Source organism: Nocardioides sp. NPDC004968 (assembly GCF_040608935.1).
Classification (GTDB): Bacteria; Actinomycetota; Actinomycetes; order Propionibacteriales; family Nocardioidaceae; genus Nocardioides.
In genome coordinates this window covers 53,244-281,386 of the sequence record NZ_JBEXJF010000003.1, presented here as the reverse complement: position 1 = coordinate 281,386, position 228,143 = coordinate 53,244, and the positions used below count along the sequence as shown (strand labels likewise).

At 69.0% G+C, this 228,143-nt stretch carries 210 protein-coding genes, 1 tRNA gene and 1 riboswitch (2 of these 212 cut by a window edge); of the genes, 106 read left to right on the top strand and 105 right to left on the bottom strand.

Annotated elements, in window-relative coordinates:
• Together ABZU72_RS06010 and ABZU72_RS06005 are read right to left on the bottom strand one after the other, a co-directional pair.
• A protein-coding gene (locus ABZU72_RS06010) for an APC family permease (protein WP_355017955.1) crosses the window boundary here: on the bottom strand, positions 1–1,416 show its 5' portion. The gene continues 495 nt to the left of window position 1, outside the view; the window shows 1,416 of its 1,911 coding nt (coding positions 1–1,416); it begins with the start codon at positions 1,414–1,416; the stop codon falls past the left edge of the window.
• An 82-nt stretch (positions 1,417–1,498) separates the two neighbouring features.
• Positions 1,499–2,764, bottom strand: a complete 1,266-nt coding sequence (locus tag ABZU72_RS06005) for an NYN domain-containing protein (RefSeq protein WP_355017954.1) — start codon at positions 2,762–2,764, stop codon at positions 1,499–1,501.
• 121 nt (positions 2,765–2,885) lie between these two features.
• Between ABZU72_RS06005 and ABZU72_RS06000 the strand changes: the two genes are divergently transcribed.
• From ABZU72_RS06000 to ABZU72_RS05985, 4 genes are all read left to right on the top strand, one after another.
• Positions 2,886–3,068 carry a hypothetical protein gene (locus tag ABZU72_RS06000; protein ID WP_091049976.1) on the top strand — a complete coding sequence of 61 codons (183 nt, stop codon included), beginning with the start codon at positions 2,886–2,888 and terminating at the stop codon, positions 3,066–3,068.
• A gap of 96 nt (positions 3,069–3,164) precedes the next feature.
• A riboswitch (cyclic di-AMP (ydaO/yuaA leader) is annotated at positions 3,165–3,369 on the top strand.
• A gap of 17 nt (positions 3,370–3,386) precedes the next feature.
• Entirely contained in the window at positions 3,387–4,373 is a 987-nt protein-coding gene (locus ABZU72_RS05995; RefSeq protein ID WP_355017953.1) for an NlpC/P60 family protein, read from the top strand.
• Between the two features lie 38 nt (positions 4,374–4,411).
• A complete protein-coding gene (locus ABZU72_RS05990; RefSeq protein ID WP_355017952.1) occupies positions 4,412–5,614 on the top strand; it encodes a hypothetical protein in 1,203 nt (400 codons plus the stop codon).
• Positions 5,615–5,708: 94 nt separating this feature from the next.
• A complete protein-coding gene (locus tag ABZU72_RS05985) occupies positions 5,709–6,941 on the top strand; it encodes a M48 family metallopeptidase (RefSeq protein ID WP_355017951.1) in 1,233 nt (410 codons plus the stop codon).
• A 77-nt stretch (positions 6,942–7,018) separates the two neighbouring features.
• Here the strand turns inward: ABZU72_RS05985 and ABZU72_RS05980 are convergent, their stop codons facing one another.
• On the bottom strand, positions 7,019–8,812 hold the full coding sequence (locus ABZU72_RS05980; protein WP_355017950.1) for an AMP-dependent synthetase/ligase: 1,794 nt from the start codon (positions 8,810–8,812) through the stop codon (positions 7,019–7,021).
• A gap of 132 nt (positions 8,813–8,944) precedes the next feature.
• Here ABZU72_RS05980 and ABZU72_RS05975 point away from each other — a divergent pair, with 132 nt between their 5' ends.
• The 5 genes from ABZU72_RS05975 to ABZU72_RS05955 are packed head-to-tail and all read left to right on the top strand — an operon-like array spanning position 8,945 to position 12,969.
• Positions 8,945–9,391: an SRPBCC family protein gene (locus ABZU72_RS05975; RefSeq protein WP_355017949.1), complete on the top strand. Its 447-nt coding sequence runs from the start codon at positions 8,945–8,947 to the stop codon at positions 9,389–9,391.
• Complete coding sequence (locus tag ABZU72_RS05970; RefSeq protein ID WP_355017948.1) at positions 9,388–10,620, top strand: ArsA family ATPase; 1,233 nt, start codon at positions 9,388–9,390, stop codon at positions 10,618–10,620. Before ABZU72_RS05975 ends, ABZU72_RS05970 begins: the two co-directional genes overlap by 4 nt.
• Entirely contained in the window at positions 10,617–11,039 is a 423-nt protein-coding gene (locus tag ABZU72_RS05965) for a DUF5304 family protein (protein ID WP_160024370.1), read from the top strand. Before ABZU72_RS05970 ends, ABZU72_RS05965 begins: the two co-directional genes overlap by 4 nt.
• Positions 11,040–11,042: 3 nt before the next feature.
• Positions 11,043–11,993 carry an ROK family glucokinase gene (locus ABZU72_RS05960; protein ID WP_355017947.1) on the top strand — a complete coding sequence of 317 codons (951 nt, stop codon included), beginning with the start codon at positions 11,043–11,045 and terminating at the stop codon, positions 11,991–11,993.
• Between the two features lie 10 nt (positions 11,994–12,003).
• A complete protein-coding gene (locus tag ABZU72_RS05955) occupies positions 12,004–12,969 on the top strand; it encodes an ROK family protein (protein ID WP_355017946.1) in 966 nt (321 codons plus the stop codon).
• On the opposite strand, the gene ABZU72_RS05950 is transcribed toward ABZU72_RS05955, so the two are convergent.
• The gene (locus tag ABZU72_RS05950) at positions 12,966–13,454 is read right to left on the bottom strand and encodes a hypothetical protein (protein ID WP_355017945.1); all 489 of its coding nucleotides are present in this window, start codon (positions 13,452–13,454) and stop codon (positions 12,966–12,968) included. The genes ABZU72_RS05955 and ABZU72_RS05950 overlap by 4 nt on opposite strands.
• A 98-nt stretch (positions 13,455–13,552) precedes the next feature.
• Between ABZU72_RS05950 and ABZU72_RS05945 the strand changes: the two genes are divergently transcribed.
• From ABZU72_RS05945 to ABZU72_RS05930, 4 genes are read left to right on the top strand one after another with little or no spacing between them, the layout of a single operon-like run.
• The gene (locus ABZU72_RS05945; RefSeq protein ID WP_355017944.1) at positions 13,553–14,305 is read left to right on the top strand and encodes a lysophospholipid acyltransferase family protein; all 753 of its coding nucleotides are present in this window, start codon (positions 13,553–13,555) and stop codon (positions 14,303–14,305) included.
• Between the two features lie 50 nt (positions 14,306–14,355).
• Positions 14,356–14,790 carry a flavin reductase family protein gene (locus ABZU72_RS05940; RefSeq protein ID WP_355017943.1) on the top strand — a complete coding sequence of 145 codons (435 nt, stop codon included), beginning with the start codon at positions 14,356–14,358 and terminating at the stop codon, positions 14,788–14,790.
• Between the two features lie 8 nt (positions 14,791–14,798).
• On the top strand, positions 14,799–15,641 hold the full coding sequence (locus tag ABZU72_RS05935; RefSeq protein WP_355017942.1) for an arylamine N-acetyltransferase: 843 nt from the start codon (positions 14,799–14,801) through the stop codon (positions 15,639–15,641).
• Positions 15,642–15,666: 25 nt separating this feature from the next.
• Positions 15,667–16,560 (top strand): hypothetical protein, encoded by an 894-nt coding sequence (locus ABZU72_RS05930; protein ID WP_355017941.1) that lies wholly within the window; start codon positions 15,667–15,669, stop codon positions 16,558–16,560.
• 14 nt (positions 16,561–16,574) lie between these two features.
• Here ABZU72_RS05930 and ABZU72_RS05925 read toward each other — a convergent pair whose 3' ends face one another.
• Positions 16,575–17,102, bottom strand: coding sequence for a GNAT family N-acetyltransferase (locus ABZU72_RS05925; RefSeq protein ID WP_355017940.1), 528 nt, complete (start codon positions 17,100–17,102; stop codon positions 16,575–16,577).
• 193 nt (positions 17,103–17,295) lie between these two features.
• Between ABZU72_RS05925 and ABZU72_RS05920 the strand changes: the two genes are divergently transcribed.
• A complete protein-coding gene (locus ABZU72_RS05920; protein WP_355017939.1) occupies positions 17,296–18,630 on the top strand; it encodes an endo-1,4-beta-xylanase in 1,335 nt (444 codons plus the stop codon).
• Between the two features lie 92 nt (positions 18,631–18,722).
• Here the strand turns inward: ABZU72_RS05920 and ABZU72_RS05915 are convergent, their stop codons facing one another.
• From ABZU72_RS05915 to ABZU72_RS05900, 4 genes are read right to left on the bottom strand one after another with little or no spacing between them, the layout of a single operon-like run.
• The gene (locus ABZU72_RS05915; protein WP_355017938.1) at positions 18,723–19,595 is read right to left on the bottom strand and encodes a metallophosphoesterase; all 873 of its coding nucleotides are present in this window, start codon (positions 19,593–19,595) and stop codon (positions 18,723–18,725) included.
• A 29-nt stretch (positions 19,596–19,624) separates the two neighbouring features.
• Positions 19,625–20,089: a hypothetical protein gene (locus tag ABZU72_RS05910; RefSeq protein WP_355017937.1), complete on the bottom strand. Its 465-nt coding sequence runs from the start codon at positions 20,087–20,089 to the stop codon at positions 19,625–19,627.
• Positions 20,086–21,555, bottom strand: a complete 1,470-nt coding sequence (locus ABZU72_RS05905; protein WP_355017936.1) for a glycerol kinase — start codon at positions 21,553–21,555, stop codon at positions 20,086–20,088. The genes ABZU72_RS05910 and ABZU72_RS05905 overlap by 4 nt, the downstream gene beginning before the upstream one ends.
• Positions 21,552–22,394, bottom strand: a complete 843-nt coding sequence (locus tag ABZU72_RS05900) for a DUF1028 domain-containing protein (protein WP_355017935.1) — start codon at positions 22,392–22,394, stop codon at positions 21,552–21,554. The genes ABZU72_RS05905 and ABZU72_RS05900 overlap by 4 nt, the downstream gene beginning before the upstream one ends.
• Positions 22,395–22,583: 189 nt before the next feature.
• Between ABZU72_RS05900 and ABZU72_RS05895 the strand changes: the two genes are divergently transcribed.
• Together ABZU72_RS05895 and ABZU72_RS05890 are read left to right on the top strand one after the other, a co-directional pair.
• A complete protein-coding gene (locus ABZU72_RS05895; protein ID WP_355017934.1) occupies positions 22,584–24,002 on the top strand; it encodes an APC family permease in 1,419 nt (472 codons plus the stop codon).
• 110 nt (positions 24,003–24,112) lie between these two features.
• A complete protein-coding gene (locus ABZU72_RS05890; RefSeq protein WP_183545321.1) occupies positions 24,113–25,453 on the top strand; it encodes a class II 3-deoxy-7-phosphoheptulonate synthase in 1,341 nt (446 codons plus the stop codon).
• An 87-nt stretch (positions 25,454–25,540) separates the two neighbouring features.
• Here the strand turns inward: ABZU72_RS05890 and ABZU72_RS05885 are convergent, their stop codons facing one another.
• The 4 genes from ABZU72_RS05885 to pknB all read right to left on the bottom strand — a co-directional run bounded on the left by ABZU72_RS05885 (position 25,541) and on the right by pknB (position 30,379).
• Positions 25,541–26,020: a GNAT family N-acetyltransferase gene (locus ABZU72_RS05885; RefSeq protein ID WP_355017933.1), complete on the bottom strand. Its 480-nt coding sequence runs from the start codon at positions 26,018–26,020 to the stop codon at positions 25,541–25,543.
• Positions 26,021–26,188: 168 nt separating this feature from the next.
• Complete coding sequence (locus ABZU72_RS05880; protein ID WP_355017932.1) at positions 26,189–27,154, bottom strand: hypothetical protein; 966 nt, start codon at positions 27,152–27,154, stop codon at positions 26,189–26,191.
• Positions 27,155–27,338: 184 nt separating this feature from the next.
• Positions 27,339–28,247: a deoxyribonuclease IV gene (locus ABZU72_RS05875; RefSeq protein ID WP_355017931.1), complete on the bottom strand. Its 909-nt coding sequence runs from the start codon at positions 28,245–28,247 to the stop codon at positions 27,339–27,341.
• A gap of 2 nt (positions 28,248–28,249) precedes the next feature.
• Positions 28,250–30,379, bottom strand: a complete 2,130-nt coding sequence (pknB, locus tag ABZU72_RS05870; protein WP_355017930.1) for a Stk1 family PASTA domain-containing Ser/Thr kinase — start codon at positions 30,377–30,379, stop codon at positions 28,250–28,252.
• A 113-nt stretch (positions 30,380–30,492) separates the two neighbouring features.
• Here pknB and ABZU72_RS05865 point away from each other — a divergent pair, with 113 nt between their 5' ends.
• From ABZU72_RS05865 to ABZU72_RS05855, 3 genes are read left to right on the top strand one after another with little or no spacing between them, the layout of a single operon-like run.
• Complete coding sequence (locus ABZU72_RS05865; protein WP_355017929.1) at positions 30,493–30,864, top strand: Rv2175c family DNA-binding protein; 372 nt, start codon at positions 30,493–30,495, stop codon at positions 30,862–30,864.
• A gap of 31 nt (positions 30,865–30,895) precedes the next feature.
• The gene (locus ABZU72_RS05860; protein ID WP_355017928.1) at positions 30,896–31,312 is read left to right on the top strand and encodes a ribonuclease domain-containing protein; all 417 of its coding nucleotides are present in this window, start codon (positions 30,896–30,898) and stop codon (positions 31,310–31,312) included.
• A 5-nt stretch (positions 31,313–31,317) separates the two neighbouring features.
• Complete coding sequence (locus ABZU72_RS05855; protein WP_355017927.1) at positions 31,318–31,740, top strand: barstar family protein; 423 nt, start codon at positions 31,318–31,320, stop codon at positions 31,738–31,740.
• On the opposite strand, the gene ABZU72_RS05850 is transcribed toward ABZU72_RS05855, so the two are convergent.
• Entirely contained in the window at positions 31,741–33,303 is a 1,563-nt protein-coding gene (locus ABZU72_RS05850; protein WP_355017926.1) for a molybdopterin-dependent oxidoreductase, read from the bottom strand.
• A 101-nt stretch (positions 33,304–33,404) separates the two neighbouring features.
• Between ABZU72_RS05850 and sigK the strand changes: the two genes are divergently transcribed.
• Both sigK and ABZU72_RS05840 read left to right on the top strand, forming a co-directional pair.
• Positions 33,405–34,007 (top strand): ECF RNA polymerase sigma factor SigK, encoded by a 603-nt coding sequence (sigK, locus tag ABZU72_RS05845; RefSeq protein ID WP_355017925.1) that lies wholly within the window; start codon positions 33,405–33,407, stop codon positions 34,005–34,007.
• Positions 33,997–34,668, top strand: a complete 672-nt coding sequence (locus tag ABZU72_RS05840; protein WP_355017924.1) for an anti-sigma factor — start codon at positions 33,997–33,999, stop codon at positions 34,666–34,668. The genes sigK and ABZU72_RS05840 overlap by 11 nt, the downstream gene beginning before the upstream one ends.
• A gap of 6 nt (positions 34,669–34,674) precedes the next feature.
• Here ABZU72_RS05840 and ABZU72_RS05835 read toward each other — a convergent pair whose 3' ends face one another.
• Positions 34,675–35,760, bottom strand: coding sequence for a polyprenyl synthetase family protein (locus ABZU72_RS05835; protein WP_355017923.1), 1,086 nt, complete (start codon positions 35,758–35,760; stop codon positions 34,675–34,677).
• A 34-nt stretch (positions 35,761–35,794) separates the two neighbouring features.
• Between ABZU72_RS05835 and metF the strand changes: the two genes are divergently transcribed.
• Positions 35,795–36,685, top strand: a complete 891-nt coding sequence (gene metF / locus ABZU72_RS05830; protein WP_355017922.1) for a methylenetetrahydrofolate reductase [NAD(P)H] — start codon at positions 35,795–35,797, stop codon at positions 36,683–36,685.
• 7 nt (positions 36,686–36,692) lie between these two features.
• Here the strand turns inward: metF and ABZU72_RS05825 are convergent, their stop codons facing one another.
• Positions 36,693–38,018 carry an NAD(P)/FAD-dependent oxidoreductase gene (locus tag ABZU72_RS05825; RefSeq protein WP_355017921.1) on the bottom strand — a complete coding sequence of 442 codons (1,326 nt, stop codon included), beginning with the start codon at positions 38,016–38,018 and terminating at the stop codon, positions 36,693–36,695.
• Complete coding sequence (locus ABZU72_RS05820; protein WP_355017920.1) at positions 38,015–38,650, bottom strand: DUF4126 domain-containing protein; 636 nt, start codon at positions 38,648–38,650, stop codon at positions 38,015–38,017. The genes ABZU72_RS05825 and ABZU72_RS05820 overlap by 4 nt, the downstream gene beginning before the upstream one ends.
• A 143-nt stretch (positions 38,651–38,793) precedes the next feature.
• Between ABZU72_RS05820 and ABZU72_RS05815 the strand changes: the two genes are divergently transcribed.
• The 5 genes from ABZU72_RS05815 to ABZU72_RS05795 all read left to right on the top strand — a co-directional run bounded on the left by ABZU72_RS05815 (position 38,794) and on the right by ABZU72_RS05795 (position 42,536).
• On the top strand, positions 38,794–39,387 hold the full coding sequence (locus ABZU72_RS05815) for a hypothetical protein (RefSeq protein ID WP_355017919.1): 594 nt from the start codon (positions 38,794–38,796) through the stop codon (positions 39,385–39,387).
• 169 nt (positions 39,388–39,556) lie between these two features.
• Positions 39,557–40,018, top strand: coding sequence for an SAV_6107 family HEPN domain-containing protein (locus ABZU72_RS05810; protein ID WP_355017918.1), 462 nt, complete (start codon positions 39,557–39,559; stop codon positions 40,016–40,018).
• A gap of 49 nt (positions 40,019–40,067) precedes the next feature.
• On the top strand, positions 40,068–40,793 hold the full coding sequence (locus tag ABZU72_RS05805; protein ID WP_355017917.1) for a methyltransferase domain-containing protein: 726 nt from the start codon (positions 40,068–40,070) through the stop codon (positions 40,791–40,793).
• 24 nt (positions 40,794–40,817) lie between these two features.
• Entirely contained in the window at positions 40,818–42,023 is a 1,206-nt protein-coding gene (gene dinB, locus ABZU72_RS05800) for a DNA polymerase IV (RefSeq protein WP_355017916.1), read from the top strand.
• 144 nt (positions 42,024–42,167) lie between these two features.
• Positions 42,168–42,536, top strand: coding sequence for a DUF3040 domain-containing protein (locus ABZU72_RS05795; RefSeq protein WP_160024339.1), 369 nt, complete (start codon positions 42,168–42,170; stop codon positions 42,534–42,536).
• Between the two features lie 24 nt (positions 42,537–42,560).
• On the opposite strand, the gene ABZU72_RS05790 is transcribed toward ABZU72_RS05795, so the two are convergent.
• The 3 genes from ABZU72_RS05790 to ABZU72_RS05780 are packed head-to-tail and all read right to left on the bottom strand — an operon-like array spanning position 42,561 to position 47,124.
• Positions 42,561–44,849, bottom strand: coding sequence for a DUF3488 and transglutaminase-like domain-containing protein (locus ABZU72_RS05790; protein ID WP_355017915.1), 2,289 nt, complete (start codon positions 44,847–44,849; stop codon positions 42,561–42,563).
• A complete protein-coding gene (locus tag ABZU72_RS05785) occupies positions 44,849–46,141 on the bottom strand; it encodes a DUF58 domain-containing protein (protein ID WP_355017914.1) in 1,293 nt (430 codons plus the stop codon). The genes ABZU72_RS05790 and ABZU72_RS05785 overlap by 1 nt, the downstream gene beginning before the upstream one ends.
• 29 nt (positions 46,142–46,170) lie before the next feature.
• Entirely contained in the window at positions 46,171–47,124 is a 954-nt protein-coding gene (locus ABZU72_RS05780; protein ID WP_355017913.1) for a MoxR family ATPase, read from the bottom strand.
• Between the two features lie 290 nt (positions 47,125–47,414).
• Here ABZU72_RS05780 and mraZ point away from each other — a divergent pair, with 290 nt between their 5' ends.
• From mraZ to ABZU72_RS05670, 22 genes are all read left to right on the top strand, one after another.
• Positions 47,415–47,837, top strand: coding sequence for a division/cell wall cluster transcriptional repressor MraZ (gene mraZ, locus ABZU72_RS05775; protein ID WP_008363047.1), 423 nt, complete (start codon positions 47,415–47,417; stop codon positions 47,835–47,837).
• Positions 47,838–48,087: 250 nt separating this feature from the next.
• Positions 48,088–49,098 carry a 16S rRNA (cytosine(1402)-N(4))-methyltransferase RsmH gene (rsmH, locus tag ABZU72_RS05770; RefSeq protein WP_355017912.1) on the top strand — a complete coding sequence of 337 codons (1,011 nt, stop codon included), beginning with the start codon at positions 48,088–48,090 and terminating at the stop codon, positions 49,096–49,098.
• Positions 49,095–49,691 carry a hypothetical protein gene (locus tag ABZU72_RS05765; protein WP_355017911.1) on the top strand — a complete coding sequence of 199 codons (597 nt, stop codon included), beginning with the start codon at positions 49,095–49,097 and terminating at the stop codon, positions 49,689–49,691. Before rsmH ends, ABZU72_RS05765 begins: the two co-directional genes overlap by 4 nt.
• A 12-nt stretch (positions 49,692–49,703) precedes the next feature.
• Positions 49,704–51,530, top strand: coding sequence for a penicillin-binding protein 2 (locus ABZU72_RS05760; RefSeq protein ID WP_355017910.1), 1,827 nt, complete (start codon positions 49,704–49,706; stop codon positions 51,528–51,530).
• A gap of 155 nt (positions 51,531–51,685) precedes the next feature.
• Positions 51,686–52,120, top strand: coding sequence for a MarR family transcriptional regulator (locus ABZU72_RS05755; protein WP_355017909.1), 435 nt, complete (start codon positions 51,686–51,688; stop codon positions 52,118–52,120).
• 56 nt (positions 52,121–52,176) lie between these two features.
• On the top strand, positions 52,177–53,892 hold the full coding sequence (locus ABZU72_RS05750) for an MFS transporter (RefSeq protein ID WP_355017908.1): 1,716 nt from the start codon (positions 52,177–52,179) through the stop codon (positions 53,890–53,892).
• A 151-nt stretch (positions 53,893–54,043) separates the two neighbouring features.
• Positions 54,044–55,504 (top strand): UDP-N-acetylmuramoyl-L-alanyl-D-glutamate--2,6-diaminopimelate ligase, encoded by a 1,461-nt coding sequence (locus tag ABZU72_RS05745; RefSeq protein ID WP_355018093.1) that lies wholly within the window; start codon positions 54,044–54,046, stop codon positions 55,502–55,504.
• Between the two features lie 138 nt (positions 55,505–55,642).
• Positions 55,643–56,761, top strand: coding sequence for a phospho-N-acetylmuramoyl-pentapeptide-transferase (gene mraY / locus ABZU72_RS05740; protein ID WP_355017907.1), 1,119 nt, complete (start codon positions 55,643–55,645; stop codon positions 56,759–56,761).
• Entirely contained in the window at positions 56,761–58,224 is a 1,464-nt protein-coding gene (murD, locus tag ABZU72_RS05735) for a UDP-N-acetylmuramoyl-L-alanine--D-glutamate ligase (protein WP_355017906.1), read from the top strand. The genes mraY and murD overlap by 1 nt, the downstream gene beginning before the upstream one ends.
• Before the next feature lie 108 nt (positions 58,225–58,332).
• Positions 58,333–59,625, top strand: coding sequence for a putative lipid II flippase FtsW (gene ftsW, locus ABZU72_RS05730; protein ID WP_160024329.1), 1,293 nt, complete (start codon positions 58,333–58,335; stop codon positions 59,623–59,625).
• Between the two features lie 13 nt (positions 59,626–59,638).
• Positions 59,639–60,715, top strand: coding sequence for an undecaprenyldiphospho-muramoylpentapeptide beta-N-acetylglucosaminyltransferase (gene murG / locus ABZU72_RS05725; RefSeq protein WP_355017905.1), 1,077 nt, complete (start codon positions 59,639–59,641; stop codon positions 60,713–60,715).
• Positions 60,712–62,130 (top strand): UDP-N-acetylmuramate--L-alanine ligase, encoded by a 1,419-nt coding sequence (gene murC, locus ABZU72_RS05720; protein WP_355017904.1) that lies wholly within the window; start codon positions 60,712–60,714, stop codon positions 62,128–62,130. Before murG ends, murC begins: the two co-directional genes overlap by 4 nt.
• Before the next feature lie 17 nt (positions 62,131–62,147).
• Complete coding sequence (locus ABZU72_RS05715) at positions 62,148–63,062, top strand: FtsQ-type POTRA domain-containing protein (protein WP_355017903.1); 915 nt, start codon at positions 62,148–62,150, stop codon at positions 63,060–63,062.
• Positions 63,063–63,246: 184 nt separating this feature from the next.
• Positions 63,247–64,476: a cell division protein FtsZ gene (ftsZ, locus tag ABZU72_RS05710; RefSeq protein ID WP_355017902.1), complete on the top strand. Its 1,230-nt coding sequence runs from the start codon at positions 63,247–63,249 to the stop codon at positions 64,474–64,476.
• Between the two features lie 9 nt (positions 64,477–64,485).
• Positions 64,486–65,196, top strand: coding sequence for a peptidoglycan editing factor PgeF (gene pgeF / locus ABZU72_RS05705; RefSeq protein ID WP_355017901.1), 711 nt, complete (start codon positions 64,486–64,488; stop codon positions 65,194–65,196).
• Positions 65,196–65,900, top strand: a complete 705-nt coding sequence (locus tag ABZU72_RS05700) for a YggS family pyridoxal phosphate-dependent enzyme (RefSeq protein ID WP_355017900.1) — start codon at positions 65,196–65,198, stop codon at positions 65,898–65,900. Before pgeF ends, ABZU72_RS05700 begins: the two co-directional genes overlap by 1 nt.
• A gap of 116 nt (positions 65,901–66,016) precedes the next feature.
• Complete coding sequence (sepF, locus tag ABZU72_RS05695; protein WP_141803932.1) at positions 66,017–66,502, top strand: cell division protein SepF; 486 nt, start codon at positions 66,017–66,019, stop codon at positions 66,500–66,502.
• A gap of 152 nt (positions 66,503–66,654) precedes the next feature.
• Complete coding sequence (locus tag ABZU72_RS05690; protein ID WP_229788310.1) at positions 66,655–67,422, top strand: DivIVA domain-containing protein; 768 nt, start codon at positions 66,655–66,657, stop codon at positions 67,420–67,422.
• A gap of 469 nt (positions 67,423–67,891) precedes the next feature.
• Positions 67,892–68,320 (top strand): TraR/DksA family transcriptional regulator, encoded by a 429-nt coding sequence (locus tag ABZU72_RS05685; RefSeq protein WP_160024321.1) that lies wholly within the window; start codon positions 67,892–67,894, stop codon positions 68,318–68,320.
• A gap of 29 nt (positions 68,321–68,349) precedes the next feature.
• The gene (gene lspA / locus ABZU72_RS05680; RefSeq protein WP_355017899.1) at positions 68,350–68,889 is read left to right on the top strand and encodes a signal peptidase II; all 540 of its coding nucleotides are present in this window, start codon (positions 68,350–68,352) and stop codon (positions 68,887–68,889) included.
• Positions 68,886–69,827, top strand: coding sequence for an RluA family pseudouridine synthase (locus ABZU72_RS05675; protein ID WP_355017898.1), 942 nt, complete (start codon positions 68,886–68,888; stop codon positions 69,825–69,827). The genes lspA and ABZU72_RS05675 overlap by 4 nt, the downstream gene beginning before the upstream one ends.
• A complete protein-coding gene (locus ABZU72_RS05670) occupies positions 69,805–70,272 on the top strand; it encodes a GNAT family N-acetyltransferase (RefSeq protein WP_355017897.1) in 468 nt (155 codons plus the stop codon). Before ABZU72_RS05675 ends, ABZU72_RS05670 begins: the two co-directional genes overlap by 23 nt.
• Before the next feature lies 1 nt (position 70,273).
• Here ABZU72_RS05670 and mmuM read toward each other — a convergent pair whose 3' ends face one another.
• On the bottom strand, positions 70,274–71,137 hold the full coding sequence (gene mmuM / locus ABZU72_RS05665) for a homocysteine S-methyltransferase (protein ID WP_355017896.1): 864 nt from the start codon (positions 71,135–71,137) through the stop codon (positions 70,274–70,276).
• 161 nt (positions 71,138–71,298) lie between these two features.
• Between mmuM and dnaE the strand changes: the two genes are divergently transcribed.
• From dnaE to ABZU72_RS05650, 3 genes are all read left to right on the top strand, one after another.
• On the top strand, positions 71,299–74,883 hold the full coding sequence (gene dnaE / locus ABZU72_RS05660; RefSeq protein WP_355017895.1) for a DNA polymerase III subunit alpha: 3,585 nt from the start codon (positions 71,299–71,301) through the stop codon (positions 74,881–74,883).
• Positions 74,868–75,497, top strand: a complete 630-nt coding sequence (locus tag ABZU72_RS05655) for a hypothetical protein (protein WP_355017894.1) — start codon at positions 74,868–74,870, stop codon at positions 75,495–75,497. The genes dnaE and ABZU72_RS05655 overlap by 16 nt, the downstream gene beginning before the upstream one ends.
• Before the next feature lie 88 nt (positions 75,498–75,585).
• The gene (locus tag ABZU72_RS05650; RefSeq protein WP_355017893.1) at positions 75,586–77,106 is read left to right on the top strand and encodes a hypothetical protein; all 1,521 of its coding nucleotides are present in this window, start codon (positions 75,586–75,588) and stop codon (positions 77,104–77,106) included.
• A 113-nt stretch (positions 77,107–77,219) separates the two neighbouring features.
• Here ABZU72_RS05650 and ahcY read toward each other — a convergent pair whose 3' ends face one another.
• Positions 77,220–78,659 carry an adenosylhomocysteinase gene (gene ahcY, locus ABZU72_RS05645; protein WP_355017892.1) on the bottom strand — a complete coding sequence of 480 codons (1,440 nt, stop codon included), beginning with the start codon at positions 78,657–78,659 and terminating at the stop codon, positions 77,220–77,222.
• Between the two features lie 176 nt (positions 78,660–78,835).
• Here ahcY and ABZU72_RS05640 point away from each other — a divergent pair, with 176 nt between their 5' ends.
• The gene (locus ABZU72_RS05640; protein ID WP_355017891.1) at positions 78,836–80,005 is read left to right on the top strand and encodes a serine hydrolase domain-containing protein; all 1,170 of its coding nucleotides are present in this window, start codon (positions 78,836–78,838) and stop codon (positions 80,003–80,005) included.
• On the top strand, positions 80,002–81,327 hold the full coding sequence (locus ABZU72_RS05635; RefSeq protein ID WP_355017890.1) for an NAD(P)-binding domain-containing protein: 1,326 nt from the start codon (positions 80,002–80,004) through the stop codon (positions 81,325–81,327). The genes ABZU72_RS05640 and ABZU72_RS05635 overlap by 4 nt, the downstream gene beginning before the upstream one ends.
• A gap of 11 nt (positions 81,328–81,338) precedes the next feature.
• Here the strand turns inward: ABZU72_RS05635 and ABZU72_RS05630 are convergent, their stop codons facing one another.
• From ABZU72_RS05630 to ABZU72_RS05600, 7 genes are all read right to left on the bottom strand, one after another.
• On the bottom strand, positions 81,339–82,298 hold the full coding sequence (locus ABZU72_RS05630; protein WP_355017889.1) for a DUF808 domain-containing protein: 960 nt from the start codon (positions 82,296–82,298) through the stop codon (positions 81,339–81,341).
• A 27-nt stretch (positions 82,299–82,325) separates the two neighbouring features.
• Complete coding sequence (locus ABZU72_RS05625) at positions 82,326–83,144, bottom strand: transporter substrate-binding domain-containing protein (RefSeq protein WP_355017888.1); 819 nt, start codon at positions 83,142–83,144, stop codon at positions 82,326–82,328.
• Positions 83,145–83,264: 120 nt separating this feature from the next.
• Entirely contained in the window at positions 83,265–84,077 is an 813-nt protein-coding gene (locus ABZU72_RS05620; protein ID WP_355017887.1) for a transporter substrate-binding domain-containing protein, read from the bottom strand.
• 316 nt (positions 84,078–84,393) lie between these two features.
• Entirely contained in the window at positions 84,394–85,425 is a 1,032-nt protein-coding gene (locus ABZU72_RS05615; protein ID WP_355017886.1) for an SIS domain-containing protein, read from the bottom strand.
• 7 nt (positions 85,426–85,432) lie between these two features.
• Entirely contained in the window at positions 85,433–85,633 is a 201-nt protein-coding gene (locus ABZU72_RS05610) for a Trm112 family protein (protein ID WP_350659366.1), read from the bottom strand.
• Positions 85,630–87,018 (bottom strand): phosphomannomutase/phosphoglucomutase, encoded by a 1,389-nt coding sequence (locus ABZU72_RS05605; RefSeq protein WP_355017885.1) that lies wholly within the window; start codon positions 87,016–87,018, stop codon positions 85,630–85,632. Before ABZU72_RS05605 ends, ABZU72_RS05610 begins: the two co-directional genes overlap by 4 nt.
• A 19-nt stretch (positions 87,019–87,037) precedes the next feature.
• Entirely contained in the window at positions 87,038–87,490 is a 453-nt protein-coding gene (locus tag ABZU72_RS05600) for a DUF3499 domain-containing protein (protein WP_355017884.1), read from the bottom strand.
• Between ABZU72_RS05600 and ABZU72_RS05595 the strand changes: the two genes are divergently transcribed.
• On the top strand, positions 87,489–87,905 hold the full coding sequence (locus ABZU72_RS05595; protein ID WP_355017883.1) for a metallopeptidase family protein: 417 nt from the start codon (positions 87,489–87,491) through the stop codon (positions 87,903–87,905). The genes ABZU72_RS05600 and ABZU72_RS05595 overlap by 2 nt on opposite strands.
• Before the next feature lie 472 nt (positions 87,906–88,377).
• Here ABZU72_RS05595 and ABZU72_RS05590 read toward each other — a convergent pair whose 3' ends face one another.
• From ABZU72_RS05590 to ABZU72_RS05580, 3 genes are all read right to left on the bottom strand, one after another.
• Positions 88,378–90,222: a DUF5719 family protein gene (locus ABZU72_RS05590; RefSeq protein WP_355017882.1), complete on the bottom strand. Its 1,845-nt coding sequence runs from the start codon at positions 90,220–90,222 to the stop codon at positions 88,378–88,380.
• Positions 90,219–93,125, bottom strand: coding sequence for a glycosyltransferase family 2 protein (locus ABZU72_RS05585; protein WP_355017881.1), 2,907 nt, complete (start codon positions 93,123–93,125; stop codon positions 90,219–90,221). The genes ABZU72_RS05590 and ABZU72_RS05585 overlap by 4 nt, the downstream gene beginning before the upstream one ends.
• Positions 93,126–93,454: 329 nt before the next feature.
• Positions 93,455–93,709 (bottom strand): WhiB family transcriptional regulator, encoded by a 255-nt coding sequence (locus tag ABZU72_RS05580; protein WP_008361238.1) that lies wholly within the window; start codon positions 93,707–93,709, stop codon positions 93,455–93,457.
• Between the two features lie 352 nt (positions 93,710–94,061).
• Between ABZU72_RS05580 and cofD the strand changes: the two genes are divergently transcribed.
• From cofD to ABZU72_RS05565, 3 genes are read left to right on the top strand one after another with little or no spacing between them, the layout of a single operon-like run.
• A complete protein-coding gene (cofD, locus tag ABZU72_RS05575) occupies positions 94,062–95,075 on the top strand; it encodes a 2-phospho-L-lactate transferase (RefSeq protein ID WP_355017880.1) in 1,014 nt (337 codons plus the stop codon).
• A 20-nt stretch (positions 95,076–95,095) separates the two neighbouring features.
• The gene (locus ABZU72_RS05570) at positions 95,096–96,061 is read left to right on the top strand and encodes a coenzyme F420-0:L-glutamate ligase (protein WP_355017879.1); all 966 of its coding nucleotides are present in this window, start codon (positions 95,096–95,098) and stop codon (positions 96,059–96,061) included.
• 41 nt (positions 96,062–96,102) lie between these two features.
• A complete protein-coding gene (locus ABZU72_RS05565) occupies positions 96,103–96,885 on the top strand; it encodes a DUF3105 domain-containing protein (protein WP_355017878.1) in 783 nt (260 codons plus the stop codon).
• A gap of 74 nt (positions 96,886–96,959) precedes the next feature.
• Here the strand turns inward: ABZU72_RS05565 and ABZU72_RS05560 are convergent, their stop codons facing one another.
• Positions 96,960–98,036 carry a mannose-1-phosphate guanylyltransferase gene (locus ABZU72_RS05560; RefSeq protein ID WP_355017877.1) on the bottom strand — a complete coding sequence of 359 codons (1,077 nt, stop codon included), beginning with the start codon at positions 98,034–98,036 and terminating at the stop codon, positions 96,960–96,962.
• Between the two features lie 23 nt (positions 98,037–98,059).
• Here ABZU72_RS05560 and ABZU72_RS05555 point away from each other — a divergent pair, with 23 nt between their 5' ends.
• A complete protein-coding gene (locus tag ABZU72_RS05555; protein ID WP_355017876.1) occupies positions 98,060–98,776 on the top strand; it encodes a TIGR03089 family protein in 717 nt (238 codons plus the stop codon).
• Here ABZU72_RS05555 and ABZU72_RS05550 read toward each other — a convergent pair.
• The 8 genes from ABZU72_RS05550 to ABZU72_RS05515 form a co-directional block, all read right to left on the bottom strand.
• Positions 98,758–100,878, bottom strand: coding sequence for an N-acetylmuramoyl-L-alanine amidase (locus ABZU72_RS05550; RefSeq protein ID WP_355017875.1), 2,121 nt, complete (start codon positions 100,876–100,878; stop codon positions 98,758–98,760). The two genes, ABZU72_RS05555 and ABZU72_RS05550, sit on opposite strands and share 19 nt — an antisense overlap.
• Positions 100,879–101,001: 123 nt before the next feature.
• Positions 101,002–101,799, bottom strand: coding sequence for an ABC transporter ATP-binding protein (locus ABZU72_RS05545; RefSeq protein WP_355017874.1), 798 nt, complete (start codon positions 101,797–101,799; stop codon positions 101,002–101,004).
• Complete coding sequence (locus tag ABZU72_RS05540; RefSeq protein WP_355017873.1) at positions 101,796–102,695, bottom strand: ABC transporter permease; 900 nt, start codon at positions 102,693–102,695, stop codon at positions 101,796–101,798. The genes ABZU72_RS05545 and ABZU72_RS05540 overlap by 4 nt, the downstream gene beginning before the upstream one ends.
• Positions 102,679–104,694 (bottom strand): glycosyltransferase, encoded by a 2,016-nt coding sequence (locus ABZU72_RS05535; RefSeq protein WP_355017872.1) that lies wholly within the window; start codon positions 104,692–104,694, stop codon positions 102,679–102,681. The genes ABZU72_RS05540 and ABZU72_RS05535 overlap by 17 nt, the downstream gene beginning before the upstream one ends.
• Entirely contained in the window at positions 104,691–105,884 is a 1,194-nt protein-coding gene (gene glf / locus ABZU72_RS05530; RefSeq protein WP_355017871.1) for a UDP-galactopyranose mutase, read from the bottom strand. Before glf ends, ABZU72_RS05535 begins: the two co-directional genes overlap by 4 nt.
• Before the next feature lie 64 nt (positions 105,885–105,948).
• Entirely contained in the window at positions 105,949–106,848 is a 900-nt protein-coding gene (locus ABZU72_RS05525) for a glycosyltransferase (protein WP_355017870.1), read from the bottom strand.
• Positions 106,845–107,780: a glycosyltransferase gene (locus ABZU72_RS05520; protein WP_355017869.1), complete on the bottom strand. Its 936-nt coding sequence runs from the start codon at positions 107,778–107,780 to the stop codon at positions 106,845–106,847. The genes ABZU72_RS05525 and ABZU72_RS05520 overlap by 4 nt, the downstream gene beginning before the upstream one ends.
• Positions 107,781–107,854: 74 nt before the next feature.
• Positions 107,855–109,357, bottom strand: a complete 1,503-nt coding sequence (locus ABZU72_RS05515; RefSeq protein ID WP_355017868.1) for an LCP family protein — start codon at positions 109,355–109,357, stop codon at positions 107,855–107,857.
• Positions 109,358–109,469: 112 nt separating this feature from the next.
• On the opposite strand from ABZU72_RS05515, the gene ABZU72_RS05510 reads away from it, so the two are divergent.
• The 3 genes from ABZU72_RS05510 to ABZU72_RS05500 all read left to right on the top strand — a co-directional run bounded on the left by ABZU72_RS05510 (position 109,470) and on the right by ABZU72_RS05500 (position 112,411).
• Positions 109,470–110,801, top strand: coding sequence for an LCP family protein (locus tag ABZU72_RS05510; protein WP_355017867.1), 1,332 nt, complete (start codon positions 109,470–109,472; stop codon positions 110,799–110,801).
• A 96-nt stretch (positions 110,802–110,897) separates the two neighbouring features.
• The gene (locus ABZU72_RS05505; RefSeq protein ID WP_355017866.1) at positions 110,898–111,623 is read left to right on the top strand and encodes an ATP-binding cassette domain-containing protein; all 726 of its coding nucleotides are present in this window, start codon (positions 110,898–110,900) and stop codon (positions 111,621–111,623) included.
• The gene (locus ABZU72_RS05500; RefSeq protein ID WP_355017865.1) at positions 111,623–112,411 is read left to right on the top strand and encodes an ABC transporter permease subunit; all 789 of its coding nucleotides are present in this window, start codon (positions 111,623–111,625) and stop codon (positions 112,409–112,411) included. Before ABZU72_RS05505 ends, ABZU72_RS05500 begins: the two co-directional genes overlap by 1 nt.
• A gap of 12 nt (positions 112,412–112,423) precedes the next feature.
• Here ABZU72_RS05500 and ABZU72_RS05495 read toward each other — a convergent pair whose 3' ends face one another.
• Together ABZU72_RS05495 and ABZU72_RS05490 are read right to left on the bottom strand one after the other, a co-directional pair.
• A complete protein-coding gene (locus tag ABZU72_RS05495) occupies positions 112,424–113,092 on the bottom strand; it encodes a response regulator transcription factor (RefSeq protein WP_355017864.1) in 669 nt (222 codons plus the stop codon).
• Positions 113,089–114,222, bottom strand: a complete 1,134-nt coding sequence (locus ABZU72_RS05490; RefSeq protein ID WP_355017863.1) for a histidine kinase — start codon at positions 114,220–114,222, stop codon at positions 113,089–113,091. Before ABZU72_RS05490 ends, ABZU72_RS05495 begins: the two co-directional genes overlap by 4 nt.
• Positions 114,223–114,360: 138 nt before the next feature.
• On the opposite strand from ABZU72_RS05490, the gene ABZU72_RS05485 reads away from it, so the two are divergent.
• Positions 114,361–115,260 (top strand): crotonase/enoyl-CoA hydratase family protein, encoded by a 900-nt coding sequence (locus ABZU72_RS05485; protein ID WP_355017862.1) that lies wholly within the window; start codon positions 114,361–114,363, stop codon positions 115,258–115,260.
• 156 nt (positions 115,261–115,416) lie between these two features.
• Here ABZU72_RS05485 and ABZU72_RS05480 read toward each other — a convergent pair whose 3' ends face one another.
• Positions 115,417–115,914, bottom strand: a complete 498-nt coding sequence (locus ABZU72_RS05480) for a gluconokinase (protein ID WP_355017861.1) — start codon at positions 115,912–115,914, stop codon at positions 115,417–115,419.
• Positions 115,914–116,654: a dienelactone hydrolase family protein gene (locus ABZU72_RS05475; RefSeq protein WP_355017860.1), complete on the bottom strand. Its 741-nt coding sequence runs from the start codon at positions 116,652–116,654 to the stop codon at positions 115,914–115,916. The genes ABZU72_RS05480 and ABZU72_RS05475 overlap by 1 nt, the downstream gene beginning before the upstream one ends.
• Positions 116,655–116,697: 43 nt before the next feature.
• On the opposite strand from ABZU72_RS05475, the gene ABZU72_RS05470 reads away from it, so the two are divergent.
• The gene (locus ABZU72_RS05470; RefSeq protein WP_355017859.1) at positions 116,698–117,183 is read left to right on the top strand and encodes an SRPBCC family protein; all 486 of its coding nucleotides are present in this window, start codon (positions 116,698–116,700) and stop codon (positions 117,181–117,183) included.
• 3 nt (positions 117,184–117,186) lie between these two features.
• Here the strand turns inward: ABZU72_RS05470 and ABZU72_RS05465 are convergent, their stop codons facing one another.
• The 5 genes from ABZU72_RS05465 to ABZU72_RS05445 all read right to left on the bottom strand — a co-directional run bounded on the left by ABZU72_RS05465 (position 117,187) and on the right by ABZU72_RS05445 (position 123,306).
• Complete coding sequence (locus tag ABZU72_RS05465; RefSeq protein ID WP_355017858.1) at positions 117,187–117,993, bottom strand: 3'(2'),5'-bisphosphate nucleotidase CysQ; 807 nt, start codon at positions 117,991–117,993, stop codon at positions 117,187–117,189.
• Between the two features lie 10 nt (positions 117,994–118,003).
• Complete coding sequence (locus ABZU72_RS05460) at positions 118,004–120,049, bottom strand: protein kinase (RefSeq protein ID WP_355018092.1); 2,046 nt, start codon at positions 120,047–120,049, stop codon at positions 118,004–118,006.
• Positions 120,050–120,152: 103 nt separating this feature from the next.
• Positions 120,153–121,499 carry an exopolysaccharide biosynthesis polyprenyl glycosylphosphotransferase gene (locus ABZU72_RS05455; protein WP_355017857.1) on the bottom strand — a complete coding sequence of 449 codons (1,347 nt, stop codon included), beginning with the start codon at positions 121,497–121,499 and terminating at the stop codon, positions 120,153–120,155.
• A gap of 141 nt (positions 121,500–121,640) precedes the next feature.
• Positions 121,641–122,333: a response regulator transcription factor gene (locus ABZU72_RS05450; RefSeq protein ID WP_355017856.1), complete on the bottom strand. Its 693-nt coding sequence runs from the start codon at positions 122,331–122,333 to the stop codon at positions 121,641–121,643.
• Entirely contained in the window at positions 122,314–123,306 is a 993-nt protein-coding gene (locus ABZU72_RS05445) for a HAMP domain-containing sensor histidine kinase (protein WP_355017855.1), read from the bottom strand. Before ABZU72_RS05445 ends, ABZU72_RS05450 begins: the two co-directional genes overlap by 20 nt.
• A 432-nt stretch (positions 123,307–123,738) precedes the next feature.
• Between ABZU72_RS05445 and ABZU72_RS05440 the strand changes: the two genes are divergently transcribed.
• The gene (locus ABZU72_RS05440) at positions 123,739–124,335 is read left to right on the top strand and encodes a LuxR C-terminal-related transcriptional regulator (RefSeq protein ID WP_355017854.1); all 597 of its coding nucleotides are present in this window, start codon (positions 123,739–123,741) and stop codon (positions 124,333–124,335) included.
• Positions 124,336–124,352: 17 nt separating this feature from the next.
• Here the strand turns inward: ABZU72_RS05440 and pth are convergent, their stop codons facing one another.
• Positions 124,353–124,961, bottom strand: coding sequence for an aminoacyl-tRNA hydrolase (gene pth / locus ABZU72_RS05435; RefSeq protein ID WP_355017853.1), 609 nt, complete (start codon positions 124,959–124,961; stop codon positions 124,353–124,355).
• A gap of 7 nt (positions 124,962–124,968) precedes the next feature.
• Positions 124,969–125,589 carry a 50S ribosomal protein L25/general stress protein Ctc gene (locus ABZU72_RS05430; RefSeq protein WP_350659331.1) on the bottom strand — a complete coding sequence of 207 codons (621 nt, stop codon included), beginning with the start codon at positions 125,587–125,589 and terminating at the stop codon, positions 124,969–124,971.
• Between the two features lie 222 nt (positions 125,590–125,811).
• Here ABZU72_RS05430 and pepN point away from each other — a divergent pair, with 222 nt between their 5' ends.
• Both pepN and ABZU72_RS05420 read left to right on the top strand, forming a co-directional pair.
• Positions 125,812–128,244 carry an aminopeptidase N gene (gene pepN / locus ABZU72_RS05425; protein WP_355017852.1) on the top strand — a complete coding sequence of 811 codons (2,433 nt, stop codon included), beginning with the start codon at positions 125,812–125,814 and terminating at the stop codon, positions 128,242–128,244.
• 48 nt (positions 128,245–128,292) lie between these two features.
• Positions 128,293–129,306: an LCP family protein gene (locus ABZU72_RS05420; RefSeq protein ID WP_355017851.1), complete on the top strand. Its 1,014-nt coding sequence runs from the start codon at positions 128,293–128,295 to the stop codon at positions 129,304–129,306.
• Positions 129,307–129,494: 188 nt separating this feature from the next.
• Here the strand turns inward: ABZU72_RS05420 and ABZU72_RS05415 are convergent, their stop codons facing one another.
• Positions 129,495–130,766, bottom strand: coding sequence for a DUF222 domain-containing protein (locus ABZU72_RS05415; RefSeq protein ID WP_355017850.1), 1,272 nt, complete (start codon positions 130,764–130,766; stop codon positions 129,495–129,497).
• A gap of 412 nt (positions 130,767–131,178) precedes the next feature.
• Here ABZU72_RS05415 and ABZU72_RS05410 point away from each other — a divergent pair, with 412 nt between their 5' ends.
• Positions 131,179–131,652 carry an NUDIX domain-containing protein gene (locus ABZU72_RS05410; protein ID WP_355017849.1) on the top strand — a complete coding sequence of 158 codons (474 nt, stop codon included), beginning with the start codon at positions 131,179–131,181 and terminating at the stop codon, positions 131,650–131,652.
• A gap of 15 nt (positions 131,653–131,667) precedes the next feature.
• On the opposite strand, the gene ABZU72_RS05405 is transcribed toward ABZU72_RS05410, so the two are convergent.
• From ABZU72_RS05405 to ABZU72_RS05390, 4 genes are all read right to left on the bottom strand, one after another.
• A complete protein-coding gene (locus ABZU72_RS05405; RefSeq protein ID WP_355017848.1) occupies positions 131,668–132,189 on the bottom strand; it encodes a putative immunity protein in 522 nt (173 codons plus the stop codon).
• A 10-nt stretch (positions 132,190–132,199) separates the two neighbouring features.
• Entirely contained in the window at positions 132,200–133,174 is a 975-nt protein-coding gene (locus ABZU72_RS05400) for a ribose-phosphate diphosphokinase (RefSeq protein ID WP_350660453.1), read from the bottom strand.
• Positions 133,175–133,248: 74 nt separating this feature from the next.
• Positions 133,249–134,703 carry a bifunctional UDP-N-acetylglucosamine diphosphorylase/glucosamine-1-phosphate N-acetyltransferase GlmU gene (glmU, locus tag ABZU72_RS05395; protein WP_355017847.1) on the bottom strand — a complete coding sequence of 485 codons (1,455 nt, stop codon included), beginning with the start codon at positions 134,701–134,703 and terminating at the stop codon, positions 133,249–133,251.
• A gap of 43 nt (positions 134,704–134,746) precedes the next feature.
• The gene (locus ABZU72_RS05390) at positions 134,747–135,505 is read right to left on the bottom strand and encodes an SDR family NAD(P)-dependent oxidoreductase (RefSeq protein WP_355017846.1); all 759 of its coding nucleotides are present in this window, start codon (positions 135,503–135,505) and stop codon (positions 134,747–134,749) included.
• 102 nt (positions 135,506–135,607) lie between these two features.
• On the opposite strand from ABZU72_RS05390, the gene ABZU72_RS05385 reads away from it, so the two are divergent.
• Positions 135,608–136,450, top strand: coding sequence for a helix-turn-helix transcriptional regulator (locus ABZU72_RS05385; protein WP_355017845.1), 843 nt, complete (start codon positions 135,608–135,610; stop codon positions 136,448–136,450).
• Here ABZU72_RS05385 and ABZU72_RS05380 read toward each other — a convergent pair.
• Complete coding sequence (locus tag ABZU72_RS05380) at positions 136,447–138,573, bottom strand: SpoIIE family protein phosphatase (RefSeq protein WP_355017844.1); 2,127 nt, start codon at positions 138,571–138,573, stop codon at positions 136,447–136,449. The two genes, ABZU72_RS05385 and ABZU72_RS05380, sit on opposite strands and share 4 nt — an antisense overlap.
• A gap of 176 nt (positions 138,574–138,749) precedes the next feature.
• Between ABZU72_RS05380 and ABZU72_RS05375 the strand changes: the two genes are divergently transcribed.
• Positions 138,750–144,071 (top strand): HAMP domain-containing protein, encoded by a 5,322-nt coding sequence (locus tag ABZU72_RS05375; protein WP_355017843.1) that lies wholly within the window; start codon positions 138,750–138,752, stop codon positions 144,069–144,071.
• Complete coding sequence (locus ABZU72_RS05370) at positions 144,068–144,700, top strand: response regulator (RefSeq protein ID WP_355017842.1); 633 nt, start codon at positions 144,068–144,070, stop codon at positions 144,698–144,700. Before ABZU72_RS05375 ends, ABZU72_RS05370 begins: the two co-directional genes overlap by 4 nt.
• Before the next feature lie 17 nt (positions 144,701–144,717).
• Here ABZU72_RS05370 and ABZU72_RS05365 read toward each other — a convergent pair whose 3' ends face one another.
• The 4 genes from ABZU72_RS05365 to ABZU72_RS05350 all read right to left on the bottom strand — a co-directional run bounded on the left by ABZU72_RS05365 (position 144,718) and on the right by ABZU72_RS05350 (position 147,781).
• On the bottom strand, positions 144,718–144,954 hold the full coding sequence (locus ABZU72_RS05365) for a DUF6752 domain-containing protein (RefSeq protein WP_355017841.1): 237 nt from the start codon (positions 144,952–144,954) through the stop codon (positions 144,718–144,720).
• Position 144,955: 1 nt separating this feature from the next.
• On the bottom strand, positions 144,956–146,554 hold the full coding sequence (locus ABZU72_RS05360) for a class I SAM-dependent methyltransferase (RefSeq protein WP_355017840.1): 1,599 nt from the start codon (positions 146,552–146,554) through the stop codon (positions 144,956–144,958).
• On the bottom strand, positions 146,551–146,982 hold the full coding sequence (locus tag ABZU72_RS05355; RefSeq protein ID WP_141806140.1) for an adenylyltransferase/cytidyltransferase family protein: 432 nt from the start codon (positions 146,980–146,982) through the stop codon (positions 146,551–146,553). Before ABZU72_RS05355 ends, ABZU72_RS05360 begins: the two co-directional genes overlap by 4 nt.
• A gap of 199 nt (positions 146,983–147,181) precedes the next feature.
• On the bottom strand, positions 147,182–147,781 hold the full coding sequence (locus ABZU72_RS05350; protein WP_355017839.1) for a hypothetical protein: 600 nt from the start codon (positions 147,779–147,781) through the stop codon (positions 147,182–147,184).
• A 109-nt stretch (positions 147,782–147,890) separates the two neighbouring features.
• On the opposite strand from ABZU72_RS05350, the gene ABZU72_RS05345 reads away from it, so the two are divergent.
• Positions 147,891–148,673 (top strand): alpha/beta hydrolase, encoded by a 783-nt coding sequence (locus tag ABZU72_RS05345; RefSeq protein ID WP_355017838.1) that lies wholly within the window; start codon positions 147,891–147,893, stop codon positions 148,671–148,673.
• Positions 148,674–148,680: 7 nt separating this feature from the next.
• Here ABZU72_RS05345 and ABZU72_RS05340 read toward each other — a convergent pair whose 3' ends face one another.
• Together ABZU72_RS05340 and ABZU72_RS05335 are read right to left on the bottom strand one after the other, a co-directional pair.
• Positions 148,681–149,121 (bottom strand): hypothetical protein, encoded by a 441-nt coding sequence (locus ABZU72_RS05340; RefSeq protein WP_355017837.1) that lies wholly within the window; start codon positions 149,119–149,121, stop codon positions 148,681–148,683.
• 49 nt (positions 149,122–149,170) lie between these two features.
• On the bottom strand, positions 149,171–149,554 hold the full coding sequence (locus ABZU72_RS05335; RefSeq protein ID WP_355017836.1) for an alpha/beta fold hydrolase: 384 nt from the start codon (positions 149,552–149,554) through the stop codon (positions 149,171–149,173).
• A gap of 163 nt (positions 149,555–149,717) precedes the next feature.
• Between ABZU72_RS05335 and ABZU72_RS05330 the strand changes: the two genes are divergently transcribed.
• Both ABZU72_RS05330 and ABZU72_RS05325 read left to right on the top strand, forming a co-directional pair.
• Positions 149,718–150,650, top strand: coding sequence for a DUF1254 domain-containing protein (locus ABZU72_RS05330; protein WP_355017835.1), 933 nt, complete (start codon positions 149,718–149,720; stop codon positions 150,648–150,650).
• Positions 150,651–151,193: 543 nt separating this feature from the next.
• Positions 151,194–155,201 carry a hypothetical protein gene (locus ABZU72_RS05325; protein WP_355017834.1) on the top strand — a complete coding sequence of 1,336 codons (4,008 nt, stop codon included), beginning with the start codon at positions 151,194–151,196 and terminating at the stop codon, positions 155,199–155,201.
• Between the two features lie 196 nt (positions 155,202–155,397).
• On the opposite strand, the gene ABZU72_RS05320 is transcribed toward ABZU72_RS05325, so the two are convergent.
• The 4 genes from ABZU72_RS05320 to ABZU72_RS05305 all read right to left on the bottom strand — a co-directional run bounded on the left by ABZU72_RS05320 (position 155,398) and on the right by ABZU72_RS05305 (position 158,623).
• Positions 155,398–155,817 carry a hypothetical protein gene (locus ABZU72_RS05320; protein ID WP_355017833.1) on the bottom strand — a complete coding sequence of 140 codons (420 nt, stop codon included), beginning with the start codon at positions 155,815–155,817 and terminating at the stop codon, positions 155,398–155,400.
• Between the two features lie 242 nt (positions 155,818–156,059).
• Positions 156,060–156,905: a hypothetical protein gene (locus ABZU72_RS05315; protein WP_355017832.1), complete on the bottom strand. Its 846-nt coding sequence runs from the start codon at positions 156,903–156,905 to the stop codon at positions 156,060–156,062.
• A 129-nt stretch (positions 156,906–157,034) separates the two neighbouring features.
• Positions 157,035–157,113, bottom strand: a tRNA-Gln gene (locus tag ABZU72_RS05310).
• A 214-nt stretch (positions 157,114–157,327) separates the two neighbouring features.
• Positions 157,328–158,623, bottom strand: a complete 1,296-nt coding sequence (locus ABZU72_RS05305; protein WP_355017831.1) for a DUF222 domain-containing protein — start codon at positions 158,621–158,623, stop codon at positions 157,328–157,330.
• 453 nt (positions 158,624–159,076) lie between these two features.
• On the opposite strand from ABZU72_RS05305, the gene ABZU72_RS05300 reads away from it, so the two are divergent.
• Positions 159,077–159,340 (top strand): GlsB/YeaQ/YmgE family stress response membrane protein, encoded by a 264-nt coding sequence (locus tag ABZU72_RS05300; RefSeq protein ID WP_355017830.1) that lies wholly within the window; start codon positions 159,077–159,079, stop codon positions 159,338–159,340.
• 104 nt (positions 159,341–159,444) lie between these two features.
• Complete coding sequence (locus tag ABZU72_RS05295) at positions 159,445–160,008, top strand: DUF1269 domain-containing protein (RefSeq protein ID WP_355017829.1); 564 nt, start codon at positions 159,445–159,447, stop codon at positions 160,006–160,008.
• A 35-nt stretch (positions 160,009–160,043) separates the two neighbouring features.
• Here ABZU72_RS05295 and ABZU72_RS05290 read toward each other — a convergent pair whose 3' ends face one another.
• Genes ABZU72_RS05290 through ABZU72_RS05280 form a run of 3 tightly spaced genes read right to left on the bottom strand, consistent with a single transcriptional unit; the run spans position 160,044 to position 161,973 of the window.
• Complete coding sequence (locus tag ABZU72_RS05290) at positions 160,044–160,850, bottom strand: ABC transporter permease (protein ID WP_355017828.1); 807 nt, start codon at positions 160,848–160,850, stop codon at positions 160,044–160,046.
• Positions 160,838–161,611 (bottom strand): ATP-binding cassette domain-containing protein, encoded by a 774-nt coding sequence (locus ABZU72_RS05285; protein WP_355017827.1) that lies wholly within the window; start codon positions 161,609–161,611, stop codon positions 160,838–160,840. Before ABZU72_RS05285 ends, ABZU72_RS05290 begins: the two co-directional genes overlap by 13 nt.
• Positions 161,608–161,973, bottom strand: a complete 366-nt coding sequence (locus tag ABZU72_RS05280) for a hypothetical protein (RefSeq protein WP_355017826.1) — start codon at positions 161,971–161,973, stop codon at positions 161,608–161,610. The genes ABZU72_RS05285 and ABZU72_RS05280 overlap by 4 nt, the downstream gene beginning before the upstream one ends.
• A gap of 61 nt (positions 161,974–162,034) precedes the next feature.
• On the opposite strand from ABZU72_RS05280, the gene ABZU72_RS05275 reads away from it, so the two are divergent.
• Positions 162,035–162,556: a helix-turn-helix domain-containing protein gene (locus tag ABZU72_RS05275; RefSeq protein ID WP_355017825.1), complete on the top strand. Its 522-nt coding sequence runs from the start codon at positions 162,035–162,037 to the stop codon at positions 162,554–162,556.
• Positions 162,557–162,583: 27 nt separating this feature from the next.
• Here ABZU72_RS05275 and ABZU72_RS05270 read toward each other — a convergent pair whose 3' ends face one another.
• Positions 162,584–163,714 carry an aminopeptidase P family protein gene (locus ABZU72_RS05270; protein WP_355017824.1) on the bottom strand — a complete coding sequence of 377 codons (1,131 nt, stop codon included), beginning with the start codon at positions 163,712–163,714 and terminating at the stop codon, positions 162,584–162,586.
• A gap of 141 nt (positions 163,715–163,855) precedes the next feature.
• Between ABZU72_RS05270 and ABZU72_RS05265 the strand changes: the two genes are divergently transcribed.
• The 5 genes from ABZU72_RS05265 to ABZU72_RS05245 are packed head-to-tail and all read left to right on the top strand — an operon-like array spanning position 163,856 to position 168,840.
• On the top strand, positions 163,856–165,340 hold the full coding sequence (locus tag ABZU72_RS05265) for an APC family permease (protein WP_355017823.1): 1,485 nt from the start codon (positions 163,856–163,858) through the stop codon (positions 165,338–165,340).
• Positions 165,337–165,783 carry a hypothetical protein gene (locus ABZU72_RS05260; protein WP_355017822.1) on the top strand — a complete coding sequence of 149 codons (447 nt, stop codon included), beginning with the start codon at positions 165,337–165,339 and terminating at the stop codon, positions 165,781–165,783. The genes ABZU72_RS05265 and ABZU72_RS05260 overlap by 4 nt, the downstream gene beginning before the upstream one ends.
• 3 nt (positions 165,784–165,786) lie before the next feature.
• Positions 165,787–167,133 carry a dipeptidase gene (locus ABZU72_RS05255; RefSeq protein ID WP_355017821.1) on the top strand — a complete coding sequence of 449 codons (1,347 nt, stop codon included), beginning with the start codon at positions 165,787–165,789 and terminating at the stop codon, positions 167,131–167,133.
• A gap of 51 nt (positions 167,134–167,184) precedes the next feature.
• Positions 167,185–168,282 (top strand): ATP-dependent DNA ligase, encoded by a 1,098-nt coding sequence (locus ABZU72_RS05250; RefSeq protein WP_355017820.1) that lies wholly within the window; start codon positions 167,185–167,187, stop codon positions 168,280–168,282.
• A 33-nt stretch (positions 168,283–168,315) separates the two neighbouring features.
• Positions 168,316–168,840, top strand: a complete 525-nt coding sequence (locus tag ABZU72_RS05245) for a hypothetical protein (RefSeq protein ID WP_355017819.1) — start codon at positions 168,316–168,318, stop codon at positions 168,838–168,840.
• Positions 168,841–169,048: 208 nt separating this feature from the next.
• Here ABZU72_RS05245 and ABZU72_RS05240 read toward each other — a convergent pair whose 3' ends face one another.
• The 4 genes from ABZU72_RS05240 to ABZU72_RS05225 form a co-directional block, all read right to left on the bottom strand.
• On the bottom strand, positions 169,049–170,665 hold the full coding sequence (locus tag ABZU72_RS05240; RefSeq protein ID WP_355017818.1) for a CotH kinase family protein: 1,617 nt from the start codon (positions 170,663–170,665) through the stop codon (positions 169,049–169,051).
• Positions 170,665–171,342 (bottom strand): DUF4956 domain-containing protein, encoded by a 678-nt coding sequence (locus ABZU72_RS05235; protein WP_091052509.1) that lies wholly within the window; start codon positions 171,340–171,342, stop codon positions 170,665–170,667. The genes ABZU72_RS05240 and ABZU72_RS05235 overlap by 1 nt, the downstream gene beginning before the upstream one ends.
• A 32-nt stretch (positions 171,343–171,374) precedes the next feature.
• Positions 171,375–172,256 (bottom strand): polyphosphate polymerase domain-containing protein, encoded by an 882-nt coding sequence (locus tag ABZU72_RS05230; RefSeq protein WP_355017817.1) that lies wholly within the window; start codon positions 172,254–172,256, stop codon positions 171,375–171,377.
• Positions 172,257–172,372: 116 nt separating this feature from the next.
• Positions 172,373–173,452, bottom strand: coding sequence for a DNA polymerase domain-containing protein (locus tag ABZU72_RS05225; RefSeq protein ID WP_355017816.1), 1,080 nt, complete (start codon positions 173,450–173,452; stop codon positions 172,373–172,375).
• 142 nt (positions 173,453–173,594) lie between these two features.
• Between ABZU72_RS05225 and ABZU72_RS05220 the strand changes: the two genes are divergently transcribed.
• The 3 genes from ABZU72_RS05220 to ABZU72_RS05210 all read left to right on the top strand — a co-directional run bounded on the left by ABZU72_RS05220 (position 173,595) and on the right by ABZU72_RS05210 (position 177,197).
• Positions 173,595–174,860: a hypothetical protein gene (locus tag ABZU72_RS05220; RefSeq protein ID WP_355017815.1), complete on the top strand. Its 1,266-nt coding sequence runs from the start codon at positions 173,595–173,597 to the stop codon at positions 174,858–174,860.
• Positions 174,861–174,970: 110 nt separating this feature from the next.
• Positions 174,971–175,861 (top strand): DUF4349 domain-containing protein, encoded by an 891-nt coding sequence (locus tag ABZU72_RS05215; protein WP_355017814.1) that lies wholly within the window; start codon positions 174,971–174,973, stop codon positions 175,859–175,861.
• Between the two features lie 40 nt (positions 175,862–175,901).
• Positions 175,902–177,197, top strand: coding sequence for a GNAT family N-acetyltransferase (locus ABZU72_RS05210; protein ID WP_355017813.1), 1,296 nt, complete (start codon positions 175,902–175,904; stop codon positions 177,195–177,197).
• Positions 177,198–177,215: 18 nt separating this feature from the next.
• Here the strand turns inward: ABZU72_RS05210 and ABZU72_RS05205 are convergent, their stop codons facing one another.
• On the bottom strand, positions 177,216–177,656 hold the full coding sequence (locus ABZU72_RS05205) for a cysteine dioxygenase family protein (RefSeq protein WP_355017812.1): 441 nt from the start codon (positions 177,654–177,656) through the stop codon (positions 177,216–177,218).
• 97 nt (positions 177,657–177,753) lie between these two features.
• On the opposite strand from ABZU72_RS05205, the gene msrB reads away from it, so the two are divergent.
• From msrB to ABZU72_RS05190, 3 genes are read left to right on the top strand one after another with little or no spacing between them, the layout of a single operon-like run.
• Positions 177,754–178,158 carry a peptide-methionine (R)-S-oxide reductase MsrB gene (gene msrB / locus ABZU72_RS05200; protein ID WP_355017811.1) on the top strand — a complete coding sequence of 135 codons (405 nt, stop codon included), beginning with the start codon at positions 177,754–177,756 and terminating at the stop codon, positions 178,156–178,158.
• 36 nt (positions 178,159–178,194) lie between these two features.
• A complete protein-coding gene (locus tag ABZU72_RS05195; protein ID WP_355018091.1) occupies positions 178,195–178,890 on the top strand; it encodes an HAD family hydrolase in 696 nt (231 codons plus the stop codon).
• Positions 178,890–179,783: an aminotransferase class IV gene (locus ABZU72_RS05190; RefSeq protein ID WP_355017810.1), complete on the top strand. Its 894-nt coding sequence runs from the start codon at positions 178,890–178,892 to the stop codon at positions 179,781–179,783. Before ABZU72_RS05195 ends, ABZU72_RS05190 begins: the two co-directional genes overlap by 1 nt.
• A 3-nt stretch (positions 179,784–179,786) precedes the next feature.
• Here the strand turns inward: ABZU72_RS05190 and ABZU72_RS05185 are convergent, their stop codons facing one another.
• Entirely contained in the window at positions 179,787–180,551 is a 765-nt protein-coding gene (locus ABZU72_RS05185) for an LLM class F420-dependent oxidoreductase (protein WP_355017809.1), read from the bottom strand.
• Positions 180,552–180,654: 103 nt separating this feature from the next.
• On the opposite strand from ABZU72_RS05185, the gene ABZU72_RS05180 reads away from it, so the two are divergent.
• Positions 180,655–181,935, top strand: coding sequence for a solute carrier family 23 protein (locus ABZU72_RS05180; RefSeq protein ID WP_355017808.1), 1,281 nt, complete (start codon positions 180,655–180,657; stop codon positions 181,933–181,935).
• A gap of 83 nt (positions 181,936–182,018) precedes the next feature.
• Here the strand turns inward: ABZU72_RS05180 and ABZU72_RS05175 are convergent, their stop codons facing one another.
• The 4 genes from ABZU72_RS05175 to hemQ all read right to left on the bottom strand — a co-directional run bounded on the left by ABZU72_RS05175 (position 182,019) and on the right by hemQ (position 187,766).
• Positions 182,019–182,507 carry a hypothetical protein gene (locus ABZU72_RS05175; RefSeq protein WP_355017807.1) on the bottom strand — a complete coding sequence of 163 codons (489 nt, stop codon included), beginning with the start codon at positions 182,505–182,507 and terminating at the stop codon, positions 182,019–182,021.
• A gap of 16 nt (positions 182,508–182,523) precedes the next feature.
• Positions 182,524–186,168, bottom strand: coding sequence for an RHS repeat-associated core domain-containing protein (locus ABZU72_RS05170; RefSeq protein ID WP_355017806.1), 3,645 nt, complete (start codon positions 186,166–186,168; stop codon positions 182,524–182,526).
• Between the two features lie 10 nt (positions 186,169–186,178).
• Positions 186,179–186,886, bottom strand: a complete 708-nt coding sequence (locus tag ABZU72_RS05165) for a hypothetical protein (RefSeq protein WP_355017805.1) — start codon at positions 186,884–186,886, stop codon at positions 186,179–186,181.
• 160 nt (positions 186,887–187,046) lie between these two features.
• The gene (hemQ, locus tag ABZU72_RS05160; RefSeq protein ID WP_141806166.1) at positions 187,047–187,766 is read right to left on the bottom strand and encodes a hydrogen peroxide-dependent heme synthase; all 720 of its coding nucleotides are present in this window, start codon (positions 187,764–187,766) and stop codon (positions 187,047–187,049) included.
• 71 nt (positions 187,767–187,837) lie between these two features.
• Between hemQ and ABZU72_RS05155 the strand changes: the two genes are divergently transcribed.
• From ABZU72_RS05155 to ABZU72_RS05135, 5 genes are all read left to right on the top strand, one after another.
• Entirely contained in the window at positions 187,838–188,758 is a 921-nt protein-coding gene (locus tag ABZU72_RS05155; RefSeq protein WP_355017804.1) for an alpha/beta hydrolase, read from the top strand.
• A gap of 199 nt (positions 188,759–188,957) precedes the next feature.
• Positions 188,958–189,254: a flagellar protein FlgN gene (locus ABZU72_RS05150; protein ID WP_355017803.1), complete on the top strand. Its 297-nt coding sequence runs from the start codon at positions 188,958–188,960 to the stop codon at positions 189,252–189,254.
• Positions 189,255–189,270: 16 nt separating this feature from the next.
• Complete coding sequence (locus ABZU72_RS05145; RefSeq protein ID WP_355017802.1) at positions 189,271–190,479, top strand: hypothetical protein; 1,209 nt, start codon at positions 189,271–189,273, stop codon at positions 190,477–190,479.
• Positions 190,479–191,120 (top strand): hypothetical protein, encoded by a 642-nt coding sequence (locus ABZU72_RS05140; protein WP_355017801.1) that lies wholly within the window; start codon positions 190,479–190,481, stop codon positions 191,118–191,120. Before ABZU72_RS05145 ends, ABZU72_RS05140 begins: the two co-directional genes overlap by 1 nt.
• A complete protein-coding gene (locus ABZU72_RS05135) occupies positions 191,113–191,748 on the top strand; it encodes a protein TPRXL (RefSeq protein ID WP_355017800.1) in 636 nt (211 codons plus the stop codon). The genes ABZU72_RS05140 and ABZU72_RS05135 overlap by 8 nt, the downstream gene beginning before the upstream one ends.
• Before the next feature lie 3 nt (positions 191,749–191,751).
• On the opposite strand, the gene hemG is transcribed toward ABZU72_RS05135, so the two are convergent.
• The 10 genes from hemG to ABZU72_RS05085 all read right to left on the bottom strand — a co-directional run bounded on the left by hemG (position 191,752) and on the right by ABZU72_RS05085 (position 201,536).
• Positions 191,752–193,056, bottom strand: a complete 1,305-nt coding sequence (gene hemG, locus ABZU72_RS05130) for a protoporphyrinogen oxidase (RefSeq protein WP_355017799.1) — start codon at positions 193,054–193,056, stop codon at positions 191,752–191,754.
• A 50-nt stretch (positions 193,057–193,106) separates the two neighbouring features.
• Positions 193,107–193,397: a ribosomal protein L7/L12 gene (locus tag ABZU72_RS05125; protein ID WP_355017798.1), complete on the bottom strand. Its 291-nt coding sequence runs from the start codon at positions 193,395–193,397 to the stop codon at positions 193,107–193,109.
• A gap of 37 nt (positions 193,398–193,434) precedes the next feature.
• Positions 193,435–193,938, bottom strand: coding sequence for a flavin reductase family protein (locus ABZU72_RS05120; protein ID WP_355017797.1), 504 nt, complete (start codon positions 193,936–193,938; stop codon positions 193,435–193,437).
• A 100-nt stretch (positions 193,939–194,038) separates the two neighbouring features.
• Complete coding sequence (locus tag ABZU72_RS05115) at positions 194,039–195,019, bottom strand: ABC transporter substrate-binding protein (RefSeq protein WP_355017796.1); 981 nt, start codon at positions 195,017–195,019, stop codon at positions 194,039–194,041.
• Positions 195,020–195,068: 49 nt separating this feature from the next.
• Complete coding sequence (locus tag ABZU72_RS05110; RefSeq protein WP_355017795.1) at positions 195,069–195,773, bottom strand: ABC transporter ATP-binding protein; 705 nt, start codon at positions 195,771–195,773, stop codon at positions 195,069–195,071.
• A complete protein-coding gene (locus ABZU72_RS05105) occupies positions 195,770–196,636 on the bottom strand; it encodes an ABC transporter permease (RefSeq protein WP_355017794.1) in 867 nt (288 codons plus the stop codon). The genes ABZU72_RS05110 and ABZU72_RS05105 overlap by 4 nt, the downstream gene beginning before the upstream one ends.
• On the bottom strand, positions 196,633–197,778 hold the full coding sequence (locus tag ABZU72_RS05100; RefSeq protein ID WP_355017793.1) for an LLM class flavin-dependent oxidoreductase: 1,146 nt from the start codon (positions 197,776–197,778) through the stop codon (positions 196,633–196,635). The genes ABZU72_RS05105 and ABZU72_RS05100 overlap by 4 nt, the downstream gene beginning before the upstream one ends.
• A 30-nt stretch (positions 197,779–197,808) precedes the next feature.
• A complete protein-coding gene (locus ABZU72_RS05095) occupies positions 197,809–199,017 on the bottom strand; it encodes an SfnB family sulfur acquisition oxidoreductase (protein WP_355017792.1) in 1,209 nt (402 codons plus the stop codon).
• Positions 199,014–200,120: a dimethylsulfone monooxygenase SfnG gene (gene sfnG / locus ABZU72_RS05090; RefSeq protein WP_355017791.1), complete on the bottom strand. Its 1,107-nt coding sequence runs from the start codon at positions 200,118–200,120 to the stop codon at positions 199,014–199,016. The genes ABZU72_RS05095 and sfnG overlap by 4 nt, the downstream gene beginning before the upstream one ends.
• A gap of 174 nt (positions 200,121–200,294) precedes the next feature.
• The gene (locus ABZU72_RS05085) at positions 200,295–201,536 is read right to left on the bottom strand and encodes an acyl-CoA dehydrogenase family protein (protein ID WP_355017790.1); all 1,242 of its coding nucleotides are present in this window, start codon (positions 201,534–201,536) and stop codon (positions 200,295–200,297) included.
• 145 nt (positions 201,537–201,681) lie between these two features.
• Here ABZU72_RS05085 and ABZU72_RS05080 point away from each other — a divergent pair, with 145 nt between their 5' ends.
• Positions 201,682–202,611, top strand: a complete 930-nt coding sequence (locus tag ABZU72_RS05080; protein WP_355017789.1) for a LysR family transcriptional regulator — start codon at positions 201,682–201,684, stop codon at positions 202,609–202,611.
• Here the strand turns inward: ABZU72_RS05080 and hemE are convergent.
• Positions 202,590–203,672: a uroporphyrinogen decarboxylase gene (hemE, locus tag ABZU72_RS05075; protein ID WP_355017788.1), complete on the bottom strand. Its 1,083-nt coding sequence runs from the start codon at positions 203,670–203,672 to the stop codon at positions 202,590–202,592. The genes ABZU72_RS05080 and hemE overlap by 22 nt on opposite strands.
• Before the next feature lie 70 nt (positions 203,673–203,742).
• Between hemE and ABZU72_RS05070 the strand changes: the two genes are divergently transcribed.
• On the top strand, positions 203,743–204,381 hold the full coding sequence (locus ABZU72_RS05070; RefSeq protein ID WP_350660578.1) for a DUF3000 domain-containing protein: 639 nt from the start codon (positions 203,743–203,745) through the stop codon (positions 204,379–204,381).
• Positions 204,378–205,646 carry a ribonuclease D gene (locus ABZU72_RS05065; protein ID WP_355017787.1) on the top strand — a complete coding sequence of 423 codons (1,269 nt, stop codon included), beginning with the start codon at positions 204,378–204,380 and terminating at the stop codon, positions 205,644–205,646. The genes ABZU72_RS05070 and ABZU72_RS05065 overlap by 4 nt, the downstream gene beginning before the upstream one ends.
• 54 nt (positions 205,647–205,700) lie before the next feature.
• Here the strand turns inward: ABZU72_RS05065 and ABZU72_RS05060 are convergent, their stop codons facing one another.
• The 4 genes from ABZU72_RS05060 to hrpA form a co-directional block, all read right to left on the bottom strand.
• Positions 205,701–207,065, bottom strand: coding sequence for an extracellular solute-binding protein (locus tag ABZU72_RS05060; RefSeq protein WP_355017786.1), 1,365 nt, complete (start codon positions 207,063–207,065; stop codon positions 205,701–205,703).
• Positions 207,066–207,196: 131 nt separating this feature from the next.
• Entirely contained in the window at positions 207,197–207,607 is a 411-nt protein-coding gene (locus tag ABZU72_RS05055; RefSeq protein WP_355017785.1) for a type II toxin-antitoxin system PemK/MazF family toxin, read from the bottom strand.
• Between the two features lie 217 nt (positions 207,608–207,824).
• Complete coding sequence (locus tag ABZU72_RS05050; RefSeq protein ID WP_355017784.1) at positions 207,825–208,421, bottom strand: hypothetical protein; 597 nt, start codon at positions 208,419–208,421, stop codon at positions 207,825–207,827.
• A 47-nt stretch (positions 208,422–208,468) separates the two neighbouring features.
• Positions 208,469–212,344: an ATP-dependent RNA helicase HrpA gene (hrpA, locus tag ABZU72_RS05045; protein ID WP_355017783.1), complete on the bottom strand. Its 3,876-nt coding sequence runs from the start codon at positions 212,342–212,344 to the stop codon at positions 208,469–208,471.
• 166 nt (positions 212,345–212,510) lie between these two features.
• Here hrpA and ABZU72_RS05040 point away from each other — a divergent pair, with 166 nt between their 5' ends.
• The 5 genes from ABZU72_RS05040 to ABZU72_RS05020 all read left to right on the top strand — a co-directional run bounded on the left by ABZU72_RS05040 (position 212,511) and on the right by ABZU72_RS05020 (position 216,831).
• A complete protein-coding gene (locus tag ABZU72_RS05040; protein WP_355017782.1) occupies positions 212,511–213,515 on the top strand; it encodes an alpha/beta hydrolase in 1,005 nt (334 codons plus the stop codon).
• Positions 213,516–213,566: 51 nt separating this feature from the next.
• On the top strand, positions 213,567–214,595 hold the full coding sequence (locus ABZU72_RS05035) for a helix-turn-helix domain-containing protein (RefSeq protein WP_355017781.1): 1,029 nt from the start codon (positions 213,567–213,569) through the stop codon (positions 214,593–214,595).
• Positions 214,596–214,630: 35 nt separating this feature from the next.
• Entirely contained in the window at positions 214,631–214,822 is a 192-nt protein-coding gene (locus ABZU72_RS05030; protein ID WP_091052443.1) for a hypothetical protein, read from the top strand.
• A gap of 69 nt (positions 214,823–214,891) precedes the next feature.
• Positions 214,892–216,196, top strand: coding sequence for a citrate synthase (locus ABZU72_RS05025; RefSeq protein WP_160027084.1), 1,305 nt, complete (start codon positions 214,892–214,894; stop codon positions 216,194–216,196).
• A complete protein-coding gene (locus ABZU72_RS05020) occupies positions 216,193–216,831 on the top strand; it encodes an HAD family phosphatase (RefSeq protein ID WP_355017780.1) in 639 nt (212 codons plus the stop codon). The genes ABZU72_RS05025 and ABZU72_RS05020 overlap by 4 nt, the downstream gene beginning before the upstream one ends.
• Here ABZU72_RS05020 and ABZU72_RS05015 read toward each other — a convergent pair.
• Positions 216,828–218,066, bottom strand: a complete 1,239-nt coding sequence (locus tag ABZU72_RS05015; protein WP_355017779.1) for an MFS transporter — start codon at positions 218,064–218,066, stop codon at positions 216,828–216,830. The genes ABZU72_RS05020 and ABZU72_RS05015 overlap by 4 nt on opposite strands.
• Before the next feature lie 70 nt (positions 218,067–218,136).
• Between ABZU72_RS05015 and ABZU72_RS05010 the strand changes: the two genes are divergently transcribed.
• Positions 218,137–218,673, top strand: a complete 537-nt coding sequence (locus ABZU72_RS05010; RefSeq protein WP_355017778.1) for a MarR family transcriptional regulator — start codon at positions 218,137–218,139, stop codon at positions 218,671–218,673.
• 75 nt (positions 218,674–218,748) lie between these two features.
• The gene (locus tag ABZU72_RS05005) at positions 218,749–220,029 is read left to right on the top strand and encodes a trypsin-like peptidase domain-containing protein (protein ID WP_355017777.1); all 1,281 of its coding nucleotides are present in this window, start codon (positions 218,749–218,751) and stop codon (positions 220,027–220,029) included.
• Between the two features lie 54 nt (positions 220,030–220,083).
• Here ABZU72_RS05005 and ABZU72_RS05000 read toward each other — a convergent pair whose 3' ends face one another.
• Together ABZU72_RS05000 and ABZU72_RS04995 are read right to left on the bottom strand one after the other, a co-directional pair.
• A complete protein-coding gene (locus ABZU72_RS05000; RefSeq protein ID WP_355017776.1) occupies positions 220,084–221,106 on the bottom strand; it encodes a GNAT family N-acetyltransferase in 1,023 nt (340 codons plus the stop codon).
• A complete protein-coding gene (locus ABZU72_RS04995) occupies positions 221,103–222,800 on the bottom strand; it encodes an ATP-binding cassette domain-containing protein (RefSeq protein WP_355017775.1) in 1,698 nt (565 codons plus the stop codon). Before ABZU72_RS04995 ends, ABZU72_RS05000 begins: the two co-directional genes overlap by 4 nt.
• Positions 222,801–222,918: 118 nt before the next feature.
• Between ABZU72_RS04995 and ABZU72_RS04990 the strand changes: the two genes are divergently transcribed.
• Entirely contained in the window at positions 222,919–223,872 is a 954-nt protein-coding gene (locus tag ABZU72_RS04990) for an alpha/beta hydrolase (RefSeq protein WP_355017774.1), read from the top strand.
• Between the two features lie 76 nt (positions 223,873–223,948).
• Positions 223,949–225,289: a cytochrome P450 gene (locus ABZU72_RS04985; protein WP_355017773.1), complete on the top strand. Its 1,341-nt coding sequence runs from the start codon at positions 223,949–223,951 to the stop codon at positions 225,287–225,289.
• Between the two features lie 90 nt (positions 225,290–225,379).
• On the opposite strand, the gene ABZU72_RS04980 is transcribed toward ABZU72_RS04985, so the two are convergent.
• The 5 genes from ABZU72_RS04980 to truA form a co-directional block, all read right to left on the bottom strand.
• Positions 225,380–225,922, bottom strand: a complete 543-nt coding sequence (locus tag ABZU72_RS04980; RefSeq protein WP_355017772.1) for a dihydrofolate reductase family protein — start codon at positions 225,920–225,922, stop codon at positions 225,380–225,382.
• Positions 225,923–225,984: 62 nt separating this feature from the next.
• Entirely contained in the window at positions 225,985–226,674 is a 690-nt protein-coding gene (locus tag ABZU72_RS04975) for a hypothetical protein (protein WP_355017771.1), read from the bottom strand.
• Positions 226,675–226,814: 140 nt separating this feature from the next.
• On the bottom strand, positions 226,815–227,195 hold the full coding sequence (locus ABZU72_RS04970; protein ID WP_355017770.1) for a hypothetical protein: 381 nt from the start codon (positions 227,193–227,195) through the stop codon (positions 226,815–226,817).
• Between the two features lie 76 nt (positions 227,196–227,271).
• Complete coding sequence (locus ABZU72_RS04965; RefSeq protein WP_355017769.1) at positions 227,272–227,889, bottom strand: methyltransferase; 618 nt, start codon at positions 227,887–227,889, stop codon at positions 227,272–227,274.
• Positions 227,873–228,143, bottom strand: the 3' portion of a protein-coding gene (gene truA / locus ABZU72_RS04960; protein ID WP_355017768.1) for a tRNA pseudouridine(38-40) synthase TruA. 596 nt of this gene lie beyond the right edge of the window; only the last 271 of its 867 coding nucleotides appear in the window; the start codon falls outside the window, past its right edge; its stop codon occupies positions 227,873–227,875. Before truA ends, ABZU72_RS04965 begins: the two co-directional genes overlap by 17 nt.

Genomic DNA, 228,143 nt, shown 5'->3' with positions numbered 1-228,143 from the left:
CGGGATGGTGTTGAGCACGGCCAGGGTCTGCCAGTCGCCGCCCACCGCGACCAGGACGACCAGCGCGAGCACCAGGTTCACGAGCAGGATCAGCCAGAACGAGTCGCTCGTGCGGCCGGGGAGCCGTGATGCCCGCGGCTCGTGCAGGCCGCTGGGGACGTACCTCTCCGCGCTGAGCGCGTAGACCTCGCGGCTGAGGGCGTAGGTGAACACGATGCCGGACCCGATCGGGGCCAGGATCGCGGCGATCCGGACCAGCACGACCAGCCAGTCGAGCGGCGCTCCGGCCAGCGTGGCCGCGTCGGTCAGGCGCGCGTACGAGGTGCCGTGCTCGGCCCCGGAGCCGGCCATGTGCTCGGCGTAGACCAGCTGGAGGGCGGAGTAGAGCAGGAACGAGCCGACGACCGTGCCGTAGACCGCCCAGCGCACCCGCCTGGCCACCTCGCGACGGCCGCCACGGACCTCGCCGGTCACGTCCAGAGGCGCCTGGAAGCCGATGTAGGCGTAGATCACACCGCTGGTGATCAGCGCGCTCAGCACGCCGGTCGAGGTGGGCCCGGCGGCCGGTCCGGGGCCGGTGAGGGGAGCGGGGACGGCGAGCGCCAGGCACACCACGAAGACCACCGGGATGGCGATCTTGAGCAGCGTCAGGGCCGCGTTCGTGCGGAGGACGAGCCGCCGGGGCAGCAGGACGAAGGCGATGATCGCGGCGGTCACCAGCACCGCCAGGGTCGATCCGATCCCGGTGAGCCCGCCGTCGCCTGCCAGGGCGGGGACGATCTCGGCCAGCCCGTTGACCGCCGCTGCCGCCTGGGCCGCCGGGTTGATGGCGTACGAGATCCACAGGGACGCCGCGAGGATGATCACCACCAGCGGCCCGAAGGCGTCGTGCGGGTGGAACAGCAGCCCGCCGGTGCGCTGGGAGATGAGCCCGAACTCGACCATCACGACCGCGATCGTGAGCATGAGTACGCCGCCCGCGGCCCAGCCGAGGAGCGCGGCCTCGCCCAGGCTCTCGTGGAGTGTGGGGACGGCCAGGAGCCAGCCCGATCCGATGACGCCGCCCGCGGCGAGACCGACGACCTCGACGAGGCTCAGCTTGTCGGCCTGATCGGCGGGTCGCTCGTCCCTCTCGTCCTTCGCGGGCTCATCGTGGGCCACGGGAGCAACAGGTGTGGTGACGGACTCGGCCGGTTGCGGAGCGGGAACCGCGGGAACCTGCGCCCGTCGCATCGCCTCGAAGGCGATCGCGGTCATCAGGCCCCCGACGGCCGCGACCCAGAAGCTCGACTCGTGAAGCAGCTCGCGGAATCCCGGCGACTTGAGGGCGTTGAGCTGGACGCTGCCGTAGATGGACATCACGAATCCCGCGGCGCACAGGATCATCCTGGCGATCGCGCTGAGGGTGTGCCGCACGCGCTGGTCTCCCACTCCCGATGATTCGAACGTCGGGAGAACCTATCGAATCAGGCTGGTGTGGCGCAGGAAGCCTGCTGGATCAACCGAGCAGGGGCGAGAGCGAGGAGAGCGGGACGGTGCGGGCGCCGGCGCGGCGTACGTCCTTGACGACCTCGGCGTCGTCGGTGGCCACCAGGATGACGCGGCCCGCGGGCTCGGCGTCGACGAGGTCGCGGATGACGTCGTCGGCGATCACGCCCTCGGGGGAGAAGAGGACCTTGACGCCGCGCGGAGGCACCGCGGTGGGGCGTACGGATGCGGAGTGGGCGTCGAAGACGACGGTCGTCTCCGCGCCGGTGCGGGCGGCGATCGGCGCGATCGCCCGCAGCAGCCGCAGCCGCTGGGCATCGAGCGCCGAGTCGGGCCACAGCGCCTTGGAGACGTTGTAGCCGTCCACGATGAGCCGGACCCGCGGCATCGCCAGGAACTGCTCGAGGTGGGCGCTGCTGGTGACCCCGGCACCGGCGGCGGCGTCCGCGGAGGCCAGCTCGGCCTCCACCCGCTCGCCCGGGGTGCCGGTGACAGGCGGCAGCGCCAGCTCGCGACGCAGGCCACCGGCCGCGTCGAGCAGCGTGTCGAGCAGGAACCGGGCGCGCAGCGAGGCGTCCTCGCGGTCCGTCTTGGACGTACGCCGCTCGGCGGCCGCCTCGCGCTCCAGCTTGTCGATCTGGCTGCGGAGCTGGCGCAGCTGGCGGTCACGCGCGGCGAGCTCGTCCTCGGCGCGGGCGAGCGCCGTGCGGGCCTCGGTCAGGGCCTCGTCCAGCCCCGTGCCGGCCTCGCGGGCGGCTGCCCGGGCCTCGCCGAGCTTGCGTCGCAGGGCGGTGTTGTCGGCCTTGAGGTCGTCGAGGCGGGCCTTGCGGTCGGCACGCACCTCGCGGAGCTCGTCCTCGGCCGCGGCGAGCTTGCCGCGCAGCCGGGCCACCTCGGCGTCGACCACCGGCACCGCGGCGGCCTCCAGCCGGTCCAGGGCCTCCTTGAGCGAGACCTCCCAGCCGTCGGGGCGGATGAGCCAGACGACCGCGGCCGCCTCGGCCGGATCCTCGGGGAGGACCACGTCGTCGGAGGAGCCCTCGGAGACGTACGCCGGTCGCAGCTGGCTGCCGACCTTCTCCCGGACCTCGTCGTCGCTCTCGAGCACCGAGGCGATCATCGCGCCGCCGGCCTTGGCCCGCCGGGCGGGCGCGAAATCCGCGATCCGCTTGAGCGCGGGCGGCAGACGCGTCACGTCGGGAAGCACCCCGGCCGTGAGCGCGACGATGCGCCCCCGGACCGTGTCGGGGAGCGTCGCGTACGCGGAGACCTCCATGTTCCAAGTGTAGGGACCCGGTCCGCGATCGCCGCCTCGAATACCGTGCTGCGATGGTGGTGACACGCCGGACGCAACCGGACGAAAGCAAAATGTCGGTGCTCGGTGAGACCGTCACAACATGACGACGAGAATCGACTGTGACACCTGCCTCGTGCGGGGACTGGCGTGCCACGACTGCGTGGTCACCGTGCTTCTGGGGCCGCCTCCTGAGCTGACTATCGAGGACGACGAGCGCCGGGCGCTCGACGTGCTGGCCGAGGGTGGACTGGTCCCGCCGCTGCGCATGGTGGAAGGGATGTAGCCGAACTTTTGGGCGTGGGTGGTTGGCAGGTGGGGGATGCCGTCGGCTAGTGTGCGCAGGAACTTGGCGCTCGTGGAAGTGGGTCAACCGGCCCACGCGAGTGTCGCGCTTAGTCCAGGCCCGCTTCGGGGCGGGCCAGGAGCCGGGGAACCACACCGGTCGTACGCCGCGAGAACGGAGTGCGATCACCTGGGGTGCATCCGCCGCAAGGGCGATCTGGGAGACCAGATCGAGGAGCGGTGGTAAGGCAGGTCGTGCCTGAACCCGTCAGCTCACCCGGTAGGCGTCAACGACTACACACAAGGAGACCGTCCGCTCGTGACACGCGACCGGAAGCGACTCATTGCCGGAGCAGCCGGCATCGCCGCCATTGGTGTCGCCGGGATCATTCCCGCAGCGACCCCCGCCCAGGCAGACCCTGACATCGACGACGTTCGCAAGAAGGTCGACAAGCTCTACACCCAGGCCGAGGCGGCCAACGAGGACTACAGCAACGCCAAGCTGCGGCTTCAGGACCTCAAGGACCAGCTCGACGACCTCAGCTCCGACGAGAAGCGTCAGAGCAAGGAGCTCGACAAGATCCGCGCAGAGCTCCGTGACTCCGTGCTGCGGCAGTTCGAGGGCTCCGACGTCTCTGCCGTCGGCCAGGTGATCACCTCCGAGGACCCGCAGGAGTTCCTCGCCGGTCTCTCCACCGTCTCGTCCTACAACGCGCTGCAGGCCGACCTGCTCGCCCGGTACAACACCGAGGCGGAGGCCCTCCAGGTCCGCCGCGAGGCCACCGAGGATGCCAAGTCCCAGATGGCCAAGGTCAAGACGACCATGCAGCAGAAGAAGAGCGAGATCGACAAGAAGTACGAGGCGGCCCAGGCCGAGCTCGACGAGCTGGAGGCCGATGAGCTGGAGGAGTTCCAGTCCACCGACACCAGCATCCCGGGCAACCTGCCGCCGCCCTCGGGCCGCGCCAAGGCTGCCGTCGACTACGCCCTCGCCCAGGTCGGCGACGCCTACGTCTACGGCGCCACCGGCACCGAGTCGTGGGACTGCTCGGGCCTCACCATGGGTGCCTGGGGCCAGGCCGGCGTCTCGCTCCCGCACTCCTCCTCGGCGCAGTACAGCAGCGGACCCCAGGTCTCGCGCGACCAGCTCGCCCCCGGTGACCTGGTCTTCTACTACAGCCCGATCAGCCACGTCGGCATCTACATCGGCAACGGCATGATCGTGCACGCCTCCAACCCGAGCACCGGTGTGAAGGTCTCCCCGATGGACGAGATGCCCTACACGGGCGCCGTCCGCCCGGGCTGAGCTTGACCCAGCACCCCGAAGAGGCCGATCGTTCGCAGGTGCGAACGGTCGGCTCTCTTCTTTCCCGTCCGGCCCTGATCGGGGCCGGGCTCGTGCTGGTGATGCTGCTCGCCGGGTTCGTCGGCTGGCGGCTGACCGGCGGGGGCGAGTACGTCGCGCCGACCCCGAGCAGCGCGCCGGTCGTGCGCGCCGACACCGAAGGCGCCAGGGCCTCGCTGGCGGAGCTGGTCGACGGCGTACGTGACGGGGCGGAGCCCGAGGGAGAGGACGCCGCCTCGGTGGCGGTGCGCAACGCTCGGGCGATCGGCATCGGGGACGTCACCGCGAGGTACGTCGCCGAGTCGGGCAACGTGGAGCCGGACGGCTCCTGGACGGCCGACGTCGAGATGTCGTGGCGCACGCCCGGCGACCCGGCGCTGACCGAGGAGCTGAAGGTCGGCTTCGACGCCGAGGGCGCGATCACCGGGTTCTCGGCGGCCCAGGGCACCCGGCTGCCGCTGTGGCTCAGCGGCCCGGTCGAGGTGCGCCGCACCGGCTCCACCCTCGTGGTCGCCCAGGCGTCGGCCGAGGTCGCCGACCGCTACGCCGAGCTGGCCACCACCGCTGTCGCCGGGGTCCGCAAGGTGATCCCCTGGACGGACCCGCGCCTGGTCCTCGAGGTGCCCGCGAACGGCCTCGACTCGGCGCTCGGCGCGCAGCCGGGGACGTACGCCGCCGTCGCGGCGGTGACCGCGACCGTCGACGGGTCAACGAAGGCCGGGACTCCGCTGCACGTGTGGGTCAACCAGGGCGTCATCGGCGATCTCGACGCCCCCGGCGCCCAGATCGTCATCACCCACGAGGCCACCCACGCGGCCACCGACGCCGCGACCAACACCCGCCGGCCGATGTGGCTGGTCGAGGGCTTCGCCGACTACGTCGCGCTCCGCGACACCAAGCTGCCGCTGTCCAAGACCGCAGGCCAGATCCTCGCCCAGGTCCGCGAGAACGGCGCCCCCGACCACCTGCCGGGCAAGGCCGAGTTCAACACCCGATCGGAGCACTTCGGCGCGGAGTACGAAGCCGCCTGGCTCGCCTGCGAGGTGCTCGCCGAGGCCGGCGGTGAGCAGGCCCTGGTCGACCTCTACGAGGAGACCGGTCGCGGCATCGGCCTGGAGAAGGCGCTGCAGGCCGGCTTCGGCTTCGGGGAGGACGAGCTGACCGCCCGCTGGCGGACTCATCTGTCACACTCGGCTCGATGACGGGGGCAGAAGTGAGCGAGCGTCAGCGAGTGAACCATGCGTATAACACGCCGCCGCGTCCGTATCCTGGCGCTTGCGCTACGGAGGTGGCGGCGTGAGTGCAACGCGGCGTACGTCCTGGGTGGTTCTCGTCCTCGGCGCGGTGGCGTTCGTGGTGCTCGCCTGGACGTTGATCCCGTGGCATCCCTTCCCGGGCGGCGCGCTCGACCTGCCCGACGAGCGTGACGTGTTCACGCCCGAGGAGCTCGAGCGGATGCTGGCCTACTCCGGCACCGCTCGCTGGATCAGCCGGGCCTCGCTCGTCGTCTCGTTGGTGGTCGCGTGCGTGCTCGGGTTCACGTCGCTGGGCCGGCGTCTGGTGGCGCGGCTGCGTGGGCCGTGGCTGCTCCGGGTGGTGCTCGCCGTCGCCGTGGTCACGCTGCTCGGCTGGATCGCGACGCTGCCGTTCGGGATCGCCATCCACCGGCTGCAGATGCGCTACGGGCTCTCTCGGCAGGCGTGGGGGCCCTGGCTGGGCGACTCGCTGCTGAACCAGGTCGTCGGCATCGTCACCACCTCGGTGGCGTTGCTCGCCCTCTTCGCCTGCATCCGTCTCAGCCGGCGTTGGTGGCCCGCCGTCGCCGCCGCCATGGTCGCGGCCCTGGTGGTGGTCGGCTCGTTCGTCTACCCGGTCGTCATCGAGCCGCTGTTCAACGAATTCGAGCCACTGCCGCGCGGCCAGTTCCGGACCGAGGTGATGGCGATCGCCGAGCGTGAGGGCGTCGAGCTCGACGACGTCCTGGTGGTCGATGCCTCCCGGCGTACGACCTCGCTCAATGCGTACGTCACCGGCTTCGGCTCCACCCGCCGAGTCGTCCTCTACGACAACCTCGTCGACTCGCAGCGGGGTGCGGCCGCGCGCGGCGCCGTCCTCTCCGTCGTCGCCCACGAGCTCGCCCATGCCAAGCACGACGACGTCCTGGTCGGCACGGTCATCGGCGCCGCCGGCGCGGCCGCCGGCGTCGGTCTGCTGGGCCTGCTGCTGTCCTACCGCCGCCAGGACGAGTACGCCACCCCCGAAGCCGTCCCGATGCTGATGGCGGTCTTCGCGCTGGCCAGCGTGCTGGCGATGCCGATCCAGAACGGCCTCAGCCGGCACGTCGAGGCCCGCGCCGACGTCGACGCGCTCCACGCCACCGGCGACCTGGAGTCATTCATCCGGCTGCAGCACGATCTTGGTGCCCGCTCGCTCTCCGACCCGTCCCCGCAGGCCTGGTCGCAGTGGTGGTTCGGCTCCCACCCGACGACCCTGCAGCGCATCGCGATCGCCCATCGGGTGCTCGACTGACAGAACGCCGAGTCGGCTCGTCCTCACCGAAAACACCGCCGAGTCGGCTCGTCAGAACGAGCCGACTCGGCGTGGTTCTACTTGCTGTAGAACGCGTCGACCTCGTGGCTGAACTCGCGCATGACCACGTTGCGCTTGAGCTTGAGGCTGGGGGTGAGCTGGCCACCCTCCTCGGTCCAGGACTCGGGGATGATCGCGAACTTGCGGATCGACTCCGCCTTCGAGACGGCCTTGTTGGCGTCGTCGACGGCGCTCTGGATGGCGGCGCGCAGGTCCTCGTCCTCGACGAGGTCCTCGATGTTGCCGGACTTGCCGTTGGCCTCGGCCCAGGTGGGCAGCGCCTCGGGGTCGACGGTGACGATCGCGCCGATGAACGGCTGACCGTCGCCGACGACGATGCACTGGTCGACGAGCACGTGGGCACGCAGGCGGTCCTCGAGGACGGCCGGGGCGACGTTCTTGCCGCCGGCGGTGACCAGGATCTCCTTCTTGCGGCCGGTGATCTTGACGAAGCCCTCGTCGTCGACCTCGCCGAGGTCGCCGGAGTGGAACCAGCCGTCCTCGGTCTTCGCGTCCGAGGTGGCGGCCGGGTTCTGCCAGTACTCCTTCAGCACCTGGCCGCCCTTGAAGAGCAGCTCGCCGTCATCGGCGACACGCACCGAGGTGCCGGGAATCGGCCGGCCGACGGTGCCGATCTTGAACGCCTCGGGCAGGTTGACGGTGAGCGCGCCGGTCGTCTCGGTGAGGCCGTAGCCCTCCAGGACGGTGACGCCGATGCCGCGGTAGAAGTGGCCCAGGCGGTCGCCGAGCGGCGCCCCGCCGGAGATCGCGTAGGAGCAGTTGCCGCCGAGCGCGGCGAGCAGCTTGCCGTAGACGAGCTTGGAGAACAGCTTGTGCTTGGCGGCGAGCAGGAACGGCGCCTTGCCGGTCTCGGTGGCCCGGGAGTATTCGATCGCGACCTCGGTGGCCATGTCGAAGATGCGGCCCTTGCCGTCGGCGACGGCCTTCTGCGAGGCGGTGTTGTAGACCTTCTCGAACACCCGCGGCACGGCCAGCACGAAGGTCGGCTGGAAGGTGCCGAGGTCGACGACGAGGTTCTTGATGTCGGGGGTGTGGCCCAGACGGGTGCGGGACGTGATGCAGCCGATCTGGATGATCCGCGCGAAGACGTGCGCGAGCGGCAGGAACAGCAGCGTGCTGCGGCCCTCGATGTTGAACAGGCCGTCGAGCGAGTCGACGACGACGCCGAGCTCGAACATGAAGTTGCCGTGGGTCAGCACGCAGCCCTTCGGGCGGCCGGTGGTGCCGGAGGTGTAGATCAGCGTCGCGGCGTCGTCGGGGGTGACCGCGCTGCGGCGGGCCTCGAGCTGCTCGTCGGTGATGTCGGCGCCGAGCTTGACCAGCAGGTCGACGGCGTTGTCGTTGATCGACCACACGCTGTTGAGTGCGGCGCAGCCCGCGCGGACCTCGCTGATCCGGCTCATGTGGGCGGCGTCCTCGGCGATGATCGCCACGGCGGCGGAGTCCTGGAGGATCCACTCGATCTGCTCGGCCGAGGAGGTCTCGTAGATCGGCACCGTCGTCGCGCCGGCGAACCAGATCGCGTAGTCGATCAGCGTCCACTCATAGCGCGTCTTCGAGAGCAGCGCGACCCGGTCCCCAGCACCGACACCCGCCGCGATCAGTCCCTTGGCGACCGCCGAGACCTCAGCGAGGAACTCGGACGACGTCACGTCGACCCAGGAGCCGTCCGCGCCGGGCCGGCTGAGGACGGCGGCATCGGGTGCCTCGGCGGCGTTGCGCACGACATCGTCGCTCAGACTGCCGGTGGGGGGAACAACGTACGTCGCGGGCGTGGAGAACTCACGCACAAGGGCCTCCGCATACTGATGGTAGGTGGGTTCGAACCGGAGGTTACCCCCGTCACAGCCCGACCATTTCACCGGGATGCTATCCGGTACGCTCCATGGCACCTAGCAAGTCAGGGAGTGAGGACACCACCGATGGCCGATCAGACCACCTCGACGATCGTGATCGAGGCCGCGCCCTCGGCAGTGATGGCGGTGATCGCGGACTTCAAGTCCTATCCGGCCTGGGCCAAGGGCATGCAGGAGGTCAGCGTCCTCGAGACCGGCGTCGACGGGCGGGGCGAGCAGGTCCGGTTCGTGCTCGACGTCGCGCCGATCAAGGACGAATACACCCTGACGTACGACTGGGACGACGACCGCCAGGTGACCTGGTCGCTGGTGAAGGGCAACCTGCTGCGGTCGATGGACGGCGCCTACGTGCTGCGCGACCTCGGTGGTCGCACCGAGGTCACCTACCGGCTCGCGCTCGACCTGAGCATCCCGCTGATCGGCATGCTCAAGCGCAAGGGCGAGAAGGTCCTGATCGACACCGCGCTGCGAGGCCTCAAGCAGAGAGTCGAGAAGCAGGGCATGCCTTCGTGAGAATCCTCCTCTTCACCGGCAAGGGCGGCGTCGGCAAGTCGACCGTCTCGGCCGGCACCGCGGCGATGTCCGCGGCCCGCGGCCTGCGCACCCTGGTCCTCTCGACCGATGCCGCCCACTCCCTGGGCGATGCGTTCGCCATCTCCGATGGGCACAGTGAGAGTGCGTTGGGCTCGGAGCCGGTCCAGGTCACCGAGCACCTCTACGTCCAGCATGTCGACGCTCAGCGCCGCTTCGAGGAGTCGTGGGCGGAGGTGCAGGGCTATCTGCTGAGCGTCCTGGACACGATCGGGGTGGACCGGATCGCCGCCGAGGAGCTGACCATCATCCCCGGCGCCGAGGAGGTCTTCGCGCTCCTGGAGCTGCGCCGGATGGCGGTCTCGGGGGAGTGGGACACGATCGTGGTCGACTGCGCCCCGACCGCCGAGACGCTGCGGCTGCTCGCGCTTCCCGAGGCCCTGGGCTGGTATCTCGAGCGCATCCTCCCGGTGCAGCGCAAGATGGTGAAGGCCCTCAAGCCGGTGCTGACCAAGGCCGCCGGGGTGCCGATGCCCGGCGACTCCGTCTTCGACGCCCTGGTGCGGCTCCACGACGAGCTCGCGGAGGTCCGTGTCCTGCTGTCCGGCCCCGAGGCGTCCGTACGCATCGTGCTGACCCCCGAGCGGGTCGTGCTCGCCGAGGCACGACGGTCCTGGACGACGCTCTCCCTCTACGGCTACCGCGTCGACGGTGTCGTCGCCAACCGGATCTTCCCCGCCGGCGGCTCCGACGACTGGCGCGCCGGCTGGGTCAAGGCCCAGGACGACGTGCTCGGCGACGTCGGCGCCTCCTTCGAAGGTCTGCCGGTCTGGCGCTCGTTCTACCGGCCGACGGAGCCGGTCGGGGTCGAGGACCTGCGCGAGGTCGCCGAGGCAGCCTATGCATGGACGGGAAGCGTCGACCCGCTGGCCGTCCCCGAGACCGCGGCTCCGTTCCGCACCGAGACCACCGGCGAGGCCACGATCGTGCATCTGGCGCTGCCCGGGCTGGCCCAGTGGGTCGCCCGCGACCAGGTGCAGCTGGGCCGCAACGGCGACGAGCTGGCGATCACCGTGGGTGCCTACCGGCGCCTGCTGACCCTTCCCGCGGCACTCGCCCGGATGCGCGTCAGCGGGGCGCGGGTCGAGGCCGGGGAGCTGCGGGTAACGTTTTCTCGTCAGACGACGAACACCGAGAGCGAGTTGTCGTGAGCGAGCAGCGCCACGAGTGGGCGGACGAGCCGTTGGGGTCGACCGCCGAGGAGCTCGGCCGGCTGATGGAAGCCATCGGCGAGTGGGCCAAGGACTCCCGGATCGGCCACTTCACCGAGGCGGTCGGAGAGCATCTCGATACCGGGGCACCGGAGTGTGCCTACTGCCCGCTGTGCCGTACCGTACATGTCCTCCGGGAGTCGAGTCCGGAGGTCAAGGTGCACCTGGCCAGCGCTGCCGCTTCGTTGATGCAGGCCGCGGTCACGGTGCTCAATGCGGCGGCCACGAGTCCGGGTGCTGGCCCTAGTGAAGGCGAGGATGCTCACAGTGATGGCGTGCGGGCTGAGGAAGATGCGACCCGGGACTGGGCGCAGCGCTCGGAGAAGGTCGAACGGATCGATCTCGACGGCTGGAGCTGAGGCATGACGACGAAGAAGCTCGCCTGTGGTGTCGACGTCGGAGGCACCAAGATCCTCGGCGGCGTCGTCGACCACGACGGCAACATCATCGAGGACCACCGCGTCGAGTCGCCGGCGAAGAGCCCGGAGGCCATCGAGGCCGCCATCATCGAGGTGGTCCTGGAGCTCAAGACCCGCCACCCGATCGAGTGTGTCGGCATCGGCGCCGCGGGCTACATCGACAAGGGCCGCTCGACGGTCATGTTCGCGCCCAACATCGCCTGGCGCGACGTACCGCTCAAGGAGCGCCTGGAGAAGGTCCTCGAGCTGCCGGTCGTGATCGAGAACGACGCCAACGCGGCCGCGTGGGGCGAGTTCGAGTACGGCGCGGGTGCCGAGGTCGACAACATGATGCTGGTGACCGTCGGCACCGGTGTCGGCGGCGGCCTGGTGCTCGAGGGCGAGCTCTACCGCGGCGCCTTCGGCGTCGGCGCCGAGATCGGCCACATGCGGGTCGTGCCCAACGGCCACTTGTGCGGTTGCGGCAACCGCGGCTGCTGGGAGCAGTACGCCTCGGGGTCGGCCCTGGTGCGCAACGTCCGCTCCGCCGCGCGCGGCGGCTCCCTGCTGGCCCGCGACGTCCTGGACCGGGCCGAGGGTGACCTCGACAAGATCAAGGGCCCGCTGATCACCGAGGCGGCCCGCGACGGGGACGCCTTCGCGATCGAGGCGCTGACCGACCTCGGCATCTGGCTCGGCGAGGGGATCGCCTCGATCGCCGCCGTGCTGGACCCGGCCGTGGTGGCCATCGGCGGGGGAGTGGCCGAGGCCGACGACCTGCTGCTCGGGCCCGCTCGGCGCGCCTTCCAGGCCCAGCTGACCGGCCGCGGACACCGGCCGATGCTCGACGTCCGCAAGGCGACGCTCGGCAACCAGGCAGGTTTGATCGGCGCGGCGGACCTGGCTCGCAAGTGAGCCGGTTCCAGTGAGCCTGCACATCGGTGTCGACATCGGCGGCACCAAGGTGCTCGCGGCGGAGGTCTCGCCGGACGGAGAGGTGCTCCGCACCGCTCAGCGCAGCACGCCCGGACGCCGGGTCGAGCTGGAGCTGGTGGAGGACGCGCTGACCGAGGCGGTCACCGAGGTCGCCGCCGGCCGGCCCGTCGCCGGCGTCGGCCTGGCCGCCGCGGGGTTCGTCGACGCCGCCGGGGAGCGGGTCATGTTCGCGCCCCACCTGCCCTGGCGAGGCGAGCCGACTCTGACCCGGCTCTCCTCGCGATGGGGCACTCGGGTGGCGCTCGACAACGACGCCAACTGCGCCGCACTGGCCGAGCTGGAGCTCGGCGCGGCCCGCGGCGTCGACTCGGCCCTGCTCATCACCCTCGGCACCGGCATCGGCGGAGCCGTGGTTCTGGACGGCCGGATCGTACGGGGCCGCAACGGCATGGCCGGCGAGTTCGGCCACATGCAGGTCGTGCCCGGCGGGCTCCCGTGCGAGTGCGGCCTCACCGGCTGCTGGGAGCAGTACTCCTCCGGCAACGCGCTCGTCGCCTTCGTGCGCGCCCGCGTGGAGACCGAGGAGTACGCCGGCTGCGCGCTCGACGAGCTGGCCGCGGGCGACCCGCTCAAGATCACCGGCCCGGCGGTCACCGCCGCCGCGGCTCGTGGCGATGCGCTCGCGCTGGCTGCGTACGAGTCGGTGGGGTCGTGGCTGGGGGTCGGGATGGCCGGCCTCGTGGCCGCCTTCGACCCCGAGCTGTTGGTCGTCGGCGGGGGAGTCTCCACCGCGGGCGACCTGCTGCTGGCGCCGGCGCGCACGGCGCTGGAGGCCTCGCTCGTCGGCCGCCTGCACCGCGAGGTGCCGCGGATCGTGGCGACCGCCTTCGGCGCGGAGGCCGGCGTGGTGGGCGCGAGCATCCTGGCTCGCCGCCTCACCGCGAGCCAGAGCTAGACGCGAGCGCCGTCGTCCCAGGGGTCGCGGGGCTCGGACGGCATGGTCGCCAGCAGGTAGACGAAGCCGGCCAGGAAGGCGGCGACCAGGCCACCGATGACCCAGCTGCTGAAGTTCCGGCCGGTGATCTGGGTGACCACGATCAGGACCAGCACGGCGACCGGTGCGCCGAGCACCCCGATCCAGGCCAGCAGGCGTGCCGGGGTCGGCTTCGGAAGCGGCGGCGGAGGCGGCGGGACGTAGCCCTCCTCGTCGTCGCGCCACATGTCGTCATAGGCGTCCGGCTCGTCGACGGTCTCGACGATGTCGATCTTCTTCTCGAAGAGATCGCGGGCGACGGGCTCCTCCTCGAGGGCGGGGCGGTCGCCGTAGTTCTCGACGATCTCGCGCCATGCCTCGTCGTCCGACGGCTGGCCCTCCGAGGGCACGGAGGCGTCGTCGGAGGCCCCGGTTGCGTCCTCGGGCCGGTCGTCTCGGTCACTCACTCCTCCAGCCTAGCCGGATCTCATGACAGGGTGCGGGAGTAGAAGTACCTGTCTCGTTATAGGCTGACCGGTCGAAGGCAAATAGGGAAGGCGATGGGGTGTCGACGAAGCTCTTCTACTCGTTCTTGAAGTGGGTCGCGATCGGGCCACTCCTTCGGGCGGTTTTCCGGCCGTCCTATGAGGGCACGGAGAACATCCCGCGCAAGGGCCCGGCGATCATGGCCAGCAACCACCTCTCCTACGCCGACTGGCTCTTCATGCCGCTCGGCATGAAGCGGATGGTGCGCTTCGTCGCCAAGGCGGAGTACTTCACCGGAACGGGCCCCAAGGGCTTCCTGCAGAGGATCTTCTTCTCGGGCACCGGCAACGTGCCGATCGACCGCGGTGGCGCCACCGCCGCCGAAGGGGCGCTCATCGCCGCCAAGCGGGTCCTGGCCGAGGGCGAGCTCTTCGGGATCTACCCCGAGGGCACCCGCTCCCACGACGGCAAGCTCTACCGGGGACGGACCGGCATCGCCAGACTGGCACTGGACACGGGTGCGCCCGTGATCCCGGTCGCCGTGATCGGCACCGATGTGATCGCGCCTCCGGGCAAGAAGTTCGGCAAGCTCGTGCACCCGCGGGTCATCTACGGCAAGCCGCTGGACTTCTCGCGCTACGAGGGCATGACCAACGACCGCTACATCCTGCGTGCGATCACCGACGAGATCGTCTACGAGATCCTGAAGCTCTCCGGTCAGGAGTACGTCGACATGTACGCCACCGAGGCCAAGAAGCTGGCCGACGGCAAGAAGCCCACGAAGAAGTCCTCCGGGTCGGCAAAGACCGGGCCTACCAAGGACGTAGCCTGACGATCCACTCGTCCCACCCGTTCCCGACGCCGGAGGATCCGGTACGCCGGTTGCGCGGTCGTCTGGGTGGGCGGGTGTCGCTGTGGACATGTGGGTCCGCCGGGCTCACGGTCTCCTCGCTGATGGTGGCAAACGGGTCGCCCGGAGCCGTCCTCGGTCTGCTCGATCCCGACTCGGACCTCCGTGACGAGCTCGAGGAGACCGGCGTGGGGGTCGTGTCGCTGCTCCACTGGCGCCATCGCGACCTCGCCGAGGCGTTCGGAGGCACCGCTCCCGCTCCCGGCGGCGCGTTCCGGTCCGGGTCGTGGGAGACGACGGAGTTCGGCCGTCGGCTCGCCGACGCGCCGACCTGGGCGGGCGTACGCCTGGTGTCGATGCAGGAAATCGGCTGGTCTGCTCTGGCGACGTGCGAGATCGTGGCGCTCGAGGTCGGTGACGACGCCGACCCGCTGGTCCACCGGCACGGGAGGCTGGGTCGAGAATGAGGGGCGAAATGATCGAGGGCTATCTGCGACGGCTCGGCATCGAAGGGCGGCCGGAGGCGACGTACGAGACGCTTGTCGATCTTCATCACCGCCATCTCGACACGCTTCCCTACGACAACCTCTCGATCATGCTCGCGGCCATAGGCGCGCTCGGCGCGCCGCACTCCGTCGACCCGGGGGAGACCCTGGAGCGGGTCGCCGCCGGTGGCAACGCCGGTTACTGCTTCCACCACAACGGGCTGGTCGCGCTGGTCCTGGAGGAGCTGGGGTTCGAGGTCGTACGCCGCCCCGGCCAGCTGATCGAGACCACCGGCCCGAGCGGGGAGCTGGACCATCTCGCCTTCGAGGTCCGCGGGCTGTCGACGGCCGAGAACCCGGAGGGGCGCTGGTGGCCCGATCTGGGTTTCGGCGATGGCTTCCGGGAGCCGCTGCCGCTGGTCGATGGGCACTTCCGGCAGAACGGCTTCGTCTATCGGCTGGTGCGGGTGGGCGAGGACGGCTGGACCTTCCATCACGATCCGGCGGGGTCCTTCCACGGCAACCTCATCCGCGGCGTGGTCGGCCTGGACGAGGTCGCGGCCAGACATCCGGCGCTCGCCACGCCGCCCGGGCCCTACACGAGCAAGCTGGTCGTGCAGCGACGCGACGCGACCGGTGCCGACACCGTCCGCTCGATCCGCTACACCCGGATCGGCGAGGGTGCGGTGACGCGCGAGCTGCGCGACTTCGAGGAATGGTCGGTGGCGCTGGAGGACCTCGGGCTCTCGTTCGCCGGGGTCGAGGAGGACGCGCTGCGCGAGCTCCACAAGCGACAGGCCGCCGACCACGACGAGTGGTTGCTGACGCGGTAGTCGGCGACGTGCTGAGATGGCGGACATGAGCGACGACGCACCTGCCCCCGAGCTGCTCGACATCGCGGCCGAGCTCTACGGGCTGCCGCTGGCCGACTTCACACCGGAACGCGACGCGCAAGTCAAGAGCTTGAAGGGCACGCCCCTGGCGGGTCCGGTCAAGGCGCTGAAGAAGCCCTCGACCGCGGCGTGGGTGGTGAACTTGCTGGTGCGCTACGAGACCGAGCAGGTGGAGCAGGTGATCTCGGTCGGCGCCCTGCTGCGCGAGGCGCAGACGGGCATGGACGCCGCCCAGCTGCGGGAGCTCACCAAGCAGCGGCGCCAGCTGACCGCGGCGGTCACGACCCGCGCTCGCGGCCTCGCGCGCGAGCACGGTCTCCGGGTGACCGAGGCGGTCGCGACCCAGGTCGAGGCGACGCTGACCGCGGCCATGATCGACGAGTCCGCCGCCCAGGCCGTACGCAGCGGTCTGCTCATCTCCGCATTGGCCGCCACCGGGATCGACGCCGTGAACGCGGCGGACGCCGTCGCGCTGCCGGACGCCTTGGGCTTCGAGGTCCCCGAGGTCGTCCCGCCGCCCCCGGAGCCGCTGCGGGCGGTCCCGGACCTGCCCGACACCGCGGCGCTCGACGAGGCCCGTGAGGCGCTCACGGAGGCCGAGTCCGCGCTGTCCGGTGCCGAGGAGGAGCGCGACAAGGCCATGTCCGCCTTCAAGGACATCGAGGCGAGGTCGCTCCAGGTGAAGTCGGAGATCGACGAGCTACGCCGCCGGCTGGCCGACCTGGAGTCGACCGCCGCCGACGTCGACGACGAGCTCACCGACGCGGAGGATGCCCGCGACTCCGCCGACACCGCCGTGACCGAGGCGGCCGCTGCCCGCGACTCCGCCGCCGCAGAGGTCGAGCGCCTCGGCGGATAGGGCCGGTCGCCGGCTCAGATGCTCTTCCGCATCCGGACGAGCGGGACGGGTGCGCCGCCACGGTCGTCGTTGATCCGCTCGACCGGTTCGAAGCCGTACGCCGTGTAGAGCGGCTCGCCGGACAGGGTGCCCATCAGCTCGAGGGTGGTGAAGCCCTCCGTTGCCGCGGCTTGCTCGCAGAGGTCCAGGATCAGCCTGCCCACGCCGCGTCGGGCGAAGGCCGGGTTCGTGTACATCGCCCGCACCCTGGCCGGGTCCGTCTGCGGGTCCAGGAGCTTCGGCTCGCGGCCCGGGGTGTGGTCGCCACCGTAGAGCGTCGCCCTCCTGCTCCAGCCGCCGCAGCCGGCGATCTGATGGTCCTCTTCGACCACGAAGTAGGTGCCGTCCTCGATCAGCTGGGTGTCGATGCCCATCACGGTTCGGCTCGAGGTGATCTGGGCCGCGGTCAGAAAGCCCTTCTGGAGCTCTCCGATCGACACGTTCATGATCGCCGTCAGGTTCGGGATGTCTTCTTGGGTCGCGATGCGGTGGGTGAAGGGCACGTGTCAAAGCGTGTCATGACTCTGCAGTGTCCTTGCCGCGCGGCCAGGACCAGGATTCCTGTGTGAGGTAAGTCACGTGAATTCGACAGAAACCATTGACTCTGTAAAACGATGTCGATAACGTTTTCGAGCGAGTTCGCGCGAGCTCTGAGGTACACCGACCACCTTTCATTCCGGGAGAACAGGATCGATGATGACCCGAGTTCGTGTCAGACCCCTGCGCGCCATGAAGGCCAGAGGAACCGCCGCCTTCACCACGCTCGCCGCCTTGGTGATCACCAGCGGCATCGCCATCACTGCCGTCGCCGGACCCGCCCGGGCCGACGGCTCCACCCTGCAGGCAGCCGCGGCCGAGTCCGGCCGCTACTACGGCACCGCCATCGCTGCGAGCCGGATGTCCGACTCGCAGTACACGACCATCGCGAACCGCGAGTTCAACATGATCACCGCCGAGAACGAGATGAAGATGGACGCGACCGAGCCGTCGCCGAACCAGTTCAGCTTCTCTTCCGGGGACCAGATCGCCAACTGGGCCATCCAGAACGGCAAGCGGGTCCGTGGGCACGCGCTGGCCTGGCACTCACAGCAGCCGGGCTGGATGCAGAACATGGAGGGCAGCTCGCTCCGCAGCGCGATGCTCAATCACATCGCCGGCGTCGCCGGCCACTACCGCGGCAAGATCTATGCCTGGGACGTGGTGAACGAGGCCTTCGAGGACGGCTCCTCCGGGGCGCGCCGCAACTCCAACCTGCAGCGCACCGGCAACGACTGGATCGAGGCCGCCTTCCGTGCCGCCCGCTCCGCCGACCCGAACGCGAAGCTCTGCTACAACGACTACAACACCGACAACTGGAGCCACGCGAAGACGCAGGCCGTCTACAACATGGTCCGCGACTTCAAGTCGCGCGGCGTACCCATCGACTGCGTCGGCTTCCAGGCCCACTTCAACTCGGGCAACCCGGTGCCGAGCAACTACCACGTCACGCTGCAGAACTTCGCCGACCTGGGTGTCGACGTACAGATCACCGAGCTCGACATCGCCGGGTCCGGCACCTCGCAGGCCGAGCAGTTCCGCGGTGTGACCCAGGCCTGCATGGCGGTGACCCGCTGCACCGGCATCACCGTCTGGGGCGTACGCGACACCGACTCGTGGCGCGCCTCGGACACCCCGCTGCTCTTCGACGGCTCCGGCAACAAGAAGCTGGCCTACAGCTACGTCCTCGACCAGCTCAACACCGCGGACGGCGGGTCCAACCCGCCGGCCGGTAGCTGCACGGTGAGCGTCACCCGGACCGAGTCCTGGAACGACCGGTTCAACACCGTGTTCGCCGTCAGCGGCACCGACGACTGGGTGGTCCAGATCAGCACGGGCTCGGGCCAGAGCCTGCAGAACGCCTGGAACGCGACCGTCTCCGGGACGTCGGGAACGCTCACCGCCGCACCGAACGGCAACGGCAACCAGTTCGGGATCACGCTCTACTCGGGCGGGAACACGGCGACACCGACCGCGACCTGTACCGCGGCCTGACACCGATACGCCTGACACCGATACGCCTGAGGCCTCGGCTGCGGATGATCCGCAGCCGAGGCTGCGTCGTCGGACCGTGGCGAACGGTCGCCTCAGAGCTCCTCGAGGGCATCCTCTCCGGAGGCGGGGTCGTAGAGGTAGACCTGCTCGCCGGCACGGGGGTCGCGGGCGGAGAGCACGTGGAAGGTGGGGGAGGCCGGGTCGGCGAGGTCGACGACGGTCGCGCCGGCGCCGAGCACGCCGCGTACGAGATGCGGGGGAGCGGTGGTGTCGATGCGGGTGACGACGCCGGGCGTCACCCAGACGGGTACGCCGGCGAGGAATCCGCTGACCTGGAAGTGCAGGTGTCCGGTGAGGATGGCGCGTACGTCGCTGCTCCGCACCACCCGGCCCAGGGCGGAGATGTTTCGCAGGACGACATCGGCGACGTAGGGGACCGAGGCGAGGTGGAGAGGCGGATGATGCAGGACGAGGACGGTTCCGTCGCGTACCGGAGTGGCCAGCTCGTTCGCGAGGCAGGCGAGCTGGTGCTCGTCGAGGAAGCCGTGGGTCTTGCCCGGGACCAGGCTGTCGATGGTGATGACCCTGAGGTCGCCCAGGTAGCTGACCGCCGCGCACAGGTCCGAGTCCGGGTCCAGCAGCCGGCCGCGGTCGCTCCCGTCGGGATCGCGATGTCCGCTGCCGAGCACCTCACGGAACGGGCCGCGGGCATCGTGGTTGCCCGTCGAGTAGAGGTGCGGGATGCCGCGCTCGGCCGCGAACGCACCCACCCGCTCCACGACCGAGCGGCAGCCCGCAGCCGAGCCGTCGTCGGCGATGTCGCCGCTGACCACGACGGCGTCCAGGCCGGGCAGGTGGCGGGCGTCGTGCAGGATGCCGTCGAGAGCGGCGACGGCGTCGACGCCGTCCATGTCGGCGCCTGTCGCGGAGACGTGGGTGTCGGAGAGATGCAGGATCCGGGTCAAGGTGTGCTTCCTGTCCGAGTCGAAAGGGGTCAGGTGGTGAAGGCTGACATGCGAACCTCGGCCACGCCGTCGTGCTCGCCGAGGACGGCGACGTTGAGGTAGTGGGCGTCGACCTCCTCCTCGACCTGGGTGAGGTCGACCTGGACGCAGGCGACCGCGTCCGTGCAGCCGGCCTCGCCCAGCACGGGGGAGCCGGGAACCTGCGCGAGCCAGGTGTCGAGATCCGAACGCGGGACCGTCATGGTGCCCTCCATATGCCAGTCCTGGAACCCGACATAGGTGCAGGTCGCAGCCGAGCTCCCGGCCGGCAGGTCCGGCACACCGACCGCCTCGGCGAGCTCGACGCAGTCGATCGGCTCGGCCTCCGCGGACTCACCGAGGTCCGCGCCCACCCAGGCGATCAGCCCGACGAGACCGACCAGCATGAGGACCACGAACACGGCACCCGCCACGAGCGCCCAGCCCCACCAGGGCACCCGTCTCGGTGTGCTCATGCCCACTGTCGGGAACGCTCGACGGCCCGGGTCCAGGAGGCGTACGCCTCATCGGCCGCATCGCGGCGCGACGCGTCAGGGGAGAAGGTGCGGTCCAAGGCCCAGGTCTCGCGGATCTCGTCGAACGAGGACCACACGCCGACCCCGAGGCCGGCGAGGAAGGCCGCGCCGAGACCCGTGGTCTCGACGTAGCGAGGGCGGGAGACGTCGACCCCGAGCTGGTCTGCCTGGAGCTGGCACAGCAGGTTGTTGGCGGCCGCGCCGCCGTCGACGTTGAGCGAGGCGACGGGCGTCGGCATGGTGGCCATCACGTCGCGTACCTCGAAGGTGATCGCCTCCAGGGTCGCCCGCACGATGTGGGCGCGGGTGGTGCCGCGGGTGATGCCGATGATCGTGCCGCGGGCGTCGGGGTCCCAGTGGGGCGCGCCGAGGCCGGTAAGGGCGGGCACGAACACGACGCCCTCGGACGAGGTGACGGTGTGCGCCAGGGCCTCCGTCTCCGCGGCCGAGCCGATGATCTGCAGGCCGTCGCGCAACCACTGCACCGCGGCGCCGGTCACGAAGATGGAGCCCTCGAGGACGTAGGTGACCTCTCCGTCGGGCGACATCCAGCCCGGCGAGGTGAGCAGGCCGGAGTCCGACCGCTGCGGGGTGGTGCCGGTGTTGGTCAGCACGAACGAGCCGGTGCCGTAGGTGCACTTGGAGTCGCCCACCTCGAACGCGGCCTGCCCGAACAGCGCCGCCTGCTGGTCCCCGGCCACCCCGGCGATCGGCAGCGAGAGATCCAGGAAGGAGCGCGGGTCGGTGACCACGCCCTCGCCCCAGTTGGGACCGATCTCCGGAAGCGCGTCGCGCGGCACCCCGAAGAGGTCGCACAGCTCGTCGGACCAGTCGTTGGCGCCGATGTCGAACAGCAGGGTCCGCGACGCGTTCGAGACGTCGGAGACGTGGTGCATGCCGCGGGTCATCCGGGCGATGAGGTAGGAGTCGACGGTGCCGATCGCGTAGCGCCCCGACTCCACGTGCGCCCAGGTGTGCGGCTCGTTCTCACGGATCCAGGCCAGCTTCGTCGCGCTGAAGTAGGGGTCCAGGCGGAGCCCGGTCAGCTCCCGGACGCGGGCGTCGTGGTCGGCCATCGAGGCGCACATCGCGGTCGTACGCCGGTCCTGCCACACGATCGCCCGCCGCGGCGACCCCAGCGTCTCCCGGTCCCACAGCACGACCGTCTCGCGCTGGTTGGTGATCCCGATGCCGACGAGGTCGTCCTTGCCGTGGGCCGCGAGGACCGTACGGCACGCCTCGAGGGTCGCCTGCCAGATCCCCTCGGGCACGTGCTCGACCCGGCCCGGGCTGGGGAAGAGCTGGTCGAACTCCTCATAGCCCCGGGCCGCGACCTCGCCCTTCTCGGTAACGATCAGGGCCGTGACACCGGTGGTGCCGGCGTCGATGGCGAGGATCGCACTCACTTCGGCGTCCTGACGATGTCGAGGATGCGCCGGTCGATCCAGGACAGGTCCTCCGCCACCCGCATCTCGTAGTTCTCGGTGGCGACCCAGGCTAGGAAGCTCGTGGCGCCCTGCGCCGCGGCGTACGTCTCCACCTCGGCCTCGATCTCCGGGGTGACCTGCACCTTCTCGGCCTCGGTCGACGCGGTCAGGTAGAAGTCGCTGAGATCCAGGAGCCGCTTCAGCTCGGTGATCGGCGCCGCGTGGTCATCGACCCGGAGGTCGGCCGCGATGTCGTCGTTGCCGCCGTAGCCGGCCTCCTCGCGCACCACCAGGAGGGCCGCGCTCTGCCGGCCGCGGCTGTCGCCGCCGGCCTCGTCGCCCGCGGCCAGGGCCGCCAGCAGCCGGTGCTGCAACGGCTCCTCGGGGGAGGAGGCCAACCAGGCGGCCTCCATCGCCTCGACCACCTCGGGGCCGGTGAGGATGTTGCCCTGGATCGCGTACGCCCCATCCTCGGTGGAGCCGGTCCGGCCACCCGCCCAGGCGAAGCAGGACGGTCCGGTGTGGGACGCGGCGTTGCCGTCGACGTCGACGATGCCGACCTGACGGTGGTCCCGTCGCTCGTCCTCCTCCAGCAGCCTCTCGAGGGCGACCGAAGCGGTCGCACCCTCGTCGAGGTGAGCGAGCGCGAGACCCTTGTAGGCGACGTTGGCCTCGGCCTGGGTGGCGATGGCTCCGACTCCCGCGACGGCGGCCGGGACGGCCGATCCGACGGCGAGGAACTTCGAAGCGACGGCCACACCCCAGGTGGGCTCCCCGGTGCCTGGATCAACTGCTCTGGCGACGATGGAGAAGGTCATGGCGTGACCCTATCCACGAAATTTCGTCCGGTTACGGCGTGTTGACGAATTGTCGTACACCTGACGGCGAGGTTGGGCTTTGATTGAGGGATCCCTTCATCCCAATTTCGGAACTGAGTTTCGAACGTGACCAGGAAGGACATCATGACAACCCTGGCGAAAGAAGAAACACCCGAGTTGAAGAGAGTGATGGGGCCTTGGCTCCTTCTGCTCTTCATCGTCGGTGACATCCTGGGAGCCGGCGTCTATGCCGTCACCGGGACCATGGCCGGCTACGTGGGCGGCATCCTGTGGCTGCCGTTCCTGCTCGCCTTCGTGGTGGCCACCATGACCGCGTTCTCCTACCTCGAGCTGGTGACGAAGTATCCCAGCGCCGCCGGTGCCGCGCTCTACACGCACAAGGCGTTCGGCATCCACTTCCTCACCTTCATGGTGACCTTCGCGGTCGCCTGCTCGGGCATCACCAGCGCATCGACCTCCGCCAACACGCTGGCGCAGAACTTCTTCGGCGGTCTGGAGATCAACGGCTGGATGGACGCGCCCAGCGAAGGCGCCGTCACCACCTTGGCGTTGGGTTTCATGGTCCTGCTCGCGCTGATCAACCTGCGTGGCGTGGGCGAGAGCGTGAAGTTCAACATCGTCCTCACGATCGTCGAGATGCTCGCGCTGAGCATCGTGATCGGCGTCGGCTTCTACGTGATCGCCCAGGGCAAGGCGGAGATGTCCGAGCTGGTCTCCTTCGAGGACTACTCCGACATGGGCGTGGTCTTCGCGGTCACCGCGGCGACCTCGGTGGCGTTCTTCGCGATGGTCGGGTTCGAGGACGCGGTCAACATGGTCGAGGAGACCAAGGAACCGGAGCGGATCTTCCCGCGCACCATGTTCATGGGCCTGGGCGCCGCCGCGCTCCTCTACATCCTGGTCGCCGTCTCGGTGGTCAGCGTGCTGAGCCCCGGAGAGCTCGAGACCATCCGCGAGTCCGAGGGCCGGGCCCTGCTCGAGGTGGTCGAGAAGGGCGCTCCCGACTTCCCGATCGACAAGGTGTTCCCGTTCCTGGCGGTCTTCGCCGTCGCCAACACCGCGCTGATCAACATGCTGATGGCCAGCCGGCTCGTCTACGGCATGGCCAAGCAGCGGGTGCTGCCCAAGCAGCTGGGCGCGGTCCTGCCGGGCCGGCGCACGCCCTACATCGCGATCATCTTCACCACGGTGCTGGCGCTGCTGCTGATCTGGTACGTCTCCAGCGACCCGGACAGCAACATCGTCTCCAACCTCGGCTCGACGACCGCGCTGCTCCTGCTGTGCGTCTTCGCGATCGTCAACATCGCCTGCGTGGTCCTGCGCAACCGACGTGCCGACACCGACAAGGTGTTCTTCACCGCGCCGAGGTGGCTGCCGCCCATCGCCGCGATCCTGTGCATCTACCTGGCCGGCCCGTGGGTCGACCGAGACGGGATCGTCTACGAGATCGCCGGCGGCCTGATGGTCATCGGCGTGATCCTGTGGGCCATCACCTGGCTCATCAACAAGTTCGCCAACAAGGACGACGAGCCGCCGCACTTCCAGGACATCGAGCACATGGACGTGAACCCCGAGGACGACAAGTAACCGGGTGAATTCGGTCAGGGCCGGCATACGTTCTCTCGAGGACGTACGCCGGCCCTGCCGTGTCTGAGATGACTTCGTAACAACCGGGTGATCCGCGTACCCTGAGGCTCGTGAACGACGCCTTCCCCTCCCTCGAGCAGCTGCACGCCATCGGAGCCCTTCAGCAGCCGACCTATTCCGACCCGGCCGCGCTGGCCGCGGCGGTCGAGAAGCTGAGGAACCAGCCGCCGCTCGTCTTTGCGGGGGAGTGCGACCAGCTCAAGAGCTCGATCGCCGCCGCCGGCCGTGGTGAGGCATTCATCCTGCAGGGCGGCGACTGCGCCGAGGTCTTCGCCGAGGCGACCGCCGACAACACCCGCAACAAGCTGCGCGTGCTGCTGCAGATGGCCGTGGTCCTGACGTACGCCGCCTCCGTCCCGGTCGTGAAGATCGGCCGGCTCGCGGGGCAGTACGCCAAGCCGCGCTCCTCCGACACCGAGACCCGCGACGGAGTGACCCTGCCGGCCTACCGCGGCGACGCCGTCAACGGCTTCGAGTTCACCGAGGAGTCGCGGATCCCCGACCCGCAGCGGCTGCTGGACGTCTACCACGCCTCCTCCTCGACCCTGAACCTCGTGCGCGCGTTCACCACCGGTGGCTACGCCGACCTGCGTCAGGTGCACACCTGGAACTCCGAGTTCGTGCGCAACTCGCCCGTCGGCGCGAAGTACGAGGCGATGGGCTCCGAGATCGAGCGCGCGATCGCGTTCATGGAGGCCATCGGCGCCGACCCGGAGGAGTTCCACCGGGTCGACTTCTACTCCTCCCACGAGGCGCTGCTGCTCGAGTACGAGCACGCGATGACCCGCATCGACTCGCGCACCGAGACGCCGTACAACGTCTCCGGCCACTTCGTCTGGATCGGTGAGCGCACCCGTCAGCTCGACGGCGCCCACGTCGAATACTTCCGCCACCTCAACAACCCGATCGGCTGCAAGCTCGGCCCCACCGCGACCCCCGACGACGCGCTCGCGCTGGCCGCCAAGCTCAACCCGAAGAACGAGGAGGGCCGGCTCACCTTCATCACCCGCTTCGGCGCGGGGAAGGTGCGCGACGGGCTGCCCGGGCTGGTCGAGAAGATCACCGCCGAAGGCGTCAACGTCACCTGGATCTCCGACCCGATGCACGGCAACACCTTCTCCACCTCCAACGGCTACAAGACCCGCCGCTTCGAGGACGTCCTCGACGAGGTCCAGGGCTTCTTCGACGTCCACCACGCCCTCGGCACCGTCCCCGGCGGCATCCTCGTCGAGAACACCGGCGACGACGTCACCGAGATCATCGGCGGCGGCGAAGAGCTCGACGAGGCCGGCCTCGTGCACCGCTACGAGTCCGTCGTCGACCCGCGCCTCAACCGCGTCCAGTCGCTGGAGATGGCGTTCCAGGTCGCGGAGATGCTGCGGTCCCGCTAGTCACATGCGTCGCAGGAATACCCGGTTAACAGGGTATTCCTGCACTTCTCTGGCATTGCAACACCCCGGAAGTGCAGGTTTCACCGGTTAACCGGGTATTCTTTCACGCGCCCACGCGAGCTGCATGATCTCGTCGCCGTCGTGGAGGATGCTGCGGTTGTCGGTGTCGGTGAAGCCGGTGCGATCGTAGAGGCGCTGGGCTCGACGGTTGTCGGTGCGGGTCCAGACGCTGAGGCCCTCCCAGCCGCGTGACTGGAGGTCGCGGATCATCTCGGTGCCGACGTGGGAGCCCCAGACGGCGGGGTCGACGAAGACCATCGAGATGTGGCCGTAGCCGGGGAGGGGTACGCCGTCGACGAGGTAGGTCTCGGCCACCAGCATGCCCGCCGGGCGGGTGCCGTAGTGGGCGAGCAGCGCCAGCTCGGCGGAGCCCAGCTTCTCGCGGACGCGGCGGATGCGCGCCTCGGTGGCGGTGCGGCGGCGGGCGGCGTTGGCCGCCCGCCAGACGTCGAGCGCAAGGGCGCGCTGCTCGTCGCTGCTGATCTCGGCGACGATGATCCTCGGCATCAGTGCCCCAATCCGAAAGTCCGTGCTGCAAGTCGTGCGATGCGTGCGTGCATCGCAAGGCGGCGTCGCGACGGCATACCGGGCGTCTTCCGAGCGGCGCCAACGCAGCGAGGTGCGTGCGCAGCGTGCGACTTGCGGTGCGGAATTGAGGTGCGGGGCACTAGGCGGCTACAGCGTCATCAGCCAGATGCCGAGCACGAGCATCACGATCATGAAGATCGCGCCCACCCACAGCAGCACGATCCAGGTCGAGGGGTTGTCCTCGGACTCGGAGGCCATCAACGAGGAGACGTACTCCTGCTGGGCGCCGTAGTCGCCGAAGTCCTGCTCGATCGGTTCCTGCTCGGCGACGTAGCCGTAGCCGGTCTGCCAGTCGCCGGCCTCCTCGGTCGCGTAGGCATCCTCCGCGTAGCCGGTCGCGTAGGCGGGCTCGGGCTCGTAGATCTCGGCCGCAGTCTCCTGCTCCTGCGGCGGGGCCCAGTGGCGGACCTGCCCGTTGCGCGACTCCTGGACGAGCATCCCGGAGGGCTGGACGAAGGGCTGGTACGCCGCCTCGACCGTAACCTCGGAGACCGGCTCGGGCTCGGGCCCGGGAAGGGGACCAGGCTCCGGGATCGGGTCGGGGACGGGCTCCGGGCCGGGGACGGGCTCCGGTTCCGGGACCGGTGTCGGCTCCGGGAAGGGCGAGGGGTCCGGGACGGGCGACGGCTCGGGGTCGGGGATCACGGCCTGCTCCGCGGCGGCCGGCTCGTGTGCCGGCGGGGGAGTGGTCGGCGGCGGGGCGGTCGGCGGTGCGTACGCCGGACGGACCGCGGTGGTCCCGTCGGGCTCGTCATCGGTGTCGAGCTTCTCCTCGACGGACGGCGCCTGGCGCCTCGAGGTGCGCTCGGTGGGCTCGTCGTTGGAGGCCGACGATGCCGGACCCGGCACGTTGTCGTCGCCGTAGGCACTGATCCGAGGCAGGCTCAGGGAGGTCTGCGCCGCGTCGGGCTCGCTCTCGACGGCCTCCGGGGCCGTCGAGGAGACGGGCTTCCGGATAACGGTCGCCTCGTTGGGCTCGTCGAGCTCATCGGGCGTGGCGTCGTCGTTCGCAGCAGGCTGGATGGCTTCGGGCTTCGATTCAGCAGCGGACACGGGCGGCGTCCTTTCCTCTACATCGGTGGAGTCAGCCTCGGCTGCTCGGTCGGGCTCCGTGGCGACCTCTAGTCCACACATCGGGCACGCCGGCTCATCGGACAGCCGGTGTCCACACTGTGCGCAGTTGGTCATGCCACCCCCATGGCGTCGAAGATCACTCCCGTGCGTTCCCAAGCCTAGGTCACCCGCCTTGACCTTGGGCCGATGCCCGCAGATCGCGGAGCAGCGCCATATCAGGGTTGTCCGCGTCGCGAGAGCCGGGAGTCTCCAGGATGAAGGGGACTCCGTCGGTCGCCGGATGCGCGAAGAGCTCCTCGAAGGCCGTCGTGCCGATGTGGCCGCGGCCGATCTGCTCGTGGCGGTCGAGGTGCTTGCCCCGTACGTCCTTGGAGTCGTTGGCGTGGATCAGCCGGAGCCGTCCGGGGCCGCCGATCTCGACGATCCGGTCGACGCACGCGGTCGCGCCACCGGGCTGGTCCAGCGGGGCGCCGGCGGCGAAGACATGGCAGGTGTCCAGGCAGATCCCGGCCTTGGGGTGGAAGTCGACGGCCTCGAGGTAGCCCGGCAGGTCCTCGACGCCCGCACACAGCGAGCGTCCCTGGCCGGCGGTCGGCTCCAGCAGCAGCCAGGGCGCGTCCTCGGCGGAGATCTCGTCGAGCACCGGCAGCAGCGCCTCGCGTACCTGCTTCATCGCGACGGCGTGCTTCTCGGTCGCATCCCCGTCGGGGGAGACGAAGGAGCCGGTGTGGATGACGACCCCTTCGGCGCCGATGTCGGCGGCGCGGCGGAGGTTGTGGGCGACCAGGGCGGCCGACTTCTCGTAGGTGGCCGGGGTCGGCGAGCCGAGGTTGACCAGGTAGGGGGCGTGGACGAAGGCACGCATGCCGCGCCGTTCGAGCTCTGCCCGGAACGCCTTGTCCTCGGCGGGCTTCCCGGCCGAGAGCGCCCAGCCGCGTGGGTTGCCGACGAAGATCTGCAGGGTCTCGCCGCCGACCGCGTCGGTGTTGGCGAGGGCACCGGCGACGAGACCCTTGCCGACCTGTACGTGGGTGCCGATCGGGTTGCGAAGGGAGGTCCGAGAAGTGGTCAAGGTCAGTTCAGCCAGATCGTGATCTCGGAGCCGTAGGGAGCCTCGCCGCTCGCCGGCTCCTGACGGGTCACGTAGCCGAGGCCGAGGTTGATGCCGGCCTCCGGCTCCTCCTTGACCTTGAATCCGGCAGCCTCGAGAGTCTGCCTGGCTGTGGCCTTGTCGACGCCGACGACGTTGGGAACCGGAACAGCGGCAGGGCCCTTGGCGACCACGAGGGTCACGGTCTCGCCCTTGGGGAGGGTGCCGGAGTTGGGGCTCTGGCTGAGCACGGTGCCGGGCTGGATCTCCTGGTTCTCCTCCTCCTGGATCTCGACCTTCAGGCCATCGGCCTCCAGCGACTTCTTGGCGCGCTCGGCGCTGCGGCCGGTCCAGTCGACGATGTCGACGGGAGCCGGACCCTTGCTGATCACGAGCACGATCGCCTTACCGGGCCGCACCAGGGTGCCGGGGCGCGGCTGGGAGTTGATGACGTGGCCCTCGGGGACGTTGTCGTTGAACTTCTCGATCGGGTCGCCGACGCCGAGGCCCTTGTCGCGGATCTCGTCTTGGGCGTCGTCGGCGAGCATGCCCTTGACCTTGGGCACCGAGTATTCCTCGACGCCCCTGCTCACGCTGATCTCGACCGTCGATCCGGGCAGCGCCTTGTCGTCGCGGCCGGGGTCGGAGTCGATCACGACGCCCTCCTCGACGGTGTCGGAGAACTCGGTGTTGGCCGAGACCTCGAAGCCGGCGTCCTGCAGCTGCGTGGTGGCTGCGGCCTTGCTCAGGCCGGCCACCGAGGGCACCCGCTCGTAGCGGCCGTCGATGAACCACCACAGGCCGCTCGCCACCAGCGCGACGGCCACCACAGCGGCTCCGATCGCGATCGGGCCCTTCCAGGTCGCAGGCATGCTCCAGCGCTGCTTCGGCTGCGCGGGGGTCGGGGCGATGCGTACGTTCTCCTCCGGCTCGCTCAGCGAGAGCCGGGTGCCCGCGGGGAGTCCGACGCCCGGAGGCGGCGGTCCCGGCGGACCCGGGGGACGACCCGGCGGCGGACCGGACGGTCCGGACGGTCCAGACGGACCCAGGCCGAGCGCGGGCAGGACGGCAGTCGTCTCGGAGCCGGACTCGTCGTGAGCCCGTGCCGGGGAGTCGGTGCCACCGGCGCCCTGCTCGGGCGCGCCGGGCCGAGGGAGCGCCAGGTCGGCGGTGAGGTCGGGGTCGTCGAAGATGCCCGCGGACAGGGTGGCCATGACCCGGTTGACCATGCGCAGCAGCACGCCGGCATCCGCCGGGCGCAGCTCGGGATCACGGGCGGTCGCGCGGGCGACCAGGGCGTCGACGTACCGGGGGATACCGGGGGCTGCCTTCGACGGCGGTGGGACGTCCTCGTGGACGTGCTTGTAGGCGATCTCGACCGGCGAGGGACCGCTGTGCGGCTTGCGGCCGGTGAGCAGCTCGTAGAGCACGACGCCGGCGGCGTAGACGTCGGACCGCGGCCCGGACCTGGACTCGGTGACCAGCTCGGGCGCGAGATAGGAGACGGTGCCGACGAGGTTGCCGGTGGTGGCGTCGTTGGAGTTGTTGTTCATCACCCGGGCCAGACCGAAGTCGGCGACCTTGACCCGCTGCGAGATCGAGGCGGCACCGGTGGTGATGAGCACGTTCTCGGGCTTGATGTCGCGGTGCACGATCCCGACCGCGTGGGCCGCGGTCATCGCGCTCAGGATCGGCTCGATGTAGGCCAGCGCCTTCGCCGCGCCCAGCGGAGCCTGTGAGGCGATGGTGTCGCGGAGGGTGTGTCCCTCGATGTACTCCATCGCGAGGAAGGCGACGCCGTCGTCCTCGTCCTGGTCGTAGACGGCGACCACGTTGGGGTGGGAGAGCTTCGCGGCAGACCTGCCCTCGCGTACGAACCGCTCGGCGAAGTTGCCCTCCTCGTCGAGGTCCTGGTGCATGACCTTGACGGCGACGATGCGGTCCAGCCGCATGTCGTGGGCCACGTAGACCGTCGCCATGCCGCCCTTCGCGACCTTCTCGACGATCCGGTAACGCATTCCCAAGACCTTGCCCAGAAGGGGTTCGGATGCGGTAGCCGAGCCTCCGCCGTGGCGCCCGATGACGTCGTCACGGGGGTCCGCCTCACTAGCCACGCGATCCTCCTGTCTCCGGTCGGAGAAGTATTCCGGACCGGGCAATGGTACGGACCAGCGGGTCCCACTCACGACTTTCCGGACCGGCTACCCGGGCCGGTAATGTGATTGTTATGAGCGACTTGCGGTTGGCGGAGCAGGATCTGGGTGTCCTGGTTGAAGAGTGGATCGACTGGGCTACGGCCGCGTCGCTGCTCGGAGTGACCGTGGGGAAGGTGCGCACCATGATCCGCGAGCACGAGCTCGCCGCGGCGGTGCCTCCGGGGGTGAAGGGCCAGCACATCCCGGCCCTGTTCATCCAGGACGGTCTGCCGGTCAAGGGTCTGGGCGGGCTGCTGCACGTGCTCCACGACGGACGCTACGACGATCGCGAGATCATCGCCTGGCTCTTCCTGGACGACGACCTTCCCGGCCGCCCGATCGACGCGCTTCGGGAGAACCGCGGGTCGGAGGTCAAGCGCCGGGCCCAGGCCATGGCACTCTAGACGACCGGTCCGTACGTCTCGGAGGAACCTCGTGAGGTCGAAGTCTGCCCTGGTCGCCCTGCTGATCGCCGTCCTGATGGCGCTGGTCGCCGGATGTGGAGGCGGCACCGGAGGTGACTCCGGGGCGGACGGTGGCGGGAAGACCGGCACCGACCCCGAGAGCGGGCTCGCCTGGATCGCGGAGTCCGACCTGCCGCCTGAGGGCGTGGAGACGCTCGAGCTGATCGACGCCGGCGGCCCCTTCCCCTACCCGGGCAAGGACGGCAGCACCTTCGGCAACCGCGAGGGGATCCTGCCCGAGGAGGCGTCGGGCTACTACGCCGAATACACCGTGCCGACGCCTGGCTCCGATGACCGGGGCGCGCGGCGTATCGTCACAGGCGAGGGTGGAGAGTTCTACTTCACCGAGGACCACTACGAGTCGTTCTCACGGATCGACCGGGGGTGATGGGCATGAGTGGACTGGCAGGTCTTTTGGCGGGAAAGGTCGATCCCGGCGTCTATCGCTGGCACACCGAGCTGGCCGCGGCCGACCTCTCCGAGTCGGTGACCGGCGCGGGCTGGTCGCTGGCGCAGATCGCCGACGTGGCCGAGACCAAGGACGAGGTGCTCGGCGCCATCGGCGCCGCGCTGGGCTTCCCGGCCCACTTCGGCCGCAACCTCGACGCGCTCTGGGACTCCCTGCGCGATCTCTCCGCGCCCACGGTGCTGCTGTGGGAGACGTGGGGGTGCGCTGCGTACGCGGATCGTGCCGGTTTCGACAAGATCGTCCGGGTTCTCCAGGACCGTGCCGCGGAGATCTCCGAGGACCGGCCGGCGTTCACCGTGCTGCTGCGCGGGAACGGTCCGGAGACGGACCTGACCGACCTGGGCTGATCACCCGACATTGACCGTGCGGGTGGGGTAGCCGGTGGCTCCGTCGGGAGCGGGCGGCGCCTCGTCGGCGGTCTGCGGAGTGCCGGTGCGGTCGTAGGCCCGCGCCTCGATCCGGTGCTCGCCCTCGGTCGCGTCCCAGCGGTAGGTCCACTGGCGCCAGGTGTCGATGCTGTCCTCGGCGGCGAGCGTGGCGGGCTGCCAGGGGCCGTCGTCGATGCGTACCTCGACCTTGCTCACGCCCCGGTGCTGCGCCCAGGCGACGCCGGCGATGGTGCGTTCACCGGGCATGACGTCGTCTCCGGGCAGGTCGATGCGGCACTCGGTCTTGATCGGGCCCTCGGCGGACCAGCCGCGGTCGGTCCAGTAGGCGCGGAAGTCGGCGAAGCGGGTGACCTCCAGCTCGGTGAGCCACTTGGTCGCCGAGACGTAGCCGTAGAGGCCGGGCACGACCATGCGTACGGGGAAGCCGTGGTCCCGGGTCAGCGGCTCGCCGTCCTGGGCGATCGCGAGCAGGGAGTCGCGGCCGTCGGTGAGCGCCTCGAGCGGGGTGCCGATGGTGATGCCGTCGGCGCCGGTGGACTTCACCGCGTCGGCGTCGGGGGAGAGGCCGGCTCGCTTGAGGACGTCGCGGATGCGTACGCCGGTCCAGGTCGCGTTGCCGATCAGGTCGCCGCCCACCTCGTTGGAGACGCAGCAGATCGTCACGCGGCGCTCGTAGAGCGGCATCGCGAGCAGGTCCTCATATGTGAGCTCGACCGGGTCGTCGACCAGGCCGTGGATCTTGAGCCGGTAGTCGGCGACGTCGACGCGTGGGGTGAGCAGGGCGATGTCGATGCGGTAGAAGTCGTCGACGGGGGTCAGGTGGGGCGTCAGCCCGTCGATCCGGAGCTCCGCGCCCGCCGGGAGGGGCGCGGCGGGGGAGACGGCCGCGGGGATGGCCACCCTCGTCGCCGGGAGCCGGCGCGCGGTGACCACCTTGGCGCCGACCCCGCCGGCCGCACCCACCGCGGTCACCGCCGCCGCTGCGACCAGGAACCTGCGACGGTCGAAGCCGTCGGGTGCCTCGGCCTCGGTGGACGGGCTGTCGGTGTCGCGTAGGGGCCGGGTCAGGAGGATCAGTGCGGTGATGCCGACAGCGAGGCCGATCACTATCGCCACGATCCCGGTCGTCCCGTTGCCGGCCCGGTCGGCCAGGAGAGCGGCGATGTCGATGGCCCCGAGGAGCACGAGCATGCCCGCGCCGAGGATGGGACGGCGTACGGCCAGGGCGCCTGCGACGCCGAGCAGGGACAGCGTGACCAGCCCGACGCAGGCGAGCAGGATCGGCTTGTCGGCGGTGCCGAAGGTGGCGACCGCCGCCTCCTTGAGCCAGCGCGGGGTGAGGTCGATGACCCGGTCGCCGAGCGCGAGCAGGGGCGAGGCGCCGCCGGCCAGGGCGGCGATGAGCTCGGCGACGCCGAGACCGAGTACGCCGGCGGCGATGCCCGCGAGGGGGCCGTACGGAAGACGTGGTGCCGAAGCGGAGCCCGAGGCCTTCTGCTCGGCGAGGTTGCCGGATGTCATGCTGTGGGTTCGTGGCCGATCGATGGGCGGATGGGACCAATCCTCCCACTCTTCGGCTGCGAACCCGGGATGAGATCTTTCATTTGTCGAAAGGGGTGCGCGTGCGGCGAGCGCTGCGGGTCGTGGGCGACGAGTCGCCCCCTGACCCCGATGACGACCTGGACCCCGCGGCGGTGCTCGCCGCGGTCGCCGGTGGCGACCTCGATGCCTTCGGTCGGCTCTACGACGACCTGTCTCCGCTCGTCTTCGGTGTCGCCCGGCGGGTCGTGCGCGACCCCAAACGTGCGGAGGAGGTGACCCAGGAGGTGTTCACCGAGATATGGCGCCAGGCGGCCCGGTTCGACCCGTCGCGCGGCACTGTCCGGACCTGGGTGCTGACGATCGCGCACCGTCGAGCGGTCGACACCGTGCGCTCCACGCAGGCCTCGCGGGCTCGGGAGGAGCACGTCGCCCGGCGTGAGCCGGTGGACGTCGCCGGCCCGGAGGATGCTGTGGTCACGGCGTCGGAGCACGAAGGCGTACGCCGCTGCCTGGACTCCCTCACGCCGCTGCAGTCCCAGGCCGTGCGGCTGGCCTACTACCAGGGCTTCACCTATCCCGAGGTCGCCGAGCTGCTCGGCCGGCCGCTGCCGACGGTGAAGTCGCGGATGCGGGACGGGCTGATCCGTCTTCGTGACTGTCTGGAGGTTCGGGATGGCGCCTGACGTGCACGGTCTGGTCGGGGCCTATCTCCTCCACGCGTTGGAGCCGGGTGAGAGAGCAGAGGTCGAGGCGCACCTGGCCGCCTGCCCCGACTGCCGTGAGGAGGTCGACTCGCTGCGGTCGGCGACCGCGTCGCTCGCCGGTCAGGTCGTCGAGACCCCTCCGGCATCGCTGCGCGCACGGGTGATGCGTACGGCCTCGGAGACTCCGCAGCTCCGGCCCGTCGCCGCGGGCCGCCCCCGTCGTCGTTGGTTCGCGGGCGTGATCGCCGCGGTCGCAGCCCTGGTCATCGGTGTCGGCGTGACGGTCGGCGTCGTACGAGATGACGACCCGCCCGCGATGACCGCCGCCGAGGTGATGTCGGCCCCGGACGCGCGGATGCACAAGGAGGAGACCTCCGACGGCGAGCTGATGGTCGCGATGTCGCACGAGATGCACATGGTCGCCGTCGACACCGCCCACCTTGACCGCCCCGCCGGCATGACCTACCAGGTCTGGTGGCACACCGACGCCGGCATGGAGTCCGCCGGTGTCCTCGACGAGGAGATGGCCGTCGCCGTACCTGTCGAGGACGGCGACCTGATGGTCACCATGGAACCCGCGGGCGGCTCCGACCAGCCCTCCGAGAAGGTCCTCTTCGAGATGCCCGCTGAGCGCCTCTGACGCCGGTCAGACCGTGCGCTGGGTGGCGGCGGTCGCGAGGGCGCGGAGGACTTCGGCGGCGTTCGCGTCGAGGACGCCTGACGACTTGGCGTCGTCGAGGGCGGTGAGGCCCTGGTCGGCGAGCTCGGTGATGGTCTTCTCGACCTGCTGCTCGGCGCCGGAGGAGGCGATGATCGTACGCAGCGCCGCAACCTGGTCCACGGTGAGCGGCTGGCCGAGGGAGCGGTCGAGGAGGTCGGCGTCGGTGGGCGGTGACGCCTTCAGGGCGAGAGCGACCAGGACGGTGCGCTTGCCCTCGACGAGGTCGTCGCCGGCGGGCTTGCCGGTGACCGAGGGGTCGCCGAAGACGCCGAGGAGATCGTCGCGGAGCTGGAAGGCCTCGCCCACGGGGAGGCCGTAGGCCGACAGTGCCTCGATCTGCTCCGGTGAGGCGCCGGCCAGCGCGGCGCCGACGTGCAGCGGGCGCTCGACGGAGTACTTGGCCGCCTTGTAGCGCACCACCTTCATCGCTGCCTCGACGTCCGCGGCACCGCGGGCCTGGACGGTGATGTCGAGGAACTGCCCGGCGATCACCTCGCTGCGAGTGTGGTCGAACACCGAGAGGGCGGCGGAGGTCTCGGCGCCCCCGAACCCAGAGGTACGCAGCAGCTCGTCCGACCAGGTCAGCAGCAGGTCGCCGAGGAGCACGGCCGCGGCGTCGCCATAGGCACGGGACCGGCCCGGCCAGCCCGCGGCGGAGTGGTCGGCCTCGAACGCGCGGTGCGCGGCCGGCGCTCCGCGCCGGGTGTCGGAGTCGTCGATGACGTCGTCGTGAACGAGCGCCGAAGCCTGGAGCAGCTCGAGCGCGGCGGCCGCCCGGACGAGCGACTCCTCCTCGGCCGGCGAGGGGGAGGGGCGGACCGCGTGGAAGCCCCAGTAGCAGAACGCGGCCCGCAGCCGCTTGCCGCCGGACATCGACTCGCGGGCCCGGCGCAGCAGCGGTTCGACCTCGTCACCGAGCGGAGCCAGCCGCTGGGACTGCGTCTCGAGGAAGGTGTCCAGTGCCCCCTGGACGCGACTGCGGAATTCATCGGCGTCCCACGTTTCATTCACTCTCCGAGCCTAGGGCACTGCCTAGGATGGCCCGATGGTGACTGGACGTGGACGCTCCCTCGCGGAGCTGATCAACCAAGGCGAGCGCTCGTTCTCCTTCGAGTTCTTCCCACCGAAGGACGAGGCCGGCGAGGAGCAGCTGTGGAACGCCGTGCGCGCGCTGGAGCCCTACCGCCCCACCTTCGTGAGCGTCACCTACGGCGCCGGCGGCTCGACCCGTGACAAGACGGTCGCCATCACCGGCCGGATCGCCGCGGAGACCGAGCTGCTCCCGGTCGCCCACCTGACCTGCGTCGGCCACACCCGCGACGAGGTCGCCGGGATCCTGGACTCCTACGCGGCGAAGGGGGTCGAGCACGTGATGGCCCTGCGCGGCGACCCCGCCGAGGGGCCGCGCGCCGAGTGGACCCCGACCGCGGGCGGTCTCGACTACGCGATCGACGTGGTGAAGCTGGCCCGCGAGCGCGGCGACTTCCGCATCGGCGTCGCCGCCTTCCCGGAGGGCCACCCGAGCGCCGAGTCGCTCGAGGCCGACGCCGACGTGCTGGTCGCCAAGGCGAAGGCCGGCGCGGAGTTCGCGGTCACCCAGATGTTCTTCCGCGCGGCCGACTACTTCGGCCTCGTCGACCGGGTCCGTGCCCGCGGCGTCGACATCCCGATCCTGCCGGGGATCATGCCGATCCTGAACCTCGCCGCCATCCGCCGCCAGAGCGAGCTGATCGGCGCCGAGGTCCCCGAGGAGATCGTCGAGCGCCTCAGCGCCGCCGGCCCCGAGCCCGCCGACATCCGTGCCGAGGGCATCGCCGTGGCCGCCGAGCTCTGCCAGGAGCTCCTCGACGGAGGCGCCCCCGGGCTGCACTTCTACACGCTCAACCGCTCCAAGGCGACGCTGGAGATCTTCGCCAAGCTCAACGTGACGGTCTAGGCGGCGCTCACTTCTCGGCAGGACCGATCGACTGCGCGACCAGCGCGGACGAGAGCCCGGCGAACGGCAGCCCGGAGCCGGGCGTCGCGTGGGCGCCGGCGGCGTAGACGTTGGGGAGAGGGGTGCGCGGCCCGAGACGCTGGAACACCGTGCCGCGCCCCGACCACTTCACGCCCAGCGGCGACCCGCGCCAGCGGCGTACGAGCTCGGCGGCGCCCAGGTCGACACGATGTACGACGTGCTCGCGCAGGTCTATCTTGTGGCGCGCCAGCGCCAGCAGGACGTCCTCCATCAGCTTGCCGTGGGAGTGGATCGTCCAGGCGTGCTGCCCCTCGGGGGCGAGCCCACGGGTGCGTACGACCAGGGTGGGCTCGCCGTGGAGCACCAGCTCGTCGGGAAGATCGAGGAGGTGCTCGGGCAGCGAGGAGAGTCCGAGGTGGAACGTCATCGGCGGGATCGCCGGCAGCGTACGTTCCACCAGCGGCCGCAGCGCCGACAGCGAGCGCGGGTCGAAGGCGACCACGACCGCTCCGTCGGCGCCGAGATCGATCTCCCCGGCGGTGGTGCTGACCGCGACCGCCCGCCCGTCACGTACGACGATGTCCTCCACGCGGGTCGCGGTCTGCACCGAGACCCGGCGGGTGGTCATCCGGGCGGCGAGCACCTCCGCGACCACCCCCATCCCGCCCTCGACCCGCCAGGCGCCGAAGCGCTGCTCGAGATAGGCGGTGAGCCCCGCCCAGGCGGGTACGTCACGCAGCTCCTGCCCCGCCGCGACGAACGGGTGCGCCGCGATCAGCCGGAGCCGCTCGTCCTTGAACGTCTTGCGCAGCCGCTTGTGGAGGGTCTCGCGCGACCGGAACCGCTCCGCGACGGCCGCGGGCAGCGCCGAAGGCTCCCACGGCACCTCGAAGTAGTGCTGGCGCAGCACCTCCCAGTCCTCGCTGAACCTGGCGACGTAGTCGGTCCACCGCTGGCCCATGCCGGGGCCCAGCTCGTCGAAGGCCGCAAGCTGGGCGCCACGGGTGCCGCCGGGCACGGAGACCGAGGTCTTGTCGGCGAACCGGTGCTCGCGGATGACGTCCATCGGCACCAGCTCGAGCTCACGCTCGGCCGGCCGCCCGGACTTGCGGAACAGGTCGCGCATCACCGCGGGCAGCAGCGTCGAGGTCGCCGAGGCGTCCCAGGTGAACCCCGCCTCACGCACCGGCACCAGAGCGCCGCCGAGCTGACCGGAGGCCTCGAGAAGGGTCACCGAGTGGCCGAGCTTGGCCAGTCTGGCGGCGCTGGCCATCCCGGCGTACCCGCCCCCGAGGACGACAATGCTCGTCACTGGACGGGGTAGGGCTTGGTCGTGCCGTCGGACGGCTCCTCCGGCGGCGGGGCACCCCGTCTTCCGCGGCGGGTGAGCCTGCGCCAGCCTCCACGAACCGTGCGGATGATGAAGTACACCAGCACCAGCCCGGTCGCCAGCAGGGCCGCCGCGATGCCGGCGGCGGCCAGCGGGTGCTCGGTCGCGAACCAGACCACGCCGAGGACGAGGCCGTCCTCGGCCAGGCTGACCACCGAGTTGGAGACCGGCTCGGGGGAGGAGTTGACCGCCAGCCGCTCACTGGCCTTGACCAGATGGGACATGAACGCCGAGGTGCCGCCCACGACGCCGCCGACGGCCGCGTTGAGCGAGTCGGCCTCACCGGCGAGCAGGACACCGATCACGGCGCCGATCGTGGGCCGGATCACGGTGGAGATCGAGTCCCAGGTCGAGTCGACGTAGGGCACCTTGTCCGCGACGAACTCGATCGCGAACATCGCCCCTGCGGCCGCCAGCACCGGCCAGGTGCCGAGCACGTCAGGGATCTCCTCGGCCCCCGTCGTACGCTGCACGACGCCGAGCACCAGCACGACCAGATAGGCGTTGATGCCACTGGCCCACCCGCTGGAGAAGGTCAGCGCTAGAGATTCCATGGAGACATCTTGGCGTACGACACCGACAACCCGGACCCGGCCCGAGACCAGGCGCACGCGATCCCGTATTTACCTCCGTTGTGCCCCGTGCGGCAGAATGGGCTGATCAACGCAGAGTTCCCCCCACGTCGCAAGGAGACCGGATGACCATGACGACACCCGACGAGAACGAAGGTGTGGTCGTGAACGAGGACCCGGAGGTCGCCTACGAGGTCGCCGCCCTCGCTGCTGAGCCCGTGCCGCGGGAGATGACGTGGGCGGTCCGGCTGATCGTCGGTCTGATCGCGTTCAGCGCCGTCGTGGTCGTGGTCATGGTGCTGCGTTCCGATGACCTGGTGCGCGCGTGGGCGGAGGGCAACGCCTCGGCCAAGCGCATCCTGGAGACCGAGGGGCTCGAGGCCCTCATCAACCCGCCCACCGACAACCGGGTCAGCGCGCCGGCGTTCATCGCCCCCGCGATCACCCTGTTCGGTGTGATGGCCGTCATGCTCGGCGTGCTCGCGGTCTTCCTCCGCAACGGCTTCGAGTGGGCCCGCATCGTCATCACGTTCCTGGTGTTCATCTCCGCGGTGGCCAGCGTCGGCGGCATCCTGACCGGCCCGCCGGTGATCATCAGCGTGCTCACCACGATCGCGATCGTCATCGCCGCGGGGCTGCTGGTGGTGATGTGGCTGCCGGCCAACACCCGCTACATCCACCCGCCGCACCTCATCCGCGGCGCCGTCGCCGACGACTGAGCGACCCGCAGCACCGCTCGACACGCCCCGCCACCGAAACGTCTTGTGACTGTCGGTGGCGGGGTGTAGTTTGATCACGTGTTCGAACAGATGTTCGAACAACCAGGCTCTGGCGGGCGTCGTCCTCGACCCCCGACGCCCGCCGGAGCCGTCCACTGCGGGGTCGACCGTGAGCGAGAAGGACGACCCGATGCATCTGCTGCCGGCCACGACGCACAGCTACCTCTTCCGAGCCACCGAGACCCTCGCGGAGGCGATCGTGGCCGACGACGTGCCGAGCAGGTACGCCATCGCTCACGTCGCCGCACTCCAGGCCGCCGCCGCGCTGATCGCCGCCCGCACCGATCCCGTCGAGGCCGCGAGCCGCGCCGGTCGCCGTCGCCCGTGGAACGCCTGGGTCCGCCTCAAGAAGGTCGCGCCCGAGCTCTCCGAGTGGGCCGACTACTTCGCCGCAGGTGCCGCCAAGCGCGCCGCCGCGGAGGCCGGCTCCATCCGTGCGGTCACCGCGGAAGAGGCCGACGAGCAGGTGCGTGACGCCGACCGGTTCCTCGCCGTCGTCGAGGAGTCGCTCGGGCTGATGGCCCACACCTCGCAGGCCACCCCGCTCCGGCACGACCGCCTCGTGGGCTGATCCAGGTGTGGCGTACGCAGGGTGGGAGGCAGGGCCTACGCTTGGCCCCATGTCAGCTGGCTCCGCTTCAACCAGTCGTCGGGCAGGCGCCCGGACCGTCGCCGTCTGGGACGCGCTCGACCCGGTCCTGGCCTCCGGCCCGCTCGACGTCCTCGACATCGGCGGCGGCACCGGCACCTCGGCCGTACGCATCGCCGGGCTCGGCCACCGGGTCACCGTCGTCGACCCCAGTCCCGATGCGCTGGCCGCGCTCGACCGCCGGGCGCGCGAGGCCGGCGTCTCCGTCGACGCGCGCCAGGGCGACCTGGCCGCACTCTCCGACGTCGCCGACCCCAGCGGTGCCGACGTGGTGCTCTGCCACGGCGTCCTCGAGGTCGTTCCCGACCCTGCTGCCGCACTGGCGGGGATCCGCGAGGTGCTCCGTCCGGGCGGCACGCTCAGCCTGCTGGTCGCCCAGCGCACCGCCGCCGTCCTCTCCCGCGCTCTGGCCGGCCACTTCGCGCAGGCCGCCGAGCTTCTCGACGACACCACTTCCCAGGGGCGCTCCGGTCGACGTTTCGCGCTCGACGAGGTCACCGGGCTGCTCGAGGCCGCCGGCTTCGCGGTCTCGGACGTTCGTGGCGTACGTGTCTTCGTGGATCACGTTCCCGGGTCGCTGCTCGATGTCGACCCGGGTGCGACCAACGCACTGGTCGATCTGGAGCAGCGGGCATCTACGCGCGCTGACTACCTGCCGCTGGCTTCGCAGGTGCATCTGCTCGCCTCGCTTCGCTGACAGGCGCGTCCTTGGAGGATCGGGGTGACCTCCTCCGCTGGCGCTCCGGAGGCCACCCCGATCCTCCATGTCGACATGGACGCCTTCTTCGTGTCGGTGGCCATCAGGCACCAGCCCGAGCTCTGGGACCAGCCGGTGGTGGTCGGGGGACACGCCCGTGGCGTGGTGACCTGCGCCAACTATCCGGCGCGGGCCTACGGCGTGCGGGCCGCGATGCCGGGCTCGATGGCGAGACGGCTGTGCCCTCAGCTCGTCTCGGTCCGTCTCGACTTCGGTGAGGTCGCCGAGGTCTCCCATCAGGTCCGCGAGATCTTCCGCCGCGCCACCCCGCTCGTGGAGGTGGTCAGCGTCGACGAGGCGTTCCTCGACGTACGGGGAGCGACCAGGCTCTTCGGGAGCCCCGAGGAGATCGCCCAGCGGATCCGCCGCCAGATCGCCGAGGAGCTGAGCATCACCTGCTCGGTCGGCGTCGCGCCCACCCCGAGCGTGGCCAAGGTCGGCAGCCGCAAGGCGAAGCCCGACGGCGTCGTGGTCGTCCGGCCGGAGGAGATCCCCGGCTTCCTCCACCCGCTCGACGTCGGTGAGCTCTACGGCGTCGGCCCGAGCACGAGGACCCGGCTGCGGCGGCTCGGCTTCGAGACGGTGGGCGACATCGCGCGCACCCCGGTGCCGACCCTCCACCAGATCCTCGGCCCGCGCCTCGGCGGCCACCTGCACCGGCTCGCCACCGGCACCGACCAGCGCGAGCTGACGGGGCGGCTGGGCCCCGACCTGCCCGACCGGTCCACCGGCGCCCAAGAGACCTTCGGTCACGACCTGAGCGACCGCGAGGACATCGTCCGCGAGCTGCTGCGCCTCTCGGCCCGCGTCACCCGGCGGATGCGGCGGGCCGGCACGGTCGGCCGCACGGTCGCGCTGACGGTGCGGTTCACCGACTTCAAGACCATCTCGCGCTCGCGCACGCTGCCTGATCCCACCGACGTCACCCAGGAGGTGCACGCCATCGCGGTCCGCCTCTACGACGAGCTGAATCTCCGGGGCCGGGCGCTGCGCCTGGTCGGGGTCCGGGTCGAGCACCTGGTCGCCCGCGAGGGCACCGACCGGCAGATGGTGCTCGGCGAGCGGGAGCGGGGCTGGTCCGAGGCCGACCGCGCCATCGACCAGGTCGCCGAACGCTTCGGATCCAGCCTCGTACGCCGCGCGAGCCTGCTCGATCAGGGCCGGGGTTGAGCACCCGCCACTTCGCTTGACACAATCGGTCCTGGTTGTGCCATGTGGCAGAACGTCAAGGGGCAAGAATTTTCTGGGCTCACTACCGCCTTCAGGGTGGCCAGCCTAGACTTGGAGATGCCCCAACAGGACATGGGAGGTACGGTGCCACTCTCGGAAGAGGAGCTTCGCCTGCTTGAGCAGATGGAGCGCGCGCTCTCGGCGGAGGACCCGAAGTTCGCCTCCGCCCTCCGAGGCACGGCCTTGCGCCGTGCCCAACGTCGACATGCGGTCATCGCGGGCATCGTGCTCGCCGGTGGTGTCGCGTTGCTGATGACCGGTGTGATCTCACGGATGTGGATCGTCGGGGTGGTCGGCTTCCTGGTGATGCTGGCCTCGACCTCCGTGCTGCTCACCGCTCTTCGTGGTGCTGCCGCGGTCGAGGAGGACGACGGGGACCACACGCCCCGCAGCTCGTTCTTCGACCGGGCCAGCGAGCGCTGGAAGCAGCGCCGCCGCGACAACGACCTCTGAGAGAACGACCTCTCAGAGGGACCTCTAGGACGAGATCAGCTCCCGCTCGGACCGCGCGACCGGTCCGTCGGAGGCTGGCGCGGGCCGGCGGCGGAAGACCGACGCCGGCCACAGGCGTGCCCGGCGACGGGCACGCCGATCGGCGTGTTCCCTGAGCGTGGCCGAGACCAGGCGTACGTCGTCCCCGACCGCTGCGGTGTCACGGTGCTCCGCGTAGCGGTTGCGCTCGACGGCGGCCACGATCCGCTGCAGCGCGAGCATCGGCTCGCGATCCTGCAGATGCGGGGCCAGGCCGGTGGCCTCCTCCCGGGGTGAACGGGTCCCGGTCCAGGGGAGACCGAGGTCGATCGCGGTGTCGCCGATCTCGCTCCAGCCGGCCTCGGCGTCGCCCGCGAGCCGCGTCGTACGCCGCCGGCGCCGGATCACGGCCGGTGCCGCGAGCGCGATCAGGCCGACCAGGGCGACGATCCCCAGACCCGTCCAGACGGCGCCGGCGTTGGATTCCTCGGTGCCGGTGTCGGCGACCTCGGGCGTGTCCGGCTCCTCGCGCTGCGGGCGGTTGGGCACCGGGTCGACGCTCGTGCCGGCGCTGGGAACAGGCGCCTCCGGCTCGTTGCGGGCGTTGCCCAGCGCACCCGTGGTGTAGCCGGGTTCGCTGGTGTCTGCGGCCGACGGGGTCGGCTCGAAGCGGATCCAGCCGATGTCCTCGAACCACAGCTCGGGCCAGGCGTGCAGGTCGCGGCCGCGGAACTGCCACACGCCGTCCTCGTCCCGGTCGCCGCCCAGGAAGCCGAAGGCGACCCGGGCCGGGATGCCGAGCTCGCGAGCGAGCACGGCCATGGCCGTGGCGTACTGCTGGCAGTAGCCGATCTTGTTGTCGGTCAGGAAGTCCAGCAGGGCCGCGCTGTCGGCGCCGACGTCACGCTCCAGGCTGTAGGTGAACTCGCCGCTGTGGCGGAACCAGTTCTGCAGGGCGACCGCCTTGGCGAACGGCCGGTCCTGGCCGGCGGTCCGCTCCAGGGCGATCTCCTCGATCTCGTCGGGGAGCAGCGGCAGGTCGGTCATGCCCGGTGGGGCGCCGACGCCGGGGTCGCCGGCGGCGAGGAGGCGCTCCTGGGTCGGCTCGACCGGGGCGGCGGTCATCCGCCAGCTCTGCCCGGCGACGGTCTGGTCCCTGCCCTCGGTCGACATGAAGTCGAGGGTGTCCTCGTCGTAGCGCCACGGACCCCGGGCGGTGACCTCGAGGGGATGGGCGAAGATCGGCAGCCAGGTCGACTGGAACTTCGCGCTCGCCCGCAGCTGGTAGGTCGTGGGATCGCCGAGCAGGGTCGGGTCGGACATCGGCGGCTCGAAGGTGGCCACGCCGCTGTGGTCGGAGGGTACGTCGCGGTTGCCCGAGGTCCACTCCGTGCCGGTGAACTTGGTCAGGGCTCCGACGCGGAGATAGGACGGAGGAGTCTCGGTGTCGCCGTAGACGGGGGTCACGGACACCATCACCTGGTCGCTCTGCCGGCGTAGGTCGTCGTAGAGCCCGACGGTCGGGTTGATCACTCGCAGGGGGCCGTTGCCGTCGCCCGGCCCCAGGCCGGGAAGGGAGACGTTCGGGCTGGGCATCCAAGCCGGGGTGAGCAGGGCGATCATGACCGCGGAGACGCCGATGACCGCCGGCCCGGCGGCGGGCACCACCGGAAGGTCGTCGTCGAGGCGCCGGCCCCAGCGGCTCAGCTGCTGGGCTCGGTCGAGGCGGAGCATCACCAGGAACGAGATCGCGGTGAGCGCGAAGACGACCCAGGAGACCCCGCCTCCGCCACCGGCGCCGATGATGCTGAACGGCACCGTGAAGACGCCCAGCACCACGAGCCCCATCATCGGCGGCCGCCGCAGCGAGACGGCGAGGATGTCGGCGAGCAGCACCGCCGCGACACCGCCCGGGATGAGGTAGGGCGCCACCTCCGACCCGGACATCGGCAGGTCGAACGGGTTGAACGCGACGTACGCCTCGGTCATCTCGGCCGTGACCCGTGCCCGGCCGCCGCCGGTGATGGGCAAGGGGTGCTGCACGACCAGGAGGCCGGTCGCGATCGTGCCGAGGAGCACCTGGAGCAGGACCACGACCGAGCCGTGCACGCGCAGCAGCCGCGCGGAGATGCCGGTGCCGACCACGAGCAGGCCGGCGACCAGGATCGGGCCGAGGTAGGGGAACCGGGTGCTCGTGAACGAGCCCCACGACGACAGTGCGAACAGCACGGTCAGGAAGCAGGTCAGCGGCACCGCCATCGCGGGCACCACGCCGCGTGCGTCTCGGGAGGTCATCATCGCGCTGCCCCCGCTCCCGCTGCCGCGCCCCGGGTGCCGAGCTCGCGCCAGCGCGTGGCCACCGAGTCGCCGACCCCGAGCTCGACCGCCTTCCAGCCGTGCTGGATCAGCAGAGGTACGCCGCTGGGCCGCCGTTGCTCCGGCGCCAGGTGCACCGCGCTCCAGCCGTCGACGGCGAGCGAGAAGGCGAGCGCTGCCCCGGTGTGGTGTCGCACCCGGCGAAGCACGCCGGCGTCGTCCTGGTCCAGCGAGCCGAGCACCGCGACGGTGACTCCGCCCTGCCCGGCCTCGCCGATCCAGGAGGCGTCGATGCGGTGGTGCTGGACGGTCTCGACCACGGCGAGCGCCTCCAGCAGGGCGGCCGCGTCGGCCTGGCCCTCGCGGTCGTGCCAGCCGGTGTTGAGCTCACCGCTGCCCGCGGCGCCGGGGGTGTTTCCGCCGGAGGTCACCAGCCGCACCGAGTAGCCGGCCTCGACCAGGTGCACCGCGACCGAGGCGGCGACCACGACGGCGTGCTCGAAGGATGAGCCCGCGCCCTGGCCGCGGTGGACCGAGCGACGGTTGTCGAGGAAGACGGTGGCACGAGCCTGCCAGGGCTGCTCCTCGCGGCGCACCATCAGCTCGCCGAGCCGCGCCGAGCTGCGCCAGTGCACCCGCCGCAGCTCGTCGCCGCGGCGGTACTCACGCACCGTGACGTCCTCCGCGCTGCCCCCGAGGAACGCCCTCGGCCGGGAGTCGCCCGACGAGGTGGCGTTGCCGGTCAGGGGAGTCGGGGGCAACGGGACCACTCTCGGGGTGACCGTGAACGGGACCGTGGACTGGAACGCGCGGTTGAGCTCGACCAGGCCGAACGGGTCGGCCACGGTCACGCGCATCGGGCCGATGTCGAAGCGGCCCCGGATCTCGGAGCGGATCTGGTAACCGAGCTTGTGGCGCCACCCGAAGCCGATCCGGTCGACCACGAAGCGCGGGCGCCCACCCAGGGCGTACGGCACCGTCTCCTCCAGCAGCAGGGTCCCGGTGGGGATCCGGCCCTCGTTGGCGATGGTGAGCTCTACCCTGGCCGGCTGACCGGCCTCGGTCAGGTGCGGCTCGATGTGGCGGACGAGCGCGAGCCGGTAGCGGCCCCAGGCGGCGACCACCGCTGTGACCAGCGGCAGTGCGACCAGCAGCATCCCGATCCGGGACAGTGTGGACTGGTCCAGCAGGATCCCGCAGACGATGGCGGTGATCCCGGCGGCCAGGAAAGCCCGGCCCCGGACGGTCAGTCCGGACAGTGCCTCACGCATCGCGCCCCTCCTTGAAGTCGGCCCGAGGGTTAGGACTGTGGCACCGGCACGGCGGACACGACGGACTCGAGGATGTCGGTGACCGACCGGCCGTGCATCGCCGCGGAGGCGCTGGGGAGGAGACGGTGGGCAAGGACCGGACCGGTCAGCCTGCGTACGTCATCGGGGAGGACGAACTCGCGTCCGTGCAGGGCGGCATGAGCCTTGGCGGCCCGCAGCAGGTGGAGGCTCGCCCGCGGCGAGGCGCCCAGGGCGAGCTCGTTGTTGGTGCGGGTCGCCGCGGTCAGCGCCACGGTGTAGCGGCGGACCGCCTCGGAGACGTAGATCTGGTTGACGACGCCGACGAGCTTGCGGATCTCCACGGCGTCGGTGACCGGGTCCAGGTCGTCGAGCGGGTTGGCCGCGCTGTGGCTGGCCAGCATCGCAATCTCGGAGGCCACCGGCGGATAGCCGACCGAGACCCGCGCCATGAACCGGTCGCGCTGCGCCTCGGGGAGGGCGTACGTCCCCTCCATCTCGATCGGGTTCTGGGTCGCGATCACCATGAACGGCGAGTCCAGCTGGTAGGTCACGTTGTCGACGGTGACCTGATGCTCCTCCATGCACTCCAGCAGCGCCGACTGGGTCTTGGGGGAGGCACGGTTGATCTCGTCGCCGACCACGATGTTGGCGAAGATGCCACCCGGGCGGAACTCGAACTCCCGGGTGTTCTGGTTGAAGATCGACACCCCGGTGACATCGCTCGGGAGCAGGTCGGGCGTGAACTGGATGCGGCGCACCGAACAGTCGATCGAGCGCGCCAGCGCCTTCGCGAGCTGGGTCTTGCCGACCCCGGGCACGTCCTCGATCAGGAGGTGTCCCTCGGCGAGCAGCACGGTCAGCGTGGAGTCGACGACGTCGGTCTTTCCTTCGATCACCTTCTCGATGCTGTCGCGAATGCGGCCCGCGACCCGCACCAATGTCTCGATCTCTGCCCCATGCACTGGACCCGATCCTGGGGCCTCCAACGGCGTCGTCACGTCGCGTCCTTCCGACTCACCCTGCGTATGGGAACACCGTACGGGGTAGCGCCTACGGGCGTCTGCGCCATTCACCCGACTGTGACCTGTAGGCGGTATGCCGCCGGCTTCCGCGCCACGCGGGCCGGGGGAGCGGGCGGTGGTGGGAAATCGCCTCGTGGGGGAGGAAGGTGGTTTGAATGTGGGGGATTGTGGGGTACGGTGGGGCAAAGTGGAGGAACGATCCACGTTGAGCTGACCGCGGGGGCGAGCACATGTTCTTCATGGGCACGTACACGCCGAAGCTCGATGAGAAGGGCCGGATCTTCCTCCCGGCAAAGTTCCGAGATCGACTGGCGGAGGGGGTTGTCGTGACGCAAGGTCAGGAGAACTGCCTCGTGGTGTGGCCCGAGGACGTCTTCATGCAGGAGGCGCAGCGGGCCCAGCAGACGCCGCTCACCTCTCGGGACGCACGTGACTACGCCCGTGTCCTCTTTGCGGGGGCCGAGCAGACGACACCCGACAAGCAGGGCCGGATCGGCATTCCGCCGCTCCTGCGCGACTACGCCGGGATCGTCAAGGACGTGGTCGTGATCGGTGTGATGGACCGGATCGAGATCTGGGACCCGGCCAAGTGGGCGGAGTACTCCGCGGGTGCACAGGCCAAGTTCGCAGACCTCGACGAGTCGACGGACTGATAAAGGGACAGATCGACAAAGCGACAAGCAGCAGAGCTGATCAGAAACGAAACAAGTCAACAGCGGATCCGCAGGACGAGGTCTCAGTCCCGCTCCACTCATCCAGCCATCCGGGGCACCTTCCCCGGCTCCGGACGGCACAGGTGGTGACGGAGCGGGCATGAGACCTGGCTCTGCGGATCCGTGGCGTTGTCAGCCCGTAGCTCTGCCAAAGAGCTGGGGGAGAACACACACCAGACGAAGCCGTGCGATGGGGGTCGAGGCGGTGACGAACCAGAAGCACGTGCCGGTGATGCTCGACCGCATCGTCGACCTGCTCGCGCCGGCGCTCGCCGATGGTGGCGTGCTCGTCGACTGCACGACCGGTCACGGTGGTCACACCGAGGCCGTCCTCGAGCGGATCCCTGGATCACGCGTGATCGGCATCGACCGGGACACCTATGCCCTCGGCATCGCGGGGGAGCGGCTGGCCCGCTTCGGCGACCGGTGGACAGGCGTCCACGCGGTCTACGACGAGATCCTCGACGTCGTCGCCGGGCAGGGCCTGGACGAGGTCCAGGCGGTCCTCTTCGACCTCGGTGTCTCCTCGATGCAGCTCGACCAGCGCGAGCGTGGCTTCGCCTACGCGGAGGACGCGCCGCTCGACATGCGGATGGATGCCACCCGGGGTCAGACCGCGGCGGACGTCCTCAACAACTACTCCGCGGCGGACCTGACCCGGATCCTGCGGGACTACGGCGAGGAGAAGTTCGCCAAGAAGATCGCCTACGCCATCGTCAAGCGTCGCGAGACGGTGCCGTTCACGACGAGCGGGCCGCTGGTGGAGCTTCTCTACGCGGAGATCCCGGCACCTGCCCGTCGCACCGGCGGACATCCGGCCAAGCGCACCTTCCAGGCGCTGCGGATGGAGGTCAACGACGAGCTCGGGGCGCTGCGTACGGCACTGCCGGACTCTCTCGAGGCCGTCGGCGTCGGTGGCCGGGTGGTGGTCGAGTCCTACCACTCGCTCGAGGACCGGCTCACCAAGCGGGCCTTCACCGAGGCGACCAAGCTGGACGTACCTCCCGACATGCCGTTCGTGCCGCCCGAGGCCGAGCCGTCGTTCCGCCTGCTCACCCGTGGTGCCGAGCAGGCCAACGAGGCCGAGATCGAGGAGAACCCGCGCGCCGCCTCGGTGCGACTGCGCGCGGTGGAGCGCGTCAAGCCCCGAACCAACCCAAGAGCCAATACAGCCAAGTCGAACCCTGGAGCAGCCAGATGAGCATCGCCGCCGCGCCACAGGCGCCCGTGCGCAGCCCGGACCGGGCCAACGAGACGACCCAGACACGGCTCACCGCCGTGCCGGCGCCGCTGCCTGCCCCGATGGCGCCGCGGTTGCCGTTCGTCGTGCTCGTCTCGATGCTGCTCATCGGTGGCGTCGTGGGTCTGCTCGTCTTCAACACCTCCATGCAGCAGTCGGCCTTCCAAGAGGCGCGCCTCCAGGAGCAGGCGACCACGCTGGCTGCACGGGAGCAGGCGCTCGACGGTGAGCTGAAGAAGATGGAGGACCCGCACAAGATCGCCGCCAAGGCGAAGGATCTCGGCATGGTCGTCCCGCAGAACGCGGCCATGCTCCGGGTCCCCGAGGCGAAGATCGAGGGCGAGGCGGCCGCGGCCGACAGGTCTGCGACGCCGCCGCTGCACCCGAAGGTCGCCAAGCCATACAGCGTGCTGGTCGCCGAGCAGAAGGCGGCCGAGGCGGCCGCCGCGAAGAAGAAGGCGGCCGAGCTCGCCGAGAAGAAGCGCGAGCAGGAGGCGGCAGAGAAGCAGACGGCCGAGGAGCAGCAGCGTACGTCTTCGGGCGAGGCTCGGTAGGGGAGCGGAGCGATGGCCCAGCGACAGGTCAAGCGGAAGGTCCGCCGGCCGGCGCGCAGCTCTGCCTCGCGGTCCACGCCGAAGGCGACGCAGCGACGCGGGCCGGTGCACATCCGGCTCCGCGTCGGCTTCATCCTGGTGGCGATGGTGCTCTCGGTCTTCGGGGGCCGGCTGGTGCAGCTGCAGGGCATCGACCCGCACTCGTACGCCGCGATGGCGGCCGCCGAGAACGTCGTCGATGTCGTGCTGCCGGCCGAGCGCGGCGAGATCCTCGACCGTGACGGCGAGGCGCTGGCCGACTCCTCCGACGGGCTGATGGTGCTGGCCGACCCGAAGCAGACGAAGAAGGACGCCCCGGCGATCGCGGCGTTCCTGGCCAAGGAGCTCGGCGTCGACTACGCCTCGGCGCTCGCGAAGCTCCGCAAGGACGGCAGCCGGTTCCAGTACATCAAGCGTCAGGTGCCCGCGACCCAGGCGACCGCCGCGGTCGAGAAGGCGGGCAAGGAGGGCTATCAGGGGTTGTGGACCAGCCGTGACCCGCTGCGCAACTACCCCAACGGCGACGTCGCGGCCAACCTGGTCGGCTTCCTCGGCAACGACCAGCGCCCGCTGGCGGGCCTGGAGGCCGCCTTCGACAAGCACCTGGCCGGCAAGGACGGGCATGCGGAATACGACGCGACCAGCCCGGTAAGCGGCACCCGGATGCCGCTGGGCACCAACAACCGCGTCGCTCCCGTAGACGGCGACGACCTGAAGCTCACCCTCGACCGCGACCTGCAGTACTACGTGCAGCAGACCCTGATGGAGGCCGTGCAGAAGTCGCGCGCCGAGTCGGGGATGGCGGTGGTCATGGACACCCAGACCGGCGAGATCCTGAGTCTGGCCGACTACCCGACCTTCGACGCCCGTGATCCGGGGGCATCACCGAACACGCTGCGCGGGAGCAACGCGCTCTCCAACGTCTACGAGCCCGGCTCGGTGCAGAAGGTGCTCACCGTCGCCGGCCTGCTCGACCAGGGCCTCGTCTCGCCCTCGACCCGGCTCAAGGTGCCGGGGTCCTATCGCTCGGGCGACGCCGACATCCACGACTGGTACGAGCACGGCATGGAGAAGCTCACCCTGGCCGGGGTGATCGCGAAGTCCTCCAACATCGGCACCGTGATGGCCGCGAACAAGTACGAGGACGGCCAGCTGCGCGACTACCTCTCCGCCTTCGGCCAGGGCCGGCGCACCGGCCTCGGCCTCGACACCGAGTCGGCCGGTCTGCTCGCCTCGCCGGAGACCTGGAACCCGGCCGACGAGGACCGCATCGACTTCGGCCAGTCGATCTCGGTCAACGCCGTGCAGATGACCGCCGCGCTCAACACGATCGCCAACGGCGGCGTACGCATCGACCCCAGCCTCATCGCCGGGAGCGCCACCAACAATTCCGGCATCGAGGTCGGCACCGACACCGCGGATCGCACCCGTGTCGTCTCCGAGGAGGCCGCCTCCCAGACCGGGGAGATGATGGAGCGGGTCATCAACGACCCGGACAACGCCACCGCTCCGCAGGCCGCTGTTCCCGGCTACCGCGTCTCCGGCAAGACCGGCACCGCGCAGCGGGTCAACTCTGAGTGCAAGTGCTACGACGGCACCACCACGGTCTCCTTCGGCGGCTTCGCCCCCACCGACGACCCGCGGTTCACGGTCTACGTGGCCATCCACAACCCCGGCAACGGCGGTGGCGGTGGCACCGTCACCGGCCCGGTCTTCTCCCAGATCATGTCCTTCGCCTTGCGCCGCTACGGTGTCCCGCCGACCGGCACCGAGCCTTCGAAGATGCCCACTGGTTGGTGAGTTGCGCCGGTTGCAGGAATACCCGGTTCACCGGGTATTCCTGCACTTCTCGGGCAATGCAACACCGGAGAAGTGCAGGCATTGCCTGTGCGCTGTGACGGATGAGACAGATGATCCGCCTCGAATGCATAACATAGGTATGTTATGTTTCTTCTGTGAGCACGACTTCTGCCTCCGGACGTGACCTGTCGCTCGCCCTCGAGAAGGTGGTGCGACTGGTGCGGGAGGTGTCGACCGCGGGGGACGTGTCGCCGACGGCGGCCACGGTGCTGGCCGGGCTGGCGAGGACGGGACCGCAGCGGGTCACGGACCTGGCAAAGGTCGCCGGGGTGTCCCAACCCGCGATGACGCAGCTGGTCAACCGGCTCACCCAGCAGGGGATGCTCGCCCGGGTCGCCGACGACGCCGACAGGCGGGCGGTCCTCGTCGAGGTCACCGACACCGGACGAGACGTCCTCGAGACCAGGCGCGGGCAGCGAGCCGGTGTGCTCGACGCCGCCCTGGCCCGGGTCTCCGTCGAGGACCGTGCCGCCATCGCGGCTGCACTGCCCGCACTCGACCGGCTCGTCGACGCCGTGCTCGATTCCTGACGCGCCGGCCTGCCGGCGACGCGTACGAAACCAACGTCTGAGAAGAGGCAAGAAGAATGAGCTCCCACCAAGGGGCAGCTGCCGCAAGTCCGTTCAAGCAACCACGCGCCGTGTGGGCGGTCGCGTTCGCGTGCGTGGTGTCGTTCATGGGCATCGGGCTCGTCGACCCGATCCTCCCGGTGCTCGCCGAGGAGTTGGCGGCGACGCCCGCCCAGGTGTCGCTGCTGTTCACCAGCTACCTCGTGGTGACCGCCGTGGCGATGATCGGGGTCGGCTGGGTCTCCAGCCGGATCGGCGCCAAGTGGACGCTGATCCTCGGCCTGGTGCTGATCGTGGTGTTCGCCGGGCTGGCCGGGACCGTCGACGGTGTCGACGGCATCGTCGGCTTCCGGGCCGGCTGGGGCCTGGGCAACGCGCTGTTCATCTCCACCAGCCTCGCCGTGATCGTCGGCTCGGCGACCAGCGGCTTCGCGGGGGCGATCATCCTCTACGAGACCGCGCTCGGCCTCGGCATCGCGGTCGGTCCGCTCCTCGGCGGCGTCCTCGGGGGCATCTCCTGGCGCGGCCCGTTCTTCGGCGTCTCCGCGCTGATGGCGATCGCGCTGGTCGCCACGCTGGTCTTCCTCCCACCGACGCCCAAGCCGGAGAAGAAGGTCACCCTGCTCGCACCGCTCGCCGCGCTGCGCCACCGCGGGCTGCTGACGATGGGCATCATGGCGCTGCTCTACAACTGGGGCTTCTTCACCCTGCTCGGCTACGCGCCCTACCCGATGGGCCTGCACGACCCGCTCCAGCTCGGCTGGGTCTTCTTCGCGTGGGGCATCCTGGTCGCCGTCTTCGCCGTGTGGGGTGCGCCGTGGGCGCAGCGCCGCTTCGGCACCGCGCCGACCCTCTACGTCAATCTGCTCGGTCTCGGTGCCCTGCTCGCCGTCATTGGCCTCGGCGTCTCCTCGCCGACCGTGGTCATCGTGGCCGTGATCCTGTCCGGCATCTTCGTCGGCCTCAACAACACGCTGACCACCCAGGCGGTCATGCTGGTCTCGCCGGTGGAGCGGCCGATCGCGTCGTCGGCCTACGGTTTCGTACGCTTCATCGGCGGCGGTCTCGCACCCTTCGCCGCGGGCAAGATCGCCGAGGCGACCGACCAGTCGGTGGCCTTCTACGTCGGCGCCGCCGCCTTCCTGATCGCGATCCCCGTCCTGGCCAGCGGCCACAAGCTGATCACGGCCGCCGAGTCGGCCGAGACCGCCGAACCGGTCGCGCCGACGCTCGAGCCCGTCGGACCGGTCCGTGGTGAGGGCCGGCCGGTGCTGGTCGCCGTCGGTGCCACCCTCGACGCCGACGCGGTCGTCGACCGGGCAGCCGAGATGGCTGCCGCCGAGGGCGCACCGCTCGAGGTCGTCCACGTCCGCGAGACCGAGGTGGTCGAGGAGTTGGCGATCGACGCCGAGGAGCCGGAGATGGCCGCCGCGACCGTACGCGCCCACCTGGACCGCCTCGCCGCCCGCGGCGTGACCGCGACCGGCCTGGTGCTGCACAGCGTCGGCGACCACGCCAGCGCAGGGATGGTGCTGGCCAGGTACGCCACCGAGGCCCGCGTCCGCACGATCGCGCTCGGCTCCTCGCCCCGAGGCCGCGCCGCCCAGCTCGCCGACGGCTCGATCACCTCCGCGGTCGTGCGGAACGCCGGCGTACCCGTCGTGCTCGTCGTTCCCGGCCAAGAGCCGCACGAGCTCAGCGCCGCGGCGCTGACCCAGCTGCGCCACGCCTGAACGTCAGCCTGAACGCCACGCCTGAGGTCGGCCCGGCGGGACCTGGTCCCGCCGGGCGGATAACCTTCGCCAGGTGAGCAGTGCGTACGAGACGGCGGATCCCAAGAGCCCGACCCGCCCGCGAGTGACCGAGCCGGTGACGCTGGCCGAGCTGGCCGGCGAGTTCGGCCTGGACGTACGGGGCGAGGCCCGCGTCACCGGGGTCACGCTGAGCTCCCAACGGGTGCTGCCCGGCGACCTCTACGCCGCCCTCCCCGGGAGCCGTGCGCACGGCGCCAGCTACGCCGCCAGTGCCGTCGAGGCCGGAGCGGTCGCGGTGCTCACCGACGCCGCCGGCGCCGCCGAGCTGGAGGCCCAGGGACTCGGCGAGGTGCCCGTGCTGCTCGTCGAGAAACCGCGCAAGGTGCTCGGTTCGCTCTCGGCCCGCGTCTACGGCAACCCGTCGGGCAGGCTCCGGCTGATCGGGGTCACCGGCACCCAGGGCAAGACGACGACCACCCGGTTGGCCGAGAGCGCGCTGCTCGACGCCGGCCACCGCGCCGGTGTCATCGGCACCGTCGGCACCCGGATCGGCGGCCGCGACGTGAAGACGCCGCTGACCACGCCCGAGGCTCCCGACCTGCACGGTCTCTTCGCCCGGATGGTCGAGGAGGGGACCGAGGCGTGCGCCATGGAGGTCTCCTCCCACGCCCTGGTCATGGGGCGCGTCGACGGGGTCGTCTTCGACGTCGCGGTCTTCCTCAACCTCGGCCGCGACCACCTCGACTTCCACGAGACGGTGGAGGACTACTACGCGGCGAAGGCGGACCTGTTCACCCCGGAGCGGGCGATGTTGGGCATCGTCAACATCGACGACGAGCACGGCCGCCGCCTCGCCGCCGAGGCGACCATCCCGATCCTCACCTATGCGCTGCACGACGACACCGCCGACTGGCGCGCCACCGACGTCGAGCTGCGCCCTGACGGCTCGAGCTTCACCGTCCATGGCCCTGACGGCCTGGAGTTCCCGGGCGCCAGCCCGCTGGCCGGCGACTACAACGTCAGCAACACCCTCGCCGCCCTGGCGAGCATCCACCACGCGTACGGCGACGAGACGGTGGTACGCGATGTCGCCACCGCCCTTGCGAAGGGCTCCGGCGTCCCGGGACGGCTCGAGCGGATCGACGAGGGCCAGCCGTTCACCGTCGTGGTCGACTACGCGCACAAGCCGGACGCGGTCGAGGCCGCGCTCGGCACGCTCCGTCCGCTGACCGAGTCCCGGCTGATCGTCGTGATCGGGGCCGGGGGAGACCGCGACACCGGCAAGCGGCCGATCATGGGGGAGATCAGCGCGCGGCTGGCCGACCACGTGATCGTCACCGACGACAACCCCCGCACCGAGGATCCGGCGAGCATCCGGCGACAGGTGCTGGACGGCACGACCGGCGGCAGCGCGAGCGTCGAGGAGATCGGTGACAGGCGGGCCGCGATCGTCCGCGCGATCAGCCTCGCCGAGCCCGGCGATATCGTCGTCGTCGCAGGTAAGGGGCATGAGACGGGCCAGGAGATCAACGGCGTCACCCACCCGTTCGACGACCGCGAGGTCGTGCGTACGGCGTTGGCGTCACAGTGATCGATGTGCTGATACGGCGGGGTGCCGCAGAGCCGGCGAACCCGTAGGGAAGAATGCCGGGGGCCGGTGTCTTCGCTATGCACACCGGCCCGGGGGCAAGGACCAGGAACGGCATGGCAAGGAAGGCACCCGGCTGACATGAGAGCGATCTTGCTGAGCGGAGCGATTGCGCTTCTGTTCTCGCTGCTCGGCACCCGATTTGCGATCGTACAGTTCACGAAGTTGGGCTACGGCCAGGAGATCCGCGAGGACGGCCCGACCACCCACCGCACCAAGCGCGGCACCCCGACCATGGGTGGCGTCGCGATCGTGATCTCGGTCGTCGTGGGCTACTTCGCGGCCAAGCTGTTGACCGGGGACGCCCCGAGCGCGACTGCCTATCTGCTGCTCTTCCTCCTGGTGGGCATGGCCGCGGTCGGCTTCGTCGACGACTTCATCAAGGTCTTCATGCAGCGCAACCTCGGTCTGCGCGCGTGGTCCAAGATGGTCGGTCAGACGCTGGTCGCGGTGGGTTTCGGCGCAGTCGCAATCCATCCGAGCCTGGCCAACGCCGACGGCATCACGCCGGCGGCCGACCAGCTCTCCTTCATCCGTGACTTCGGTCCACACTTCCTCGGCGGCGACGGGATCCTCTACTGGCTCGGTGGCGCCCTGCTGCTGGTCATCTTCTGGATCATGGTCACCGGCACGTCCAACGCCACCAACCTCACCGACGGCCTGGACGGGCTGCTGGCGGCCTCCTCGGCGATCGTCTTCGCCGCCTACACGATCATCTCGATCTGGCAGAACAACCAGCGCTGCGGCCGCCCGAGCGTGGAGATCGGCACCTGCTACGAGGTGCGCGACCCGCTAGACATGGCGATCCTCGGCGCCGCGATCAGCGGCGCCTGCATCGGCTTCCTGTGGTGGAACGCCAGCCCGGCGAGGATCTTCATGGGCGACACCGGCTCGCTCGCGCTCGGCTCGGTGCTGGCCGGGTTCGCGATCCTGTCGCACACCGAGTTCCTGCTGATCATCCTCGGCGGCCTCTTCGTCACCGAGACGCTCTCGGTGATCCTGCAGACGGGCTGGTTCAAGCTCACCCGCAAGGTGACCGGCACCCCCAAGCGGATCTTCCGGATGACACCGATCCATCACCATTTCGAGATGCTCGGCTGGGAACAGGTGACCGTGGTGATCCGGTTCTGGATCATCACCGGTCTCTGCGTCGCTGCCGGCCTGGGAATCTTCTACGCCGAATGGGTGGCGACGATCTGATGACTGAGCCGGACGACATGGCTGAGAAGCTCGACACGCTGGGCCGCAACGACTCCTGGGAGGGCGTGAAGGCGGTCGTGGCCGGCTTCGGCGTCTCCGGTTTCGCCGCCGCCGACAACCTCACCCACCTGGGTGCCTCGGTGATCGCGCTCGACGAGTCGCCGGGCGACGAGGAGCGCCAGGAGAAGGCCAAGCTCCTCGGCATCCTGGGTGCCGACGTACGCCTTGGCGAGGGCGCCACCCACGTGCTGCCCGACGACGTCGACGTCGTGGTCACCTCACCCGGCTGGAGGCCGACGGCTCCGCTGCTCGCCCAGGCGCGCGAGCGCGGGATCCCGATCTGGGGAGAGGTCGAGCTCGCCTGGCGGCTGCGCGACCCCGACAACGCCGCCCCCTGGCTGGCGGTCACCGGCACCAACGGCAAGACCACGACCGTGCAGATGCTCGACAACATCCTGCGTACCGCCGGGCTCCGGTCCGTCGCCGTCGGCAACGTCGGCCTGCCGATCGTCGAGGCCGTGATGGACCCCGAGCCCTACGACGTCTTCGCCGTGGAGCTCTCCTCCTTCCAGCTCCACTACACCTCCTCGATGGGCGCCGAGGCCGCAGTCGTCCTCAACATCGCCGAGGACCACCTCGACTGGTACCCCTCGATGAAGGAGTACGCCGCGGACAAGGGCCGCGTCTACGAGGGCGTCGAGCGGGCCTGCGTCTACAACGTCGCCGACGAGGCCACGCTGCACCTGGTCGAGGAGGCCGACGTCGTCGAGGGCGCCCGCGCGGTCGGCTTCACCCTCGGCACCCCGGCGGTGGGTCAGCTCGGGATCGTCGAGGACATCCTGGTCGACCGGGCCTTCATCGAGGAGCGTCAGACCTCCGCCGCGGAGTTGTGCCAGATCTCCGACCTCGCCTCCTCCGCGCCCCACTACGTCCAGAACGCGCTGGCCGCGGCTGCGCTCGCCCGGGCGCACGGGGTCTCCCAGGCCGCCGTACGCGACGGGCTGAAGTCCTTCCGCCCCGACGGCCACCGCATCGAGGTCGTCGCCGAGGCCGGCGGCGTCACCTGGGTCGACGACTCCAAGGCGACCAACCCGCACGCCGCACAGGCCTCGCTGCAGGCCTACGACCCGGTGATCTGGATCGCCGGCGGGCTGGCCAAGGGTGCCCGCTTCGAGGACCTGGTCGCCTCCATCCACGACCGGCTGCGGGCCGTCATCCTGATCGGCCAGGACCGCGACGTCATCGCCTCGGCCCTCGCCGCTCACGCCGGTGACCTGGAGATCGTCGAGCTCGACGATCCCGACGGCGTGGCCGCTCTCGCGGAGGCCGTCGAGATCGCCGCCGCGCTGGCCAAGCCCGGCGACACCGTGCTCCTGGCCCCCGGCTGCGCCAGCCAGGACCAGTTCCGCGATTACAAGGCCCGCGGCGAAGCCTTCGCCGACGCCGTACGCCGCCAGCTCTGAGCCCACGCGCCTCGGCCGGGGCGACACGCGGGGGAGATGCGCCGGGAACGCGGAGACGGCGGCGAGAATGTAATGGACGTACGTCGCACCGCAACTGGGAGGTAGGCCGTGACGACTACCAGCCCCGACCAGACCGGTTCCGGCTCGGCCGAGCAGGCCAAGGCGTACCCGAAGTCGGTTCTCGGCTATCTCAAGGCCTGGTTCCACGCGCTGAGAGTGGCGCTGAACCGGCCGCTGGCCGCCTACTACCTGCTGCTCACCAGCACCGCGCTGCTGCTGACCATCGGGCTGATCATGGTGCTGAGCGCCTCGAGCGTGTGGGCCTACACCCAGATGGGCAACTCCTACGCGATCGTCGGGCGGCAGGTGCTGTGGGTGATCATCGGCATCCCCTGTGCGTTCATCGCCTCCAGGATCCGGCCGAAGCACCTGCGACGGCTGGCCTGGCCGGGATACGTCATCGCCTGCGTGCTGCTCTTCCTGACGATCTTCCTGGGCCACGACGTCAACGGACAGCAGAACTGGATCGGGGCCGGCCCGGTCAAGATCCAGCCGAGCGAGATCGCCAAGCTGGGGATCGTGCTCTGGGCGGCCCACGTCTACGCCCTCAAGGAGCGCCGGCTCGACAGCCTCCACGAGGTGCTGATGCCGGTCCTGCCGGGCATCGCGCTGGCCACCGGGCTCGTCCTCGCCGGCCGGGACCTCGGCACCGCCCTGGTCTTCTTCGCGATCGTGCTCGGGATGCTGTGGGTGGTCGGGGCGCCCGGGCGGCTGTTCGGGATGGCGATCTCGATCATCGGTGTCTCGGTGCTGTTCCTGATCAGCACCGACACCGAGCGGCTCGCCCGATTGACCAGCTTCGCGGACCCGTTCAAGGACTACCACGGACAGGGCTGGCAGCCCTCCCACGGCCTCTACGCACTCAGCTCGGGCGGCATCCTGGGCCAGGGGATCGGGGCGTCGCAGCAGAAGTGGGGCGACCTGCCCGAGGCCCACACCGACTACATCTTCGCGGTGCTCGGGGAGGAGCTCGGCCTGGTCGGCACCCTGCTCGTGGTCGGCCTCTTCCTGACTCTCGCCTTCGCGCTGGTCAAGGTCGCGCGCCAGACCGACCGGCCGTTCGTACGCTACTTCAGCTTCGGCGTGCTGGTCTGGCTGCTGGGCCAGATGATCATCAACGTCGGCATGGTGCTCGCACTGCTGCCCGTCATCGGCATCCCGCTGCCGCTGGTCTCCTACGGCGGCTCGGCGCTGATCCCGTCGATGGTGGCGCTGGGCGTCGTCATCGGCTTCGCCCGTCGTGAACCGGCGGCGGCCGCTGCGCTGAAGCAGCGTAAAGCCTTGGCAAAGGATCGGGCACGCCAGGCAGCCGCTTACCGGTCCGCCCAACGCAACCGCTAAGTTCGGACGCATCATGAAGGCCCTCCTCGCCGGTGGTGGCACCGCCGGACACACATCCCCCCTGCTCGCCACGGCTGACGCCCTGCGCCGTCTGGACCCCAGCGTGGAGGTGACCTGCCTCGGCACGCCTCGCGGCCTGGAGAACCAGGTCGTTCCCGCCGCGGGCTACCCGCTCGAGCTGATCCCGCCGGTCCCGATGCCGCGCCAGCTCAGCAGCGACCTGCTCAAGGTGCCGGCCAACCTGAAGGGCGCGGTCGACGCGACCTACGAGGTGCTCGACCGGATCCGGCCCGACGTGGTCGTCGGCTACGGCGGGTACGTGTCGGTGCCGGCCTACATCGCTGCGAAACGGCGCCACATCCCGGTGATCGTCCATGAGGGCAACTCGATGCCCGGCTACGCCAACAAGGTCGGTGCTCGGCTCGCCGACCGGGTCGCGGTCAGCTTCCCGGACACCAAGCTGCCCAAGGCCGAATACATCGGGCTGCCGATCCGCCGGACGATCTCGACGATGGACCGCTGGGCGCTGCGCGCCGAGGCCCGCAGCTTCTTCGGGCTCGACCAGCACCGCCCCACGATCGTCGTCACCGGCGGCTCGCAGGGCGCCCGGACGATCAACGAGTCGGTCTCCGGCGCCTACCTGGCCCTGGCCAGCAACGGGATCCAGGTGCTCCACGTGATCGGCCCGAAGAACGAGCTGGTCTCGCCCGGCCCCGGCTACCACGTGCTCAACTACGTCGACCGGATGGACCTCGCGCTGGCCGCCGCCGACCTGATGATCTGCCGCTCGGGCGCCAACTCGGTGATCGAGGCGAGCGCCGTGGGAGTGCCGGCCGTCTACGTACCTCTCCCGATCGGCAACGGCGAGCAGGCCCTCAACGCCCGCGCCGTCGTCGACGCCGGCGGCGCCGTGCTCGTCTCCGACGCCGACATGAACGCCGCCTGGGTCACCAGCCACGTACCCCCGATCGTCACCGACCGCGCCCGCCTCGAGGCGATGTCGAAGGCCGCCAGCGACCTGGTGCCGCGCGACGCCGACGAACGGCTGGCACGGATGATCTTCGAGGTTGTCGCAGGAGGCAGATCATGAGAGTTCCGGTTCCCGAGCACATTCTTCCCGCCGAGCATCTGGGCAGGGTCCACTTCATCGGCATCGGTGGCGCGGGTCTGTCCGCGATCGCCCGGGTCATGCTGGCCCGCGGGATCGAGGTCTCCGGCAGCGACGGCGCCGACTCGTCGATGGTCGCAGCGCTGCGCGAGGAGGGCGCGACCGTCTACGTCGGTCACGACGCCTCCCAGGTCGACGGCGTCGACACCCTGATCGTCTCCACCGCGATCCGTGAGGACAACCCCGAGTACGTCGCGGCCGTCGAGAAGGGTCTGCGGATCTACCCGCGCTCGGCCGGCCTGGCCTCGGTGATGGAGGGCCGCCGCGTCCTCGCCGTCGCCGGCACCCACGGCAAGACCACCACCACCTCGCTGCTGACCGTCTCCTTGCAGGCTGCGGGCGCTGCGCCGACCTACACCGTCGGTGGCGAGCTGGCCGCCTCGGGCACCAACGCCGCCGAGGGCTCAAGCGACCTGTTCGTCGCCGAGGCGGACGAGTCCGACGGCGCCTTCCTGGTCTACAAGCCGTACGCCGCGGTCGTCACCAACGTCGAGGCCGACCACCTCGACCAGTGGGGGACCGAGGAGGCCTACCGCGAGGGTTTCGCCCAGTTCGTGGGGCGGCTGGCTCCCGACGGGTTCCTGGTTGCGGTCATCGACGACCCCGGCGCCGCGGACCTGCGCCACGTCGCCCACTCGCTCGGCCGCCGCTTCATCGGCGTCGGTGAGTCGGAGCTGGCCGACGTACGCGCCGTCGACATCGTCCTGGAGGGCACCACCTCCTCCTTCACCGTCGTCGACGGGCTCGACGAGCTGGGCCGGATCACGCTGCAGATCCCCGGGCGCCACTACGTCGCCGACGCGCTGGCCGCGTTGACCGTCGGCCTGCGTCTCGGTCACTCCTTCGACCTGCTCAAGGCGGGGCTGGAGTCGTTCACCGGCACCCGGCGGCGGATGGAGCGCAAGGGAGAGGCCGCAGGCGTACGCGTCTACGACTCCTACGCCCACCACCCCTCCGAGATCGCCGGCGACCTCGTCTCCGGCCGGTCCGTGGCGGGGCAGGGGCGGCTCATCGTCGCCTTCCAGCCGCACATGGTCTCCCGCACCCGGATCTTCGGCGAGGAGATGGGACGCGTGCTCGGCGCCGCCGACGAGGTCGTCGTCCTCGACGTCTACCTCGCCCGCGAGGACTACGACCCCGAGGTCACCGGCAAGCTCGTCGCCGACGCGGTGCCGCTGCCGCCCGACCGGGTCGTCAGCGTCGCTGGGCTCGAGGAGGCCGCCGCCGAGCTGGCCCGCCGCGCCCGACCGGGTGACCTGGTTCTGACGCTCGGGGCAGGTACCGTGACCGAGGTGGGCCCGATGGTGCTCGCCAGGCTACGTACGGCAGAGCAGTAACGCTGGGGGAGGCGAGCATGGGGGAGAAGGGGTCGGGCGTCGAGACGGAGATCGCCGAAGCCCTGGAGATCGCCCAGTCGGCGTCGGGGGAGCGCGAGATCGACCTCGACGGCGAGGAGGCCAAGGCCGGCGCTGAGTCGAGCACCGAACCGGAGTCGGAGGAGTCTCAGGACGAGCCCGCTGCGGTCGATTCGGCGACCCTGAAGAGCCGCAAGGCCTTCGCCCGGCGCCAGTGGCGCCGGCGCTGGCTGGCGTGGCGCTATCTGATCGTCGGCACCCTGGTCATCGCGCTCCTGCTCGGTGGAATCTGGGCGGTCTACTTCTCCACCTGGCTGCAGGTCAAGGGCACCTCCGTGCACGGCTCGATGAAGATGACCAGCGCGAAGCAGGTCGTCGAGTTCGCGGCGGTCCCGGTCGGCGAGCCGCTGGCCACCGCTGACCTCGAGGCAGTGCAGGTGCGCGTGCTCAACGGGCTGCCGATGGTGCGCTCGGTCAACGTCTCGCGCGAGTGGCCCGACAAGATCCGGGTCGACGTCACCGAACGTACGCCGGTGGCCGTCGTCTCCATCGGCGGCCGGCTCCGTGCGCTCGACGAGACCGGCACCGTCTTCTGGGACTACAAGAAGGCGCCGCGAGGTCTGCCGATGGTGAACACCGTCACCGGCACCAACTCCGACGCACTCCGCGAGGCCGCCGCGGTGGCCTCGGCGCTCCCGCCCGACCTCGCCAAGACGGTCGACCACGTCGAGGTGACCACCGTCGACTCGATCTCCCTGGAACTGCGCAACGACAAGCGGGTGGTGTGGGGGAGCAGCGCCCAGTCCGACACCAAGGCCGACGTGCTGGTCGCGTTGATGAAGGCCGAGCCCGACGTGTCCCGCTACGACGTCTCCGTACCCGGCCAGCCCGTCACCAGCAAGAGCGTCGACTGATCCTCTACCGGACGGCAACGGATGGGCACAACTGATCCGCGTCCGCGTGTCGCGCCAGTTTGAGGACGTACGTCTGCCTACTGTTCTGAGAACGGCGAGGTTGACATAACTATAACCCTCAGGCTGAGGGTAAGGGTTAAGAACCGGCCGTAAGAACCAACCATCGATCGAAGGGGCGACCACCGTGGGAGCTGCACAGAACTATCTGGCGATCATCAAGGTCGTCGGCATCGGTGGCGGCGGCGTCAACGCTGTCAACCGGATGATCGAGGTCGGCCTCAAGGGGGTCGAGTTCATCGCCATCAACACCGACGCCCAGGCGCTGCTGATGAGCGACGCCGACGTCAAGCTCGACATCGGTCGCGAGCTCACCCGCGGTCTCGGTGCCGGCGCCAACCCGAGCGTCGGGGAGAGCGCCGCCGAGGACCACGCCGACGAGATCGAAGAGGTCATCAAGGGCGCCGACATGGTCTTCGTGACCGCCGGCGAGGGTGGCGGCACCGGCACCGGTGGCGCCCCGGTCGTGGCCCGCATCGCCCGCTCCCTCGGCGCCCTGACCATCGGTGTGGTGACCCGCCCGTTCGCCTTCGAGGGCCGTCGTCGCGCCAACTCCGCCGAGGAGGGGATCAGCAAGCTCCGCGAGGAGGTCGACACCCTCATCGTCATCCCCAACGACCGCCTGCTGTCGATCTCAGACCGCAACGTGTCGGTGATGGACGCGTTCCGCCAGGCCGACCAGGTGCTGCTGCAGGGTGTCTCCGGCATCACCGACCTGATCACCACGCCCGGCCTGATCAACCTCGACTTCGCCGACGTGAAGTCGGTCATGTCCAACGCCGGCTCGGCGCTGATGGGCATCGGCTCGGCGCGCGGTGACAACCGCAGCGTCGAGGCCGCCGAGATGGCCGTCTCCTCGCCGCTGCTGGAGGCATCGATCGACGGCGCCCACGGGGTCCTGCTCTCGATCGCGGGTGGCTCCGACCTCGGCCTCTTCGAGATCAACGAGGCCGCCGCGCTGGTCGCCGACGCGGTCCACGAGGAAGCCAACATCATCTTCGGCGCGACCATCGACGACGCGCTCGGTGACGAGGTCCGGGTCACGGTGATCGCCGCCGGCTTCGACGGTGGCATGCCCAAGCGCCGCGAGGGCGCCTCGGCGCTCGGCAGCGTGCAGGGCCGCTCCAGCGCCTCCCAGTCCACCAACAACGGTGAGACCGCCGCCGTGGCCACCGCGGTCGCGACCCGGCGCACCGAGGAGGCCGAGGAGACCCCGGCCGCCGCGCCGGCCAAGCCCGCCCCGGCCACGCCTCCGCCCGCGGCTCCGCCGGCCGAGCCCGCCCCGGTCGCCAAGAAGCCTGCTCCGAGCGTCCAGTACAGCGACGATGAGCTCGACGTTCCCGATTTCTTGAAGTAGGTCCCTCGCTTGTATTCGTTCCGAGCCTCAGCAGGCCTCGTCGACCTGGCGTTCACCGACAGGTACGGCGGGGTCAGTCTCGCTCCGTACGCCGAGCTCAACCTGGCGGTCAACGGCTCGGACTCGCCGGAGGCGAAGGCCGAGAACCATCGGCTGCTGCTGGCTGACTTCGCCGACGGCGCGCCCTATGCCGACCTCTACCAGGTCCACGGCAACGCGGTCGTCGACGCGGAGTGCGGCACCCGCCCCGAGGCGGACGGAATCGTGACCACCGAGCGTGACCTGGTGCTGTTGGTCCGCACCGCCGACTGCGTACCCGTGCTGTTCGCGGACGAGGCGGCCGGGGTCATCGGCGCGGCGCACGCCGGACGCAAGGGGATGGCGGCCGGGGTCGTGCCCGAGACCATCGCCCGGATGCGCGCGCTCGGCGCGACACGGATCAGCGCCTGGGTGGGGCCGCACGTGTGCGGCAAGTGCTACGAGGTGCCTGCCGAGATGCAGGAGGAGATCGTCGCGGTCGAGCCGGCCGCACGCGCCACCACGAGCTGGGGCACCCCGAGCCTCGACGTCGGCGCCGGAGTGCTCGCCCAGCTGGCTCGCGAGGGCGTCGAGACGGTCGACGCCAGCCGCTGCACCCGCGAGTCCGACGACCTCTACTCCTACCGTCGCGACGGCGCCGGCATGTCGCTGGGCGCCCTGATCCGGCTGCGTGGTGCCTGATGGCGACCGATCGCGCCGATGAGATCGCCGCGGGGCTCGCCGAGACCCGCGAGCGGGTCGCGGTGGCCGCCAAGGCCGCCGGTCGCCCCGCCGACGACGTCCACCTGGTCGTGGTCACCAAGTTCTTCCCCGCCTCCGACGTACGCATCCTGGCCGGCCTCGGCGTCACCGACGTCGGCGAGAACCGCCACCAGGAGGCGGCGGCCAAGGCGGCCGAGTGCGCCGACCTCGGTCTGCGATGGCACTACATCGGCGGGCTCCAGTCCAACAAGGCGGCCGCCGTGGCCGGCTACGCCGACGTGGTCGAGTCCGTCGACCGGTCCTCGCTGCTGCCCCGGCTCAGCCGCGGCGCGGGGGAGCGCGGCCAGATCCTCGACGTCCTCCTGCAGGTATCCCTCGACCCGCTCGGGCGCGAGGGTCGCGCCGGGGCGGATCCCGGTGACGTACGCGACCTGGCTGCTGAGGTCGAGGCGACCGACGGGCTCCGGCTGCGGGGGCTGATGGCGGTCGCGCCTCTCGGTGAGGAACCGGAGCCGGCGTTCGTCCGGCTGGCGCGGATCCGGGAGGACTTCCTGGTCGAGTATCCCGAGGCGACAGTGCTGTCGGCGGGGATGAGCGGCGACCTGGAGCAGGCGATTGCCCATGGCGCGACACACGTACGTGTCGGGTCTGCGGTCCTCGGACAGAGGCCAACTGTCAAGTAATGTCTCGGGAAGCAATACTTTGGGGAAGGTGGCTACATGAGTGAGCGTCAGCGAACGGCTAGGAACCTCAGGCCGCCGCGTCCGTATTCTTGTGGTTGCCCTACGGAGGTGGCGGCATGAGCGGCGCGATGCGCAGGTTCGGTGAATACCTCGGCCTGCTCGAGGACACCGGGTACGACGACGATGTCTACGAGGGTGACGACGACGAGACCCGCTCCCACCAGGCCGTCAAGGCGCCGGTGCGGTCGAAGCAGTCACGCCCGGCTCCGGTGGCTGACCTTTCCGAGCGGCGACGAGCAACGGTGGTGCCTGCAGTGGCAGAGCTTTCCAAGATCATCACGCTGACCCCGACGTCCTACAACGAAGCGCGTCAGATCGGCGAGAACTACCGCGACGGCACGCCGGTGATCATGAACCTCACCGAGATGAACGATCCGGACGCGAAACGGCTTGTCGACTTTGCGGCCGGCCTGATCTTTGCTACCTATGGGAACATCGAGAGGGTCACCAACAAGGTGTTTCTTATCTCACCTGCGAACGTTTCGGTCACGGCTGAGGCAAAGCAGAGGATCGTTGAGGGCGGCTTCTTCAACCAGAGCTGAGGCCTTCGACACCTGCTCGTAGGTGCCTGGATGCGGTCCGCATCTGGCATGTCTACGGACAGGCGCTAGAGTTTCGACAGCATTACCTGATGCCGCCCCCCGGCGGTGCAGTCCGTACGTCTGAGTCAACCGAGTAATGAATGGGTGAGGTCATGCCGCTGACGCCAGAGGACGTGAGCAACAAGCGCTTTACTCCCGTCCGGCTCCGCGAGGGCTACGACATGGGCGAGGTGGACCAGTTCCTCGACGAGGTCGAGGCCGAACTGGCACGTCTCACCCGGGAGAACGACGACCTTCGCGGGAAGTTGGCATCTGCGCAGTCGGGTGGGGGTCCGTCCTTCCCGATGGCTCCCGAGCCGCCTGCTCCTGAGCCGATGCCGGCTCCTGAGCCGGTCTCGCACCAGATGCCGATGTATCAGGAGGCACCGCAGACCGGCGGCATCGAGACGATCCGGGTCGAGACCGTGCCGGAGGCGTCCAACGCCGCCGCGCGCCTGCTCGAGCTGGCCACGCGCAACCACGACGCGCTCATCGACACTGCCAAGAACGACGCCGACAAGATCGTCGGCGAGGCTCGCACCAAGGCCGAGCGCCTCGAGGCCGAGTCGAAGTCGAAGGCCGACCGCATGGAGGCTGACGCGCGCACCCGTGCGCAGATGCTCGACAGCGAGACCGCCGAGCGTCGCCAGCAGCTCTTCGGCGAGCTCGAGCGTGAGAAGGACAACCTGACCACCGAGGTCGACACCCTGCGCAACTTCGAGCGTGAGTACCGCTCCCGCCTGAAGAGCTACTTCACGCAGCAGCTCGACGCGCTCAACAACTCGGCTGAGTCACAGGCGCCTGTGATGGCCGCCGCCGTCAACGAGTCGGGCCCGGCGCCCAAGCGCCTGCGCTCCATCCTGGGGGAGGACGAGGGCTGAGGTCCTCGTAGTCAGGCTTCCATCGGCCGGTCCCGCATCGCGGGGCCGGCCGATGCGTACGTCCGCTGTGTCCTGACGGAGCCCGCCGGCTGCGGCAGGAACGCGTTGTAGCAGGTGAGGCGGGTCCTGTAAGAGGATTTCGGAGTTTTTCCGCGCTGCGGACCAATATGCGTGCAGTTTCGGTGTGTTAGTTGAGTGGAGCCGAATCCCGGGCTACATTCCGGGCACGCACTCCGCACCGACTCGGCGGCGCGAAGTGACGGCAGGAGAAAGGGGACTCCATGTCTGTACCGATGAGGTGTCGCGCCAGCGCGGCAGTCGGGCGCGTCCAGGTGGCGACGCCCGAGCTTTCTGGGAATACCAGCTCCTACGTCACGGCTTCCACGTCGGTGGCCGCGGCGAGCGCCTAAGCCATAACTGACCACCGTGCGGCCCGGGGGGCCGTGTCACACACCAGAAAGCGAGTGCCGTGCCTAAGAAAGCAACCAAGACCGTCGTCTCTCCTGACCAGTTGAAGGTCAAGGACGGCGAGGACCCGTGGACGAAGGATGAGCTCAACGAGGTCATCGACGAGCTTCACGAGATGAGAGCTCACAGCCTCGAGGTGCTCACCGCTCTCGAAGCCGAGCTCTCCGGCCTGATGAAGGACTCCGGCGACGGCGCCGGCCAGGACCAGGCCGACATGGGCGCGACCAGCTTCGAGCGTGACCACGAGCTGACCGTGGTCAACAGCGAGAAGGACAAGCTGGCCCAGATCGAGCGTGTCCTGGGATACCTCGAGGACGGCTCGTACGGCATCTGTGAGTCGTGTGGGGAGCCGATCGGCAAGATGCGGCTCATGGCGTTCCCGCGTGCCACACTGTGCATGACATGCAAGCAGCGCGAGGAGCGTCGCTGAGCGACGCACATACCGGTCCTGAGTCCGACGTGCGCCCTGTTCGATGGGCCGAGTTCGCGACCGTCGCAGTGTTTCTGCTGGTCATCGACCAGATCACGAAGCTCTGGGCGGTCGCGACGCTCGTTCCCGGGCAGCCGCAGGAGTTCATCGGCTCGGTGCTCCAGTTCAACATCATCCGCAACCCGGGAGCAGCCTTCTCGACCGGGACCGGCTACACCTGGGTCTTCACGACGCTCTCGATCGCGGCCACGATCGGTGTGCTCTGGTTCGCGCGCCGGGTGCGTCACCGCGGCTGGGCCATCGCGCTCGGCATCCTGGTCGCCGGCATCAGCGGCAACCTGGTCGACCGGCTCCTGCGTGAGCCGGGCTTCTACGTCGGGCACGTCGTCGACTTCCTGCAGCTGCCCAACTGGCCGATCTTCAACGTCGCCGACATGTGCATCAACGTCGCCGCGGTGCTGATCGTGATCTTCTCGTTCAAGGGGATCGGGCTCGACGGGTCGATCGACGGCGGTGCCGCGGACGAGTCCGAGGACACCTCGGACGAGCCCGAGGGCGAGAAGAAGTGAACTTCGGTCACGCCGACCAGCGCACGCTGCACGTCCCCGACGGTCTGGAGGGGGAGCGGGTCGACGCCGCCATGGCGCGGCTGTTCGGCCTCTCCCGCACCCGTGCGGCAGAGCTGATCGCCGAAGGGCTGGTGACCGTGGACGGCTCGGCCGTGGCCAAGAGCGACCGGGTCAGTGCCGGGTCGATGCTCGACGCGACGATCCCGTCGCAGGCAGACCCCCTCGAGATCAAGCCCGAGATCGTCGAGGGCATCAAGATCATCTACGACGACGACGCCTTCGTGGTGATCGACAAGCCGGTCGGCGTGGCCGTCCATCCCTCGCCGGGCTGGCAGGGGAAGACCGTCGTCGGCCACCTCGTCGCGGCCGGCTTCCGGATCTCCACCTCGGGGGCCAAGGAGCGCGAGGGCATCGTCCAGCGCCTCGACGTCGGCACCTCGGGCGTGATGGTGATCGCCAAGTCCGAGCACGCCTACTCCGTCCTCAAGAACGCGTTCCGGCAGCGTACGGTCGACAAGACCTACCACGCTCTGGTCCAGGGCCACCCCGACCCGCTCGAGGGGACGATCGACGCACCGATCGGGCGCAACCCGAAGTACGACTACAAGTTCGCGGTCCGCGCGGACGGGCGTCAGTCGGTGACCCACTACGAGACGCTCGAGGCGCATCGGTTCGCCTCGCTGCTCGAGATCCACCTCGAGACCGGGCGCACCCACCAGATCCGCGTCCACATGTCGGCGCTGAAGCACCCGTGCGTCGGCGACCTCACCTACGGCGCCGACCCCGCCCTGGCGCGGCGCGTCGGGGTCGAGCGGCAGTGGCTGCACGCGGTGCAGCTCGGCTTCGAGCACCCGGAGACCGGTGAGTACGTCACCTTCGAGTCGACCTACCCAGACGACCTCCAGCACGCCCTCGATGTCATCCGCGACTCCGACTGAGGCGGTACTCCGCCCGGCGGAGTCCGAGGACATCGCCGAGATCGTCCGCACCTACGTCGAGGCACGTGCCGCCGCGCCGATGCCGGCTCCGATCTACCCCGAGTCGGACATCCGGGAGTGGCTCGCGGTCAAGGTCCTGGCGCCCCAGAAGGGGTCGCAGGTCTGGGTCGCGGAGGTCGACGGCGTCGTCTCGGCCTTCGTCGCCTTCACCCCGACCTGGCTCGACGACCTCTTCGTCCACCCTCGCGCCCAGGGCGCCGGCCTCGGCACCATGCTGCTCGACCTGGTGAAGTCGCTGACCGCCGACGGCTTCGGCCTGTGGGTCTTCGAGATGAACACCCCCGCGCGGGCCTTCTACGCCCGGCACGGACTGCGCGAGGTCGAGCGGACCGACGGCTCGGCCAACCAGGAGAAGACCCCCGACGTACGGATGGCCTGGCCCTGACCTACTCGCCCTTGAGGTGGTCCATCTCGGCCGCGATGCGGGCGATCTCGGCGGGGCCGACGCGGCAGCAGCCGCCGACGTACTCAGCCCCGGCGCTGACCCAGGAGAGGGCCTCTCCGGGCCGGAAGCGAGGGGTGCCGGTCCAGGCGCCGTCGGAGTACGTCTCACCGGTGTTGGGGTAGACGACGGCGGGCTCGCCGGTGGCGGTGGCCAGCTGGATGGCGGCGGGGACGTCGGCGGGGTCGCAGCAGTTGACGCCGACGGCGACGACCGAGCGGATGCCCGCGGCCAGCGCCAGTGCGTCGGCCAGGGGCTGGTCGGCGCGGGTGCGGGTGCCGGCGCAGGAGTAGGAGAACCACACCGGGAGGCCGATGTCGTCGAGCAGGTCGACGAGCACCTCGGCCTCCTCGATGTCGGGGATGGTCTCGACCGCGATGAGATCGGGGTCCTCGGTCTCGAGCAGCGCCAGCCGGGGTGCGTGGAAGTCACGCAGTACGGCCGCCGAGACGCCGTAGCGGCCGCGGTACTCCGACCCGTCGGCCAGGTAGGCGCCGTAGGGCCCGATCGAGGCGGCGACCAGGCGTCCGGGAGCCTCCTCAGCGACCTCACGCGCGACGCGGACACTGCGGCGCAGCAGCTCGGTGGCGTACGTCTGGGTCATCCCGGCCTCCACGAAACCGGGCACGCTGGCCTGGTAGCTGGCGGTCGTGGCGACGTCGGCCCCGGCGGTGAAGTAGGCGCGGTGGACCGCGGCGATCTCCGCGGGTGACTCGTCCAGCAGCCGGGCCGTCCACAGGGCTCCGGAGACGTCGTGACCGCGTGCTTCCAGCGCGTTGGACAGGCCGCCGTCGAGGATCGTCACCATGACTCAAGACTGTACGGCCAGCCGCCCGAGAAACGCCCTGGGGCGTCGACGAAACTGTCGGTGCCGCCAGATAGTCTGTAGTCCTTCCCCCAGGTCGTCCGTTTGAGCACGGGCTCCTGCGCCCGCTCCATCCGTTCGACCTCGAGGAGGGCTCCACGCCAATGGCGGCCGGCTCCAAGGACTCATTCGTCCACCTGCACGTCCACACCGAATACTCGATGCTGGACGGAGCCTCGCTCCTCGACGGGCTGTTCTCGCGCACCGCCGAGCTGGAGATGCCGGCGATCGCGATGACCGACCACGGCAACATGCACGGCGCCTACGACTTCTGGTCGAAGGCCCGCAAGCACGACGTCAAGCCGATCATCGGCATCGAGGCCTACATCACGCCGAACACCCCGCGCGGCGAGCGCAAGCGGGTGCGGTGGGGCAAGGGCGACCGGGCGCAGGAGGGCGGCGACGACGTCTCGGGTGGTGGCGCCTACACCCACATGACGATGTGGGCCGAGTCCACCGAGGGGATGCACAACCTCTTCCGGCTCTCGAGCCGCTCGAGCCTGGAGGGCTATTACTTCAAGCCGCGGATGGACAAGGAGATCCTCGCCGAGCACTCCAAGGGGATCATCGTCTCCACCGGCTGTCCCTCGGGCGCGATCCAGACCCGGCTGCGGCTGGGCCAGTGGGACGAGGCGCTCAAGGAGGCCGGCGAGCTGCAGGACATCTTCGGGAAGGACAACGTCTTCCTCGAGCTGATGGACCACGGCATCTCCATCGAGAAGCGGGTCCGCGACGACCTGCTCAAGCTCGGCAAGGCGATGAACATCCGCCCGGTCGCGACCAACGACTCCCACTACAACAACCCCGAGGACGCCGCCGCCCACGAGGCGCTGCTGTGCGTCCAGTCGGGCAGCCGGATGACCGAGCCGCCCTACTCCAAGGGCGGCAAGCGGTTCGCGTTCGAGGGCAGCGGCTACTACATCAAGACCGCCGCCGAGATGCGCGAGCTGTGGGGCCGGCAGGACCTGATCGAGGCCTGCGACAACACCCTGCTGATCGCCGAACGCTGCGACGTCCAGTTCACCGAGTCGACCGGTGGCTACATGGCGCTCGCCGACATCCCCGAGGGCGAGACCGAGGAGTCGTGGCTGCGCAAGGAGACCTGGCGCGGCATCGAGCTGCGCTACCCGGGTGAGAAGACGACCCAGGAGGTCCGGGACCGCGTCGAGTTCGAGATCGACGTCATCCTGCAGAAGGGCTACCCGGGCTACTTCCTGGTGGTCGCCGACTTCATCCAGTGGTCCAAGGACAACGGCATCCGGATCGGACCGGGCCGTGGTTCCGGTGCCGGCTCGATCGTGGCGTACGCGCTGCGGATCACCGATCTCGACCCGCTCGAGCACGGACTCTTCTTCGAGCGGTTCCTCAACCCCGAACGTCCCTCGATGCCCGACTTCGACATCGACTTCGACGACCACCGCCGCGGCGAGACGATCAAGTACGTCACGGAGAAGTACGGCGCGGAGAAGGTCGCCCAGATCGCCACCTTCGGCCGGATCAAGGCCAAGCAGGCGATCAAGGACGCGGCCCGAATCCTCGACCACGGCTTCGCGATCGGCGACCGGATCACCAAGGCGCTGCCGCCCGACGTGATGGGCAAGGGGGTTCCGCTCAAGGAGCTGTTCAACCCCGACCACAAGCGCTACGGCGAGGGCGGCGACTTCCGGGCCCTGCACGACACCGACCCCGACGTCCGCAAGATCTACGAGACCGCGCTCGGTCTCGAGGGCCAGATCCGGCAGACCGGCATCCACGCCGCGGGCGTGATCATGGCCTCCGAGCCGATCATCGACGTCGTCCCGCTGATGGAGCCCAAGCAGGACGGCCAGGTCGTCACGCAGTTCGAGTATCCGACCTGTGAGGCGCTCGGCCTGGTCAAGATGGACTTCCTCGGCCTCTCCAACCTCCACACCCTCGAGGACGCGCTCGGCAACATCCGCGCGAACCGCGACATCGATCTGGTGCTCGAGGAGGTCCCGTTCGACGACAAGCCGACCTACGAGCTGATGCAGCGCGGCGACACGCTCGGCGTCTTCCAGCTCGATGGTGGTGGCATGCGCGCGCTGCTGCGCTCGATGCTGCCCGACCGGTTCGCCGACATCACCGCGGTCTCCGCGCTCTACCGGCCCGGCCCGATGGGCGCCGACTCCCACAACAAGTACGCCCACCGCAAGAACGGCCGCGAGCCGATCGTGCCGATCCACCCCGAGCTCGAGAAGCCGCTCGCCGAGGTGCTGGGGGAGACGTACGGCCTGATTGTCTATCAGGAGCAGGTGATGTCGATCGCCCAGGTCCTGGCCGGGTTCTCGCTCGGACAGGCCGACAACCTGCGCCGCGCGATGGGCAAGAAGAAGAAGGCCGAGCTCGACAAGCAGTACGCCGGCTTCCAGGCCGGCATGCTCGAGCGCGGCTACTCCCAGAAGGCGATCGACACGATCTGGGAGATCCTGCTGCCGTTCTCCGACTACGCCTTCAACAAGTCGCACTCGGCGGCCTACGGCGTGGTCACCTACTGGACCGCCTACCTCAAGGCCAACTACCCGACCGAATACATGGCCGCGCTCTTGACCTCGGTCAAGAACGACAAGGACAAGATGGCGATCTACCTCAACGAGTGTCGCCGGATGAAGATCGCGGTGCTGCCGCCCGACGTCAACGAGTCCGCCCACGACTTCACCGCGGTCGGCAGTGACATCCGCTTCGGCCTGACCGCCGTGCGCAACGTCGGCGCCCAGGTGGTCGACGGGATCGTCGAGGCCCGCACCTCCAAGGGCCGGTTCGAGGACTTCAACGACTATCTCTCCAAGGTGCCCGAGCGAGCCTGCAACAAGCGCGTGATCGAGTCGCTGATCAAGGCCGGTGCCTTCGACGACATGAAGCACCGCCGTCGCGCGCTGGTGGCGATCCACGAGACCGCCGTGGACCAGTACATCGACATCAAGCGCAACGAGGCGATCGGCCAGGACTCGCTCTTCGGCGGCCTCGACGAGGACGGCGGCGACGGCTTCGGCGTCTCGGTGGCCATCCCCGACATGGACGAGTGGGACAAGATGACCCTGCTCGGCCATGAGCGGGAGATGCTGGGTCTCTACGTCTCCGACCACCCGCTGATGGGCCTGGAGCACGTCCTCGCCAACGGCACCGACTGCACCATCGGTCAGCTGATGACCGACGAGACGCGGCCCCACAACACCACCGTCACGGTCTCTGGGCTGGTCACCAACGTCAACCGGCGCATCACCAAGAAGGGCGACGCCTGGGCGACGGTGACCCTTGAGGACCTCGAGGGCTCGGTCGAGGTGCTGCTCTTCCCGTCGTCCTACCAGCTGGCCGCGCCGCATCTGGTCGAGGACGGGATCATCCGGGTCAAGGGCCAGCTCTCCCGCGACAAGGATCAGCCCGAGCTGCGTGGCCAGGAGGTCACCGTCCCCGACCTGACCGGCGGCCCGGGTGCGGCTGGGGGGCCGGTGGTGATCTCGCTGCCGTCGACGCGGTGCACGCCGCAGGTGATCGCGTCGCTGCGTGACGTACTGACCACCTATCCCGGAGTAGCCGAGGTCAGGCTACGGTTGATGACACGGGACGCGACCCGGGTCATGAAGCTCGATGACCGGCTGCGGGTGGCACCGACTCCCGAGCTGTTCGCCGACCTCAAACAACTCCTCGGACCAGGATGCCTGACAATCTGATCGTGCCGCCGCCGCCCAGTCTCTACGCGACCGGCCACCGCTCCGCCCGCCCCGACCTGTCCCGCCCGGTGCTGGTCCAGGTGGCCATCATCGTGGCCGCCTTCATCGTCGGCGGCCTTGCGGCTGGTCTCGCGGCGGCGACGTTGTGGACGCCGCCGACCGGGATGGTGCTCGAGGACAAGTGGTACCGGGGGCTCATCTCGATCGACCCGCCCGCCATCGGGCAGAACATCGATCAGGGCGTCTTCGCCGCGACCGCCTGGTTCTCGGTCTGTGCGATCGTGCTCGGCCTGCTGGTCGGCATCGCGGCCGCGGTCTGGCTCAACCGCTCCGAGCTGGTCACCCTCGGTGCGCTGATGGTCGGCGGTGCGATCGGTGGCGGCCTGATGCTGCTGATCACCTCGCTGCTCTCGCCCGAGGACCCCAATGGTCTCGCCAAGGGTGCCGCCGACGGCACCGTGCTCGAGGACAGCTTCCAGCTGGCCTCGCCGTGGCTGGTCCTGCTAGTCCCGGGCTCGGCGATGCTGGCGCTGATGGTCATCTTCTTGATGTGGGCGCCGCACCCTCCCGCGGATCACGAGCTCGACGGGCAGCAGTCCGCGACCGAAAGGTAAATTCGGCGGACAGCCTCCGTTGGGCGGCGTAGATTCAACAGGTTGGACGGTTGGCACCATGCTGACCGACAGAACCTGAAAGTCACTGATGTCAGAGAACATGCCCGGTCAGAGCCCGTCCGGACCGGAGGCGACAGAGATCCTCGATCTCGGCGGAAGGCCCGCCGGAAAGAGCAAGAAGCCGCTGGTCATCGGCGCGGTAGCCGTCGTGGGCGTCGCTGTGCTGGCGACCGCCGGCACCGTCACCGCGGTCGCACTGAGCAGCGCCGGTGGCTCCCCGGCAGAAGCGTTCCCCGCCTCGACCGTCGCTTACGCCGAGATCGACCTGACCGAGGCCAAGAGCGCCCTGCCGACGCTGCGCAAGCTGCCTTCGCTCGAGAAGGAGCTCGGCCTGAAGAAGGGCGAGGACCCGCGCGAGGCGCTGTTCACCAACGCCTGTGACGACCTCGACTTCGCCAAGGACGTCGAGCCGTGGATCGGCTACAAGGCCGCGGTCGGCGCAGTCCCGACGGACGCGGAACCGGTGCTCGCGTTCGCACTCCAGGTCACCGACGAGTCCGATGCCGAGGCCGGCCTTCCCAAGCTCGCCGAGTGCGGCGGCTCGGAGTCGGCCTGGTCGGTCGGTGACGGGTGGGCGCTCATCGCGGAGACCGACGGCGACCTCGCCACGATCGAGAAGGCGGTGGCGGCCGGCACCCTGGCCGAGGACGCCGGCTTCGAGAAGTGGACCGGTGACGTCGGCGGCACCGGGTTCATCACGGCGTACGCCGCGAAGGAGCTGCCGGACGCCATCGCCGAGGCGGCTGAGAACGGCGCGTTCGACGAGGCCGAGGGTGAGCTCGCCGAGAACCCGATGGGTGGGATCGCGCCGTTGCCAGACCCGGCTGCCCTTGCCGACACGATTCGGTCGGCGATGAAGGACTTCGGCGGTGCGGCCTTCACCGTACGTGCCGACGAGAACGCCTTCGAGCTCGAAGCCGCCTCGTCGATGGGCGAGCAGGCCGAGTCCATGGAGGCCGGCACCCTCGCCGGCACGCTTCCGAAGGACACCACCGCGGTGATCGCGGCCAACCCGGCCGATGGCTGGCTCACGACCGGTCTGGCCGGGAGCGGCGCGGAGGACCAGTTCACGCAGATGCTCGGGATGGCACCCGGCGATCTCGAGAAGCTCCTCGGTGACAGCTTCGCGATCGCGGCCGGCGAGATCGACCTGAGCGCTCCGGACTCCCTGGACATCGGGATCAAGCTCGACGGTGCCGATTCCGCCGATGTCGAGAAGTTCGTCGGCGACCTCACCGCGGGCTTCGGTGCCGAGGGCATCGTCAGCGTCGACAGCGAGGGCGAGGTGACCTCTGTCGGGATGGGGGACTACAGCAAGGACCTGCTCGCCGACGGTGGCCTGGCAGAGACCGACAAGTTCAAGAACGCGGTCCCCAACGCCGAGGACTCCTCCGGGGTGGTCTACCTCGACTTCGACGGTCTCGACGAGCTGGCGGCAGCCGAGGCTCCCGAGGTCGCCGACGACATCGAAGCGCTCGGCCAGCTCGGCTTCAGTGCCTACCTCGACGGCGACACCTCGCGAGCCCTGGCTCGCATCACCGTCGACTGACCTGCCGAGCCGAGTCGGCTCGAACTGACAAGATCCATCGCCGAGTCGGCTCGTCATGACGAGCCGACTCGGCGAGGTTTTCGGTCAGAACGAGCCGACTCGGCGAGGGTTGGTCAGTAGCGGTAGTGGTCCGACTTGTAGGGCCCCTCGACCGGGACGCCGAGGTAGTCGGCCTGCACCTGCTTGAGCTCGGTGAGCTCGACACCGAGGGCGCCGAGGTGGAGGCGGGCGACCTCCTCGTCGAGCGCCTTGGGCAGGACGTAGACGCCGATCGGGTACTCGTCGGTCTTGGTGAAGAGCTCGATCTGGGCCAGCGTCTGGTTGGTGAAGGAGTTCGACATCACGAAGCTCGGGTGACCGGTGGCGTTGCCCAGGTTGAGCAGGCGGCCCTCGGAGAGCACGATGATCTTCTTCCCATCAGGGAAGATCCACTGGTGGACCTGCGGCTTGATCTCGTCCTTGACGATGCCCGGGATCTTCGCGAGGCCGGCCATGTCGATCTCGTTGTCGAAGTGGCCGATGTTGCCGACGATGGCCTGGTTCTTCATCTTCTCGAAGTGCTCGACCCGGATGATGTCGAAGTTGCCGGTCGTGGTGATGAAGATGTCGGCGGTCTCGACGACCGACTCCAGGCGGCGGACCTCGTAGCCGTCCATCGCCGCCTGCAGCGCGCAGATCGGGTCGATCTCGGTGACGATGACGCGAGCGCCCTGGCCGCGCAGCGACTCCGCGGAGCCCTTGCCGACGTCGCCGTAGCCGCACACGACCGCGACCTTGCCGCCGATCATCACGTCGGTGGCGCGGTTGATGCCGTCGATGAGCGAGTGGCGGCAGCCGTACTTGTTGTCGAACTTCGACTTGGTGACCGAGTCGTTGACGTTGATCGCCGGGAAGAGGAGCGAGCCCTCCTTGAACCGGTCGTAGAGGCGCAGGACACCGGTGGTGGTCTCCTCGGTGACGCCCTTGATGCCGTTGGCGATGTTGGTCCAGCGCTGCGGGTCGTTCGTCAGCGAACGGTCGAGGACCCGGAGGACCTCCTTGAACTCCTCGTTGTCGGTGGAGTCCTGGCCCGGCACGGCGCCGGCCTTCTCGAACTCGACACCCTTGTGGACGAGCAGCGTGATGTCGCCGCCGTCGTCGAGGAGCATGTTGGGGCCGACCTTGTTGCCGTCGGCGTCGGTGAAGTCGAAGACCTTCTCGGCCTCGTCCCAGTACTCCGCCAGGGTCTCGCCCTTCCAGGCGAAGACCGGGGTGCCCTGGGGGTCCTCGGCGGTGCCGTTGCCGACGACGACGGCAGCGGCGGCGTGGTCCTGGGTGGAGAAGATGTTGCAGGTGGCCCAGCGCACGTCGGCGCCGAGCGCGGTCAGCGTCTCGATCAGGACGCCGGTCTGGATCGTCATGTGCAGCGAGCCGGCGATGCGGGCGCCCTTGAGCGGCTGGTCCTTGCCATAGCGCTCGCGCATGGCCATCAGGCCCGGCATCTCGTGCTCGGCGAGGGAGAGCTCCTTGCGGCCGAACTCGGCCAGGCTCAGGTCGGCAACCTTGTAGTCCATGGTTATTCCTTACCGAAGTTAATGCGGGCCTGCGTCGCGCATCTGCGCATCAGCGGGATCTCCCACGCAGGTTGCTCTCAGACTACAAGCGCTCGTCGACGGGAGCGGTAATCCGCAACCAACAGTTCGCCCGTAACCCTGTCGAAAACTAGAACAAGTTCCTATTATTGGCGGGCATGACGGCACCCACACCCGACCCGCACACGGTCCAGGGCGACTGCGCCCCTGCGTACGCGCCCCTGCGCGACCTGCTCGCGCGCAACCTCTCCTCCGGAGCCGACCTCGGTGCCTCCGTCGCGGTGATCCGTGACGGCGAAGTCGTGGCTGATCTGTGGGGTGGTGAGGCCCGGCCGGGCGAGGCATGGCAGGAGGACACCATCGTCCGGGTCTGGTCGGTGACCAAGACGATGGCTTCTCTGACCGCGCTCGTGCTCGCCGACCGTGGCCAGCTGGACCTGGACGCTCCGGTCGCGGACTACTGGCCCTCGTTCGCCGACGAGCGGGTTCTCGTACGTCAGCTGCTCTCTCACACCTCCGGCATGTCCGGGTGGACCGAGCGGCTCTCCACCGAGGCGCTCCTGGACCTGCCGCTCGCCAACGAGATGCTCGCCCGGCAGGAACCCTGGTTCGAGCCGGGCTCGGGGTCGGGGTACCACATGGTCTCCTACGGGCATCTGGTCGACGGCCTGGTCCGTGCCGCCACCGGGAAGCCGCTCTCGGAGGTGTTCGCCGAGCTGGTCGCGGGGCCACTGAGGGCCGACTTCCACCTGGGTGTCCCGGAGAGCGAGCTCGGCCGCTGCGCCGACCTCGAGGCTCCCCCGCCCGGAGGGATCGACGTCGCCGCGCTGCCCGAGGGCAACCTGATGATCCCGACCCTGGTCAACCCGAGGCTGGATCCGGCCGAGTTCAACACGGCCCCGATGCGTACGGTCTCGTTGGCGGGGATCAACGGGCACGGCAACGCCCGCTCGATCGCCCGGATCCAGTCGGCCGTCTCCCACGGTGGGGAGGTCGACGGCGTACGTCTGCTGTCACCGACCACGATCGAGCGGATCTTCGAGGTGCAGGCCGACGGTGTCGACCAGGTACTGCTGACGCCGATGCGATGGGGAATCGGCTACGGCCTGCCGCAGCCGGTCGCGGCGCCGGCGGTGCCCGAGGGACGCGTCTGCTGGTGGACCGGCTACGGCGGCGCGATCGTGGTCAACGACCTGGAACGACGGGTCACGGTGGCGTACGCGATGAACCGGATGACCCAGCACATGACCTCCTCGCAGCGCACCGACGCCTATGTGCGCACCGCCTTCGAGTGCGTGGAGGCGGCCGGCATGGAGGTGGCCCGATGAGCGAGGTCAAGGTCTGCGTCATCGGCGCCGGTTGCTCGGGGATCACGACGGCCAAGCGGCTCAAGGAGTTCGGGGTCGCCTACGACCAGTTCGAGCTCTCCGACGACGTCGGCGGGAACTGGTACTTCCGCAACCCCAACGGCCTCTCCTCGGTCTACGAGTCGTTGCACATCGACACCTCGACCAGCCGACTGGAGTTCGAGGATTTCCCCGCGCCGGTGTCGTTCCCGCACTTCCCGCACCACACCCTGATCCACCAGTACTTCCGCGACTACACCGACCACTTCGGGCTGCGGGAGCAGATCACGTTCAACACCGGCGTCGAACGAGCCACGCAGCGCGAGGACGGCTCCTGGGAGGTCAGCCTGTCGACCGGGGAGACCCGGTCCTACACCGATCTGGTGGTCGCCAACGGCCACCACTGGTCACCGCGGCTGCCTGCCTGGAAAGGCGAGTTCGCCGGCGAGATCGTCCACAGCCATTCCTACGTCTCCCCGTTCGAGCCCGTCGAGATCCGCGGCAAGCGGGTGATCGTGGTCGGGATGGGCAACTCGGCGATGGACATCGCCTCGGAGCTGTCCTCGCCCTGGATGGCGTCGAAGCTGTACGTCTCCGCGCGCCGGGGCGTGTGGGTGCTGCCGAAGTATCGCAACGGGCAGCCGGCCGACAAGGTCATGGCGCCGCCCGACATCCCCAAGGAACAGGCGCTGGCGGCCTCCCGCGAGCTGATCCGCGGGCTGGTCGGGTCGATGTCGACGTACGGGCTCCCGGAGCCCGACCACGAGCCACTGTCCGCGCATCCGTCCGTCAGTGCCGACTTCCTGACCAAGGCCGGCTCGGGCGACATCCACATGCTTCCCGAGATCGCTCGGTTCGAGGGATCGACGGTGCACCTCGTCGACGGCTCGTCGGTCGAGGCGGACGTGGTGATCGCGGCGACCGGCTACGACATGTCGTTCCCGTTCTTCGACCCCGCCGAGGTCTCGCTGCATCCCGACGCCGACCACCGCTATCCGCTGTTCAAGCGGATGATCAAGCCGGGCGCCGACCACCTCTACTTCATGGGGCTCGCCCAGTCCTCCCCCACCATCGTCAACCTCGCCGAGCAGCAGTCCAAGCTCCTGGCCCGCCTGATCACCGGGAGCTATGCGCTTCCACCCGTCGAGGAGCAGGAGCGCATCCTGAAAGCCGACGAGCAGGCTCACCTGGAGCAGTACTACGCCGCCCCACGCCACACCATCCAGATCGACTTCGCCCGCTACGTCATCGACCTGATGGCCGAGATCGAGGCCGGGGAGGCACGAGCAGCCGGGGCCGGGTAGGCGCAGGTGCGTCAGTGCTTCTTCTTGAACGGCAGCAGGTGGAGTACGCCGACCACGATCGCGCCGACGATGAGCCCGACGAGCGCGGAGAAGAAGGTGTTGACCAGCCAGGCCGCCGCTGCGCCGACGGCACCGAGGGCGTGGTGGACCTCCTCCTCGAGGTGGTGCACGGTGTCGTAGGGCCACGCCCAGCCGGGGTGGCCGGCGGCGAGGCCGTTGACGTCGTGGACACCGACCAGGATCAGGTGGCCACCGACCCAGAGCATCGCGACGGTGCCGACGACCGAGATCACGGCGAGCACCTTCGGCATCGCGGAGACCATGCCCAGGCCGAGCCGCTGGGCGAAGGCGCCGGGGCGCTGGGAGAGCGACAGGCCGGCGTCGTCCATCTTCACGATCAGGGCGACCACGCCGTAGACCACGATCGTGATCAGGAATGCGACCGCCACCAGGGCGCCGAGCCGCATCCAGAAGCCCTGGTCGATGACCTCGTTGAGCGCGATCACCATGATCTCGGTGGAGAGGATCAGGTCGGTGCGTACGGCACCCGCGATCATCGTCTTCTCGGCCTCGGGCCCTTCCTCGACGACCGGCGTCTCGTGGGCGTGCTCGTGCGGCCGGACCCACTCCAGCACCTTCTCGGCGCCCTCATAGGCGAGGAAGGCGCCACCGAGCATCAGGATCGGGGTGATCGCCCACGGCGCCCACTGCGCCAGGATCAGCGCCACCGGCAGGATGATCAGGAGCTTGTTGCGCAGCGAGCCGAAGGCGATCTTCTTGATGATCGGCACCTCGCGCTCTGCGGCGATGCCGTGGACGTACTGCGGCGTCACCGCGGTGTCGTCGATGACGACACCGGCGGCCTTGGCCGAGGCCTTGCCGGCGGCAGCGCCGACGTCGTCGACGGACGCAGCCGCCAGCTTGGCGATGGCGGCTACGTCGTCGAGGAGTGCGAAGAGTCCGGCGCTCATGCTCGGAACCTTATCGGGTGGGTCCCGTTACTCGACGCCCTGCTCCCGGAACCGTTCCGAGAGCGGGTACTCCCTGAAGTAGTCGGTCTTGATCCGCAGCCAGTCCCCGTTGACGATCATCTCGTCGATCGCGTCGTCGGCCTGGTCCCTGAGCCCGTCGCCCTTGCGGAAGACGAAGGCGATGGGTGCCTTGTCGGACGGAAAGACGATCCGCTCCTCCATCGTGATCGGGGCGCTCTTGATCAGTCCTTCGGTGAACGGCGCATCGTAGAAGAACGAGTCCGCCTTGCCCGCGGCGACCGCCTCGAGCGCGGCCGCCTCGTTCTTCCGCTTCACGATCTCGGCCTTGGGGAAGCGGGCCTTGAGGATGCTCTCCTGCGCGGTGCCGTCCACGATGGCGACCCGGGTGCCGTTGATGTCCTTGAGCTTCTTGATCGGGGAGTTCTTCGGGGTGGTGAAGGACAGGTAGGTGACGAAGTAGGGGTGCGAGAAGTCGTAGGCCTCCTCGCGCTCCTCGGTGACACTGACCTGGGAGGCGATCATGTCGATCTTGCCTTCGTCGAGAGCCGTGAACAGGTCGGCGAAGTCCATCGGTATGAAGGACGGCTTGATGCCGAGCGACTCGGTCACGCCGAGGGCCATCTCGTAGTCGAAGCCCTTGGCGGCGGAGCCTTCGGTGTAGTAGACCGGGGCGCTGTCCAGCACACCGATCTTGAGCTGGCCGTCATCGGCGGCGCTGCTGCGCCTGGCGGAGGAGGGGCCGGTCGTCTCAACCGTGTTGGAGACCACGATCAGGATCACCAGAAGGGTGACCGCGCCCGCAAGGATGAACTTCAGGGATTTCATACGACGTCCTGGTTGGGGGGAGGGGTGCGCCGAGACACTGTGACCTGACTGAGCCAGGCCAGCGGGCATCGTAGGCTACTGGACTTCAGGCGCCCCAAAGTGGGGCGAGCCGGGTCAGGCTCAGGCGCCCTTGTCCTTGAAGACCTCCGAGAGCGGGTACTCCTTGAAGTACTCCTTCTTGATCTTCAGCCACTTCCCATCGAGGATCATCTCCTCGAGGACCCCGTCGATCGTCTCCTTGCGCTCGTCACCCTTCTGCATGACGAACCCGATCGGAGCATCGTCCGCCGGGTAGACGATCGCCTCCTTCAGGGTGATCGGCGCCCGGCCGATGATCGGCGCGGTGTAGGGCGCGTCGTAGAAGAACGCGTCGGCCTCGCCGGTCTCGATCGCCTTGACCGCGGAGTCCTCGTCCTTGGCCTTGATGACGTTGACGTTCTCGTACTGCTCGTCGAGGTAGCGCTCGTGGATGGTGCCCTCGACGACCGCGATGTTCTTGCCGTTGATGTCCTCGCGCTTCTTGATGGGCGAGTCCTCCGGGGTGAGGAAGGACAGGTACGTGACGAAGTAGGGCGCGGTGAAGTCGAAGTCCTGCTTCCGCTCCGCGGTCTCGGTGACCTGGGCGCCGATCATGTCGATCTCACCGGCCTCGAGCGCGGTGAAGAGGTCGCTGAAGTCCATCACCACGAACTCCGGCTTGGCACCCAGACCCTCGGCGACGCCGAGCGCCATCTCGTAGTCGAACCCTTTGGTCACGCCGTCGACCTTGTAGAAGGCCGGCTCGGTACCGTCGACACCGATCCGCAGCGTGCCACCGGCGGAGGCACTCTTCTCGTCGGTCGCTTTGGGGGCTGGGTCGGCGAAATAGCCGCCGATGACCAGGACCCCTAGGAGGGCCAGGGCGCCGGCGACGACAAACTTGATGTGATTCATGCGGAAGTCCTGTGTTTTCGGGATGGTGGGGCATGCCCGTCACGTCGGCGCCGAGAATCCGAGACGTGCTGGCCAAGAGTGGCCGGACGATGTTGCATCAAACACCTGTCTGCTCCCCCGCGTCCAGGTTTTCGTCCATCGTCGTCACGATCTGTCGCGATCCGTGACCGAACCTTCACCGCAGTGCGTGACACAGATCACTCGCATCGTTCACCTTCGAGAAGCCGGCCCAGGTGAACGGAATCAAACACAGACACCCGCGCATCAGGCGCCCTTTTCCCTGAAGACCTCACACGGTTCGGTCCGTCATTCGGAATTAACCGTCGTTAACCAGGCCCAAACGAAGATACTCCGCGGAGTATGTGCCCTGGAGCAGCAGGGACGCGTAGCGGGCGACCTCCGTGGTCGCGTTCGCCTCGACGACCTCCACCCGTACGCCGCGCGTGTCCGCCGCCTCGGTGAGCAGGCGTCGCTGCTCGACCATGATCGGATCGGTCGCGCCGTCGTCGAGGATGACCAGAACGGGACGTACGGACGCCTCCTCCTCGGCGAAGGGGTCGTCGAAGACGTTGCGCGGCCGCGCCGCCTCGAGGACCGGGAGCAGGTCGTCGGCGTCACCGGCGATGGCACCGCGGCCGCTGGCCCGGCGCAGGTTCTCGGCGACTCGACGGGCCGCGCGAGCGGCCAGGACGGAGCCACCCCACACGACCGGGAGCGAGTCGGCCAGCGAGATCGCCAGGATCTTGCCCGGGTTGACCGAGATGTCGCGATGCGGCGAGCAGGCGGTGGCGACGTCGTCGAGCGCGTCGGCCACCTTGTCCGCGTCGGCCTCCGGGCCGAGACCGACCGAGTTGAGGTAGGTGAGCATCAGGATCGCCATCGCGAGCGTGTCGCCGCCCTCGACCGGAAGCAGGGTGCTGTCGCGCCCCTCGGCGTGCTGGGCGACCAGCGACTTCTCCGGAGCGGCCACGACCAGCTGGGCGCCACGGCGGACGGCCTCGGCGGCGGCCGAGGCCTCACCCGGGTCGGAGCCGGTCGGGGCCAGCACGACCACGAGGTCGAGGCTCCCCGCCCAACCCGGCAGGCCTGGGGCCGGCCAGGCGACGAACGGCACCGGGCAGAACGGCTCGAGGACGGCCCGCAGCAGGCGGGAGTCGGGACCCGCCGCGACGACGGCCCGGGGGCGGCCGGTCTCCGCGGCGCGGCGTACGGCCTCCTGCAGGGGCTCTGCGGCACCCGCAGCCTCCCGGCGGACCCGGGCTCCGGACTCGGCCAGCGAACGCAGCAGCAGGTCGATACCGGCCAGCGCCCGCTCGTCGTCCAGCCTGGACTCGTCGAACCAGGTCATCGCGGCCTCACTCGCCCTTGGTCGGACGGGCCTCGTCGATGAGCAGGACAGGGATGCCGTCGCGGACCGGGTAGGCCAACCCGCACTCCCCTTGGCAGACCAGCTCACTGTCGGCCTCGACAGGCAGGAGGTCGCCATGGCACTGCGGGCAGACGATGATCTCGAGCAGCTTCTCGCTCAGGCCCAGAGGGGTCGTTGCGCCAGTCATGTTGCGTTGTCCTTTCGGATGATCGCGAGCGCCTCGTCGCGCACGCGCTCCATGGTGAGTGTGTCCTTGCCCTCCGCGTTGAGCCGCAGCAGCGGCTCGGTGTTGGAGGCGCGTACGTTGAACGACCAGTCGGCGTGGGAGAGGGTCAGGCCGTCGAGTCTGTCGACGGTGACGCCGTCGCGCTCTGCGTACGCCTTCTCGATCTCGGCCAGGGTGGCGGCCTGGTCGGGGACGGTGGAGTTGATCTCGCCGCTCATCGGATAGCGAGCGTAGGCAGCCAGCAGATCGCTCAGCGGCTTGTCCGTCTCGGCGAGGGCGGCGAGGACGTGCAGCGCGGCGAGCATGCCGGAGTCGGCGCGCCAGAAGTCGCGGAAGTAGAAGTGGCCGCTGTGCTCCCCGCCGAAGGCCGCCTCGGACTCGGCCATCACGGCCTTGATGTAGGAGTGGCCGACGCGGGTGCGTACCGGGGTGCCGCCGAGCTCGCTCACGATCTCCGGAACCGCGCGGGAGGTGATCAGGTTGTGGATGATCGTCGCGCCCGGCTCCTGGGCCAGGGCACGCTCGGCGATCAGGGCGGTGATCGCGCTCGGGCTGACCACGTCGCCCTTCTCGTCGACCAGGAAGCAGCGGTCGGCGTCGCCGTCGAAGGCCAGGCCGGCGTCGGCGCCGGTCTCGCGGACCTTGGCCTGCAGGTCGACCAGCGTGGTCGAGTCGAGCGGGTTGGCCTCGTGGTTGGGGAAGGTGCCGTCGAGCTCGAAGTACATCGGGATCAGCTCGACGGCGTCGGCGCCCAGGCGGCCGAAGACCGCAGGCGCGGTGTGGCCGGCCATGCCGTTGCCGGCGTCGGCGACGATGGTGAGCCGGCGACCCTTGACCGGGGCCAGACCGAGCAGGTGCGCGGCGTACGCCTCCAGCACATCGGTCTCGCTGATGTCGCCGGAGATGTCGGCGATCGGAGCCTGGCCGGAGATGACCAGGTCGCGGATCTCGTCCAGCCCGGTCTCGGCGCCGACCGGGACCGCGTTGGCCCGGCAGAGCTTGATGCCGTTGTACTGCGCCGGGTTGTGGCTGGCGGTGAACATCGCGCCCGGCAGGCCGAGGTGACCGGAGGCGAAGTAGAGCTCGTCGGTCGACGCCAGCCCGATCATCGTCACGTCGGCTCCCGCCTCGGTCGCACCGTCGGCGAAGGCTCCCGAGAGCGCCGGGGAGCTCGGGCGCATGTCGTGGCCGACGACGATCGACCCACCGCGGGCGCCGACGACGTGCACGAAGGCACGCCCGGCGAGTCGGGCGAGGTTCTCGTCGATCTGGTCAGGGACGGTGCCACGGACGTCGTACGCCTTGAAGACGGCGTTGGCGATGTCGGGGTCGACTCTCTCCGGCATGTCCGGAACTCTAGTCGTCCTACTCCGACGTCAGCACGCGGAGGTGCCCGCGGCGGGTGCCGCCGGGGCGAGGCTGGCCGTCATTCGCCCCCGGCTCGTCGGCTTCGTCCTGCGCGGGGGCCCCGACGGGTCCTCGCGGGGACGGAGCCGGCGGCCTCGCGGCCTCACGGACGGCATCGGCCAGAGCGAGCAGGTCATCGCCCTTCGGCTGCGGGTCGACGGGCTCACGGGCCAGCCTGACGACCTCCCAGCCCCGAGGCGCGGACAGCCGCTCGGCATGCTCCTCGCACAGGTCATAGGCATGCGGCTCGGCATAGGTCGCCAGCGGGCCGAGGACGGCCGTCTGATCGGCGTACACATAGGTGAGCGTGCAGACGGCTTGACGCTGGCAGGCGGTACGCGAACAACGACGAGCAGTCACGGGTGAACCGTACTCCCCTGAGGCCAGCCGCGCAGTTAGGCTCGCGTACATGACCAGGCACAGGGATCGGCATGGCCGTGGGACTCGCGGCCCGATGGCGGTCCCCACCGACCCGAAGGTGCCGGTCCTGCGCACCCGCCGCGAGCGCTTCGACGACATCGCGCTCGCCATCGTCACCGAGATCGACGGTCGCTGGCAGTCACGGCTCGGCCTGATCGAGTACGCCGTCGAGGAGTCGCCGGACATCCCCAAGGAGTGGACCGTCGAGGACCACATCCCGCTCGGGTCGCTCGAGCGTGGCTCGGGCGCGAAACCCGCGCGGCTGGTGATCTACCGGCGGCCGATCGAGCACCGCTGCCACACCCGCTCCGAGGTCGAGGCGATGGTGCTCATGGTCGTGGTCGAGCAGATCGCGGACCTGCTCGGGATCGCCGCCGAGGACGTCGATCCGCGCTACCAGCCTTGAGGGCGAGTCTTTCTCGTACCGGCGCGCTTTGGTACCGAGATTTTGTGGCTGGTCTGGGCCGCCGACCCGTTCTTCGAGGGTCTTCTCGACCTGCCCCGGAGTAAAGGACGGCCTGCGGCCGCCGGCTTCGCCGGTCGCCTTCGGCGATCCTTGACACCGGATCACGTCGAGAAAGATTTGGCTGGCTATCGGGGCGGCGGCCCGGGTGTGGCCACGGCACACTCACCCACGGGCTGTGACCGTTCCACACCTCCACCAGACATGGGGTCTCCGGGTGAAAGAAAAATTTCTTCCACCCCACCAACCCCACCCCGGCCGAGGCGGCACCTTGCGGCGAACGAAAATTCGTTCGCCTCCCACCACTGCCCGACTGACCGGGACGAAACCCCAACCAGAATCCCCAAGCCCGCGCCCAACCCAAACCTCCGCGGCAAACCCCAACCACGAAGCAACACCGACTCGAAGGCAGTGCTCAGGGCTCCAACGGCAACGGCAGCCCAGGAGCAACGCCAGCGGTGCGTACCTCCGAGCGCAGCGGCCGGAACGGGACGACCGCGTCGCCGTCACCACTCATCACCACGGCCGCGTTGATCTCGACGCCCGCGGGCACGAGCTGGATCAGCGCTGCCTCCGCGGGCACCTCGACCTCCGCGCCCAGCCCTGGACCGATCTCGACGGACTTGGCCTTGAGCGCCTTGCCCTTCGCGGTCATCGGGACCACCTTGACGGTGCCGCTGGCCCCGGTCTTGGCGACCGGGCCAGAGATCACGACCCGCTTCTTGCCGACGCCGCCGCCGGCCGGGACGACCACCGCGGTCGGCTCCGAGATCGTCTCGGTGGCCGTGGTGATCGCGACGTCGCCGCGGTCGACCGAGCGCATCGCGGTGGCGACCGGGCCGGTGGCGACGATCTCGACGCCGTACGCGTCACCGGCGCTGTCCTTGCCGAGCAGCTTGGTCAGGTCGACCTGCGTCTGCCCGTTGGGCGGCACGCTGATCTCCGGAGCACCCTCCGGGGTGAGCACGTTCTTCGGGGTGAGCAGGCGCAGCTCGGCGCTCACCTGGGCGTCGCCCGGGTTGGTGACGGTGAGCGTGCGGCTCGCGGACTTGTTGGGGTAGCCGACCAGCAGGTTGGTCTCGGCCGGAGTCGACTGACCCGGGAAGTAGTCCTCGCTGCCACCCTGCGTCTCTAGTGCGACGGCACGGTCGCGGACCATCACCCCGGCCTGGCCGCGTACGACCGTGGTCTTCAGGGAGAGCTCGCCCTTGCGCGGGATCACGTGCAGCAGGTCGAAGGTGCGGGTGGTGTTGCCGGGGATCGCGACGCCGCGGAGGTCCTCGGGGACCGCCACCACGCCCTTCTCGTCGTAGAGCGAGATGTCGACCGTGGCCGCGCCGCTGTTGGGGTTGGTGAGCTCGAGGATCGAGTTGTGGGTGGCGCCCGCACCGATGCCGGGGAACCACGCCTCCGCCTGCGGAGGCAGGCAGCCCGTCGCCGCGAGCGGCTTGGTCGTCGAACGTCCGGCGACCAGCCCGGGCGCGACCTCCTTGCCCGCCTTGACCACGACCGATCCGGGCTTGACCGACGCGCTGGTGACCTTGCCGGCCCCCACGGTGGTCTCCGCGCCGTTGCCCGCACCCGGGCCGTTCAGCGTGACCTTGCCGGACCCCTCGGCAGCGTTGGTGACGGCGACCTGGTCGGCGCCGGACTTCGGCTTGCCGGGGCACACCACAGTGGCCGCCGTCGGCGCGCTGCTGTCGGCGGCCAGCTTCGGCTGCTCCCACTGGTGGGGCCGGTTGAGCAGCAGCGCCACGGCCATCGCGCCGACCAGGCCCAGCGCCACGAGCACGGTGTTGTCGAGGCGCCGACCGCGCTGCCTGCGTACGCGGCGCAGCCGGGGTCGCGCGGCGGCTGCTGCCGCGGCGGCAGCAGCCATCCGTCCGCCCTTGGCCCGCTCCTGCTGTGATTCCTGCTGGGCCTCCGGCTCCTCCGCGCGCATCTCGTCGGCGGTCGGCCAGGCCTCGAACTCCGGCTCGAAGCCGCCCCGATAGTCGCCGGTCCGATAGTCGCCGGTCTGATAGTCGCCCTCGTACGGCGGCGGGTAGCCCGTCTGGGCAAGCATCTGTCCCGTCTCCGGGCCAGGCACGTAGGGCTCCTGGGCGTAGAGCTGCTCCGGGGTGTAGCCCTCCGGCGGCGTCTGGGCCGTCTGCCCCGTGTAGGGGTCGGCGTACGGGTCCAGCATCCACGGCTCCTGGCCGTAGACGTCGTCGGTCTGCGGCTCCTGCGAGCGGTCGTAGGGGTCTCGTGAGTGACTCATGCCGACTCCCTCCTCTGGATCAGCGTCGGCAGGCACAGGACCAGGACCACGAACAGCCCGATCCCGGCCAGGACCAACAGGATCGTACGGATGATGGACTGTGACTTGGTCACGCCCGGGTCGCTCGGCTCGGAGTCGAGCAGCCAGGCACGCGTCGAGCGCTCGACGGTGCTCGCCTGGGTCACCGACCCGGAGGCGTCGATCCCCTCGGCGACCGAGGAGTCGGCCGGCCCGGGCATCACGATGTAGGCCACGCCCTGGGCGGCCAGATCACCGATCACCGCGTCGTCGGGGTCGGCGGCCAGGCGGCGTACGACTCCGGTGAGCTCCTCGGAGCCACCGGCGACCTGCGCGATCTCGTCCTCACCGAGGGTGATCCCGTCGTTGCGCAGGACGGCGTAGCGGATGCCGTCGTCGACCGAACCGCGAAGCACGAGGACGCCGTCCTCCGGGCCGAGCGTGGTCGAGGTCGGGTCGAGCATGTAGGAGGGCACCCCGGTGTGGCCGAGAGCCCGGGTGTTGTCGGTGAGGTCGCCGGTGCCGGCGTAGACGAACCAGCCGAGGCTGCCGACGACGCCGACCGCCGCGGCCGCAGCGGCCGCGCCGACCATGACCTTCCGCAGCCCGCTGAGGCCGTCGAGGATGGCGCCCTGGGCACCCAGAACCGCCGCGACCACCGCGAAGCCCTGGATGGCGACCAGCGGGAAGCCCCAGCCGACCCGGGCGATGCCGGCGTCGAGCGGGATCGGGATCCAGGACAGCAGCATCGTGACGACCGCGGTCGCGACCGCACCGATCCAGCAGACCATGACCGGGATCCGGGTGCGGCTCGGGATCAGCGCGAGCACGGCGAGCAGCGGCAGCGCCAGGCCCAGCCACCACGGGGCGCCGAGATCGGCACCGTCGAGGCCGGTCAGGCGGCCCACGAGCAGGTCGAACCCGCCGGCGGCCGGAGCCGGCAGCCGGCCAGGGTCGAGCAGCAGAGCGGCCCAGCCGCCGGAGAAGAGCGCCGGCAGCCACCACGGAAGCAGCAGTCCGACCGGTGTCGCGATGGCCGCGGTGGGCGGACCCCACTGGTCGCGGTCGCTGAGCACGGCGGGCATCAGGCGGCGGGCGACGATGAAGATGACCGCCGCGAAGACGGCCGCGACCAGGAAGGCCATCGGCGCGAAGGCGGTGATGACGGTCAGCAGCAGGCCGGTGCGCCATCCGGCGCGCCAGCGGCGGTCGGCGACCGGGTCGCTGAACCCGAGCGCGGCGTGGGCGAGCCAGGGCAGCAGCGCGCCGACCACGACCGCACCGATCCGGCCGTCACCGAAGGCACCGCTGACATAGGGAACCAGGGCGTACGCCGTCGAGCCCCACAGCAGCAGCCAGCGAGGGGCGCCGAGGTGGCTGATCAGCCGGCCCGCGACCCGCAGCAGCCGCCACGCACCGCCGAGCGCGATCGGGAAGCTGAGCAGCATGACGGCGGTGACCGCCAGGCTCGGGTTGCCGCCGAGGAACGTCGCGAGCACCGCCAGCGGGAAGACGTGCGGCGGCGCGGGCACACCGGTGCCCTGCGAGATCGCGTGCCACGACTCGAACTGCAGCTGCCACCAGTCGCCCACGTTCTGGGGTGTCGGCCCGAGGCCGCTGCCGGCCACGCCGCCGAGCGCCGCACGTGCCCCGATGACCCCGAGGATGCCGACGACGACCAGGAGCACCGCGACCGGGTTGGTGAACAGACGCACCAGCCATCCGGTCTCGGCGGGGATCTCATCCTCCTCGAGCTGTGCCCGATCGGCCTGCCGCTTGGCGGCGAAGGAGGCCGGGTCGGCCTCGGCCTGCGCCATCTGGCGCCGCTCGGCGATGTCGGAGGCCTGCAAGGTGACCGCGGTGGCGACGTCGGAGACGAAGTCGAGACCGTGGCGGTAGGGCAGCCAGGGCGGAGGCAGCAGTGCCTTGACCACGTCCTTGTCGGCGTGCGCCTGCTTCCGGCGACGCCGCTTGGCGAGCATGATCTGGCCGGTGTGGCCGTAGATCCAGCCCAGCGCGGCCAGGTCGTCGAGCGCGGTCCCGGGATCGCGCACCAGGATGAAGCCGAGCATCCGCCACAGGGTCTGGAAGAAGAACCTGACCATCCACAGCGCCAGCGTCCCCGGCCGGCCGTTGACCAGCAGGGTGTAGAGCGCGGCCCGGCGCTCCTGATAGTGGATCCGGCGACCGGTCAGCTGCGTCTTGCGTACGCCGCGGTGGGCCGCCTCCACGTGGAAGACGACCGCGTCCGGGACGGCGATGGTCGTGAAGCCCGCGTTCGCGGCCCGCCAGCCGAGGTCCATGTCGGTGCCGAGGACCGGGAGGTGCTTGTCGAAGCCGCCCAGGTATTCGAGGACCTCGCGGCGGATCAGCATGCCGGCGGTGTTGACGGCCAGGACGCGGCGTACCTCGTCGTGCTGGCCCTGGTCGTACTCGCCCCGCTCCAGGCCGGTCTCCCGGGCTCCGGTGACCGAGATCGAGACACCGAGCTCGAGCATCCGGCGCAGCGAGGGCCACTCCCGGATCTTGGGGCCGAGGATGTCGGCCTCCGGGTATTCCGCGGCGGCGTCGAGCAGGGTCGAGAGCGCGTGCGGGTCGGGGGTGGAGTCGTCGTGGAGGAACCAGATCCACTCCGGCGGCTGCGCCGCCTGGTGGAGGATGGCGAGCGCCTCGTTAGCCGCGTCCGCGAACGTCGTCGACGCCGGGAGCTTGACCACCTGGGCGAAGGTCTCCTCCAGGATCTCGACCGACCTGTCGGTCGAGCCGGTGTCGATCGTGACGGCAAAGCTCACCGGAGCCTGCTGGTTCCTGATCCCGTCGATGACGGTCGGAAGCCAGCCGGCGCCGTTATGAGAGACGAGGACGAGGGCGACCGACGCATGCACGATCGGCAACCCTAGTGCCCATCTGGTGATAGACCGAATGGACCTGTCGAGCGATCGGCCACGCCCCCACAGGTATCGAGGCGGAAAAGATCAGCAGGCCCGGACCGTGATGGTCCGGGCCTTGCTGGCTCGTGCTTGGTTGCGGCCTTCAGTAGATCTCGACCCGCTTTGCGCCTTCGCAAGCTCAGGCGCTGCGCTGGCGCCCTTCGGGCGCCTTACTCCCTCGCTCGGCGCGAACGGACGAGCAAGCTCGCCGTTCGACCTCGCTCAGTCGTCACGCTCGATCTTTTCGCGTTGCGACCTCGCTCCTTCGTCGCGAGGTCACAGGCTCAAACTGCGCGCTTCTTCAGCTTGCGGCGCTCTCGCTCGGAGAGTCCACCCCAGATTCCGAAACGCTCGTCGTTGCCCAGAGCAGACTCAAGGCAGTCCTGGCGCACCTCGCAGGTCTGGCAGACCTTCTTGGCCTCCCGAGTCGATCCACCCTTTTCAGGGAAGAACGCCTCCGGATCCGTCTGCGCGCACAGGGCGCGCTCCTGCCAGCCCCCTTCGTCGGTGTCCGGCTCGAGGAGAAACAGCTCTCTCATCGTCTTTCCGACCTTTCGACCCTATTCAGCTTGTTTTCGGGACCGTGACCCCATCTCGGGCCAGTCACCTCACGCCATCGGCAGGTAACCGATCCCCCCGTTTTTTCGGGAACTGCCTCTTGTTACGACCTAGGCCGTCACTTTGATGCAGTTCCCTGCCGAAATCTTCCCGAGATTTTCAAGCGCTGTCGCCACCGCTATCGGTCCCCGTTTCAATTTCGAATCACACTGATGAAATTACATGCCTGTCGGTGCCACAAGTCAACCCTCAAATCTGCTAGGGCCGCTTTAACACAGGCTTTCTTCACCGGCTGGAGCAGGGTTGCTGGCCCCCGTCTGAGAGGCTAGGGCCATGCGTGACATCACCGTTCTCTCCGGCGGCCATGGTGGTTCGAAGTTCATCTCCGGGCTCCTCCACGGCATCTCCGCCGGCCATGTCCCGGGCATTGAGGAAGATGCCCGGGTCACCGTGATCGCCAATACCGCCGACGATCTGTGGATGCACGGCGTCAAGGTCTGTCCCGACCTCGACACGGTGATGTACACCCTCGGCAACGGATTCGACCATGAGCGCGGCTGGGGCCGCAAGGCCGAGACGTGGTCGATCAAGGAGGAGCTCGAGGCCTACGAGGTCCCCGGCACCTGGTTCGGGCTCGGCGACCGCGATATCGCCACCCACCTCGTACGCACCCAGATGCTCGAGGCCGGCTTTCCGTTGTCGCAGGTCACCACGGCGTTGTGCGAACGCTGGCTGAAGCCTGTATGGGACGACCGCGTGCAGCTGCTGCCGATGACCGACGACCGCGTCGAGACCCATGTGGCGATCAAGGACGAGAATTCACCCAGTGGACTCTCGGTCGTTCACTTCCAGGAATACTGGGTACGCCTCCGGGCCGGCGTTCCCGTCGAAAAGCTGATCTTCGTGGGGCAGGACGAGTCGAAGCCGGGCCCCGGGGTGATGGACGCGCTGCTGAAGTCCGACCTGGTGATCGTGCCCCCGTCCAACCCGGTCGTCTCGATCGGAACCATCCTCGGCGTACCCGGGATCCGGGAGGGACTGGTCGCCACCTCGGCCCCCGTGGTGGGGATCTCGCCCATCATCAGCGGTCATCACGTACGCGGCATGGCCGAGCAGATGCTCGCCGCCATCGGCGTCGACGCGACCGCCGCCGGAGTCGGTCTGCATTATGGGACGCGGGGCTCGGGCGGGGTCCTCGACGGCTGGCTCGTCGACACCGCCGACGCCGCCGCGGTCCCCTCGCTCACCGAGTCGGGACTGAAGGCGGCCGCCGTACCGCTGTGGATGTCCTCCGAGGACGCGACCGCCGACATTGCCGCCGCCGCGGTCGAACTGGTCACCCGATGACGGGGCACACGGCTGGGCCGATGAGTGGGCAGGGCATCACCGTCACCGCCCCGGACGGCGTACCCGAGGTGCGTAAGGGCGACGACCTCGCCGCCCTGCTCCTCGACGCCCTGGCGTCCCCTCTGGTCGACGGCGACATCGTCGTGGTCACCTCGAAGGTCGTCTCCAAGGCCGAGGGTCAGGTGCGGGAGGGCAACCGGGACGACGCGCTCCCCGGCGAGACGACGCGGGTGGTGGCCCGACGCGGGCCGACCCAGATCGTGCGCAGCCGCCTCGGGCTGACGATGGCTGCCGCCGGGATCGACGCCTCCAACGTCGAGGCCGGTTACATCGTGCTGCTCCCCCTGGACCCCGACGCCTCCGCGCGTGCCCTGCGCGCCACGTTCCGCGACCGCACCGGCGCGAACGTCGGGGTGATCATCACCGACACCGCCGGACGCGCCTGGCGCGACGGGCAGACCGACATCGCCATCGGCGCCGCCGGCCTCGAGGTGCTGGAGAGCTTCGCCGGCCAGGTCGACGCCTACGGCAACGACCTCGTCGTCACCGCCCCCGCCGTCGTCGACGAGATCGCCTCGGCGGCCGAGATCTCCCAGGGCAAGCTGGGCGCGCGACCGTTCGCGGTCCTGCGCGGCCGGGCGGACCTCGTCCGCGAGCCGGGTGACGACGGGCCGGGAGCGAGCGCGCTCATCCGCCCCGAGGGGTCGGACTTCTTCGGCTTCGGGGCCAGGGAGGCAGTCGTACGCGCTCTGAAGGGTGCCGCCGAGGACCAGGCTCCGTTCGGTGCGTCGGCAAGCGTCGAGGAGCTCTCCGCGGCCGTCGCGGAGGTGACCGGGACCGCCCCCGTCCCGCACCGGGACGGGCTTCGGGTGGCCGGAGCCGACCCCGCGGTGATCGCCGCGCTGGCGTTCGCCCACGGCTGGCGATGCGAGCGCGAGGAGAATAATCACGGGGCAACTTCCCTTCTGCTACCACTGACCACCTAGAATCTGCGCGTCCCGACAAAAGACCCGAGGTACGCCGAACCGTGGCCAACAAGTCGCTCAACAAAGACCGCCGTGCGGTCATCAACGACATCCGCAAGAAGCAGGGCCGCGCCGAGCGCGTCCGAGGCTGGGCGATCATCGGTGTCTGCATCGCCTTCGCCGTCGTGATCGTCGGCGCTGCCGCATGGACGCCGATCAGCGGCTTCATCAAGGACAGCGAGTACAAGGACGTCGCTCTGCCGGACATCGGGAAGAGCGCCAAGGCGGCCGGCTGCCAGAAGGTCACCGAGATGGCGGCCGACGGGAACCAGAACCACATCGCCACCGGCACCGAGCAGACCTACACGACTGCTCCCCCGGCATTCGGCCCTCACTGGAACGAGGCCAACGTCGCGCCGGCCGACATGTCGCGCAAGTTCTACACCCCCGAGGACCGTCCCGACCTCGAGGCTCTGGTGCACAACCTCGAGCACGGCTACACGATCGTGTGGTACGACGACACCGTCTCCGAGGACGAGCTGGACGAGCTGCGCGCGATCGGTGACAAGTTCGCCGGCACCTCCAACTTCCGCTACAAGTTCATCGCGGCCCCGTGGACCGCTGCCGACGCCAAGGAGACCGCGGTCGCCGGCGACAAGAAGACCGAGTTCCCCTCGGGCACCCACATCGCGATGACGCACTGGTCCGCCGACCCGGCCAACCCGACCGAGGCGTCCACCCAGAAGGGCGTCTTCCAGTACTGCGAGGGCGTCTCCGGCGAGGCGATCAAGGACTTCATGACTCAGTACCCCTATACCTCCAGCCCCGAGGCCCAGGCCATGTGACCTGGCCCCTCAGGACGTACGAGACGGCCGTCTCCCTTCGGGGAGGCGGCCGTCTCTCGTTTCAGCGAACCGGCTCAGGTGAGGTCGGTGCGATCGGAGTCCTTGAGAGCCGCGACGATCTTCTTGACCTGTTGGGCATGGGTGCGGGTGGTGACGAGGACGGCGTCGTCGGTGTCGACGACGACGATGTCCTCGAGGCCGATGAGGGCGACCATGCGGCCCGAGTGGGGCACGACCAGGCCGGTGGAGTCGAGGGCGTGGACGAGCGAGGCGTCGCCGAGGATCGTGGGGCCCTCGGGCGAGGCGGTGGCGGCGGCCTGGAGCAGCGTCGCGAGCGAGTCGAAGTCGCCGATGTCGTCCCAGCCGAGGTCGGCAGGCACCGTGGCGACCTTGCCGGCGGCGGCAGCGGGCTCGGCGACCGCGTGGTCGACCGCGATCTTCGGCAGCGTCTCCCACAGCTCCTCGAGCCGCGAAGGCTCGGCGGCGATGGCCCGCAGCCGGTCGGTGAAGCCGGGGTCCGACTCCGCGAGCAGGTCGAGAAGGACCGTGGGGCGGACCACGAACATCCCGGCGTTCCAGCGGTAGCGGCCGGTCGCGAGATAGCCGGCCGCGACCTCGGCCGACGGCTTCTCGACGAACTCGTCGACCAGGTACGCCCCCGGGTGGCCGTCCAACGGCCTGCCCTCGGCGATATAGCCGAACGCGGTCGAGGCGAAGGTCGGCGAGATCCCGATCGTCACCAGCCAGCCGTCCGCGGCGATCGCCGCGGCGCTGCGTACGGTCTCGTGGAAGTTGTCGACGTTGCGGATCACATGGTCGGCCGCGAAGGAGCCCATCACGGCCTCCGGGTCGCGTCGCTCCAGGAAGGCCGCGGCCAGGCCGATCGCGGCCATCGAGTCGCGCCCGCTCGGCTCGGCCAGGATGGCGTCGTGCGGCACCTCGGGCAGCTGCTCGCACACGGCCCGCTCGTGGACCGCGCCGGTCACCACCATGATGCCGTCGGAGACGGGCTCGAGGCGGTCGTAGGTCTCCTGCAGGAGGGTACGTCCGTGGCCGGTGAGGTCGCGCAGGAACTTCGGCTCCGAGGACCGCGAGAGCGGCCACAGCCGCGTGCCTGCGCCGCCGGCGGGGATCACTGCCCAGAACGTCATGCCGCACACCTTAGAGTTTCGACGTGAGCAGCTTCCCCGAGACCCTCGCCCGAGCCCTGCGGACCAACCCAGGTGGACCGTTCGTGACCTTCTATGACGAAGCGAGCGGCGAGCGCCAGGAGCTGTCCACCACGACGTACGCCAACTGGGTGGCCAAGGCATCCGGCCTTCTCCTCGACGAGCACGGCCTCGAGCGCGGGGACAGCATCCGGATCGACCTGCCCACCCACTGGCTGGCCACCGTGTTCCTCGGCGCCGCCTGGAACACCGGGCTCGTGGTGACCGACTCCGACGGTTCCGATTCCTCTGGCCCTGACGCCGTCGTCTGCGGCCCCGAGACGCTGCCCGCCTGGGCGGATGAGGCCGGGAAGCGGCCGACGCTGGCGTGCTCGCTGCTGCCGTTCGGCGTACGTTTCGCCGACCCGCTCCCCCAGGGCGTGCACGACGTCGGCATCGAGGTCTGGGGACAGCCGGACGCCTTCACGCCCTGGGACCCGCCGGCCGCGGACGACGCGGCCACCTCATGGGCAGGCGTCGAGACCAGCCACGCGGACCTGTTCGGAGGCGGCGGGAAGGCCGTACGGCTGGTCTCCACCGTCCCCTCGGCCTCACCGGCCGGCGCCGAGCTCCTCGCCTCGCTGCTCGCCGGCGGCGGCTCGCTGGTGCTGGTCACCAACGCGACCGACGAGCGCCTCAGCGTTCTTGCGGAGAGCGAGCGGGCTCAGCCGAACTGGTCGTAGCCCCGCACCACGCCCATCTGGGACTTCCGGTCCCAGCCGCCGCTCTGGTTGTGCTCGTAGGCGAACCACATGCCGTCGGACTTGCGACGCAGCAGGAGGTCACCGCCGGTGGCGGCGCCGCGCAGGTCCTTGGTCGCGAGGATGAAGTCGAAGACGCTGGTGTCGATCCCGGGGTCGGAGTAGGTGGTCAGGCCACCGGGGCCGTTGGTGCGGAAGATCAGCAGCTTGCTCGAGACCCTGAAGACAACCTCGGGCGAGCCGTCGTCGGCGTAGAAGCGGCCGGCGCCGATGACCTGGGTCGAGCCGCTCACTGCGCTGCGCATCCGGTAGGACGCTCCCAGGGCGCTGGTGCCGCGCCCGGGCCAGACCCGGATCTCGCCGGTGGAGTGCTTGCCCACGAGGTCGGGCCAGCCGTCGCCGGTGATGTCGCTGACCACGTCGATGACCGAGACGGACCCGAAGCCGCGCCCGATGATGACGCCGCTGGCGAAGGTCTCGGTGCCGTTGCCGCGGTTGACCCGGATCGTGCCGTCGGTGTGGCGGATCAGGATGTCGCCGTCGCCGTCGCGGTCCCAGTCACCGGCGTTCATCAAGGTGGCCGAGGTGCCGCCGATCAGGTTCGTCGCCCGCGGCGTACCGAAGCGGGCGTTGCCGTCGGTGCGGATCACGACGATCCGCTTGTCGGCGGACCGCCGGGCGACCAGGTCCGGGTAGCCGCGCCCACTGATCTGCGACTGCAGCTCGCGCGCTGCCCAGCTCGCCTGCTTCGAACCCGCCTGCGAGCGGATCGTGCTCAGCTTGGCGTAGAGGTAGCGGCCCGGGCACGCAGTGGAGCCGGCGTCGCGATGGCCCATGATCGCGTGCGAGAACGTGCGGTCGCCGATCCGGGTGGAGCCCTTGTTGCCGCGGACCCCGTGCAGCGACAGCTTCCACGCGTACAGCGTCCCGAAGGCGTTCACCAGCGCGGTCGGGGGTGCGACGTTGTCGAAGTTGCCGATCGCGGAGGCTGCGAAGGCGTAGCTGTTGTAGCCCGAGGTGTGAGCACCCACGACGGGGCGGTCGACGCCGCCGTAGCGGCCCTCCCAGATCCGGCCGAACTTGTCGATCAGGAAGTTGTAGCCGATGTCGCGCCAGCCCCGGCTCCGCACGTGGTAGGCGTAGATGCTCCGGATGATCCCCGGCACCTGCGCCTTCGTGTAGGAGTTCGTGTTGACGGTGTGATGCACGAACCCACCGCGGACCTCGTGGTAGTCGGGCGGGCCGGCCTCGCGCACGCTCTCGTCGGCGCCCCACTGGCGACGGCTGTAGATGCTGGGCTTGGAGGTGTACGCGGCCGCCGACAGCGTCGCCGCCTCCCCCTCCTCGGCGCGCCGGGTGCCCTCGACCGCCTCGGCCGGCTCCGGCGCGTCATCGGCGCCGGTCTCGATCTCGGGCGACTCGCTGCGGCTCTCGGCCGCCTCACCGGGGGTGATCACCGCCAGCCTGAGGTCGGCGGGCACCCGGGCACCTGTCAGCCGCAGCCGGGTCTGCACCTGGTCGACCTCGCCGACGATCGCCTCCATGGTGCCGGGCCTCGACCCGTCGGCCTCCGCCGAGCCCGGGTCAGGAGCATGGTCGTCGACGTGGACGTCCAACGCCTGCCAGTCGCTCCACGTCCCGTCCTCCAGCGTGCGTACGTCGGCCCCGACCGCCTCCTCCGGGACGACCGCGCTGGGCGCCCAGGTGAGTCCGACGGTCCCGAAGCCGTCCACCGGCTGCGGGAGGCTGGTGACGGTCACCGCGTCGCCCGCGGAAGTGGCCTTCTTGGCCTCAGCGGTGACCCGTCCGGCCACGCCGTGCCCGGACGGCGCGGTCAGCGAGATCTCCTCGACGTGGGCGTCGACCGGATCGGAAGGCACCTGCGCCGCTGACGGCACCGCCACCTGGCTCCCGGAGACGGGAACCTCGCCGGGTCGGACCACTTTCAGGTCGACGACGGTGCTCGCCGGGACCAGCGCGGCCAGGACGAACCCGAGCACGAGCAGCTGCTGGGTCGAGGCGACGTAGCGCGACCGAGCACGCTCGACATCGCTCGACTGCTCTTCTCCGGCCTGCGAATGCACGTATGGATCCCCCTGGTTCCGTAACACCAGGGAACATCTTTCACATCAGTCACAGGGGTTGGGAAGAGCCCGCGGGGAACTACAGATCTGTAATTCCCCGCGGGCTCTCGCCCTGAGCTCAGCTCAGACTTCAGCCCCAAGGGCGCTGTCGGCAGCGTCGAGCCTCCTCTGCGCCACCGAGCCCTTGGAGTCGTCCTCACCGTAGTGGAGGTACTCGATGCCCTCGTCGACGTCGCCGTCGAAGACCAGGCGGCCCTTCTCCAGGCAGATGACGCGGTCGCACATCCGCTTGACCGAACCGGCGGCGTGGCTGACGTAGACCACGGTGCGGCCGCTGTCGCGGATCTCCTCCATCTTCTCCATGCACTTCTTCTTGAAGGGCTTGTCACCGACGGCGAGGACCTCGTCGGCGAGGAAGATGTCGGAGTCGATGTGGACAGCGACCGAGAACCCCAGGCGCGAGTACTGCCCCGAGGAGTAGTTGCCGACCGGGGAGTTGAGGTGGTCGCCGAGCTCGGCGAAGTTCACCACGTCGTCGTAGATCTCGGCGGTCTCCTCGGCGGAGAGCCCGTAGATCGCGGCGTTGAGGAAGATGTTCTCCCGGCCGGACAGCTGCGGGTGGAAGCCCGCACCCGTCGCGATCAGGCCCGCGATCTGGCCACGCGTCTTCACGACACCCTGGTCGGGGCGCATCACGCCGCTGATCAGCTTCAGCAGGGTCGACTTGCCCGAGCCGTTGAGGCCCATCAAGCCGACCGACTCGCCCTGCTTGATCGTGAAGGTGACGTCGTCCAGCGCCTTGAAGGTGTTGGAGACGGCCCGTCCCTTCATCTTGGCGACGGTGATGTCCTTGATGCTGCGGTGGTAGCGGAGCGTGAAGTTCTTGGTGACTCCGTCCACCACGATCGAGTCGGCGGTCATGTCAGACGCTCCGGAATCTTGTTCTCGTACTTGCTGAAGACCACCTGGGCGATCACCAGCAGGACCAGCGAGACACCGAACGCACCCAGACCCCACATCCACAGATTCTCGGGCAGGTGCTTGGCGGCGGTCTCCTCGGGATTCGGGGTCACCCCGACCCAGAAAGCCTGCTGGAAGAGCAGCACGGCGTCCGCGATCGGGTTGAGCAGGTAGATCCAGGCCTTGTCCCCGAGGGCGCTCTCGATCATCGAGAACGGGTACATCATCGGGACGCCGAAACGGATGTAGTTGGTCAGGATGTTGACCGCGCTGCCGAAGTCCCGGAAGAAGACGTTGGCCAAGCTGAAGACCAGGGCAAGAGCGGTGCCCAGCGCCATCACGATGCCGAGCGCGAGCAGGAAGGAGGGAACCGTCTCCCAGGTCGGCGTCCATCCGCTGAACAGACAGACGACGATGAGGATCAGAGTCGCCGGCACGAGGTGGTAGAGCGAGACCAGCATCGAGGCGACCGGGAACATCTCCTTCGGCATCGCCATCTTCTTCAGCAACCCCTTGTTGCCGAGCAGGGACCGCGTCCCTGCCCCGAAGGTCTCGGTGAAGAAGTGGACGATGACCAGCCCGGCGAACAGGTGGACCGGGTAGTTGTCCATCCCCTTGTCCGCGCCCATGATCTTGCCCATGAAGATCCAGTAGACGAGGAACTGCGTCAACGGGTTGATGTAGGACCAGAAGACGCCGAGGATCGAGTTGGAGTAGCGACCGCTGATCTCCCGCTGCACAAGCAGCTTGAGGAGGTAGCGGCTCTTGAAGACCGAGAGCAGACCGAGGTTCTCCGCCGGGGGTGCCAGCGGCGCGTCGACGATCCGTACGGGGCGTTCATCAACTCCGGTTGCCATCGGACCCCTTCTCCTCAGCGACCTTCCACGGCTCGAACGTCTTCTCCCAGGCCTCCGGCGAGGTGAACTCGCCCAGCTTGGAGCGGTACTCCTCGGCCAGCTTCGGCCACTGGCGCTTGAGCCGGCGGTGCACCTTGACGGTGTCCCTCAGCATCTGGTTGAAGAGCTTCTTGTCGCGGCGGTAGAAGGCAGCACCCTGCTGGTCGTTCATCGACACGATGGCGCTGTCGTACTTGGTGATCCGGTACCACTGGTTGTCCATCGCGGCGAGCTCGGCCTCGGGGAACTCCGTGGAGAGCTTGCGCGGCTTCATGATCTGCCGGATCGGCGCCTTGAGCGCGGCCAGCTTGACCTCGCGGTTGGTCGGGACCTCGGTGTCCTCCTTGCCCTTGCGCGGCGGCTTGTGGCGGCGCACGGGCGGGAACTCCTCGCGGTCGGCCTTGAGCTGCGCGTCCGGGTAGTCCTTGACCATCTCGCGTACGGCGGGAAGCTGGGTCGCGAGGGTCTCGTGGAGCTTCTCGGGGCCGGCGAGCACATCGAGCAGCGCCTGGTGGCGCAGCATGACCGTCGAGTACTGCATCGAGACCAGGTGCTTGATCTGGTGGGAGAACGACTCGGTGACCATGCGGCCGCCGTCGTCGTAGATCGAGTGCAGCAGCGCAGCGACGAAGCGGTTGCGCTGGTGGAAGTAGGACTGCCAGTCGAGGGCGTCGTTCTTGTCGGTCCACGGGACGTGCCACACGGCCGCACCCGGGAACGACACGGTCGGGAAGCCGGCCGCCTTGGCGCGCAGGCCGTACTCGGAGTCGTCCCACTTGATGAAGACCGGCAGCGAGAGCCCGATCTCCTCGATCACCTTGCGCGGGATCAGGCACATGAACCAGCCGTTGAAGTCCACATCGACGCGCTTGTGCAGCCAGCGGGTCGAGCGCAGGTTGCGGGCACCGAAGTCCCAGTCGCCGTAGACGCCGGGAGCCGACTGCCACCAGAAGCGCCACGGCTGGACGATCTCGCCGTAGGAGTGCAGGCGCGACTTCGCGTAGAGCGAGAACATGTGACCGCCGACGATGGTCGGCCGCTTGGCGAGGTCACCGAAGGTGATCGCGCGGATGATGCCCTCGGGCTCGCAAACGACGTCGTCGTCCATCATCAGGGCGTACGTCGCGGTGCCCTTGCGCACCGACTCGAGCTGACCACGCGCATAGCCGCCGGAGCCGCCCAGGTTGCCCTGCTCGATGATGTGCAGCAGGTCGCCCAGGGCCTTCTCAGCCGCGGGGAACTCGACGTCGTCGGCGACCTTCTTGGTGCCCTGCTCCATCACGAAGACGGTGTCGAGGTAGGGGCGCAGCTGCTCGTCCTCGCCCATCTGCGCGAGCAGCTTGGCGCAGAAGTCGGGCTTGTTCATGGTGGTGACGCAGATGTCGACGGTGCCGTGCTCGGCACGGTCGTCGGGGACCTCCGCGGTCCACTCGGCCGAGGTGATGACGGCGTCCTCGTCGGAGGCGACGACGTCGTACCAGTACCAGCCACCGTCGACGAACGGCTTCAGCGGCAGGTCGAAGGTGAAGGTGCCCTCGGGGTTGGTGCCGGTGTCAGCCGCGTCGACGCGCTGCGAGCGGCCGTTGGCCATCGACTTGTAGACGATGACGCTCGCGCCGCGGCCCTGGAGCGCGACGGTCAGCTTCACGCTGTCGACCACGGTGTGCCGGCGCCAGTAGCTGGCCGGGAACGCGTTGAAGTAGGTGCCGAGCGAGAGCCGCTCGCTCTTCAGGATCCGCAGCGCCGTACGCGACTCGATCTGGTCGGGGTGGATCTGGGTGCCGTCGTTGATCGACTGGCGGATCTGGGCGTTGTTCAGCGCCTGGGCCGTCTTGTCGGAGCCGACCTCGTACTTGTCGGCGTCGAGGATGGCGGCCTGGTTGTCGACGTAGAGCGGGAGTACGTCGGAGTCACGGTCCAGGGGCAGGATCTGCCGCTGGAGCAGTCGGGTCACGCTCATTCGTCAACGCCTCCGGAGGTGAGCGGGGTGCCGTCCTCGAAGTGGGGACGGAGCTTGTTCTCGAACATGGTGAGCGCGGACGCGATCGCCATGTGCATGTCGAGGTACTTGTAGGTGCCGAGACGGCCACCGAAGAGCACCATCGGCTCCTTCTTGGCCAGGTCGCGGTAGACCAGGATCTTCTCGCGGTTGTCGGCGGTGTTGATCGGGTAGTAGGGCTCGTCGCCCTCCTGGGCGAAGCGGCTGTACTCCTTCACCACGATCGTCTTGCCGGGCTTGTAGCGGTCGGCGCGCTCGGGGTGGAGGTGCTTGAACTCCAGCTCACGGGTGAACGGGACCTCGGGGTCGTTGGCGTTCACCACGCCGGTGCCCTGGTAGTCGTCCACCTCGAGGGTCTCGGACTCGAGGTCCACGGTGCGCCAGGAGAGCTTGCCCGCGGAGAAGTCGAAGTACTCGTCGACCGGACCGGTGTAGACGATCGGGACCTTGCCCTTGTAGTCGTCGACCACGGTGAAGAAGTCGGTGTCGAGCTTGACCTCGATGTTGGGGTGGTCGGCCATCCGCTGCAGCCACGCGGTGTAGCCGTCGACCGGGAGACCCTCGTACTTGTCGTTGAAGTAACGGTTGTCGAAGGTGTAGCGGACCGGGAGGCGCGTGATGATGTCGGGCGACAGCTCCGTCGGGTCCTTCTCCCACTGCTTGGCGGTGTAGCCCTTGATGAAGGCCTCGTAGAGCGGGCGGCCGATCAGCGAGATCGCCTTCTCCTCGAGGTTCGTGGCGTCCTCGGTGTTGAACTCGGAGGCCTGCTCCGCGATCAGCGCGCGCGCCTCGTCGGGGGTGTGCGACTTGCCGAAGAAGGAGTTGATCAGCGCGAGGTTCATCGGCAGGGAGTAGACCTGCCCCTTGTACTTCCCGAACACCTTGTGCTTGTAGTCGGTGAACTCGGTGAACTTCCGCACGTAGTCCCACACCTTCTCGTTGGAGGTGTGGAAGAGGTGGGTGCCGTACTTGTGCACCTCGATGCCGGTCTCCTCGTCGAACTCGGAGTAGGCGTTTCCACCGATGTGCGGACGGCGCTCGATGATGAGCACCTTCTTGTCCAGCTCGGTGGCGGCGCGCTCGGCGATGGTGAGGCCGAAGAGGCCGGAGCCGACGACGACGAGGTCAGGAGTGGTTTCAGGGAAGGACACGATCGCTCAGTCTAGGTCTCTGTGGGTAAGGGGACGGTCGGGGAGGTCAGGCGGATGGGACGGTTCAAGAAGTGGGCAGGGTTCGCATGCCTCGCGCTGCGCGCAGGGCCTTGATCACGTTGACGGCCTCGTGCTTGCCGCCTCGCAGCGGGCTGAGGAGAACCACAGCCGCGGTGATGAGCCAGGGCTTGAGACGTACGAGGACGTTCTCGCCGTAGCGGAAGTGGACGACGAAGAGGTTGCGGTACATGTAGAAGCCCTTCCAGCCGGCCAGGTCGTGCTGCTGGCTGAAGTCGAGCTGTCGCACGAGCACCGCGTCGCGTACGGCCCAGATGGTGCGGCCGGCGCGGCGGGCGCGGATCGCGAGATCCACGTCGTCGTAGAAGATGAAGTAGGTCGGATCCGGAAGCCCGATCTCCTCCAGGACGGTGCGGCGGATCATGAAGCCCTCGAAGGCGACGTTCTCCACCGGAACGCGCTCCGGAAGCGCGTCGCGGGTCGGGTAGGTGTCCATGACCGAGGCGGTCTTGGGCTTGATCGCGAGCGGGTTGCGCAGGTCGAACTTCAGCGCGGCCAGCTCGATCAGCTTGCCGTTCTTGTCCTCACGCACGGAGAAGAGGCAGTCCTCGTCCTGGGCGAGCAGCACCTCGAGGCAGTCGTGGGCCGGGACGACGTCGTCGTCGATCAGGTAGAGACGGTCCCAGCCCTGCTCGACCGCGGCCTTGGTGCCGAGGTGGAAGCCACCGGCGCCGCCGAGGTTCTCCGGGCTGTCGATCACCTGCAGGTTGGGGGTGATCGCCTCGGCGAGGACCTGCGCGGTGTGGTCGGTGGAGGCGTTGTTGACGACGATCACCGCGTCGGCGGGCTCATCGAGCTTGGTGAGCCCGTCGAGCAGCCCGCGCAGCATATCGGCGCGGTTGTAGGTGACGACGACGATCGCGACCGTCTCACGGGTGGTGCTCAACGAAGGAACCTCTCGTGTCCACTGAAGTCCCCCCGGACGGCCGCCCACCACGCCTGCGCAGAGAGCCGGATCCGCTTCGGCTGCGGCTTGGTGAGCAGGTAGAACCATAGAGTCTTCGCGACGAAAGCCAAAGCGAAGGGCCACCCTCGGTAGTCGCGCAGATTGAGCAGGTTGTTGCGCGCCATGCAGTAGTGCTTCAGGTCGCTCGGCGTGTGGTTGTACGTCGCCCTCCCCCACGCCATCGGGGTGCCGAGATCGCCGACGGAGGGGTGGCGCACCTGAGCGCCGACGACGGTCGCGATCCGCGCCCCGGCCCTCTCGGCCCGAAGACGGTATTCATGGTCGTCGCCCCAGATGAAGTACTCCGCTCGGGGGTAGCCGATCCGCTCCACCAGGTCGCGGGTGACCAGGACCCCGTTGAACGGGATCACGATGTCCTTGATCAGGCCGTCGGTGGCGGCCGCCTCGACGTCGGCGAGCTGGTGCACGACCTTGGAGCGGCCCGGGAGCCGGATCGGGAACACCAGGCGGCCGGGGTCGCCCTCGTCGACGACGAGCGGCCCCCAGAAGTCGAGGTCGGTCTGCTTGAGCAGCAGCCCGAGGCAGTCGGTGTCGGGCAGGCCGTCGTCGTCCATCAGCCAGACCAGGTCGGCGCCACGCTCGATCGCCATCTCCAGGCCGTCGTGGAACCCGCCGGCGCCGCCGCTGTTGCGCTGCAGGGTGCGGGCGATCACCGGCACCTGGCGCTGACCCGGCTCCTCGGCACCGTCGAGCTCGGCGAGCCACTGCGACGTACCGTCGGTGGAAGCGTTGTCGATGACGATCACCTCGTCGAGGCCGTCGACCACGTCGAGCCGCTCCAGCAGTCGCTGCAGCAGCTCGAGACGGTTGAAGGTCACCACGACCGCGGCGACACGATTGCTCCCTGGCACGGATCCAGACTAGCCGCGACCGCGGGGTATCCCGGGAATCAGCGAGTCGCTGTGACCTGCGCTTAACCCGTTGTTCAACAGGCTGAGGCGAGGTCGTCGGTCTCGTTGGCCTGGTAACCCTTGTTGCGCGAGCCCAGCGAACCGCCGGTGACCGGGCCGCCCTTGTCGGGCTTGCCCTCGGTCTTCTGCGTGGGTGCCTTGGTCTCGCCGTCGTCGCCGGTACCGGGCGACGCGCTCTGCTGGTTGAAGGCCTCCTCCTTCTTCGGGGTGGCCTTCTTCACCGCCTTGCGCACCTCGGCGTGGATGTCGGACATGTCCGGGTCGGCGGTGTTGACCAGCGGAGGCACCAGCGAGAGCGTCGAGATCTTCTGCGACTTCGCCTTCAGCGCCAGCGCCGAGAACCGCTCGATCTCGCTCGGCGGGACCGAGGTGGTGATGGTGGAGCCGGTCGCCTTCGCGACGTCCTGGTAGTGGCGTACGACGTCGGCGGGGCTGGTCTGCTGCAGGATCGCGTTCAGGACGCACTTCTGGCGCGCCATCCGGGAGTAGTCGTCGGAGTCGTGGCGGGCCCGGGCGTACCAGAGGGTCTCCCAGCCGTCGAGCTTCTTGGTGCCGGGCTGGATGTGGGTGTAGAAGCTGTCGGAGGGGAGGCCGACCGGGATCGGCTGGCGGACCTTCAGGGTGACTCCCCCGATGGCGTCCACGATCTCCTCGAAGCCGTTGAGGTCGACGATCGCGTAGTAGCTGATCTGCAGGTCGGTGATGCCCTCGACGGCGTCCACGGTGGCGGCCATCCCGGGATCCTTCTCGCCCTTGTAGAGCTCCTTGTGCTCACCGGCCCAGGTGCTCACGCCGTTGAGGTAGCAGCCGTCGCAGTCGAAGCCGCGCGGGAACTCCTCGTCCATCGGCGAGCCGTCGTCGAAGGTGAAGTTCTGCATGTTGCGGGGCAGGCCGATGAGCACCGTACGTCCGGTCACGGCGTCGATGGAGGCGACCGTGAGCGAGTCGGGACGCAGGCCCCAACGGGTCTTGCCACCGTCGGAGTCGGCGCCGGCGAGCAGGACGTTGAAGCGGCCGTTGTGGGCCTCGGCGGCCTCGGCACCGGCGAAGATCGCCTCGACCATGCCCTTGTGGACGCCGACCAGGTGGGCGCCGAAGATCAGGGTCGCGGCCACCGAGAAGGCCAGTGCGCCGTTGATCGCGACCACGATGCGGCGCTGCTTGAGATCGAGCTCGAGCGGGCGGCCCAGGCGCCAGGCGTCGATGAAGAGCGCCGCCCAGGCGATGGCGCCGGCGATGAGCGCGATGCGGAACAGGCCCAGCAGCCACGGCGTCGTGCCGAGCCGGAAGATCAGGCCGTGCCACAGCAGGGAGATCAGGAAGACCAGCCCGGTGGTGACCGCGAGACCGATCACGGTCCAGATCGCGATCCGGCCGACGCGGCGGTTGCCGGCGACGAGCTGGGCGGACCCCGGCAGGAGCAGCGTGATCAGCAGCAGCGCCATGGCGCGACGGAACCGCACGCGGGAGGCGCGCTCGGCGGCCGTACGCTGGGGCCGGTAGTTCTGCTCAGCCATCTGGGGTCCCTCGGGTGTGAGTCTGCACCGCCAGTATCACCAGTCACACGAGTAACACGGTGGTGCGACGCGCCGACTAACTTTAGCGGCCTGGCACGGTACGTTTGAGCGCATGCCAAACCCCCGCAACCCTGGCAGCCCCAACGATCCCCGGTCGCAGCAGTACGGCTGGGCGTACGGCAATGGCCAGCATGCTCAGCCCTCGGGGCCCGAGCCCACCAACGTCATGCCCACCGTCCGGCGCCCGTCCGGCGGCGCGCCGCCTCCGGCGCCGCCGCATGGCGGCTATGACCGGCCGCTGCCCCAGCCGGGGCAGATCGCGCCGACCCCTGGGCAACAGGGCGGGTATGGCAACCAGGGCTACAACCAGGGCTACAACCAGGACTGGAGCCAGCCGAGCGAGTACGGCGGCAACGGTGGCAACGGCGGCTATGGGGGTTCGGGCGATGGCTACGGCGGTCGCGGGGGCCGCCAGCCCAAGCCCAAGAAGCGCCACCCGTTCCGCCGGTTCGTCGCCATCGTGATGATCCCGGTGCTGATCCTGGTCGGCGCGGTCGCCTGGATCGGCATCAGCGCATGGAACAAGGTCGACAAGGTCCCCTATGAGCCGACCGCCGGCGAGCGGCCCGCGGACCAGCCCGGCACGACGTACCTCATCGTCGCCAGCGACTCCCGCGAGGGCCTGACCGCCGAGGAGAAGAAGAAGCTCTCCACCGGTGACGCCGCGGGCAGCCGCACCGACACCATCAAGCTGCTGCACACCGGCGCCGGCAAGACGATCGTGGTGACCCTCCCCCGCGACTCCATCGTGCCGATCCCGGGTCATGGCGAGACCAAGATCAACGCGGCGTTCGCCTACGGCGGCCCCGAGCTGCTGGTGCAGACGATCGAGCAGAACACCGGCGTACGCATCGACGGCTACGTCGAGATCGGCATGGGCGGTCTGGCCCGGCTCGTCGACGGCGTGGGTGGCATCGAGATCTGTCCGAAGAAGGACATGAAGGACCCCAAGGCCGGCCTGGACATCAAGAAGGGCTGCCAGGAGGTCGATGGAGTCACCGCGCTCGCCTACTCCCGTTCCCGCTATGCGGCCGAGGACGGCGACCTGGGTCGTGGCGCCAACCAGACCGAGGTCATCTCCGCGATCGGCAAGAAGGCCACCAGCCTGGGCACCCTGCTGAACCCGGCCAAGCTCGCCGAGATGGGCGAGGGCGCCGAAGGACTAAAGGTCGGCGAGGGCATGAGCGTCATCGGCGGCGCGAAGTTCCTGTGGGCGTTCAAGGCGCTCGCCGGCGGCTCCGCGATGACCTGCGGCGTCCCGATCCGCGACTTCGCGGTCAACTGGCGCAAGGAGGACGCGCTGACGATGTTCGGTCACATCAAGGAGGACACCGTCGACCAGATCCCGGCGGACATCTGCACGCCGACCGGTCTGCCCGAGTAGCCCGTTCCACCCCGGCCGTCCCTACTGACCTTCGTCGGTAGGGACGGCTGCTTTTCGTCCACTGTGCGCGCCCTCGCACGTCCCTAGGTTCGAGGCATGATCACTTTGGACCACCTGACCAAGAGATACGGCGCGACCACCGCGGTCGACGATCTCACCCTGCAGATACAGCCCGGCCGGGTCACCGGCTTCCTCGGCCCCAACGGCGCCGGGAAGTCCACGACCATGCGGATGATCCTCGGCCTGGACCGGCCGACGTCGGGGACCGCCACCATCGACGGCCGTCCGTATGCCTCACTGCGGCGCCCGCTGCGCGAGGTCGGGGCGCTGCTGGACGCCAAGGCGGTGCACCCCGGTCGCCGGTTGCGTACGCATCTGGTGGCGATGGCGCGGAGCAACTCGATCCCGGTGGCCCGGGTCGACGAGGTGCTCGAGCGGGTCGGTCTCGCGGGGGTCGCCCGGCGGCGGGCCGGGAGCCTGTCGCTCGGGATGAGCCAGCGGCTCGGGATCGCGGGCGTGCTGCTCGGCGACCCGCGGGTGATGCTCTTCGACGAGCCGGTCAACGGGCTCGATCCCGACGGGGTGATGTGGATCCGGAAGCTGCTGAGGTCGCTCGCCGCGGAGGGGCGTACGGTCCTCGTCTCCAGCCACCTGATGAGCGAGATGCAGCAGACCGCCGACCACCTGGTCGTGCTGGGCCGCGGGCGGCTGCTCGCGGACTCCTCGCTGAGGTCGTTCGTCGCCGGGCACGGGTCGCTCGAAGAGGCGTACTTCCGGCTGACTGCCGGCAGCGTCCAGTACAGCGGGACGGAGGTGGCCTGATGCTGAGCCCATTCCTGGCCACGATCTCGTCCGAATGGACCAAGCTCTGGTCGGTCCGCTCGACCTGGTGGTGCCTGATCGGCGCGGCCGCGCTGATGGCGCTCTACTCGGTCCCGCTGGGCTTCGACGCCGCCGAGCCCAACCCGAACCTGTCCCACGCCGACCAGCTGCTGCATGTCGAGGAGGTCGCCACCGCCGGGCTGCTGTTCACCCAGTTCGCGCTGATCGCGCTGGCCCTGCTGACGGTGACCTCGGAGTACGCCTCCGGCAGCATGCGTACGACCCTGCAGTGCGAGCCCCGGCGCGGCCGGGTGCTGGTCGCGAAGCTGGTCGTCGTGGAGGTCGTCGCACTGGTCGCCGGAGCGCTTCTCGCCGTCCTGGGTGCCGGCCTCGGCTACCTGACGGCGGGTGACTACGGGGTCTTCGACGTCTCCTCGGTGGCCTCGGTGGCCGGCAAGATCAGCGTCTACATGGGCGTGGTCGTCGCGCTGGCGATCGGGCTCGCGGTCGGTCTGCGGAGCACCGCCGGGGCGCTGGTCGTGGCGTTCCTGGTGCTCTTCCTGCTGCCGATGGTGCTGATGATGAGCGGGATGGACCTGATGACCGACGTGTCCTACTACCTGCCGGGGACGGCGGGCACGGAATACCTCGGCATCGGGATCGCGACCCTCTTCGGGCTCTCCGATGGACTCCCCTACGACCGCAACGGCGGGCTCGGGCTCTTCGCCGCCTGGTCCGTGGCCACGCTGCTGGCGGGCTACGTGGTGTTCCGCCGGCGCGACGCCTGAGGCCTCCGCCTGCTAGCGGTCCTCGCTCACGAGCCCTGCCTCGTGGGCGAGGACCGCTGCCTGCACCCGGTTGCGTACGCCGAGACGACCGAACGCGCTGCTCAGATAGGCCTTCACGGTCCCCTCCACGAGGTGGAGACGGCGACCGATCTCGGCGTTCGAGAGCCCGGCGCCGACCAGCGCCATCACGTCGCGCTCGCGGTCGGTGAGGGCGGCGACCTTGACCCGCGCGTCCGCGGCCCGCGACATCCGGTCACCGGCCCCGGCGCCGAGCTCGGCGATGACGCGCTGGGCGACCCGTGGCGAGAGGAAGGCGGCGCCGTCGGCGACCGCGTGCACGCCCGCGAGCAGCTCGCGGGGATCGCCGGACTTGAGCAGGAACCCGCTCGCCCCGTCGCCGAGGGCCCGGGCGATGTAGGCGTCCTCGGAGAAAGTGGTCAGCATGACTCGCGCGGTCTCCGGGGCGGTCCGGGCGATCTCGGCCCCCGCCGCCAGACCGTCCATCCGCGGCATCCTGACGTCGAGCAGCGCGACGTCGGGCCGGTGGCGCTGGGCCGCCTCGACCGCCTCGCGCCCGTCGGCGGCCTCGGCGACCACCTCGATCGCCTCGTCGGTCTCCAGGATCGCGCGTACGCCGGCCCGCACCATCGCCTCGTCGTCGGCCAGCAGCACCCGGATCACAGGGCCACCTCTCGCCGATCGCTGGGTCGGTCACTGCGGGCGGGCAGGTCGGCGACCACCTCGAAGCCTCCGCCCGTGGTGGGACCGTGGCGCAGCGTGCCTCCAGCGGCGCGCGCCGCCTCCTCCAGCCCGGCCAGGCCGAGGCCGGTGGTGGCCCCGACGCGCGGAGGGAGGGTCGCGCGGCCGTTCGTCACCGAGAGGCGTACGCCGTGGGCTCCGGTCTCCACCGAGACCGTCACCGGCGCCCCGGGAGCGTGCCGGGCGGCGTTGGTCAACGCCTCCTGCACGATGCGATGGGCGACGACGTCCCGCACCCCTTCGCCATCGTCGAGCGATCCCGCCAGGCGTACGTCCATCCCCGACTCACGCGCACGCTCGACCAGGCCGTCGATCCCGGCCGCGGCCGGGGTCAGCGGCGCCTCCTCGGCGGCGGGGCGGAGGACGCCGACGATCTCGCCGAGCCGCTCGGTGGCCCCGGCGGCGGCCGCGCGGATGGCGCCGGCCGCCTTCTGGTGGGCGTCGGTGAGCCCCGGTGCCACCTCGAGCGCACCGGCGCGCAGCGCGATCAGGCTGAGCTCGTGGCCCAGCGAGTCGTGCATCTCCTGGGCGATCCGGGCGCGCTCGGCGAGCTGGGCCTGCTCGATCTCGGTCGAATGGTTGTGGGCGACCTGGCGCAGATAGCGGCCGCTGAGCCACGGCAGCGCCATGTAGATGATCATGTTGCCGATCATCGTCATCTGCACTCCGCCGCCGTCGACGACGGCGTCGAGCACGGTCAGCGTCGCCACACCCACGACCGCCACGACCGCGGACGGCCACACCTGATCGGCCGATCTGCCGACGAGGAAGCTCACCAGGATCGCGAACACGACGTAGCTGATCAGGACCCATCCGTCGGTGACCACGACCGTGCCACCGACCAGCGCGCACACGAGCGCCACCGCGACCGCCGGCCACTGCTGCCGGACCCACATCGCGAGGGTGACGCCGAGGACTCCCGCCAGAGCCGACCAGCCCGACCACTGCGGGTGTCCGGCATCGTTCATGTAGAGGTGCTCGGCGGCGACCGCCACGACCAGGAGGCCCGACAGGATCCACTCGAGGGTCCGGGGACGGGGCAGCAGACTCACGCTCACCACGGTAGTCGCGGCATCGCTCCGGACGTACCGACTTTCGACAGTACGCAGACCCGCCCATCCGCGGTTGAACGGACCCAATACGCGACATGGGGTCTCGACAAGCTCGACCACCGGTGCAGACTGTGACCCATGGCTTACGAGACCCTGACCTTCGACGTGGACGCCGATGGCATCGCGCTCCTGACCCTCAACCGCCCCGACGCGCTCAACTCGTTCACGGTGACGATGGCGCGCGAGCTGGAGGAGGTCTTCACCACCGACGCGATGGCCGACGAGGTGCGTGCGGTGGTGGTGACCGGCGCCGGGCGGGCGTTCTGCGCCGGGATGGACCTCTCCGCCTCCGGGAACGTGTTCGGCCTCGACGAGTCGCTGCACCCGACACCCGAGAGGCTCGCCGAGCACCTCGCCGACCCGGCCAACCACCCCGAGTACGCCGAGGGCGTACGCGACACGGGCGGCAAGGTCACCCTCGCGATCCACGCACTCCCCAAGCCGGTGATCGCCGCGATCAACGGCCCGGCGGTCGGCATCGGCGCCACGATGCTGTGCGCGATGGACGCGCGGCTGGCTTCCTCGAAGGCGAAGATCGGCTTCGTCTTCGGCAAGCTCGGCATCGTCCCCGAGGCCTGCTCGTCCTACTTCCTGCCGCGCGTCGTGGGCGTTCCCCGGGCCCTGGAGTGGCTCTACACCGCGGAGATCCTCGACCCCGACCAGGCCCTCGACGGCGGTCTGGTCCGCAGCATCCACCTGCCCGACGAGCTGCTGCCCGCGGCCGTCGAGCTGGCCCGGAGGTTCACCCAGAACCGGTCGCCGGTCGGCACCGCGCTCGTGCGCCAGCTGATCACCCGCAACGCCTCCGCACGCCACCCGCTCGAGGCCCACCTGTCCGACTCGCTGGCGATGTTCTACGCCTCGATCGGCGACGGCAAGGAGGGCGTCGCCGCGTTCCTGGAGAAGCGGGCCCCCGAGTTCACCTCGAAGGCGTCCGAGGTCCCGGACGTGTTCCACGGACAGATTTTTACGGGCTGACCTGCAGCGATAGTCGTTGACCCCCTGTTGTGGGGCCGGATCCTGGGCTACGGTCGAAAGTGGGCCCGCCCGCTGGTCCCTCACCCGGGTGTGGCCGCGGCCGGCACGCAGTGCCCAACCCGAGATGGGCGCGTGTCGGCCGCATCTCGGCGCCGATCAGGCGCCGATCCAGCCTGCGTACTCCTCGACGATCGCGTCGACCGGCTGGTCCACGGCGATCGCCATCCCGGCCTCGTCCGGCTCGAGCGGCTCGAGCGTCTTGAACTGGCTGTCCAGGAGGGCGGCCGGCATGAAGTGGCCGGGTCGGCTCGCCTGGCGCCTCGCGATCACCTCGCGGGTGCCCTCCAGATGGAGGAAGGTCACCTCCGGGCAGTGCCGGCGGAGCTGGTCACGGTACTTCCGCTTCAGCGCCGAGCAGCCCATCACGCCACCGCGCTCGGCGTGCCGGGCGAGCCACTCCCCGACCGCCTCGAGCCAGGGGTAGCGGTCATCGTCGTCGAGGGCGATCCCTGCGGTCATCTTCTCGATGTTCGCCTGCGGATGCAGATCGTCGGCATCCTCGAACGGCACCCGCAGCCGCCCTGCGATCGCCGCCCCGATGGTCGACTTCCCCGAGCCCGAGACTCCCATCACGACCAGTACCGGTTTCGCCATCACGCCATCGTACGGGCGTAGAGCGCCTCGAGATCGGTGAAGTGCCGATGAGTCCCCGCCTCCTGGTAGGAGGAGGTGTCCGCCATCGTGTAGCCGTGCGGGGCGTCGGGGTAGATGAGGTTGGTGTAGATCACCCCGGCGTCGTCGAGGGCCCTGCTGAGGTCCTCGACGTTCTCCGGCGTCATGGAGCGGTCGTGGTCCGCGTGGCCGAAGTAGTACTCCGCCCTCGTCCCGGCGATGCAGGTGTGCGGCGAGGCAGCGTCCGCGGTGACCAGCCCGCCACCGTGGAAGCCGCCGACCGCGACGAACTCGTCGGGGAACCGCCCCGCGGTCCGCACCGCCAGCCGCGCGCCCATGCAGTAGCCGTGGGTGGCGAGCGGGCCGGTGACGTACGTCTGGAGGGTTTCGACGTACACCGGGATGTCGATCGCCAGCCGGTCCACGGTGAGGCCACGGACCCGGTTCATCGCGCCGCCGGCGAAGAATGCGTCCCTGGCGGCGGGATCGCGCAGGTCGCCGGTCGGTGCCAGCTCCGCCACGCTGCCATCGCGGTAGAACGTGTTGGGTGCGAGTACGACGTAGCCCCAGGAGGCGACCCGCTCGACCATCTCGGCCAGCCGCGGCCGGAGGCCGATGGCATCCATGTAGACGAGCACACCACCCTTCGGCGTGCTCTCGGGCCGTGCCAGATAGGCCTCGGCGGTGCCATCAGGTGTCTCGATCTCGATCTGCTCGACCACGCCCTCACGCTACCGGCAGCACCTTGGTGCCATGCTCGTCCCCATGACTCAGCACCCAGAGGCACTGCACCTCGAATCCTCCCGAGCGATCCCGGTCGCGTACGAGACCGCCCTCGCCCGCGTCCTCCCGGCGCCGCTGCCGCAGATCTTCGGCCGCCGGTACGCCGCGATCAGCCCGATCGCCGAGGTCCGCGACCAGGCCGGCGGGTGGGATGCCGCCGGCGAGACCCGCACGATCGTCCTCGCCGACGGCGCGACCATGCGCGAGACCCTGACCGGCATCGACAGCCCCTCGACGTTCTCCTACGAGATCACGCCGCTCTCCGGCCCGCTCAAGCTCCTGGTCGGCCACGTGGCCGGACGCTGGTCCTTCGCCCCGGCCGGCACCGGCTCGCGGGTCACCTGGTCCTGGGACGTCACGCCCACGTCCCAGGCCGCGTCGTACGCGATGCCTGTCTTCGGGTGGATGTGGAAGGGGTACGCGCGGCAGAGCCTGGAGTCGCTCGAGGAGCTGCTGCTCTCCTCGTGAGCCTCACTCCACCCCGTTGCGCTTGATGAAGGTGAGGATCTGCTCGGAGAGCTCGGGGCGGCACACGATCACGTCGGGCAGGTAGACGTCGTCCTGGTTGTAGCGCAGCGGCGAGCCGTCGATGCGGGAAGTGAACAGCCCGGCAGCGGCGGCGACGGCCACGGGGGCGGCGGAGTCCCACTCGTACTGCCCGCCCGCGTGGACGTACGCGTCGGAGATGTCGCGCACGACCGACATCATCTTCACGCCGGCCGATCCCATCGGCACCAGATCGGCGCCGAGCTCCTCGGCCAGCGCCTCCACGAACGCCGGCGGGCGGCTGCGGGAGACGGCGATCCGGGGACGGGCCGACGTCGACGGCGGAACGACAGGAGCGGCACCGGTGTGGAACGTGCTCTGCACGGACGCGTCGGCAAGCGCCGGCTGCGCGACGGCACCGGCGATCAGCTCACCGTCGTTGGAGGAGGCCCACAGCGCCACGTGCACCGCCCAGTCGTCGCGGGGCGGCTCGGAGAACTCGCGGGTCCCGTCGAGCGGATCGATGATCCACACCCGATCCTTGGTGAGCCGCTCCTTGGAGTCCTTGCCCTCCTCGGAGAGAACCGCGTCCTCCGGGCGGTACTCGGCGACGAGCTCCATCAGCAGCTCATGGGCCGCCAGGTCACCGGCGTCCTTGAGCTCCTTGCCCTCCAGGCTGGAGGTGGCACGCACCTCGAGCAGCCGGCGGCCGGCGGTCTCGGCGAGCCAGGCGGCCAGCAGGTGGTCGGAGGCGAGGATCTCGGTCGTAGGCACACCAGGAGCGAAGTTCACCCACGGCACTCTAGCGAGGCGTCCGCCGAGTCCGATAAAGCCCCAGCCCAAGTCCGATCGCGGCGACCAGCGCCACCCCGGTCAGCACCGCGCGCAGGACCAGCCCGGTCTTGGCACGCTCGTGCACGTCGGTGACGTCGTTGGCCATGGTCTCGGCCGACTTCAGGATCACCTGTAGAAGGCTCTGGATGTATTCGACGGCGCCATCGGACCAGGTGCGGACGATCGGCTCGCCCTTCGACGCCGCCCTCAGCTCCGTGGCGACGCCTTCGATGCTGCCCTTGGCGGCGACATCGCGGACCGTACGCTGCACCATCATCGCGCCCGAGCCCTTGTCGAAGGTGCCGTCGGAGACCCGGTCGAGCTCCGCCTGGAGCTCGGGCGAGGCACCCGAGTAGAACGCCGAGGACGACTTCACCCAGGCGGCCTCCGCGTCGGTGAGGTCCTTGACCGACTTCGTACCGATCTCGTTCTCGGACAGCGCGACGACCATGAGCTCCCGCTCGATGCTGAACGCCTCCGCTGCCCCCGTCAGCCTGCTGAGGTTGCGCACCTGGTCGCCGGTCTGGCCGTCCTCCAGCTCCGGCACCTGCCCCGCGAGCATCAGCAGGTTGCTGGCCAGCGCGGTGTAGACCTCGCGAGCGGCGTCCTGGCTGGCCCGGTCGCCTTCCTGCATCTCGACCCGGTAGAGCTCGAAGTCGTCGAGCACCTCGGTGATGTCGTGGTGGAGTGTCCGCAGCTCGGTGTCACCGTCGACGTCGATCTCGGCCGCCGCCGTCCGCCACTCCTCGACCGCGAGGTCGGTCGTGTGCAGGTAGGTGGAGCGTACGTTGACCGGTGCCTGCGCGACGGGCTGCAGCGCGTCCCGTTCGAAGATCACGTCGACAGCGAGCTCGATGGTCTCGGGGAGCGCCTCGCTGATCGCGGCCGCCCGGCCGGTCTCCGATGCGCTCCGGAAGGAGGCGAACGTCGCCAGGCCGCCCACAGCGACACCGACCAGGGCCACCGCCAGCAGGATGCTCAACGTCCGGTTGGCGCCGGAGCGCTTCGCCACCCGGGACCCGCCGGTCGGGAACGACCCGCTGGCCCCGATCTTCGCGAACGCCCCCGACGAGCCGGTCGCACCGGTCGACCCGGCAGCGGGGAACGAGCCGCTCCCGCCGAAAGCCTCGTAGGCACCGGATGTGCTGATCGGACCCGACGCGTGCACCGGACGCTGCCTGGGCACCTGCACGTCGAAGACCGGCAGCGGGCCCGAGCCGGTGAGCACCGCGACGACGTCGTGTGCGCTCGGCCGCTGCTCGGGATCCTTGGCCATCATCATCGCGACCAGGTCGTCGATGATCTTCGGCACCTGGACCACACCGCTGACCCGCGGGATCGGTGCGGTGGCGTGCTGGTAGACCATCGTCGCCGGGGCGCCGCCGGAGTAGGGGGTGCGACCGGTGAGCATCTCGAAGAAGACGCAGCCCAGGGAGTAGATGTCGCTCGGCGGACCGACCTCGCCACCCGAGCCACGCTCGGGCGAGAGGTAGCCGAGGCTTCCGACCACGTCATGGGTGGAGGTCAGCCGCTGGTCGCCCAGCCGGGCGAGCTGCGCGATCCCGAAGTCGACGATCCTGATCCTGCGGTCGCCGTCGTAGACGAGGTTGGACGGCTTGATGTCGCGGTGGACGATCCCCTGGGCATGGACCGCGGCGAGCGTACGCGCGGACTGGACGATGACCTCACCGGCCTCGCGGGCGATCAGCGGGCCGTGCGAGCGCAGGCGTTCGCCGAGGTCGGGGCCGGTCAGGAGCTCCATGACGAGGAAGGCCATCGGCCCGTTGCCGGTGCGTTCGATCCCGGCGTCGTGGACCTGCACGGTGCCGGGGTGGCTGGCGGCCGCGGTGGAGAGCGACTCGCGCCGGAACCGCTCGATCATCGTGGGGTCGGCCGACGTCCTCACGACCTTGACCGCGACCCAGCGCTGCAGGGTGAGGTCCATGGCCTGCCATACCTCGCCCATGCCGCCTCGCCCGATCAGGCGGTGCAGCTCATAACGGCCGGCAATCATGGGGTGGGGGGAGGTTTGCATGGGGGACGTTCCCGTCGAGGATCCAGTTGTTCGTACGTGTCGGGTTGCTCACACAACGGCCTGGGAGTTTAGGCGACACTCACTAGTAGGCGCCAGAGCCACGCACAACAGCTTTGACTGTACGAACGACGATTCCGAAGTCCCGCAACAGCGTCCAGTTGTCCACATAGTCCAGGTCCAGGCGGACCGTGTCCTCCCAGGAGAGGTCCGAACGCCCCGAGACCTGCCACAGCCCGGTCAGACCGGGTGCAACCGCAAGTCGGCGATGAGAGTCCCGATCGTACATCGCCACCTCGCTCGGCAGGCCCGGCCGGGGCCCGACCAGCGACATCTGGCCCAGCACGATATTCAGAAGTTGCGGCAGCTCGTCGATGGAGTACTTCCGCAGCACCCGCCCGACCCGGGTCACTCGGGGGTCAGCGCGCAGCTTGAAGAGGACGTGGCCCGGCCGGTGGTCGAGCGTGCGCAGCAGCGACTCGGCGTCGACGACCATGGTGCGGAACTTCCAGATCCGGAACTGCTTGCCGCCTCGGCCGACGCGCACCTGCCGGAAGAAGACCGGGCCCGGGGAGTCGAGCTTGATCACGACCGCCATCACGGCGAAGACCGGGAGGAGCACGGCGACGGCGGCCACCGCGGCCAGCCACTCCCACACGTACTTGGCCACCCGGGTGAGCCGCGCCCGTAGGGCCTCGTCGACGTAGAGGAGGGTCATCGAGCCCAGCCGCATCGAGGACGTACGCTGCGGGGTCACGTCCTGCATCCGGGTGCTGACCAGCAGCGGCAGGCCGAAGGACTCGCTCGTCCAGGCCAGCCGCTGGATCTCGCGGCCGGCCAGGTCGGGTCCGGGGACGACCAGCACAGCGTCGGGAGCGACCGAGGCGATGGCGCCGGAGAGCCCGTCGGCTCGACAGACCGCCGCCGCCTCCATCAGGCCGCCGCTGAGCCGGTGAGTCCACTCCGGGATCACGCCGTGGTCATGAGCCGCCTCCACCACGACGACCCGCAGCGGGGTGCGCGGGCGGGAGCTGAAGATGTAGCCCACGATCCGGAACGCGAGCGCGGTCACCAGCCCGAGGATGGTCTGCACGACCAGCTGCGCCTGCGGCAGCTCGACCACCGCACCCAACAGCCAGGTGAACATGCTCATCGCCATGAACGCCTTGAAGACCCCCGAGACCGTCGCCCGCAGACGCTCGGCGCCGGGCAGGATCTTCGGCGCGGTGATCCTGGTGGCCAGTCCCCAGAGCAGACCCCACGCCAGCGCGGGGACGATCTCCTGTCCCACGATCAACGGCGCGAGAATCATCAGCGCGAGCCCGTCGACCATCGAGGCTTGCAACCGAAGGGAGGGTGCCTTGGCAGACACCCTCCGGCGGTTGATGTCGAGCGGGACTACTGTCTCCACCGACGCCAGCTCTATCGTCATCAATCTCCCCCATAGCTGCTGGGCGCCCGAACGCTTACTTCATGCCAGAACAATGCGGGAAGAAAGCGGTCGTTGGGGGCCGATGGGGGTCCGGTTAGACCAAATGAGGGAACCGGAACCCACTGGTCCAGACCAGTCGTCTCACTCCAGCGACTGCGGGGACCGCCAGCCGAGGCGGTGGGCCAGTCCGACGGCGGCGATCTGGGAGGTGACCTGGAGCTTGGCGAGGATGGACTTCACCTGGGTGCGCACGGTCGCCTCGGAGACGACGCCGATGACGGCGATCTCGTGGACGGTGCGACCGAGCATCAGATGGCCGAGGACCTGGGACTCGCGCTTGGTGAGCAGCTCGATGCGGCGGCTCAGCTCGGAGACCTCGTGCTGGCGCTCGAACCAGACCCGGATCAGCCGCTCGCGGTCGCTCACCGCGAGCACGCACGCACCCTGGTAGAGCCGCCTGACGGTGCCGAGGATCTCGCCGAGCGGGCGGGACTTGGACAGCACCGTGCGGGCGCCGTTGCGCAGCGCCTGGCCCCAGCGCGCCTCCTCGATCGCACCGGTCACCACGACCACGTCGACGCCGGCCTTGGCCAGCGGCTCGATGAGGCGTACGCCGTCGCCGTAGCGGCCCAGGTCGAGGTCGAGGAGCACGACCTTCGGCTTGTTGCGGAGCACGACGGAGACCATCGTGGCGGTGGAGACGGGCTCGCCGGGCATCGGGATGCGACGTACGTCGTATCCCTCCATCGAGACGGCGAGCTCGAGCGACTCGGCGAAGAGGACATGGTCCTCGACGATGACTACTCGATACTGACTACGCGGCGACAACGTCATCGGAGGCGCCTTCCTTGTCTGCTTCTGCGGTGGGGCGCTGAATCACGGCGCTGGGAAGAGTGACCACGAAGGTCGTACGGTCCGCGGCGGCGAGGCGGAGCGAGCCGCCCATCCGCTCGGCGACGGTATGGGCCTCGTTGAGCCCGATCCCCTGGCCGGCCGAGTCCGGGCCGCGGACGCCCCACTCGAAGATCCGCTCGCGCACCTCGGAGGCGACCCCGGGGCCGTCGTCGGAGACCTCGATCACGACCATCTGACCGGACTCGCCAGGCTCGTGCCGCACGGCGACGTCGACGGCGCCGGAGCCGTGCTTGGCCGCGTTGTCGAGAAGAATGTTGATGATCCGCGCAGCCGCGTCCGAGCTGCCCACGGCGAGCGCGTTGCCGGGCTCGTGGACGACTGTGGTGCCGCTGGCCTCATGAGCCAGGGCGAGGTTGTGGACCACCGCGTCGACGTCGATCACGCCGACGTCGATCGGCATCGTGTCCGCGCCGCCACGCTGGGCACGGACGAGGCGCTCAAGGCGCCTGAGCTCGCTGCCCATCATGGTCATCATCGCGACGCGACGCTCCGGATCGAGCGTGTCGGAGTTGCACAGCAGCTCACTGGCCGAGCGGACGCCGGCGAGGGTAGAGGTCACCTCGTGCATCCGGGCCCGGTGGAGACGCTGGGTCTCACGCGCGCTGAGCAGGTCGTGGTAGATCTCGTCGGCCGCCTTCGCCTCCGCCGCGCACACGCGCCGGTAGATGCGCACGCCACCGAACAGCAGCGCTGCGGCGGCGACGAGCGAGGTGATGACGACGATGGCCGTGAGGATGGCCCAGAGGACTGCTCCGTGGGCGTGGAAAGAGACCCAAGGTCCCTGAAGGACGGCGATCAGAAAGCTTTGGATACCGATGAAGACGGCGGTGGTCGTTGCGTAGGCGGTGGTTAACCAACCCGAGTTGATCCGCTGGAAAATGGACGTAGACATACTGCTCCCCAGGTCGGGTCGGCCAGTGAGGTATGAGTCCCGAATAGGGCCGTGTCCAGGCCCTGCTCCCCCAGCCCGAGCTTGTCGGGCCGTCCCAATTTGAATGATGTGACCGAAACCTTTACAAGGCAACGTAATCAGCACCGTATCGCCACGTGACCGCATTCCGGGCCAATACCGAGAATTGAGGAGTCATAGAATTTCGAGGTCGTCCACAAACTACATTGCGGGACACGTTGTCCCAGGTCATCCCCAAACTTGGGGCTGTGTAGAACAGGTTTCGGATCTACGCCTGAGGTTGCCCAGAATACCCATACCCCCAGGGAGATCTGGTGTGGCCCGAGACGACCGAACGGCGCGGCAGACATGGCAGGCTCGACCGTACGACTCAGGGTTGCTGTCTCAGCCGACGAGACGATGACCCTCGATGCCGTGACGGTTGCACTCGACGAGCGCGGCATCACGGTCGCGGCGACCGCCTCCATCTCCGCGGACCCCGAGGAGCTGCTGGTCGGAGATCCCTCGGCCTGGCTGGTGGTCACCGACCTCGACGGTTGGACCCATCTCGGCGAGTTGTGTGACCTGGTCCGCAGCGTGCGCCTGCCCGGGGTCGTGCTGACCCCGGCCCCGCGCGGCGGCCTCTGGGGTGCCCTGCTCGAGGCCGGTGCGGTCGCGGTGCTCTCCGCCGACACCGGCTCGGACACGATCGAGGACACGCTGCGCGACGCGGCCGAAGGACGGCGCGGGCACACTCCGAGCGAGGCCGAGGGGCTCATCGCGCAGTGGCACCTGCTCCGGGACGGTCGCGAGCGCATGCACCGCCTGGTCCGCTCGCTGACCGCGCGCGAGTACGAGGTGCTCGAGCTGCTCTACGACGGGGGCACCGTCGCCGAGATCGCGACACGCTTCGGCGTCGCCCAGACGACGGTGCGGACCCAGGTGAAGTCGATCCTGCGGAAGTTCGAGGTCGGTTCCCAGCTGGCCGCTGTCGCTGCGTACGACCGGTATCTGCGACCGCCTAGGAGTTGACCCTCAGGAGTTGACCCTCAGGAGTTGAACTTCTGCTGGGTCTTCTCCAGGCCCTCGTTGATCAGCGTCTCGATCGCGTCGGCGGCGGTGTCGACCACGAACGGCAACACCTTGCGCTCGGTGGTGGAGAAGTTGGAGAGCACGAAGTCGTGCACCTCCTGGCGACCGGGCGGGCGGCCGATGCCGACGCGCACCCGGTGGAAGTCGCCGGTGCCCAGGGAGGACCGCATCGACTTGAGGCCGTTGTGGCCGTTGTCGCCACCGCCCAGCTTGACCCGCATCGTGTCGAAGGCGATGTCGAGCTCGTCGTGGATGGCGATGACATGGTCGGGCTGGACCTTGTAGAAGGTCGCGAGCGCCTTGACCGGCCCGCCGGACTCGTTCATGTAGGTCCGGGAACGGGCGAGCACGACGCGTGGGCCGGGCAGCCCCGGGGTCGCCCCCCGGAGCCGCCCTTCCACGACGTCAGCACGGCCGGACTTGTGGGCACGCCACTTGCCATCCAGCCGGTTGGCCAGCTCGTCGGTGACGAGATAGCCGATGTTGTGACGGTGCCCGGCGTACGTCGGCCCGGGGTTACCCAGGCCGACGACCAGCCAGACGCCGTCGGTCACCGAATCGGTCACCGGTCGGTCACTCGCCGTTGGTGGCCTCAGCCTCGGCGGACTCAGCGGTCTCGCCCTCGGCGGCCTCGTCGGCGGGCTCCTCGTTGGTCTTGGCCTCGGTGATGTTGACGACCAGAGTCTCCGGGTCGGTGACCAGGGTCGTGCCCTTCGGCAGCTCGACGGCGCCAGCGAGGATCTGGGTGCCGGCCTCGAGGCCCTCGACGCTGATCTCGATGCTCTCGGGCACGTGGGTGGCCTCGGTCTCGACGGTCAGGGTGTTGGCGTCGGTGACGACCATGGTGCCGGAGATCGCGTCGCCCACGACGTGGACGGTGATGTCGACGGTGACCTTCTCGCCGGCGCGGACGGCGACGAAGTCGACGTGCTCGATGACCCGGCGGACGTCGTCGACCTGGACCTGCTTGGTCATGGCGAGCTGGATCTTGCCGTCGATGTCGAGCTCCAGCAGCGCGTTGGCACCGTGGTTCTTGAGCGCCATCATGGTGGCGTGGCCCGGCAGGCTCAGGTGCATCGGGTCGGCGCCGTGGCCGTAGACGACCGCCGGAATCTTGTTCTCACGGCGGATGCGGCGAGCGGCACCCTTGCCGAACTCGGTGCGCTTCTCGGCTACGATCTTCTCGCTGGACATGCGTTGAACTCCTCGATGAGTGGTGCTGACGTCAATGGCGCCCGGCTGGTCCAACGAAGGCCGTGCGACGAAGGCACGGCGTCTCCCGAAGAGACGTCCACCTTGTCGATCACGGAGCGCGATGCGCTCCCTCGCCGAGGCAACTGCCACAGACTATCCCCGGATCACGCTCACCGCGAAATGCGCGCGCGTGCTGACCTGCGAGGACGTACGTTGGAGGTCGTGTCCCTCACACTCGACGAGGCCCGCACACGGGCCGGCGTGCTCAGCTCCGTCTCCTACTCGCTCGATCTCGACCTCACCGGTCCCGAGACCTTTCGGAGCCACACCCGGGTCCGGTTCCGTTCCACGGTCGCCGAGACGTTCCTGGATCTGAAGGGCGCCCTCGCGGTGTCGCTGGTCGTCAACGGGGAGGCGGTCGAGGTGGCGTACGACGGCCGGCGGGTGGGCCTGACCGGCCTCTCGACCGGGCTGTCTGACGGGGCGGTCAACGAGGTGGAGGTGACCGCGACGATTCCCTATACGACCGACGGCGACGGGATGCACACGTTCACCGACCCCGTCGACGGATCGCGCTATGTGTCGGCCTACCTGGGCATGGACAATGCCTCGAAGGTCTTCGCCTGCTTCGACCAGAACGATCTCAAGGCGTCGTTCGCGGTCGCGGTCACCGCCGATCCGGCCGACACCGTCCTCGCCAACGGCGCCGTCGTCTCGCACGACGCCGGCCGTTGGGTCTTCGCCGCCACTCCCCCGATCCCGCCGGCACTGCTGGTCGTCGCCGCCGGGCCGTGGCACTCGGTGCGGTGGACGTACGCGCTCGATTCCGGGGAGAGCCTGGACTTCGGCTGGCATGCCCGGCGGTCGCTGGCGGACGAGCTGGACCGGGACGCGGACGAGCTGCGGCGTACGTCCGAGGCGTGCTTCGTCCACTACGCCGACCTCATCGACGAGCCCTATCCCTTCGACTCCTACGACCAGGTCTTCGTGCCCGGGCTCAACTGGGGCGCGCAGGAGATGCCGGGATGCGTGACCTACCGCGACGAGCTGTTGCCGCGCGGCGCGATCACCGACACCCAGCGGGCGATCCGCGCGGTGATCATCGCTCACGAGATGTCGCACATGTGGTTCGGCGACTCGATGACGATGACCTGGTGGGAGGACACCTGGCTGCAGGAGTCGTTCGCCGACTACATGGGCTACCGGGTCGCGGAGGCCGGCGCCGGCTTCTCGGACCTGCGGGTCGAGGTGGAGGTCGGGAGCAAGCCGTGGGGCTACCGCTCCGACGCGCGCAGCTCGACCCATCCGGTCGCTCCGCTGGCGGTGGACGTACCCGACGTGGACACCGCCGCCACCATCTTCGACGGCATCTCCTACGCCAAGGGCGGAGCCTGCTTGGTGCAGCTCGCCTTCTGGCTCGGTGACGAGGAGTTCATGGCCGGGGTCAACCGCCACCTGACCCGCTTCCGGTTCGCCAATGCGACCCTGGCCGACTTCGTCGAGTCGCTCGCGGCGAGCTCGCCGAAGGACGTACGCGGGTGGGTGGACGCCTGGCTGCGGCGCCCGGGGTTCGACACGGTCTCGGTGCGGCGCGACGGGGACGTCCCGGTCCTGGAGCGCGAGGGGAGCCGGCCGCACGCGTTCACCGTCGCCGGCTACGACTCCTCGCTCGGGCTCGTGGAACGCAAGCGGATCGAGCTGGGTGCCGAGCCGGTGCCGCTGCCGGAGTTCGCCGGGCTCGTCGTCGTCCCCAACGCCGGCGGCGAGACCTTCGCCGCGCTCCGCCTCGACCCGGGGTCGTGGGAGGTGCTCTCCGGCGGGCTCTCCCGGATCGAGGACCCGCTCGTACGTGCCGTGCTCTGGTCTGCCACCGCTCTTCGGGTGCGATCGCGTGACCTGTCGGCCGACGACTACCTCGACCTGGTCGAGACCCACCTGCCTGCCGACACCCGGGCGGACATCATCGAGGGGGTGCTCGCCGAGACCCGCTCCGTCGTGATCCCGCAGCGGGTGCCGGCCTCGCGCGCGGCTGGAGCGGTCGCCCGGGTCGCCGCCGCGTCCGCCGCGGGCCTGGCGGCTTCCGCCGACGACGAGCAGCGGGCCCTGGCCTGGGCCGCGGCCCTGGCCGCGACCAGCGCGGACGCCGAACTGCTGCGCAGCTGGCTGGACGCCGACAAGGTCGGGGTCGGCATCCCGCTGCTGCCGACCGCACGCTGGGCGGCGATCGTACGTCTCGCCTCGCTCGGTGAGGCCGACGCGCGCTTCATCGCGACCGAGCGCGACCGGGACGGCACCGCCGAGGGAGACCTCGGGGCGCTTCGGGCCCTCGCCGCCCGCCCCTCGACCAGCGCGAAGGACGCTGCCTGGGAGGCGATGCTCGCCCCCGGTGTCGACAACCGTCGCTTCGGGGCGCTGGCATCGGGGATGTGGATCGCCGAGCAGGCGCATCTGCTGCGTCCCTACGTCACCGCCTATCTCGCCGAGGCGCCGGCCCTGGCCACCCGTGGTCAGGCCTTCGCCATCGAGGTCGGCCGCGCCTTCCCGCGGATCGCTCTCGATGAGGGTCAGCTCGATGCGCTGCGCACCGCCCTGGCGGGCGATGTACCGACGATCCTGCGGCGGTCCTGGGAGGACCACTTCGACGACCGCGAGTAGCGACCACTAGCCTCTATCCGCCCTCGACCCCCACCACTGAGGACGGCCATGAAGAAGTCGCGCATCTGGCTCGGCGTCGGGATCGCGTTCGTCGTGCTCGTCGGCGCCGTGACCGGCACCGGCTGGTATCTCGCCCACCGGCTCGACCGTCAGGTCCGGACCGTCGATGTCTTCGCCGGGCTCGAGGAGCGTCCTGAGGCAGCGGGCGACGCTGCGGGCGCCCTGAACATCCTGCTCCTCGGCACCGACGGGCGCACCGGCGGCAAGGCCACCACCGGCAGCGAGGCCACGGCGTCGTGGACGCCCGGCGAGCAGCGGGCCGACACGATGATGCTGCTGCACCTCAGCGCGGACCGCCGCTCCGCCTCGGTCGTCTCGATCCCCCGGGACTCCTGGGTACGGATCCCCGGGCACGGCAAGGCCAAGGTCAACGCCGCCTTCTCCCAGGGTGGACCGAGGCTCAGCGTGCAGACGGTCGAGAAGCTCACCGGCGTACGCATCGATCACGTCGCCTGGGTCGACTGGGCCGGCTTCGAGGAGATCGGCGACCTCCTCGGCGGCGTCGAGGTCTACATCCCCGAGACCGTCCACGACTCCGCACGCCACCGCACCTGGACCAAGGGCACCCACCTGCTCAGCGGTGAAGAGGCCCTCCTCTACGTACGCCAGCGCTACGGCCTCCCCGGCGGCGACCTGGACCGGGTGAAGCGCCAGCAGTACGTGCTCCGCTCCATCCTCCGTGGCCTGAGGCAGAGCGTCGACCCGAAGAACCCCAAGAAGGCGTACGATCTCCTCGACATCATCACCCGCCACCTCACCGTCGACTCCGGCTTCTCCGGCGGCGACCTGCGTGGGTTGGCCCTCGATCTCGCCCGGATGCCCTCGGAGGACCTGACGTTCTTCACTGCCCCTGTGGCCGGGTTGGGCAAGGAGGGTGCGCAGAGCGTTGTCCGTCTCGACAAGCGCGAGGGCCGCCGTCTGTGGGCGGCTATGCGTGAGGACGACATGGATGCGTGGCTGGCTGAGAACCCTGAGCTAGTTACCGGCGGAACGGTCAGCTAGGGCGCTCTTTCGCGGGGCTGGTGGCCGCCGACCCTTTCGGGGAGGGTGGCTGGCCTACTCGGAGAAGATCTTGGACCTGGCGGCCGCACCGCAGCAGCGGCAAGACCAGAGGCTGCGCGAAGGCTCAGATCAGCGAGCGCCATATGGGCTCGGACGAATACGGGCACGGCGGCGCAGGCCGCCACCGATCAGCCGGTTCGGGTACGCCGAGTGAACCGGATCCGGCCGCTCGGAAGTCGCTCATAGCCGTAGTCGGGGTCATGGATCCGACGATGATCACTCGCACACAACAAGACCATGTTCGCCAGATCGGTTCGACCGCCTTCGGACCACGGTCTCAAGTGATGGGCCTCGGTCCAGGCCGCTGGAGCGTCGCAGTCTTCGGCTTGGCAGCACTTGTCGCGTAGCCGGAGCGCCTTGTGTTGGATTGGATACGCCAACCTTGCGGTGCGGCCGAAGTCGAGGATCTCAGAGTCGGTGCCCAACACCACCGGGACGAGGTCGGCGTTGCAGGCCATCCGTCGGGCCTCGGCGGCGGTGATCTGTTCGCCGTCGAAGCCGAGGGCTGCGGTACCGAGGTCCTTGCGGAGGTCATCGACGTTCATGGTGATGAACATCGTGGTGCCGTGGCCGCCGTGGCGGGGCAACTGGTCGACGTCGTAGGTCTCGACCACGCGGGCAAACGCCTGGCCCAGCACCCGGTCGTAGGGGGCCTTGCGGCCCTTGTCCTCGGCCGAGAGCTTCCTCGGCTGGGCCAACGAGTCCAGCAGGGTGCGGAGCCGCATCCCGATGGTGCGAGACACTCTGGCGTGGATGTCGACGGTGCCGTCGCCGTTGTCGCGGGAGGAGAAGAAGGTACGCCGCTGGGCGTGCTCCTCCTCTCGCTGCAAAGCCTTGGCCTCAGCAGCCTCGAACCGATCCGGGTCGATCTCGGTCAAGATCCGTCGCCCGACAATCTTCAACTCGTTCGCCGTCAACTGGCTGGCGTAGTCGACCAAGAGCTTCTCGGCCAGGACCAGGTCCTCACCGCTGGCGGCGGGGTCGTTCTCGATGGCATCGAGGGCCTGGGTGATCACCCGTGCCTTGTCCTGGGACACAACACCCTCAGCCAGGCCGGCAGCGACGAGCCCGTACTTGGTCACCGCCGCCGCGAGTTTCACCTGTGCGCGCCCAACGGCCTTGTCGACCAACAGCTCGGCCCGCATCCACCCCGACACATCCTTCGCCCCGGTCTCCTGGGCGATGTCGCCGGCGGTGGCGAGCACCCGGAGTTTCAACGCGGCTTGCTTGGCCTGAATCCTCTCCAGTCGTTCCAGCCGGTCCTTCTTCTGCTCGGTGCGCCAATAGGCGGGGTCTCTGGTCAGCAGCTTGTCGAGGGAGGATTCGATGGCACTCATCTCCGCGTCGATCGCATCGTCGGGTTTGGTTTCCGACGGGTTGATGTCGCGTTCGAGACTCATCGTTTCCCTCCCTTCAGAGGCGTGTTGTGATGGGTCTGATTCTACGCCTCCAGCCCCTCCTTGGCTATCTATTTTCCCAGGTCAACCACTGTTTTTGCGGTGAGCGAACGACCTCGTATCTGTGGATGGTAAGTGGCCCGAAGGGCACCCTTCCACCCCATCAACCTCACCTGTCCCAAACAAGAGTCCGCTGCGCCACACCCGGGCCGCCGCCCCGATAGCCAGCCAATCTTTTCTCGATCTGGTCCGGAGTCCAGGACCGCCGAAGGCGGCCGGCGAAGCCGGCGCCCGAAGGGCGTCCTTGACGCCGGATCAGATCGAGAAGACCCTCAAAGAAAGGGTCGGCGGCCCACCCCGACCCCGAAGAAACAGTCAGCGAACGCCCGAAGCCCACCCAGCTACCGTGAGAAACATGCCGATCCCAGACTTCATCGTCGACCTCCGCCGCAAGATAGGAACAGAGATGCTCTGGCTCCCCGGCGTAACAGCGGTAATACGCAGAGAAGAAGACGAGATCCTCCTGGTCCAGCGCGCAGACAACCTGAGATGGACGCCGATCACGGGGATCGTCGACCCCGGCGAGCAGCCGGCGACGGCAGCGGTACGGGAGGCGAAGGAGGAGACCGGGGTCGACATCATGGTCGACCGGCTGGCGTCGGCGGGCGCGACGAGTCCGATGGTCTATCCCAACGGGGATCGCGCGGTCTACATGGACCTTACGTTCAGCTGCACGTGGCGCTCGGGCGAGGCGTACGTCGCCGATGATGAGTCGGCGGATGTCGGCTGGTTCCGCGTGGACCAGCTCCCGGAGATGGACCCGGAGCTCCGGGCGCGGATCGATGCCGCTCTCTCCGACGAGGTCGAGGCCCGGTTCGTCGCACCCTGACCGCCCAGCCGGTCGTCAGCGAGAGGCCCGCAATCGGCTGTCGAGGACGTTCATGAGCTCTGCGACACGGTTCTTGCCGGCCGGTACGACCGGATAACGCGCGAGAACGTCGAGCAGCACCGGGCTCGCCCGCTCGACCGCACGGTCGAGGGACGCCACGGCAGCCCCAGGCTCGGAAAGCTCCGCGATCCGGGCGACGCTGGCCGCGGCACGCAGGATGTGCCCGACCTGAGCCGCATCGGCGAGCGGATGGAGGTAGGCGGCCGAGGCGGCGTCACCGGCGCTTCGGGCAGCCAGCCTAGCCGCCTCAGAAGGCGCCTCCTTGGCCGCCCGATGGGCATCCAAGGAAGTGACCCGCTGCAGCTTCGTACGTCTCGCACCACCGACGAACTCCCAGGCCGCATCCAGCGCCAGCCTCGGTCGAGGGTCGTCGGGGCAGGCCGCCTCGAACAGGGGCAGGACCTCGACAGCGGTCTCCGCGACGTACCGGGCGACGACCCGGAGCTCGTCGGTCGTCAGCTCGAAGTCACCCGCCACGAAGCAAGTATCAGGCGTGGCCGTCGAACATCGAGGTCACCGAGCCGTCCTCGAAGACCTCGCGGATCGCGCGGGCGAGCATGGGGGCGATGGAGAGCGTGGTGAGCTTGTCGAACTGCTTCTCCTCCGGCACCGGGAGGGTGTTGGTGATGACGACCTCGGTGGCGGTGGAGTTCTTCAGCCGGTCGACGGCGGGGTCGGAGAGGATCGCGTGGGTGGCGCAGATGATCACGCCGGCGGCACCCTCGGCCATGAGCGCGTCAGCAGCCTTCACGATCGTGCCACCGGTGTCGATCATGTCGTCGGTGAGGATGCAGATGCGGTCCTTGACCTCACCCACGACGCGGTTGGCGACGGTCTCGTTGGGCCGGTTGATGTCGCGGGTCTTGTGGATGAACGCCAGCGGCGCCCCACCGAGCCGCGCGGCCCAGCGCTCGGCGACCTTGATCCGGCCTGCGTCGGGAGAGACGACGGCGAGCGGCTGGTTGCCGTACTTGTCCTTGATGTAGTCGGTCAGCAGCGGCAGCGCCATCAGGTGGTCGACGGGACCGTCGAAGTAGCCCTGGAGCTGGTCGGCGTGGAGGTCGACGGAGATGATCCGGTCAGCACCAGCGGTCTTGAACATGTCGGCGACCAGACGAGCCGAGATCGGCTCGCGACCGCGGTGCTTCTTGTCCTGGCGGGAGTAGCCCCAGAACGGCATCACGACGGTGATGCGCTTGGCCGAGGCGCGCTTCAGCGCGTCGACCATGATCAGGTGCTCCATGAGCCACTGGTTGATCGGCGCCGTGTGCGACTGGATGACGAACGCGTCCGAGCCGCGCACCGACTCCTCGTAGCGTACGTAGATCTCGGAGTTGGCGAAGTCGTAGGCCGAGGTGGGCGTCAGCTTCGTTCCCAGAAGGTCGGCGACCTCCTCGGCGAGGACCGGGTGAGCCCGGCCGCTGAAGAGCATCATCTGCTTCTCGGTGGTGCGCTTGGTCATCTGCTGGCTCCTACCCCCGGGGTCACTGCACTTGGATTCTCCATCAACTTCGCTGCCGGACCCAACCCCGGGGGTCACTCGCCTGTCGCCGAGGGTTCACCGAGGATGGGCACGCCCGACTCGAGTGCCTCCTCGGCCGCGGCCGCCTGCGCCGTGCCTGCCCTCTTCACCAGCGCCCACCCCTCGATGATCCGCTGCTGACCTGCGGAGACTGCCAGCGCACCGGGCGGGACGTCCTCCCGGATGAGGGCCTCGCCACCGGTCGTCGCACCGTCTCCGACGACCACCGGGGCGACGAAGGTCACACCTGAGCCCGACTTCACGTGGCGCCCGATCCGGGTCCTGTGCTTGTTGACGCCGTCGTAGTTGGCGAAGATCGTGCCGGCCCCGATGTTGGTGCCCTCGCCGATCGTCGCGTCGCCGACGTAGGACAGGTGCGGCACCTTGGCGCCGGGCCCGATGGTCGAGTTCTTGACCTCGACGAAGCCGCCGATCTTGCCCTCCTCGCCGAGCACCGTGCCCGGGCGCAGGTAGGAGAACGGCCCGACGTTGGCACCGGGTCCGACGACGGCGAGCTCTGCCTGCGTACGCACCACCCGGGCGCCGTGGCCGACCTCGGTGTCCTTCAGCGTGCAGTCGGGACCGACCACCGCGTCCTCGTCGATCCGGGTGGCACCGATGAGCTGGGTGCCGGGCAGGATGGTGACGTCGGGCGCGAGCTCGACGTCGGCGTCGATCCAGGTCGTGGCCGGGTCCATCACGGTGACCCCGTCCTTCATCCACCGGGTCACGATCCGATCGTTGAGGATCTTCCCGAGCGCGGCGAGCTGGGCCCGGTCGTTGGCACCCTCGGCCTCACTGACGTCGTCGAGGACGAACGCGTCCACCCCCAGCCCGTCCGCGACCGCCAGCGCGATCGCGTCGGTGAGGTAGAACTCCTTCTTGGCGTTGTCGTTGCCGATCCGCGGAAGCACCCCGGCCAGGAAGCCCCCGTCGAAGGCGATGATCCCCGAGTTGATCTCGTTGATCGCCCGCTCCTCGTCGGTCGCGTCCTTCTCCTCGACGATCCCGGTGACCCCGGCGCCTCCACGCAGGATCCGGCCGTAGCCGAAAGGCTCCGGGACGATCCCGCTCAGGATCGTCGCGGCCCGGCCGGCGGCCTCGTGGTCGGCCACCAGCGCGCGCAGGGACTCACCACGCAGCAGGGGCGTGTCACCGTACGTCACCAGAACCGTCCCGCCGGAGACCGCGCCGGCCTCGACCGCCACCCGCACGGCGTGCGCCGTGCCGAGCTGCTCGGTCTGGACCGCGACCACGGCCTCGGGCAGGATCTCGGCGATGTGGGGCTCGACCAGCTCCCGCTGGTGTCCCACGACCGCGACGACACGGGACGCCCCGGCCTCCGAGACCGCGGACAGGACATGGCCCACGAGACTCCGGCCCGCGATCTGGTGGAGCATCTTGGGAGTCTTGGACTTCATCCGGGTGCCGCCACCGGCGGCCAGCACGATCACGGTGAGCTCGCTCATGTTGGCTCAGTCTAGGCCGCTGCGCCCGCGCGCCGATCCGGGGTCAGCGGACCCGTTCCTCGGCCGCGTTGAGGACCCCGATGATCTGGTCGTAGTCGCCGCGGACCTCGGCGAAGCGCAGCAGCTTGACCTGCTCCACGAGCACCTCGTGGGCCTCGGGATCGGCCTCGAGGAGCACCATCACCTCGTCGACGTACGCCTCGAGCGGCATGGCGTGCTCGGAGCTCTCGTGGCCCGGCATCAGGGCCGTCCGGACCGCCGGCGGGACGAGCTCGGTGACCTGGATCCCGATCGGCTCCAGCTGCATCCGGATCGACTCGGAGAGCTGGTGGATCGCCGCCTTGGTCGCGTTGTAGGTGGGCGTGAACCGCAGCGGCGTGTGGGCCAGCCCCGAGGAGACGGTGAGGATCGTGGCGCCGGGGCGCTCGCGCAGCTGCGGCACCAGCGCGTCGATGAGCCGGATCGGACCGAGCAGGTTGGTCACCACTGTCTCCTCGGCATCGGCGAGGAAGCTCCGCGTGGTCCAGTCCTCGGGGCGCATGATCCCGGCCATCGCGACGAGCACGTTCAGCTCCGGGAAGCGGCTGGCCACGTCGGCGGTCGCCTCCGCGATCGAGGCGGCGTCGGCGGTGTCGATGCGGACGGTCTCGAAGCCGTGCGCCTGGGCCAGCTCGGAGAGCAGCGACGTACGCCGGCCGCCGATGATGACGGTGTTGCCGCGCTCCTTGAGGCGCAGAGCGAGAGCGAGGCCGATCCCGGAGGTCGCTCCGGGGATGAAGATGGTGTTTCCGGTGATGTTCATGCCTCCACCTTGCGGCGGCGTCTCCGTCTGCGGGAGAGACCTGGCGATCGTGGGATCGGCGGTCCCTGGCTGCGTACGATCCCAACCCGCATCATGGATGCCATGGACCGTGCCTCCCTCGCCGACTTCCTCCGACGCCGCCGTGAGGCGCTCCGCCCGCAGGACGTCGGCCTGGTCACCGGACCGCGACGGCGTACGCCCGGCCTGCGCCGAGAGGAGGTCGCCGCGCTGACCGGGATGTCGACCGACTACTACGTACGCCTCGAGCAGCAGCGTGGCCCGCAGCCCTCCGACCAGATGCTCTCCGCGCTCGCCCGGGCGCTGCGCCTGACCGTCGACGAGCGCGACCACCTCTACCGGCTGGCCGGACACAACGCCCCGCGGCGTACGTTCGAGGACGGCCACGTCGCCCCGGCGCTGCTGCGCGTGCTCGACCGGCTCGAGGACACCCCGGCGATGATCATGTCCGCGCTCGGCGAGACGCTGGTCGCCAACCGGCTGGCGACCACGATCTTCGGGGACCGGCCGGCGCTGACCGGCTGGGACCGCTTCGAGGCCTACCGCTGGTTCACCGATCACTCGACGCGGAGCGTCTACCCGCCGGAATTCCATGACAGGCACGGGCGTGGTCTGGTGGCGAGCCTGCGGATGGCCTACGGGGCACTCGGCGAGCGCGGGCGCGCCGGCGAGCTCGTACGCCTCCTGCTCGCCAGGTCCGAGGAGTTCCGCGAGCTGTGGGAGCGGCACGAGGTCACCCACCGGTACGAGGACCACAAGACGCTGCTGCATCCGCAGGTCGGCCGCATCGACGTCGACTGCCAGGTGCTGTCCACCCAGGACCAGGGCCAGGCGCTGCTGGTGCTGACTCCGGTGCCCGGCAGCGAGGCGGAGGAGAAGATCCGGCTGCTCGCGGTGCTCGGTCACGAGGAGTTCAGCGCACCCTAGGCGACACCATCGCCCAGATCGAGGACGAGGACGGCCATGTCGTCGGAGGGCGGCACGGCGGAGAAGTCGGCGACCGCCCTCAGCAGCCGGTCGGCGACGACCTGCGCTCCCGTGTCGATGCCCGTGGCGAGCACGGCCTCGACCCCGGCCTCCTCGAACATCGTGTCCCCGGCGCGCCGCTCGAGGACACCGTCGGTGACGACGACGAGCCGGTCACCCCGCTCCACCGTCACGTCGTCCTCGATGTAGTCGACCGCGTCCAGCACCCCGAGGAGCGCCTGCGACCGGCCGACCCGACGGGCGGCGACACCGGGCCGGGCACGGGTGACCAGGAACGGCGGCGGGTGGCCCGCACAGACGAGCCGGACCCGGAAACGGGACGCGGCCGTGACCTCGAGCGTGCCGCACACGAGCGTGATGAACCGGCCCCGCAGGCCCTCGTCGCTGATCGCGGAGTTGAGCCGCTCCAGGGTCGGCGCGATCGGGATGCCGGCCCGCATCAGCGCTCGCACCGTGTGCCGCGACATCCCGGCGACCGCGGCCGCCTCCGGCCCGACACCGCACACGTCGCCCACCATGAAGCCCCAGCGCCCGGCGCCGAGCGCGAAGATGTCGTAGAAGTCGCCGCCGGCGTCGTTGAACTCCCCTGTCGGCTCGTAGCCCACCCCGATGTCGACGCCCGGGATGTCCGGCAGCACCGCCGGCAGCAGGCTGCGCTGGAGGGACCGGCCGATCTCCTGGAGCTCGGTGTGAGCGCGGGCGTTGTCGATGGCCAGGGCCGCCCGGCGGGCGACTGACTCCGCCACCATCAGGCGCTCGCGGCGCAGCGGCTCACCGGCCGGCCGCCCGAGGGTGAGCCAGCCGATGACCCGGTTGCGTGCCTCCAGCGGAAGGATCGCGACCTCGCCGTCGAGGTCGGGCACGGCGGGCACCTCTGGGCCGTCCGGGGTCGCATCTTCCAAGGCGTCCCGCACCGCGTCGAGCTGGTGCTCGTCGGCATGCCACGCGAACTGGAGCCGCGGATGGTCGCGGGCATCGTTGAGGTAGATGCCGCACCACGTCGCCAGACGCGGTACCACGATCTGCCCGGTCATCGCGGTCGTCGTCTCCAGGTCCAGCGACCCGGCCAGCATCACGCTGGCCTCTCCCAGAAACGCCAGCCAGGCGCGCCGCTCACCATCCGCAGCCCGCGTGGATGCCCGGTCGACGCTCGGCGCGGCCCAGTCCGCGACCCGCTGCAGCTCGGCGCCGTCCTCGATCGCGAAGCTGCCAGGCTCGCTCTTCGCCACCGCCAAGGTGCCGATCACCCGGCCCTCGAAGGCCACCGGCGCGGTCACCAGCGAGCGCAGCCCGAGGCCCTTGAGCAGCTCGATGGGCGTGGCCCGCAGGTCGCCGATCGCCAGCGGCCGGAACGACGCCCTGAGGCTCGGCGCGCCGGCCTGACCACGGCGCACGCTGCGTCCCTTGATCGCCGTCGCCGCTCCGCTGGTCGCGGCCACCACGAACCGGTCCTCCATCTCGTCCTCGAGCAGGAGGTACGCAGCGTCAGCGTCGAATCGCTCCCGGGTCTGTTCCACGACGAGGTCGAGGATGTCCCCGAGCGCGAGCTGGTTGAGGGCGAGCCCGCTCAGCCCCAGCGGATCCTGCCCGGTCGTGGCCACGCTCTCCTGGCGGCGTACGTCCCGGCCTTCCGGGACTCCCCCGTTGGGCGCTTCCGCGTCGAGGGTCGTCTCCACCAGCGCGAACGCGGCCCACACCCGCTTGTGGTCGCGGCGGTACTCCACCCCCCAGGCAGTCGCCAGCGCCGAGGTGATGAGCAGCCCGCGGCCGTGCTCGCCGGCGCCGGGCCGGGCGTTCACCCCGACCGGGAGTACTCGGGTCGGGTGCTGGTCGAACACATCGATGCGGAGCCGGTCCTCCTCGCGTACGACCGCCACGGTCATGGGCGTGCCGGCGTGGGTCACCGCGTTGGTCACCAGCTCGCTGGTCAGCAGGACGACGTCGTCGAGGAGGTCGTCGAGGCCCCATTCGGCAAGCACCTCTCGCGCGAAACGGCGTGCTTCGGAGACCGACGTCGGTGCCGGCTCGAAGGTGCGCGACAGTGTTTTGGCTCCGGTACTCATGACCACCGCCGATTGTGCACCCCTTTGGCGCCGGTATGGCACTGATCACGGCAAGGTATCGGCAGGTAGGTCAAGGAATTACCAGAATCGGTGGTGAACGATCATTTGTGAGCCACGGCCAGCCGTGGAGTGCGACACTTCAGCAGACGCGTGTCCCAGCGCGAGAGGAGGCAGGGATGCCCTCATCGACGGACTCATCGAGGTCGACGATGCTCCCCGGGCAGGTGGCGGTCGATCAGGTCACGCTGCGCCAGCTCAAGGACGCGATGACCGCGATGCGCGACGGCATCTTCACCGGCCGGCTGGAGCCTGTCGACGGGCCGCTCGGTGACCTCGCCTCCATCCACAACGAGATCGCCGAACGGCTGAACCACCTGACCGACGAGCTCGCGCGCGTGCGCCGCGAGGCGGGCCGCGACGGCCACCACGACGAACGGCTCCGACCGAGCATCGGCGGCGGTGCCTGGGCCGGCGCCGTCGAGGATGCCAACAAGCTGGTCGACGACCTCGCACGCCCCACCGCCGACGTCGCCCGGGTCGTTGCCGCCGTCTCCGCGGGCGACCTCACCCAGACGATGGACGTACGCCACGGCAGCCGCGCCCTCAAGGGCGACCCGCTGCTGGTCGCCAAGAGCGTGAACGGCCTGGTCGCCCAGCTCGCCACGATCACCGAGGAGATCGCCCGGGTCACCCGCGAGGTCGGCACCGAGGGCAAGCTCGGTGGCCGTGCCCGGGTGCGGAACGCCTCCGGCACCTGGCGCGACCTCGTCGACGCGGTCAACACGATGTCCTCGCGGCTGACCGCCCAGGTCCGCGACATCGCCGAGGTCACCACCGCCGTCGCCAACGGCGACCTGTCCCGCACGGTCACCATCGAGGTCTCCGGCGAGATGGCGCAGCTCAAGGACACCGTCGACCGGATGGTCGGCCAGCTGTCGTCGTTCGCCGCCGAGGTCACCCGTGTCGCCCGCGAGGTCGGCACCGAGGGCCGCCTCGGCGGCCAGGCCGACGTGCGCGGCGTCTCCGGCACCTGGCGCGACCTGACCGACTCGGTCAACACGATGGCCTCCAACCTGACCTCCCAGGTGCGCGGGATCTCCTCGGTCGCCAAGGCCGTCGCCCGCGGCGACCTGTCGCAGCAGATCACGGTCACCGCGCGCGGTGAGGTGGCCGAGCTCGCCGAGACGCTCAATTCGATGACCGCGACCCTGCAGACCTTCGCCGACGAGGTCACCCGTGTCGCCCGCGAGGTCGGCACCGAGGGCATCCTCGGCGGCCAGGCCGAGGTGCCGGGCGTCGCCGGCCGGTGGAAGGACCTCACCGACTCCGTCAACTCGATGGCGTCCAACCTGACCAACCAGGTCCGCGACATCGCCCAGGTCACCACCGCCGTCGCCGGCGGCGACCTGTCCCAGAAGATCACCGTCGACGTACGCGGCGAGCTCGCCGAGCTCAAGACCACTGTCAACACCATGGTCGACCAGCTCTCGGCGTTCGCCGACGAGGTGACGCGTGTGGCCCGCGAGGTCGGCACCGAGGGCATGCTGGGCGGCCAGGCCGAGGTGCCGGGCGTCGGCGGCCGGTGGAAGGACCTCACCGACTCCGTCAACTCGATGGCGACCAACCTGACCAACCAGGTCCGCAACATCGCCCAGGTCACCACCGCGGTGGCCGGCGGAGACCTGTCCCAGAAGATCACCGTCGACGTACGCGGCGAGCTCGCCGAGCTCAAGACCACCGTCAACACCATGGTCGACCAGCTCTCCGCCTTCGCCGACGAGGTCACCCGCGTCGCCCGCGAGGTCGGTGGCGAGGGTCAGCTCGGCGGCCAGGCCGCGGTGCCCGGCGTCTCCGGCACCTGGCGCGACCTGACCGACTCGGTGAACTTCATGGCCGGCACGCTGACCGCCCAGGTGCGAAACATCGCCCAGGTGACGACAGCGGTGGCCCGTGGCGACCTGAGCCGGCAGATCACCGTCGACGCCCGAGGCGAGATCCTCGAGCTCAAGTCGACCATCAACACCATGGTCGACCAGCTCTCCTCCTTCGCGGCCGAGGTCACCCGTGTCGCCCGCGAGGTCGGCACCGAGGGCAAGCTCGGCGGCCAGGCCGACGTGCACGACGTCTCGGGCACCTGGAAGGACCTCACCGACTCGGTGAACTCGATGGCCTCCAACCTGACCTCCCAGGTCCGCAACATCGCCCAGGTCACCACCGCCGTCGCCCGTGGCGACCTGACCCAGAAGATCACCGTCGACGCCCGCGGCGAGATCCTCGAGCTCAAGTCGACCATCAACACCATGGTCGACCAGCTCGGCTCGTTCGCCGACGAGGTCACCCGTGTGGCCCGCGAGGTCGGCACCGAGGGCGCGCTCGGCGGCCAGGCCCAGGTGCCCGGTGTCGCCGGCACCTGGCGCGACCTCACCGTCTCGGTCAACTCGATGGCCTCCAACCTGACCAACCAGGTCCGCAGCATCGCCCAGGTCTCCAAGGCGGTCTCGCAGGGCGACCTGTCGCAGAAGATCTCCATCGAGGCCCGCGGTGAGGTCGCCGCCCTGGCCGGCACCCTCAACGCGATGGTCGACACGCTGCGTACCTTCGCCGACGAGGTCACCCGAGTCGCCCGCGAGGTCGGCACCGAGGGATCGCTGGGCGGTCAGGCACACGTACGCGGCGTGGCCGGCACCTGGAAGGACCTCACCGACTCGGTCAACTCGATGGCCTCCAACCTGACCTCCCAGGTCCGCAACATCGCCCAGGTCACCACCGCCGTCGCCCGTGGCGACCTGACCCAGAAGATCACCGTCGACGCCCGCGGCGAGATCCTCGAGCTCAAGTCCACCGTCAACACCATGGTCGACCAGCTCTCCTCCTTCGCCGACGAGGTCACCCGTGTCGCCCGCGAGGTCGGCACCGAGGGCAAGCTCGGTGGCCAGGCCGAGGTCGCCGACGTCTCCGGCACCTGGCGCGGGCTCACCGAGAACGTCAACCAGCTCGCGTCGACACTGACCACACAGCTCCGCGCGATCGCCGAGGTCTCCGCCGCCGTGACCCAGGGCGACCTGAGCCGGCAGATCACCGTCGGTGCCGCCGGTGAGGTCGCCGACCTGAAGGACAACCTCAACGAGATGATCGACTCGCTGCGGGAGACCACCAGGGCCAACGAGGACCAGGACTGGCTCAAGACCAACCTGGCCCGGTTCACCGGCCACATGCAGGGCGGCCGAGACCTGCTCGAGGTCGCCCGGCTGATCGTCTCCGAGCTCACCCCGCTGGTCGGCGCCCAGCAGGGCTCGATCTTCCTCACCGACCAGACCTCTGAGCACAGCGGCCCCAAGGTCCTGCGCCGGATCGCCTCCTACGGCTACCAGCCGGGACCCGACGTCCCCGACGTCTTCGCCCTCGGCGAGGGCCTGGTCGGGCAGGCGGCCTACGACCGCCAGCCGATCGTCGTACGCGACGTGCCGGCCGACTTCCTGCGGATCTCCTCGGGACACGGATGGGCGGCGCCGACCTCGATCATGGTGCTCCCGGTGGCGTTCGAGGAGAAGGTGATCGGTGTCGTCGAGCTGGCCTCGTTCCGGCCGTTCAGCGCCGTCCACATGCAGTTCCTCGAGCAGCTCGCGGAGTCGATCGGGGTCTCGCTCAACGCGATCATGGCCAGCTCGCGCACCGAGGAGCTGCTGGTCGAGTCGCAGCGTCTCGCCGGCGAGCTGCAGGACAAGCAGGACGAGGGCGAGCGTCAGCAGGTGGAGCTGCAGCAGACCAACGCCGCCCTCGAGGAGAAGGCGCGCCAGCTCGCCGACCAGAACCAGTCGATCGAGATCAAGAACCTCGAGATCGAGGACGCACGGCGCGGCCTGGAGGAGCGCGCCGAACAGCTCGCCCTCTCGTCCCGCTACAAGTCGGAGTTCCTGGCCAACATGTCGCACGAGCTGCGTACGCCGCTCAACTCGCTGCTCATCCTGGCCCGGCTGCTCTCCGACAACGTCGACGGCAACCTCAACTCCCGCCAGGTGGAGTACTCCCGCACCATCCACGGCGCCGGCACCGATCTCCTCCAGCTGATCAACGACATCCTCGACCTGTCCAAGGTCGAGGCGGGGAAGATGGACGTCCACGTCACCGACGTCGCGGTCACCTCGGTCGTCGAGTATGTCGAGGCGACCTTCCGGCCGCTGACCGCCGAGAAGGACCTCGACTTCATCGTCAGCGTCGACCCCGACGTGCCCCGGGTGCTGCGCTCGGACCAGCACCGTCTGCAGCAGGTGCTGCGCAACCTGCTCTCCAACGCGGTGAAGTTCACCGACGGCGGAGGTGTCCGGCTGCTGATCCGCAACGCCTCCGGCGAGCGCTTCTCGACACCCAGCCTGCAGCAGGCCGACTCGGTGCTGGCGTTCTCGGTGGTCGACACCGGCATCGGCATCCCGCCGGAGAAGCTGAAGGTCATCTTCGAGGCGTTCCAGCAGGCCGACGGCACGATCAGCCGCAAGTTCGGCGGCACCGGGCTCGGCCTGTCGATCAGCCGCGAGGTCGCCCACCTCATCGGCGGCGAGATCCAGGTCAAGAGCGACCCCGGACACGGCAGCTCCTTCACCCTGTACGTCCCCAGGATCAGCTCCGGGACGATCGACGCCCAGCCTCCGACGCCCGCCGCGGACGGGCAGGATTCGACCGCCACCAGAGCCGACCAGCTCCTGCTGGTCCTCAGCAGCGACACCGACGAGTCCGGCCCCGGCACCAGCGCCGTCGTGGAGGCCCTGTTCAGCTCGGTCGACGAGGTCGAGACGGTCTTCGGCGCATCACCCGAGGAGGCTCAGGCGGTCCTCGCCGACCGCGAGGTCGACTGTGTGGTCCTGGACCTTCCGCTGGCGGACGGCGGCTTCGACGTGCTCCGCTGGATGCGCACCCACAAGCGCACCAAGAACATCCCCGTCGTGCTGAGCAGGGTCGGCAAGGTGACCAAGGCCCAGCAGAGCCGGCTGGACAGGTACACCCAGGCGATGACCCTCAAGACGCCGGCAACCACCGAGGAGGCGATCGACGACGTGAGCGTGCTGCTGGGTCGTCCAGGGGCGCAGCCCCCCAGGACGTTCGTTCCCGAGCCGGCCGATCCGAACGGTCAGTTCGTCGGTCGCAGGATCCTGATCGTCGACGACGACGTACGCAACGTCTTCGCGCTCACCAGCGCGCTCGAGCAGCACGGCATCGACGTGATCTACGCGGAGTCCGGGGAGGCCGGGATCGAGGCACTCCAGCGGGAGCCGGGCGTCGACCTGGTGCTGATGGACATCATGATGCCGGGCATGGACGGTCTGACCGCGATGCGCCTGATCCGCGACATCCCGCAGTTCAAGAGCCTGCCGATGATCGCGCTGACCGCGAAAGCGATGACCGGTGACCGCGAGGACAGCCTCGCCGCGGGCGCCTCGGAGTACATCACCAAACCGGTCGACGTCGCCGACCTGCTCTCGCTGTTCCGGCTGTGGCTGTCATGAGTGATCGCCATCAGGGGACCGCGAAGATCCTGCTCGTCGACGACCGTGCCGCCAACCTGGTCGCGCTCGAGGCGATCCTCGGCTCGCTCAACGAGACCCTCGTCCGCGCGGGGTCCGGCGAGGACGCCCTACGCGCCCTGCTCCACGACGACTTCGCGCTGATCCTGCTGGACGCGCAGATGCCGGGGATGGACGGCTTCGAGACCGCCACCCGGATCAAGGCGCGCGAACGCACCAAGGACGTCCCGATCATCTTCCTGACCGCGAACGACTTCGACACCCATCTCGCCTATCGCGGATATGCGACCGGCGCCGCCGACTTCCTCGCCAAGCCGTTCGACCCGTGGCTGCTGCGGGCGAAGGTGCAGGTCTTCGTCGACCTCTGGCACGCCAGCCGCAAGCTCAGCGCCCAGGCCGAACTGCTGCGTCGGTCCCTGGACGAGCGAGCCGCCCAGCCCGGCCGGGTCGACGTCGACGTGGTCGCCGATCTCCGGTCCCGGCTCGCGGGAGTCGAGGAGGCCGTGGCCGAGCTCGACACCGGCGGTGACATCGGCCTCGGCGGCGATGCCCGCCGCCGCCTCGGAAATCGGCTCGACGACCTCAGACAGGCGCTCGACGCGCTGGGCTGAGGCCAGACGGTGTCAGATCAGATCTTCGCCCGGTAGGCGGCGAGGACCTGCTCCGCCTTCTCCTTGTCGGCGTCCTGCAGCGGGATCAGCAGCTCGGCGACCACGTCGGTCAGCTCGGCGACGCGCCGGTTGAGCTGGCGCTGCTCCTGCACCTCGGCCTCGAGCGCCTCGATGCGGCGCACCAGCGAGGCACGCGTACGGGCCGCGTCGCGGGCGCCGCGGGCGATGTTCTTGATGCCGATTTCGTCGGACATGTCAGTTTCCTTCTGCAGCATTGAGGGAGGGCCAGGAGGCGCGCAGCCGCGCGACGCCCGGCAGCGGGTTGCCGAGCATGTCCTGGCCTTCGTTGATCCCGAGGTGCTCGACCACGCCGCCGGCAGCCTCGATCTCGGCCTGGACGAGGGCGGGGTCGACGCGGCGTACGAGGCCTTCGGGCTGCGGCTCGGGAAGGTTCTCACCGGTGACCGCGAACTCGAGGTAGAGCTTGCCGCCACCGGGACGAAGCGCCATCTTCGCCAGCATCCAGAGCTGGCTCCGGGCCGCGCCGTCGAGGCAGCCGATCAGGTCTCGGGCGTAGAGATGGTGGGGGTCGCGGGCCAGCCGCGCACCCAGCGTCAGCGTCGAACGCAGCTCGCCGAGGATGAGCTGCTCGGAGACCAGCGGGAGCTTGTGGCGCTCGGCCCTGCGGCGTACGGCGGCCACCGCGGCACGGGAGAAGTCCACCGAGTGCACCTGGTGGCCCTTGCGGGCGAAGAAGCGACCGTCCCGCCCGATCGCGCCGGCGCCGATGTCGACCACCTTCGCGTCCTCGGGCAGCTGCTTGAGGACCCACGCACCGAAGGCCGACTGCTTGCTCTCCAGCTCCTTGCCGTGGGTGTTGTGGAACTCGGTCCAGAACCCCATGTCGGTGCGGAATCCGCGCAGCCAGCCGTCCAGACGACGTACGCCGGCCGGCGGGTCGGCGTACTTGAACGACGGGTCCGGGGTGCGCCACTTCGGGCCGTAGATGAAGGCCAGCATCTCCTCGGGCTCGGCGGGAGCCGGGAAGTCGTAGCCGTGCAGGTTGATCGTCGAGACCGGCACGATCGCCTCGCGGCGCAGCCGTCCGGAGCGGTTGCCGAGCTGGTAGAAGACCGGCTCGCCGTCCTTGTCGGGCACGTAGAACGCCACGAAGATGTCGATGTGCACCTTGCGGCCGTCCGAGACCTGGTGCAGCACCTTGATGTCGCCGCCGGACATCCGCAGGACGCTCCAGCCGCGCTCGCGCATGGTGCGCTCGATGGCGTACGACTCGGAGATGATCTCGGCGGGGACGGTGTGCTTGGAGAGGTAGCAGACGTCGGTGTCGGAGTCGTGGCCGAGCATCCGGCCCTCGCGGATCGCGCCCAGGAGCGCGCCGTAGTTGAGGTACGCCTCGACGCCGACCACGTCGCGGAGGTCGGCGAGGACACGCTGGGTGCCGTCGAGGATCTCTTCGCGGATGCTTTCGTCGGTGGCCTCGAACGAGCGGGTCAGGTGGCCGACCTTGTCGACGCTGAGCGGGTTGCCGCTGCCGTCGACGATCGAGATGTTGCCCTCACCGGAGCCGAGGACGACCTTGTCCTCGAAGAGCACCTCGCCCTCGTAGTCGGCGATGGTGATCGTCGCTGCGCCGTCCAGGAACCGGGTGAGCACGGTGGGCCACGGCACCATGGTGCCTCCGTCGACCGGGTGGCCGTCGCGCTCGGGCGTGAGGGACCAGACGTACTGGCCGTCGACGGAGAGAATCAGGACCGGCGTCGAAGAGTCCCGGACGAGGACCCCTTCGTCAGAGATCTCGAACTGTCCGCCAGGAGTGGGGGCACTGCCGGTCACGAGACCTGGGCATCCTCTCGCGCGATGGCCTTCCGCAGAGCGGTGCTGCTGGTCTGGAGCGTGTAGGGGAAGTAGACGACCTCGACACCGACCGACGCCATCTTCTTCTCGAGCGCGTCGCCCTTCTCGGTGCCCTTCCAGTCATCGCCCTTGAAGAGGTGGGTGAACCCGACCTCGCGCCAGGAGTCGACCTTGTCGGTGGTGCGCTCGGCGTAGACAGCGTCCACGATTCCGATCGCCTCGACGATCTCGAGCCTCTCGACGAGCGGGACGGTCGGGATGATCCCCTTGGTCGTCTCGCAGACCTCGTCGGAGACCACACCCGCGATCAACGTGTCGCAGCGCTCTCGCGCCTGGCGCAGCATGTTGAGGTGACCGATGTGGAAGAGATCGAACACGCCAGGTACGTAACCGATGACCGGTCCCATGCCCACGCTTCCTCCAAGTGTTTGTCAATTAGTTTGGGCGACTTTACACCCTGCTCCCCCACGACCTTGATACAGGCCAGTATCCATGTCTCCCTGTGCATCTCCGGAATCACCAGCGCGACACGCGGACGTCCACAGGAAGCCCGGCGACCTTACACGAAGATGAACGGCGCGTGGCCATCAATGACGACGGCCGGGGTCAGCCGGGCGGCATGACCCCGAGGACGACGAGCAGTCCGGGAAGGCCGAGGAACAGCAGACCGAGCAGGACCGGACCACCGAGCACGCCCAGGAGAACGGTGACCTTCGAGACGGCCTGCCGCCGCAGGTAGGACACGGCGAGCACCCCGAATCCCGCGGCCGAGACGACCGATCCGAGGAGGTACGCCACCGAGCGTAGGCCGAGGTCAGCCGGGTCGCCGCTCGTTCCCAGCAGGATCGCGCCGGCCTCCACCGTGCTGCCGACCGCGTCGAGCGCGAGCGTCGCGAAGGCACCCCAGAGAAGCACCGACATGGCCCATGGCGTCACGAACCGGACCGGGCGTGCGGCCACCGACAGCAGAGCCACCGCGGCGCCCAGCACCTTCAGGCTCGTGACGGTCCAGTTCATGACCGAGAGCCCGGTGGCGTACTCGGCATAGCGGCCCTCGGCGAACCGATCGGTGGCCTCGAAGACCACGTTCACCCCGGCGAACGCCAGACAGCCCAACGCCATCAGCACGGCGATGGCAACGACGGCAGGGCTTGCGGCCCGCGCCGCGGGCGCCACCGGTCCCTTCTGGCTCGCGAGAGTCGTCATGCTCTCGACGCTATTGACCTCGGCGCGGCGAGAGCATCGGGGAATCCCCTAATTGAACCCGGGTTTCAGGTGCCGCCGACGACGTCGTCGAGCGCGCTACGGTCGGTTCATGGATGTCGTCGAGATCGACGGGTTGCGCATCGCCTACCGGCGCGCCGGGAACGGTCCCGCGGTCGTCTTCGTCCACGGCGGCGCCGAGGACGGCCGCGCCTGGACACCACAGCTCGACGCGCTCTCGGACGAGTTCACCGTCATCGCGTGGGACGAACCCGGCGCCGGCGGCTCCGGCGACGTGCCCGCAGGTTTCGCACTGAGCGACTACGCAGACCACCTCGCCGGGCTGATCCGCGCCCTGGACATCTCTCCGTGCACCCTCGTCGGGCTCTCCTGGGGAGTCACCGTCATCCTCGAGCTCTACCGCCGCCACCCTGCGGTGGCGCGAAGCCTGGTGCTCGCCGACGGCTACGCCGGCTGGCGCGGCTCCCTCGGACCCGACGAGGCCGACGCCCGCCTCGCAGGCCTGCTCGACCAGCCGGAGGGCAGCTTCGACCCGACCCTTCCGGGCCTCTTCGCCGGCCCTCCGCCGCCGAAGTTCGTCCCCCTGCTGGAGGCGATGGCAGCCGACGTACGCCGCCACAGCATGCTGACTGCCCTGACCGCGATGGCCCGGGCCGATCTGACCGACGTACTCGGGACGATCCAGGTGCCCACCCAGCTCATCTGGGGCGCCCTCGACGTACGGTCGCCCCTGTCGGTTGCCCACGAGTTCGAGCGTCAGATCCATGGCGCCACCCTCGCGGTCATCCCCCGCTGCGGCCACGTCAGCAACCTCGAGGATCCGCAGGCGTTCAACGACATCCTCCGCAGCTTCCTCCGCCGCCACGCTACGTGAGCCGCACTCACACTCGAGATGCTCCTCGCTGGAGCCATTCGAGAATCAGGCGGGTGGTCTCCTCCTGCAGCTCCTGCTGGATCCAGTGGCCGCAGTTCAGCTCCACGACCTCGACGTGCGGTACGAACTTCTCGAGGTTCGGCGCCCTCATGACCGTGTCGCGTGCGCCGTAGATCATCAGTGCCTGCTGGCGGACGATCGGGTCGACGTCCTCCATCAGGTCCCAGTTGCGGTCCACGTTGCGGTACCAGTTCACGCTCGAAGTGAAGCCCGATGCCTCGAATGCGTCGATGAACACCGCCAGATCCCCGTCGCTCATCACAGGCTCTCCGCGTGGAGCCTCGGCGTGGGCCAGGTTGATGAGGGGCATGCCCGGCTCCGGCTCGGCCGTGGGCTCGTTCTTGCGGTACAGGTTGCGCAGGAACTGGCGGGCGTTCGCGTCGAACACGGCGTCGGCCACCCCGGGCTGGCGGTTGAAGTGGACGAAGTACGAGTCGCTACCGACGATCGCCTCGATGAACGCGAGGGGCGGCGCTCCACACCACGTTCGCGCCCCAGTCGTGGCCCACGAACGCGGCGTCCTCGTATCCGAAGTGATCCAGCAGACCGACGTGGTCGTCGCACAGATGCACGATGTCGTAGTCGGAGACCTCGGCGGGGCGAGACGAGTTGCCGTAGCCGCGTTGATTGGGAGCGATGACGTGGTAGCCGGCTGCGGCGAGCGCACCCATCTGATGGCGCCACGAGAAGGCCAGCTCCGGCCAGCCATGGCAGAGGACGACGGGATTGCCGGCGTTCTCCTGGCCCGCCTCGAAGACTTCGAGCTCGATCCCGTTGACGGCGATCATGCTCGGCTCGGGAAAGTCGATGGGTTCTGACATGCGTTGTCCTTTCAGCGACATGCCGATACGCGCGGTGCGACGATCGGTTGATGTGACCGTAGAAGCCATCGCGGACAGGAACCGTCCTCAATGCTTGATCACGTTCCCGGTTCACCCTTGGCGGGTGAACCGGCAGTCACCAGGGACGAGCAGATTTCGGACCATGAACTCCGAGACAGTGAACGTCGACAACTTTGCCCGCGCCGAGACGCACAGGATGTTCGCTGCCCTGCAGACCCGGGGTGCGACCAACGAGCTGGTGCATGTCCGCGCCCCCGAGTCACTCGATGAGCAGCCCGTCATCAGGCAGAACCGAGACACGCTCTACTCCAGCGCGATCGTGGACATCTCCAGCGGTGCCGCCCTGACGCTTCCCGACAGCCGCGGGCGCTACATGTCGGTGATGGTCGTCAACGAGGACCACTACATCAACCGGATCCTTCACGAGCCCGGCACCCACGAGCTCTCGGTGGCTGACTACGACACGGACTATGTCCTGATCGCCGTGCGGACGCTGGTCGACCCAAACGACCCCGCCGACATCGCCGCGGTCAACGCCCTCCAGGACGAGATACAGCTCAAAGCCACCTCCGACCGAGCATTCGTCGCAGCCGACTTCGACAAGGCCTCGCTCGACTCGACCCGCTCGGCGCTGCTCGAGCTCGCCCGCGGCCTGCCCCGCTACGACCGGGCATTCGGCCGCAAGGAGGATGTCGACCCCGTCCGACACCTGCTCGGCACCGCGGCTGGCTGGGGCGGCCTGCCCGAACAGGAAGCGTTCTACCTCAACGTCGAGCCCGGCCTTCCCATCGGCAACTACGAGCTGCGCATAGGTGAGGTGCCGGTCGACGCGTTCTGGTCGATCTCGGTCTACAACGTGGCCGGGTACTTCGAGCAGGTCGGGGACGCGGAGGTCAGCCTCAACAGCGTCACCGCACAGCGGGACAACGACGGCTCGATCACCGTTCGGTTCGGCACCGCGGCAGGCCCGAACACCCTCGGCGTCATGGACGGCTGGAACTACATCGTCCGCCTCTACCGCCCGCACCCCGCCGTCCTCAACGGCACCTGGACATTCCCCGGCCTGGGCAAGTAGCCGTACCGGGCGACCCACGCCGAGCAACCAGGGATCGGGGACCGTTTCCGGTTCGCCGTGCGCCATCCTCGTGTGCCATCCGGCGGGACGAACCCCGCCCAGATCTGTCAAGAGTGCAGGTCAGGGAGGGGATTCTGCTCCCCGGGTAGGAGTCGAACCTACGTCGCTAGTCCTGATTCAAAGGCACGCTCTCACCTTCGCCTGAGCGTGAACGAGTGCCACTGAATGTGGCCGATATTGCCTGGGTTGGTGTGCCGCCCGTGTGCCGTCCAGGCAGGCAACCTTCAGACCCTGGCCTTCTCATTGCGAAGGTTTGCAGGACCCGTCCCATGCGCTGAGCGCGTCCACATTGCAGTGCATCCGTTGCACGGTGCCGCACTCGCCGGGGGAACCGGGGATTAGCGAGGACTCTTGGCGGCCCTCAGATCGTCATCCATTTTAGGTACGGGGGTCGCACACGACCAGCAGTCTGGGCGCGCTCACCTGCGACGATGGAGCTCGCCCAGAAACATGGCGACATTTCGGATGCGAAAGGAACCAACGGTGCTGCAAGACGATGGCCGAGCTAGCGAAAAGGGAGCGGCTCGCCGAGCCACACTGCAGCCCCGATGGGTCACCGAATGGCGCGCGGCCCGCGCCCACAAGCGGAGGATCCAGACCCTCGATCCGCTCACCGCAGAGTTCATCAGCGCCCAGCACCAGGACTACGTCGACTACTTGAACACGGCGCTACGAAACAGCAAGGTCCGCAACATCGCACTGACCGGGAGGTACGGCTCCGGAAAGTCGAGCGTTCTGGAACAGTTTGCGCGCGAAAACCGTCGTCGAGTGCTACTGCTCTCGCTCTCCTCTTTAGGGCCCGAAGAGGTAATCGGGGAAGATGGAGGAACAAGCGAACCCCCAAGCGGCCCGGCTTCTGAGGGACCTGAACGCCCGAGGGTCAACCAGATTCAGAAGGAACTGGTCAAACAACTGCTCCACGTAGACCCGCCAGCAAGGCTCCCGCAGTCTCGCTATCAGCGCATTGAACGCCTGACCCGATGGCGAGCGTTCGCTGAAGCGGCAGCGACTTTGGTGGCGGTCGTCGCCATTCTTTGGCTGTTCGACGCACTACCCGACATCCCCCGACTGAATGGTGGCGACCCTGCGCGACTATGGGTTACCGCCACCGCGATTGCCGCCCTGGCTGCCATCTCGGCGGTCGCCTCGATCCGAATGGCCGTCCACAATCGACTTGAGGTCTCCCAAGTCTCGGCGGCGGGCGCGTCAGTGAGCCTGACTAAGAAGGACAACAGCTACTTCGATCAGTACCTCGACGAAATCGTCTACTTCTTCCAGTGTCGACCGACAATTGATGTCGTCGTATTCGAGGACCTCGATCGATTCAACCAGGCGGGCATCTTCGAGGCTCTGCGCGAACTCAACACACTATTGAACAGCAGCCGACAGATCACCGTCCGGCAGCCCTGGCTACGGCGTAAGCGCACGTTGCGCTTCGTCTATGCACTCCGCGACAGCATCTTCGAGCAACTTGGACACGACACCAAAGAACTGGGGGACGACGCCGCCCAAGCCGAGTCCGTCCGAGCAAACCGTACGAAGTTCTTCGACCTCGTGATTCCGCTCGTCCCCTTCATCACGCACCGAACGTCGCGAGAACTTCTCTCCAATGCACTGACGGACGACGATGCCGCGCCAGTCCCCGCTGTTAGCGATGAACTCGTAGACATCGTGGCACGCCACGTCCCGGACATGCGACTTCTGAAGAACATCAGGAACGAGTTTGCAGTCTTCGCTAAACGACTCATCACTGACCACAACGGTATGGACACGCTCTCCGCAGACCAATTGTTCGCAATGATCGCCTATAAGAACGTGCACTTGGAGGACTTCGAGTTGATCCTCCTCGGCCGCAGCAAGCTAGACACGCTTTACAGGAAAAGTCGGGACGTCGTGAACGGAAATATCGCCTCACGTCGCGACCGGTCGCGGGCGATAGCGGACGACATAGCGGCCAATCAGGCTTTGGTGGGCCGCGCCCGCACATGGGGTGAAAGGCTCGACTGGTTCGCCCAAAAGATCGCTGCGAGCAACCCTCGAAAACCCAGCCTGGCCTACGCAGTAGATGGATCCGAGTATCCCGTGAACAAAGTAGGCGCAATCGAGTTATGGCAGGCGGTCCTCAATGCAAATATCGGGATCACTATCGTAGTGCAAGACAGAAACTACAATACACGACAGAATGTCATACTGGACATGTCTGAACTCCGCAAGATAGTTGGAGATAACCTGCAACCAAGCGCGGGACTTAACACAGCCAATGAGGCGCTAGAGCAGGAGCAAACCGAGATTCTGGTGGATCTCGAAACGCTGCGAACAGCGGACTTCGAGCAGTTAGCAAAGCGACCCGACTTTACCGTCCCCGCAGAAGAAGACGAGAAAGAGGTGAACGATGCGGAGGAGAAAGTGGACGACGAAGAGGCGGATACTGGGAAGACCTTTACCGCCTTCATCGAGGAAACGATCGAATCCGAACTCGGACAAGTGCTGGTCTCCAATGGATACATTAATCGGTATTACAACATGTACATCGCGCAATACTACGGAGATCGTTTGCCTCCCAACGCGATGAGTTACATCGTGCAGAACGTCGACTCCAACCGCTCCGATTTCAACTACGCCTTTGCGAATCCTGAGGAGATCGCCGCCCTCCTGAAGGAGACGAAGCGCGCCTTTCTCAATGAGAAGAGTGCCTACAACGTCGGCATTCTTGACTACCTCCTCGAACAAGGTGACAAGGGGGCGCATACCATCCTCGAAGCCGCAACCAATCAATTGGGGCCCAACGAGAGAGCGTTCTTGGACGCCTACCTGAGTTCGGGTAATCAGGCACGTAAGGCCGTGAGCTTCCTCGCTACTCGCTGGTCGGGAATCTTCACACAAATCGTCGAGCGGGCAATAGTGTCCAAGGAACAGCGAACCATCCTGGTTGACGCGGCACTCGCAAACTCCAGGACCGACGTTCCCTACGAGATTGACGACACCGTGCGGGACTATATGCAGGCCAACTATCAGCACTTCTCCACCATTGCCGAACTCGCTAAAACGACTGACGCCGATGAAGGCGGTAGCGTCGACGGCACATTCGAGCAGTCTCAAGCGGAGGCGGCGCCGGCAACTAAAGCGATCGAAAACGCGGTTGAAACCCTGAGCCGCACTGGCTTCATCTGCAACGACCTGAGCGCCCTACGCGATACGGCGCGCCGCCCGATTGTCGAGGCCGACTGCTACGCACTGACCGCCGCGAATCTGCGCACGATCCTCGGCGAGGAGGCATCTCTTAGTTTGGATGCGGTGCGCACCTCCGATCGGGAACTGTATCGCGATCTACTCGAACACCCTGAGGAATACATCCAAGTCCTATCCTCTAACGCCGCTGCTGCCTCTGACACACCAGGTGCCGATGCGCCAGGTCTTGTCGAAGCCTGGACCATCCGTAGCCCAACACAATTCGGCGCAGTTCTGGCTGACTTCATCGAACTCGACGAGGCCCGGGCGGCCGAGCTCATCGAGAAGTCGAATCCCGCCTGCATTGTCGACAACCTCCTTGATGCCCCAGGCTCCACATGGCATGCCCTCGCGAAGTTTCGGCGCCTTAGATTGAACCTTCTAAATGTCGACACATACATGTTGCACATCGGGTTAGACGCTCACCTGGGCGCGGCGCTGAATGAGGCCCGTTCGATTGACTTGTCCGGGCCAACAGCAGGTTGGGCGGACGATGCGGCCAGCCCGACTGAAATCGTCAGTGCGGTCAAGGCAGCCAAGGAGCGCATTGCCGTACAGATTCTTGATGGCCGAAAATTCGTTCGTGATCCGTTCGTCCGCGCACGCCTGGTCGAATCGCTCGACATGCGCGAGTGGCTTCCTGTTGAAAAAGTGACGCCCGAAGGCGGGAGGCTCCTTGGATACCTCGTTGGAATGTCCATTTGTAGTGATACTGCGGAGACGTTCTCGCACTTTGCACTGACGGAGTGGGAACCCTTGCGGTTCGCTATAGGGCAGTCGGCTAAGTTCGGTGAGTTCGTCACCCCTACCCTACTCCCTCCCAAATTGGCGGCAGGCCTATTGCAGAGCGATCAGGTCAGCGATGCTCTAAAGGTAAAGATTCTCGGTCGTTTCGACGAGTTCGTCCCTGAAGATGACAGCGCTACCCTCACGGCCGCCGGAGAGGCATCGGTGGCGACCAACACCTTTATCGGGGTTCCTGGAATCGCCAGGATCGCCGGCACAACGAAGGACACCGCTTTGGTAATGCGGATGACCAGCTATTTCGGCGATCTTCTAACGCCAGATGAAATCATCCTCGTCTTGGGCGAGGCGGGTGGACAGTACGGTCGCCTTTCGACGCCAGGAAGCAAGGCGACCTTTCCCCGAACCATTGATCACGATACGGTGTTCCGGCGGCTCAAGGCGGAGGGCCGAATCACATTCCGAAGCTACGACAAGACACTCACCAAGAATGCCCGGATTGATGTCAAAGTTCTCTGACGCGAGCACATCAGCCGCGCGGCCGCGACTCAACGTCCACGACTTCAACGAGCACGAGCCGCGCGAGCTTACAGCCACCGCCGAGACCTAAGAAGCTGCCGCCCTTGAGAAGCTGTGCGACCAAGTGCCCGATGGGTGGGTGCTCCTCGGAATCGATCGCCACGGCGAGCAGGCCGCCGGCTAGGGCGAGCCTCGGTCAGAAACGAACCTTCGTGTCGATCATGCTGGCCACGAACTCGGGAAACACCGGCGCCGTATCGACGCGTAGGCCAGCCGACTCGAGGCGGCGGAGGTCGTCCTTGCCGTTGACGACCGCCCTGCAGCCCCCGATGTCCTGCATCCTCGAAAGGTCAAGCGTTGGCTGCCGCCGCAACTTGTCGAGGATGGTCTGACTCCGCTTGAGCCGCTGCGTGACCTCGGCCTCGACGCCGATGGTCCTACACCGCGAGCGCAGGCCGTTGTTCGCCGAGACCAGCGGTACGGAATGCGCTCGTCGCCAGTCCTCCACGGTGTCCAGTGCGCCAACGAACGCGTCTACGTCCGCAAGGTCGCCGCGAAGACACTTCCGAAGCGTGCTCCCTGCCTTCTTGACCTGACTCTTGCTGGGCACGCTCATGGCCGAAGACTAGGCGATCACGCCGCTGTCTCGCGCATCCTTTCCGGGTTACAGCGCCTCTTGGATCTCCGCCTGGCGCGCACGCTGCACGAGGCGAACTTCAAGCCCATCGGAGGGGCGTCCGTCTTGGGCACTCGCTGGCAACGCACTTGCAGCGCTACCTGCCGACCGGGGGACCAGTATGTGAGGGGAGCCGAAGTACGGGTGCGTGCGCTGTTCGCGGACGCAGTTTGACCTCTCGGTCAGAAGCAGAGCGAGTGGACGAAGCTCACCGCCGATTCAACCCGCTGCCTAACAGCGTTGAGCTGGGTGATGTCGAAGCGCCCGGCCTGCCCGTGCGTGCCCTGGTTGAACGTACGGAACAGCGTCACGACGTTGTCTTGGTCGGCCTCGACCAAATCAGTGATGGATACGTCGGTAACACCACGGCGGTTCACGAGGTACTTCACCTTGGCCTTTCGCGTGACCTCACCGTTGTCCCTCGTGTCGCAGGTTGGATCGGCGGCGAGCACGTCCGGATCTGGCGCCGCGATGTTCAGCATCTCGATCATGAGCTCACGAGCACTGGTGCAGAAGTGGCGAGCAGCGTCCGGGTTGCTCGGACTGAGAGCAAACAGTGCACCGGTCCATCGGGCCACCAGGTCGGGGGAGAACGCCTGGAGCTCGGTCTGAAGGCTGGGACTGCGGAGCTCGTCCTCAGTGGGATCGGCCTCCGGGTCGCCGTCACCGTCGAGAGCGTTGAGCAGGTAGGCACTGTCCGCGGCGCCCTCGCTGACGCGATCGACAATCTCGCGCTCCGCAACGCTCAGCGCGTGGCCGGCAAGGTGCTGCTCGGTCTCCTCGTACGACCGAGCCAGCGTGGTCACCGACGTGCGGTATCCAGTGAAGGTCGATGACTCTCGGGAGTTGACTCGGCGGATCTCCTGGTCCAGGCGCCGCCGCTGGTTCTCCACAGCGGTGTTGTGGCGCCGCACCGCGGCGTTGTACGTCCTGACCTCGCGCTTGTAGTCGTTGACGGCCTTCTTCTGTTGCCGCTGCGCCTTCTGAACGGCGGCGCGGAACTGCGCCGGGGTCACTCGTCGAACCATGACACCTAGTTTGAGGGTTGGCACCGACAGTTCTCCAACAACTTTGGCGATTCCCGTCAGATTTGCTCGCGATCGCTGGACCCGGAAGCCACGAACCGCCCGAGGTCAGATGACCTCGGGCGGTTTCTGCTCCCCAGGTTGGAGTCGAACCAACGTCCCTAATCCAGATTCAAAGTCTGGCGGCCCCTACCGGCAGAGCAACTGGGGAACGGGACCGTTTCCGGCCCGCTGTGTGCCATTCTCCCCGACTGGGTACCGGCACGGAGCGTGATTCTGGCACACGAGAGCGTGATTCAAAGTCAGGCGGGCCCTGCCGGCAGACCAACCGGGGAACGTACGTCGAAACGCACGGGACAACTGTAGACGGCAGCGCCCCTGCCGCGCGCACTGACACCGCATGCCGGTCGAGCCTGGACAGAGGGTCAGGCGGCGAGATCGTGGTCGAGAAGTACGTTGCGCAGAATGAACTCTGCGCGAGACCAGGTTGGCGGATCTGGTGCCCAGGTGTCGGGTGGCGGGCTGGTGTAGGTGTGGCCCGTGGGTGTGGTGGTGATGATGCTGCCGTCGGGTCTTGGCCTGGCCTGCCAGCCGAGGGCTTCCTTGGCCTGATTGCACCTTTCGCACAGGCCCTGCAGATTCTCGGCGCTGGTGGTGCCGTCGTCTGTGTGGCGTTCGACGTGGTCGATGTTGCGGATCGGGGCGTCGCAGCCGTTGGTGCGGCAGATCCCGCCGTCGCGGGTGGTGATGAACTCGGCCAGTCCGTCGGGTGCTTTGCGGGCACGTGATTCCATCGCGACCAGCCGACCGGCAGGGTCGGTGAACAGGCGACGGACGAAGACCTCGGCGTCGTTGAGCGCGTCGCGGGCCCAGGTCGCGGGGACGGGGCCGTAGCCCTCGACCATGGCCGGCTGATCCGCGTCGCCGGTAAGGGAGTCGGCGGTCATCACGATCTTGACCTCGATCCGAGACTTCGCATCGGTGGTGCTGCGGCCGGTGATCCGGTCGACGAGGGTGTCGGCCATGACCTGGCCCCGGGTCCGTTCGTCACCGGCAGCCGCAGCGGTCTTGGCTGCTTGATCGAGCGCTGCGAAGACCGCGACCCCGTCCTTGACCGGCAGCAGCGCGCCGAGCCAGGTCATGGTGTCCGGGGCCGGCCGCAGGCTGACGCGGCGGTCTTTCTCGGCGTTCGCGGCCCGGGCCACGACGGATTCCTGGTCGAGGGTGATGGCGAGTTTCTTGGCGGCGTTCTCGAGTTGGCGTAGCCCCATCGAGATCGCTCGAGCCGGTTCACCGCCCGGGCCTGTGGCGCAGAGTTCGTAGTCGATGACCCGACGATCGTCCACCGAGAGACACGCGGTCTCGCGGGCCAGGATCGTTGCTTGCCATTGGGAGAACAGTCCGGCTCTCATCAGCGCGAAGGTGTGCGGCATCTCGGCGATCAGGATCTTCGCCAGCCCCAACAGCTTGGCGCCCTTCTCGGGCGAGACCCGCCGCGCCAGCGCGATCTGGGAGGCGACCCCTTCGCCGAGCCTACGGGCAGGAACCCCGGCCTCTGATTGGCGTGCCCGGACGGCTTCGTCGAGACGTACCGCCGCTTCTGCCTGGACCGCCTCAGCGGTGCACTTGATCTCTTCGAGACGCGAGATCCAGTCGACCAGCTCACTCTCGGACGCACCCGAAGGCGGCCCAGCGAGGAGGTGGTCGATGGTCTCGTACATAGGAGTTATTATATGCGCAAGAGCATCGCAGCGCGACCTATTTAAGCAGGTCAGACCCAGTTACGCAGTCAGCGAACAAGCAACGGAGCTCCGCGCCACTCTCTCGCCGCCGCCCCGATATAGGCGAAATCTTTCTCGATCGGGTGCCGGGTCAAGGATGGCCGAAGGCCACCGCGAAGCGGCGGGCGAAGGGCGTCCTTGACGCGGCACGCGATCGAGAAACACTCAAAGGCCGGGTCGGCGGCGAACCCTGAAACGAAGAACAGCCGCTAAGCGAGCTTTCCCGAAGAAGCGGACCGTGTTGGTCTCGACACGCCTCCGCCTAGCGGCTCCGGCGGCTCGACCAGCGAGCAAGGCGGCTCGGCCAGCAGTTGTCAGCCAGCAGCGCCTGACCCGTCGAGCAGTGTGGTTCAACGCCGGATAGAGAGCGTTTGGATGCGGTAGGTTGCCAATATGCTCATCATCGCGATCATCCTGTTCGGCATCGTGGCAGGCGGCGTGGCACAACTCGTTCTCGGTCGTTCGATGAAGGAGATCGACTGGACCACCGCGGCGGTGACGGGCCTCCTGGGCTCCTTCGTCGGCGGTCTGGGGCTCAGCCTCGCGACCGGCAACGGGCTCGATCTCCACCCGACCGGGTTGATCGGGTCGATCCTGGGAGCCCTGCTCCTCACGTGGGCGTGGGGGTACTGGCGCCGGTCGCGTCAGAGCCAGTGATCATCGGCTCGCCCTAGCTGCACGCCCACCCCACCCGCTACGGGTGATGCCGCCGAGCCATGACCGTTCGAGAGTGGAACCTCAACCACCAAGGAGCGGATGTCATGGCAGACGAGACCACCAACCCCGACGTCGAGGTGAACGCGGCCTCCGTGTCCGACGGCGCCTACACCCTCATCATCGCGGACTTCAGTGACACGGACATGGCGTGGGAGGCGTACGAGGCCCTCAAGTCGGTCGAGAACGGCCGCAGCGTCGAGATCGAGGGCGTCATCGTGGTCAGGCGCTCGGCCGAGGGCAAGCTGGAGATCCAGAAGGCAACCGACCACAGCACGAAGTCAGGACTCAAGTGGGGAGTCGTCGGCGGCATCGCGCTCGGCGTGATCTTCCCGCCGTCGATCCTCGGCAGCGCCGCTGTGGCCGGCGGTGCCGGAGCCTTCGTCGGAAAGCTGCGGCAGCGCCACCACAACCGCGAGCTCGAGCAGAAGCTCGAGAATGCGATCACACCAGGGCACTCCGGCCTGCTCGCCCTGGTTTCCGACCCCGGCGAGATCAAGATCCGCAAGGCCCTCGAGCGGGCGGAGACCATCGTCGAGTCCACCCTCGAGAAGGTCGAGGCGGACGACATCAAGGCCGCCGCCAAGGAAGTCCAGGGCGGCCACGCCTGAGCCCCTGACGGCGAGCGTCCGTACCTCGACCAGGCTCAGGCGACGTCGCGACGCAGGGATACGGCAGCGGCCAGCACCGAGGAGGCCAGGGCGTAGCCGAGGAGCACCAGCGCGCCTATCAACGGCGCCTGGACGACGGGGCCGATCACGCCCGCCTCGGCGGCGATCATCTCCAACAGCGCGGTCGACCCGGTGAGCGCGGCGGTGGCTCCACCGGGAAGGAAGGGATAGACGATGTTGACTCCAGGGAGAATCATCATCAGGTTCTCCATGAAGTAGAAGTAGCCCAGCGTGATCCCGATCGCGAGGAGCTGGTGCCGCGCGACGGCTCCGATGCCGACGCCCAGCAGCATGTAGATGGCTGCGGCGGCGCCGTACCTCGCCGTGGTGCCGAGAATGGCGTCGAGCCCGAGCCCCGGCTCGATCCCGTGTGCGGAGGTCCCTGCATAGATCCCGGCGACCGCGGAGAGCGTCAGGACCACCCCGTACGCCAGGCCAAGACCCCCGTAGGCGATCAGCTTGGCCACCAGCACCCGACCGCGCTTCGGCACCGCGAGGAAGGTGGTGGCTACGGTCCGATGCCGGTATTCGCCCGTGATCGCCACAGTGCCGATCAGCGCAGGCACGAAGAGGGCGACGCCAAGGAGACTCAAGACTCCGGACACGCCTGCGGCAGTGTCCAACCCAGGCATCGGCGGAGTCGCGTTCTCCGGCCCGGTCAGGGCGACGAGACCTATGAGCAGGCCACCGCACGCCACCGCGGCCACCATCGTCCACAGGGGCAGCCGGGTCCTGGTCAGCCGCACGACCTCACCTCGGATCGCGTTCTTCAGCTGTCGCATGCCATCTCCTCCTCGATCATGCTCAGGTAGGCCTCCTCGAGTGAGGCGTGGTCACCGGTGAAGTCGCTCAAGGAACCGGACCAGAGCGTGCGGCCACCCTCGATGAGCACCAGATCGTCGATGACCTGCTGCAGCTCGGTGAGCACATGACTGGAAACCAGCACCGTCCCGCCGGCATCGGCGAAGGCTCGCACCAGACGTCGCAGCCAGACGATGCCCGAGGGGTCCAGCCCGTTGGTCGGCTCATCGAGGATCAGCCCGGATGGCTGCCCCAACAGGGCCGCCGCCAACGCCAGCCGCTGGCGCATCCCGGTCGAGAAGCCGCGGACTCGTCGACGCGCCACGGAGCGCAGGCCGGTCTCCTCGAGCACTTGCTCGACCCGGTCGCCGGGCACACCGATCAGGGCGGCCTGAGTCTGCAGGTGCCCCCGAGCGGTCATCCCCGGATGGGCGCCGGCCAGGTCGCCGACGACGCCCAGCACTCGGGACGGACAGCTCAACGCGGTGTAGGGCGCCTCATCGATCGTCGCCGTCCCCTGATCCGCACGGGCAAGTCCGGTGAGGATGCGCAAGGTCGTGCTCTTGCCCGCGCCGTTCGGCCCGATGAAGCCGGTCACCCGTCCGGGCCGGGCGACCAGATCGACCCGGGTCAGCGCCGGCACCGGCCCGAAGGACTTGGCCAGACTCTCGGTCTTCAGAGTCGGGCCGGACAGGACCCCACTCCCCTCCGCCGCTATGCCCACGGCCGCAACAGCACTCATGGCCGAGCCAGAGCGTCGAGCTCCGACGCCAGCTCGGCGGCCTCCGGAGCACTGACCAGCAGCTCGTCGAAGCCAGCACCGACCTCCCGGTCGCGCAACCGGATCCGCAGCAGAGGCAGCCCACGCGTCATCGAGACCAGCCTGCGGGTGCCATCTGGGTGTCGAAAGGTGCCCAGCTTGCGTAGACCGGAGATCACCAGGCCGGTACGCCAGCCCAAGACCTCAGAGCTCCAGTCCGGCAGCACCTCCACCGAGTCGACGGCGCTGACGGCGACGGAGTAGCCCCCGCGGCCCGCCATCAGCCGCTCCCAGCCGGGAAAGGTGAGCGTGAGCAGGCCGTCTTGGACGTTGAGAGTGGTCATCTCATCTCCTAGAATATGATCAGATCAGGAACATTCTAAGAATGAGAATAATGGGAGTCACATGCCGTCGCAAGGCAATATCTCCGAGGTCGTAGCGCACCCCGTACGACTGCGGGTTCTGCAGGCAGTGGGTGGTCGCGACCTGACCACCGCCCAGCTCCGGGAACTGCTGACCGATGTCCCCCAGGCAACGCTGTACCGACACGTCGCCACCCTCGTCGAGGCCGGCTTCCTCGCCGTGGCGTCGGAGCGGCGGGTGCGGGGCACGACCGAGCGCACCTACACGCTGGGCGAGCGGATGGCTCACGTCGAGCAGGCCGAGCTGGCGACGCTCTCCGACGATCAGATCCGAGCCGGCTTCCTCGCGTTCATCGGCGAGCTGCTCCGTACGTTCGAGGGCTCACTCGCGCTCGGCGAGGTCACCCGCAGCCACCTCGGGTTCGGCACCGGTGCGCTGTACGTCGACGAGGAGGACCTCGCGCGGATCCAGCAAGGATTCAACGAGCTCATCGCCCCGTACGCCGGCGAGGCGGCCGGGAAGCAACGGGTGATGCTGTCTACCGCGCTCCTGCCCACTGAGTAGTGCTGTACGTCCCAGTGACACCAGGCCTCAGCTGACGACCTTCAGGTCGCGCTCGGTGTTGTTCAGACGTCTGCCGCCCTCGTCGGTGACCGTGACGATGTCCTCGATACGGACCCCGAACTCCCCGGGGAGGTAGATCCCGGGCTCGACGGAGAAGCACATCCCAGGCACCAGCGGCTGCTCCTCGCCCTCGATCATGTACGGCGGTTCGTGCGTCGTGGTGCCGATGCCGTGCCCGGTGCGGTGGATGAACCGCTCGCCGTACCCCGCGTCCGTGATCACCTCTCGAGCGGCGCGGTCGATCTCCTGGCAGGCAACACCTGGGCGGACCGCTTCGACTCCTGCCTGCTGCGCCGCGCGGACGACCTCGTGGACCTCGCGGACCAGAGCGGAAGGTTCGCCCACGCAGACCGTGCGGCTGGTGTCCGAGCCGTAGCCGTACATCAGGCCACCGAAGTCGAGGACGATCGCATCGCCGACCTCGATGGTGCGGTCGCCGGCCTCGTGGTGAGGGTTGGCGCCGTTGGGGCCCGAGCCGACCACCGTGAAGTCGACCTGCTCGTGCCCGAACTCCCGAAGCAGGCGGGCCAGGTCGGCAGCCACGTCCGTCTCCTTCCGACCGGCGAACCGGACTCCGAGGATCTGCTCGTAGACCGCGTCCGCGGCGGCCCCAGCGGCAGCCAGCCGGGCGAGCTCCTTGGCATCCTTCACCGCTCGCAGCATGGGGAGGGCCTGCGTCAGCGACCGGTAGGAGGACTCGGGCAGCGCGTCCTGCAGTCCGAGCAGGTGCATCGCCCAGGCGGAGTCGGCGATTCCCATCGTTGCGTGGGCGGGGATCAAGGTGCTGGCGCGCGCGAACGGATCCTCGCCGTCCACCCAGTCGACGATCGAGAGGCCCGGTGCGCCCATGGCACTCTCGGCGTCCGGCCGCTCCAGAGTCGGCACCAGCAGCGTCGGCTGCCGGCCGGGAGCGAGCGCGAGCACCGTCAACCTCTCGGTGATGGCCGTGGGCTGGTAGCCGGTGAGCCACACCAGGTCAGGGCCGGGCGTCACGAGGAGCCCGTCCAGCCCCGCCTCAGTCGCGTCGGCGACGGCACGGGCCATCCGAGCCGCATAGTCCTCGGTCGTGATCGGCACTGGTGACTGCGTCGTGGTCATCGTGTCCTCCTGGTACGGACGATAACCACAGAGGCCGAGCCACGAATCATCCGTCGAGGATGATCCAGCCGCGCGAGCGTCATTCCTAATCTGAGCCATCAGCTGCCGTCGCTTTTCGCAAGGAGTGATGAGGATGTCCAGATGTCGCAGGATCCCCGCCTCGCTGCGGTGGTCACCATGAGCGCAGGGGACGCAGCAGCGGACCTGGCGACGCGGGCCAAGATTCCGCCCACCGCCTGGATCTCGTGGGTGGCGCTGGCGATGATGACCACGAGCTCGGTCGCCAGCCTGCGGGCGGCGCCGACGATGGCGGTCTACGGCCTGGCCTGCGTGTTCTTGTACCTGCTCCCGGCCGTCGTGTTCCTGCTGCCGACCTCACTGGTCTCCGCAGAGCTCGCATCGGGATGGGAAGGCGGCATCTACAAGTGGGTCTCGGAGGGGATCTCCAAGCCGATGGGCTTCCTGGCGGTGTGGTGCCAGTTCGCCATGACGATCTTCTACTACCCGAGTCTGCTGGGGTTCGTGGCGAGCACCCTCGCGTACGTGTTCAATCCGGAGCTGGCCAGCAGCGGGGTGTGGACCGCGTGCGTGATCATCGTCGTGTACTGGTCCGGTGTCTGGATCTCCTCACGTGGCACCAAGGGAGTCGCGGGTCTCGCCAGTGGTGGCCTGATCATCGGAACCCTGATCCCCGGCGTCGTGCTGGTCCTTCTCGGCATCGTCTTCCTCGGGCAGGGCAACGAGTCGGCGGCTCCGATGAGCTCCGAGAACATCTTCCCGGTGTGGGCCGGGCTCTCGAGCCTCGTGCTCATCGTCAACAACTTCCTCTCCTACTCCGGCATGGAGATGAACGCGGTTCACGTGTCCTCGCTGAAGAACCCGGGCAAGGAGTTCCCGAAGTCGATGTTCCTGGCCATGGGCCTGGTCCTCGCGATCTTCATCCTCCCGGCACTGGCGATCAGTTGGATCGTGCCCGCTGAGGAGCTGTCCCTCACTGCTGGCGTGATGCAGGCCTTCGACGCGGTCTTCGCGAACTTCGGGTGGCAGTGGCTGACGCCGATCGTGGGCATCATGCTGGTCACCGCCTCCCTTGCCGGCATGCTGACCTGGCTGGCCGGACCATCGAAGGGCCTGCTGCTGATCTCGCGCCAAGAGGGTTACCTTCCGCCCTTCCTGCAGCAGCTCAACAAGAACGGTGTCCAGCAGAACATCCTGGTCGTCCAGGGGCTGATCACCACCGTGATCGGCCTGGCCTACGCGTTGATCCCGGACGTGTCCAGCGCGTACTGGATCTTCTCCGTCATCACCACCCAGGTCTACCTGATCATGTACCTGCTGATGTTCGTGGCCGCGATCCAGCTGCGCCGTAAGCGTCCCGACCACCCGCGTGGCTACCGCGCACCCATGCTGATCGGGATGTGCGGCATCGGCTTCGCGGCCTCCCTTGCCGCGCTGCTCGTCGGCTTCATCCCGCCATCGCAGTTCGCGGGCGGAAACTCCGGTGTCTACTTCGCCATCGTCGGCGGCGGCGCACTCGGACTCGGGCTCCTCGTGCCGTTCCTGTTCTACCGGTTCCGCAAGCCCTCGTGGAAGCAGCCTGACCCGCAGGAGGTGACCCCGTCATGAGCACCCCGACGGAGACGCAGAGCACGCGCGAACGCAGCTGGATCTACATCACCGCCTTGGTCGTACTCGGCGTCCTCGTCATCGCCGGGCTGATCGCCTTCAGCTCGGCCCGGGAGACCCGCAACGCCGAGGAGAAGGCCGACGAGCTGATCGCGGCCCTCGAGGACGCGGGCGCTCGCACCCCGGACAGGGACCAGATCGTGCGGGTCCTGGGAGAGGACGGCGGAGCGACCTGCGAGGACCCGAACGACGCACTGAGTCGCGCCATCCTGCTGTCGCAGCTCTCGAACGGGGCGACCGGCCCCGGGGCTCGCCCGGTGGTCGCCGACAGCCGGGTCTTCCAGGGCCAGAAGCTGATCATCGAGATCTACTGCCCCGACGAGCTGGACGACTTCAACGAGTTCGTCGACGACCTCGAGACCGATGACGTGGCGGGTGAGTAGGACATGGATCTGAGGAGCCGCATCACCGAGCTCATGCCCCAGGCGCGGGCGGAGCTTGCCGAGCTGGTCGCCATCAAGTCGGTCGCCGACCCGCGCCAGTTCCCGCCCGAGGAGTGCCACCGTGCCGCGCAGTGGGTGCTCGACCACTTCGCAGCTCTCGGATTCGACGATGCCCGGCTGGCGGAGACCGCGGACGGCAGCAACGCCGTCGTGGGCTCTCGACAGTGCACACGACCGGATGCGCCCACGGTGCTGCTGTACGCCCACTACGACGTGCAACCACCGCTCGACGACGCCGCCTGGCAGACACGGCCGTTCGAGCTGGTCGAGAAGGACGGGCGCTGGTACGGCCGCGGGACGGCGGACTGCAAGGGCAACATCCTCATGCACCTCCTGGCGCTCCGGGCCTTGGGACAGGACGTACCGGTGAACCTCAAGCTGGTCGTCGAGGGGTCCGAGGAGCAGGGCACCGGGGGGCTGGAGGCGTTCGTGGTCGACAACGCGGACCTGCTCCGCGCAGACACGATCCTGGTCTGCGACACCGGAAACGCGGCCGTCGGCCAGCCGGCGGCAACCGTCAGCCTGCGTGGCATGGTCAACGTGGTCGTATCGGTGGAGGCGCTGACCTCGGAGGTGCACTCCGGCATGTTCGGCGGTGCGGCTCCGGACGCCCTCGCCGCCCTGATCGCGATGCTGGCCAGCATGCGGGATGCAGCCGGCAACACCACCGTCGAGGGGCTCGACAACACCCGACGCTGGGAGGGCCAGCCGTACCCGCCCGAGCAGTTCCGCAGCGACGCCGGACTGCTTGACGGAGTCCAGCTGCTCGGTGACGGCTCGGTCTCGGACATGTTGTGGGCCCGGCCGGCGGTCACGGTGCTCGGCATCGACTGCCCACCCGTGGTCGGCTCGGCGGCGGCGATCGTGCCGAAGGCCGCGGCCCGGCTGAACCTCCGCATCCCACCCGGGCTCGCGCCGGACGTGGCACTGAAGGCGCTCGAAGCGCACCTCCGCCTGACCGCGCCCTGGGGTGTCCATGTCACCATCGAGGTGGAAGCCACCGGCTCGCCGTTCCGGGCCACCACCGACGGACCGGCCTACCAGGCAATGGGCGAGGCGATGCTCGAGGCGTACGAGAAGCCGATGGCGAGCCTCGGGCAGGGCGGCTCGATCCCGTTGTGCAACGTGTTCACCGACACCTACCCCGACGCCGAGATCATCCTGATGGGTGTGGAGGAGCCGCAGGCGCTGATCCACGCGCCGAACGAGAGCGTGGATCCGCGCGAGATCTCGTCCATGGCACTGACCGAGGCACTGTTCCTGCAGCGGTACGCCGCCGTGACGACCTGACCGACCTGAATCCTCATCTGAAATTCGCGCGGCGCCCTTAGGCTGAGCGACGTGGACCTTCCTGTGATGCCGCCGATCCTGCCGATGCTCGCGAAGCCCGCGAAGGGCGTGCCGACCGACGGTGGCTATGCGTTCGAGCCGAAGTGGGACGGGTTCCGGTGCATCGTGTTCAAGGACGGGGACGAGGTGGAGCTGGCGTCGCGGAACACCAAGCCGCTGACGCGCTACTTCCCCGAGGTGGCCGAGGCGCTGCGGAAGGCGCTGCCGGAGAAGATCGTGCTCGACGGGGAGATCTTCGTGGCGATCGGGGACCGGCTGGAGTTCGAGGTGCTGCAGCAGCGGATCCACCCGGCGGCGTCGCGGATCACCCTGTTGGCGGAGGAGACGCCCGCTGCGTACGCGGCCTTCGATCTGCTCGCGCTGGGCGAGAGGTCGTTCCTCGACGAACCGCTGACAGAGCGGCGGGCCGCGCTGGAGGACGTCTTCGCCAACGTGGCCTCGGACAACGTCCATCTGTGCACGACGACGACCGACCCCGAGGTCGCCCAGGACTGGTTCACCCGGTTCGAGGGCGCCGGACTGGACGGGGTGATGGCCAAGCCGCTGGACGCCTCCTACGTCCCCGACAAGCGGACCATGCTGAAGATCAAGCACTCGCGTACGGCTGATGTGGTCGTCGCCGGCTACCGCGAGCACAAGACCTCCACACCGGAGAACCCGCTGCTCGGGAGCCTGCTGCTGGGTCTGTACGCCTCCGGGGAGGACGGCCGGCCGGAGCTGCAGCACATCGGGGTCTCGGCGTCCTTCACGGCCGCGCGACGCGCCGAGCTGTGGCAGGAACTGCAGGAGCTCGTCGTCCCGATCGAGGACCACCCGTGGGGCCGCTGGAGCGAGTGGCTCACGGCCAATCCCGACCGGGTCCCCGGCACCCAGAGCCGCTGGTCGCAGGGGAAGGACCTGTCCTTCACCCCGCTGCGCCCGGAGCGGGTGCTCGAGGTCGGCTACGACCACATGGAGGGACGCCGGTTCCGGCACACTGCTCAGTTCAAGCGCTGGCGGCCCGACCGCGACCCGGAGTCGTGCGGCTACGAGCAGCTCGAGGAACCCGTGGCGTACGAGCTGTCCGAAGTGCTCGGAGTGCCCCGCTGAACAGCCCAGTTAAATCCGGCTAGTGTCGGAGCCATGAGCTACGACGTCGTTCTCCTTGTCGAGCAGGCAATCACCCTCGACGACGCGACCCGGGTCCACTCCCTCCACGAGGGAGTCGAGGACCCGGTCTACCACGTGCTGCTGCCCTTGGAGGACGCTGCCGCACGGATCGAGTCAGCGATGGGCACGCTGAGCGCGGCCGAATACCTCGGCTCGGCGATGATGATGAACGAGATCGACCTCGACGCGGTGCGCGAGGAGGCCAAGGACGAGGCCGAGAAGGCGCTCGAGCAGACCCTGAAGGTCCTGAAGACCTCCGGCGCGTCCGCCCACGGCGAGCTCGTCCAGGACCCGGTCAAGGCGCTGCGCGCCAAGGTCGCGGCCGTCGACGGCCGGGAGGCGATCATCATGACCCGCCCGCACGTGGTCGCCGAGTTCTTCCACGTCGACTGGACCCACCAGGCCCGCCGCCATCTCCACGTCCCGGTGCTGCACCTGATCGAGCACGAGAACTTCGACGAGCAGGCCGGCGAGGGCGAAGGAATCAGCGGCATGTGAGACGTTTCGTCCGCATGACAACCGAAAACCTCGAAAGTGACCGGCAACACACCAAAGGTTACCGCTCTGTTACCGGCTTCACGTGGCAGTTGTGGCTCGCATTCCCCTAGTATCTTGGGGTTCGCTGTTCCGGGGGGATCCAGCGACGAGGAAGTGCCTGCTCGTGCGATCGGGGGATCCGCGCTGAGCAGGCACTTCTGCTATCCATTCACTCCTTCCGTGCCTTCTTCAAGGCGCTGGTGCGCTGGTTCACCCAGTCCGACATCGTGTCGATGGCTGTCGTCAGGTCCTCAGCGCTCAGCGAGTCGCTGGTCGGCACCGTCTCGGCGAGCGTGCTGAGGGTCTCGGCGGCCGTGCCGTCGCCGTACACCTTGTCGAACAGGTCCCAGTACGCCTCGGTGTAGACGGGCTTCAGGTCCTCGGACGCCAGGAACCGTTCCTTGAGCGCGTTCCCACCACGGATGCCACCGGCCTGCTGCGTACGCTCCGGGGCCACGCCTTCCTGCGCACCGCCCTGGTCCTCAGCCGCACCATCTTCACCACGGAACATGCCACCCATGCCGTTCTCGTCGTCGGGGCCGAGCGTGGCGTCGCCCTGCATGGCGAGGTTGAGGTCCCAGGAGATCACCGAGAGTCTCTCGGACTCCAGGTCGTACCAGAGGTAGTAGTTCTGGCCCGGACCGCCCATGTCGTCGCCGTTGACGATCAGGTTCTGCATCGCCAGATAGCTCGCCAGCGAGTCCACGTCGACCCACTCGTCGAGGTCGGCGGCGAACTCCTCGTCGTCGGCCTCGTCCATCCACTTCAGGAAGTCGATGATCGGCTGCAGGGTGCCGTCGTCACTGGAGTTGATCTGCTTGAACTGGTCGCTGTAGGACGACTGGTCGTCGTCGACGTAGGCCAGCTGGGAGGACGCGTCCGCCTTGTAGAGATAGCCGGGCGAGTCGAACAGGTTGTTGGCCATGTTCTCGTCCGGGTGTGCGAGCAGCAGACGGGTCGTCGTGTCGCTGCCGTTGACCGAGTAGACGGCATACCCGTAGTCCTGGGTCGGCAGGTCGGCCGCCTTGGTCAGCGAGAGGGCCATCGCCTCATTGATGACCGGGCTGCCGGGGCGTACAGAGATCTCGGTCATGCCCTGGTAGGCACGGCCCTCGACGTTCTCGTTGAAGCTGAGCAGCAGCGGGAGCGAGGTCGGGTCGTCGGCGGAGGCCTGGGACATCGCGCCCATCCCGCCACCTCCCGGTCCCCCGGCCATCCCGCCTTCGGGCATCTCCATGCCCTCAGGAGGCTCCATGCCCTCGGGCATCTGCATGCCTTCGGGGAGCTCCATCCCGTCGGGGAGCTCCATGCCCTCTGGGGGCTGCATGCCGCCCCGGCCGGGACCACCCTCGCCACCGGCTCCACCGGTGCCGCGCAGGCCCATCAAGGTCGAGTTGCCCTTGAGCCGCACCGCGACGTCGTTGATGACGGTCCCGTCGATGGTCACCGTGGCGGTGACCCACTTCTTCTCACCGTCCTTCTGGTAGCTCTCGACCATGTCGTCGTACTCGACATCGGTGATGTCGATGGAGACCTCGTGGTCGACGGAGGCGTCGAACAGGTCGACGGTGCCGGCGAGGTCCTCGGTGATGTCGGCGGCGGCGATCTCGACATCGCCGGTGATGTAGGGCTTGATGCCCACGTCTTTGAGCGTGACCAGCAGCGTGAGGGAGAAGACGCCCAGGAGGGCGACGAGCTTCCAGTGCTGGCGCCAGGACCGCGGCAGCCGGTGCCGGAGGCGCTTGCGCGGCACCGGCTGCGGCGCGACGTCGTCGGGTTCGGCCATCACAGATCGGTCTGGTCGTAGCCCGTCAGCACGGTGACGCGCTGGCCGCTGTTGACCGCGGAGAGTGCCTGCAGCAGCTCACGCGAGCTGCTGCCCTTCTTCAGCTGCGCGGTGTAGTAGAGCTCGATCAGCGCCCCGGAGCGTACGGACTCGGTCGAGACCAGCTCGAAGTCGGAGCAGTGCTGGATCATCAGGTCCTCGACGACCGCGGTGTACTCGGGCTCCGGCGGCACCTGGACCTTGACCACCTGACGCTGCACGTCGAGCTTGAACCAGTTGAACTTGTTCATCAGGACGAGCACGAGGCAGATCATCACCGTGGCCGCGATCGCGAGCAGGTAGAACCGGGTGCCGGTCGTCATCCCGATCGCCATCACCAGGAAGATGAAGCCGACGTCGCGGGTCTCCTTCACCGCGTTGCGGAACCGGATCACCGACAGCGCGCCCACCAGCGCGAACGCCCGGGCGATGTTGGAACCGACCACCAGCATGATGAGCGAGACGACCATGCCCGCGAGCACCAGCGTCTGGACGTACGACTGGCTGTAGGAGACGTTCTTGTGGGTGGCCCGGTAGACGTAGCCGATGATCGCCGACAGCACGAACGACAGCGTCAGCGACGCCACGATGTCGAAGACGGTGAAGGTGGAGCTGAGATCTTGGAAATCGAGATTCATGAGAGCTTCCTGTGCAGTGATCGCTGAGGAGGTCAGCGAGAGGTGATGAGATCGGCGGACGGGGCGAGGACGTTCTCGGCCGAGCCGTAGCGTGAGCTCGGGGCGAGCGAGAAGGCCTCGACGGACTGGCAGTACTTCGAGATCCGGACCACCGACATGTCGAGCCGTGCGGTCAGGTCGGTCGCCCAGTAGGGCACCCGCTCGTTGGCCTTGAGCTCGACGATCGCCAGCTTCGGCGGGATCAGGAACCGGTTCTCCGCGCTGGAGGCGAAGTGGAAGTCGCGGTCGCGGCCGTGCACGCGGTGGTCGATGGTGACGCGCAGGCCGAGGTCGGCCTCGCGCCCGATGAACGCCTCACGCTGGTAGCCGGTGGTGACGATGGGACGCAGGTCGAGGTTGCCGACCAGCGAGGTCACCTCGTTGACGAAGCCTCGCGAGGTGCCGCTGACGTCGAGGTCGAGCTCCTCGCGCTCGTCGAGCCAGCGCCGCGCCTGCTGGTAGGGCAGCGAGAGGCGGCGCTTCTGGGTCACCCGGTTCACGCGCTGCTTGATCTCGACGTGGACCGGGGTGTCCTCGACGCAGCTCGCCGGCTGGCCGTAGAGCCGCATCCGGAGCTTGCGGCGGAACCGGAGCCCTTCGATCTTCTCCCAGTAGAACCGCAGATCCGCGGTGTCGTAGTAGACCGACGTCACCGGATAGCCGCCCAGCGGCGAGTACGGGTCGGCCTCCATCCGGGCCTCGAGCTCCTCGCGCAGCCGGGCGACCTTCAGCTCGTCGATCAGATACTTGATCTCGTAGCGGTTGAAGGCGTGCAACCGGCTCGCGGTCTCCGCATAGCCGGTGGGCTGCGTCGGAGCATCCTCGGCTTCCATCTCATCGTGGTTGACGCCTCGGCGTCGACTCAACCAACCCATTCAGTTCTTCCTCCCGGGAGAGTCACTCATGCGACTCCGGGAGTTCACCGGTCGTTCATGTCCTCGGGCTGTGCCGAACCTGTGATGAGCCTGTCAACGAGTCGGCGAGGGGCCGATCACTCGATGCGGTTGCCCTCCTCGTCCCAGTGGGACGCGACCTTCTTGCTCGGCTGCACCCGCGGCGGCTCCCCCGGCATCTTCGGGTAGTCCGGCGGGAAGTTGAGCTCGCCCCCGGGCAGCTTCTCCCACAGCTCGAGCAGAGGCGTGAGGTCGTACGCCTCGTCATCGATCTGCGCCCAGCGGTCGCCGTCGGCGAGGAGGTCGGGGACGGTGAAGAGGTTGAGCTCGCGCGGGTCCTTCAGGTCGGCCAGCTCCTCCCAGGTGAGCGGCGTGGAGACCGGGGCGCCGGGCTTGGGGCGCAGCGAGTAGGCGCTCGCGATGGTCCGATCTCGGTTGTTCTGGTTGAAGTCGACGAAGATGCGCTCCCCGCGCTCCTCCTTCCACCACGCGGTGGTCACTCCCCCGTCGCGACGCTCCAGCTCGCGGCCGAACCCGATCGCGGCGTGACGCAGGTCCTCGAAGGTCCACTCCGGTCGGATGCGTACGTAGATGTGTACACCGCGGTTGCCGCTGGTCTTCGCGAAACCGCGCAGGCCGAGCTCCTCGAGGGTCTCCCGGGCGACGTCGGCGACCCGCAACACGTCGGCGAAGTCGGTGCCCGGCTGGGGGTCGAGGTCGATGCGCAGCTCGTCGGGGTGGTCGACATCGGCGCTGCGGACGGGCCAGGGGTGGAAGGTGAGCGCGCCCATCTGGGCACACCAGACGGGGATCGCCGGCTCGGTGGGGCAGATCTCTCGCGCCTTACGCCCGCTCGGGAAGGTGATCTCGACCTCCTCGAGATAGTCGGGGGCACCCTTGGGCGTGCGCTTCTGGTAGAAGCCATCACCCTCCTTGTCGGTGGGCCCGGTGGCCAGCTTCATGCCCTCGCGCCAGCCGTCTGGCCAGCGCTCCAGAGCGGTCGGGCGATCCCGCAGCGCCCGCATCAGCGGGTCGCCGACGGTCGCGAAGAACTCCGCGACCATCAGCTTGGTGACCTCGGGGGTGCGGTCGGTCGCCTCGTAGATCACCCGGTCGGGGCTGGAGATCCGTACCTCGCGCTCGCCTGCCTGCACGTGTGCCGCCGGTGTCTTCGCCATGGCGCCAACCTAGCCCGCTCCAGGCCCCTCCCCCAGCGAAATCGCCCCGACGACATCCGCAACTCACTGGCCAGTACGTCGCGAGACCGGCATGATCCGCTCCAACGTACGGCGAACGCCACGATCTCGGAGGACCCCCCACATGTCGACTCGAACTACGGCGCTGACCGCCGCCACGGCGGCTCTGGCCGCCGCCATCACCCTCGGCCTCACCGGCGCTCCCTCGACCGCGAGCACCAGCCCGGCCTGCGGGACCGTCGCCTCGCCCGACACCCGGGTGGAGCACACCCGGCTCACCGACCCGGCGGTGACCGAAATCCTGGCCCGCTCCGGGTTCGACGACGTCGCCGGCGCGGTGAGGACGGCTGTCTGCGACGCCGGCAGCAGCAGGAACGCCACTGCTGCGGCACGGCTCGCCGGTCAGGCGCTGTGGCAGCGCGCGGTCGACCGGGTGCAGGGCCGCGGCGGCGCCGGTGGCGACCTGCCGCGCAGTGACGACCGGCCGCTCTACTGGGCCCGGCTCGCGGGCGAGTTGGAGATCGCGCGAGTCGCTCCTGCGTACCGGACCTGGTCCGAGGACGCCCGGGCGAAGGTGCTGGCAGCCTTCGACCGGAGCTCGCGCGGGATCGAGTCGACCGCCTTCACTCGCGGCAAGTCCGGCCGGTCACGGCAGGTGCTGGCCTCCGGCTTCGACCCGTTCACCCTCGATCGCAACATCCGCCAGTCGAACCCTTCCGGGGCGACGGCGCTGGCGATGGACGGGCGCGTCGTCCAGACGGCGAAGGGTCCCGTCGAGATCCAGACCGTGGTGTTCCCGGTGCTGTGGGAGCCGTTTGCGCAGGGCACCGTCGAGCGCGCGTTCCTGCCACACCTGGTCCCCGGCAAGCGCGACGTGGACACCGCCATCACCATCAGCCAGGGCCGCGCGGGCCGTTTCGACCTAGAGGTCTGGAACGGCGCCCATCGCGGCACCTTCCCCGACAACGACCGCGTCAGCGTCAACGAGACGATCCCGATTCCCGAGGACGTACCTCATGCCGACCCGCAGCCGCAGTGGACCCGGACCACGCTGCCGGTCGAGGCGATGAAGGCGGCCGTGCCCGGCACCTTCCCGGTGAACATCAACCGGATCATCACCGAGATCCCGGCCGGATCGACCGCACCGGTCACCCGGGAGGACCCGACGCCGGGCTCCACGGCGGTCGCCGGTGGCGGTGGTGATTACCTGTCCAACGAGTCGGCCTACCGCACCACCGCCCTCCGCGACGCTCTCCAGGCCGACACCAAGCAGGGTCACATCCACGTACCGGTCCTCGACGGGGACGCCAACGGCGAACCGCTGGCCGACATGCGGGCAGACATCGTGGCCCAGACTCTCGATCTCGTGGCGGCTGCCGCGACGAGCTGATGCGAAAATGGCCTGAAGAAACCAGCCGTCTCCCGCACCGTTTTCATGCCCCCGGGCGTACTGAGGGCATGAAAACAGCAAAGGTCAGGCCTATCTCGGGTGCGGCCCTTGTGATCAGCATCGTCAGCATCTTCGCCCTCGGCGCATGCGGCGGGTCGGACGGATCGGGCGGGTCCTCCGCCGACTCCGGCTCGGTCGAGTCGCTGGCCGATCAATCAGCAGGGAAGGCGGCAGCTCCGGAGATGGCCGCGGAGGACGCGGACGCGGCGGCCCCGAAGCAGGCCGTCACGAAGGCGTCGATCATCTCCACCGGCTCGGTCGCACTCGACGCGAAGGACGTCGGAAAGACCCGAACGCAGGTGCAGCAGATCTCCGACAGGTACGCCGGCCAGGTCACCGAGCAGGAGACCAGCGACAGCGACGACGACGGACCGAGCTATGCCCGGATGGTCCTCCGGATCCCGTCGAAGTCGTTCGACGACGCGATGGCCGACCTCGAAGACACCGCCACCCTGGTCGACTCCAACACCACGACCACCGACGTCACCACGGAGGTCGTCGACACCGAGGTGCGGGTGAAGAACGCCCGGACGAGCATCGAGAGGATCCGTACGCTCCTCTCCCGTGCCGAGGCGATCGGTGATGTCATCGCGATCGAGTCCGAGCTCGCCCGACGCGAGGCCGACCTCAACTCGCTGCTCGCCCAGCAGGCGGCCCTCGAGGACCAGACCTCGCTGTCGACCATCACGGTCAACATCGACCGTGCCGGTCCCGGCGGCTCCTCCGACGACGACCCCGGGTTCCTGGCCGGGCTGAGCGCCGGCTGGGACGCCCTGGGCGACTCGGCCCGTGTCCTCGCGGTCGCCCTCGGCGCCATCATCCCGTGGACGCCGGTCATCCTGCTCCTCCTCGCCCCCGTCTGGCTCCTCTACCGACGTCGGAGGCAGGTGGCTGGGCCGATGGCCGGGCCGGTGCCGGCCACCGGGCCGGCGGAGGAATAACCGGTCGAGATCGGGGTGCTCTGGGGCGTACGTTCTGATCATGAGCGCGCTCGAGCACCCCGGCCTCGTCTTCCGCAGCCTCGACCCCCTCGACGGGGACGAGGCCCTGTTGAAGGGGTGGTACGAAGCGACGCGTCGTGGCTTCCACCAGTCCCGAGGCAACGACGACGGCATCGAGGTCTGGCGCGACCACACCCGCTCCGACTCGGTGACGCTGCTGGGGGCGTGGGCGGAGAGCTCGGAGTTCTCCTCGGCCACGATTCCGGTCGCGACGTTCTCGTCCTGGACGTCGCCGGTCAACGTGGGCGGCGGCGCCAGCCTGCCGACGCTGCTGATCAGCGACGTGACCGTCTCCCCGACCCACCGGCGCCAGGGCCTGCTGCGCAAGCTGATGACAGTCTCGCTGGCCGACGCGGTCGCCGCCGGCGTGCCGCTGGCTGCGCTGACCGTCTCGGAGGGGTCGATCTACGGCCGCTTCGGGTTCGGCACAGCCACCCATCTGCGCCAGGTCGAGGTCGACGTGACCGCGAAGTTCCGCTACCGCCCCGAGGTGCCTGAGGACGACGGTTCGGTGACCCTGGTCGAGCCGGCCGACGCCTGGAAGACGGTCGCCGAGATCTATGCCACCTTCCAGGAGCGCACCCGCGGCTCGGTCACCCGGCCGCAGTTCTACGAGCCCTGGCTCTCCAGCGCGTACGACTTCGGCGGCGACTCGAAGGGCGAGTCGAAGCAGCGCGCCGTGCTGCACCTGGACGCCTCCGGCACACCCGACGGCTACGCCATCTACAAGACCGCCGACGAGCGCAACGACGCCGGGCTGCGGATGGCGCGGGTCGTCGACCTGGTCGCGCTGACCCCGGCGGCCTACCTGCGGCTGTGGCGGTTCCTCGCCGACATCGACCTCGTCGAGCGGGTCGGCTGGCACCGGGCGCCGGTGCACGACCCGCTCTACTGGGCGCTCGCCGAGCCGTTCGCGGTCAAGAGCGCCGAGCTCGACGACATGCTGTGGATGCGCGTGCTCGACGTACCGGCGGCTCTGCAGGCGCGACCCTGGTACGCCACCGGTGAGGTCGTCCTCGGCGTCGACGACCCGCTCGGACACGCTGCCGGGGCCTGGCGGGTCGCGGCGAGGGATGGCGTCGCGGAGGTCACTCCGACCGATGCCGCCCCGACCGTGGAGCTCTCCGCGGACACCCTCGGCGCCCTGTATCTCGGCGGCGTCGACGTACGTACCCTGGCGGCCGCCGGCCGGATCACCGGCTCGCCCGAGGCGGTCGAGACCTGGGCGGCGATGGCCGACGGTGGCCCGCTGCCCTACTGCATCACCGGCTTCTGAGGGTAAGCGGCTCAGCCGTCAAGGGCGTCCAGGCTCTGCGCCGATCAGGCTGATCCGGTCGCCGCGAAAGTGGTAGTGGTGCATCGCGTCCAACCTCGGTGCGTACGCGTGCAGGCTGATCGCCGGGCGCGAGCCCACGTTGCGTACGTCATGGACGTGGCCGGCGTCGTGCGCCCGGGCGTCGCCGGGGCCGACGTCGGCGATCTGGAGGCCACCGAGCCAGTTGTGCTCGACCAGGCTGCCGGTGAGCACGGTGAAGGCGGTGGTCGCGGTGCCGTGGTCGTGGAAGCCGGTGCTGGCGCCCGGCGACCAGGCGATCAGCCAGACCTCGACCTCGTCGTCGCGGTGAAGCAGGTGGAACTCGCGCCCGGTCTCGGGCACCTGCACCCGCGCGAGCAGGTCGTCGTCGGCGTAGGTGCGGATGGCGTCCAGCAGGGGCTGTATGGCAAGGGCGGTCAAGGTGGCCTCCTCCAGAAGCGTCGTGGGCTTAAGTATAGTAGATGACTCGACATTGGCAATGGAGTTGTGCTCCCACCCCAGACGTACCATTTGAGCCATGGGTTACAACGTGGAGAAGTCCGACGAGGAGTGGCGCGCAGAGCTGTCGCCCGAGGAGTACGCGGTGCTGCGCCAGTCAGGCACCGAGCGGGCGTTCACGGGTGAATACACCGACACCGAGACCAAGGGCGTCTACTCGTGCAAGGCCTGCAAGGCCAAGCTGTTCGAGTCCGACACCAAGTTCCACTCCGGCTGCGGCTGGCCGTCGTTCTACCAGCCGATCAGCGACACGATCGAATACATCGAGGACAAGACGCACGGGATGGACCGGGTGGAGGTCCGCTGCGCCAACTGCGGCTCTCACCTCGGCCACGTCTTCCCCGACGGCTACGGCACCCCGACCGGCGACCGGTTCTGCATCAACTCGATCTCGATCGCGCTGGAGCCTGCGGACCAGGCCTGACCCGGCTAGCGTTGCGCCGTGACTGTGCGGATCGCGATGTGGTCAGGACCGAGAAACCTATCCACGGCGTTGATGCGCTCGTTCGAGAACCGGCCGGACTGCACGGTCCTCGATGAGCCGCTGTACGCCGCCTACCTCGCGGCCACGGGCCTCGATCATCCGGGCCGTGACGACGTGCTCGCCTCCCAGCCGAACGACTGGCGGGTGGTGGCCAAGGAGATCACGTCCGGGCCGGTCGGCTCGGCGGTGCAGTACCAGAAGCACATGACCCATCACCTGCTCCCGGAGATGGACCACGGCGCCTTCGCCGGGCTCTCGCACGCGTTCCTGGTGCGGGACCCGGAGCGGGTGCTGACCTCCTACGCCAAGGTCCGCGAGGAGCCGACGCTCGAGGATCTCGGCCTGCCGCAGCAGGTGGCGCTCTTCGAGGAGTTCGGCGGGCCGGTGGTCGATGCCGCCTCGATCCTGGCCTCGCCCCGGGCGGCTCTCGCCGGGCTGTGCGAGGCGCTGGGGATCGGCTTCGACGAGGCGATGCTGTCGTGGCCGGCCGGCCGCCGGGACTCCGACGGCGTGTGGGCTCCGCACTGGTATTCCGGGGTGTGGGCGTCGACCGGCTTCGCGGCCTCCTCCCCCGGCGCCGCCGACCCGCTGCCCGCACGCCTGGCGCCGCTGCTGGAGCGCTGCCTGCCCTACTACGATCGCCTCGCCCCCTATGTCATGAAAGTCGACTGATGCTGCAGACCTACGACCCCCGCAACGACCACCTCCAGGTCTGGATCAACGGTGAGCTCAGCCACCGGCTGGAGGCGCGGATCTCGCCGTTCGACTCGCTCGCCCAGGGCGGCGACGGCGTCTGGGAGGGCCTGCGGCTCACCCAGGGACGCATCTTCAAGCTCGACGAGCACCTGCAGCGGCTGCGACGCTCGGCGCGGGCTCTCGCCTTCTCGGACATCCCCTCCGACGCGTTCATGACCGAGGCGATCCGGGAGTGCCTGGCTGCCAACGAGATGCGCGACGACGTCCACATCCGGCTCACGCTCTCGCGCGGGGTGAAGGTCACCTCCGGTATGGACCCGCGGCTCAACCAGTCCGGTCCGACCCTGATCGTGCTGGCCGAGTTCAAGTCACCGGTCTACGACGACTCGGGGATCACGCTGATCACCGCGGCCCAGCGCCGCCCGCGCGCCGACATGCTCGACCCGAAGATCCATCACAACAACCTGATCCCGTCGATCCTGGCCAAGGTCGAGGCCAACAACGCGGGCGCCGACGACGCGCTGATGCTCGATGACGCCGGCTTCATCGCCGAGACCAACGCCACCCACTTCTTCCACGTACGCGACGGCGTGCTGCGCACCTCGACGACCCGTGCGTGCCCCGAGGGCATCACCCGCGCCACCGTCCTCGACCTCGCGGCCGATCTGGGCCTGCGGGTGGACGTCGGCGACTTCTCGCTCACCGACGCCCACACCGCCGACGAGGCCTTCGTCACCGGCACGATGGGCGGGCTCACCCCGGTGGTCTCCCTCGACGGCCGGCCGATCGAGCGCGGGCCGATGACGCAGCAGCTCTCGAAGGCGTACGCGGACCTGCAGGCGACAACGGGGACGGTTGTCGCGGGCTGAGACTCAGGCGCCGACCGAGTCACGCCAGGCGACCAGGTCCTCGAGCGGCTTGAGGTCGTAGTCGGGGCCGCCGACTCCGTAGGTGAACAGCCTTGCACCGGCGTCGTAGAGCGGCTTGGCGGCCTCCGCGCTGTCCGCCGCGGTCGAGATCTCGATCTCGTTCACGTCGCGGCCGATCGCGTCGCAGTGGCCGGCGAGCACGCCGCGCTTGCGCTCCAGAGTCTCCACGTCGGAGAAGGAGTGCCAGATGTCGGCGTGCTTCGCGACGTACTTCAGGGTCTTCTTCTCCCCGCCGCCACCGATCATGACCGGGATCTTCCGGACTGGTGCGGGGTTGAGCTCGGACCAGCGCTTCTCGATGCGCGGCAGCGCCTCGCCGAGCGCGTCGAGGCGCGACCCTGCGGTGCCGAAGTCGTAGCCGTACTCGGTGTAGTCCCTCTCGAACCAGCCCGAGCCGATCCCGAAGACCAGCCGGCCATCGGAGATGTGGTCGACGGTGCGGGCCATGTCGGCGAGCAGCTCGGGGTTGCGGTAGGAGTTGCAGGTCACCAGGCAGCCGATCTCGGCGCGGGTGGTCTGCTCGGCCCAGGCCGCGAGCATGGTCCAGGCCTCGAAGTGCTTGCCGTCGGGCTCGCCGTAGAGCGGGTAGAAGTGGTCCCAGTTGAAGATGATGTCGACGCCGATCTCCTCCGCGCGGCGGGCGGCATCGCGGATCTGGGCGTAGTCGGCGTGCTGGGGCTGGATCTGGACTCCGATACGGATCGTCATGTGTCCAACCCTACGGAGTGCCTGGCTTCCGTCCCCGCGCGAATCGGCCCTATCGTTCGGCAGGCGGCGAATCGCGCCGTACGAGAGCTGAAGAGGGTGCGAGATGCGACTCGGCTGGGATCTGCACGATGACGGCAAGAACGTACGCGAAGGGGCGATCGTCAAGCCCGGGGAGCGGTTGAGCTGGCCCCGGACGATCGGCTTCGGCGGCCAGCACGTGGTCGCGATGTTCGGCGCCACGTTCCTGGTGCCGTTGCTGACCGGCTTCCCGCCGACCACGACGCTGTTCTTCTCCGGCATCGGCACGCTGCTGTTCCTGCTCATCACGCGCAACCGGCTGCCCAGCTACCTCGGCTCCTCGTTCGCCTTCATCGCGCCGATCGGTGCCGCGATGGGCGGCGGCGGGATGGGCGCTGCGCTTTTCGGCATCCTGGTCACTGGTGCCCTGCTCGCGCTGGTCGGTGTAGTCGTGATGGTCACCGGCACCGGGTGGATCGAGGCGCTGATGCCGCCGGTGGTGACCGGTGCGATCGTGGCGCTGATCGGCCTCAACCTGGCCTCGGCCGCGACCAACAACGTGGTCGGTGGCGACCCGGCCAACCCCGACAACGGTGCCGTGCTGGTCGCCGCGATCACCCTGGCGACCGTGCTCGTCGTCGCTGTCGCCTTCCGCGGCCTGATCGCCAGGCTCTCCATCCTGGTCGGCGTCGTCGTCGGCTACCTCGCCGCGCTGGTCATGGGCCAGATCGACACCTCGGCATTCCAGGAGGCCGCCTGGTTCGGGCTCCCCGACTTCTCCACCCCGACCGTGTCCTGGTCGGTGGTGCCCATGTTCCTGCCGGTCGTGCTCGTCCTCGTCGCCGAGAACGTCGGCCACGTACGCAGCGTCGCCCATCTCGCCGGTGACGACACCATCAACCGCGAGACCGGCCGGGCCCTGTTCGCCGACGGCCTCGCCACCACCATCGCCGGTGGCTTCGGCGGCTCGGCGACCACGACGTACGGCGAGAACATCGGCGTCATGACCGCGACCCGGGTCTTCTCGACCGCCGCCTACTGGGTCGCCGGCGTGGTGGCGATCCTGCTGTCGCTGTCTCCCAAGTTCGGGGCGCTCCTGAACACCGTCCCTGCCGGTGTGCTCGGCGGGATCACCGTCGCGCTCTACGGCCTGATCGGACTGATCGGCATCCGGATCTGGCTGGACAACCGGGTCGACTTCGCCGACCCGGTCAACCAGTTCACCGCCGCCGTCGCCCTGGTCATCGGCATCGGCAACCTGACCCTGACCTTCGGCGACCTCACCTTCACCGGCATCGCATTGGGCACCATCGCCGCGGTCGTGATCTACCACGGGATGAGCGCGCTGGCGCGCCTGCGGAGGTAGTTGTGAAGCTGAGAGAAGGCCGCGATCAGTTGCATCTCATGCTGGCGAGGATGTTGGCCCTGCAACTCCCCCAAACGTCCAGATCAGTACACACGTGCAGGCACGCCTTCGATCCCGTCCATCACATCGGCCCCGCCGATAGTCAACCCCATGGCTGCGGGAACACGCACACAGACAACTCTCCCATTCGCGAACTCGACTCTTATACCCGATGTCGTCGTACCGATGTCCTTTGAGTGGTCACCATACGTGTGAATCGACACCATCTCGACCGGGAGAAATTCATCGACCATGATGTTGGCTGCATCCAGATAGAGCGGCTCAATTGATGGTTCGTCGGATAGGTCCTTCGGTATGCCAAGCTCACGAGAGACCCTTGCGCACAATTGATCACCGTCATCGGCTGGCTCGATGATCAAGTACTTTTCGCCATCCCCGAATGCAATAAGTGACGGATAGGCGCGCACTTGCCGAGAGGGAAGGTCCATGTCGATCAACCCGGGGATCATGACAGATTCGACCGCGAACTGGGCACCAATGAGTTCACCCAGTCTGTCCAAATTACGATCCACGCCTATCGAATCCTCACTAATCTGATGGCAGCATCTGAATGCCAAGATCCATCCCCGCACCGGACTCCAAGAGCGTAACAAACTCGCCACCCTCCCGAGTTACGAGCGTCACACCCTCACCCCTGTAGATTTCCATCGCTGGCTGACCCTTCTTGAGGGTCCCGAGCCCCTGGTGGGCCAGTCTCCCGTCATTAACGAGCCTCGAAAGATCGTTGAGGAATTCTTCACCGTCCTCCTTGAACTTCCTGTAGTTCTTGCCGGTGATGCTCTTCAGAAGGCCCTTGTGCCGGATGAAGTGGTCCTTGAAGTTCTTGCCCGCGGTGATCGTGCATCCCATGAGACCCAGCGGGTCGACCCATGTGACTGGATTGTGCACATAGGTATTAGCATTCGGCGCTGCAGCCAAGCCGAGAGGGTCCTGGCTCAGGTAGCGACCCGAGTCCGGGTCGTAATAGCGATGATGGTTGTAGTACAGGCCGGTCTCGTCATCCGCGTACTGGCCCGCGAAGCGGAGCGGGGTCGCAGACGCATCGGACGACACGCCCCAAATCGTGCGGCGGGCGTGCCAGGCTAGGTCGCCGTTTGGAGTGACCAACTCAGAGGGCGCACCGGCCAGGTCGGTGACGATGGCGAAGAACCGGGCGTCGACCTCGTTTTGAGGCATCGCATCGAGCTCGACCTGAGCGAGAGGCTTGAAGCCCTGGTGAGCCCACGAGAGGGTTGAACCCTCCGATTCCCCCGTCACAGTGGTCTGCTCGATGAGGATGAAGCCGTCCCAAGCGAAACGGATCTCCTCGATGACCTCACCGGAATCGGCGTGGCAGCGCTTGGCGACGCGGCGGCCGAGGGCGTCGTAGAGGTAGGTCCAGCGGGTGCCGTCGGGGGTGCGGACGGCGGTGAGGCGGTCGTTGGCGTCCCACTCGTAGAGCCACGTGTCCGGCTTTTCGGAGAGCCGGGTGCGGGAATGGCGGACCAGGCGGCCTTGGGCGTCGTAGGCGTAGCGACTTCGGCCGGCACGGGTGAGGAGGGTGCCGTCGTAGTTGCGGCGCTCGGCGTCTCCGCCGCCGGTCGCCGAGCGGGTGATGTTGCCGAGGGGGTCGTAGGAGTAGGTCTCCGAGACCGAGTCATCGACGGCGACCGAGGTGATCCGGTCGGCAAGGTCCAACTCGAAGCGGCGAGCGCCGGTGAGCTTGTCCTCGACGCCGATCAGGCGTCCTGCTGACTCGTAGGCGTAGGTGCGCTCCTGGAGCACATCCGTCGGTGAGGAAGCGGCATTGAGCTCGAGGCGCTGGGTCAGGGGCTGACCGAGAAGATCCCAGGTCTGCTCCAGGACGAGGTCGCCGGTGGTGCGCCGGGTCTCGCGGCCGGACAGGTCGTGCTCGAAGGCGATCTCTTGGCCCGCGACGATCATCCGCTCGGGTGCGAGCCCGAGACCGTAGGACCACTCCGTCTCGACACCCGCGGGCGTCGTGCGATGGGTCGGTCTGCCGAGCGAGTCGTACGTCTTGGCCACGGCGCGGCCGTTGACCGACTCAGCAAGCACGCGGCCGAGCGGGTCGCGCTCGATGACCAGGTCAACGCCTGGAGAGGTCGCGCGCAGAAGACGGCCGAGTGGGTCGTACGCCAGCGAGGTGGTCTGGTCGCCCGCCTGCTCGGTGACCACGTTACCGAGGGCGTCGTAGTCGTAGACCAGACGCTGACCTGCGCCGTTGGTCTGATCGACCATCTGGCCAGCAGCGTCGTAGGCATAGGTCAGGGTGCGGCCGTTGTAGTCGGTCTCGGTCGCGAGGCGTCCGGCCTCGTCGTAGACGTAGGACCAGACAGAACCCTGCGGGCTGGTCACCGAGGTGAGGCGCAGCTCGGGGTCGTAGGCGTACCGGGTGGTCGAGCCGTCGGGCGCCATCACCTCGGCAGGCATGTCGAAGTGGGTGAACCTGGTCATCGTGGTGCGACCGGCGGGGTCGGTGTAGGAGACCGGGTTGCCCTCACCGTCGTACGTCCAGGTCTCCCTCGAGCCGTCCGGAAGGACCCGCGCGGCAAGCTGACCGTCGACGGTCCAGGAGTAGGTCGTGCGCACGCCCAAGGCGTCGGTGCTGGCGACGACCCGGCCGAAGTGGTCACGCTCGAACTCCGCCCACCGACCGTCGGGCTCGACCACTCGCCGAGGCAGACCGGCGGCATCGGCTTCGATGGTGCGGACCCGACCAAGGGGGTCGGTGACCGAGGTCAGGTGACCGTGCTCGCCGTAGCCGAACTCGGTGGTCGCGCCGGTGGGGTCGGTGGCCGAGGTGCGCCGCCCGGCCTCGTCGTAGCCCAACGTCGTCACGGATCCGTCGGGCAGCACCTGGCGGGCCAGGCGCGGGCCTGCCGCGGTGTCGACCCACTCCATCGTGACCTGGCTGCCGTCCGGTCGGGTGACCTCCGTGAGGTTGCCGGCCTCGTCGTAGACGAAGGTCGTGCGGCGGCCGAGCGGGTCGGTGCGCGCGAGCAACTGGTTCTGCCCGCTCCACTCCGAGCTGACGGCCCCGCCGAGCGGGTCGATCGCGGCGACGACCTGGAAGCGGGAGTTGATCTTGAAGGTCGTGGCGAGCTCGCGGGAGTCGGTGACCCGGGTCTCGCGCAGACCGCTCGCGTTGGCCTCTCCGTACTCGAAGGTGTTGCGCATGACGCCGTCGGAGCCGCCCTGGCTGACACAACGGCCCTGCGCGTCGTACACATAGTCATACGAGGTGCCGTTGCGGTCGACCCAGCGGGTCAGACGGTGCTGGTCGTAGGCGAACTCCAGCTCCTCGCCGGAACCGTTGACGACGCCGACCAGGTCACCGTTGGCGTCGTACCGGTAGCCCATCACCTGCACCGCATCAGCGCCGTCGGGACGGGTCACCGTCAGGCCAGTGACCCGGTATCCGTCGGTGGCCACTTGCACCCGATAACCGGCACTGTGGGTCACGTCCGTGGGCGCGCCATGCTCGTCACGGGCGAACCGGATCCAGTCTCCCGAGGCGTTCGTGATCGAGGTCAGCCAAGCGGTGCCGCCCGCACCTCCTGTGGCGGTGTAGTGCCGGGTCTCCCCGGTCGCGGCATCGAGCAGGCGGTGATCGCCGTCCTCGCTGACCTGCAGCCGCAACGTCCCACCCGCGATCGGCCGGGCGTCCTGGCCCACCGTCAGGTTCTTGAAGACGTGCGCTCTGGTGTCAACAGCCACCACGACAGCTGAACGCCGACCCACCACATCGGTGTGGACATCGATCCGCTCGTCGAACGTCGAGGACCACGAGGGGCCGAACCAATGACCATAGGTCCAGTCGCTCGAGTGCTTCCGGCTCAGGATCAGCGGGAGGTCACCCGGGAGCGTCAGGTCGTTCTGCTGAAGATAGACCGCGCCTGTGGCCACGTCGACCGGGTCACCACAACCCTGTTGGTCCCGGTCTCCGTTGCGTGAGGAGCCATCCGTGGTGGTGGCGTTCTGCGTGTTGCCGCCCGAACGGTCGGAGCCGGACCTCGCCATGTCGCTGTCCAGGTCGCGCCGGGCATCCGCGTGCTTCCGAATCCCGTCGGCGACGTCGTCAGCGTTCTTCTTCAGGGACTGTCCGACGTCGCCGAGAGTCTTGGTCGCCGCTTCCCGGAGCTCCTCGACGACATCATCCATCTTTCTGGCCATCGAAGTTCTCCTAGGACTCTGAGAAGGGCAGGGCGGACACTTCGGCTGCGAACGTGGCGCAGAGCTCGTACTGGTCGGCGCCACAGTCGCTGAGCGCCGTGGCGATCTGCTCCATCAGGTCGTAGCTGAGCTTGGTCGCCGCGGTCGCCTCGCCGTCGGTCACGATCGGAGCCTCCGCGATCGACATGGCGAGTTCGGTGATCGTTCCGGTCAGTGGCTCGGTCACCATGCTTGCGACCTCACCGATCACCCCTTCCATCGCGATGTCGGTGGCGATGTCGAGCGCCTTCTTCCGAGCGGCGATGATCGCTGCGTTGCCGACCACGCTGAGGCCACCCGTGACCACCGCGGTCGCGGCCGCTGCCGCGATCTGCGCCGCCGTGATCGTCAGCTCGGCGATCACCTTCATCTTCAGCGCGACGATCGCATCAGCTGCGATGTCGATCCCCGTTGCGACCCCGGGCAGTGCGTCGAGCAACCCATCCATGTTGGCCGTACGGTTATCGGTCCACGCCCTGATCAGCGCATTCACCGACTGTGCCGTGGCCCCGTCGCCGAGCTCGTTGACCCGGATCTCCAACTCGTCGAGCGTGCCGCGGAGGTCTGACTCCAGACCGCGCAGCAGCTGCGCGGCATCGCGGACCGCGTCTTCGTTGACGTTCGGCCACTCGTAGCCGAGCAGGTCGAGAACGAAGTCCAACTCCCCAGGGATGGTCATCCCCACGCCTCTGCCCTCCCAAGGTCACGTGGATGTCTCAGCAGACGTGACGGGATCGGCACACGAACCCGAGAACGGCCACCGCGACGGGAAAGGCTAGTGGAGTGGCACGGGGCCGGACAGCGAATTTCCGAGACCGTTCCGACCGATCAGGAATGCGTCAGGGAAGGCGGTCCAGGAGGTCGCCGATCTCGACGCGGGCACCGGTGTAGAACGGCACCTCCTCGCGTACGTGGCGGCGGGTCTCGGAGCCGCGGAGGTGGCGCATCAGGTCGACGATGCGGGAGAGGTCGTCGGCCTCGAAGGCCAGCATCCACTCGTAGTCACCGAGGGCGAAGGACGGGACCGTGTTGGCTCGCACGTCGGGGTAGTCGCGTGCCATCTGGCCGTGCTCGGCGAGCAGGCGGCGGCGCTCCTTGTCGTCGAGGAGATACCACTCATAGGAGCGGATGAACGGGTAGACCGCGACGTAGTCGTGGGTGCGCTCGTCAGCGAGGAACGCGGGCAGGTGGCTCCGGTTGAACTCGGCCGGGCGGTGCAGCGCCATCTGCGACCAGACCGGCACGAGCCGGCCACCGAAGGCGGTGCGGCGCAGGCGGTGGTAGGCCGACTGGAGCTTGTCGGAGGACTCGGCGTGCAGCCAGAACATCACGTCGGCGTCGGCGCGCAGGCCGGCCACGTCGTAGGTGCCACGCACCACGATGTCCTCGCCCGCGAAGGCGGCGAAGAGCTCCTCGACCTCGACCGCCTCGGCCTTGCGGTCGGCGTCGCCGAGGGTCTCCTCGAGGGAGAAGACCGACCACATCGTGTAGCGGATGGTGTCGTTGAGCTCGTTGATCTTGGCTGCGTTGGACTTGATGTCGGCCTGCGGGTCGGTCATGCCCCTATTTTGCGCTACCGCCGGTCACCGATCCGCGCCGGGCTCCATCCTCCGGCCTCTATGGTGTGGGCATGCTGCCGCTGCGTACCCGCATCTTCGCCTTCCTCCAGGAGCGCCTGGTCAAGACACCGCTGAACGCCGAGGAGATGATCGCCCTGCGCGCCCAGCGCGAAGGGCTCCGCACCGGGCCGGTCACCGCGTTCCTCTTCGGCCGTCCCGCGGACGTCGAGATCAAGGAGACGTACGTCGACGGGCGCCGTTTCGCGATCTACACGCCTCCTGGCGTCGGCGAGGCCGCGCCTGTCGTCATCAACTTCCACGGCGGCGGCTGGTGTCTCGGGACGCCGGAGCAGAGCGCGTGGGTCTCCTCGCACGTGGCCGCGGGGACCGGATCGATCGTGGTCGCGCCGTCCTACCGGCTGGCGCCGGAGCATCCGTTCCCGGCGGCCGTCGAGGACGCCTGGTCTGCTCTGGAATGGGTCGCGAAGAATGCTTCTGACCTGGGCGGGGACCCGTCCCGGATCGCGGTGATGGGCGACAGCGCCGGCGGCAACCTGGCGGCCGTGGTCTCGCTGATGGCGCGTGATGCGGGCGGTCCCGCCATCCGCGCGCAGGTGCTGATCTATCCGGCGGTGGAGATGTACGAGAAGTTCCCCTCCGAGGCGGCCAACGCCAACGGGCCGGTGCTGACCTCGACGCAGATGAGCACCTTCGGCCATCTCTACATGGGTGAGCGCTACGGGGACGAGTCCTGGCAGGCCTCTCCTCTGCGTGCTGCGTCGCACGCTGACCTGCCGCCGGCCCACATCATCACCGCGCTGCACGATCCGATCCGCGACCACGGCACCCGCTACGCCGGGGCCCTCCGTGCCGCCGGGACACCGGTCTCGCTCGTGGACTACGACACCGCGTTCCACGGGTTCATGTCGCTGCCCGGGGTTGCCCCGGCGGCGTCCGAGGCGCTCGCGGGGATCATCGCCTTCCTCCGCTGAAGCATCAGCAGTTTTCTACGTTCGCTTAGGAGTTTGTTAACCCTCCGCGCCCAGCCGTGTTGTAGCGTTCCACTCGGGTGTTCGTCGCCAGGTTGTCTCGGGTCGTACGCCACCTCGGTCCCCCCCATTCGCCTGCGACTGAGAGCGCTTTCGCGTCTCTCCTCGGCGAGCCCTGCGCACCTCGGAAAGGCGTAGCGACATGCCAGACGTCTCCATCAAGATCGACACCCTTGATCAGACGGTCAAGAAGCTGGATTCGATCATCGACGAGTTCGAGCACGCGGTCGGGAACTCCGACGCGCTCGAAGGCGCCATCGGGAACCCGTTCCGCCGAGGCGAGCTGCGCGGGCAGGCCGACGACTTCGAACAGCGCTGGGACATGAAGCGCAAGGATCTCAAGGACGAGCTCTCCGACGTGCGCGACCACATCAAAGGGGTCGTCGAGGGATTCCAGAACTGGGACAGCGAGACGGCTCTCCTGTTCCAGCAGAAATAGACGGATGGAGTGAGTCATGGATCAGTCACCGAAGGGTCGCGAGATCCAACCCCTCACCGGCGACTCGGCGGTGATCGTCGCTCGCGGCAACAAGATCGAAGAGCTCGGCGAGCAGATGTCCGAGGCGGCCACCGTGCTCGAGCAGATCGCCACCGGAGAGCTGGCCGACGGCCAGATGCAGGGAAAGGCCGTCGCTGAGCTTCAGGACAAGATCGGGTCCTCCTACGAGACGTTGCGGGAGGCCAGCGAGCTGTACACGCCCGTCGGGCCGTTGATCGCGGCGTACGGCAAGAGTCTCGGCGAGGTCCAGGCCAAGATGGGGCCGCTGGTCGAGTCCTGCACGGACAAGTGGACCACCTACGAGGGGCTTCCGGGAGACCGCGAGGAGGACGACGCCGAGGGGCAGGCGAAGAAGGCCGCGTACGACGAATGGCAGGACGACGCGGAGAGCTGGGACGCCCAGTACGACACCTGGGAAGACGCCTATGACCTCGCCGTCAACGGCATCGGCAACGAGATGGCCGGCAGCATCAAGGACGGCTTCTGGGAGATCTTCGGCTTCCTCATCAACATTCTCGAGGCCATCGCCATGGTCTTCATGATCGCCGGGCTCTTCCTCGGTGGCATCGTCGCCGTCATCGGATTCGCCCTCGGCGCCTTGGTGCTGATCGGCAAGATCGTCCAGGCGTCAGCCGGCAAATGCGAGGTGACAGACGTGCTCTTGGCGGTTCTCGCGGTGCTCCCCTTCGGAAAGCTCGGCCAGATCGGGAAGGCTTGGACAGCGATGGGGAAGGGTGCCGCCTCCGGCGGGAAAACCGCCGGCGCGGCCGGACGAGGATACGGAAACTTTGCTCTGAAACGAGCGGCGCCGCTGAACCCACCTCCCGTGAACGTCACGTTCGGCGCCAAGTTCAAGACCGCACTCTCCATCTCCACCGGCTTCAGGGAGGTCCCCCGGACCAGGGCCGCTTGGATGGCCAACCCGTTCAAGCCCCCCAAGGACATTCCCGTAGGCATCATGAGCGGCTCCGACATCGCCACCGGGATGGCCATCTACGGGGGGATACGCACAGGGACCTGGGGCCAGAAGGTCGGGGCTGGCTTCGACGGGCTCAGCGGCCTGGGGAAGTGGGCAGGCGAGTGGTACGGCACCACCTCGACGAGCCAGGCACTGAACGAGCGGCGCACCAATGACCAGCAGAGCGCACAGCCCTCGGAGGGATGATGCCGGAGACATGGGAAGCTGAGATCGCCCAGCCATCGGAGCGATGGATCTGGGTCCCGAACGCGGGCGAGCTCGACGCCGCGGGTGCGGAGAGGTGGGTCGAGGACGTGCTCGCCTCGCTCCGCGACACCTGGGACGGCGAGTGGACCGACGAGGTCGACCCCGGCGCGCGTGCCCTGCTCGCCCACCATCTCGCCGGCGACCTCCACCCCGGGACGCTGGCCTCGATGCTCCACTGGCCGCTGCCCGCGCCCGTCGTCAGCCGGGTGCGGGTCGTACTCGGAGGCGGCGAGCCGACCTCGCCCGAGGAGTGGCGGCAGCAGGGCTTCGACGTCGATGAGTACGCAGGGGCCGCTCTCGGTCCCGGCCTGAGATGTCTCGCGTCCAGGACCGGAGAGATCGACGGTGAGACCGTCGAGTTCCTCACCGGCATCTTCGTCTTCTCGACGCAGGAGATCAGCGTGATGGTCGTGATCGAGGCAGGCGCACCCGAGATCTTCGGTCTCACCATCGCGGACATGCCGCTCTTCCTCGCCGAGCTCGAGGTCGTACGCCCTGATGGCACCCCGTTCTCGGCAGAGCCGGTCCCCGGCATGCTGAGCGACCCGTTCGACGTCTGGGAGGACTCGTCCTTTGTCTGAGGCAGCACCCGCTCCGCAGTCCTCGCTACGCGAGCTGCTCGGCGGCACCAAGGAGCCGGAGTTCGAGCTGAGGCTCCTCCCCGGCTGGGAACGTCACTCCCCGGACGAGGTCGACCGGGCCGCGATGGACGCGGCGTTGAAGAAGCGCTTCATGAGCATCAACAGGCCCGAGCTCCACGCCTCCATGCGGGTGCAGCTCGATCAGGCGTACGCGCTCATGAAGCAGCATCAGGTCAAGGCCTACTTCGCCGCCACCGCCGAGACCGACAGCCTCGCCATCATTCCCGGCGCGATCGTCGCGACGACGTTCCACGCCCACAGCGGCGGGACCCTCGACACCCACGTCGCCGCGATCATCCGTGACCACGGCGCCAAGCCGTTGTTCGGCGACAAGCGGTTCATCAGGTACGAGCGCGAGTCGACCAAGACCGCCCAGGGCGACGAGCCGGTGGTCGCGACGACGATCGTCTACATGACCCCCGTCCCCGGCTCGAAGCGGCGACGGGGGCTCCAGCTGACCGCGACGATCGCCCGCCCGTTGGACATGGCCGCGACCGACGAGAAGTTCCTGGCGTGGAAGCTGGCGCTGGACGTCTGTGTCTCGACGCTGCGGTGGGTGCCGGCCTGAGGATCAGCTGATGTCCGCGGCGGCGCGGTGGGCCGAGGCGATCGTGGCCGGGATCCCGACACCATCGTAGGAGGCCCCGGCGAGGGCCAGACCAGGTACGCCTCGGAGTGCTTGGCGGATCCTGGCCACGCGGTCGAGGTGTCCGACCGGATACTGCGGGAGCGCGTCGGTCCAGCGCTGGACGTGCACGTCGGACGGCTTCGCGGTGATGCCGGCGATCTCGGCCAGGGCCGCCAGGGAGTCGGCGACGAGCCGGTCGTCGTCGTCCGAGGGTGGCTCGCCGTGGCGCCCGATGGACGTACGCAGGTAGTTGCCGCGCTCCCCCACCCAGGCCCACTTGGCGAACGAGAAGGTGGAGGCCTTGATCGCGCACTCCTCGACGGGCGGGACGAGGAATCCGGACCTGCCGGCCAGCTCCGCGGGGAGCTCGGGGAAGGCGAAGGTGACCACGGCGACGCTCGCGGTCTCGATCCCGGACAGCTCGCGCGCGACCGCCGGAGCGGTCGAACGGAGCAGCCTCGCGGCCACCGGCGCGGGGGTCGCGACCACCACGGCATCGGCGGCCTCCACGTCGCCGCCGCTCTCGATCAGGAAGCCCTGCGGCGTACGCGTGACCGCGTCGACCGGGGCGTTGAGCCGGACGTCCAGCCCCTCGGCGAGAGTCGCGGGCAACCGAGACATACCGCCGTCGATCCCGGCGAACACCGGGACCGTCGAGCTCGGGAGCGCGGCCGCGGCTTCCAGCAGCGACCCCTTCTCGGCCAGCATGAACAGCTGCGGGGCAGCCGCCTTCACCGAGATCGCACGGGCGTGGCCGGCGTAGACCCCCGCGAGCAACGGGTCCGCCAGCAGGTCGGCGGTCTCGTCCCCGAAGCGGGACGCGATGAGGTCACCGACCGAGATGTCCTCGTCCGTCTTCGCAGGTGGGAGCGTGGGTTCGCGGCGTACGACTTCCAGGGTCTCCTTCGAGAGCAGACCCGAGGACTCCAGCGCGGCCAGGTCGAGGGGTACGCCCATGATGGACCGCGGGATCGGCCGCAGCGCACCGCGCGACCAGATCGACGACTTGGCATCCGTCGGGTGCACGACCTCGAGGCCGATCTCCCGGGCAAGGGATACGCCCTCCGGCCGGCGGTTGAGCATCGCCTCGGCGCCGACGTCGACCGTCTGTCCGGCCACGGACTCCCCGCGGATCTTTCCGCCGACCCGGTCGGAGGCCTCCAGCACGGTGACCCGGTGGCCCTTCAGGGACAGATCGCGGGCCGCGGTCAGCCCGGCGATCCCTGCTCCGACGACGATGACACGCACAGGAGAAGTCTCCCATCCGTCCCTGAGGCGATGCTGACGAGGTGGGCTGGTCAGGTGAGCTGCTCGACCGCTTGCTTGGCCTCGGCCAGCCCGGCGCCGGTCGCCTCCCGATAGACCTTGATCGCCTCGATCTTCTTGCCCGCGCGCACCAGCGCCACGACCTCGTCCTGCCGTGGCAGCGGCGGCTCCTCCACCCCAGCGTGCTTCAGGAGCAGGTCGACCTTGTCCTCGAGCCTGTTCATCCGGCGAGTGAGCTCCGCTCGGGTTCTGCTCGCCGACGACTCGATCACGAAGTAGAGCAGGATCAGACCGCCGAGGGCTACGACTCCGAAGGTATCCACAGCCGAACCCTAGTGCCGAGGCCTCGGCGGGGATGGGTCAGCTGGCCAGCCTTCCGAAGTTGGAGCGGTGGAAGACGAGGGGTTGGCCAGCGCCGTGGTCGGCGGCGTGGAGCTGGAGGAGTACGACGATGTGGTCGCCGGCCTCGACCTCGCGGTAGACGGTGCAGTCGAACTGCGCCAGGCCCTCGTCGAGGGTGAGGGCTCCGTCGAGGGACGAGCTGACCACGAGACCCTCGAAGCGGGAGTCGACGGGGCCGGCGAGCTGGCGGCAGACCTCGCCATGGTGCTCGGCGAGCACCGTCACTCCAAGGTGCGACGATCGTCGCAGGTCAGGCCATGTTTTCGAGGTGCGGGCCACCGAGAAGGAGACCAACGGAGGATCGAGGCTGACCGAGGTGAAGGAGGACGCCGCCAGACCGACCGGCCCTCCGTCGACCACCGCCGCGACTGCGACCACACCGGTCGGGAAGACCCCGAACGCCTTCCTCAACGCCTCGGGATCGAGATCCTGGTTGGTCTTCAGGGGCGATACGTTCGTCATCACTGGTCCTCTCGTCGCGACTGGAACGGCACAACCTGTTGTCGGGTAACTTGCTTGCCTTTGTTAACTATTCCCGTGCTGGTCCGCATGCTGGCGCCACCTACTCGATGAGCCCGTGCTCGACGACGGCGTCGAAGTCGATCTCCTCGGGAATCTCACCAGCCTCGAAGAACGCATCGGCCAACTGCTGCTCGGAGGCGATGTGCTCCTCGCTCACCGGACCGACCACGGAGGCCTTCTTCGCAGCCACCTCGCTAGTCGTCGAGACCGGCAACCCGGACTCGGACGCCCAGCCCTCACCCCACTTGTCGGGGTTCTCCTGCGCCCACGCGAAGCCCTCCTCGACCAGGCCCACGAAGTGCTTGATCGACTCGCGGGTGTCCTTCTCCTCGAGCGAGGCCGCCGAGGCGATCTCGAAGGCGAGGTACGGGTCGGTGGAGCCTCCCTCGTCAGCGGTGATGTCGACGGCGCCGTCCTCGTTGACTGCCTGGGTGACGAACGGGTCCCAGATCGACCAGGCGTCCACCTCACCGGCCTGGAAGGCGGCCAGACCCTCGGCGGGCTGGAGGTACTGCGGGTCGACGTCATCGAGGGTGAGTCCGGCCGACTTCAGCGCCAGCAACAGGTGGCCGTGGGCGGAGGTGCCCTTGCCGACAGCGATCTTCTTCCCCTTCAGGTCGGCCGACGACTTGATGGCCGAGCCCTTCGGGACCAGGATCGAGTCGGTCTTCTGGTCCTGCTCCTCGACCGTGGCGACGACCTTGAAGTCCGCGCCGGCGGCAGCCCCGAAGATCGGCGGCGCCGACCCCACCCAGGCGACGTCGATCTGGTCGGCGGCAGCCGCCTCGATGATCGGCGGACCTGCGGTGAACTCCGACCACTCGATCTCGTAGGGCAGGTCCTCCAGCAGCCCGGCCTGGGTCAGCACCGAGCGGATGCCGTCCTTCTGGACGCCGACCCGCAACACCGGTTCGTCCGAACCGCCCGAGGCGGACGAGCCACAGGCTGTCAGGGCGCTGCCGAGGAGGGCGAGGACGGCCGGGGTCGCGAAGAGGCGCGTCAGAGCGGTGTTTCGAGACATGGATCTCTGCTTTCTTCCAGTGGTCGATCGATGGGGTCGGTCGATGGGGTCAGGCAGCCTGGACGGCCACGCCCAGGAGGGCCAGCAGCGCCGCCCGGCGCTCGACGATCTCGGGGTGGTCACGGCGTCGAGGGTGCGGCAACGTGATCTGCTCGTCGTGGACGATGCCGCCCTCGTCGATGAGGATCACGCGGTCCGCCAGCAGGAGGGCCTCCTCGACGTCGTGGGTGACCATGAGGACGGCCGGGCGATGCGCATCGACCAAGCGGCGTACGAGTTCCTGGGCCGAGATCCGGGTGAGCGCGTCCAAGGCACTGAACGGCTCGTCGAGGAGGAGCAGGTCGGGCTCGCGTACGAGGGCCCGGGCCAGTGCCACACGCTGGCGCTGGCCGCCGGAGAGCTGGCGCGGCCATGCCTTCTCTCGGCCCTCCAGACCGACCTCCGCGAGCATCTTCCGGGCGTGGTCGACCGCGCCGGCGCTACGCAGACCCAGCGATACGTTGTCGAGGACCGTACGCCATGGGAACAGCCGCGGGTCCTGGAAGACGACTGCCGGGGCAGAGCCGGTGACCACGGTCCCGGTGGCCCCGGTGTCCAGGCCCCCGACGATGCGGAGCAGGGTGGACTTGCCGCTGCCGGAGCGGCCCAGCAGGGCCACGAACTCCCCGGAGCGGATGTCCAGGTCGATGCCGCTGAGCACCTCGTGCTCACCGAAGGCTCGGCTCACCCCGGACAGTGAGGCGACGACACTCATGCGGTTCTCCCTTCGTCACGCCAGCGCAGGGCGCGGCGCTCGAGCAGTCGTACGGCCCAGTCGGTGACCAGACCCAGCGCGGCGTAGCAGAGCAGACCGACCACGATCACGTCGGTCTGGAGGAAGTCGCGCGCGTTGTTGATCAGGAAGCCGAGGCCGGCGCCGGCGTTGACCTGTTCGGCCACGATCAGCGCGATCCACGCCATCCCGAGTGCCTGGCGCAACCCGACCAGCAGCCCCGGCGTGACCGCCGGGAGGTAGAGGTGGCGCAGTCGCTCGGACCGGGTGAGCCGCAGCGCGGAGGCGACCTCGACCAGCTCAGGGTCGACTCCTCGCAGCGCCGCGACGAGGTTGAGGTAGAGCGGCACGATCACGAAGAGCGCGACCAGGTAGATCTTGGGCTCCTCCTTGATCCCGAACCAGATGATGAACAGCGGCACCAGACCGAACAGCGGCAGTGTCCGCAGCATCTGCACCAAGGGGTCGACCAGCGCGTCCCCGAGGGCGGTCAGGCCGACGATCCCGCCGAGCACGAAGGCGATCAGCGCCCCGAGGAGGAATCCGAGGGCGGCCCGGCGCGCTGAGACGGCGATCGCCTCTTGGAGCTGCCCGGTGCGGATCAGATCCCAGGCGGTGCCGGCCAGCTGGACCGGCGAGGCGAGGGTGCGCTCATCGAGGATCCCGAACGAGGAGAGCAGCTGCCAGGCCACCAGCACGAGGACCGGGCTCAGCGAGCGCAGGACCCGGAGCGCACGTGGCCCGAGAACGCTCCTGCGGGCGGAGACCGCTCGTCTCGCGGGTGAGGGCGTGACGGCCTCCTCTGCGGTCGGGTCGGTCGTCGCCAGACCGGAGACCTGGGTCATCGGGATGCCCCGAACGGGACGGCCGCCCCGCGGCCGGCGACGGGGGCGGGGTGGGACCACAGGCCTCGGCGGGCGAGCTCGGGCAGGACGCCCTCGCCGAACCAGTAGGACTCCTCCAGGTGCGGGTAGCCGGAGAGCACGAACTCGGAGATCCCGACGGAGTGGTAGGCCTCGATCAGGTCGGCGATCTCGGTGTAGGAGCCGACCAGCGCGGTCCCGGCACCACCGCGGACCAGGCCGACGCCCGCCCATAGGTTGGGGTAGACCTCGAGCCCGTCGCGCGAGCCCTGGTTGAGCTCCAGCATCCGCCGCTGACCCTCCGAGACGCTGCGGGAGAGCCCCGCCTGGACCCGTGCGATGTCCTCGTCCGAGATGTTCTCCAGCAGCCGGTCGGCCTCGGCCCACGCGGCCGACGAGGTCTCGCGGGCGATCGAGTGCAGCCGGATCCCGAAGCGGAGCTCGCGCCCGCGGTCGGCCGCCAGCTTCTGCACCTTGGCGATCTTCTCCGCGACCGCGGCCGGCGGCTCGCCCCAGGTCAGGTAGACGTCGGCATGCTCGGCGGCGACATCAAGGGCCGCAGGCGAGGAGCCGCCGAAGTAGACGTCCGGGACCGGCGTCGGCCGCTGCTCGAGGCGCGCGTTCTCCACCGAGAGATGCGCCCCGGCGAAGGTCACCGTCTCCCCCGCCCACAGCCGGCGGACGATGTGCAGGAACTCCCCGCACCGCTCGTACCGCTCGTCCTTGGCCAGGAAGTCGCCGTACATCCGCTGCTCGTGATCCTCACCTCCGGTGACGACGTTGAGGAGCAGCCGCTGCCCGGACAGGTTCTGGAAGGTGCCGGCCATCTGCGCGGCCAGGTAGGGCGAGACGGAGTCGGGCCGGAAGGCGACCAGGAACTTCAGCCGCTCCGAGACGGAGCTGAGCATCGCGGTCGTCACCCAGGCGTCCTCGCACCACGCGCCGGTCGGCGTCAGCGCAGCCTCGAAACCGAGCTGCTCGGCGCTGCGGGCGATCTGGCCGAGGTAGGGCACCGTCGCCGGACGGCCCGACGCCAACGCGCTGACGCCGTGACCGCCGCCGATCACGTGACGGCCGTCGCCGCCGTTGGTCGGGAGGAACCAGTGGAACTTGAGCGTGCTCATCGCTGCCTTTCGAGTGGGATGTCGGGGATGTCAGATCTGCCCGTGCCGTGGCGGCGCGGTGCCGTCGACGGCCCAGCGCCCGAGGTGCTGCACCTTCCAGGCGGCCGGGTCGTGGAGGGTGTGGGTGCGCGCGTTGCGCCAGTGGCGGTCGAGGTTGGTCGATGTCAGAGCCGCCCGGGCGCCTGAGACCTCGAGGAGCCGGCTGGTGACGTCGACCGACACCTTCGCCGTCGACGCGCGGGCAGCCGCCACGGCCAGGCTCGCCTCCGCGGCCGATGCCTCGGTGAGGTCCGCGTCGGCCTCGTCCACGCGTCGCGCCGCCTCGGCGAGGAGCGCCTCGGCGCTGCGTACGGCCAGCTCCATCTCGCCGAAGGCCTGGACGACCAGCGGGTCCTGCGCGGCCGTCTCGGCCCCGGCGAGCACGACGGCGTCGGCGTAGGGGCGGGACTTCGTGCGTACGAACTCGGAGGCCTCGTCCAGCGCGCGCCGGGCGATCCCGGCGTCGATGGCCGCGTGCAGCAGCTGGGCGAAGGCGCCGTAGGTCGTCGGCACGTCGAAGGTGACGGAGAACGGCGTCACCCACTCCTCGGCCACGGCGACGTCGGTGAGGCGCACCGTGCCGGACCCGGTCGTACGCTGCCCGACGGCGTCCCAGTCGTCGACGATCTCGACGCCGGGAGTCTCCGTGCGGACCCAGGCCACCTGCAACGGCCCGTCGACGTCACGCCGCGCGAGCACTGCGAGATAGTCGGCGAAGAGCGAGCCGGTGCAGTAGAACTTCTCGCCGTTCAGCAGCCACTCCCCCTCCTCCCGAGCGGGCGTGAGGGTCGTGCGGATGTCCCGCACGTGCTTGGTGCCGAACTCCGACTGCGCGTTGGCGACCAGCGCCCCGGCCCGCACCTCGCTGTAGATCCGCTGCTGCTGCTCGCGGGTGCCGTTCAGCCGGAGCTGGTTCAAGAACACGAAGTGGCTGTGCGGGACCTGGCCGACGTTGGGATCACCCCATGAGACCAGCCGGAACACCTCCGTCACGGTCGTGGCCGGGAGCGCCGGACCGCCGAACTCGAGCGGGACGGTGAGCGCGCCGAGCCCGGCGGCGGCGTACGCCTTGACCTGGTCGTAGGGCAGCGCCCTGACCCGGTCGCGTCCGCCGTCGCCGAGCGCGAGCTCGTCGGCCAGCCGCCGCGCCACCAGCGGCGCGGTCTCGGCGTCGAGTCGGGCGATCTCCGTCGTGCTCAAGCCACGGACTCCAGCTGCTGCGCCTCGAGCTCGCGCACGATCGGAAGGACGCGCTGACCGAAGTACTCCACGTCCTCGAGGTAGTGCAGGAAGCCGCCGAGGATCAGGTCGGCGCCGGCCCTCTTGAGCTCGACGATCCGCTCGGCGACCTGCTCGGGCGTGCCGATCAGGCCGGTCCGGAAGCCGTCGTTGTACTGCACCAGGTCCTCGAAGCTGGAGTCCTGCCACATCCCGGTCTTGTCGCCGGTCGACTGCCCGGCCTGCTTGACCGCGGAGCCGAAGCCCTCGACGGCCTCACGGTCGGCCTTGTCGATGATCTCCCGGAGGGTGTCGCGCGCCTCCTTCTCGGTGTCGCGGGCGACGATGAAGCCGTTGATCCCGAACCGGACCCGCCGTCCCAGCGGCCCGGCGACGGCGTTGACGTCCTTGATCTGCGCGGCGAGGCCCTCGGGGGTGTTGCCGTTGGCGAAGTACCAGTCCGAGACGCGGCCGGCCATCGCCTTGGCGTCGGACGAGTTGCCGCCCTGGAAGATCTCCGGGTGCGGACGGCCCTCGCTCGCAAGCGGCTTCGGCTTCAGGTCGAAGTCGTGCAGCCGGTAGAAGTCGCCGTTGAGCTCGGCGGCCTCACTCGTCCAGATCTCGCGGAGGTAGCGGATGAACTCCTCCGAGCGGCGGTAGCGCTCGCCGTGCTCGAGCCACGGCTCGCCGAGCTGGGTGAACTCGTCCTTGAACCAGCCGCTGACCACGTTGACGGCCGCTCGGCCGCCGGAGAGGTGGTCGGCGGTGGCCAGGAACTTGGCGAGTACGCCGGGCTGCCACAGCCCCGGATGGACGGCGGCGATCACCTTGAGCCGCTCGGTGGCCAGCAGCAGCGCGAGGGAGAACGAGGTGGACTCGTGCTGGTAGGCCGCACCGTAGGAGGCCATGTAGCGCACCTGGGACAGGGCGTACTCGAAGCCGTTGTTCTCGGCCAGCTGGGCGAGCTTCTTGTTGTAGTCGTAGCTCCAGTCGGTGCGCTGCTCGATCTTGCTCACCACCAGGCCGCCACTGACGTTGGGCACCCAGTAGGCGAACTTCAGGGGCTCGGTTGCCGGTGAAGTCATGCTGGTCTCCTTGGATCGCGAATGTCTACTAAACTTATCTAATTAAACAGGCGACGGGACCGGGTCTTCCGATGTGGACCACCGGCCGTGCTGATCAGTGGCCCAGATCCCGTGATAGGTGCCGCCTATCAGGCGGCGACGGGGCGAGAGGCCCTACTGATCACCGAAGGGGGCTCACGTGTACCAGGTCGGCGCGGGGATCTCGCCGAGCAGCGCGTAGCGGCCAACCTCGGCCCGCTTGTGCGCGACCGGGTCATGGAGCGAGTGGGTGCGGATGTTGCGCCAGAAGATGTCCAGGCCGACCTTGTTGGAGGTCGCGCGAGCGCCGGTCAGGTCGTAGACCTTGGTGCCGATCTCCAGGCCGGCGTCGATCGCGACCTGCTTGGCCGCGGCGATCACGACCGCAGCCTCGCCACGCTCCTGCTCGGCGACCTCGTCGGCGTGCGAGTTGATGGCTTCGATCAGGCCGGCCGCCCGCTCGGCCAGCGCCTGGGCCGCCCACAGCTTCGAGGTCAGGTCGCCGTACGTCTCTTGGATGTAGAACTCCTCGCTCCCCTTCTCCTTGACGTCTCCGGCGTAGGGCCAGGCGCGGGTCGTGTCGCGGGTGTAGGTCGCCGCGGTCGTCAGGGCGCCCTCCGCGATCCCGAGGTAGAAGTTGGTGAAGATGAGCTGGATGATCGGCACGTTGAGCGTGTTGTAGACCCGCGGGACGAACTCGTACGTCCCGTCCTGCTGCTTCACATAGCCCGCCGCGGACTCCCAGGGGACGCGCACGCCGTTGATCTCGACGGCGCCGGACTCGGTGAGCCGCTGGCCGAGGTTGTCCCAGTCGCCGGCGAAGACGATGGCCTCCTGCTGGGTCGGGACGATCGCGAAGACATGCTGCTCCGTGCCCTCGATGACGCCCTCGAGCACGGTCAGGTCGGAGATCCGCCCGCCGGTCGAGAACGACTTGCGGCCGGTGAAGACGAGCTCGTCGCCCTCGACCCTGATCACCAGGTCGTCGTCGCGAGGGTTGACTGCGCCGCCGAAGAAGAAGGTGTTCTCGGTGTAGAGCTGCTCGACGGCGGCGATCTGCTCCGGGGTGCCGACCAGCCGAGCCGCCCAGGCCCACAGGTAGTGGTAGCCGAGCAGCTGCCCGATCGAGCCGTCGCCCGCAGCGACCGCCCGGACCACGCGCAGCGCGGTCGTCCAGTCCTGGCCGGCGCCGCCGTGCTCGGCGGGGCCGAGCAGGGTGACCAGGCCACTCTCCTTGAGCAGGTTCACCTCGTACGTCGGGACCTGGTTGGCCCGGTCGCGGGCGACCGCGTCCACGGAGAGCCTGGTGGCCACCTCGCGGGCACGGTCGACCCAGCCCTCCGGAGTCGTGGGTGCCGCGCCGAACTCCGCGGCGGTGCGTACAGCTTCGGTTGTCATCGCGCCCTCTCAGTCTTGCGTCGTGGATGTTTCTGTCTTTAATCGACCAAGTTACTTGAGAATGGAGAGCGTGAGACAGGCTGGACGCCAGCGATCACCGATCACCCGCTCGGGATGACCGATCACCGACCGACGAGAGGACAGCGTGAGGATCGAGCAGCTGGAGTACATCGCAGCCGTGACCCAGTACGGCTCGCTGCGCCGCGCGAGCGAGCAGCTCCACATCTCCCAGCCCGCCCTGAGCGAGGCGATCACCAAGCTCGAACGCGAGCTCGGCGTGACCCTGCTCGACCGGCGCCGCGCCGGGGCCCGGATCAGCCGCGAGGGCCAGGAGCTGCTGCACTCCATGTCCGACGTACTGGAGGCCGTCGACCGCCTCCGCCTGGCCGCCGGCGACCAGAGCGCCGGGGTCAGCTCGGTGCGGATCGGCACGGTCCACGCCGGCACCTCGACCGTGCTGCTACCGACGTTGCGGAGATTCGCCGACGAGCACCCGCGCACGAGCGTCGAGGTGCGCACCATGGTGCAGGAGGACATCTACCTCGCGCTCGCGGAGGGCACCATCGACATCGGCCTGGTCAACCTGCTCGACGGCGACGACCTCCCGCCGACGGTCGACGGCACCGTGCTTCTCCACGGACGGCCGATCGTCGTGCTGCCCGCGGGCCACCCGCTCGCCTCCCGCGACGAGATCACCGTCGCGGAGCTCCGCGAGGAGCCGTTCGTCGGCATGCGCGCGGGCTACCTGATGTATCGCTTCGCCCACCGCGTCTTCGGGCGCGACCTCCCCCACCACTGGCACGCCACCGACGGCGCCGAGATGGGCAAGATGATGGTCGGCGAGGGCCTCGGACTGACCCTGCTGCCCGACTACAGCGTCGTTGGCGACCCGCGCGAGACGGGCGGGCACATCACCGTACGTCCCCTCGCCGGAGATCGCTCGCGCGTCACGATGGTCGCGGTGCGACGGCACAACGCGCGTACGACCTCGGGAGCGCGCAGCCTCCTCGACCTGCTCGCCGAGACGGCTGCCCGCTCTCAGCGCGCTCGGTCTCAGCCCTCAGCCGGCTCGTAGCTCTGCACGAACTCGGTGAGCCGGGCGAGTTGGTCGGGGTCAGTGCTCGGGATGACGCCGTGGCCGAGGTTGAAGATGTGGCCCTTGGCGCGCCGCCCGGTCTCGATGATCCTCCCGGCCTCCGCGAGCATCACCTCGGTGGGCGCGAAGACGAGGGCGGGGTCGAGGTTGCCCTGGACGCCGAAGTCGTCGCCGAGCTGGGTGATCGCCCAGTCCAACGGCGTACGCCAGTCGACACCGACGACCTCGGCACCGGCGCTGCCCATCAGCGGAAGGAGCATGGCGGAGTTGACGCCGAAGTGGATCCGCGGGACACCGAGCTCGCCGATCCGGGTCATCACCTGGGTGGAGTAGGGCAGCACGTGACGCTCGTAGTCTGCGGGCGTGCAGGCGCCGGCCCAGGAGTCGAAGAGCTGCACGGCGGAGGCACCCGCGCGGACCTGGACCTCCAGGAACGCGCCGGAGATCCCGGCGATCTTGCGCATCAGGGCGTCCCACACGTCGGGGGCACCGAACATGAGCGCCTTGGTCTTGGCGTACTCCTTCGAGGGGCCGCCCTCGACCAGGTAGGAGGCGACGGTGAACGGGGCGCCGGCGAAGCCGATCAGCGGGGTGCCGCCGTTGATGCCGGCCAGCTCACCGGTGAGGTTCTGGACGGCCTCGGTGATGTAGGTGACGTGCTCCGGCGTCAGGTCCGGGATCGCCTCCACGTCGGCGAGGGTGCGCACCGGGTTCGCGATCACCGGGCCGACTCCGGGCTTGATGTCGAGGTCGACCCCGACCGCCTTCAGCGGCAGCACGATGTCGGAGAAGAAGATGGCCGCGTCGACCCCGTAGCGGCGTACGGGCTGCAGGGTGATCTCGGTGATCAGGTCGGCGTCCTGGCAGGACTCGAGCATGCCGATGCCCTCGCGGACCTTCAGATATTCGGGCAGCGACCGGCCGGCCTGGCGCATGAACCACACCGGCGTACGGCTCGGCTTCTGCCCTGCGAGTGCCTGCAGGAACGGGGAAGATGCGAGCAGGTCGGGGGTCTTCCCAGAGGTGTGTTCAGCGGCCACCTGGCAATGGTCCCATCCGGTGCGGCGTGTACGCACATCGCGAATCGCGCAGAAGACATACCCTGTTCACATGGTCGTCCGTGGAGAGTCGCGTCCCGCCGCGGGACCGGAGACCGGTCCTGCCGTGTTCCGGTCCGCCGCGGAAGGGATGCGCGCCGCGACCTTCAGACCTGAGGTGCTGGCCGAGGAGATGCCGGCGCCCCAGCGGATCGCTCCGTACGCCGCGGCGCTCTCCGCCGAGGTGACCGTCGACGACGTCGACGTGGCGACCGGACGGCTCATCCTGCTGCACGACCCCGACGGCAACGACGCCTGGGGGACGGTGCACGGACTGCCCGGCACGTTCCGGCTGGTGGCGTACGCACGGGCCGACATCGACGTCGAGCACATCAGCGACCCGCTGCTGGGTGAGGTCGGCTGGTCCTGGCTCCTGGACGCCCTGTCCGGTCACGGCGCCGAGCACGTCGCCGCCGCGGGCACCGTGACCCGCGTGGCCACCGAGTCCTACGGCGGGATGGCCGACGAGGACGGCACCGCGCAGATCGAGATCCGCGCCTCCTGGACGCCGGTGGGGACGGCCTCGGGCGACCTGGACCTGCGACCACACACCGAGGCATGGGGCGAGCTGCTCTGCACGGCCGCGGGACTTCCTCCGGTGCCGGAGGGCGTCACCGTCATACCGAGCCGGCGAGGGCAGCGAGGCGCGTGATCGAAGACAGGACCGAGGCCGAGACGGGGCCGGACACACCAGAAGATGCTGCTCCGGCGCCGCTGCTGACCCTGCGCGACGGGTTGCCTCCGGTGACTGACACCGACGAAGGCCTGGTCAAGGCCGCCGCGGCCATCGCCGCCGGCTCGGGTCCGGTCGGGATCGATGCCGAGCGCGCCTCCGGCTACCGCTACTCCAACCGCGCCTACCTGATCCAGCTGCGCCGCGAAGGCTCCGGGATCTGGCTGATCGACCCGATCGAGCTGTCCACGATGCAGCCGCTGGTCGACGCGCTCGAGGGCACCGAGTGGATCCTGCACGCCGCCACCCAGGACCTCCCCTGCCTCAGCGACCTCGGCCTGCACCCCTCCGCCCTGTTCGACACCGAGCTCGCGGGGCGGCTGCTGGGCTATCCCCGCGTCGGGCTCGGCACCCTGGTCGAGACGGTGCTGGGCTTCACCATGCTCAAGGAGCACTCCGCGGCCGACTGGTCGACCCGGCCGCTGCCGGACGCCTGGCTCGAGTACGCCGCGCTCGACGTCGAGGTGCTCGTCGAGCTGCGCGAGGCGCTGGCTACCGAGCTCGTCTCGCAGGGCAAGGAGACCTGGGCCCGCCAGGAGTTCGACTGGCTACGCGGGTTCGAGGCGCCGGTGCGTACGGATGCCTGGCGACGCACCTCCGGCATGCACCGCGTCCGCGGCCGCCGCGGCCTCGCCGCGGTGCGTGAGCTGTGGACCGAGCGCGACCGGATCGCGCAGCAGCGCGACGTCACCCCGAGCCGGATCATTCCCGACGCCGCGATCGTCGCCGCCGCGCAGGATCTCCCGCAGGACAAGGGCGCGCTGCTCGGGCTGAAAGGGTTCCACGGCCGTGGCGCCGAGCGCTACGCGACCTCCTGGGTGAAGGCGCTCAACCGCGCACTCACGATGGAGGAGGACGAGCTCCCGGTGCGCTCGCCGCGCTCCGACGGTCCTCCCCCGCCGCGCGCGTGGGCGGACAAAGATCCTGTCGCCGCCCGTCGTCTCACGCTGGCGCGTGAGTCCGTCAACGCCCTTGCCGAGGCCCGCAACCTCCCCGCCGAGAACCTGCTCACTCCCGACTTCCTGCGCCGCGCCATGTGGACGCCCCCGAAGACCCGCGACCCCGGCGCCCTGCTCGACGGCATCATCGAGATCCTCTCCGGCTTCGGCGCCCGCGGCTGGCAGATCGCCCTCACCGCCCCGCTCCTCACCGACGCCGTCCTCCACGCCGAGGCGAGGGAGTAACCGCGCGAAGCGCGGACATCGAGCCCTGAGCGAGACGTCGGCCGGCCTCGGCAGCTAGGAGCTGGGTGAGATGGAGGGGGACGGGGAGGCTGGCGGCGTCGGCTGGGGGAAGACGGTCTTGGAGAGCTCGTCGATCTGGACGGCGTAGTCCTCGACCTGGTCGGGCTCGGTGACCGCGAAGGAGCCTCGTACGGCGACGGCGGCGACCTTCTGGAGCTGGGCGAGCTGGGTGGCCTCGGGGAGGACCTGCATGTCGCGCACGGTGTCGGTGAAGATCCGGGCGTTCTTGGGGTTCCGCTCGGGCTGGGTGAAGACCGGGGCGTAGCCGACCTCGGAGTTGACCGGCACGAAGTGGCCGGTGCGGACCATCTTCACGACCGACTCGGTCGAGATGAGGTAGGTGAGGAAGTCGGCGGTGGCGTCGGGGTCGGCGGTCTCCGAGCCCATGCACAGTCCGGCGTAGTCGCCGGTGGTGCCGTTGCCACCCGGCATCGGCATCACGTCCCACTCCATCGCGTCGGTCGCCCGAAGGTCCGAGACCAGTGAACGGTCACCGACCAGCGCCACCAGGCGACCCTGCTTGAAAGCCTGGAACGGAGTGCGTCCGTTGAGGTCCTTCGCCGTGGCCAGCACGTTGGGCTGGTTCATCGCCTCGACCAGTTCCTCGTACGCCCCGGCCGAGTCCTCAAGCGCGGTGGAGGTCGGAGCCAGCGGGTCGTCGAAGAGGGTCGCGCCGGCACCGGCGAGCCAGGGCATCAGCGCGGAGAGGTTCTGCTCGACGTAGGTGCCCCGGACACCCTTGTGGTGCTCGGCGGCGTAGGTCATCGCCGAGCTGAACTGCTCGAGGGTCCAGCCACGCAGCGAGCCATCGGCCCGGACGCTGGGGGTGGGCAGGCCCTCCTCCTTCATGGCGTCGAAGTCGATCAGCCCGGTGTTGACGTAGACGACCTGCGGCGAGACCGAGTAGGGCATGCACTCCAGGCGGCGTTCGACGGAGAAGTCCTCCATCGCCTCACGGGAGTACTTGTCGCCGAAGTCGACGTTGCGGGCCTCGAGCAGGGTGTCGACGGGCTGGATCAGCTTGTCCTCGGCGAACGTGGCGACGTCGGCACGCGGGGTGAGCACCACGTCGATCTTCTCGCCGCTGTTGACCGCCGCGGTGAGCTGGTCGGCGGTCGGCCAGGACTTCACCTCGACGGTGACGTTGGGGACCTCTTGGGTGTATTCGGCGGCCAGTTGCTTGTAGGTGTCGACCAGCGTCTTGTGGCCGGAGACCCCGAAGACGAGCTTCACCTTGGTCGGCGCCTTCGTCGTGGTGCTCGGCGATGGCTTCGAGGCCGGGTCACCACCACCGCAGGCGGCGAGGGACGCCGAGAGAACCGCCACCAGAAGCGCCGTTGCCAGCCGCGTGCGCCGCACCATTTCCTCCATCTCAACACCAGGACCGGGTCTGTGATGCAACCACAGACCCGGTTTACCAGCGATTCACTTTACGATACGTACCTGGACACTTCCTGAGAAGGCACGTCAGAACAGCCCCCAGGACCGCCTCAGGCGAGGTGATCGCGTGCGGCCTTGATCACATCATCGAAGATTTCCTTGGCCAGCACATCGCCCTCACGGCGTACGTCTGCGGGATCCATCCGGATCAGCCGGTCCAGGCGCACCTCGGAGGGCCGCCCCTGACGGTCCCAGCCGCCGGTGCCGACATCCATCCAGTGGCGCCCGTTCCGGGCCTCCTGCGCCTCGTCGCGGTCGTGGTCCTTGCTGGTCAGCATCAGGCACAGGAGTACGCCGGCCTTCTGGCCGATCACGAGAACGGGCCGGTCCTTGCCCTGGGTCTCGTCGTCCTCGTAGGGAACCCAGCCCCATACGACCTCGCCCGGGTCGGCGTTGCCGTCACCGATCTCGGGCTCGTAGGAGATGGCGCCCTCGCGCGCTGCGGGCTGGGTGTCGGTCACTACGGCTCCTTGGTCGGTGGCTGGCGTCATGGCCACCCAGCCGAGGTGCACCGAAAAAGATGATGAACACGCCGGACCGGGAGCGCCTCACGGCGCAAGGCCGCTCGAAGCGGCTGAAGTTGGGACCCGGGGCTGCCGCAGCCCGACGTGTTCGGTCACCAGTGTAACGGTGCCCCCAACCTCTTCCGCATCAAAGCGAACAGGAGGCTACAGCAACTCAAGTCAGCCGCTGCTCGAGCTCCGCATGACCCGCCGCCTCGAGCTGCTCGGAGAGCTGCAGCATGTTGCGTACGTCCTTCGCGGCCGCGTCCGGGTCCAGGGCCGCCCGCCCGGCGGCGATGACGCGGGAGAACGCGGCGGCGCGGAGGAGCACCACGGCGAAGTCGCTGCCGGCGATGCCGCGCAGCACCTCGTCGACCATCGCCTTGAGCTCCTGCGGGCCGGGAGGCTCCGCGACACCGGCCACTACCTGGGCGACCTGGGCCTTCGCCCGGCCGGCCTCGAACTCGCGCGCGGCGCCGACCGGGTCGGCGTAGACCCAGCTGCGGAGCAGGAAGAGCCGCCACAGGCAGCCGGCCAGCGACTCCGCCGGCGAGCTCGACCAGACCTCCGCGATCGTCTCGATGCCCTCGGACTCGGCCAGATGGAGGATCCGCTCGGCGACCGCGGGGTCGTCGCTGTCCCGCGCCCCACGCACGAGCGCCGTCGCCGCCGCGTCTGCCGCCTCCTGCACCAGGGCAGGGTCGTCGCCCCCGAGGAGGGAGTCGAAGAAGCCGTCCCCGGGACGCATCGGCGAATGAAACTCTCTGGACATCGGATCGAGCGTAGCGGCCGCCGCCCGCATGTAACAGCCTTGCGGCGCTACCCCAGCAGCTTGCGGATCCGCGCGTCGGAGACCTTATCGGCGGTGCCGAGATGCTGGGCCCAGAGCTGGACGCGGTACTCCTCGAGCATCCACCGCACCTGCCGCAGCCGCGGCCCGGGCGGCCGGCCCTCGGCCAGCGCCTCGACCTGATGCAGATAGGCGTCCTGGAGGGACGCGATCCGGTCGTGGGTCGTCCGGTCGGCGCGCAGGTCGGCGTCGAGCTTGCGGCGGCGTTCGACGATGGCCTTCAGATAGGTCGGATAACGCCTGATCTGCTGGGCACCAGCCTCCGCGACGAACCCACGATGCACCAGCCGGGCGAGCTGGTCCTTCATGTCGGTCAGCGCGGGGAGCTGGAACATGTCGGCCCGCCCGGAGAGGGCCTTGTCGGTCTCGCGATAGGCCTCGAGCGCCCGCATCACGTCGGCCAGGACCGCGCGGACGGCCGCGACCAGGTCGGCGGGCCTGCCGGCGGCGGCCAGGACGGCGGCGTACGCCTCCTGCGTCCGCGGCAGCGGACGGGCATCGACCAGCTGCTGGACGACGGCGGCGCGGCAGTCCTCGACGAGCTCGGCGGCACTCGGGTAGGGGGATCCGGCCAGCGCGAGCTTCTCCATGGTGGAGAGCCCGTCGACGACCTCCTTGCCCACATTCGGGAGAGCGAGGAGCAGCAGGCGTACGACGCCGAGACGATGACGCGCCTCGGCCTCCTCCGCGGATCCGGCGACCACGAGACCGACCGTCGTACCCTCGTCGGAGAGGCACGGGAAGACCGTGACCTCATGACCGGCGCGCTTCTCGGTCACCGTGGTGGCGATGTCACCGAAGACCCAGCTCGTCTCGCCGGTGCGGGTGTGACCGGCCGACGCCGCGACCTCGGCGATGGCCGCCTTGAACTCGCCCTCGAGCGGCGCCTTGAGCGCGTCGAGGTCCTTGCCCTTCGCGGTCTCCTTGCCGTCCTCGCCGACGACTCGGTAGGTCGGGCGCAGGTGCTCGGGCACCTTGGACCAGTCCCAGGCCTCGCGAGGGATGTGTACGCCCGCGGTCGAGCGCGCCCAGCGCTCCAGCGCGGTCAGCAGCGGCTCCTCCCCCGGCGGCGTCTCCTTCAGGAAGGCGCGCGCCTTGTCGGGGGCAGGCACGAAGCTGACCCGCAGCGGCTTGGGAAGCGACCGGATCAGCGCGGTCACCAGCTCCTCGCGCAGCCCCGGCACCAGCCAGGAGAAGTCCTCGGCTCCGACGCGGTTGAGCGTGGCGACGGGTACGTCGATCGTCAGCCCGTCATCGGCCGTCCCCGGCTCGAAGTGGTAGCTCAGCGAGAACGTGAGCGGCCCGGCGTCCCACTCGGCCGGGAAGTCGCTCTCAGTGACCTCTCCCGCGGCGTCGTTGGTGAGCATCGACAGCTCGAAGGTGAGCAGGTCGGGCGTCTCCCGCCGGGCCTGCTTCCACCACTGGTCGAAGTGGGCCCCGGAGACGATGGAGGCCGGCAGCCGGCGGTCGTAGAAGTCGAAGAGCGCGTGCTCGTCGACCACGATGTCGCGGCGCCGGGCGCGGTGCTCGAGCTCCTCGGCCTCCTCGACGAGCTTCGCGTTGTCGCGGAGGAAGCGGTGGTTCGTACGCCACTCGCCGTAGACCAGGGCATGCCGGATGAAGAGCTCGCGCGAGAGCTCGGGATCGATCTTACCGAAGGCGACGGGACGGTCGGCGACCAGCGGCACGCCGTAGAGGGTCACCTTCTCCCGCGCCATCACCGAGGCACGCTTCTGCGACCAGTGCGGCTCGGAGTAGGTGCGTTTGACCAGGTCGCGGCCGAGGCTCTCGGCCCACTCGGGCTTGATCGAGGCGTTCTGCCGGGCCCAGAGCCGGGAGGTCTCGACGAGCTCGGCGGACATCACGAACTGCGGGTTCTTCCGGTGCAGCGCCGACCCGGGGAAGATCGCGAACTTCGCGCCTCGGGCACCCTCGTACTCCCGCGGGCCAGGCCGCCGCTTCTCCCGCGCTCGCGCCGCGTCCGCCTTCGAGTCCCGTTCCTCGAGCGCCCCGATGTGCGAGAGCAGGCCGGAGAGCAGCGCCTGATGGATCCCGTCGGCGTCGTACGCCACTTTGTCCCCGGCCGCGTCCTCGCCGGCTTCGATGACGTCGCGGTGTCCCTTGCCGAGATCGATCTTCATCTCCCGGCAGACCTGGCGCAGCTGCGACTCCAGGTCCTGCCACTCCCGGACGCGTACGTAGTGCAGGAACTCCCGCTTGCACAGTCGCCGGAACGCACTGGAGGAGAGCTCGTGCTGCTGCTGCTTCAGGTAGCGCCATAGGTTGAGCCAGGTGAGGAAGTCGGAGGTCTCGTCCTTGAACCGCGCGTGCAGCTGGTCGGCCTGCGCCTGCTCCTTGGGGTGGTCCTGCCCCGGCCGCTCACGCGGGTCCTGGAGCGAGAGCGCGGCGGCGACGACGATGACGTCGCGTACGCATCCGAGCCGTTCGGCCTCGAGCACCATCCGGGCCAGCCGCGGGTCGATGGGCAGCCTCGCCAGCCTGCGGCCCAGCTTGGTCAGCCGCTGCCCCCGCATCGCGCCGAGCTCCTCGAGAAGCTGTACGCCGGCGGTGATGTTGCGCCGGTCCGGCGCCTCCACGAACGGGAACCGGGCGATGTCCCCCAGCCCGAGGGAGGCCATCTGCAGGATGACGGAGGCCAGGTTGGTGCGCAGGATCTCCGGGTCGGTGAACTCCGGCCGTCCGAGATAGTCCTCCTCGGAGTAGAGCCGGATCGCGATGCCCGCCTCGACCCGGCCCGTACGTCCCGACCGCTGGTTCGCCGAGGCCTGCGAGATCGGTTCGATGGGCAGCCGCTGCACCTTGGTGCGGGCGGAGTAGCGCGAGATCCGGGCGACACCGGTGTCGACGACGTACTTGATCCCGGGGACCGTCAGCGAGGTCTCGGCGACGTTGGTCGTGAGCACGATCCGGCGGCCGGTGTGGGGCGAGAAGACCCGATGCTGGTCGGCGGCCGACAGCCTCGAGAACAGCGGGATGATCTCTACGAGACCCGTCCCGGAGCGCCCCTTGTTCAGCCCGAGCGCATCGCCCAGAGCGTCAGCGGCATCCCGGATCTCCCGCTCGCCGGGCAGGAAGACGAGAACGTCACCCGGCCCCTCGGCGGAGAGCTCCTTGACCGCGTCGACGATGGCCTCGGTCTGGTCGCGGACGACGACCTCGCCCTCTTCGTCCTCCTCGGAGAGCTCCATCAGCGGCCGGTATCGGACCTCGACCGGATACGTACGCCCGGAGACCTCGATGATCGGCGCCGGATCTCCGGTTCGCGGGTCGGCGAAGTGGGCGGCGAACCGCTCCGGGTCGATCGTCGCGGAGGTGATGATCAGCTTCAGGTCGGGTCGCCGCGGCAGCAGCCGGCGGAGGTAGCCCAGCAGGAAGTCGATGTTCAGCGACCGCTCGTGGGCCTCGTCGATGATGATCGTGTCGTAGCGGCGCAGGTCGCGGTCGCGCTGCAGCTCGGCGAGCAGGATGCCGTCGGTCATCAGCTTGATCCGGGAGGCGGCCGAGGACTTGTCCATGAACCGCACCTGATAGCCGACCAGGTCGCCGAGCGAGGTGCCGAGCTCGGAGGCGATCCGCTCGGCCACCGACCGTGCCGCGATCCGGCGCGGCTGGGTGTGCCCGATCAGTCCGGCGGACCCGCGCCCGAGCTCCAAGCAGATCTTGGGCAGCTGGGTCGTCTTTCCCGACCCGGTCTCACCGGCGACGATCACGACCTGATGGTCACGGATGGCCGCGGCGATGTCCTCGCGGCGCTGGGTGACCGGGAGCTCGGCAGGGTAGGTGATCGCGACGGAGGTGGCGGCGGGCTGGTCGGTCTCGGACATGAGGTCACCCATTCTCCCCCGGCGTACCCCTCGACCGCACATCGGTTTCTCGCGGAACCCCGCCCGCCGGATGGCGGGGGCAGCGGATGTGATTCCCGCCACAGGCCGGGTTCCGTCGACAACGGTCACGAGGGAGGCTGGGGGCACCCCCGACGAAGGAGTGGCCATGACCGAGACGACCACCAGCGAGATCTTCCCCGACACCCCCATCCGGCCGCCGTTCGATCCCGAGCTCGTGCCGGTCCTCGAGGCGGTACGCCAGGGCATCCCGCCCTTCTCGGCGGAGCTCCTCCCGCTGATACGGCAGCAGAGCGCCGACGGGTTCCCCGGCATGGAGCCGGCGGATCTGACCGTCGGCGGCGCGGTCAGGGTCGAGGAGCGGCAGGTTCCCGGCCCGGAGGGCGCCCCCGACATCACACTGCTGATCCTGAGCCCGACCGTCGACGGGCCGCCGCGCCCGGTGATCTACCACATCCACGGCGGCGGCATGGTGATCGGAAATCGGGTGTTCGGCGTGGAGGCCTTCCTCCCGCACGTCGCAGACGGCACCGCCGTGGTGGTGTCGGTGGAGTACCGCCTCGCCCCGGAGCATCCCGACCCAGCGCCTGTGGAGGACTGCTACGCCGGCCTGGCCTGGACCGCGAAGAACGCCGCTGAGCTCGGCATCGACCCCGAGCACCTCATGATCGCGGGAGCCAGCGCCGGCGGCGGCCTCGCCGCGGGCACGGCGTTGCTCGCCCGCGACCGGTCCTTCCCGAGGCTGAGCCACCAGATCCTCATCTGCCCGATGCTCGACGACCGCTTCGAGACCCATAGCAGTCGGATGCTCGATGACGAGGGAGTCTGGGACCGCGAGGCCAACCTGTTCGGCTGGACGGCACTGCTCGGCGAACGCCGGGGTGGCCCCGACGTCTCCCCGTACGCAGCGCCCGCGCGCGCCGAGGATCTCACCGGCCTCCCCCGCACCTACATCGACACCGGCTCGACGGAGACGTTCCGCGACGAGACGCTGACCTATGCGCGCCGGCTCTCGGAGGCCGGCGTCAGCGTCGATCTCCACATGTGGGGCGGCGGGTTCCACGGGTTCGACATGATGGCCGGGCACGCCGCGGTCTCCCGTGCCTCGATCGCGACCCGTGACGAGTTCGTCCGCAGGGCACTCGAGGCCTGATCCGCTGGCTTGCTCGCCTTCCGTGGGCGAGAGTAGGCCAGGGAGGTTCAGGTGCGAGATCTGATCGGCAAGCTCGAGGTGGTCGACGACGACACGGCCAGTGCGCTGCGCGTCATCGACCACTTCGACCGGCTCGTGGACGAGCGGACGTCGACCGCCGCGGTCGTGCGCGCCGCGGCAGCGCTGGCCGGCTCCCCCGCGGGCCTCCACGACGCCGCGCGCGGCCTCGTCAAGCGGTTCGCGGCGGATGGCCGCGCACTGGCCGGCGAGACCGAGGGCGGCTGGCACCACACCCCGGTGCCCGGCCAGCCCGGGTCCTGGCTCTGGCTCGAGCGGACCGGGGACGACGGCCCGCTCGACGCGCTCATCCTCGAGCGCGCCGCCCGCGCCCTGCAGGCGCTCAGCACGGGCTCGTCCGATCCCTCGACCAGCGGGCTGGTCAGGATCGCGTGCGACCCCGACGCGACCGACGCCGACCGACGCGACGCGGTCGCCCGGCTCGGCCTGACCGGCCCCGTCACGGTCGCACTGAGCACCTCGGTCCACCTGCGCGCGACGCTGATCAGCACCGTCGGTGCCCTGGTGGTCGCGCTGCTTCCCGGCACGCCCACCATCCCGGAGGGCGTCCGCGCGGGCGCCGCCGTCTCCCCCGACCCGCTGCAGCTGCCGACCGCGCTGGAGCAGGCACGTACGGCCCTCCGGCTGGCCGCCGACGTCGGCGGCCTCGCACCCGCGGTGGTCCGCTACGACGACCTCGGGGCACTTGCCGTCATCGCCGAGCGGATCAGTGCCGCCGAGGCGGCGGAGGTTGGTGACGTACGACGTCTGGATGAGCTGCTCGACGGTCATCCGTGGGTCGTGGAAACGCTCCATGCGGTGCTGGACCAGCCCAGCCTGCGGCAGTCGGCCGCAATGCTCCACGTGCACCATTCGACGCTGCAGGAGCGGCTGACCTGGCTGAGTGGTCAGCTCGGCTACTCCCCCATCAAGGGGCGAGGACGGCAGCGCGCGGCGGTCACGCTGCTGCTGTGGCGTGTGGCCCACGGCACCGACCAGCAGGTCGTAGACGATCCGCACTAGGCGAGCCTTGGTGCGGGCACCTAGATTATGTGCCCATGACCGGGGAGCCGAGCGAGACCGAGGTCCAGGATGCGCTGCGCGCGCTCCGAGGAGAGGACGACACCCTCAACGAGCGGTCGGTGCAGACCGCTCTCGACCTCCATCGGCTGCGCGACGCGCTGACCCGGTTCGGCGACGACGAGCCGTCCGGCGACACCAAACCGGCGCGTGACAGGTTCCGACTCTGAGTCGAAATCGGCCAATGGGTGGGACGCCGAGTTACGTAGGGGATTTCAAGAGGGTTACCGTTGCTGATCGTGACCGAATCTCTAACAGTGCGTGACAACCGCACCGGGGTGGAGTACGACATCCCGATCACCGACGGCACCATCCGCGCCGCCGACCTGGGGAAGATCAAGGCCGCTGACCCGGCCACCCAAGAAGAAGGTCCTGGCCTGGCCGTCTATGACCCCGGCTTCGTCAACACCGCTTCCTGCCGATCTTCTGTCACCTATATCGACGGTGACAAGGGCGTGCTCGAATATCGGGGCTATCCCATCGAGCAGCTCGCCGAGAAGTCGAGCTTCCTGGAGGTCTCCTATCTCCTGGTCCACGGCGCACTGCCGACCAAGGAGGAGTACGACGCGTGGGTGCACGAGATCACCTTCCACACGTTCGTGCACGAGAACATCAAGGAGTTCATGCAGGGCTTCCGCTATGACGCCCACCCGATGGGCATGCTCATGGCGTCGGTCGGTGCGATGTCGACGTTCTACCCGGACGCCGCGAACATCTCCGACCCCGACAACCGTCGCCTGCAGATCATCCGACTGATCGCCAAGATGCCGACCCTGGGCGCGTGGGCGTTCCGGCACGCGCAGGGCAAGCCGTACGTCTACCCGGACAACGACCTGTCCTACACCGGCAACTTCCTCTCGATGCTCTTCAAGATGAGCGAGAGCAAGTACGCCTCGGACGACCGCATCGAGAAGGCGCTCGACACGCTCTTCATCCTGCACGCCGACCACGAGCAGAACGCCTCGGCCAACGCCGTCCGCAGCGTGGGCTCGACCCAGGTCGACCCCTACTCCTCGGTGGCTGCCGGCGTCGGCGCCCTCTTCGGCCCGCTCCACGGTGGCGCCAACGAGGCCGTGCTCCGGATGCTGCGCCGCATCGGCAAGGTGGAGAACATCCCCGCCTTCATCGAGGGCGTCAAGGCCGGCAACGAGCGGCTGATGGGCTTCGGCCACCGGGTCTACAAGAACTACGACCCGCGCGCGACGATCATCAAGCAGCAGGCGCTCAACGTCTTCGAGGTGACGGGCACCAACCCGCTGCTCAACATCGCGATGGAGCTGGAGAAGATCGCGCTCGAGGACGAGTACTTCGTCAAGCGCAAGCTCTACCCCAACGTCGACTTCTACTCCGGCCTGATCTACGAGGCCCTGGAGTTCCCGCCGGAGATGTTCACCGTGCTGTTCGCCATCGGGCGTACGCCGGGCTGGCTCTCCCAGTGGCTGGAGCTCGTCCAGGACAAGGAGCAGAAGATCGCCCGTCCGAAGCAGATCTACACCGGCGAGCGCGGACTCACCTTCGTCCCGCGCGACGTTCGTTGGGCGTGACGGTCCCCGGCACGCAGACCCCGTCCACCCCCGTGGTGGATGGGGTCGTCTGGGATTTCGGGAACGTCCTCATCAGATGGGACCCGCTCCCGGCGATCGCGGCCGGAGTCGGCGATGCCGACGCCCGTGCGTTCCTGGAGTCCTACGACTTCCGGTCGTGGAACCACGTCCAGGACGCCGGCCGGACCTGGGCCCAGGCACTCGCCGTCCTCGAGGGCGACGCGCCCCAGTGGCTCAGCGCCGGAGCGGCGTACGTCGACAACTTCCCGCTCTCCCTGTTGGGCCCGGTCCCCGGCACCCATGAGATGGTCCGCGAGCTCGCCGCGGCCGGGTTCCCTCAGCTCGGACTGACCAACTGGTCGGCCGAGCTCTATCCGCACGCTCCGGCGACGTACGACGTGATCGAGCTGCTCGGCGACGTCGTCGTCTCCGGTGAGGTGCGCCTGGCCAAACCCGACCCGGCGATCTACCAGCTCGTCGCCGAGCGCGCCGGGGTGCCGTTGAACCGGCTGGTGTTCATCGACGACAGCGTCGCCAACGTGGCCGCCGCCGCGGCGCTGGGCATGCACGCGATCCAGTTCACCGGGGCCGAGCAGCTCCGCAAGGACCTGGTCGCGCTCGGCCTCCCGCTCTAGACCTGCTCGGGCGCGCGCTCGAGACGGCGTACGCCCGCGAAGGAGATCGACATCAGGGCGGTGCCGGAGATCACCGCTGCGACCACGAGCAGCCAGGTGTCGAAGCCCACCGCGACGGCGACCGGGCCGACGAGCGCGAGCCCGAGGGGGCGGGCGACGAACGAGCCGACGATGTCGAAGGAGTAGACCCGGGAGAGCTTCTCCTCGGGGATCTCCTGCTGGATCGCGATCTGCCAGAAGATGTCGAAGACCTGCAGCCCGAACCCGTGCAGGAACGCGCCCAGGAGGATCGGCCAGAGGGTGTCCGAGACCGCCATCGCGATCGGGAAGAGGCCGGTCATCGCGAGGAAGAGCACGCCGACGGAGAGCAGCCGGCGCGGGCGGAACCTCAGGCAGAACAAGCCGCCGACGAAGAAGCCCGCCATCAGGGCGGCGAGCGCGAAGCCCCACGACGCCCGGCCGATGCCCTCGCCGACCACGATCGGGCCGAGCACGCTGTGCGCTCCCGACCAGAACAGGTGGTAGAGCAGCGCCTGCAGGATGAGGAACCACAGCCACGAGTGCCGCATCACCTCGCGGAAACCCTCGGCGAGGTCGCCGAGCATCGACGCCTTGTGGGGCGGGCGCTCATGGGGCACTCGCATGCCGGCGTAGGCGACAGCGGCGATGGCGAAGGTGAGCGCGTCGACCATGATCGCCCAGCCTGATCCCACCGCGGCGACGAGCACTCCGCCGAGGGCGTAGCCGATGGTCGAGGCGGTGGTCTGGAGCAGCGACCGGAGCGAGACGGCGGCACCGAGATCCTCCGCGGGCACGACGACCTTGGTCATCGCCATCGCGGAGGGCTGGTTGAGCGCGGCGACGATGCCCGCGAGACCGCCCATCACCGCGATCGACGGGATCGTCGCCACCCCGAGGATCACCGTCGTCGCCAAGGCGCCGGCCACGACAGCGCTGATCGCCGCCGTGCCCTCCATCATCAGCTTGCGAGAGACTCGGTCGCCGAGCACTCCCCCGGCCAGCGTGGTGACCACCTGGCAGGTCGCGAAGATCGCCTCCACGATGCCCAGCTGGGTGACGGTCCCGCCGAGGTCGAGCACCGCGAACGCCAGCGCCACCGGGGTGATCGCGTTGCCCAGCGACGAGGACGCCGTCCCGGTCACGAGGCGGCGGAAGTTGCGGTGCCGCAGCGGCGAACGACGCCCGGTCGGCGGGTCTGCGGTGGTGGCGGTCATGCGGCAAAGTTACTTCGCTGGCGAACTATTCGCCAACGAATTATCTCTCCTGCGAAGGTAAGGTCGGGGCATGCCCGAGATGCGACCTTCCTCCGACACGTCCACCGACACGGAGGATCGGGCCGACCGTCACGTCGCGCGGTGGCGTGACCACTGGATCGACGTCGACTTCGACGACGAGATCGAGGCGATCACGGTACGGATCGGGTTCATCTCGAAGTTCTTCAACGATGCTCGCGCGGCGGCGGCCAGCGAGGTCGGGCTGGCCGACTTCGAATACAAGACGCTCCACATGCTGATGATCCGCGACACCCCCGGCCACGCCTCGCCCACGGCCCTCGCCAAGGACCTCGACATCAGTCCGGCCGGGATGACAGGAAGGCTCGACAGCATGGAGAAGGCTGGGTGGGTGCGGCGTACGACATCGGTGGAGGACCGTCGCAAGATCAGCGTCGAGGCGACCAAGGCCGGGATCGAGATCTGGCGCCGGGCGATGGACCTGCGCGGCGAGGCCGAGACCAAGCTGCTGGAGACGCTGAGCCCGGAGCGGCGTACGGAACTGGCGGCTCTGCTCAAGCAGGTGACCCTGCGAATCGAGGCCGAGTAGGTCCTGAGTCATCTCTTCGATACCGCATAGCCCCGTCTCAGCCCGTTCACAGGGACACTGGCCACACTCGAAGACATGACCGAACTCCCTCCTCAGCAGCCGAGTGGGACTCCGCCGCAGTGGACTCCCCCGGCCCCGGCCGGCCCCACTCAGCCTCCCGCCGGCCCGTTCGCGCCCCCGCCGGCGCAGACCTCCGTCATGCCCGCCGTGCCCGGAACCCCGGGTGCTCCCGGCGCTCCCATCAAGAAGCGCGCCGCGGGCCGCACCGGGCTCGTCGCCGCGGTCCTTGCCGGTGCCCTGGTGGCCGGTGGTGCCGCCGGCGTCGGTGGCGCGGCCGTCTACGGCGCCCTCAACGGTGACGGCAGCGGCGGCGGGGCGAACACCCCGGCCACCTCGCAGGTCGTCGACGCAAAGGCCCCCGAGGGCAGCATCGAGAAGGTCTCGGCCAAGGTGCTCCCCTCCGTCGTGAAGATCGAGGTCACCTCCCAGCAGGGCTCCGGCTCGGGCTCCGGGGTCGTCATCTCCTCCGACGGCACGATCCTGACCAACAACCACGTGGTCGAGCTGGCCGCCAACGGCGGCACGGTGACGGTCGACTTCAACGACGGTACGTCGGCCTCCGCCGAGGTCCTCGGGACCGACCCGCTCACAGACACCGCCGTGATCAAGGCGAGCGGCGTCTCCGGCCTGACGCCCATCACGATCGGCAAGTCCTCCAACCTCACCGTCGGCCAGAGCGTCGTGGCGATCGGCTCCCCGTTCGGGCTCGACTCCACGGTGACCACCGGCATCGTCAGCGCGCTCGGCCGCCCGGTCAACGTCGGCGTCGACCAGAGCGGCGCGGCCACCGTCTACCCGGCGGTGCAGACCGACGCGGCGATCAACCCGGGCAACTCGGGTGGCGCGCTCGTCGACCTCAACGGCAACCTCGTCGGCATCAATGCCTCGATCCGCTCCACCGCAGGTGGGGACGGCCAGGACGCGGGCTCGATCGGCATCGGGTTCGCCATCCCGATCGACGAGATCGGTCCGATCGTGGAACAGCTTGAGAAGGGCGAGGAGGCCACCCACGCGCAGTTCGGCATCTCGGTCTCCGACGCCCCCGAGGCCCAGAACGGCCAGACCTCGGTCACCGGGGCCCAGGTCCAGGAGGTCGGCGAGGGCAGCACCGCCAAGAAGGCGGGCCTCGAGAAGGGCGACATCATCACCAAGGTCGACGACCACATCATCACCGGATCGGACTCCCTGGTGGCGACCGTCCGCTCCTACCGCCCCGATGACGAGGTCGAGGTGAGCTGGTCGCGCAACGGCGAGGAGCAGACCGCGAAGGTCACCCTGGACTCCGACGCCTCCTGATCTCCCCGCGAGCGCCTCATCCCCGTCTCTGACCGGGATGAGGCGCTCTCGTGCTCAGGAGACCTGTTTCTGGATGCTGCACAGCCACTCGACCGGCTCGAAGCCCATGGCCTCGTTGACCTGGATCATGTGGGCGTTGACCTCGGCGTTGTACGTCGCCAGGGTCGGCACCTCCGGCCGCTCGGACTGGAGCAGTCGGAGATTGGCGACCTTGACCGCCAGCCCGAGCCGATGGCCCCGGTGAGCCCCTTCGACCAGGGTGCCCCACTGATAGCTGTTGCCGTCCAGGCTCGAGTAGCCGATCACCGTGTAGGCCACCACCCGGCCGTCGGTGTCCAGCGCCACAGAGTGGTAGAGGGTCCGCTTCTGGGCCGCGACCAGCTCCTCGGTCTCGCGCACCTTCGCCACGTCGGGCTCGAGCGCCTCGATGTCCAGGTCTCCGGTCGGCGCCTCGGTCTCCAGGCTGGCGTCGAGCACCGCCCAGCTCGCCACGATGTCGTCGGGCACCCGGCCGACCCAGGAGCGCAGCGTGTAGTCGCCGTGCTTCTCGGCAGCCTCCGCCGCCAGCCGGTCGAGAACGCTGTCCGCCACCGGGAGCCGCAGCAGGCGGCGTACCTCCACCAGGGCGGGCGCATAGCCTCGCGCGATCCCGAAGTCCCGTCCCGGGGATCCCTCGCCGCCGGACCCGAGCGACCAGGGCCACCAGATCTCACCCGTCAACGACGTACGCCCCTGGGCGCGGGCCTCCGCCTCGACATGGTCGAGCAGACCGGTGCCATGACCCCGCCTGCGGTGGTCCGGCAGCACCGCCACCACCAGGGTCGCGCGGTGAAGGTTGTCGAGCAGCGGCATGGCCATCCAGGCGGCGGCGACCGCCTCCCCGCCGACACGGCCGACGTACGCCCTCCGGTCGGTCTTCTCGGTGTGCTGCTGCAGCTCGACGCGCTGCTCCTCACGCGCCCACAGATCCGCGTCGGGGCCGCGTACGTCGAGCCACGACGCGGTCATCACGTCGAACCATGCGTCGAAGGCGTCGTCGTCGAACGGGTCGACGCGCTCGATCACCAGCTCACTCATCGGGGCCTCTCCACTCTCGTCTCGTCCCAGACCGGCTCCGGGGACTCATAGACATCACCGTTGGCGCCGTAGACCAGGAAGCGGTCGAAGCCACGGGCGAACCAGCGGTCGTGGGTGACCGCGACGACGGTGCCCTCGAACGACTCCAGCCCGGCTTCGAGGGCCTCGGCGGACTGGACGTCGAGGTTGTCGGTCGGCTCGTCGAGCAGCAGCAGGGTGGCGCCGCTCAGCTCGAGCAGAAGGATCTGGAAGCGCGCCTGCTGTCCGCCCGAGAGCGAGTCGAAGGCCTGCTCCGCCGCGTGCGCGAGCTCGTAGCGGTCGAGCACGCGGGAGGCGGCCTCGCGGCCCATACCCACGCGCCCACGCCCGTCAGGCGTCGCCTCACCGCGGTGCAGGATGTCGAGCAGCGTACGCCCCACCAGCTCCGGATGGGCATGGGTCTGCACGAACCAGCCCGGCCGCACGCGGGCGCCGAGCTTGGCCTTCCCACGGTGGCGGACCGGCTCGATCGGGGTGTCCTCGACCGGGCGGTGCTCCACGTCAGGATCGGTGCCGCCGCGGGCGAGCAGCCGCAGAAAGTGGGACTTGCCCGAGCCGTTGGAGCCGAGCACGGCAACCCGCTCGCCGTACCAGACCTCCAGGTCGAACGGTCTCATCAGTCCGGTGAGCTCGAGCGCCTCGCACACCACCGCCCGTTTGCCGGTGCGCCCGCCGCGCAGCCGCATCTGCACCGCCTGCTCTCGTGGCTGCTCGACGGGCGGCCCGGCCTCCTCGAACTTCCGGAGCCGGGTCTGGGCCGCCCTGTACTGGCTGGACATCCCGTCGTTGTACTCCGACTTGACCTTCAGCCGCAGGACCAGCGCCTTGATCTTGGCGTGCTCCTCGTCCCAGCGACGGCGCAGCTCCTCGAACCGCAGGAACCGGTCTTTGCGGGCCTCGTGGTAGGAGGCGAACCCACCAGGATGCGTCCACGCGCTGTTGCCGGCGCCGGACGCGCCGAGCTCGACCGTGACCACCCTGGTCGCGGTGTTGTCCAGCAACTCACGGTCGTGACTGACGTAGAGGATCGTCTTCGGAGACTCCCGGATGCGCTGCTCCAGCCAGATCTTGCCGGGCACGTCGAGGAAGTTGTCCGGCTCGTCGAGCAACAGCACCTCGTCGGGGCCGCGCAGCAGGAATTCGAGCACCAGCCGCTTCTGCTCGCCGCCGGACAGGGTGTCCAGGGAGCGGTAGCGGGCGCGGTCGTAGGGCACCCCGAGTCCGGCCATGGTGCACACGTCCCAGACGACCTCGATGTCGTAGCCGCCGGCGTCGGCGTACTCGGCCAGCGCGGTCGCGTAGCGCATCTGCAGCCGCTCGTCCTCCGACGACATCAGCTCCAGCTCGCACGCCTCCACGGCGGCCGTCGCCTCGCGCACCCGCGCGGGCGCCACCGAGAGCAGCAGCTCGCCGACGGTCGAGGAGCCCTTGCCGACCATCTGCCGCATCACCCCGAGGCCGCCCGAGCGCACGACGGATCCCGTCGTCGGGGTCAGCTCGCCGGTGACGATCCTCAGCAGCGTCGTCTTCCCGGCGCCGTTGGCGCCGACCAGCGCGACCTTGGCGCCCTCGCCCACCCGGAAGGAGACGTCATCGAGCAGCACTCGTCCGTCAGGCAGCTGGAAACTCACTCCAGCAACGTCCACATGTCCCACAACCGTCCAGTCTGGCACCCGTGTCGAATGGTTATTCGCATCGGCCTGGCAGACGTTTCTGGGTCGAACGGTCCCATCAGTAGAACGTGACGCTCGACACATTTTGGCGAATAGCGATATGACTGTCGCCATGCCTCCGCTCGACAGCCAGATCGCTGACCTGCTCACCCTCTTCGCGAAGGGCCAGCCCCTGGAGTCTTTCGACCCGCCGACTGCACGAGCGCTCTACCGTGCGTTGGGCGAGGGCATCCCACTTCCACCAGTCGGATCGGTGGAGAGCGCGGTGATCCCAGGGCCGGCCGGCGACCTGGACGTACGCATCTACCGGCCCACCACGCAGGGCCCGCTGCCCACGATCGTGATGTTCCACGGCGGCGGCTGGGTGGTCGGCGACCTCGACACCCACGAGGACCAGGCCCGCAATCTCGCCACCATCTGCGACGCCGTGGTCGTTGCGGTCGACTACCGGCTCGCCCCCGAGAACCCGTTCCCCGCTGCCTGCGACGACGCGCTGGCCGCCGCTCGCTGGGTCAGCGACAACGCGGCGACGCTCGGCGGTGACGGCCGGGTCGCGGTCGCCGGAGACAGTGCTGGCGGCAACCTGTCGGCGGCGGTCGCCCAGGTCTTCCGCGACGAGGGGCGCGAGCTCGCCGGACAGCTGCTGATCTATCCGGCGACCGACATGACCAGCGGCTACCCGTCCTATGCGGAGAACGGCCACGGTTACTTCCTCGAGCTGCCGACGATGAAGTGGTTCTCCGACCACTACGTGGGCGACGCCGATCGCGCCGACCCGCGGCTGAGCCCGATCAAGGGCAACCTGGAGGGCCTGGCACCGGCTGTCGTCGTGACCGCGGAGTTCGACCCGCTGCGCGACGAGGGCATCGCGTACGCCAAGGCGCTGGAGAGCTTCGGGGTCCCGACGACCTACCACCACTGCGACGGTCTCATCCACGGCTTCTTCGCCATGGGCCATCACTCGCAGGCCGCACAGCTCGCGATCGAGGAGACGTGTGCGCTGTTCCGGACCGTGCTCCACGGTGATCCCGAGCTGATTCCGGGCCGACCCTGAGGGGTGATCCAAGACACACGGTCAAACCAGGGGTATTCCTGATGACCCTGGTTTGACGATGAGACAGACTGGCCGCATGCCGATTGCTGCCCAGGTGGGTTCCTTTCGACGGGCGATGACGCGCCCGCTGACCGAGCGTGTCCGCAAGCTTGCCCTGCAGTTCGCGATGCGGGGCAAGGAGTCGCCGATTCCCGACATCACCACGCTGCGCAAGATCCCCGAGCACCTGACCTTCCCGCTGCGCCGTGACGGCGTCGACCCGGTGCCGCTGCTCGCCGAGAGCCGCGAGCAGGCGCCGGTCACCAAGCTCGGCTCGGTGCTCGGCCTCGACATCGTGCTGGTCACCGGGCACGCCGAGTCCAAGCACGTCCTGGCCGACAAGAACGCCTACTCCAACGACATGCGTCACCTGCTCGGCACCCGCAAGCGCACCGACGCCGAGGGCATCGGTGGCCTCGGCATGACCGACCCGCCCGACCACACCAAGCTCCGCGGGCTGCTGACCCCGGAGTTCACCATGCGCCGCCTCGGCCGCCTCAACGAGATGATCGACCGGATCGTCACCGACGCCCTCGACGGCATGGAGGCCCACGGCCCCGAGGTCGACCTGGTCCACCACTTCGGCTTCGAGATCCCGTTCCGGGTGATCTGTGAGCTGCTGGGCATGCCCGAGGACGTACGCGACGAGTTCCACAAGCTCGGCATGGCCCGTTTCGACCTGTCCGAGGGCGGTGCGGGCGCTTTCGGTGCCGCCACCGAGACCAGGACGTTCCTCATCGAGCAGGTCCGCCAGCAGCGCGCCAACCCCGGCGACGGCATGATCGGCGAGATCATCCGCAACAAGGGCTCGGAGTACGACGACGTCGAGCTCGGCGGTCTCGCCGACGGCGTCTTCCTCGGCGGCTACGAGACCTCCGCCTCGATGCTCTCCATGGGCGCCTACGTCCTGATGCAGAACCCGGAGGCGTACGAGATCCTGCGCTCCGGCGAGAAGGCCGAGGTCGACAAGGTCGTCGACGAGCTGCTCCGCTACCTGTGCCCGGTGCAGCTCGCGTTCCCGCGGTTCGCCCGCGAGGACCACGACCTCTTCGGCCTGCCCATCAAGAAGGGCGCCGTCGTCCTGGTCAGCCTCACCGGCGCCAACCGCGACCCCGCGGTGGTGCCCAACCCGGAGCAGTTCGACCTCCGCAACGCCGACACCATGCACTTCGCCTTCGGCCACGGCATGCACCGCTGCGTCGGCGCCGAACTGGCCCGCATGGAGCTCCGCGCCGCCCTCACCGGCCTGGCCCGCCGCTTCCCCGACCTGGCCATGGCCACCGACGACCCCGGCGACCTCGGCTGGCGCGACCTCTCCGTCGTCTACAGCCTCGACCGCCTCCCCGTCCGCCTGGCCAAGGACCCCGTCCCCGCCTGACCCGCCAACCCGCCGAGTCGGCGCATCCTGACGAAGAATCTCGCCGAGTCGGCTCGTCATGACGCGCCGACTAGGACATCCGAGCTGCCGCTACCGACCCAGCGCGTAGGTGAGCACCACCGCACCGTTCCCGAGGTCGGTGACGTTCTGCAGATTCATGTCGGTGGTGGCGATGCCCGCCAGCAGCGACTCACCGGAGCCCGCAACGAACGGCGAGAGGCTAACGTGAAGCTCGTCCAGCAGACCGGCCTCGATGAGTGCCCGGCTCAGGGGACCGTTGCCGTACTTCACCAGCGAGCCCTCCCCCGACTCCTTGAGGGCGGTGACGGCCTCGATGGCGTCACCGGGAAGCACCTCGGCGTTCCAGGTGGTCTCGGTGAGCGTCCTGGACGCGACGTACTTCGGCAGCGAGTTGAACCTGTCGGCCAGCTCGCCGCTCCTGGAGGGCCACGATGCGGCGAACCCTTCGTAGGTCACGCGGCCGAGCACCATGCCGGCCGCGCCGTCCAGCAACCGGACCGCGTAGTCGATCTGGCCGTCGCTCGGCACGATCTTCATCTGCCCTGCCCAGAAGTCGTCACCGTCGAACCTGCCGTCGAGGGAGACATGGGTGTACTCGATCAGTTTTCGCATGAGCAGACCCAAACACTCCGGTGACCTGCCGGTCTTGTATCGAACCGAACCGGGCCCACGGCTCAGAACGCGAGGAACCTGGGATCGGATCTCAGCTGGCTCGGAGTGTGGCCGGTTGCCCACCGCATCGCCCGCGTGAGCTGCGGCTGGTCGTAGTAGCCGCCGACCGAGATCGCCTCAGCGGTCGATCCACCTGTCATGAGGAACTGCGCGGTGGACCGCGCACGCTCGATGCTGGCGACCTTGCGTCGCGATATGCCTACGGCGCGTCGGAACCGGACCTGGGCGGTCCGCTCCGAGACACCGCGCGGCCGTCGGTCCTGGTGGATCTCCTCGACCAGCGGGTCGGTGACCAGCAGGCCGGCGCGCACCAGCCGCGCGACGAACACGTCGACGTTGTCCGCGGTCGGCATCTCCCAGTCCCGGTTGTCCAGAAGGATCCGGCCCCCTGCCACGGTCGGCAGCTGGGCGTCACGCAGATCGGCGACAGCGGCCGACGGGAACAGCGGAAGATGGGCACCGACCTTGAGCTCGACGCCGAAGAACTCCCAGCCCTTCGGACAGGTCAGGTTCGAGGCCTTGGTCTCCGGACCGTGCACATACATCGACCAGCCTGCATCGTTGCCCGCGAACGAGAGCATCGTGGACGCCTTCGCCACCGACGCAAAGCTGACCTCGGCGTCGAATCGTGCCGCCCACACGCGCTCCACCAGAGGTAGTTCCCCCGCGACCTCGTCGAAGATCAGCCCCATGGACGAGAGTCTCCAGGACCCGCGAACGTTTGACACTCCAATTCTGGAGGTCGTCAGTCGCGGCGGGTCTCGAGGACGCGGAACCCCTTGGCGCCGCCGACCCGGTCCAGCTGGCTGAGGATCCGGTCCCGCCTGATCTCTCAGCCGTTCCAGCGCTGAGGGGCCGGCTCCTCACTGATCGCAACGGCGATCCAGGGCGCCAGGACGTACGCCGGGATCGCCAGCAGCGGCAGGCTCGTCATCGGGGTCGCGATGATCACGAACGCGGCCCCGGTGCAGAACCGACCGAGCCCGGAGCGCATGCTCAGGTACGCCCCGACCACCGGCCCGATCAGCCCAACGCCGACCATCACCGGCACGCTCATCAGCCGCGACAGCTCGATCCCGGAGCTCGTGACGAAAAGGTAGACAGGCAGCACCGTCACCAGGCTCAACAGCGCGGCGACGCCCCAGGCCTTGTAGGAGCGGGCCAGGCGCTGGCGGTTCGTCAGCGCGGGGGTCGTCATCGCGGGACTGGTCATGGACGGAGTCTGGCAGCGCACCCCGCGCGCCCGGCCGCGAGACGCGCGAGACGGCGGAAACCGGCATCTGGACCGTTCAGGAGCGGCGGGTCTCCAGGACGCGGAAGCCCTTGGCACTGCCGATGCGGGTGGTGGGATAGCCCTGGTCGGTGATCCAGCGCTGCAGCGAGTCCCCGCCGAGGTTCTTGCCGACGACCATGACCGCTCGGCCGTCGGGGGCGAGACGCGGGAGCCAGGTGAGCAGGAGTTCGTGGAGGGCCGGCTTGCCGATCCGGATCGGCGGGTTGCTCCAGATCTCGTCGTACGTCGTCTCCGGATCGATCTCGGCGGGCGCCGCGGCGCGATACCGGTCACCCAGACCCAGCTTCGCCGCGTTCTCGTTGGCCAGCAGGACCGCACGCTCGTTGACGTCGACCCCGGTGACGTACGCCTCCGGCACCGCGAGACCCAGCGCGAGCCCGATCATGCCGTAGCCGCAGCCGAGGTCGAGGACCCGCGCGCCAGGCTTCAGCGAGGGCGGCTCGGTCTCCTTGAACAGCACCGAGGTGCCGATGTCGAGGCGTCCCTTGGCGAAGACGCCCGACCCGGAGACCAACGACAGGTCCATGTCCCACACGGTCGTCGAGACGGGGATCCGCTCGAAGGGCACCGACGGGTCGGCGGAGAAGTAGTGCTCGTCATCGGTCCCGGTCAAGCTCGCTCGCCTCTCTGCGATTCATGGTGCGTTCGTGCTGGGCCGCCAGCATCTCGTTGGGCGGGTAGGCGACCTCTTCGAGGGTCAGACCGTTGGCCGGCGCGATCGGGATCGACGAGGACCGCGAGCGCGAGGCCAGCGCCTCCTTGGCCCAGCTGACGTCCTTGCGTCCCTCCCCGATCACCATCAGGCACCCGACCAGCGAGCGCACCATGGAGTGGCAGAAGGCGTCGGCGAGCACGGTCGCCTCGATG

What these genes read in the sequence shown, in the direction of transcription:
- ABZU72_RS05180 (WP_355017808.1), top strand. Translation starts at nt 180,655, where the DNA reads ATGCGACTCGGCTGGGATCTGCACGATGACGGCAAGAACGTACGCGAA.
- ABZU72_RS05500 (WP_355017865.1), top strand. Translation starts at nt 111,623, where the DNA reads ATGCTGAGCCCATTCCTGGCCACGATCTCGTCCGAATGGACCAAGCTC.
- ABZU72_RS05885 (WP_355017933.1), bottom strand. Translation starts at nt 26,020, where the DNA reads ATGCCGAGGATCATCGTCGCCGAGATCAGCAGCGACGAGCAGCGCGCC.
- sepF (WP_141803932.1), top strand. Translation starts at nt 66,017, where the DNA reads ATGAGCGGCGCGATGCGCAGGTTCGGTGAATACCTCGGCCTGCTCGAG.
- ABZU72_RS05265 (WP_355017823.1), top strand. Translation starts at nt 163,856, where the DNA reads ATGTCGCAGGATCCCCGCCTCGCTGCGGTGGTCACCATGAGCGCAGGG.
- ABZU72_RS05975 (WP_355017949.1), top strand. Translation starts at nt 8,945, where the DNA reads ATGGCCGATCAGACCACCTCGACGATCGTGATCGAGGCCGCGCCCTCG.
- ABZU72_RS04980 (WP_355017772.1), bottom strand. Translation starts at nt 225,922, where the DNA reads ATGCGAAAACTGATCGAGTACACCCATGTCTCCCTCGACGGCAGGTTC.
- ABZU72_RS05285 (WP_355017827.1), bottom strand. Translation starts at nt 161,611, where the DNA reads ATGAGTGCTGTTGCGGCCGTGGGCATAGCGGCGGAGGGGAGTGGGGTC.
- ABZU72_RS05630 (WP_355017889.1), bottom strand. Translation starts at nt 82,298, where the DNA reads ATGAGCGCCGGACTCTTCGCACTCCTCGACGACGTAGCCGCCATCGCC.
- ABZU72_RS05700 (WP_355017900.1), top strand. Translation starts at nt 65,196, where the DNA reads ATGGCGACCGATCGCGCCGATGAGATCGCCGCGGGGCTCGCCGAGACC.
- ahcY (WP_355017892.1), bottom strand. Translation starts at nt 78,659, where the DNA reads ATGGACTACAAGGTTGCCGACCTGAGCCTGGCCGAGTTCGGCCGCAAG.
- ABZU72_RS05305 (WP_355017831.1), bottom strand. Translation starts at nt 158,623, where the DNA reads ATGTACGAGACCATCGACCACCTCCTCGCTGGGCCGCCTTCGGGTGCG.
- msrB (WP_355017811.1), top strand. Translation starts at nt 177,754, where the DNA reads ATGGGTTACAACGTGGAGAAGTCCGACGAGGAGTGGCGCGCAGAGCTG.
- murG (WP_355017905.1), top strand. Translation starts at nt 59,639, where the DNA reads ATGAAGGCCCTCCTCGCCGGTGGTGGCACCGCCGGACACACATCCCCC.
- ABZU72_RS05225 (WP_355017816.1), bottom strand. Translation starts at nt 173,452, where the DNA reads ATGGCGAAGACACCGGCGGCACACGTGCAGGCAGGCGAGCGCGAGGTA.
- ABZU72_RS05670 (WP_355017897.1), top strand. Translation starts at nt 69,805, where the DNA reads ATGTCATCCGCGACTCCGACTGAGGCGGTACTCCGCCCGGCGGAGTCC.
- ABZU72_RS05085 (WP_355017790.1), bottom strand. Translation starts at nt 201,536, where the DNA reads ATGACAACCGAAGCTGTACGCACCGCCGCGGAGTTCGGCGCGGCACCC.
- ABZU72_RS05290 (WP_355017828.1), bottom strand. Translation starts at nt 160,850, where the DNA reads ATGCGACAGCTGAAGAACGCGATCCGAGGTGAGGTCGTGCGGCTGACC.
- ABZU72_RS05635 (WP_355017890.1), top strand. Translation starts at nt 80,002, where the DNA reads ATGAGCGAGGTCAAGGTCTGCGTCATCGGCGCCGGTTGCTCGGGGATC.
- ABZU72_RS05115 (WP_355017796.1), bottom strand. Translation starts at nt 195,019, where the DNA reads ATGTCTCGAAACACCGCTCTGACGCGCCTCTTCGCGACCCCGGCCGTC.
- ABZU72_RS05750 (WP_355017908.1), top strand. Translation starts at nt 52,177, where the DNA reads ATGAGCTCCCACCAAGGGGCAGCTGCCGCAAGTCCGTTCAAGCAACCA.
- ABZU72_RS05560 (WP_355017877.1), bottom strand. Translation starts at nt 98,036, where the DNA reads ATGACGTTCTGGGCAGTGATCCCCGCCGGCGGCGCAGGCACGCGGCTG.
- ABZU72_RS05195 (WP_355018091.1), top strand. Translation starts at nt 178,195, where the DNA reads ATGTGGTCAGGACCGAGAAACCTATCCACGGCGTTGATGCGCTCGTTC.
- ABZU72_RS05375 (WP_355017843.1), top strand. Translation starts at nt 138,750, where the DNA reads ATGCCCTCATCGACGGACTCATCGAGGTCGACGATGCTCCCCGGGCAG.
- ABZU72_RS05050 (WP_355017784.1), bottom strand. Translation starts at nt 208,421, where the DNA reads ATGTCCAGAGAGTTTCATTCGCCGATGCGTCCCGGGGACGGCTTCTTC.
- ABZU72_RS05390 (WP_355017846.1), bottom strand. Translation starts at nt 135,505, where the DNA reads ATGAACATCACCGGAAACACCATCTTCATCCCCGGAGCGACCTCCGGG.
- ABZU72_RS05485 (WP_355017862.1), top strand. Translation starts at nt 114,361, where the DNA reads ATGGCTTACGAGACCCTGACCTTCGACGTGGACGCCGATGGCATCGCG.
- ABZU72_RS05715 (WP_355017903.1), top strand. Translation starts at nt 62,148, where the DNA reads ATGGGGGAGAAGGGGTCGGGCGTCGAGACGGAGATCGCCGAAGCCCTG.
- ABZU72_RS05625 (WP_355017888.1), bottom strand. Translation starts at nt 83,144, where the DNA reads ATGAAATCCCTGAAGTTCATCCTTGCGGGCGCGGTCACCCTTCTGGTG.
- ABZU72_RS05185 (WP_355017809.1), bottom strand. Translation starts at nt 180,551, where the DNA reads ATGACGATCCGTATCGGAGTCCAGATCCAGCCCCAGCACGCCGACTAC.
- ABZU72_RS05220 (WP_355017815.1), top strand. Translation starts at nt 173,595, where the DNA reads ATGTCGACTCGAACTACGGCGCTGACCGCCGCCACGGCGGCTCTGGCC.
- ABZU72_RS04975 (WP_355017771.1), bottom strand. Translation starts at nt 226,674, where the DNA reads ATGGGGCTGATCTTCGACGAGGTCGCGGGGGAACTACCTCTGGTGGAG.
- ABZU72_RS05790 (WP_355017915.1), bottom strand. Translation starts at nt 44,849, where the DNA reads ATGACCTCCCGAGACGCACGCGGCGTGGTGCCCGCGATGGCGGTGCCG.
- ABZU72_RS05415 (WP_355017850.1), bottom strand. Translation starts at nt 130,766, where the DNA reads ATGAGTCTCGAACGCGACATCAACCCGTCGGAAACCAAACCCGACGAT.
- mraZ (WP_008363047.1), top strand. Translation starts at nt 47,415, where the DNA reads ATGTTCTTCATGGGCACGTACACGCCGAAGCTCGATGAGAAGGGCCGG.
- ABZU72_RS05655 (WP_355017894.1), top strand. Translation starts at nt 74,868, where the DNA reads ATGCCTGACAATCTGATCGTGCCGCCGCCGCCCAGTCTCTACGCGACC.
- ABZU72_RS05420 (WP_355017851.1), top strand. Translation starts at nt 128,293, where the DNA reads ATGAAGAAGTCGCGCATCTGGCTCGGCGTCGGGATCGCGTTCGTCGTG.
- ABZU72_RS05610 (WP_350659366.1), bottom strand. Translation starts at nt 85,633, where the DNA reads ATGACTGGCGCAACGACCCCTCTGGGCCTGAGCGAGAAGCTGCTCGAG.
- ABZU72_RS05355 (WP_141806140.1), bottom strand. Translation starts at nt 146,982, where the DNA reads ATGGGACCGGTCATCGGTTACGTACCTGGCGTGTTCGATCTCTTCCAC.
- ABZU72_RS05865 (WP_355017929.1), top strand. Translation starts at nt 30,493, where the DNA reads ATGAGCGACTTGCGGTTGGCGGAGCAGGATCTGGGTGTCCTGGTTGAA.
- ABZU72_RS05370 (WP_355017842.1), top strand. Translation starts at nt 144,068, where the DNA reads ATGAGTGATCGCCATCAGGGGACCGCGAAGATCCTGCTCGTCGACGAC.
- ABZU72_RS05920 (WP_355017939.1), top strand. Translation starts at nt 17,296, where the DNA reads ATGACCCGAGTTCGTGTCAGACCCCTGCGCGCCATGAAGGCCAGAGGA.
- ABZU72_RS05300 (WP_355017830.1), top strand. Translation starts at nt 159,077, where the DNA reads ATGCTCATCATCGCGATCATCCTGTTCGGCATCGTGGCAGGCGGCGTG.
- ABZU72_RS05850 (WP_355017926.1), bottom strand. Translation starts at nt 33,303, where the DNA reads ATGACATCCGGCAACCTCGCCGAGCAGAAGGCCTCGGGCTCCGCTTCG.
- ABZU72_RS05380 (WP_355017844.1), bottom strand. Translation starts at nt 138,573, where the DNA reads ATGAGTACCGGAGCCAAAACACTGTCGCGCACCTTCGAGCCGGCACCG.
- ABZU72_RS05150 (WP_355017803.1), top strand. Translation starts at nt 188,958, where the DNA reads ATGCCAGACGTCTCCATCAAGATCGACACCCTTGATCAGACGGTCAAG.
- rsmH (WP_355017912.1), top strand. Translation starts at nt 48,088, where the DNA reads ATGGGGGTCGAGGCGGTGACGAACCAGAAGCACGTGCCGGTGATGCTC.
- ABZU72_RS04985 (WP_355017773.1), top strand. Translation starts at nt 223,949, where the DNA reads ATGCCGATTGCTGCCCAGGTGGGTTCCTTTCGACGGGCGATGACGCGC.
- ABZU72_RS05280 (WP_355017826.1), bottom strand. Translation starts at nt 161,973, where the DNA reads ATGACCACTCTCAACGTCCAAGACGGCCTGCTCACGCTCACCTTTCCC.
- ABZU72_RS05505 (WP_355017866.1), top strand. Translation starts at nt 110,898, where the DNA reads ATGATCACTTTGGACCACCTGACCAAGAGATACGGCGCGACCACCGCG.
- ABZU72_RS05260 (WP_355017822.1), top strand. Translation starts at nt 165,337, where the DNA reads ATGAGCACCCCGACGGAGACGCAGAGCACGCGCGAACGCAGCTGGATC.
- ABZU72_RS05040 (WP_355017782.1), top strand. Translation starts at nt 212,511, where the DNA reads ATGACCGAGACGACCACCAGCGAGATCTTCCCCGACACCCCCATCCGG.
- murC (WP_355017904.1), top strand. Translation starts at nt 60,712, where the DNA reads ATGAGAGTTCCGGTTCCCGAGCACATTCTTCCCGCCGAGCATCTGGGC.
- ABZU72_RS05760 (WP_355017910.1), top strand. Translation starts at nt 49,704, where the DNA reads ATGGCCCAGCGACAGGTCAAGCGGAAGGTCCGCCGGCCGGCGCGCAGC.
- ABZU72_RS05275 (WP_355017825.1), top strand. Translation starts at nt 162,035, where the DNA reads ATGCCGTCGCAAGGCAATATCTCCGAGGTCGTAGCGCACCCCGTACGA.
- hrpA (WP_355017783.1), bottom strand. Translation starts at nt 212,344, where the DNA reads ATGTCCGAGACCGACCAGCCCGCCGCCACCTCCGTCGCGATCACCTAC.
- ABZU72_RS05110 (WP_355017795.1), bottom strand. Translation starts at nt 195,773, where the DNA reads ATGAGTGTCGTCGCCTCACTGTCCGGGGTGAGCCGAGCCTTCGGTGAG.
- ABZU72_RS05455 (WP_355017857.1), bottom strand. Translation starts at nt 121,499, where the DNA reads ATGACGATAGAGCTGGCGTCGGTGGAGACAGTAGTCCCGCTCGACATC.
- cofD (WP_355017880.1), top strand. Translation starts at nt 94,062, where the DNA reads ATGCGTGACATCACCGTTCTCTCCGGCGGCCATGGTGGTTCGAAGTTC.
- ABZU72_RS05515 (WP_355017868.1), bottom strand. Translation starts at nt 109,357, where the DNA reads ATGGCTGAGCAGAACTACCGGCCCCAGCGTACGGCCGCCGAGCGCGCC.
- ABZU72_RS05840 (WP_355017924.1), top strand. Translation starts at nt 33,997, where the DNA reads ATGGCGCCTGACGTGCACGGTCTGGTCGGGGCCTATCTCCTCCACGCG.
- ABZU72_RS05270 (WP_355017824.1), bottom strand. Translation starts at nt 163,714, where the DNA reads ATGACCACGACGCAGTCACCAGTGCCGATCACGACCGAGGACTATGCG.
- ABZU72_RS05805 (WP_355017917.1), top strand. Translation starts at nt 40,068, where the DNA reads ATGTCAGCTGGCTCCGCTTCAACCAGTCGTCGGGCAGGCGCCCGGACC.
- ABZU72_RS05815 (WP_355017919.1), top strand. Translation starts at nt 38,794, where the DNA reads ATGACCATGACGACACCCGACGAGAACGAAGGTGTGGTCGTGAACGAG.
- ABZU72_RS05615 (WP_355017886.1), bottom strand. Translation starts at nt 85,425, where the DNA reads ATGACCTGGTTCGACGAGTCCAGGCTGGACGACGAGCGGGCGCTGGCC.
- ABZU72_RS05245 (WP_355017819.1), top strand. Translation starts at nt 168,316, where the DNA reads ATGAGCTACGACGTCGTTCTCCTTGTCGAGCAGGCAATCACCCTCGAC.
- ABZU72_RS05430 (WP_350659331.1), bottom strand. Translation starts at nt 125,589, where the DNA reads ATGTCCAGCGAGAAGATCGTAGCCGAGAAGCGCACCGAGTTCGGCAAG.
- mraY (WP_355017907.1), top strand. Translation starts at nt 55,643, where the DNA reads ATGAGAGCGATCTTGCTGAGCGGAGCGATTGCGCTTCTGTTCTCGCTG.
- ABZU72_RS05255 (WP_355017821.1), top strand. Translation starts at nt 165,787, where the DNA reads ATGGATCTGAGGAGCCGCATCACCGAGCTCATGCCCCAGGCGCGGGCG.
- ABZU72_RS05330 (WP_355017835.1), top strand. Translation starts at nt 149,718, where the DNA reads ATGAACTCCGAGACAGTGAACGTCGACAACTTTGCCCGCGCCGAGACG.
- ABZU72_RS05320 (WP_355017833.1), bottom strand. Translation starts at nt 155,817, where the DNA reads ATGAGCGTGCCCAGCAAGAGTCAGGTCAAGAAGGCAGGGAGCACGCTT.
- ABZU72_RS05540 (WP_355017873.1), bottom strand. Translation starts at nt 102,695, where the DNA reads ATGGCAACCGGAGTTGATGAACGCCCCGTACGGATCGTCGACGCGCCG.
- ABZU72_RS05030 (WP_091052443.1), top strand. Translation starts at nt 214,631, where the DNA reads ATGACCGGGGAGCCGAGCGAGACCGAGGTCCAGGATGCGCTGCGCGCG.
- ABZU72_RS05445 (WP_355017855.1), bottom strand. Translation starts at nt 123,306, where the DNA reads ATGTCTACGTCCATTTTCCAGCGGATCAACTCGGGTTGGTTAACCACC.
- ABZU72_RS05600 (WP_355017884.1), bottom strand. Translation starts at nt 87,490, where the DNA reads ATGTACGCGAGCCTAACTGCGCGGCTGGCCTCAGGGGAGTACGGTTCA.
- ABZU72_RS05450 (WP_355017856.1), bottom strand. Translation starts at nt 122,333, where the DNA reads ATGACGTTGTCGCCGCGTAGTCAGTATCGAGTAGTCATCGTCGAGGAC.
- ABZU72_RS05345 (WP_355017838.1), top strand. Translation starts at nt 147,891, where the DNA reads ATGGATGTCGTCGAGATCGACGGGTTGCGCATCGCCTACCGGCGCGCC.
- ABZU72_RS05145 (WP_355017802.1), top strand. Translation starts at nt 189,271, where the DNA reads ATGGATCAGTCACCGAAGGGTCGCGAGATCCAACCCCTCACCGGCGAC.
- ABZU72_RS05960 (WP_355017947.1), top strand. Translation starts at nt 11,043, where the DNA reads ATGACGACGAAGAAGCTCGCCTGTGGTGTCGACGTCGGAGGCACCAAG.
- murD (WP_355017906.1), top strand. Translation starts at nt 56,761, where the DNA reads ATGACTGAGCCGGACGACATGGCTGAGAAGCTCGACACGCTGGGCCGC.
- ABZU72_RS05820 (WP_355017920.1), bottom strand. Translation starts at nt 38,650, where the DNA reads ATGGAATCTCTAGCGCTGACCTTCTCCAGCGGGTGGGCCAGTGGCATC.
- ABZU72_RS05910 (WP_355017937.1), bottom strand. Translation starts at nt 20,089, where the DNA reads ATGAGCACACCGAGACGGGTGCCCTGGTGGGGCTGGGCGCTCGTGGCG.
- ABZU72_RS05105 (WP_355017794.1), bottom strand. Translation starts at nt 196,636, where the DNA reads ATGACCCAGGTCTCCGGTCTGGCGACGACCGACCCGACCGCAGAGGAG.
- ABZU72_RS05690 (WP_229788310.1), top strand. Translation starts at nt 66,655, where the DNA reads ATGCCGCTGACGCCAGAGGACGTGAGCAACAAGCGCTTTACTCCCGTC.
- ABZU72_RS05930 (WP_355017941.1), top strand. Translation starts at nt 15,667, where the DNA reads ATGAGCGACGACGCACCTGCCCCCGAGCTGCTCGACATCGCGGCCGAG.
- ABZU72_RS05190 (WP_355017810.1), top strand. Translation starts at nt 178,890, where the DNA reads ATGCTGCAGACCTACGACCCCCGCAACGACCACCTCCAGGTCTGGATC.
- ABZU72_RS05165 (WP_355017805.1), bottom strand. Translation starts at nt 186,886, where the DNA reads ATGACCATCCCTGGGGAGTTGGACTTCGTTCTCGACCTGCTCGGCTAC.
- ABZU72_RS04990 (WP_355017774.1), top strand. Translation starts at nt 222,919, where the DNA reads ATGACTGTCGCCATGCCTCCGCTCGACAGCCAGATCGCTGACCTGCTC.
- ABZU72_RS05385 (WP_355017845.1), top strand. Translation starts at nt 135,608, where the DNA reads ATGGACCGTGCCTCCCTCGCCGACTTCCTCCGACGCCGCCGTGAGGCG.
- ABZU72_RS06005 (WP_355017954.1), bottom strand. Translation starts at nt 2,764, where the DNA reads ATGGAGGTCTCCGCGTACGCGACGCTCCCCGACACGGTCCGGGGGCGC.
- ABZU72_RS05640 (WP_355017891.1), top strand. Translation starts at nt 78,836, where the DNA reads ATGACGGCACCCACACCCGACCCGCACACGGTCCAGGGCGACTGCGCC.
- ABZU72_RS05620 (WP_355017887.1), bottom strand. Translation starts at nt 84,077, where the DNA reads ATGAATCACATCAAGTTTGTCGTCGCCGGCGCCCTGGCCCTCCTAGGG.
- hemQ (WP_141806166.1), bottom strand. Translation starts at nt 187,766, where the DNA reads ATGACCGACCCGCAGGCCGACATCAAGTCCAACGCAGCCAAGATCAAC.
- ABZU72_RS05900 (WP_355017935.1), bottom strand. Translation starts at nt 22,394, where the DNA reads ATGACCTTCTCCATCGTCGCCAGAGCAGTTGATCCAGGCACCGGGGAG.
- ABZU72_RS05015 (WP_355017779.1), bottom strand. Translation starts at nt 218,066, where the DNA reads ATGACCGCCACCACCGCAGACCCGCCGACCGGGCGTCGTTCGCCGCTG.
- ABZU72_RS05350 (WP_355017839.1), bottom strand. Translation starts at nt 147,781, where the DNA reads ATGACGACTCTCGCGAGCCAGAAGGGACCGGTGGCGCCCGCGGCGCGG.
- ABZU72_RS05000 (WP_355017776.1), bottom strand. Translation starts at nt 221,106, where the DNA reads ATGAGTGAGCTGGTGATCGAGCGCGTCGACCCGTTCGACGACGACGCC.
- ABZU72_RS05400 (WP_350660453.1), bottom strand. Translation starts at nt 133,174, where the DNA reads ATGACCAAGCGCACCACCGAGAAGCAGATGATGCTCTTCAGCGGCCGG.
- ABZU72_RS05590 (WP_355017882.1), bottom strand. Translation starts at nt 90,222, where the DNA reads ATGAGTCACTCACGAGACCCCTACGACCGCTCGCAGGAGCCGCAGACC.
- ABZU72_RS05100 (WP_355017793.1), bottom strand. Translation starts at nt 197,778, where the DNA reads ATGAGCACGCTCAAGTTCCACTGGTTCCTCCCGACCAACGGCGGCGAC.
- ABZU72_RS05070 (WP_350660578.1), top strand. Translation starts at nt 203,743, where the DNA reads ATGGTCGTCCGTGGAGAGTCGCGTCCCGCCGCGGGACCGGAGACCGGT.
- ABZU72_RS05510 (WP_355017867.1), top strand. Translation starts at nt 109,470, where the DNA reads ATGCCAAACCCCCGCAACCCTGGCAGCCCCAACGATCCCCGGTCGCAG.
- ABZU72_RS04970 (WP_355017770.1), bottom strand. Translation starts at nt 227,195, where the DNA reads ATGACCAGTCCCGCGATGACGACCCCCGCGCTGACGAACCGCCAGCGC.
- ABZU72_RS05155 (WP_355017804.1), top strand. Translation starts at nt 187,838, where the DNA reads ATGCTGCCGCTGCGTACCCGCATCTTCGCCTTCCTCCAGGAGCGCCTG.
- ABZU72_RS05170 (WP_355017806.1), bottom strand. Translation starts at nt 186,168, where the DNA reads ATGGCCAGAAAGATGGATGATGTCGTCGAGGAGCTCCGGGAAGCGGCG.
- ABZU72_RS05365 (WP_355017841.1), bottom strand. Translation starts at nt 144,954, where the DNA reads ATGTCCGACGAAATCGGCATCAAGAACATCGCCCGCGGCGCCCGCGAC.
- ABZU72_RS05120 (WP_355017797.1), bottom strand. Translation starts at nt 193,938, where the DNA reads ATGACGAACGTATCGCCCCTGAAGACCAACCAGGATCTCGATCCCGAG.
- ABZU72_RS05230 (WP_355017817.1), bottom strand. Translation starts at nt 172,256, where the DNA reads ATGGGTTGGTTGAGTCGACGCCGAGGCGTCAACCACGATGAGATGGAA.
- ABZU72_RS05005 (WP_355017777.1), top strand. Translation starts at nt 218,749, where the DNA reads ATGACCGAACTCCCTCCTCAGCAGCCGAGTGGGACTCCGCCGCAGTGG.
- ABZU72_RS05140 (WP_355017801.1), top strand. Translation starts at nt 190,479, where the DNA reads ATGCCGGAGACATGGGAAGCTGAGATCGCCCAGCCATCGGAGCGATGG.
- ABZU72_RS05895 (WP_355017934.1), top strand. Translation starts at nt 22,584, where the DNA reads ATGGGGCCTTGGCTCCTTCTGCTCTTCATCGTCGGTGACATCCTGGGA.
- ABZU72_RS05605 (WP_355017885.1), bottom strand. Translation starts at nt 87,018, where the DNA reads ATGCCGGAGAGAGTCGACCCCGACATCGCCAACGCCGTCTTCAAGGCG.
- ABZU72_RS05210 (WP_355017813.1), top strand. Translation starts at nt 175,902, where the DNA reads ATGAGCGCGCTCGAGCACCCCGGCCTCGTCTTCCGCAGCCTCGACCCC.
- ABZU72_RS05470 (WP_355017859.1), top strand. Translation starts at nt 116,698, where the DNA reads ATGACTCAGCACCCAGAGGCACTGCACCTCGAATCCTCCCGAGCGATC.
- dnaE (WP_355017895.1), top strand. Translation starts at nt 71,299, where the DNA reads ATGGCGGCCGGCTCCAAGGACTCATTCGTCCACCTGCACGTCCACACC.
- ABZU72_RS05010 (WP_355017778.1), top strand. Translation starts at nt 218,137, where the DNA reads ATGCCCGAGATGCGACCTTCCTCCGACACGTCCACCGACACGGAGGAT.
- sfnG (WP_355017791.1), bottom strand. Translation starts at nt 200,120, where the DNA reads ATGACTTCACCGGCAACCGAGCCCCTGAAGTTCGCCTACTGGGTGCCC.
- ABZU72_RS05650 (WP_355017893.1), top strand. Translation starts at nt 75,586, where the DNA reads ATGTCAGAGAACATGCCCGGTCAGAGCCCGTCCGGACCGGAGGCGACA.
- ABZU72_RS05460 (WP_355018092.1), bottom strand. Translation starts at nt 120,049, where the DNA reads ATGATTGCCGGCCGTTATGAGCTGCACCGCCTGATCGGGCGAGGCGGC.
- ABZU72_RS05580 (WP_008361238.1), bottom strand. Translation starts at nt 93,709, where the DNA reads ATGAGAGAGCTGTTTCTCCTCGAGCCGGACACCGACGAAGGGGGCTGG.
- ABZU72_RS05595 (WP_355017883.1), top strand. Translation starts at nt 87,489, where the DNA reads ATGACCAGGCACAGGGATCGGCATGGCCGTGGGACTCGCGGCCCGATG.
- ABZU72_RS05480 (WP_355017861.1), bottom strand. Translation starts at nt 115,914, where the DNA reads ATGGCGAAACCGGTACTGGTCGTGATGGGAGTCTCGGGCTCGGGGAAG.
- ABZU72_RS05855 (WP_355017927.1), top strand. Translation starts at nt 31,318, where the DNA reads ATGAGTGGACTGGCAGGTCTTTTGGCGGGAAAGGTCGATCCCGGCGTC.
- glmU (WP_355017847.1), bottom strand. Translation starts at nt 134,703, where the DNA reads ATGAGCGAGCTCACCGTGATCGTGCTGGCCGCCGGTGGCGGCACCCGG.
- ABZU72_RS06000 (WP_091049976.1), top strand. Translation starts at nt 2,886, where the DNA reads ATGACGACGAGAATCGACTGTGACACCTGCCTCGTGCGGGGACTGGCG.
- metF (WP_355017922.1), top strand. Translation starts at nt 35,795, where the DNA reads ATGGTGACTGGACGTGGACGCTCCCTCGCGGAGCTGATCAACCAAGGC.
- mmuM (WP_355017896.1), bottom strand. Translation starts at nt 71,137, where the DNA reads ATGGTGACGATCCTCGACGGCGGCCTGTCCAACGCGCTGGAAGCACGC.
- ABZU72_RS05335 (WP_355017836.1), bottom strand. Translation starts at nt 149,554, where the DNA reads ATGTCAGAACCCATCGACTTTCCCGAGCCGAGCATGATCGCCGTCAAC.
- ABZU72_RS05410 (WP_355017849.1), top strand. Translation starts at nt 131,179, where the DNA reads ATGCCGATCCCAGACTTCATCGTCGACCTCCGCCGCAAGATAGGAACA.
- ABZU72_RS05315 (WP_355017832.1), bottom strand. Translation starts at nt 156,905, where the DNA reads ATGGTTCGACGAGTGACCCCGGCGCAGTTCCGCGCCGCCGTTCAGAAG.
- ABZU72_RS05545 (WP_355017874.1), bottom strand. Translation starts at nt 101,799, where the DNA reads ATGACCGCCGACTCGATCGTGGTGGACGGAGTCACCAAGAACTTCACG.
- ABZU72_RS05295 (WP_355017829.1), top strand. Translation starts at nt 159,445, where the DNA reads ATGGCAGACGAGACCACCAACCCCGACGTCGAGGTGAACGCGGCCTCC.
- ABZU72_RS05240 (WP_355017818.1), bottom strand. Translation starts at nt 170,665, where the DNA reads ATGGCCGAACCCGACGACGTCGCGCCGCAGCCGGTGCCGCGCAAGCGC.
- ABZU72_RS05535 (WP_355017872.1), bottom strand. Translation starts at nt 104,694, where the DNA reads ATGAGCGTGACCCGACTGCTCCAGCGGCAGATCCTGCCCCTGGACCGT.
- ABZU72_RS05765 (WP_355017911.1), top strand. Translation starts at nt 49,095, where the DNA reads ATGAGCATCGCCGCCGCGCCACAGGCGCCCGTGCGCAGCCCGGACCGG.
- ABZU72_RS05785 (WP_355017914.1), bottom strand. Translation starts at nt 46,141, where the DNA reads ATGCGTGAGGCACTGTCCGGACTGACCGTCCGGGGCCGGGCTTTCCTG.
- ABZU72_RS05570 (WP_355017879.1), top strand. Translation starts at nt 95,096, where the DNA reads ATGAGTGGGCAGGGCATCACCGTCACCGCCCCGGACGGCGTACCCGAG.
- ABZU72_RS05935 (WP_355017942.1), top strand. Translation starts at nt 14,799, where the DNA reads ATGATCGAGGGCTATCTGCGACGGCTCGGCATCGAAGGGCGGCCGGAG.
- ABZU72_RS05235 (WP_091052509.1), bottom strand. Translation starts at nt 171,342, where the DNA reads ATGAATCTCGATTTCCAAGATCTCAGCTCCACCTTCACCGTCTTCGAC.